We start from the raw sequence: 230,686 nt of genomic DNA, 5'->3' as shown, positions 1-230,686 counted from the left end.
GAGCTGTGGTTTAATGTGCTGCGAGAGCGAGAGGATCGCACCCGGCTCATTGTTGCCCAAATGCGCCAAGAACCCGCTTTACACATGGGAGCTGCCGGAGTAATTGCCACCGGAAATCAGCTTACAGGGAAGACGAAACAATATGTACAGCAACTGCTCGGCGGATAAATAGTACGTATTATGTAGGAAGCAGGAAGAGAGGGATTCGCCATGAATGTTCAAGTTACATTCCTCCCTTCCGGACGCAGTGTAACGGTACGTGCCGGGACAACGGTCCTGGATGCTGCAAGACGTGCCGGAGTACCCATTCGAACACGGTGTGACGGGAAAGCTGCATGTCTCATGTGTAAAGTAACAGCGCAGAACAGCTCCTCAGGACTGTCTCCGCTAAATGACAATGAGCGTTATAAGCTCGCAGGTCTAGACCGCTCGGGGACAAGGCTCGCTTGTCAGGCGAGAGTGTTTGGCCGTGCCGTAGTCGAGGTTCCGGAAGATCCGCTTCGCGCAGCAGTCAGAAGACAAATGATGCGCCAGGCGGAAGATGATGAATTATGGTAGGGGGAAGTTAGTGTCATGAAAGGCTTGAGAAAAGCGGCTGCAGCTATGGTGCTTGCACTTATGGCTGCTTTGCTGTCCGGCTGTCTGTATCCCAAAGACCAGATGGGACAATTTCAGAAGCCGCCCAAAGATGCAATTCTAAATGTCCAAACCGTTGTAGATCAGTTTCAGACGGATACAGGCTTGCTCCCGATGCAGAACAGCACCGAATCGACGCCGGTATACGAGAAATTCAAAGTCGACTTTGACAAATTGAAGAGAATGAACTATGTGTCAAGCATTCCCGAGACTGCTTACGAGCAGGGCGGAAGCTACTATTATCTCATCATTAACGAGGATACAGATCCTACTATTAAGCTTATGAATCTCGTTCTCTATCAACAAATGAATGATGTACAAGCGGCTGTCAAGTCGTATGCAGATGCCAACAGCGGTAAACTTCCTGAAGGCGCGGCGCTCTATCCGGACTTTAATACCATCGATTTCGATGCGCTGGACCTAAAGGAACCGGTACTTCACAGTATGTTCTCGGGGGGCATTTTGACCCCAATGATGGACGCCAAAGGCAATGTTTATATTGATTATGGTACGGATATTATGCAAGCCGTTTCCAAGCTGGATAGTGCCAAGAGGCCGGAGGAACACGCGGATTTACGCGCGCTCCTTGTAGATTCTTCAGACTTTGTACCTGTCAAATCTCCTGTATACCGTTTAGTCAACGGGGAGCCGCAGGCCGTTCTCAAATAACCAAATCGACTTGTTCCATCTCGGCTCCTGTCCGCTTCTTCGGGCAGGAGTTTTTTTGTCGTTCAGGCATAGCTTTGGTGTTTCTCTCATATATCTCAATCTTGGAAGGCCGGGAGCGGAGAAGCTCATCGAAATCGAAAGATTTCATGGAAGCAGTCGTCATAATCGGGCCATGGACGCAATAAGCTATTACTAGTCCAAAATCATGTACGAGTTGCGTCGCTTGTTTGCAACTGTGGCAGGCGGGTAGCGGCGAACCCTGACGACGAACAGCAGGAGGAAAGCAGCAGTAACGGTACGTCCATGTACAGGCGAAATACGATTGGGAGGGGATATTCAGTGGAGAAAGTGGACATTTTCAAGGACATTGCCGAACGAACCGGCGGGGATATTTACCTCGGCGTCGTTGGTGCAGTCCGCACAGGCAAATCAACCTTCATCAAGCGGTTCATGGAGACGGTTGTGCTGCCGAACATCACGAACGATGCCGATCGGGTGAGAGCTATCGATGAACTTCCGCAAAGTGCAGCAGGCAAGACGATTATGACAACAGAGCCTAAATTCGTGCCGAACCAAGCTGTACAGCTTCGTGTGGCCGAGGGGCTTGATGTGAATGTCAGACTCGTTGATTGCGTTGGATATGCGGTAGTTGGTGCGAAAGGCTATGAGGATGAGAACGGCCCTAGAATGATTACTACGCCGTGGTTCGAGGAGCCGATTCCATTCCAGGAAGCGGCAGAAATCGGAACGCGCAAAGTCATTCAAGAGCATTCCACGCTCGGTGTCGTCGTGACGACAGACGGTACAATTGCGGAAATTCCGCGCAGCTCGTATGTCGAGGCAGAAGAACGCGTTGTGAATGAGCTCAAAGAGGTCGGTAAGCCGTTCGTCCTCATTGTGAACTCCACACGGCCGAAGAGCGACGAGGCACTTGCGCTTCGCAGCGAACTTCAGGCTAAGTATGACATCCCGGTCATTACGCTTAGCGTAGCGACGATGGGAGAAGAAGAAGTCATGTCGGTGCTTCGTGAAGTGCTCTACGAGTTCCCGGTGCATGAAGTGAACGTGAATCTTCCAAGCTGGGTTATGGTGCTGAACGATAATCACTGGCTGCGCAGCAACTACGAGAATTCGGTTCGCGATACGGTCAAAGATATCCGCCGTCTGCGCGATGTGGACCGAGTCGTCTCGCAGTTCATGGAATACGAATTCATCGCACGTGCCGGACTAAGCGGCATGAACATGGGGCAAGGGGTCGCGGAAATCGACTTGTATGCGCCGGATGAATTGTATGACCAAATCTTGATGGAAGTCGTCGGGGTTGAAATTCGCGGCAAAGACCATCTGCTGCAGCTCATGCAGGAGTTCTCCCATGCGAAGCGGGAATATGACCGGTTTGCGGAAGCGCTCGAAATGGTCAAAACGACCGGTTACGGCATTGCCGCACCGACACTTGCCGAGATGGCGCTTGATGAGCCTGAGCTCATCCGCCAAGGCTCTCGTTTCGGTGTTCGCTTGAAGGCGACTGCGCCGTCCATCCATATGATTCGCGTGGATGTGGAGTCCGAGTTCGCTCCGATTATCGGTACGGAGAAACAAAGCGAGGAATTGGTCCGTTACTTGATGCAGGATTTCGAGAACGACCCAATCAAGATCTGGGAGTCCGACATCTTCGGTCGCTCGCTCCATTCCATCGTAAGAGAAGGCATCCAAGGCAAAATTGCGATGATGCCTGACAATGCGCGCTATAAACTTCAGGAAACGCTGGGCAGAATCATCAACGAAGGCTCCGGCGGTCTGATTGCCATAATCTTGTAAAGCGGAAGAGACACGCGAACACAGCGTGTCTCTTTTTTGTCGTTTTCAGGGGTATTTCGGTGTAAAAAGCATGAAAAACCTAGAGTAATCCTCGGAAAAACTTGTTAAGCCTCTTGAAATTCTATAGCCAACTGTATTACTATAAATCTGTTCATGGTTCAGTATGCAGGATTTGCACATAACGGAATTTCTTTGCACCAAGGCCTGCAGGTATATTTTCTGAGGTTTCGGTAAAACAGAATGATAATGATGTGCTTATGAACTGCCGTCAGGGGAGGTGAAAGAAATGAACAAAACGGAACTGATTGCGAAAGTAGCCGAATTGACTGACCTTTCCAAGAAAGATGCTTCCAAAGCGGTTGATGCCGTTTTTGATGCCATCTCCGACTCGCTGCAAGGCGGGGATAAAGTGCAATTGGTGGGATTTGGTAACTTCGAGGTGAAAAGCCGCGAAGCCCGTAAAGGTCGCAACCCGCAAACGGGTGAAGAGATCGACATCCCGGCAAGCAAAATCCCGTCTTTCAAAGCGGGTAAATCACTTAAAGATCTTGTCTCCAAATAAGAAACGGTTCAGACCGTTGATGACGTCCGGGTGCTAGCTGCATCCGGACGTTTTTCGTCTCTCAAGACAGATTCCGTTTCTATTGACAAGGGGAGTTAATTCCAGTAGACTTTTTCTTGCGGTTCTAGGGTTCGCCCGGATTCGTTGGAGAGAAGTCGAACATAACACGCCATAGCTGCTGTCCTGAGCACGACGTTCGGGAGGCAGTTTTTTAACAGATACGGTTTAAGGGTGGAATTGACCATTAGGAGGCGGTATTCATGGAAGACAAGAATGGGGAATATATCGTCATTAAAGCGAAGTCCCAAGGCGTACAAGTCATCGGACTGACTCGCGGTCAAGATACGAAGTTTCATCACACGGAGAAGCTAGATAAAGGAGAAATCCTCATCTGCCAGTTTACGGACCACACGTCAGCGATCAAAATTCGCGGCAAAGCAACTGTGCTGACCAAGTACGGTACCGTCGATACAGAGGATTAAACCGAAAAGCAGGCATAGCCTGCTTTTTTAGTTTGTACACTAGAGTAGCAGGACATTCTGTGCGCGAGAGGCGGATGGTAGATGTCGCATTACAAGAGGCTGCTCTATGCGTGTGCGGTAACAGCAGCTGTTACCGTATTACTGACAATTCTCCCGTTAACGGATTCACGAATGAAGCAAGCCAAAGGCGATATTTCGGTCTTTCACCCCGTCCCGATTAAGCGCTTGAGCGCAGGGGTGATCGTAGATTCTATGCTTGGTCTTCATCTTGGACTCGACGTTAAACGGGTGGCATGGAAAGGATCGGTGCTGTCGGTCGATTTATCTACGGAGCATTATGGGAATGCTGTAGAGGAGTGGATGAGCGATTTGCAGCGACTATTGGAATTTGCATTTGTACATACGGATAATGTGAGCCGTGTCTTAGTCCGCTTCGTTACGCCTATGCAGGCGGAGAATGACGATGAGATTCCCGTTAACAGATTGCTTGCTGCGGTCGATGTCAGGAGGAGTGATACCTGGCTGTCCACAGAACTGTCAAACTTAAGCGCCGCAGAACCATTTACGGACGAAATTTGGAGGCAGCGCCTGCGTTTGTCTATATCCCAGTTGTAGCGAAACGCCACACATAGTGCTATAATTATTTAGATTATTAACAGATGATTGGTTTGGGGCAACCTTTGGTTGGCACAGCATTTATCTACAGATGATTGGTTTGGGTGGACCTATGGTCAACTCTGCATTTATCTAATTGAGATGATTGGTTGAGGCAGCAGTCGGTTGAATCAGCTGTCATCTAAGTTTTGTCCGGAGGCTAGGCCAAATGAAACCATATAAGATACCTGAGATCGCAAAAAAGTACCTTGAATACGATATGATTCAAATGCATACCGAGCTGCCCGATTTTCCCGATTCGAGGATCAGGCTGCTCTTCGCATTTTTGGCCAATCAACGCACGCCGCTGTTCCACAGTGAGCTCTATTCGCTTGTCACTTCCTTGGTACAGATGGGGATGGATACGCATGATCTCATCGATTCTGACAGCGGTCGCCTGCAAGAACGTGAGATGCGATCACGTCAGTTGAAGGTGCTCGCAGGGGATTACTACAGCAGCCGATTCTACCAGCTGTTGTCGCAAGCGGGACAGGTGGATATGATTCGCCGAATTAGCAGCGGTGTTTCCGAGGTCAATAAGCTGAAGGTAAACTTATACCTCAGAATGAAGCAGCTGAAGCTGACGGCAGAAGAATATCTGGTCCACTGCGTTCAGCTGAAGACAGAGCTATTCCAAGCTTTCACAGACAGTATGGATGAGAAACTGACACGTGCCTGGACGGAACTGCTTCAAGGTTTCGGACGTTGCGAGGTCGTAATGGACGAGCTGATTCGCAGCGAGAAGCCAGAGCGATTCAGCGGCAGCTGGGCATACTGGCATGTGTGGAATAATGGAACCGACGAAGAGAAACGTAAGTTATCCGATCTTTCCACTGAGCCGTCTTACGCACAGTCTTTGATCGCAAAATATGATATTCGCACACAATTGGCCGAGAAGCTGAAACAATCTGCTCTGCATGTACAATCGGTCGTTTCGTGTCTTGATTCCGATAAGCTCGTCCGCGAGTTGATGGGCATCGCAGAAACGTTTACGCGTCCTCTTGTACCTGCGGTATCGGCCCAAGGCGAGAGAAGGTAAGGTGACTACCATGCAATCCAAATCTAAGGAACAGCATGTGCATGCCGTATTTGAAAGCATTGCACCAACGTACGACCTCATGAATGATTTAATCAGCTTCCGTCGACATAAGGCGTGGAGAAAATTCACGATGCGCAAGATGAATGTAAAGCCCGGTAATACGGCAATCGATTTGTGCTGCGGCACATGCGATTGGACCATTGCGCTTGCGAAGGCAAGTGAAAGCGGCGAAGTGGTAGGGCTTGATTTCAGCGCAGGCATGCTTGAAGTAGGGAAGAAGAAAGTGAAGAGTGAGGGGCTTGATCGTCAAATCTCACTCGTGCAAGGCAATGCGATGGAGCTGCCATTCGAGGATAATCGTTTCGATTTCGCAACAATTGGTTTCGGACTTCGCAACGTACCTGATTTGGAACAAGTGCTTCGCGAAATGATGCGAGTGGTGAAGCCCGGCGGACAAGTGGTTTGCCTGGAGATGTCCAAACCTACCTGGCAGCCGTTCAAAGCGATCTATTATTTCTACTTCGAGCGTGTCATGCCTGCGATCGGGAAGATGGTCGCCAAGCGATACGAGCAGTACAAATGGCTGCCGGAGTCGCTTAAAGCATTTCCGGACTCGAAGCAGCTTGCAGCGAAATACCGTGAAATCGGCCTTCAGCATGTTCGTGTATTTCCGTTAGCAGGCGGAGTCGCGGCATTACACATGGGGACGAAGGGAACGGACAACGCATGATTCGCAAATTCCGAATAATTTTAGAAATGATTAAGTTTGAACATACCATTTTCGCATTACCGTTTGCTTTCATGGGCGCACTGCTTGGTGCGATAATCATGGAGAATCGGTACCCGGAATGGAGTGAAATTGGCTGGATCATACTGGCAATGGTTGGGGCCAGGAGCGCCGCAATGGGGCTGAACCGCGTCATAGACCGTGTTATCGATGCCAAGAATCCACGTACCGCGAAACGGGCTATCCCGGCAGGCTTGCTGCGTGCAGGTGAAGTCGGTTTGTTCATCGCGGTGTCCTTTATTGTATTATTCATTGCTGCTTCGCAGCTTGATCCCATCTGTATGAAATTGATGCCGATTGCGGTATTCATGCTTGTGCTTTATTCGTATACAAAACGTTTTACATGGCTTTGTCATGTCGTGCTTGGACTGACAATCGGTCTTGCACCGCTTGGCGGCTGGGTTGCCATTGCGGGACATTTCGAGCTGTCGGCTTGGGTGCTCTATGCAACCGTAGCTTGCTGGCTTGCCGGCTTCGATATCATATATGCTTGCCAAGATTTCGAATTTGACCGTAAGGAAGGCGTGCATTCGATTCCATCGCGGTTTGGTATGGTCGGAGCATTACGGCTATCGCGCGGGTTTCATCTGTTAACGAGTATCGGATTCATTTCATTATATTGGTTAACTCCGCTTAGCTGGCTATATCTGATTGGTGCCATTATCTCCGTAGGCATGCTGTGCTACGAGCATATTCTGGTTAAGCCGAATGATATGAGCCGTGTGCAAACCGCATTCTTTACCATGAACGGAACACTGAGTGTTGTATTGTTTATCAGTGCGCTGCTCGATTTGGTGGTGCTTCACAAGTGGTAGAGCGAACTGCCGAAGTAACGCGCAAGAGTATGGTTGTCGGTATTACAGGAGCGAGCGGCGCGATCTACGGGATCAGGCTAATCAGCAGCCTTCTGGAAGGCGGGCTGAACGTACATCTTGTCGTAACGGAAGCAGGCTGGCGGGTTCTGAAAGAGGAGCTTGGCTGGGACACGACGAAACGTCAGCAGGCGCTTGCCGCAGTGTTTCCAGAGACGATGGAAGCGGGGAGATTGATTCTGCATCCCAATGCGGATATCGGCGCCTCGATTGCAAGCGGCTCTTACCGAGTAGACGGCATGATCATCATGCCGTGTTCGATGGGGACATTGGCTTCAATCGCACATGGCATTTCAGATGATTTGATGACACGTGCTGCGGATGTTATGCTGAAGGAAGGACGCAAGCTGATCCTTGTCCCTCGCGAGACGCCGCTGCATGCCATTCATCTGGAGAACATGCTGACGCTGGCTCGGCTTGGCGTTAAGCTGATTCCGGCGATGCCGGCTTTCTATCATGGACCGCAAACAATTGACGATATGATCAATTTTCTAGTCGGGAAAGTGCTTGATCAGCTTCCGCTGGATCATGATTTGTACAGAAGATGGGGAGATGAACAGCATGGGGTTAAATCGCCCGATTACAGTCGGTCGCATTGACTATGCGAACGTTTGGCCTATTTTTCATTATGCGGAGCAGCAATTGCCGCAGGAACGGTTCCGCATTGAGAAGCGTGTCCCGGCTGCATTGAATAAAGCGCTTCGGCAGGGTGAGATCGACATAACCTCGATGTCCTCGTACGCATATGCGGAAAATGCCAGTGAATACTTGCTGCTGCCGAATTTATCGGTTAGTGCAAGGGGGCGCGTCAATTCGATTCTGCTGTTTCTAAAGAAACCGCTCGAAGAGGTGCTCCAAGGACGGATCGCGATGACGGCAACGTCTGCAACCTCCGTTAATTTGCTCAAAATTCTAATGAAGCTTTATTATAAAGCTGAACCTTCATATATAACGATGGAGCCTAACCTTGACACCATGCTGGAGGAAGCGGATGCTGCACTTCTCATCGGGGATACAGCCATCCACGCTTCGTGGGCGAATAAGGAAAGGGGCATGGCTGTTATCGATTTGGGAGAGCTGTGGCGCAATTGGACAGGTTACGGTATGACTTTCGCGCTCGTGGCGGTCCGCAAAGAAATTGCAGCAGCAGACCCGGAGGCGGTTTCGACTGTTCTGCAGGCGTTGACGGCAAGCAAGGACAGAAGTCTCAGCGACCTGCAGCCCCTGATCGATAAAGCCTGCACATTGTTAGGCGGGGAAGCAACCTATTGGAAACGATATTTCAAAGAGCTGCACTATAACTTCGGAACGGACGAGCAGGCAGGTTTATCGTTGTATTTTGACTATGCGCATCAATTAGGATTGTTGTCGCATGAGGTTCAAATGCAATTTTTCTTAGACCAATCTGCCCTCAAGGTGAACAAATGAAACTACTTGATATCTACGCCAAAATGAAAAGCGATTTAGATGCAATCGAAAGTCAGCTGGCGCGCAGCGTTACTTCCGAACATACGCTGCTCACGGATACATCGACGCATCTGCTCAAAGCAGGCGGCAAGCGGATACGTCCGGTGTTTGTGCTGCTTGCCGGTAAGTTTGGCACATACCGACTGGATGTGCTCCAGAGAATTGCGGTACCGCTTGAACTCATTCATATGGCTTCTCTCGTGCATGATGATGTGATTGATAATGCCGAAACCCGTCGCGGTCAGCTTACGGTTAAATCCAAATGGGATAACCGAATTGCGATGTACACCGGCGATTATATTTACGGCAAAGCGCTTACGATCGTAACCGAGCTTGAGAACCCTCAAATTCATCAGATCTTATCCAAAGCCATGGTGCAGATGTGTATTGGGGAGATGGAGCAAATCCGTGACTTCTTCAATACCGAGCAATCGGTGCGCAACTACTTGCTTCGTATCCGGCGCAAGACGGCACTGTTAATTGCAATCAGCTGTCAGCTTGGCGCATTAGCGGCAGGAGCGGATCGTAAGACGGCTAATTGTCTGTATCGGTTTGGCTATAATGTAGGCATGACTTTCCAAATTCGTGACGATCTGCTCGACTTGCTTGGCACCGAGAAACAGATCGGCAAACCGCCGGGTTCCGACATAAAACAAGGCAATATGACGCTTCCGGTACTGCTCGCGATGCAAGAGCCATCCATTAAAGATGACTTACTTGTAGAGATAAATAAAATCCGCGAGTCGAATGGAGCAGGTGAAACGAAAAAAGCGTTGAACATAATACGTAAGAGCGCCGGAATTCACACTGCGGATGCCATGGCGACAAGATATATGAATAAAGCGATTGAAGCTCTAAAGGAGCTGCCGAACATTACGGCGAAGAAAAATTTGACGGATATTGCGCATTTTATTGCAAAACGAAACTACTAAAGCGTTTGGGAGGGAATTCAGATGGAAAGAACATTTCTAATGGTAAAGCCAGATGGCGTACAACGCGGTTTGATCGGTGAAATCGTATCACGTTTTGAACGTAAGGGGCTAAAGCTCGTTGGAGCCAAATTCATGATGATCACGCCTGAACTGGCTGAACGTCATTATGCAGAGCACATCGGAAAGCCCTTTTATCCGCCGCTTGTAGCCTTTGTGACGTCAGGTCCGGTATTTGCTATGGTTTGGCAAGGGGATAATGTCATCGGACTTACACGGGCGATGATCGGCAAGACGAATGCGCTTGAAGCAGCACCGGGAACGATTCGTTCTGATTATGCAGTACATACGAATTTCAATCTGATTCATGGATCGGATTCGCCTGAGAGTGCGGCACGTGAGATCGGCATTTTCTTCGCTCCGCATGAAATGGTGGACTACAACCAAACGATTCAGCAGTGGATTTAACTAACTTACGGACAAGCAATTCAACAGTGGATTTTAACATCAGGCGGCCAAGTGTCTGCGACATCGGGGGAAAACATGGTGGAGGACAAGGACTTTACGCTTTTCATCAAGAAAATCAAGGAAAAAACAGCTATTGATCTTTCCCAGTACAAAGAAGCGCAGATGAAGCGGCGTTTGACGACGCTTAGGCAGAAGTACGGCTTCAATACATTTGCAGCCTACTGGGATGGCCTTGAGAAGGATAAGAAGCTAATGAACGAATTTCTCGATCGGATGACCATCAATGTGTCGGAGTTTTGGCGTAATCCGAGCCGTTGGGAAGCCATGGAGAAGAAGTTTTTACCCGAAATCGTGAAGAGTAATCCACGTGTCAAAATTTGGAGCGCAGCTTGTTCGACAGGCGAAGAGCCCTATACACTGTCCATGATTTTGGCAGAGCTCGGCGCGCAGGATAAGTCATCGATCCTTGCAACCGATCTGGATAACATTGTTTTGCAGAAGGCGGCACAAGGCATTTATCAGGATCGTTCGATCCGCGAGGTTCCACGCACTTATATGAGTAAATATTTTACGAAGCAAGATGAAGATAATGTTGCTGTAGTCAATCAGCTCAAGCGAAATATTACCTTTAAACAGCAGAATTTGCTTCATGACACCTTTGACACCGGATTCGATGTAATCGTATGCCGCAATGTCATGATCTACTTCACGGAAGAAGCCAAACATCTGCTCTATCATAAATTCTCGAAAGCGCTTAAGCCCGGCGGGCTGCTGTTTGTAGGCAGCACGGAGCAAATTTTCTCGCCTGCCCAATATGATTTCGATTCGGTAGAAACTTTCTTTTACCGCAAACGCGCATAGTCGGGTATATCGTTTTCCATCTTCTCCAATACTAAAGCTATAAATAGTTTGGCTTATTGGAGGCGCAGCATGGATAAACGTAAGGTTATTTCGGCGTATAAGCGTGGATTCATCACGATCCAGGAATGCGCCCAAATTCTCGGCATTGATACGAGGCAAATGAACGGTCTCATGAATGATCCGCAATTGAATGACGAACCGGATCGTCTGCGTGGACCTCAATCCGTGAATAGTTAGTTTATTAGAGCTGGAAGGCTGCCCTTGTCACATCTTCTTCGGGAGGTGTGCGGGGCAGCTTTTTTATTGTGGAGCCTTCCTAACAGTCGGCGTTCATTTCCTTGTCAAACCGGCAACGCTATACTATAATGAGCAAAGATATTTGGCAGAAATACATAAACCGGAATATACGTTTGCGGGTGTTCAGAATGAGGGAGGGCTTTACCGTGAGTTTACGTTATTTGACAGCAGGAGAGACACATGGTCCACAGTTGACAGCAATAATTGAGGGGCTTCCGAGCAATTTGCAGCTTGATTTTCAGGAGCTTAACTTCCAATTGCACCGTAGGCAGAAGGGGCATGGCCGTGGCCGCCGTATGCAAATCGAGAAAGATACCGCTAACATTGTCGGCGGCGTTCGTCATGGTAAAACAACGGGAGCGCCTGTAGCATTGATTGTGGAGAATAATGACTGGAAGCACTGGACATCGGTTATGAACATCGAGCCGATCGAAGGCAGTGACGAAGAGAAACGCCGCGTTCATCGCCCGCGTCCCGGACATGCGGATTTGAACGGTGGACTTAAATACAATTTGAAGGATCTGCGCAATGTACTTGAGCGCTCCAGTGCCCGTGAAACGGCAGCACGTGTAGCGGTTGGGGCAGTTGCCCGCCAATTCCTTGCTGCATTCGGCATTAAAGTAGGCGGACAAGTGATTCGAATCGGTGAAATTGAAGCGCCTGCGAATCAGCTTCCGCTGGACGAATTAGTCCGGTTGACTGAGGAGTCTCCCGTACGTGTCGTTGACAAGGAAACCGAAGAGAAAATGACTGCTTATATCGATCAAATCAAAGCTGAAGGCGATTCCATCGGCGGAATTGTGGAATGTATCGTGGAAGGCGTGCCGATCGGACTTGGCAGCCACGTGCAGTACGACCGCAAGCTTGACGGACGGATCGCTCAAGCGGTGATGTCGATCAATGCCTTCAAAGGCTGCGAAATCGGTATTGGTTTCGAAGCCGGAACAATCCGCGGCTCGCAAGTGCATGATGAAATCATGTACTCGGAAGAACGCGGCTATTACAGAGCGACTAACCGTCTCGGTGGATTTGAAGGCGGGATGACAAACGGCGAACAAATCGTCGTGCGCGGCGTAATGAAACCAATCCCGACCTTATATAAACCGCTGCAAAGCGTAGATATCGATACAAGAGAGCCATTCACTGCACAAGTAGAACGCTCTGACAGCTGCGCCGTGCCGGCAGCAAGCGTTGTCATGGAGCATGTTGTGGCATGGGAAGTAGCCAGAGCGTTTCTGGAGAAATTCGGCGGCGACTCCATGGAAGAAATTACGGCGAATTACAACAACTACTTGGCGCAGTTGAGGAACTACTAATGAGCGGCGCTCATCGTGAACTGACCGTCGAGCTAGGCGAGCGTTCCTACCCGATCTATATCGGGGAAGGCGTGTTGGATGAAGCAGGTAACCTGTTTACCGAGCGCGGCATCAGCAAGAAGTCGCCCCTTATGATTATTACAGATACGAATGTCGTCGCTGAGGAGCATTTGGGTCATCTGACAAATGTGCTTTCTACAGCAGGCTTTACGGTTGTAACAGCTGTTGTTCCGGCGGGAGAGGGTTCCAAATCCCTCACTCAATTGGAAAGATTGATTGGGATTGCACTGGAGCATGGCCTTGACCGCAAATCGACAATTGTTGCACTGGGAGGCGGCGTGGTCGGTGATCTTGCCGGCTTCGTAGCAGCTTCTTTCATGCGCGGCATTAAATTTGTACAGGTTCCGACGACGATCCTTGCACATGACAGCAGTGTCGGCGGAAAGGTCGCGGTCAACCACCCGCTTGCGAAGAATATTATCGGTGCTTTTCATCAACCTGAGCTAGTGCTGTATGATTTGAAAACACTGCAAACCTTGCCTGAACGCGAAGTAAAGGCGGGTTTGTCGGAAGTTGTGAAGCATGGGTTGATTTGGGATGCATCTTTCGTAACTTGGTGTGACGAGAATGCAGATAAGCTGACTGCACTTGATCCCGATGCGCTTGGCTATGCGCTCTACAAAGGCTGCAGCGTCAAAGCGGCAGTCGTCTCAAGGGATGAGCGAGAGAACGATCTTCGCGCGATCCTTAATCTAGGGCATACCATTGGTCATGCGCTTGAGGCAGTCGCTGGCTACGGAGAGCTTTTACACGGTGAAGCGATAGCGATCGGTATGGTTGGGGCTGCAAAGCTTGCGGTTCGCCTGGGGGCTTCTGAAGAGGTCTACACGGTGACCAAGCATGTACTGCAACGAGTAGGTTTGCCGGTGCGACTGCCTGCACATTTAGAGACAGATGAAATCATGCGTGCGATGATGCATGATAAGAAGTTCCAAGAAGGTACGATGGTCTATATCGTGCCAACTGCAATTGGCGTCGTGGAAATCAACAAATCGGTTTCTACCTCTCTCATTCGGGAGATCGTGGAACAATTGAAACAGGAGGCCATCTAGAATGAGTGTACGGGGAATTCGCGGAGCAATTACGGTCGAATGGAATGAAGAACAACCGATATTACGCGCTACAGAGGAATTGCTGCATACGATTGTAGCCTCTAATGCCATCGAGCCCGAAGATATTGCAAGTGTATTTATTACGGTAACAGGCGATCTGGATGCAACATTTCCGGCTAGAGCGATTCGTGTCATGCAAGGCTGGGAGCTTGTTCCGTTGATGTGCGCTGTTGAAGTGCCGGTCAAAGGAAGCTTGGCCATGTGCATCCGCCTGCTGGTTTCGGTGAACACGGAGAAGTCTCAGAAGGAAATCGAGCATGTATACTTAGGCGGTGCGAAAGCACTTCGTCCGGATTTATCGAAATCATAGCATTTGAACAATCGTAAAGCTCATTTTTAAAGGATTGACGGATCCGTTTACGCTAGTGTATAGTGATTTCATACTTGAAGAATGAGCCGAGTTGAGCAGAGTAGTTAGTGAAGTTAGAAGAGATGAGTAGAGCTGAGCTGAGTTTTTAGTGCAAGATTGAGACGAGTGAAGAGATGACGCAGGTGGTAGTTTAGTGCACCCTCTTGGATGGAATCCAGGCTATAGGTGTATCTATTAAGCTACAATCGATGGTCTTATCTATTGCCGTATCAATGCTCATTTTCCGTCTTCTGACATGATCACTCCTGCTGCGGCAGGAGTTTTTTTATTTTCCGACAAAGGGAGAGATTGGTTATGAATCAGGAGCTTCAAGGTGTCATTCGTTTATCCAGCACGTATAATTTAATTCCAATCGTCAGACATGTAATGGCGGATACAGAGACGCCAATTCGTATATTCCAGCATTTCTATAAGGAGCGCCGGGCCTTCTTACTGGAGAGTGTTGAAGGTGGTGTGAAATGGGCGCGTTATTCCTTCATCGGCACTGACCCATTCATGCTCATTCGCGGCAAGAACGGCGAAATGGTAATCGAAGTGAATGGCAAAGAAGAGGTGCTGCGCGAGAAACCGATTGAGCTGCTCAAAGCACATTTGCGCTCCTTCCGCAGTCCTTCGATTCCGGAATTGCCGCCTTTCACAGGCGGGGCGATCGGATTCTTCGGATATGATTTGCTTCAGTACTACGAGAAGCTGCCGGCGCACCGGATTGATGATTTGAACATGAACGACCTGCAATTTATGTTTTGCGATCAGGTAATCGTCTTCGATCATTTCAAACAGCAAATTCAAGTGATCGGGAATGTACATATCCCGAATGCGGCGACAGACCATGAAATTCAGGCTGTTTATGAGCAAACGGTCAGCCGCATGGAAGCAACCATCGAGCGCTTGCAGCAGCCGCTGCCGTCCGCATTGATGGCAGCGGGAAGCATCCCGGCCGATCCCGATCTGGGCGAGGTTGCCTCGAACCTGACAAAGGAACAATTCCTTGCGAATGTTGAGAAATCCAAAGAATATATTCGTGCAGGTGACATTTTCCAAGTGGTATTGTCGCAGCGCTTTAACATCGAAACCGAAGTTGATCCGCTTCATGTATACCGCGTACTGCGCACCATGAATCCATCACCCTATATGTACTATTTGAAAATGGATGATGAGGTTATCGTCGGTACGTCACCGGAAGCACTCGTTAAAGTGGATGGTGAACGAGTGGAGACACGCCCGATCGCCGGAACGCGTCCGCGCGGCAAAACGCCGGAGCAGGATTTGGCGCTTGAGAAAGAATTGCTGGCGGACGAGAAAGAACGCGCAGAGCATCTGATGCTCGTCGATCTGGGTCGCAATGATATCGGGCGCGTATCGGAATTCGGTACAGTCCGCTGCGATTCGTATATGGAGATTGAGCGGTACTCCCACGTGATGCATATCGTTTCGAACGTTTCCGGCAAGCTGCGCGAGGACAAAGATTTCTTCGATGCATTCGTCTCTTGCATGCCAGCGGGTACAGTATCCGGAGCTCCGAAGCTCAGAGCCATGGAAATTATCGCGGAGCTGGAGAATGAAGCTCGCGGCGCTTATGCCGGTGCTATCGGCTATCTCGGTTTTGGCGGCAGCCTTAATACCTGTATCACGATTCGTACGCTGATCTTCAAGAATGGTAAGGCCTATGTTCAGGCTGGAGCGGGCATTGTTTGGGATTCCATACCGGAGAATGAGTATATGGAAACCGTCAATAAAGCGATGGCTATGCTCAAGGCGGTTCGAGCTGCGGAATCAATCTTCGCAGTGCCTGATCGCACGAGCAGCATGATCAATATGGATTACTATGCAGGTGCGAAAGGGTGAGCGGGGGCATGGCAGTTACGAATGAACTGATGACAATGCAGCGGGCGCTGAACGTAGTGGTTAGCGGGACTAACCTGACTCGGGAAGAAGCACGCGGCGTAATGGAGATTATTATGAGCGGTGAAGCTTCCGGTGCGCAGATCGGCGCAATCGCTACGGCGCTTCGGATGAAAGGTGAAACCAAAGACGAGATTACCGGATTCGCAGAAGCGATGCGTTCGTTTTCCAATCATGTTCAAACGGAACGCAACGGACTTCTGGACACCTGTGGTACGGGTGGATCCGGCATTCATAAATTCAATATTTCGACAGCTTCTGCTATCATAGCTTCAGCAGCAGGCGTCCGAGTTGCCAAACACGGCAACCGGGCTATGTCCGGCAAATCCGGCAGCGCAGATACGCTTGAAGCGCTTGGTGTCAATATTACACTGTCGCCGGAGCTGGCAGCTCGCTGTCTGGATGCCATCGGGATTTGCTTCATGTTTGCGCAGCTGTATCATCCATCCCTTAAACACGCGGCAGGCCCAAGACGTGAGATCGGTATCCGAACCATCTTCAATATGCTCGGTCCACTAACGAATCCGGCAGGCGCTGATCGTCAGCTTCTCGGTATTTACGATAAATCCAGAACCGACACGATTGCTTCCGTATTAGGTGAGCTTGGCTTGAAGCGTGCAATGGTTGTGAGCAGCTTTGATGGTCTGGATGAAATCAGCATTTCTTCGCCAACACAAATCTCGGAGCTGCTGGGCGGCACCGTTCGCACGTATACCATCACGCCGGAGGAGCTTGGTTTGACTACGCGTTCGCTGAGCGAAGTCATCGGCGGCGATGCGAATGAGAATGCGCGTATCATCCGTTCGATCTTTAATGGTGATGACTACGGCGCATACCGGGACATCGTGCTTGCTAATGCCGGCGCATGTATCTTCGTCGGCGGCGGTGCGGACTCGCTGCAGGCTGGTGTTGCTGTAGCGCGGACCGTTATTGATTCCGGCAAAGCAGCCACGAAGCTGCGGCAGTTGATCGAAACGACAGGAGAGTTGAGCCATGTTTCTTGATAAAATCGTAGCTTCCAAACGGAAAGAAGTAGATGATCTGGCGGTAAATTTCTCTATTCAAGCGGCAGAACGTCAAATCGCAGAATTACCGCCATGCCGAGGCTTCGAACGCAGATTAACGTCTGGAACGAAGCGGGATTTGGGCTTGATCGCAGAAGTGAAGAAAGCATCGCCCTCGAAAGGACTCATTCGGCCTGATTTTGATCCTGTCGCGCTTGCCCGCATTTATGAGGAAGCAGGCACGGACTGTATTTCAGTGCTGACGGACGAGGATTATTTTCAAGGTAAGAACGAATATTTGACGGCCGTATCGCAGGCTGTTAATGTTCCTTTACTTCGTAAAGATTTCACGGTGGATCACCGACAAATTTATGAAGCGCGATTGATCGGTGCAGATGCTATTCTGTTGATTGCAGCCATTCTTCGTCCTTCTCAGCTTGCGGATTTCTATGAAACGGCTCGATCGATTGGGCTTGATGTGCTTGTGGAAGTCCATGACGAAGAGGAAATGGAGTCTGTTCTTGGGCTGGGCAAAGCCACATTGGTAGGCATTAATAATCGGAATTTGCACACCTTTGTAACGGATATTAAGACGACAGAACGTTTGATTGGCATGGTGCCTCCTGGCATAACCGTAATCAGCGAGAGCTCGCTCTCTTCGCAGGAGGATATCGCGTTTGTGAAGGGTGTCGGCGCGAAAGGCGTGCTGATCGGCGAGCATTTCATGCGTCAGCCGGATGTAGGCGCAGCAGTGGAGCAGCTAATGGGACCGGTGAACGCGTAATGTCTGCTGCAGAGAAACAACACAAGCTTGGTACGTCCAATCCGACACGTATTAAGATTTGCGGTTTGCGAGACGCGGCAACCATTCGCGAGATGAACGGGCTTGCCTTTGATGAAATTGGTTTCGTGTTTGCACCTAGCAAACGCCAAGTGTCGCCTGAGCTTGCCGGGACGCTCATCGAGGAAACTCGGAAGCTTCGTGCCCAAAGCGGTCTGGCTCCGTCGACGGTCGGTGTGTTCGTCAACCCCAGCCTGCAAGAGCTTCAATCCGTTCTTGCTTCTGCGCCGCTCGACGTCGTGCAGCTGCATGGCGATGAATCACCTCAGCTGTGTGCACAGGTTAAAGAAGCTTTGAACGTGCAAGTATGGAAGGTGTTTTCCGTTAAGGATATGGACGAAGATGGCTCAAGCGGTACTTCAAGACTTGAAGATTACGCGGGGGTCGTAGATGGATTTCTCATTGATACGGCAGGCGGCGGAACCGGACAAACGTTTGCGTGGCATGTGATCGATCGATATATGGAAGCTGCGGCAGCCATCGGCGTACCGCTTTATGTAGCAGGCGGGCTTCATCCGGATAATGTAGCGGATTTGGTAAATCAGTATGCTCCGAGCGGCGTAGATGTGTCGAGCGGAGTGGAGACAGACGGCTTGAAGGATATTCATAAAATTCGATTGTTTGTAGAAAGGGTGAGAAGCGTATGAACCAAGTCCCGGACATGAACGGGCGCTTCGGTAAATTCGGCGGACGATATGTGCCTGAGACGCTCATGAACGCACTGCTTGAATTAGAGGAAGCATACCAGCACTATTCAAAGGATCCAGAATTTATTGCAGAGGTTCGTTACTTATTGACCAAATATTCGGGCAGACCTACGTCGCTGTATCATGCTCAGCGTTTGTCGGATCATCTTGGCGGCGCTCAAATTTATTTGAAACGCGAAGATTTGAACCACACCGGTGCGCACAAAATCAACAATACGATTGGACAAGGAATACTTGCCAAGCGTATGGGAAAAACGAAGATTATTGCTGAAACAGGTGCAGGCCAGCATGGCGTCGCATCCGCTACGGTAGCAGCGCTTCTGGGCATGGAATGCAAAGTGTTCATGGGTGAGGAAGATACGAAGCGTCAAGAGCTGAATGTATTCCGCATGAAGCTGCTCGGTGCAGAAGTAGTCCCCGTTACCTCAGGAACACGTACGCTCAAAGATGCTTGTAATGAAACACTTCGCTACTGGGTCAGCCATGTAGATGACACCTACTATATCCTAGGATCTGTAACAGGGCCGCATCCATACCCAATGATGGTTCGTGACTTTCAGCGTATCATCGGCGATGAATCCAGAGAGCAGATTCTTAAAGAAGTCGGTCGTTTACCGGATTATGTTGTTGCAGCTGTCGGCGGTGGCAGCAATGCAATCGGTATGTTCTATCCGTTCATCGGCGACGACGGCGTGAAGCTGCTCGGCGTTGAAGCTGCTGGTCGCGGCGTGGATACTGAAGAGCATGCGGCAACGATGACGAAGGGCCGTCATGGTGTATTCCAAGGCTCGCTTAGCTACGTGCTGCAAGACGAACATGGACAAGTGCAGCCCGCGCATTCCATTTCGGCTGGCCTTGACTACCCGGGCATCGGACCGGAGCACGCATACCTCAAAGATACAGGCCGTGCTAATTATGTGCCGATTACGGATGCAGAGGCACTAGAAGGCCTGCAACTGCTGTCGCGCACAGAAGGTATCATTCCGGCACTGGAATCTGCCCATGCCATTGCGGAAGTAATGAAGCTTGCTCCTACGCTCAGCCGCGATCAAATCATTGTGGTGAGCTTATCAGGACGCGGAGACAAAGACGTGCAAGCGATTATGGGCTACTTGGGAGGCGACGAAAACCATGGCCATTAATGAAATAGATGCAGCGTTTAATAGGTTGCGTGAAGAAGGCCGCACCGCGTTGATTCCTTTTCTAACGATTGGCGATCCTGATCTTGGCACCTCGGTGGACATCATTGGTGCGCTGGAGCAAGCAGGTGCTGATATGGTGGAGTTGGGCGTTCCTTATTCGGATCCGCTGGCAGATGGTCCAGTTATTCAACGCGCCTCCGAGCGTGCCCTGAAGAACGGCCGAGTTACGTTGGTGGATTGCATTCAGGTTGCCGAGAATGCCCGTCAAGCCGGTATCAAACTGCCATTTATTCTATTCACGTACTATAATCCGATTCTGCAATATGGGCTGGAACGGTTCTTCGACCTCGTAACCGAGAAAGGAATCAGCGGGTTAATTATTCCGGATTTGCCGATTGAAGAGGATGCCGAGGTTCGCGCAATGGCTGAGGCAGCAGATATTCATCTGATTCCGCTTGTTGCCCCTACATCCAATGACCGAGTGAAGCGAATTGCTTCCATGGCACGCGGATTCGTCTATTGCGTATCCTCGCTCGGTGTTACCGGTGTACGCGCTGACTTCCATAGCGGAATTGACGAGTTTCTTGCAACGGTTCGCGAAGCAACAACGACACCGATTGCGGTAGGCTTTGGGATTTCCAGCCGCGAGCAGGTGGAACGCTTCGGTAAGCAGGCCGATGGCGTCATCGTAGGAAGCGCGATTGTTCGCAAGATCGAAGAGGTTGTACCGTTGCTGCAAGCGGCGGAGACGAAGCAGGAGGGCTTAGAACAAATCCGTGCATTTGTTCAAGAACTGCGTGGCTAAAGCATCGACTCGATACCCACTAAGCTGCTTATTGCAGCTTAGTGGGTATTCTTTATTTCTAAGAATTTATAAGAATCACATTTATAAAAAGACATAGAAATCTCCGGATTGAAACGCGCTGCGTCGTCAAGGACGGCGTCAGCCGTTTGACCTTGTGTGAAATGCTTCTGTACATAAAAGCTTAAAAGCGCGAAAGAAAATGGGGCAAAGAGCTTTTAAATGACCACAACATGTGAGACAATGTTGGAATAGCAATTCTAAACTATACGCCACATATACGAGGTGATTATTGGTGCAACCCAAACAAAGTATCGTTCATTTGCCAGTGTATCAACCGGGCAAACCGATTGAAGAAGTAAAGAGAGAGCTTGGCCTCAAAGAAGTCATCAAGCTCGCATCCAACGAGAATCCATTCGGAAGCTCCGAACATGCGAAGGCTGCCATTCAGAACGAGCTGAACAACATTAGCCTTTATCCGGATGGCGGAAGCGTCGAACTAACTAAGGATTTAGCACAATATCTCGGCGTAACGCCGAAACAGATTATTTTCGGTGCCGGTTCCGATGAAGTCATTCTCATGCTTGCCCGTGCTTATTTAACGCCTGGCGACGAGACGATTATGGCGGATGAAACTTTCCCGCAGTACAAGCATAACTGCGAAATCGAAGGCGCGACGATTATCGAAGTGCCCCTGAATAATGGCACGCATGATCTGCCTGCGATGCTGGCTAAAGTTACGGATCATACTAAGATCATTTGGGTATGCAACCCTAATAATCCAACGGGTACAATCGTGCGCAAGGAAGAGCTTGAAGCATTCGTGCGTCAAGTGCCTTCGAACGTAATCGTTGTATTGGATGAGGCTTACTACGAGTACGTAACGGATGCCGGCTACCCAGATGGCATATCGCTGCTTCCCGAGTTTAAGAACGTCATCGTATTGCGTACGTTCTCCAAAATTTACGGACTTGCTTCGCTTCGCATCGGATATGGCGTCGGTCACGAGGATGTTATTCGTTCGATCAATCAGGTTCGCGAGCCGTTTAATACATCTCGTTTCGGTCAAGCTGCTGCGAAAGCATCGCTTGCTGATCTCGAGTTCCTAAACAGCTGCAAGGAGCGCAATGCGGCAGGCATTACTTTTATGTGCGAGCAATTCGACCGCCTTGGACTAAGCTATTTCGAAGCGCATGGCAACTTTGTAATGGTGGATGTGAAGCTTCCTTCCCAGCAAGTATTCGACGGGTTGCTGCGCAAAGGGATCATCTCCCGTGCACGCTGGTCCTACTACCCGACTCATATTCGCATTACGGTAGGCAGCCAGGAGCAGAACGAAGCGTTCGTTCGCGCGCTGGAAGAAGTACTTTCAGAAGCGGCGGTGCTGGGTTAACCTCATGACGAAAATTGCGATATTCGGCGTCGGCCTAATCGGCGGCTCGCTCGCGCTTTGTTTTAAAGGCAAACCGGGTTTAACGGTCGTCGGTCATTCCGTTCGTGAATCATCCGCAGCCAAGTACCTCGAGAGAGGCGTTGTCGATCATGCGACGACGTCTCTGCGCGAGGCGGCAGAAGGCGCGGATTTTATTTTTCTGTGCGTGCCTGTAGGTTCGCTGGAGCAATATGTACATGATTTAAGCGGCCTCGACTTAAAGCCGGGATGCATCATAACGGATGTAGGCAGTACCAAAGCATCCGTTGCCGCAACGGCACGAAATGCTCAGTTGGGCAATGCCGTATTTATCGGCGGTCATCCGATGGCAGGCTCAGAGCGCACCGGTGTAGAAGCAGCCTCCTATTATTTATTTGAGAATGCTTTCTACGTATTGACGCCTGATGCCTCAACAGCACAGCAAGATATCGACAGGCTGACTGATTTGCTCACCTATACAAGAGCTCATATCGTACATGTGGATCCTGAAGAACATGATGAGATTGTCGGTGCGATTAGTCATCTTCCTCATATTATTGCGGTGGCACTTGTGAACCTGGTACGCGGCTATAATAACAGCAATTCGTTATATAGCGTTCTGGCTGCCGGAGGCTTCCGCGACATTACACGTATCGGCTCAAGTGACCCAGTCGTATGGCGCGATATTCTGGTGAATAATCGTGAAGTGCTGTTAAAGCTTCTGCGTGAATGGCAGGAGGGGACAAGCTCCTTCATTGAGATGCTGCAACAGGAAGATGGAGAGGGTATTGAGCAGGCTTTCCAACAATCCGGACAATTCCGCAGCAAGCTGCCGGAGCGGCGCAAAGGCATGATTCATTCCGTATATGAATGCTACATCGATGTCCCTGACCATCCGGGCATCATCGGCCATGTCGCAACTGAGCTCGGCAACAGCAATATCAATTTGAGCAATATTCAAATTATCGAGAGCAGGGAAGACGTGCCGGGGATATTAAGACTCAGCTTTCGCAAGCAAGATGATTTAGATCTCGCCGTCCAGAAACTGGATCGAATTGGATATTCTGTCCATTTTTAAAATTGTTGGCGATAAATGAAAACGCTTATTGACAGAATGAAAACGTATACATATAATAAAGGTACAGTATGGTTTCTCTCCACTCCTATCCAAATCCATCGCATAATTTTGCGGGGCCGCCTTCTAGGCGGTCTTTTTTTTGCCTAAAACCCATTTACGATGAAACATTAAACGTGGATTGTTCGTCACTTACAGAGAGGACGCAACGCAAGTCATCCAATGCTTTATACTAGACGCTCACGTTAATTTGATTATAGAGAATCGTTTCTTTGTGAAAAATTTACCCTACCATTAAGCAAGCCATGTTACAATCGGTGTAGATTATGTAAAAAAGTGGGTCAAAGCATTATGTCGAAATAAGCAGGATTTTCGGTTTATATAACGAAATTAATTTAGATGAATAATGCGAGGAAACATTTTTTGATGATCGCGCAACTTTTCACTCTCGAGTCGGTACAATATAGTACCGAACCGGGAGCACTCCTAAGGCCAAGGAGGGTCGCCCGCGATGACGGATTCCCAGCTTATACGCGAAATTAAAGATGGTAACATACAGCTATACTCCGAATTAATGCGGCGCTACCAACGTAAAATCCTTGCCTTTATCTACCACATGTTAAAGAGCGCGAAGCTCGAACTGCTGGCTGAGGATTTATGCTCGGAAACGTTCTACAAGGCGTATCGTAGTCTGCATTCATTCCGGGAAGTTGATGCTTCCTTCTCTACATGGTTGTATACCATTGCACGAAATACGGTACTTAGCGAATTGCGCAAGCAGAAAGCAGGCAGCGTATCCTTTGACGAAGTCGGATACATCCCTATCGCGCCGCCGGAAGCCGTTCCGGAGCAGCGTTTGCTGCAGAGCGAGCGGATGTCTATGGTTCGTGATGCGATCAACAGCCTGCCGGAGAAACAGCGATCAGCCCTTATTTTACGAGAGTATGACCAACTGGATTATCAGGAAATTGCCAATATCCTCGGTCAAACGGTAAGCTCTGTAAAGTCGCTCCTGTTTCGTGCACGCAGCAGTGTTAAAGTACAGCTTGAACCGTATTTCGGCGAATCGCCAATGCTGGAGGAATACGAGGGGATGAAAATGCGATGAAGTGCCTCGAAGTACAACAATCGTTTGGCGTCTATTGGGATTTATCCGAAGATGATAGCGAACGAAAGTCAGTCAACGAACATCTTCTGACCTGCGAGACTTGCAGGGAGGAATTTCGTATATGGGAAGAAAGCGAGCAACTAATCAAGTTCTTCTCCGATCATTCCGAAGAAATCGGCCCGATCGATCATCTGAATTCCGGGGTCATGGACCGTATATATACGGAACAGTCCTGGTATATGCCCGTTTCTAATCGCAGCTACCAATTCTCCAAATCATTCCGCAGGAATGTGACGGCTATTATTGCGTGCTGTATGGCGATGTTCGTTTCCGGACTTTTCTATTTGTTGAAGGGAATCGGAAATTCCTCTTCGGTTGAGGTAGCCAAACTGACAGGATTGCTCGAAACAGCTAACGCTGCGAGCGATAGTTCCGTCATCAGTGCAGACTTCTACGCAGATGTTCCTGTTGCCAGCATTAGCGATCCAATCGTGCTGAATATAGTGCCGACGGTACCGCAATACTATGTGGCGTTATCATTACTTGGCATTATCATTACATTACTGATTCTCAATTGGTTCTCTCGTACGCGGAATTAACGAATACGTCTACATAGATGATGACTTCTCATTGAAAGAGGGAATGAATGTTGCGGATCGGACTCATACGCCATGGTAAGACAGACTGGAATGGACTTGGCAAAATCCAAGGACAAACCGACATTCCGCTAAACAGTGAAGGAATCAGACAAGCACAAGCGCTGGCTTACCGGCTGCTGCATGAGCCGATGAAATGGGATGCTGTGGTTTCAAGCAACCTGTCCCGTGCCATCGAAACGGCTCGAATCGTTGCCGACACATTAGGGATTCCGTTGTTGCCGGGCGATGCGAGACTTCGCGAACGGTTCTACGGAGAGATTGAAGGAACGACAGAACCCGAGCGTCTGGCCAAATGGGGACCGAACTGGAAACGATGCGACTGTGGACAAGAGAACGATGCATCTGTTCGAGAACGATCTCTTGCTTTCGTAGAGGAAGCTGCTGCTGCAGTACCTGCCAGAAACTTGCTGGTCGTGACACATGGCAGCTTGCTTGCTCAGTTACTGCAAGCGATGTGCTCCGATCTGACGGACAAACCGATCCACAATTTATCTTTCTCGATCATGGAGCGAGAAGGAGCAGCATGGACACCGCTGCTTCATAACTGCACACTTCATCTCGAGCAGTTTCAACAGAACTGACGACATCGATGTATCTTATAAAGACAGCCACTGACCAAGAATTACAAGGTCAGTGGCTTTTTTTATCTCCGGAGGTTATAAATTTCGCCAATGTTCCCATAATGGTAGTAAACCTGCAAGCGGGGCCGGGAACGGAGGTTTGATAGATGAATTTAGCAGACATGCTTAGCTACGCGGATATTGGTCAGCTGAGCCGGATAGCGACAACCTATCAATGTGAGTGCAATGGAAACTCGAAGAATGATTTGATTCAGTCTATTTTGTCCACGGTGAATCGCAGGGATGTTTTTGAAGCACAAATTGGAGCTATGAAGCTAGAGGATCTCCGATTTATCAATTCTCTCTTGTTTGATGCTAGAGATGCTTTCAGTTTGGAGGAGCTGATTGCACGTGTGCAGCAAAGCAAATTCAGCACTCCGGAAGCGGATGCGCAGATAGAAGCCGGAGTTGGACAGGTGGTTACCGCAGCCGAAACGGTGGTCGAGTCTAAGAGCAGCCGTACTACCAAAGCCAAAGCCAATGCAAATGCAAAGTCGAAGCCAACCGGCAAGACCAAAGCAGCCAAAGAGAAACAACAGCCTGAAGCCGGGCCAAGAGATACGATTTCGAGGTTTAAGCAATACGGTTGGTTGTTTAACGGATATGCCGGAGCGGATCGTTATTTATTCCAGGTTCCGAGTGATTTGAAGGAACGGTTTAAAGAAACGATGGAACGCAGGCTCGTCTCTCAAGTTACTTATACAGACGAAGAGCCGCATGCTTACCGGGATGAGCAAATGTTAATGGGGGACGATGTTTCACAGCTTCTGACGTATATTCACTTGAACGAAATTTCACTGACGTCCGAAGGAAACATGTATAAGCGGAATGTTCTGCAGCTGCTTGAGCTGTTTGGTGTGAAGGAGCAGCTTCCGGGTAAAGGGGAATGGCGCTTCGGCTACGGGAGAAGAATCAAGGAATACCCGAGCCGGCTGTCTCTCCTGTACGACTATTGCTTCTATAAAGGTTGGATTACAGAAACCGAAACGATGCTTGTGTTAACCCCGGCAGGCAGAGACAGACAAGTGTTGAAAACGCCGGAACCGGCGGACAAGCTGTATCAATTCTGGCTCAGACTCTACAAAGGTCCAATTCCTAATATTCGGGCAATTGTACATTGGATCGATAAGCTCGGGAGCCGCTGGGTTAAAGCCCAGACCATCATGAGTACGCTGACCCCCTATATTAAACCTTTCTATTATGATCAGCCCGAAACGATTATCGAACAGCGGCTAATTAGCATGATGATGCATCTAGGCTTGCTGAGGATCGGGGAGCATGCTGAGTTTGGACAAGTGATCCGGATGACTCCGCTTGGCAGGACAATCGTGGCGGGGCAAAGTATCGACGATGAAGCGATTGTTCTGAACCGTTAACAAGGCAAGTGTATGGGAAAACGGTAGGCATGAGCACATTCGTAGCCCTAAGAGGGCCATCGTCCTTAGCGGAGTTCATTGTGATGAATATGATTTAGTAGAGCCGGTTCGCTCAATGATGGGGTTTACACAGATGGAACCCACCTATACGCTTTCACTTATTCGCCTGCGGGAATCGTCACAACTTAAGACAAGAAAGACGATCGGCCTTGATCAACAAAAGACGATGGAGAGCGGCTTACGTAAGGAAAGGAATATAGGATCTCTTAAACGCTGTGTTGGAGGTGTATCCTATGGACAAAATGAAAGTATCGTACGAAGTGATGCTCGGGCTTGCTGCAGAAATGTTACTTGATGAAGCTGTACTCAAATTCCGTAGGGATAAGCTTTATCAAGCTATTGATCAGGCGCTTGCCTCCGGCGACAAGGATAAATTCCGTCGCCTGACTGACGAGCTGAAATCTTTATACGCATAAGCAAGCAGCTGTTCATGCTGCCTACAGCCAAGTCTGCATTCCGCTTCGGAGTTATCCGACAAGCGGCTTGCGGGCTTTTTTTTGTGGAAGTATGATAGGTGAGATGCTAGAATACCCTAAGTACGTTTGACGCATGCTTATATGATGAAGGAATGGTGAGAGGTATGAAATTCAGCGAACTAAGCGCTGAGCAGTGGGCGGAACTGCAGCCTTATCTGGACACAGCAGTGCTGCCGGTTACCGGACTAACGGGAGGCGAAATGCCGCATGAAGCAACCGCTGCACTGGAACGTCTTCGAGATGTGCTAGATTTGATCGAGAATCCGTTCAAAGGAAGGATCGTTACATACCCAGCTTGTCAATATGGCGAATGGACGCCGACATTCATTGCTCAGCTTAAAGGAATTTGTGACAATTTACGCGGAATCGGCTTCAAGCATGTCATCATTGTCACTGCATTTTATGTCGGAAGCGAAGGCGTCGAAACCGGTGCGGACCTGATTGTACAGCCTGTCGAAAGCGGACAATTACCAAGTCCGGCCGAGGTTAGTGACGCTGTTCGGAAGCTCTGGCTCGGAAGAGTGTAGTAATCTTATGCTACTATGGTATCCGATTGCATAAGGTGACAGCTCTTGGGGAAAAACAAATGCCAGACAAGGTCAATTGTGACAAAATGATAACAAATCTTAGAAGCGTTTTTGATCCGAACAGCAAATTGCCCGCCATATTCTTGACGCTCCAAATCACCTAGGCTATTATAGGTAATGTCCTAGTTCATCATATGTTTTGCCTTCTCCGGCAGAACACAAGATATGGCTCAGCAAAGGGGGTAGAACAGAAGATGAGTAACCATGAACAACACGAAAATTCGCATCGCCCGTTGAAACGGAGCGGAATGTCACGACGTCAATTTTTGTCGTATACGCTTGGAGGCGCAGGCGCATTCATGGCTGCAGGCATGTCACTTCCGATGATACGTTTTGCGGTTGACCCGATTTTGAAGAAAAAATCCGGCGGTACCTGGATTAAAGTTGTCGAAGCAAACAAGCTTACGAACGAACCTCAGGAATTTAAATTTAAAATTCATCAGGTTGACGGCTGGTACGTCAGCGATCCGGAATTAACGGCTTGGATTTCAAAAGACGATCAAGGTAAAGCATTCGCGCTTTCCCCGGTGTGTAAGCATTTGGGATGCACGATCGCGTGGAACACGGAGAAAAACAACGAGTATGTTTGTCCGTGTCATAACGCTCACTACACCAAGGACGGTAAGAACTTGATTGTAGCACCTAAGCCTCTCGATGAGTATGACCTCAAGATCGAGAATGACTGGGTATATCTTGGACCAATTAAAGCAAATACACGGGTATAAGGAGGCGTAAGCTCAGATGTTAAAAGGTGTATACAACTGGATTGACGAACGTCTTGATATTACGCCGATGTGGAGGGACGTTGCGGACCATGAAGTTCCGGAGCACGTTAACCCTGCTCATCATTTCTCCGCATTCGTGTACTGCTTTGGCGGATTGACGTTTTTCATCACAGTCATTCAAATTTTGTCGGGTATGTTCCTGACGATGTACTTCGTACCGGATATTATCAATGCTTATAAGAGCGTTGACTATCTCCAGCACAAGGTTGCTTTCGGCGGTATCGTTCGCGGTATGCATCACTGGGGTGCATCACTCGTAATCGTCATGATGTTCCTACATACGCTTCGCGTATTCTTCACTGGTTCATACAAGGCGCCGCGCGAAATGAACTGGGTTGTCGGGATGTTGATTTTCTTCATCATGCTGGGCCTTGGATTCACAGGCTACCTGCTTCCTTGGGATAACAAAGCTTACTTCGCGACGAAGGTTGGTATTCAAATCGCAGAATCTGTACCGTACATCGGTACATATATCAAAGAATTGATGCAAGGCGGCGAGATCGTAGGCGCTGAAACGCTGACGCGCTTCTTCGCTATCCACGTCTTCTTCTTGCCAGGCGCATTGCTTGCGCTTCTTGCGGCACACTTCTTTATGATCCGGAAGCAAGGTATTTCGGGACCACTATAAGCCGAAAGGAGGCATTTTGCGAATGGCACACGGCCACAAATCAAACGAAAAAGTTGTCTTCGTTGGTGACTCGCGGGTTCGTAAAAAAGCGGTAACTGGACCGATTACACCACCTGACTATTCCGCTTATCCAGGCAAATCGGAAGCATTTATTCCGAACTTCCTGCTTAAGGAGTGGATGGTTGGTGTTGTCGTACTCGTTGGATTCCTTGTTCTGACGATTTCAGAGGCTGCTCCGCTCGGTTATCCGGCGGATCCTACGAATGCAGCTTTTATTCCGATGCCGGACTGGTACTTCCTGTTCCTGTATCAATTCCTTAAATTGCAATACGTATCGAAGGACTATGTCGTTCTTGGTACTGTAGGCGTTCCGGGTATCGCATTCGGTGCTCTGATGCTGGCTCCATTCTTGGATACAGGGAAAGAGCGTCGTTTCTACAGACGTCCGATCACTTCGATCCTGATGATCATGTCGCTTATTTCCGTCTTCTATCTTACGAAGCAATCGTGGGATCACTACCAGCACGAGCTGAAGCTGACGAACACGATTCCTGAGCATATCGTACGTGAAGAGAAAGCGCGTGAAGCCGCAGAGAAAGCCGCAGAATCCGGCGGCGGCGGTGGAGAAGCAGCGGCTGTTGAAGTTCCGCTCGTGGATAAAGACGACGCAGCTGTCGAACTGACTAAGAAAGCACAATGCGTAGCTTGTCATGGTGCGGACCTGAAAGGTAACGAAAGCGCAGGAATTCCATCTTTCCATGGTATCGGTGATGAATTCAGCAAGGAAGAGCTTGTTGATATCGTAACGAACGGTAAAAACAACATGCCTGCATTCAAAGACAAGCTGACAGCTGAAGAAATCGATCAACTGACAACTTGGCTTGCGAAGCAAAAAGCAGAATAAACATAGCACAAACTAAACCTGATCGTACGCTGCGATCAGGTTTTTTTATAAACTAAATTTGGTGTCTGTAACCTTGTCTGGTAGGAGAGTGATCTGGTGTTGAAAACTGCGGGATTCTTGTGGAGTCGCTCTTTGTGGACGAGTCCGCTATTTCTCTGGCTGATGGTGTTCACGAATGCAGCAGGAACTGTATACGGTTACATCTGGTATGGCAAGCAAATGGAATACACGCTGCAATTTCATCCGGCTTGGCGAATTGTTTTTGTGCCGGACAGTCCGACAGCCAGCTTGTTCTTTACCTTATCATTGCTGTTTCTTATCTTCCCTGTACTTGCGAAACCGAACCCCTTCTACATAGGATTGCGCTCCATAATTGAAGCACTTGGCGTCGTTACCTCGATTAAATACGGGATATGGGCAGTGACGATGATTGCTGCAGGCGCGGCGCAAGGTGATCCGCTGGAATGGCAGCATTACATGCTGATCGTTTCCCATTTGGCGATGGCCGTAGAAGCGCTGATCTATATCCGATTCATGGTGTTTGGCCGTTTTGCTGCTTTTCTGGCGCTGCTGTGGCTGCTGCTGAATGATACGATGGATTACACCTACTTCATCTATCCGTGGCTTCCGGATGTACTGGAGAATGATTTGCCGGCGATTCAGTCCTTTACAATGGGGTTGTCCGTCGTCAGCGTGCTGGCGACTTGGCTCTTTATCTCATTTCGTAAGGTCTAAGTTTGGACATCCCCCCATACTTTGATAATGGGGGGGATGAGAGCATGCGTTCATCAACGTTATTCGCGCTGTTATGCAGTGCAGTGATTATCGTGCTTCTTTCCGGCTGCAATCTATCGACTTATGCTGCCGGAAATTTGGCCAAGCCTGCATCGACATCGGAGCCTGGTACCGACCAAAGGTTCAATGCGATCGCGCAGTTAAGCGCATTGTCAGACCAAATTTATACGGCTGCATATGGGTCGAATCGCCAGCTGGTGTTTACGCTGCTGCAGCGGCTTGAAACGATTTCGGCGGCGCCGAGCGTACGAGAAAGCGGAACGGCTGCAGGCTGGACTGCTTTTGACGAAAGTATGGCTCTTGCGAAGGATGCTCTCTTGCAGAAGCAAGCAAGCAGGTTATGGTATACGCAAGCGGCAAGACTTAAGCTGGCCGGCGATGCGTTAAACAGGCCGAAGGTGCCGCTGTGGCTTCAATATGAAGGTGTACTGCGAGAAGATGAACAACGGATTCGAACGGCTTGGCAGATGCAGTCTGAGGGGCGTGCGGAAGCGGCATCAGTGACGCTCGGCATTTACAAGGAGCATGTGGAACGCTTCGAGGTTGCAGCATTAATGCAGCGCGATGAAGAGAGTTTGAAACAATTGAAGGAACAGATGATGTATGCGGAGCAGGTGCTAGCAGGGGTCGAAGGTGGAACTGCGAGTCCGGAAGCGGTGCAAATTGCGCTGAGCGGGCTGGAGCATGCCGCGAATCAGGTGTTTAAGCGCGCGGACGGGGAAGCCGCAATCGCGGAAGTGATTCCGCCGGGAACGACCGTCGGCAGTCTTCGCAATGGCCGCGCCCAAATCGCGGAAATGTTTATTGCCGCATTCGTCATGGCAATTCTAGCCCTGGCCGGCTGGCGCAAATACAGGCAGCAGCCGAACAGGATTCCGTTTCCGCGCGAGCGTTTCAAATAAGCGAGCTACTCTTCTTTAAACCCTTCACCGAGCACATCATGTACTTCGGATATCACGATAAAAGCAAGCGGGTCTATACTGCGAACGATCGATTTCAACTGTCGGATTTCATGACGGGCGACGACGCAGTAGAGGACCTGTTTTTCTTTGCCCGAGTATGCGCCTTTCGCCGGGAATACAGTCACGCCGCGCTCCATTTCTTTCGTTATTTGCAGGCCTATCTCGTCACCTGATTCCGTGATGATGGAGAATGCTTTTGCCGCATACGCACCTTCTTGGATGAAATCGATCATTTTCGATGCAATGAATACGGCCACGAGCGTATACAACACTTTCTCCTTCGATATGTACAGAAGCGAGATGCCGATAATGAGAATATCAAGCGATAGAATAACTTGGCCCATGCTCCAGCCTCTCAGCTTAGAGGCAATGCGCGCAATGATATCGACTCCGCCGGTAGTACCTCCGAAGCGGAACACGATACCAAGACCTGCACCGAGCGTTACACCTGCATATAGAGCAGCGAGGATGTAGTCATTGGAGGTTTGAAACGGCACAACCCATCCTGCCGCGATCATTTTCTCCATTAAATAGAGAAAAAAAGACAAGGACACACTGCCGAATATTGTATAGCCGGTATGTGAGCGTCCAAGTACTTTCCATCCTAAGAAATAAAGCGGAATGTTGAGCACGAGGGTTGAGATAGAAAGCGGCCAGTCGAGCGAGTAATTAAGCAGGATCGCAATCCCGGTGACGCCGCCTTCCATGAGTTGATTCGGAATAAGAAAGTAATGGAGCCCGAATGCATAGATGGCTGTACCCAGCATGACCATCGGAAGCGTGCGAAGCAGCTGTGCATAATTGGTTTTCAAAGAGTAATCCTCTCCTTTACGCAAGGTCGTAAAATTATGAAGGCTTTAACATAGTATGTCTCTTTGCAGGGATTGTCAAAAGCATTGTTTTCAAAAGCGCTTTGATATAACATATGAAAAGAACCTCATGTCCAGAGAGGATGTTTCAAGTGTCAGAGAAATCGATGGCCGAGCTGCAGCGGGAAGTCGACGCGTATATCTCGCAGTTCAAGGAAGGTTACTTTAGTCCGCTGTCCATGTTGGCCAGAATGTCGGAAGAAGTAGGCGAGCTTGCGCGTGAGGTGAATCATCAATTCGGCGAAAAACCTAAGAAAAGTGATGAAGCAGACAACTCCATCGAGAATGAGCTGGGTGACATCTTATTTATTGTCATTTGTTTTGCGAATTCATTAGGGATCGACCTTACCGAAGCACATGACCGTATCATGCACAAGTTTAATACAAGAGATGCCGATCGCTGGACACGAAAAAACGTCGAACCGTAAGTCGTGTCCTTACATATGCTGTACCATCACCTGTGTACAAGGAGGATGGGCGGATGGACGGAGAGAGCAGGATTAAGAAAGCTTACGAAGCCATCCTAAGCGGCGATTTCGAACAGGCAATCCTGTTTTTTGAAGAAGCGATTGCGCTGGAACCGAGTAATGGAGCAGCTTACTATAAATGCTCGATCACTTGTGCCCGCAGCGGAAAATGGCAGAAGGCGCTCCAATATGCAGAACAGGCGGTACAGCTGGAACCTTTGCAAGTGATTTATCAGTTTCATCTGGAAACAGTAAAGGCTAAAGCGCTTGTCCTGCAAGCTGAAGGATTGTTGTCTCGTTCACCAACGCATACCGAGGATGCGCTCGCCTTGCTTCATGAAGCATCGAGGCTGGATCCTCTCAATATCGAGGCGCTGTTAATGCTAAGCGCAGCCTATGCGACGGTCAGCCGGTTTGAAGAGGCTTCCCTCTACGCTCGCGAGGCGGTTAGGCTTGAGCCTGAGCATGCGGCTGCACGCCGGTTATTCGCCGATATGAATCGCAAGCGGCGAATGCTTAGAGCAAACAGTCAACGTACTAAACGGAAAAGGAACAGGTGAAAGCAGGATGTCGACGGAATTGATTCGAGTAGCAGTAATGGGAGCAAGCGGCCGCATGGGCCGTGAGGTCGTCAAAATGGTACTACAGGATGAAATGCTTACACTGGCGGCTGCGGTATCTCCATCAGCAGGTCCGATCGATGCCGGTACATTGGTCGGACTTCAGCCTTGCGGCGTTACAGTCAGCGCAGATTTAAACGAAGCACTGGCAGCTGCAAACGCAGACGTGCTTGTTGATTTTACAGTACCGAGTGCCGCATATGGCAATACGACAGCAGCGATTGCTCACGGTGTCCGTCCGGTTATCGGAACGACGGGATTAACGCCTGAGCAAATGACTGAATTGGACGAGCTGTGCAAGGAGAGAGGCATCGGTGCTCTGATTGCTCCAAACTTCTCTATCGGCGCCATCCTCATGATGCAATTCGCCGCGCAGGCAGCTAAGTATATGCCTCATGTTGAGATTATTGAGTACCACGGAGATCAGAAGCTCGATGCTCCGTCAGGGACGTCCATCAAGACCGCAGAGCTGATCTCAGCAGCACGTCAAGAGCTGCGTCAAGGGAACCCGAAGGAAGAAGAAATTATCGAAGGCGCTCGCGGCGGTTATTATAATGGATTCCGTATACATAGTGTTCGTTTACCGGGTGTGTTTGCTCAACAAGAGGTTGTATTCGGCGGTCATGGGCAAACGCTCAAAATTCGTCACGATTCCTACGAACGTGCCGGTTATATGCCGGGTGTCAGCGTAGCGTGCAAGAAAGTAATGACTTATACGGGACTTATTTATGGCTTCGAACATTTGATGGACTAAAATAACTTATTAAACCGCGCAAATACATCATGCGACATGCGGATATTCAGGAGAGGAGTGCGGCTGGTAATGAACATCGCGTTTATTGCGCACGATCGAAAGAAAGATGAAATGGTTAACTTTGTCATCGCCTACGAGCATGTTTTTCAAGGCCATAATCTCTATTCGACAGGAACGACGGGCACGCGAATTATGGAGCAAACGAAGCTCTCGATTCATCGCTTCATGTCAGGACCTCTCGGCGGCGATCAACAAATCGGTGCTCTTGTGGCACAAAATGAAATGGATCTTATCATATTCTTGCGCGATCCTTTGATGGCGCAGCCGCACGAGCCGGACATCATCGCACTATTGAGGCTTTGTGATGTACAAGGTATACCTGTAGCAACGAACGTGGCGACAGGCGAGCTGCTGGTTAGGGCATTGCAACGCGGTGACTTCGCATGGCGCGAGCTTGTTCACAAATATAAGCCGGGTGAAGCGGAATGATCGAAGCCGTTGATATTCTCGCTTTCGGCGCGCATCCCGATGATGTTGAAATCGGCATGGGCGGTACAATTGCCAAACATACATCAGAGGGCTTTAAGGTTGCGATCTGTGATTTGACAGAAGCAGAAATGTCCTCTAATGGCACCGTGGAAACGAGGCGGCAGGAAGCTGCCGAAGCTTCTTCGGTGCTTGGTTTATCCGATCGTACGACGTTGAGACTACCGGACAGAGGCTTAACCGGATCAGCTGAACAGATCGCAGCTATCGTAACTGAAATTCGCCGGTTGCGGCCTCGTCTTGTCTTCGCACCTTATTGGTCGGACAGGCACCCGGATCATGTTAGCTGCAGCAGACTGATCGAAGAGGCCGTTTTCAATGCCAAGCTCCGCAATTACTTGCCGGAATTGCCGCCTGTTCAAGTGGAGCAGTTATACTTCTACTACATAAACGACAGCAATGAGGTTAGTCTCATTACGGATATCAGCGAGCATATGGAGACGAAGATTCAATCGCTTCAAGCCTATCGCTCGCAGTTTGCACCGCCGCAGCAAGGGGAAGACCGCGTACAGACACCGTTAACCGATCGATATATTCAGCGTGTTGAAGCGCGGGATATGTTACTCGGGCAGACGAGGGGCTGGGCTTATGCGGAAGGATTTGCAATCAAGCGCCCGCATACGGTAACTTTATTTTAGAGAATGGTTTGAGGTAGCGAAATTCGCCTAATTGAGGGCATATAATTGATAAAACGAGTTCATTCGCACGAAGGATGGCGAATCCGTTACTTAAGCCATAGCGTTGTACAACAGGAGGTGGAAGACATGGCCAAACGCTTGAAAATCGGGATTACTTGTTATCCGACACTTGGCGGCTCCGGCGTTGTTGCAACGGAGCTTGGAAAGCTTCTTGCAGAGAAGGGGCATGAAATTCATTTTATTACGCATAGCGTTCCGTTCCGTCTTGGGCAATTCCAGAAAAACATCTTTTATCATGAAGTTGAAGTAAACGATTATTACGTGTTCCGTTATCCGCCATATGATTTATCATTAGCCAGCAAAATGGCGCAGGTCGTCAAAAATCAGCAATTGGATGTCCTTCATGTTCATTATGCGGTTCCACATGCCGTCTGTGCATTCTTGGCGAAGCAAATGGTCGGCGATCATCTAAAGACCGTTACAACACTGCATGGAACGGATATCACGGTTCTTGCACAGGATGAGTCGCTCAAGGATTTGATCCGGATGGGCATTAACAAGAGTGATGCTGTGACGGCAGTATCGAAAGATCTTATTTGTGAAACGCGCGATCTGCTCGATATTACGAAACCGATTGAGCTCACCTATAACTTTGTCGATAAACGCGTCTATTACCCGCGGGAATGCAGCTCGCTGCGAAGCGACTTTGCAAGTAAAGACGAGAAGATACTCATGCATATTTCCAACTTCAGACCGGTTAAACGGCTTAGTGATGTCGTAGATATCTTCGCGAAGGTAGCAAAGGAAGTACCAAGTCGATTGCTGCTTGTCGGCGAAGGACCGGATCTGCCGAAGGTTCAGCAGCGCATTCGTCAGCTTGGCCTGCAGGATCGGGTTCATTTCCTCGGCAAACAGGATGATGTGGCGCAGGTAATCTCAATTGCGGACGTCATGCTGCTGCCTTCGGAGAAAGAGAGCTTCGGGCTTGTTGCACTCGAAGCCATGGCTTGCGGCGTTCCGACGATCGGATCGATTGCCGGCGGCATTCCCGAGCTTGTCACGCATGGCGAAACCGGCTACTTATCGCCGATTGGCGATACAGACAGCATGGCTGCCAACGCGATTCAATTGCTTCGTAATCCAGAGCTGTATCGCAAAGTTCGTGAAGCTTGTCTTCACCGGGCACGCCGTCAGTTCTGTAACGATTTGATTACGGCTGAATACGAGCGCATTTATTACAAGGTGCTCGGCATTGAAGCTGAGATTCCGGTACCGGTCTGCGATTAATGAAACAGGATGAACGATAAACAAAACATGAGGAGGGAGTGCCGATGTCGTGGAGTGATGCGCTGACAAGGGCGCTCCCTTTGCTTCATACCCTTGAAAGCTTAGGACATGAAACGGTGTTCGTTGGCGGATGCGTACGCGATACCATTACGGGTCGGACGCTCAAGGATGTTGATATTGCAACCGCTGCATCTCCCGAGCAGGTAATTGCGGTATTCCCGCACACGATTCCTACCGGCCTGCAGCATGGAACGGTAACGGTCGTGCATGAACGAATAACCTACGAGGTGACAACGTTTCGCACGGAATCGGTTTACGAGAAATTCAGACGGCCTGCGCAGGTGCAATTCGTGAAGAGCTTGGATGAGGATCTGTTGCGGCGTGATTTCACCATAAACAGTATGGCGATGCGAAGTAACGGTTCAATCTATGATCCATTTGGCGGGCAGCGGGATTTACGCGAGGGCATTCTGCGCTGCGTCGGCGATCCGGATGCTAGGCTGCAAGAGGATGCGCTTCGCATTGTGCGTGCGGTGCGTTTTGCTGCCTCATTCGATCTGCGGATCGCGACTCAGACCTGGCGCGCGATACTGCGCCATAAGCATCTGCTTGCACACATAGCGATGGAACGAATCGGCCTGGAGCTCGACAAAATGATCAGCGGCAGTGATCCTGCACGTGCAGCCGCCTATCTGGCGGTAAGCGGTCTGCTCCGGCATACGAAGGAACAGCTGCCGCAACTCATGATAGAAGCTGCTGAACAGTATAAGCGGGAGCGCAAAGATACAGCCATGCAATCTGCCGGCAGTAGGAGAACCGCCGTTATACAAACCATGGTTCGACTGGAATCCGATGAGGATCGCTGGGCTGCTCTTTGCATGTCGCTGCGGCTTAATCAAGGACAAGCTGACGAATTGTTTGCCAGGCTCCGTTATGCTACAGTTCGCAGTACACAATTGAAGGCTGTGATCGGCATTCATACCGCGCTGCAGGTTGATCTACAATTGAATGATACCGGACGTCGCGAATGGATTCGAACTATTTTGCAATACAGTAAACAAGCCGCGCAGCAGTGGCTGCGAATAGGGACAGCAATCCCTGAGCTTGTTTCGGCAGAGGCAGGAATGTCTAATATCCCAGTAGAACAGCTCCAAGCGTGGCTCTCTGCCATTCCCGCTTCCAAAGTCCGAGAGCTGGCCGTCAAAGGAACGGATATTCTTGCTTTCTCGAAGCAATCATCGGGGCCCTGGCTGGGCAGTCTGTTAAATGAACTGTTACAAGCAGTGGCTGCCGGAGATATTCCGAATGACAAACAAGCTTTGCTCCAGGCAGCAGCTGCGGCATTGCTCCATAACCATAGATCGGGAGTCCAAGAGGAGTTAACATGAATCGTATACTAGAGCTGTTAGAGCAGCAATCGACTGGGTACCTTTCAGGCGAACTGCTAAGTCAAGAGCTCCAAATCAGCCGAACAGCGGTTTGGAAGCACATTAAGAAGCTGGAAGCAGCAGGTTATCAAATAGAAGCATCAAGACGTTTGGGCTATCGATTAATAGGCCGTCCCGCTAAGCTGACTCCACAGGATTTGACCATGAAGCTGCAGAGTAAGGGATCTTCGATCATCCAGAAGATCCGGATGTTCGACTCCGTGGATTCCACGCAAAATATAGCGCAGCGATTGGCAGAAGAAGGTGCGGCAGAAGGCACACTGGTGATCGCGGAGCAGCAAACAAGCGGAAGAGGACGATTAGGGCGCAAATGGGTGTCGCCATCGGGTAAAGGCATTTATATGAGCTTTATTCTGAGACCCGGAATGCCCTTGCACTTTGCCCCACAGCTGACGTTGCTGACAGCCGTGGCATTGTGCCGCACGTTAAGAGCAATTGCGTCCCCGCTCGATATCGGGATTAAATGGCCGAATGACCTGCTGATTGGCGGTAAGAAGATCAGCGGTATTCTGCTCGAATCCACCGCTGAGGAAGAACGGCTGCGTTACGTCATTGCCGGCATTGGGATTAGCGTCAACCTAACAGCCGAGGACTTCCCGCAGGAGCTGCTGGATATTGCAACTTCGCTGCAGATCGAGCTTGGTCGACCGCTTGATCGGGCTGAAATTATCGCAGGTTTCTTCGAACAGTTCGAGCAGCTTTATACAATTTATCAGAAGGACGGCTTTGGTCCGATTCGAATGTTATGGGAGGCGCTGTCTGTTACGCTGAATAAGCCGACAAGACTGATTCTCTCAGGCGGCGAAACCATTGCAACACCGGTTGGACTTAATGAGCAAGGTGCGCTGCTTGTACAGAAGAGCGATGGGACGATTGTACCGATATTTTCGAGCGAACAAGTGCCCCAAGGATAGGCGAAGGGTTCATAGACGCGGCATCGATTTTTTGATATACTCGCCTTACTAGCATGCTCCATTAAAGGGTGGTATCGTCGCGTACGAACTGCACCGGAAAGTGGAGCTTCAGTTTTCAGTTTGCGGATAGAATTGGATGTATCGTTAGGCAGTGCGCATTCTGCTCTGAGCCGTTAGGGACCGAGACAGAAGGAAGCTCTTCTTGAAACGCTTCTCCGCCAATAGGTCGGTGGCAGTCGTTTCACCTTGAAACAGGACGTTCCTTTTTGGATTGGACCTTTGTAGCGGGTGCTAGAAGGTTTTTTTGTGTTGATCACATAGGACGACCCGCGATCGTGAAAGCTTAAACTAAGCTTTACAGATCCACGAGAGGGAGTCGGACCAATCCCTGAAGGAGGACGGAGCAATGAAACAACCGTTGACTATTACGAAGCTTAAGAAAATGAAGCAAAGCGGCGAGCCGATTTCCATGCTGACCGCCTATGATTATCCTTCGGCTAAGCTTGCCGAAGAAGCGGGAATTGATGTTATTCTTGTCGGTGATTCACTCGGTAACGTAGTGCTCGGCTATGATACGACAATTCCAGTAACCTTAGATGACATGGTTTATCATTCCAGAGCAGTAGCTCGTGGTGCAACAAATACATTTATTGTCGCGGATTTACCATTCATGACGTACCGGCTTGGCAAAGAGACAACGCTTCGCAATGCAGGCCGATTGCTGCAAGAGGGTTACGCGCATGCCGTTAAACTCGAAGGCGGCGCCGATATCGCGGATGAGGTCGCCGCTTGTGTCAGAGCAGGCATTCCGGTTATGGGGCATATCGGGCTTACACCGCAGTCCGTTCATCAGCTCGGCGGTTATCGCGTGCAAGGCAAGCTTGAACGCGAAGCGCAGCAGCTTATCGAAGATGCCAAGGCACTTGAAGCCGCCGGGGCATTCTGTATCGTGCTGGAGCTTGTGACGGAACCGCTGGCTGAAGCCATCTCGTCGGCACTTTCGATTCCGACCATCGGGATCGGTGCAGGACGCGGTTGTGACGGTCAAGTGCTTGTCTATCACGATATATTGCAATATGCGTCGCCATACCGGGAGAAACGGTTCGTCAAGACCTATGCGGACCTCGGAACAACGATCCGAAGCGCGATCGGCGCATACGTATCCGAGGTGAAGTCCCGTGAATTCCCGCAGGAAGCGCACGCGTTCCCGATGGAGCAGGAAATGCTTAGGCAGCTCTACGGCTCGGGTTCAAACGCAAACGCAAGTGCGGCTTCCAACTCCGATAAAGGAGAAACGGCGGCATCAGTGTCTTCCCAGCAGGCTGAGAAGCCTGCGGCAGATGCCGTCAAAGGAGGCGGACTTGTATGATCATATGTACCACGATTCAAGAGCTTAAAGCTCACCTGGCAAAGCAGCGTAAGAGTAAGCCGGATGGGCTTATCGGGATCGTTCCTACAATGGGATTTCTGCACGAAGGTCATGCAAGCCTGATGAAGCGGGCACGTGAAGAATGCAATTATACGGTTTTAACTATATTCGTAAACCCGCTTCAATTTGGACCGAATGAAGATTTCGACCGCTACCCCAGGGACTTGGAGCGGGATTCCGCCCTTGCTCAAGCAAATGGTATTGACTTGCTGTTTGCGCCAACCGTTCAGGAGATGTATCCGACCAAACCGTTAACCAAAGTACTGATTACCGAGGTGACTGAACGATTATGCGGTGCCTCGCGACCGGGCCATTTCGATGGCGTCGGCATCGTAGTCAGCAAGCTGTTTAATCTGGTTCAACCGAATCGTGCTTATTTCGGCATGAAAGACGCCCAGCAGGTTGCGGTCATTGAGCAGATGGTGCATGATCTCAATATGCCGGTTCAGATTGTCCGCTGCGAAACAGTGCGTGAAGCAGATGGCCTCGCCATGAGCTCGCGGAACGTGTATCTAAGCGACGATCAGCGCAAGCAGGCCGTAATCCTGTCCGAGACGCTGAGAGCGGCTGAGAGCTGGCTCAAGCAGCCTGGAATGACGCATCTGAAGCTGTCTGAGTTAATCGCGGCTTCGATTCGATCCGTTCCGTTCGCAGAGATTGATTATGCTGAACTTCTTACTTATCCGAATTTATCGCCTATAGGTACCAATACGGAATTATCTGCTTTATCTCAAACCATTATTATTGCGCTTGCAGTCAAATTCGGCAGTACGCGCTTAATTGACAATCGTTTATTTCAACTCGGCGGAGGTGACACAAATGTTCAGAACGATGATGAAATCCAAACTTCACCGAGCGACCGTCACGGAAGCGAACCTCAATTATGTGGGCAGCATCACCATTGATGAGGACTTGATGGAGCTTGCCGATCTTTGGGCTAATGAGAAAGTGCAAATCGTCAATAATAATAACGGTGCTCGCCTGGAAACATACGTCATTACAGGGCCGCGCGGCTCCGGCGTGATCTGTTTGAACGGCGCAGCGGCACGCCTCGTACAACCCGGAGATAATGTCATTATTATTGGATACGGCATGATGACCGAGGAAGAAGCTCGGACGTATAAACCAAAGGTTGTCATCCTTGATGCAGGAAACAAGCCTGTTCAAATGCTTGAGCAGGAATTGCATTCCACTATTTTGTAAACCGGCATCTGCCCGACTTGATGCCAGCGCTGTGAAACGTCTGGGACAGAGTATGAAAAGCAGTGCGGGGGCAAAGAATGAGCATAACAAATTCACTTCTATCCTGGCGTGAAGGTGGGTGCGACGATATGTTCAAACATGTATTTGCTACCATGCAGGAAATGCTCGAAGAAATTATTATCCATTATCCGCACGCAAACGGCGCACAACGCAAGCAGCTTGATGATCAGTTGTCCTCCCTGAAACAATTCAGCGATACCTTTATCGAGGAATGGCTGCAATTTGAAGAGAAGATGGCGGATTTCCGAGATCTGCAGCTGGCACATTCGAAAGGCAGCAGTACTGGCCAAGCACCTCCGAAGCCGACAGCGCCTGCATCCGGTTATCCGAAGACCATCTCGGCTGTCCCTGCACCGCCCCTCCAGCAGCAGAAGCCTGCTGCAGCAAGCAAAGGGAATCCCCCCGTGGCTGCAGCTATCGAGAAGTCGGTTCCATGCGATGATTTCGATGATGATGCCGCGTTCGAGATGCAGCAGGCGATGTCCAAAGGCCAAGGCTATTTTAAATTATTTATGTTTAAAGATGCATTTAAGCATTTTCAAGATGCGGTCAGAAGATCGCCGGACGATAATCGTGCACGGCTGTTCCTGGGCATGACATGCATGCATTTGCAGGAATGGCATGAAGCTCAGCGTCACTTTCAGCTGCTTGTAGAAGTTACCGAGCATCCGAAGTGGAAGGCGCTTGGCCTTAACGCCTTGGGCTGCATACAAGCTGTCCGCATGAATTTAGAACAGGCGGCCGTCTACTTTGAGAAGGCCCATGAAGCAGATCCTAATTTTATGGATCCATTGTCGAATATGAAGTCATGCGAGCAGCATGCAGGCCAGCTATCCCTTTTATTCGGGAGTGGCCAGCTTTAGTTTTTGTGAGAGGATACTTACCGGATGAATTATGCCGTACTGGATTTGGAAACGACCGGTCATAGTGCCGGTGATGAAATGATACAAGTAGGTCTTGTGCTGCTGGATGAAGAACTAAACGTTGTTCATTCTTACAGTACGTTCGTCAAACCGACGATTGCGATTCCACCGTTCATAACGCAGCTAACCGGCATTGATGAAGCAATGGTTGCGAATGCGCCGGAGCTGGATGAGGTACTGCTTGAGCTCATACCCATGCTCAGCGACGCCGTTCTCGTTGCTCACAATGTCGGCTTTGATGCGGGCTTTCTCAATTCGGCGCTGGATCGCTGCGGTTATTTGCCTTTTGACGGAAGACGACTGGATACGATTGATTTATTGCGCATTCTTTATCCTACCTTAACGACTTATCAGCTGGGCTCGGTGACTGAATTTTTCGGAATTGAACATAACCAACATCACCGCGCGGACAGCGATGCGATGGCAACAGCGGAACTGTTCAGCATTTGCTATAACAAGCTGAAGGGATTACCGCTGCTAACGCTGCAGCGTCTGGCGAACCTGCTCGGCGATGACTTGGATGATTTAGGATGGTACGTTTCTCAGATGGCCTTCATGAAAGAAACGCAAACGTCCATCGATCCCGATGCTTATCATTACTTCCGTCAATTTGCCATGAAAGCCGGCGATTGGTCAGAGGAACAGCATCCAAGGGAGAACATGGACGAGGAATCCGGAACGTCTGTGACGGACTGGACGTTCCCGCAATTTCTGACGCATATCAAGAACGAAATTGCCGCCCTTGTTCCTGGTTATGAAGAGCGAGAACCGCAAAACATGATGTTCCAAGAAGTGATTGATGCGCTGGAAGAGGAGCGTCATTTGCTCATAGAGGCAGGTACAGGCACAGGAAAGTCGCTGGGCTACCTCATCCCGGCTCTGTACTATGGTGTCCAGCACAATCAGAAGATAGTCGTCAGCACGCACACGATTAACCTGCAGGAACAACTGCGGGCACGCGATCTGCCGCTGCTGCAGGCTGTCATGCCTTATCCATTCCGAGCCGCCGTCTTTAAGGGACGCGGCAATTATTTATGTTTACGCAAGTTTGAAGGTAAAGTAAATATGCGTGATTTCGCTTCACCGGCAGAGGATCGAATTACGGCTTCGCAGATGGTCGTATGGCTGAGTGAATCGAATCACGGTGATCAGGAAGAGCTTAATTTTGGCAATCGGGGTGCTGATTTCTGGGGAACGGTTGCCAGTGACACCGACTCCTGTCTCAATCGTGCCTGTCCCTGGTTCAAACGCTGCTATTATCATCGCGCGAAGCAGGAAGCCAATATTGCGGATGTCGTTATTACCAATCATTCGATGCTTTTCACGGATATACGAGCGGATCATCGATTGCTTCCGGGATATGAGCATCTCATCCTTGATGAAGCCCATCATTTGGAAGAGGTCGCAGGCAAACATTTGGGTACGCAGGTTTCCTATTATTCCGTCCAGCATCCGGTACTAAGACTCTGCAAAGATGCACGCAATGGCCAGTTGATTGCGCTTAAGAGCAGATTGGCGAACGAGGACGTCGAGAAAACCCAGAAATGGCGCGAGGAAATCGATGAAGTTGTTCCGGTGTTCGGCGACTTGCGTGATGAGTGGGATCGCTTGTTTGAAATGCTGTACACGCTGATGGGCAACGGTGCTCCAGGTACGAAGAGCACAGGGGATGGCTCTAGCGGGGAAACCGGGCAATTCGTGCTCAGACTCCGCAGCGGCAAGCTGCCGGATTATTGGTCGGATGCACAGCTCATTGAGGAAGCGATTAACGGATACTTAAGCCAAATCATTCGTCCTCTCGATAAAGTGTTTGCAGCCATTAAAGAAGAGATCGATGATCCCGGCATCGCCGCATTGGTGACGGACTTAAGCGGCACGATCAAAGACCTGTCCCGGGCCAGAGATGATTTGCGACAATTCATGAAAGCAGATAAGACCGATACCGTATACTGGCTTGAAGCGAACAGCAATTCAAGAGCCAAATCGATTCAGCTATACGCTGTACCTGCGGATGTGAGCAGCCAGCTGCGTACTTATTTCTTCGATATTAAGAAAAGCGTCATTCTCACTTCAGCGACCTTATCCGTTCAGAAATCATTCCAATATGCATGTGAGCAGCTGGGTCTAACCAAAGATGAGGAGCAGGGACGCCTGAAGACGGTTCAACTGCCGTCACCGTTTAATTACAGAGAACAAGCGCTGGTCATTATCCCGCGTAACTTCCCTGTACTGAAAGGTGCCGCAGGAGATCCACAGTTCAATGATATGCTGGTAAAGTCATTGACAGAGGCGGCGATTGAGACAAAAGGTCGTATGCTCGTTCTGTTTACGTCCTATCGGATGCTGAAGCAGGTTTATGATCCGCTCAAGGAAGCGCTGGCGCCAACCGGAATTCATGTTCTGGGACAGGGAATTGACAGCAGCAATCGCAGCAAACTAACCAGAAGATTTCAACAGCAGCAAGCTTCTGTTCTGCTTGGAACAAGCAGCTTCTGGGAAGGCGTAGACATTCCCGGTGATGCATTGACCTGTCTGGCGATTGTCAGACTTCCATTCCAGCCGCCTAACCATCCGCTGGTGGAAGCAAAGTCTGAATTGCTGCAGGAGCAGAAGCAGAACCCGTTTATGAAGCTTTCCATCCCGCAGGCGGTAATTCGCTTCAAGCAGGGCTTTGGCCGCCTTGTGCGGACCGGTAAGGACCGCGGCATTGTTCTTATCTACGATACCAGAGTGATTGATACGTATTATGGCAAATATTTTCTGTATTCCCTACCGGGGCCGAAGATCGAGCATATGCATTTAGAGCAAATTGTTCCTCGCATACGCGAATGGCTTGCACCAAGTCCAAGTTCAACTCCAAGTGAAGAAGAGGTGGAGAAATGAAGCCGATGAAAATATCCGAGGCGGTCGTTCGCAGACTACCGGTTTATCTGCAGGTCTTGAACGATCTGAACATGCGGGATGTTCAGACGGTTTCATCACAAGATCTTGGCAATAAGCTGGATCTGAATCCGGCACAAATCCGGAAGGATCTCGCTTACTTTGGCGATTTTGGCCGAAAAGGGATCGGTTACGATGTCACTTATTTGATCGAGAAAATCCGTCAAATTCTAAAGCTGGACCAGCCGCTGAATGTAGGGCTGGTCGGAGCCGGGAACTTAGGACGAGCACTCTGCAACTATAATACGTATCTGAAGGATAATATGAAAATCACTGCCGTCTTCGATGTTCATCCTTCTATGGTGGGTGCTTCCATTAATGGGTTGACTGTAATGTCGATGGATAAGCTGAAAGAAACGGTCGTTGAACTCAATATCCGCATAGGAATCATTACAGTACCTGCAATTGAAGCGCAAAATGTAGCAGATAAATTCGTCGAGGCCGGCGTTGATGGCATCTTGAATTTTGCTCCTACGATTCTCAGAGTGCAGGAGCATGTGCGTATCCATTATGCGAATTTCACTACTGAGCTGATGAGCTTAGCGTATTACTTGGATGAAGAAGGGGACGACGAGAATGAAACGGTTGTGGATTGAGAACGGTACTTTTGTCACGATGGACGAGCAGCGTCCCGTATTGAAGGGCCATATGGTCGTGGAAGGCGATACCATTCTGTATCTGGATGAGCAAGCGCCGGACCCGATTCCGGCAGGGGCTGAACGTATAGATGGACGAGGGCTGGTATTCATGCCAGGTTTAATCAATACGCATGGACATGCTGCAATGTCACTTCTCCGCGGCTATTCCGATGACGAAGCGCTGCAAGTATGGCTCGAGCAGAAGATGTGGCCGATGGAAGGCAAATATACGGATGAGGATGCTCGCTGGGGGACTGCTCTGGCCGTTGCCGAGATGCTGAAATCCGGAACGACAACATTCGTCGATATGTATGATCGGATGCACATCGTAGCTGAGGTTGTAGAGCAATCCGGTATGCGCGGCCTGCTTACTCGCGGTGTAATTGGACTTTGCCCGCCGGACGTGCAAACTGCCAAGCTGGATGAAGCAAAGCAATTTGCGCAAGAGTGGAACGGAAGAGCAAACGGCCGTATTCGTACGATGCTTTCACCGCATGCTCCATATACATGTCCTCCGGATTATATCGCTCGTATCGTAGAAGCTGCGAACGAACTGGATCTGCCGCTTCATACACATATGTCGGAAACGGCTGCGGAAGTGCAGTTCAATGTCAATGATTACGGCTGCCGGCCTGTCGAGCACTTGGACAAGCTTGGTTTCTTCTCCCGTCCGGCTTTGGTCGCGCATGCGGTTCATTTAACTGATGAAGAGATCGCGCTTCTTGCCGAGCGTGGCGTAAGTGTTTCCCATAACCCTGCCAGCAACCTGAAGCTTGCGAGCGGCATTGCGCGTGTACCGGATCTGATGAAAGCCGGCGTAACCGTATCGCTTGGGACGGACAGTGCGGCAAGCAATAATAATTTGGACCTGTTCGATGAAATTCGGTTGGCAGCATTGATTCACAAAGGGATCTCCGGCGATCCGACTGCAGTTCCGGCATGGGAAGCGCTTAAGCTTGGTACCGTATACGGCGCACGAGCGATTTGGCAGGAGGAGCGCTTAGGCGCACTTAAACCGGGTATGAAGGCCGACTTTATCGCTTTGAATATCGAACAGCCGCATTTCTATCCACAGACTGAAATTGTCTCCCACCTCGTGTATTCCGGATCAGGCCGCGACGTTGTTCATGTATGGGTTGATGGCGTTCAAGTCGTGAAGCAAGGCGAATGTGTCTTCCTGGATGAAGCACAAATTCGCGCTGAGGCGCAGCGCTGCTTCGAAAGGCTGCTCTCCAGCTAATGCGTGCTAATCGACGCAAAAGACCGCCGGTAATGTCAGCAGGCCGCTGGATTGCGCTTAGTGCCACCGTGATCATTCTTATCTTGATTGCGCTAAACTGGTATTACCGGTCTGTGCAGACTCCTGTTTGGAAGGAAGAACAAGCTGCAGAAGCCGAAGCGAAGGATCGCGGCAGTCTCAGCAGCGTGGACAACTCTTATCATTATGTTTGGGACGAACCGGTCTGGGTCGTAAAAGGAAAGGACCATAATGGCGATACTACATATGTATGGCTGAAGCAGAATGAGTCCATTACGCTGCGAGAGAATGAAGGTATTGCTAAATCCGAGATGAAGGAACGGTTTCTGCTTGGGAAGCCGGACGCTGCCATCTCACACTTAAAGCTCGGCCTATTCGGTGGCGAGCCGGTTTGGGAAGTATTCTATTCCCGTGATCAAGCCGGCGTGACGAATCATTATTACGAGTTTTATCGCTTCCGCGATGGCGTGTTCTTGATTACGTATAAGCTTCCTGCAAGGTAGGAGTAGAACGATAATCAACATGCAGTAAGATCGACCATAGTTCCCTTTTATTACACGCCCTCTGTATCTGCAGGTTGTGATATACTTTCGTATAGCAGCAAGTGATAGACGAAAGTGCAGCGCAAATTGTTCGATGAAGGGGGCTTTTTGCTATGAAAATACGTTTACTTCCAGCCATTATTACTGCAGTTATTTCTGCCGGATTATTAGTAGGCGGTTGGTATATACACCGTAATGTGGCGACGATTGAGCCGCTTGAACGCATAGTTGCCGAAACACCTGGAGTGATAGAAGGAGAGCCGGTAATCAGTCGCAGCTCGGTTACGATCGATTTAAAGCTGGACCGTGATGCAAATCTGCGGAACGTGTACGATACGATCGCTACGAAAGGCGATAACATGATCGGGAATCGTGAGCTTATGCTTGATATTCGTAATGACAAGACGTCAAAGCAGCTGGATGACATCTGGTCGACGATGCTCTTCGATGTCGCCCAAGCCATGGAGCATCGCAATTACGCGGATATTCCGGCAACCTTGAAACAAATCCAGAGCCAAAACGCCGGTGTTACTGCAGTATCTGAAATGGATGATACGAATGTCTATATTACGTTAAAAGACAGTAAATCGGAGAAGTACATCCTATTGCCTCGTACGCCAAATACGTTGGGAGCGTGGCCGAATGTTTAAGTATGGGAAAGAAATGGCGATCGGCTTCGTGCCGGTTTTTATCTTATTTCTGCAGTTTTATGTAGGTGTAAACACCATTCCACTTGTTTTTCTTGCTGTTATTGTCGGTGGATTGCTCTACATGGCGAAGTCACGTGGGAATTTGGCTACAGTAGGCGGTGGAAGCAGAGGAAAGGCGAGAGTGACGAAGCCGCTTTCGTTTGACCAAATCGGCGGTCAGGACCGAGCGAAGCAGGAGCTCGTCGAAGCGCTTGATTTTCTGATTCATGTCGATCAAATTTCGAAATTCGGTATTCGACCACTGAAGGGCATTTTGCTTACAGGCCCTCCGGGAACAGGGAAAACGCTGCTGGCGAAAGCGGCAGCTCATTATACGGATTCGATCTATGTGGCCGCATCCGGTTCTGAATTTGTTGAAATGTATGTCGGCGTCGGCGCAAGCCGTATCCGCGAATTGTTCAAGGAAGCCCGCCAGAAGGCGGCTAAGCAGAACAAGGAAAGTGCCGTTATTTTCATTGATGAGATCGATGTTATCGGTGGAAAACGCGACGGCGGACAGCAGCGCGAGTATGACCAAACGCTGAATCAGCTCTTAACTGAGCTTGACGGTATCCATACGTCGGATACACCGCGTATTCTGTTGATCGGCGCGACGAACCGAAAGGAAATGCTGGACAGTGCACTGCTTCGTCCCGGCCGGTTCGATCGTCATATCGCCGTTGATTTGCCGGATAAGAAAGGCCGCTCGCATATTCTTAATATCCATGCGCAGAACAAACCGCTCCATACCGAGGAAGTAAACCTCGATAAGATTGCGGAAGAGTCCTTCGGGTTCTCCGGCGCACAGCTGGAGAGCGTCATGAATGAAGCTGCCATCTATGCAATGCGTGAAGAAGGCGAAGTGATTAGCCAACGTCATCTATCCATGGCCATTGATAAAGTGATGATGGGTGAACGCACGGATCGCGAAGCGACGAGTGAAGAGCGTGAACGTGTGGCTTTGCACGAATTGGGCCATGCGATTGCAGCGGAACTCATACGTCCGGGCAGTGTTTCCCAGGTAGCCCTGCTGCCTAGAGGACAGGCGCTGGGTTATGTACGTCATAACCCGCAGCAGGATAAGTATTTGTATACGAAGCCGTTCTTGGAAGGTCAGATTATGATTGCGTTAGGCGGAGCTGCAGCGGAAGAGATCTTCTATGGCGGACGCAGCACAGGCTCCAGAGGAGATTTCGATCAGGCGATGAGTATCGTTCGTTCTATGGTGGAATCAGGTCTTACCGATCTTGGCATTATCGACAGCTCGATGATGACGCCCGACAAGTGGGCGGATGTGAACGGACGTATCTTAAATGAGCTTATGGAACGTGTGAAACGCATGCTGGAGAGTAATCGTGGAGTGTTTACGTCCTCACTGAAGGTGCTGACCAATGAAGAAACGTTGAGCGGTGACCGCTTCCGTTCTTTACTTGGCCAGGTCGTTTCAGAGGAACAGCTGCTCGCAGCACAATAATGGATGACGAAGAAGGCGGAGCCCCTCCGCCTTCTTATTTGATTTAAAAATATGTATAATAGACACAGAACTATGGAGGTGTGAACGTTGACAGCGGTACGTAAAGCAGGCGTCGTTGGCGCCGGTACGATGGGGCAGGGCATTTGTGAAATGCTGGCCTTTAACGGTCTTGAGGTCTACATAGTAGAACAAGACCAAACACGATTGGATCATGCGATCAATATGATTGAACAAAGCTTAGACAAGCAGATGGAGCGTTGGGCGCTTACGTCAGCGGAGAAGAAGCTGGTTATGAACCGGATTCATCCGATGGAGAAGTTCTCCGATTTGGCTGAATGCGAGCTTGTCATTGAGACGATTACGGAGGATGTGGACAGCAAGCTGGACATCTTCAAGCAGCTGGATCACATTTGCGCGCCGCAGGTTATTCTGGCGAGCAATACGTCAACACTAAGCTTAACCGAGCTTGCAAGTGTGACGAATCATCCGGAGCGTGTAATCGGCATGCATTTCGTCTATCCGGTCAGTAAGACGGATTTGGTAGAGATCGTGCGCGGTCTCAGAACCTCAGATGAAACCTTCGAGCAAACCAAACATTTTGTTGAGGAAACGATACATAAGAAAGGCGTCATGGTGTTCGAGTCGCCCGGTTTCGTCACTACGCGGCTTATCTGCCTGTTCATAAATGAGGCGCTGCACGTGCTTGAGGAAGGAGTCGCCTCGGCTGACGATATTGACAGCGCTATGCGAATCGGCTATTCGTTCCAGCACGGACCGTTCGAGATGGCGGATCGATTCGGTCTCGACGCGGTGCTCGCGGCGCTTGAGCGGATGTTCCGAGAATACGGGGAGCTCAAATACCGGCCATCCTTCATTCTGAAGAAAATGGTGCGAGGCGGGCAGCTCGGCGTGAAAAGCGGCGCCGGCTTCTTCAGCTACGATAAAGATGGAGGCCGAGTATGATCATTCTCGTTATGAATGCAGGCAGCTCTTCGTTGAAATATCAGCTGTACAACATGGAGGATGAATCGGTTCTCGCCCAAGGCCGCGTAGAGCGGATTGGCATGGATGATTCGATTCTGACCCATGAACCGACAGACGGTATTGAGGTGAATCGGGTTAGTGAAATTCTCGATCATAATGAAGCTGTCCGCAAAGTCAGCAACATATTGGTGCACCGCGAACATGGCGTATTGAAATCGTTGGATGAAATCAAGGCCGTTGGTCATCGGGTCGTCCACGGCGGCGAGAGCTTCAAACAGTCTACCCTCGTCACCGTTGATGTGAAGAAAGAAATCAGGCGCTTGTTCGACTTGGCGCCGCTTCATAATCCGCCGGCGATGATGGGCATTACTGCCGTTGAATTGAACCTGCCGGACGTGCCGCAGGTTGTCGTATTCGATACGGCGTTCCACCAATCCATGCCGATAGAGACGTTTCTGTATCCCATTCCAATGGTACTGTACCGCCGCCACAAAATCAGGCGTTATGGCTTCCATGGCACTTCGCATAACTATGTGAGTAAACTAGCTGCACAGAAGCTGGGCAAGCCGCTCAATGAGCTGAAGATCGTAACTTGCCACATCGGAAACGGCGCCAGCTGCGCGGCCATTCTGAATGGACAGTCCTTTGACACCAGTATGGGATTAACGCCGCTTGAAGGGTTGATGATGGGGACGCGGAGCGGGGATTTGGATCCGGCAATCGTGCCTTTTACGATGAACAAAGAAGAGCTGACGCTGAATGAAGTGAACTCCATGCTCAATAAGCATAGCGGACTCATGGCCATTAGCGGCATCAGCAGCGATATGCGTGAAATCGTGACCGCGATGGAAGATGGCGATAAGCATGCGAAGCTGGCTTTCGATATGTACACCTACCGCCTTCGCAAGTATATCGGTGCCTATGCGGCCGGTATGAATGGCTTGGATGCAGTCGTGTTTACAGCCGGTGTAGGCGAGAATTCCGTTGCCGTCCGTAAAGCGGTATGCGAGCAGCTGACTTTCCTCGGTATCGAGCTCGACGAAGATCGCAACGCAGAGCGGTCCAAAGAAGTGCGGTACATTACGAAGGATGACTCACGCGTCAGTGTGCTAGTCGTTCCGACGAATGAAGAGCTATTAATTGCAAGAGATACGTATGAGATCGTGAAAGAATAGATGGTTTAATGAATATGAAGATCCGTATAGACGGAAAGGCGGAAATAAACGATGAAAACATTAACGACGATCGGACAATTGAAGGATTTTGCCGGACAATCCGTATGGATTGGCTGCTGGCTGAACGGGAAACGCTCCAGCGGTAAAATCCAATTTCTACAGCTGCGCGATGGAACAGGTTATGTGCAAGGTGTTGTTGTAAAGAGTGAAATCGAGGAAACGATTTGGAACTCCGCGAAGGAATTGACGCAGGAGAGCTCCCTTTACGTGAAAGGCATTGTGCGTGAGGAGCCGCGCAGTCAGTCCGGTTACGAGCTAACCGTTGAAGATATCGAAGTTATCCAAATTGCGCAAGACTATCCGATTACGCCGAAGGAGCATGGCGTCGACTTCTTGATGGATCGTCGTCACCTGTGGCTGCGTTCGCCGAAGCAGCGGGCGATTCTCGTTATTCGTGCGGAAATTATCCGCTCGATTCAGCAGTTCTTTGACGATCGTCAATTTACGCTCGTGGATCCGCCGATTCTGACGCCTTCTTCTTGCGAAGGCACGACGAACCTGTTCCACACGAAATATTTTGACGAGGATGCTTATTTGACGCAGAGCGGTCAGCTGTACATGGAAGCCGCAGCGATGGCGCTTGGCAAAGTGTATTCCTTCGGCCCGACATTCCGTGCAGAGAAGTCGAAGACTCGCCGTCACTTGATCGAGTTCTGGATGATCGAACCCGAGATGGCGTTCGTGGATCATGAAGAAAACTTGCGCGTGCAGGAGCAATTCGTTTCTTTCGTGGTGCAAAATGTCGTTAAGAACTGCCGTAAGGAGCTTGAAACGATTGGCCGCGATATCAGCAAGCTGGAGAACATCGTGGCGCCATTCCCGCGTATTACGTATGACCAGGCGATCGATTTCTTGCAGGAGAACAAGCATGAAATTCAGTGGGGCGAAGATTTCGGGGCGCCGCATGAAACGGCAATCGCGGAGAGCTATGATCGACCGGTGTTCATCACCCATTATCCAGCATCGTTCAAAGCGTTCTATATGAAGCCGGATCCGAACCGTCCGGAGGTTGTCCTTTGTGCGGATATGATTGCGCCTGAAGGGTATGGCGAGATTATCGGCGGTTCGCAGCGGATCGACGATCCGGAGCTGCTGGCAGAACGCTTCGCTGAGCATGAATTGTCAACGGAAGCGTATCAATGGTACCTAGACCTGCGCAAATACGGCACAGTGCCGCATTCCGGCTTCGGACTGGGGCTAGAGCGTACAGTGGCATGGATCTGCGGCTTGGAGCATGTGCGTGAAACGATTCCGTTCCCTCGTTTGCTGTACCGTCTGTATCCGTAAGCGCAAGGGGAGGGAGGACGAACGGTGAAAACCGAAATGTGGAAGGCCTACGCACGCGGAATGGCTGCCGCCATGAACGGCGGCGGCGTCGTGGTGCCGGCCGGTCTGCTCCGTGCTTATCGCGGCATTGGGCTAACGGATACGGAGATGCTGCTTATGCTGCAGCTTATGACGTACCGTCAGGTCGAAGGCGTAGATTTCCCTACGCCAGAGCAGCTGGCCGAGCGGCTTGGCATTCTGCCTAATGCAGCGCATCAGCTGCTCAGCCGCTTGATGAAGGAAGAGCTGCTCGCCATCGATGAGGAAATCGACCCGGTGAGCGGCATGCAATTTGAACGCTACAACTGGAACGGCTTCATTATCCGCAGCGCGGAATGGTTGGCCGAAGAGGCGCGATTGTCGTTTGAGAATGATCGGGAGCTGCAGCGTGCTGCGAGCGTCGGGGTTGGTTCCGGAATTGGAGTGGTTTCCGGCGCAGGAGCGGGTTTAGGAGCATCAGGTGGATATATAGCTGGTGGAGCGGGTTCCGGCGGTGTAGGAGCAGGTGCTGGCGGAGTACATGCCAGTGCCGGTGCCGGTATCGCAGGCGAGTGGCCGAAGCAATCGGATTTATTTTCTGTATTCGAGCAAGAATTCGGCCGACCGTTGTCTCCGATGGAATGCGAGACGATCAGCGCCTGGGTGGATCAAGATCGTTATCCGGACGAGTTGATCCGATTCGCACTTAAGGAATCCGTCTTTGCCGGTAAGCTGCATTTTCGCTATATCGACCGCATTCTCATTGAATGGAGCCGCAACCGGGTGACCAACACCGATGAGGCAAAAGCACATACACAGAAATTTCGCGGTGGCCGCGGGTCTTCATGACCTGCGGTTTTTTTTGCGTGTTTATGGAGAGTGGATGGAAGTAGAAGGTGATACGACGTAGTAGCGTGTAGCGGGGTTAGATGTGAGATGCGGGGTAGCCGCTTGTCCGCAAACGAAATAGGGCGAAGTTGCATAAGCTGTTGTCATAGCTGTGTGAGTAGGCTTCACCCTAGGAAAGTGGAGAGGATGACAGGACAGCGATGCCGGATTATTCGTTTTGGCAAGGTAGACAGGTGTTTGTGACGGGGCATACGGGTTTTGTGGGAACATGGCTTAGCTTATGGCTGCACCGCTTAGGGGCGGTTGTAACAGGCTACAGCGATGAATTGCCGACTACGCCGTCGATGTACCGTCTGTGTGGACTTGAGCACATCATACCGTGGACGAGAGGCGATATACGGGATACCGAGAAGCTTACGGCCGCATTGAGGGATGCGAAGCCGGAGGTGGTTTTTCATTTGGCAGGGCAATCCGAACATCAAGGGAAGCACAGCACGGTTGAAATCTTTGATGTCAATGTCGCTGGGACAGCTGCGCTGCTGGATGCGGTGCGTATCGTACACGAGGATCACCCGATCCGCGCTGTAGTGGCTATGACCGCGGCGGATTGTTACGCGCCGCGCGATTGGGTGCTCGGCTACCGCGAAGCCGACGGCCTCGGCGGAGCGGAGCCCGGCTCCGCGAGCAAAGCATGCGCGGAGCTTGTCGTGTCCGCCTTCCGGCGCGCGTACTTCGCCGGAAGCACTGACGGGCCCGCGGTCGCGACTGTCCGCGCGGGCCATCTCATCGGCGGCGGCGACTTCGCGAGCGGCCGCCTCGTGCCGGACTGCGTGCGCGCCGCGGCCGGCGAGCGCGCAGCGCTCCAGGACCAGCAGCCATGGCCGAGCGGCTTCCGGCCATGGCTGCACGTGCTTGAAGCGCTCGCGGGCTGCCTCGCGCTCGCGCAGCGGCTGTTCCCGCCCGGCGGCGGCGGCGGTGACTTCGCCGAGGCGTGGAACTTGGGTCCGCGCACATGCGAAGCGCGGACCTCGGCCTGGCTGGCCGAGGCGCTGCGCGCTCGCCTCGGCGGCCAGCCGGCAGCGTCGGTGCCTGCTGGCGGGACCGCAGGCGCCTCGAGGCAGCGGCAGCAGGCGGATGCGGCAGCGCCGCCGATGCTGCTCGACACGACGAAAGCTGCTTCTCGCCTTGGCTGGCGGCCCCGATGGGATGCGCAGCTCACGGCTCAGCTTACGGCAGACTGGTACGCGGCTTGGTTGCAAGGCGCACCGATGCGCGATGTCAGCGTTTCGCAGATTGTGCAATATGAAACGCGTTTATGAATAGGTCGTGAAGAGAGCAGCCGCTTGGCTGCTCTCTTTCATGCTATGTCATACTTTCGAAATATGCTAAACTAAGAATATCACTTCCGAAATTGCAGCTGTAACAGCGTGAACCTTCGGAATATTGGAAGGACGTTTATCGATGTCAGAACTTCATTCCCATACTCATAACCATTCGGATGCTCATAAATCGCAAGATACGGTCAAGCAAATGATTGAGATCATGTCGCAAAGCGGCTGGCGCATTACCGAGCAGCGCCGAGAGCTGGCAGAGATTTTCGCGAAGACAGAGGGGTATTTGTCTCCGAAGGACGTATATGACCATATGTCGCGCGCGTATCCGAGCGTGAGCTTCGATACGGTTTATCGTAATTTGCGTCTGCTGAGTGAGATGGGAGCGCTGGAGCAGTTTTATTTTATGGATGGGGGCTTGAAGTTCCGCGTGAGCTGCCTGTCTCATCATCATCATCACTTGATTTGCATCAATTGCGAGAAGACACTTACATTCGAGTATTGTCCGATGGACCAGTCGCTCGATTTGCCGGGTTCATTCAAGATTATGAATCACCGATTTGAAGTTTATGGCGTCTGTGAAGTCTGTCAGCGGGAATCGGGTACATGATGTTCATGTATCCGGCTCCCGTTTTTTATTAGGCAATCAAGGATCTGAGCTGGGCTTGGACATCTCCGCGGAACAAACCGCCATGGTAGCAAATAACCTGATCGATCGGATAGGAGATTAATTGCTCCAATGAACGAAGAGCGGCGTCATTCCGTCGCCGTAGCCAAGTGGTAATTCGCACATTTAAGTGGGATGGCCAGCATTTGTCAAAGCATAATAAAAAGGCATAACCGGTTGATCATCAGCCGGTTATGACTTATTTACTTACACGATGAACATGGCGACGATTGTCGTCACGGCCAGCCCGAATAAGACCGGCTTCAAGTTGCGGCGAGCGAGCTCGAACGGATCAACGCCGCAAATTGCAGCAGCGGGAATGAGTGCCCACGGAATCAAAGTGCCTCCGCCGACCCATATGGCAGCAACCTGCCCGAGTGCAGTGAGCGTTGCCGCACCGGAGCCGATTGCCGATGCGAAGAGCTGCGCAATCGAGCCGGCAAGCGATATCCCCGAGAAGCCGGAGCCGTCAAGGCCGGTAATGGCGCCGGTGACAGCCAGCGTAACGGACCCGATTGCTTGATTAAGCGGTACGTGATTGGCGAGTGCCACCCCCAGGTCATTCACTATGCCATGCGATCCTTCCGGCAGCCCGCCGCCGAACAATTCGGTAAACGCCGAATCTCCCAAGTAGAAGAAGGCCGCGATCGGAATAACGGGTCCAAATACTTTGAATCCAAACTGAAAGCCCTCGATAAGGTACGCGGTCGTCTGTTCCAATCCTTTGTTGCGATGGGCCAGCATCGTGACGAGGATCAGAATAAACACGGCTGTGCCTCCGATTAAAGCCGTCGCATCTCCACCTTGGAGATTGAGCACGAACATCGCCACGACATCGACAATAAACAAGAGGGGAATGAGAATGGCAAGCGTCTTCTTCCATGTCATTGGCATGTTGACCCGATCTTCGGTTAACGAATTCACGGGATTCGTATTTGCCGCAATCAGTCCGTCTCTCCACTTGCCTGTACGCATATCTCTGCGCATCATCCAGAAAGCTGTAAGCGTGGTCACTACTCCCATCACAATGACTAGCGGCACACTGGCTTGCATGACACTGGTAACGGATAACCCGGCTGCGTCGGCGGTCAGCTTCGGCGCACCTTGGATGATATAATCACCGGATAATGCAATGCCATGACCGAACAGGTTCATCGCCATCGCAGCACCAAGCGCCGGAAGTCCAACACGGACGGCAACAGGCAGCAATACAGCTCCGATTAACGCTACGCCGGGGGAAGGCCAGAAAAACCACGAGGTCACCATCATAATCAATCCGATTCCCCAGAAAGCGAGAGCAGGTGTGCGTAAGAAACGCGTAAGCGGCTCTACCATCACTTCGTTGATGCCGGTAATAATCAAGATGCGACTCATCGCAACGATGATCGAGATGATGAAAATCGTGCCGAGCAGCTCCTTCGTTGCATAGATAAAGCTGTTAAAAATACCACTCACCGAATCGCTCAAGCTTTCAGTTGCGATAAGGCCAAGCGCAAAGATGCCGACCACGCAAACGAGCGTCGTATCTCGTCTTTTGATCAGCACACCCAAAATAAAAACGATAAAGGCAAGATACACCCAGTGTATTGGAGCTAAATGCAATTCCACCAACCATCACCCTTTCCAGAGGCTGCTGCCTATATCGTATGCAGGCGGCTAATTAGGCGTTCATCCTGGCTGCTGTACGGGCCTGGGACGATTGCCGGTGACCAAGCTGATGCGAATCTCATATATATGTTAATAGGTTGCAAGATCGAAATGGTAGGGAGGTGTCGTGTCTAGATGGACAAACAATCCTTTTTTGACCTGCTGCTCCCAGTTGCGAAGCGGCTTTATGCAGAAGGATCGCCTATATTTCCATCCGTCCGGTTAGCCCAAAGTTGGTTGGAAACAGGGGGCAATATTCCTTACTGGAATAACCTTGCAGGTTATAAAGTGGGATCAGGCGTGCCCAATGGTTATTGGAAAGGCGCGATCGTGGACAAACGAACATGGGAAGTCATTGACGGTAAACGAGTTACGTTGACGGCGACATTCCGCGCTTATGATAGCATTTACGATTTCTATAAGGACCAGGATTTGTTATTTGCACGCAGCCGATATGAGCGAGTGCGGATGGCTAAGACGCCGTTTGAACAAGTCCAGATGCTGCTTGCATGCGGCTATGCGACAGATCCCGATTATGCGAGTAAATTGACTGCTATTATCAATGGGAGCAGCTTGACGCAATATGACTACAAGAGCAAAGGGGATGAACCGATGACTGCAGAGGAGAAGAAGGCATTCGATGAGCTGCAGAGAATGGCCTTGAAGCTAAAGGCAGACCATGATCAACTCAAAATCGCGCTGCTAGACCAGACGAATGCATTAAAAGAGCTGCAATTATGGGCACTTAAAATCGATGCCAGCAATGAAATGGATACCGTGCCTGATTGGGCGAAAGACGCTGTCGATGCAGCAGTGAAATCGAAACTGATCGATACGCCAAAAGGCGGCAGCTATGATTTTTACCGTTTACTTTCCGTGCTGCACAGGAAGAAATTGATTTAACGATGTATATATTCGCCTGAACTGGGCATTCTTAAGATATCGGCGTCGCGAGATGCCGTAGACAACCGCGGAGAAGACTTACGTTTCCCCATAAGCTCTTCGTCCGGTTTCTCCTCTCCCATGAAAGGGGCCCCAGCAATGGGGCCCCGGATTTTTTTTACCTGATCTATAGCCCTATCAGATACACCGCGATGGACATTCATCGTGGTTTTTTTGTTGTCTCACTTGCTCGTTAAACGAAATTATCCTTGACGTAAATAAATCCTAATGATAGGATAATAAATATCCTAAATATAAGATAAATAATAATAGGATAAAATACATTAGGGTAAAGGGAGAGAGTTAAGTGTTTTCAATCATTCTTCAAATTGTACTGGGTATTGGCTTTCTGATGTTTGGATTTATGAAGTTCGGATCTCAAATGGTTGAAGAATTCAAGCGTTACGGGTATTCGGCAGGATTTAGGGTATTTACAGGTTTCGTTGAGATCATTACCGCAGCATTGCTTATTGCAGGGATTTGGAGTGAAAAATTAGCTGTGTGGGGCGGTTGGTTAATTGTTGTAACCATGCTGGGTGCTATCGTTACGCATATTAAAGTGAAGGATGCGGCAAACAAAATGATGATGCCTATCATTTTGTTCATTTTGGGAATCGTTGTACTACTTATCAATATTTAATCCTTGTATTTAAAGGGTTTGATTAGATATAACAGGCTGTATTATTCATTAGTACAGCCTGAGGTTCTTCCGCTGCCCGAGCCAGACACGATAGTTAAATTTGTAACGGTTGCCAGCGTGCTTATTTCATGAAAAAGTCGACTTTTAAAACGCTAACGGTTGTGACAGAGCTTATATACTGCCAATGGTGGATTCTGGATTGAAATGTGTCCAAATAAGCTTGGTGGCAACCGTTAGAAAAAATAATGAGGTTTTTTATGCCAAATAAGCGCTGTCACAACCGTTACAAAATAGACTGTTGAGTGAGGCCGTTTTCTCTGCAACCTGAGGCTGTACTATTCAAAGGCTGCCGATCTTTGAATCGGCGGCCTATTTTTGGATGTTCGGGAAAGTCTCGGCAGCCTGAGAAAGTCCCGAAGGGGCTGCTGCCTGAGCATTTCAGGAGTGCGGAAAGTTCTAACGACCGGTACGGGTCTTATTTGGCCTTGCGCATTTTGGAGTCGTTTCACCCTAATAGCGCCCCTACGGTTCGTTAGATTTTCGGAGGCGTGAAATTCGGCCTTATAAGGCCTCCACGGTTCGTTAGAGTTAGGAGACCGCAGCTGAGAGTCGCCAAATCGAACTCTCAGCATCATATTGGCGAGGTTTTAGCTCTGAGAGTTCAGATTCAGCACTCTCAGCATCCGATGCGCAGGGATTGGGGTTAGTTTGCTCGCTGAGAGTCGCCAAATCGAACTCTCAACATCCATCGCGGGGGGAGGGGGTAGTGTGCCCCGCCGTTTTGATAAAACTAAGTTTCTCTGCAACCTGAGGCTGTACTATTCACAATAGTACAGCCTCATTTTTTTGTTCAACGCCAAGGTCTGGATTGGAGTTGCGCGAAAAATTTTAAAACGGAATAATTCCGTCACTCACTTAGGAGCCAATGAACCGTTAGCTTCTCACTGTACCGGATTGGGTTAACGTTTTCCGTTTCGAAACATGCAAAAAACGCTATATATAATGAAGAAACTTTTTTGAGAAAACGCGTTACAGCAATAAAGCTACACTCCGTATATGCGTTGAAGTAATAAAGGAGTCTGAAAAGTCGCTGAAATCAGCTGAAATTTGTTCGCATCCAGGCATTTATGCGGTATGATCAACGTAATGGCATGCCGTAAGAAATACTCGGATTATTGCAGAACGAAGGGGAGATATAAGCGATGAGGATTGTAGTCTTGGATGGATTTACGTTGAATCCGGGAGATCTGGATTGGGCTGAATTCAGCAAGCTTGGAGAACTGATTGTGTATGAGCGGACAGCGCGCGAGGATATTGTGAATCGAGCGTTAAGTGCCGATATCGTGATCACGAACAAAACGCCGATTTCTGCGGAAACAATCGCTAAGTTGCCGGAGCTTCAATACATCGGCGTATTAGCTACCGGTTATAACATCGTGGATACGAAAGCCGCTGCAGAGCATGGCATTGTGGTGACGAATGTGCCGGATTACAGCACGCATTCCGTTGTTCAATTGGTCTTCGCGCTTATGCTGGAGCTGACTTATCATGTAAGTGCCCACAGCAGTGCCGTACATAGCGGACGTTGGTCTGCAGGACCTGATTTTACATTTTCACTGCATCCTCTGATGGAGCTATCGGGCAAAACGATGGGGATCGTCGGCTATGGCCAAATCGGTCAGCAGGTTGCCAGAGCAGCGTTAGCTTTCGGTATGAATGTTGTCGTACAGACGCGCACCCCTCGCGAGGTTCCAGGTCTTGAATCGGTTACCTTTGTCAATAACAGTGAATTGTTCCGCACAGCAGATGTTATCTCGCTGCACTGTCCTTTGACGCAGGACACTACCGGACTCGTGAACCAGCGTACATTAGGACTCATGAAACGCTCGGCGATCCTTATTAACACTGCACGGGGCGGTCATATCGTGGAACAGGATTTGGCGGAAGCACTTAACAGCGGTCGGATTGCAGGAGCGGGACTTGATGTACTGAGTGTGGAGCCGCCTGCAGTCGACCATCCGCTGCTGCATGCCGCTAATTGTACGATTACCCCGCATATCGGCTGGGCAACAGTCGAAGCACGAAGAAGACTGATGGGGATTGCAGCAGATAATTTGCGCTTGTTTATGCAAGGCGATATTCGCAATCAGGTGAACTAAGGCGATGCGCGGTTTTTGCATTATTATGGGCTTTGACGGGTTGGGCTGGCTGTTGCATCAGTTTGCGTCGGTTCCGCTTCCCTCACATGTATTAGGGCTGCTGCTTCTGTCAGCAGCTTTATTTATGGGCATCGTGAAACTGGAGTGGGTGGAACAAAGTGCGGGATTTCTGAATCGGCATATGATGCTGTTCTTTATCCCGCTTCTGGCCGGTGCAGCAGCATTCGGTCCGCAAATCGGATCATCCTGGTTAGCGGCGATTGTTAGTCTTACCGCAGGGACATTAACGATCGTAATCATAACAGGACTATCAACCAAGATGCTGGTTAAGCGGAAGGAGCGTGCAGGGAATGAGGAGTGAACTGTTCGCTGATCCAATGTTTGGCATCGGACTGACGCTGGCCGCATACGCTGCCGCCGTACTCATAAGGCGTCGATGGGGTTGGCTGCATCCGCTGCTGAGCGCACCGATCCTTGTTTATTTGGTGCTGCTGCTTGGGGATATCTCCTATCCTGACTATAGGGCGGGCGGAGATATCGTGACCTTTTTTCTCGGCCCAGCAACGGTTGCGATGGCGGTTCCGTTGTATAAGCATGCCATGAGGCTTCGCCGCATGCTTCCGTCTTTATTGCTTGGTGCTCTTGTTGGAAGTTTTGTAGGCCTTCTGGTGAATGCTCTGTGTGTAGTGCTGTTTGGCGGAACGGAAGACTTTCTTCGCTCGGCGCTGCCCAAGTCGGTAACCGCCGCCGTAGCCGTTGATTTATCCGGCTGGCTGGGCGGAGCGCCGGAACTAACTGCCGCTCTTACCGTATTGACCGGACTTGTCGGCAGTATTGCAGGTCCTCCGCTGCTGCGATTATGCGGTGTGCGAGACAACATTGCCTCGTCGATAGCAATAGGTGCTGCCGCACATGGAATTGGGTCGGCGAAGCTGCTTTCCGAGTCTGAAGAGCAGGGAGGTCTCAGCGGCTTCTCCATGGCTGCTTGCGCCATGTTTACGCCTGTACTTTTGCTGCCTGTGCATGCTTGGCTGTTTTGACGAATTTTCGATTATTTCGTCATATTTCATCTTATCTTAAGGTTTACGCGGGTTATACATGATATAGTGTCACAGTAATGTTAAAACTGATTGCAAATGCCGGAAGGGAGTTTTCAAGTTGAACGAGAAAGATAAAGAGAAAAATTTGAATGACAATGAGCTTGAGGCAGTAGAGCAAGAAACGAAAGAGGATATGTCCTCGAATGAAACGGCTGAGGTTACAGCTGTTGAACGAAACGAATCGACAGATAGGGACAAGGAACAGGCTGTCGAAGAGACCGAAGAGGATAAACAACAACCTGCAGTTGTACAGCCTGTACCAGAGGTAGCAGCAGCTCCTGCAGCAACGAATAACGGTAAGGCATGGATGTACATTTCGATCGGACTAGCTGTCATTTTGATCTTCACCATTGTAAAAATGCCATTCGGCGGCGGCAGCAGCGATACAGTGGGCTCCGTTAACGGCGTGGCCATAACGAAGGATCAATTGTATGACGAGATGGCGAAGGTTGGCGGCGAGCAAACGCTTGACAACATGATTCAGGACGAGCTTATTAAGCAAGAAGCAGATAAAGCGGGCATCGTTGTAGGCGATGCTGAAGTGACGAAAGAAATCGACAGCATCAAGAAGCGTTTCCCATCCGAAGCGGAATTCGAGACAGCGCTTCAGCAGGCAGGTATGACGCTTGACGATTTGAAGAAACAAACACCAATGCAGCTTCGTATCCGCAAAATTCTGGAGCCACAGGCGAAAGTAACGGACGAAGATATTAAAACGTATTTTGAGCAAAACAAAGCACAATTCGATCAGGCGGAACAAGTGAAGGCTTCGCATATTCTTGTAGCCACCAAAGAAGAAGCGGATGCAATCGAGAAACAGCTTAAAGAAGGCGCAGATTTTGCAACGTTGGCGAAAGAGAAGTCCACTGATCCAGGCAGCAAAGAACAAGGCGGCGACCTTGGTTTCTTCGGCAAAGGCGCTATGGATCCGGCATTTGAAGAAGCTGCATTCAAGCTGAAGAAAGACGAAATCAGCGCACCGATTCAAACGCAGTACGGCTTCCATATCATCAAAGCAACCGATCATAAAGCTGCTAAGGCGGCAACGCTTGATGAGAAGAAAGCCGATATTAAAGAGCAATTGATAGCGCAGAAGGTACAAGAGCTGTCGCCGACTTGGCTCGAAGACCTGAAGAGCAAATCGAAAATCACGAACACAATCAAAGATGCAGCTGCAGAGGATGCGGCGCAAGCACCAACTACGGGCAATGCTGCGACAAACGGTTCGACAAACGCAAAGTAATCCCGAAACCCAAATAAATAAGACGACCATCACAGGTAAAATTTGGCCTGTGGTGGTCGTCTTATTTTGTGGCACAATAAGTTCGTAAAAGCTAGTGAGCACAAGGGCTGAATACGCTACCAGTCACGTTCTTGTTAACTTATATGACACGAAAAGATAGTAAATCTTTACAACTGTTCAAAATGTGTTTTACAAATGTTTAAAATCGTTGTATTATTGGCTCTGGGTTTAAAAAATTACACTTATCAACATGGAGGCGGGTTCTAAGAATGAAAAAGAAAATGCTAGTTCTAGTTTCACTCATGCTCGTTCTAACAGGCGTATTGTCTGCCTGCGGAAAAAGCGGATCGGGTAGCGATCAAACGTTCCGGATGAACCTTACATCCGAGCCGCCTAGTCTCGATGTTGCACAAGCACAGGATCAAGTATCCTTCACTGTGCTGAGCGGACTCTTTGAGGGTCTGACACGTATGGACGACAAAGGTAATATCGTTCCAGGCGTAGCTGAGAAATGGGATATTTCGGAAGACGGCAAGAAATTCACGTTCCACCTTCGCGATGATGCGAAATGGTCCAATGGTGACCCTGTTACTGCAGGCGATTTCGAATACTCCTGGAAACGTACTTTGGATCCTAAGCTAAACCCACCGGCTCCATATGCTTACCAGCTCTATTACATCAAAAATGCACAAAACTATAACATCGAGCAAGACAACCCGGATCACATCGCTGATCCTGCACAAGTCGGCGTTAAAGCACTCGATGATAAAACGCTTGAAGTACAGTTGGAAAACCCAACTCCATACTTCTTGAATATCACAGCGTTCTTCACTTCCTTCCCGGTTCACAAATCGGCGAAAGAGAATGCTAACTGGGCTGCTGAATCCAAAGACTACATCAGCAACGGTCCTTTCAAACTGGCATCGTGGAAACACGGCGATTCCATTGAGCTTGTACCTAACGAGAACTACTGGGCTAAAGACGAAATCAAATTGTCCAGCGTTAAATTCTCGATGGTTAAAGACGCTAACACAGAGTTAAACATGTACAAAACAGGTCAACTTGACTGGGCAGGCGCTCCAACAGGCAGCATCCCGCCGGAACAGCTTGACAAGTTCCGTAAAGAAAACAACAAAGAATTGTCTGTAAAAGGTATTGCAAGCACATACTACTACAACTTCAACAACCAAAAGAAACCTTTCAACAACGCAAAAGTTCGTAAAGCTCTTGCAATGGCTGTAGACCGTCAAGCAATCGTTGACAACGTAACTAAAGCCGGACAAGTACCTGCTTACGGTTTCGTTTCCACTGGTATCCATGGCGTGAACGGCGAATACCGTTCCGAAGTGAAAGACGACTACTTCAAAGAAGATGTAACAGAAGCTAAGAAATTGCTTGCAGAAGGTTTGGCTGAAGAAGGCATGACTTCGATGCCTGAATTCTCGCTTTCCTTCAACGAAGGTCTTCACAAGAACGTTGCTGAAGCAATCGCTGACATGTGGAAAACGAACCTTGGCATCACAGTTAAACTGGATCTTCAAGAGTGGAAAGTATTCTTGAAAAACCGTCAAAGCTTGAACTATGATGTTGCACGCGCTGGTTGGGGTGCTGACTACAATGACCCGATGACTTTCATCGACATGTTCACATCCAAAGGCGGTAACAACGATATCGGCTTCGCAAGCCCAGAGTACGATGCACTGGTTAAAGAAGCTTACAGCACTAACGATCAACAAAAACGTGTAGACGCTATGGCTAAAGCAGAGAAATTGCTGATTGGCGACAATCAAGCACTTATGCCGCTTTACTACTACTCGTCCGCTCAATTGGTTAAATCGTATGTGAAAAATGCGGTTGTTGACTACAGCGGCAACGTTGACTACACTCGTATCTCGATCGAAAAATAATAACAGCAAGAAAATACTAAGGGGTATAGGGATATATGTGGGTTCCCCATATATATCCCTTCTCTTTGATTGGGGGGGCTTGGGATGGCTCGGTATTTAGGTGGTAAGTTCGTTAATATTGTGATTTCGTTGCTAATTCTAGCCACCGCAACCTTTTTCTTGATGAAGGCTGTCCCAGGGGACCCTTTCACACAAGAAAAAGCAATTCCGCCGGAGATTAAAGCGCAAATTATGGCGCATTACGGCTTGGATAAACCGATTGGCACGCAATACGCGATTTACATGAAAAACCTGTTCCAACTTAATCTTGGTGAATCCATGAGAAGTCAGAACCGTACTGTATCGAGTATTATTACGGATTCCTTCGGTACTTCGCTTAAAATTGGTTTGATTGCAGTAGTTGTTTCGGTAATTGTCGGGATTTACCTCGGTATGATGGCAGCGCTAAGACATAAGAAATTGATTGATAACCTGGCGATGTTTATTGCCGTTATCGGTATTTCGGTTCCAAACTTCGTTATCGGTGCCATGATCCAATATTATCTTGCCGTTAAGGTGCCGATATTTAATGTTGCAGGGTTGGAAAGCCCGCTCGATTACGTGCTTCCTGTAATCACCTTGTCGACACTCCCTATTGCATTCATCGCGAGATTAACGCGTTCAACAATGCTCGAGGTACTGACCTCGGACTATATTCGTACTGCTAAGGCAAAAGGGTTGACGCCGTCAGCTATTCTGTGGCAGCACGGACTTCGTAACGGTATTTTGCCGGTTGTTACCTATCTGGGTCCAATGACAGCGAACATCATTACAGGTTCCGTCGTAGTTGAACAAATTTATGGTCTGCCGGGTTTGGGTGCTCACTTCGTGGACAGTATCACTAACCGCGACTACACGCTCATTATGGGTATTACGATTTTCTACGCCGTAATTCTTATGGCAGCACGCTTCTTGACAGATGTGGCTTACATTCTTGTCGATCCGCGTATCAAAGTCAGCGGAGGTGTCGTTAAAAAATGAGTACGCGTCTGAAAGAACTGCACCTGGAAGAACAGATTGCTAAAGCGCCATTTGAAAAATTGAAGCAAAGACATACAGAAGCTGAAGTGATTACAGCTCCAAGCCGTTCCACGTTCCAAGAGAACTGGGCACGTCTTCAGAAGAACAAATGGGCGATTACAGGGATGTATGTCCTGATCGTCATGATAATTTTGGCAGTTGTTTGTCCGATGTTTTCGCCTTATGATTCATCTACGAACGATTTGAAGAATACCTATGCTTCGCCATCGGGCAAGCACTGGTTTGGAACAGATAACCTAGGCCGTGATCTCTTTACGAGAACATGGATGGGCGTTCGTATCTCCCTTCTTGTTGGTTTTACGGCTGCTTTTATCGACCTTGTAATTGGTGTTGCTTATGGCGGTATTATGGGCTTTGCAGGCAAACGTGTCGGCGATGCAATGAACAAGCTTGCTGAAGTGCTTTATGCCATTCCGCATCTGCTTGTCGTTATCTTGCTGTCCGTCGTAATGGGCTCAGGTCTTACGACCATCATTATCGCACTATCCATCACCGGTTGGATTACGATGTCGTGGATCGTTCGCGGTCAAATTTTGCAGCTGAAGAACCATGAATACGTGCTTGCTGCACAATCGATGGGCGCCAGCGGTTCCCGGATTTTGTTCCGTCACTTGATTCCGAATACACTCGGCCCGATCATCGTTACCGTAACGTTGTCGGTACCGTCCGCTATATTTGCAGAAGCATTCCTAAGCTTCTTGGGTCTAGGCGTTCAATCGCCGGCAGCTTCGCTTGGTACATTGATTGGCGAAGCGATGTCCTCTTGGACACTGTACCCATGGCTGATGCTGATTCCTGCATCCTTGTTGAGTATTACAATGCTTGCCTTCAACATTTTCGGTGACGGTCTTCAAGATGCGTTCGATCCGAAAATGAAAAAATAAACAGCGCAGGGAGTGAGCTTATGAGTAATCCGATTCTAAGTATTTCTGATTTGCATATCTCGTTTCACGTGCGCGGTGGAGAGGTTCAGGCTGTTCGCGGGGTTGATTTGGAAATTAACCCAGGAGAGTCTGTTGCCATTGTCGGCGAGTCCGGCAGCGGCAAGAGCGTTACCGCTCAATCTATTCTTCGTCTGATCCCTACACCTCCGGGTGTGTACAAGAAGGGGTCCATTAAATTTATGGGCGAAGATCTTCTAAGCAAAAGCGAGAAAGAGATGGAGTCCATTCGCGGTAAGGAGATCGGCATGATCTTCCAAGATCCGATGACTTCCCTTAATCCTACGCTTACAGTAGGTCGCCAAATTACGGAAGTTCTTATCAAACATCAGAAAATGAGCGCATCGGATGCAAATAGCCGTGCGGTTGAATTGCTGAATTTGGTTGGTATTCCAAATGCGGGCGAACGTGTAAAGCAGTTCCCGCATCAGTTCTCAGGCGGTATGCGTCAGCGTGTTATGATTGCAATCGCACTTGCATGTAATCCAACGCTTCTAATAGCGGATGAGCCGACAACTGCACTAGACGTAACGATTCAAGCGCAAATTATGACGTTGATGAAGGATTTGCAGAAAAAAACCGGCACATCGATCATCCTGATTACACATGACCTTGGTATCGTTGCCGATATGTGTGATCGTGTCGTTGTTATGTATGCGGGTAAAGTTGTCGAAACCGGCACGAAGCAAGAGATTTTCAAAAATCCACAACATCCATACACGAGAGGGCTGCTTCGTTCCCTTCCTCGTTTGGATCATGATAAGAATGAGCCGCTTATTCCGATTATCGGAACACCGCCGGATATGTCATCGCCGCCGACTGGCTGCGCGTTCTGCGCGCGTTGTGATGAAGCGATGCGGATCTGTGTAGACAACGATCCTGCTGCTTACACAATCAGCGAAACGCAAGCAGCTAAGTGCTGGTTGCATGACGCGGCCCTCAAAGGGGGAGAAAGTGCATGAAATCAAACAATGACATGTTGATCGAAGTCGATCATTTGATGAAGCACTTCGATATTGGCAATGGCAAAACGGTCAAAGCGGTTAATGATATTTCATTTGGTATCCGCAAAGGCGAGACGCTTGGCATGGTAGGAGAATCCGGCTGTGGCAAATCAACAGCGGGACGTACCCTCCTTCGTCTATATGAACCGACTGCAGGAGCTGTGAAGTTCCAAGGTCAAGACATTATGACAGCAAAAGGTTCCAAGCTGAAGGCGCTTAGACGCGAAATGCAAATGGTATTCCAAGATCCATATGCTTCGCTGAATCCGCGTTGGAAAGTTGAGAACCTGATTGCCGAACCGCTTGATATTCACGGTTTGGCTGGCAGTGCCAAGGAAAGAAAACTGCAGGTTGAGCGCTTGCTTGACCGTGTAGGTCTTCGTTCGGATCACGCGAAGCGTTATCCGCATGAATTCTCCGGCGGTCAGCGTCAGCGGATCGGGATTGCTCGCGCACTTGCGCTCAATCCGAAGTTTATCGTTTGCGATGAGCCGATCTCTGCGCTGGACGTTTCCATCCAAGCGCAAGTAGTCAATTTGCTGCAGGATTTGCAGCGCGATTACGGCTTGACGTACTTGTTTATCGCGCATGACCTTGCGATGGTAAAACATATCAGTGACCGTGTTGCCGTAATGTACTTGGGTAAAATGGTTGAGCTTGCAAGCAGCGAAGATCTCTACGCCAATCCGAAGCATCCGTATACCAAAGCGCTGATGTCCGCGATTCCGGTACCGGATCCGGATGTGGAAGAGAACAAAGAGCGTATCGTCCTGACAGGCGAGCTGCCGAGTCCGGTTAACCCGCCTAGCGGCTGTAATTTCCGGACACGCTGTCCGTTTGCAACAGAGAAATGCGCTGCAGAAGTGCCTGCATTCCGAGAGGTTGCACCTGACCAATGGGCTGCCTGCCATTATGCTTAATTAAATGAGAAGGACGGTTCGCATCTCATGCGAATCGTCCTTTTTGGCGTATTCGTGTAACTTGTATCTTCTATAATATACGTTCCCCGAGCAATGAGCCGATAAGCTCGACAGCGAGTTTGGCAGTACGGCCATTCGTATCCAGCAGCGGGTTTACTTCTACGATATCGGCGGAGGTTACCATCCCGCAATCAAATAACATCTCCATGGCCAAATGCGCCTCTCTGTAATTAAGGCCGCCGCGTACGGGAGTGCCCGTGCCAGGAGCTTCGCCCGGATCGACGCTGTCGATGTCGAAGCTGACGTGCACACTTTCGGAGCCATACGAAGCGATTGCGATCGCTTTCTCCATCACACGCCCCATCCCGAGTCGATCGATATCGTGCATGGTGAAGCAGGTAATGCCGGTTTCGTATATATTTCTTTTCTCGCCTTCGTCCAGTTCTCGGACACCGACAAGGACGACACGCTTGGCTTGTAATTTAGGTGATCGCCCGAGCAGATCGGTAAATCGCGAATCGCCAAGTCCAAGACTCGCGGCCAAGGCCATCCCGTGTATATTGCCCGTCAGAGACGTTTCCGGTGTATTCATATCGGCATGTGCATCAATCCAGACAACACCTAACTGTTGAATATGCTCTGTAATTCCGGCGATGGTGCCGATCGCGATGCTATGATCTCCTCCTATAGTGAGCGGGAAGGTTTCGTTTGCGATAGCAGTTTGCACCGATTGTGCGAGAACTTCACTCATCGCAAGCACGCGTCCCCAGTTGCGTAACCGTTCCAGTGTCCGGCGTTCGATCGCTGATTCAGCGGATTCTGCCCAAGGTAATATAGAGTAACTCTGATTCAACAACTGAAGCTTCTCGGGTAACCCTGCTTGTAGGACGGCCTCCGGACCGCCGCTTGCACCGGGTCTGCTGGCTCCGTAATGAAATGGGACGGGAAGGACTGTTACGGGCTGCCGCTCTTTGTTCATGGGAATCCCTCCTATGGAATGCGTTGCGCCTGCATGGTTATATATAGACGCGAAGTGGCGAAGACATGACAATCCGGAGGCAATCCTTTAACATGCCGGCCTAATTGTGGTACGATACAAGCAGCAGTAAGGATGGCTAAGGTGAAAGGGGCAAGAGCAGCTTTGAGAGTAATTGCAGGCACGGCGAAAGGCCGGACCTTAAAGGCAGTGCCGGGTAAGAATACTCGTCCGACAACCGATAAAGTTAAAGAAGCGATTTTCAGTATGATTGGTCCCTTCTTCGATGGCGGGCTTGTACTTGATCTCTTCGCCGGTACCGGGGGGTTAGGTATTGAGTCGTTAAGCAGAGGGATGGAACGCGCGGTTTTTGTCGATTTGGACGGAGGAAGCATTGAGATTATCAAGCAAAATGTGCAGGCTGCCGGGTTGGCGGAACAAGCGGAAATTTATCGTACGGAGGCTGTGCGAGCGGTGAAAGCACTGGCGAAGCGCGGACTTAAGTTTGAGCTCGTTTTTCTTGACCCGCCTTACCGAATGAAAGAAATGGACAGTTTAATGAATGAGCTGGCAGAACGCGATCTGCTCCTCACTGCCGCGACGATCGTCGTCGAGCATGATGCTGACCATGTTTATCCGGAGACGATGGATGTATTCCGGCAGATCAGACATTCGAAGTATGGCGACACGGCAGTGACTATTTACCGGTTTGAGAAGATTGCAGAGTCGAATGTACATATGGAGGCGTAAGCATGACGACACCAACAGGAATGCCGAAACAGCGAGTTGCCGTATATCCGGGCAGCTTTGATCCTGTTACATGCGGGCATTTGGATATTATTAAACGCGCGGCAAAGCAGTTTGATCATTTGATCGTTGCGGTCCTGAACAATTCCAGCAAAAATCCGCTGTTTACGGTGGAGGAGCGCAAAGCGCTGTTAACCGAAATCACCAAAGAACTGCCGAACGTGACGATCGACAGCTTCCGTGATCTGCTCGTTAATTTCATGCGCTCGCGCAATGCGGATTGTATCGTGCGCGGTATTCGATCGGTTACGGACTTTGAATATGAGCTCCAGATGGCTTCGACCAATCATCAGCTTGATGGCGAAATCGAGACGATATTTATGATGACAAATCCCAAATATTCGTATTTGAGCTCCAGTATCGTGAAAGAAATTGCTAAGTTTAAAGGTAACGTTCAGGACCTGGTGCCTGATGAGGTGCGAGAAGCGCTGATTGCCAAATATGCGGATCAGGATTAATTGGTCTTTGATTGAGGTACGGCCAGCATAGAAGCGATCAAGAGTGCCAGCAAGATGAAGAGGAATAGTACCAACAGGACAGGTGTATACGGCCACAGTGAATGTAAATCACCCGCGTGGATGATTGCATTCGAGGCGGCGCCTGTCTTTTCGGTTTGTTCCATAACAGGAGCGGCAGCAGGGACGATGCGTCCGAGCAGTGAAGTCATCGGATTCCATGCTGCAAGGGTAAGGATGAATGCGAGCAGGCTCTGAATGAGCCGTGTAGCGGCGAGCCGCTTCAGAGATAAGCCGGTACCGGTGATGGCGCTGCCGGCTTGGAGGAGGGCGCTTAAGCCGCCGAAGCTGAGTACGGCTGCGATAGCTGCCGCGTTCCAAGGCAGTCCGCCTGTGAAAGTCGATGAAGCCGCAGCGTACGTGCCGATATGGCTTTCGATTAGCCCGGGCAGCAGGAAAGCAGGCGTACCTTGAGGCAGCAGCGGCTGTATGAGCTTAACGAGAACGGCACCGAACATCATGAAGCCGCCAATGGCCATCAGCTTGTAGACGGAGATGGTAACGGAATCGCCAAGCACTTTGCCGAAGGTTCGGCCATCGCGTTTTCTTGCGGCCAGCATGGCGACCGCCGCTTGTTTCAGCAGTGTGGACAGGGATGCAGATGGCTGAGATTGCTTGCTTGAAGCGGCAGGTTTAGGTTTGGTGAAACGAGCGTGAAGGAATGCTGTGAGCAGTGCGGAGACCCATACGGCTGCGGCAATTGCGGCCCCGACTGCCGGTTGTTTTAAGAAGCCTGCTCCGACGACGAGAAGCATGAACAGAGGGCTTGGCATATGTGTCAGTGCGAGCAGTCTCTGTCCTTCGGGGGCGGTTACCGTTTCGCTGCGACGAAGCGCGGCTGTCGTCTCCGCACCGCAGGGGAAACCTCCGGACCATCCCAGTGCTATCGCAATGCCGGCTTCGCCAGGCAGACGAAACAGCTTGCGCATGAGCGGCTGAAGCAACGCTCCGAAGCCGTGAATCGCGCCGAAGGCGAGCATCAGCTCAAGTAAAGTAAGGAATGGGAGCAGTCCGGGGAAGACGAGATTCCACCAGACAGTGAGCCCTTGCAAGGACGCTTGAAAGGCTTCGCCCGGCCGAAGGATAATAGAAGCGACGAGCAATATCGACAAACATGCGAGCATGATGGTTCGCGTCATGGGTTTCACTCCATTGGTTCATGTAGTGACTGGGACAAACACAGCCACTACATTTTTACGCTTGTCTGCGTAAGGATAGACCTAAGTCATGGAATCCGTCTTAGATTGTGATCGGTCTCTCGTAATAGTCGCGGAAGAGATCACGAGGGCTTGCATCCGGCCAACCGAGCGCATATACCGAAGTAGCTTGAACATCAAGCTCGAGATAGGGATCGGCTTGCTGTGACCTCGCAGCGCTGTTTAAGATCGGAAGCTTGGCTGACTTGCGCATTCGCTTAAGCAGCTCTTGCCCTCGAGGGCTGTATCCGAGTATTCTTATGTATTGAATGCCGGTGCGCAGTCGCTCCGGTGATAAAAGTTCCTTCGAATGTCCGAGCAGTATGGAGAGCAGCGCGCGCTGAAGTTTCGTACGCGTGTAGCGTTTCGTCTTTAGTTTATCGAGCAATGGTTCAAAGGCAAGCGTATCGAGCGCAGGGAGTGTCTTCTTCAGCCGATATTCCAAGCCTTCGGTCATTTCGTGATAGCTGCCAAGTGTGGTTGTCGACTCGCTGGCGAGCTTATGAAACAGCTGCGACATATATTGCTCCCAACTGTTACGCCCTCTGCCGATCGCATGATCGCGCAGCAGCAGCTCGAGTGTTGAACGCGGCACGTAAGGTGCGGCTCCTTCGGGGGAAGCGGCCTCAAGCGTCAACTTGCGGATCGCCGTAGCGCTTGCGATTTGCGCATCCGTAATGGTCGTCTGCGAGTAGCCGGCCTTCTCGCGCTTAAGAGAGAAAGGCTCTATTGCGCTGCCAAGCCGTTCAAGCGCAAGCAAATAATGCAGCCCCAGCGTGTTGTTCGGCTGGGCAAGCGGGAAAGCAGCCGCTTCAGCATCGCCGGCCGCTTCCATATACAAGCGCACAGCTTCGCTGTAAGCTGCGGGATAGCTGGCGCCGCTCCGCAGGCAATCCGCCATGAGCGCGCTGAAGGCCGCCGGCTCATGCGCGAGCAGCCGGGCAACTCGGCGCAGCGGATCAATCTCGCCGGCCTCGCTGCCGAAGCAGAGCGCGTTTACGACGCCTGTCGCCTCTAGAAGCGCGACCGCGCCGTAGCCGAACCATTCTGCCGCCTGCGTAGAATAGGCGACAGGCAGCTCGATGACGACGTCGCAGCCTCCGCGCAGCGCCATCTCGGTGCGCGTCCATTTATTAAGCAGCGCAGGTTCGCCGCGCTGCAGGAAGTGGCCGCTCATGACGGCGATGACGGCGTCGCTTTCCGTTATTTTGAGCGATTGCTGCAAATGATAGTGATGTCCGTTATGAAATGGGTTATACTCGACAATGAGCCCGACGGTTCGCATGAATGTAAGCCTCCAAAAGGGGATAGGGTATTTTTTCACTATATCACGGCGTGAAAATGTTGACAAAACGATTCAATAGTCGATATAATAAACTTTGTTTGTTTGGAGTGATGGTATGGAGATTTATGTCCGGGAATTAATCGCCAAAGGATTGAAAGTTCCCACTCAGTCTAGCTTAAATACGGATTGGCTGCTGCAAGTTCGTAAAGACGTATTACATGCAGACCCTATGCAAGTCAACATGACAGCTTGGGGCGGAGATGGTATTGCTCATGTGGAGGGCGAACTGTCCGTTGATGTCGATCTTGCATGCTCGCGGTGTTTGGAGTCGACGAAAGAACATGTTGTCGTTCCGTTTCACGAGCGTTTCAAGCCGAAAGCCGCTTTAGACGGATCTGAGGAAGAAGAAATCATTCCGGTGGAGGAGGACAAGCTTGAGTTTGAGCCATTTCTTGAAGAGATGCTGATGCTCGCTTTGCCTTTCGTACCGCTTTGTTCAGAGGACTGCAAAGGACTTTGCCACACATGCGGCACCAACTTAAATGAGACAAATTGCGGATGCCAAAAGGACGATATCGATCCCAGACTAGCCGCGTTGAAAGATTTGTTTAAGTAGGAACAAAACGGAATTCGCTGATTTTGAATTTCGTTTTGTTCCAAGGATCATAAGGGGAATATCTATTCCGTTTTTGATCCGGAAGAAGGTTGGAATTCTGTTAAGGAGGTGGGAAACATGGCAGTACCACAACGTAGAACATCTAAAACACGTCGTGACAAACGTCGTACGCACTTTAAACTCGCGGTGCCGGGTATGATTAAATGCGATCAATGCGGAGAGTTGAAATTGGCTCACCGGGTATGCAAAGTGTGCGGAACTTACAAATCAAGAGAGATCATCAAACAATAGTTATAAGCGTAGTAATAGTACTTCATCCCGTGATGAAGTGCTATTTTTTTGCCCGAAATGGCGGTCAAACATTGCGCTCGGCTGCTTTCTTGACTATACTATTAGTACCTGGTTATAATAGCTGATTGTAATCAGTGTGCTCAAACATGGTGTACGATAATCAGCCGAGGTACATACTTAGAACATTAGGCAAAGGTGGTGCGGACCATCGAACGTCTTCCGAAAAGACAAAGGCATCAGCTGCTGACCGGACTTATTGAGGATAATCCGTTCATAACGGATCAGGAGCTGACACGTCAGTTGAAAGTAAGCATCCAAACGGTGCGGCTTGACCGGCTGGAGCTTGGCATACCCGAGCTGCGAGAGAGAATGAAGCTGATGGCGGAGCGTTCGTATGACGCCGTCCGTTCACTGCCGCTGCATGAGGTAATCGGGGATATAGTGGATTTGCAGCTGGATAACAGCGGTATTTCTATTTTTGAAATTAAGGAAGAGCATGTATTTTCAAGAACCGGCATCGCACGCGGTCATCATGTCTTTGCACAAGCGAACTCACTCGCGGTAGCGGTGATTAACGATGAAATTGCTTTAACGGCAACAGCTGACATTAGATTCGTACGATCCGTGAAGCTTGGTGAGAAATGCATCGCCAAAGCTTACGTTCGTTCCGGCGGCCGCAGCAAAGCAAAGGTTGAGGTTTGCTCGTACGTAGCTGACGAATTGGTGTTCCAAGGCCATTTTGTCATCTATCGTTCCGCAGGCGCAGGCGAACCGGGTATCGAAGGAGGAATGGATGGTGCGGATCGCAATTGACGCGATGGGGGGCGACCACGCTCCTTCTCTGATTGTTCAGGGAGCGCTGGAAGCAGCACTTGAATGGCCGGCAGTACACTTGATTCTCGTTGGGGATACGGCTCAGATTGAAGTGCATCTTGGTTCTAAGCGCCCCTCGAACATTGAGATTCTACACGCGGAGGATGTAATCGGTCCTGATGATGAACCGGTTAAAGCCGTTCGTCGGAAGAAGAATTCTTCGATGGTCATGGCCGGACAGCTGGTGCGCGAAGGCAAAGCGGAAGCGATGCTTTCAGCCGGTAACACCGGTGCACTGATGACCACGGGACTTCTGGTAGTAGGACGGATGGAAGGCATTGAGCGCCCTGCGCTCGTCACGATGCTCCCGACTATGGATGATAAAGGCGTTCTCGCGCTCGATCTTGGTGCGAACATGGATGCCAAACCAGAGCATCTGCTGCAATATGCCATCATGGGCAGCTTATATCGCAGTAAGATGAATGGCATGGATAAACCTCGCGTTGGTCTGCTCAATGTGGGAACAGAAGCGATGAAAGGCAACGAGCTTACAAAGGCGGCTTATGAGCTGCTGGAAACGGCTCCGATACATTTTATCGGGAATGTCGAGGCACGCGATGTCCTGCTGCGTAATTGCGATGTGCTGATTTGCGACGGTTTTGCCGGCAATATCATGCTCAAAGCGATGGAAGGTACGGCAGGAACATTGTTCAAAACCATGCGTGACGTGTTCACGAGCTCGCTGTTATCCAAACTTGCGGCAGCTATCGTGCAGCCTAAGCTCAGAGCGCTTCGGAACAAAATGGATTATAAGGAACATGGCGGTGCGCCCCTTCTTGGTGTAAACGGTCTGGTCGTAAAATGTCACGGCTCCTCGGATGTGAAGGCGGTTAAGAACGCCGTGCGTCAAGCGAAATTAGCAATCGAGAGCAATTTAATATCATCTATTGCAGCGGAAATTAGCAGGAAGTGAGTGGGACCATGCAGCTACATCCCGTAGGCATTATCGGCACAGGCAAATATGTGCCGGAACGCATTTTGACGAATAAAGATTTGGAACAAATGGTAGAAACGAATGACGAGTGGATCGTAACGCGGACCGGCATGCGTGAACGCCGTATTGCTGCTCCGGATCAGGCAACATCGGACTTGGCGCTGCATGCATCCAAGAAAGCGCTCGATGCAGCAGGCATTTCGGCAGAAGAGCTGGACTTGATCATCGTAGCAACCATCACACCGGATATGTTCTTCCCTTCGACGGCTTGTTTGCTGCAAGAGAAGCTCGGTGCTAAGAAAGCTGCTGCCTTTGATTTATCTGCGGCTTGCTCGGGCTTTATCTACGGTCTTGCAACGGCGTCAAATATGATCGCGACGGGTATGTACAAGCATGTTCTGGTCGTTGGAGCAGAATGTCTTTCCCGGATTACGGATTATACAGACCGCAACACATGCATTTTGTTCGGCGATGGTGCAGGTGCGGTTGTTCTTGGGCAAGTGGCTGAAGGCCGGGGGTTCCGTTCATTCGAGCTTGGTGCAGATGGCGCCGGCGGTGAATTGCTGAAAGTGTGTGCAGGCGGCTCCCGTACTCCTTCCTCACCGGAGAGCATCGAGAACAAGCAGCATTATATTTATATGGCCGGCAATGAGGTCTATAAATTTGCGGTGCGGATCATGGGGAACGCAGCTGAAGAGGCGCTTCGCAAAGCAGGTCTCGACAAAAGCAAGATTGACCTGCTCATTCCGCATCAAGCGAACATCCGGATCATTCAATCTGCACTTAACCGTCTGGATCTATCGGAAGAGAAGTGCATGATTAATTTGGATAAGTACGGCAACGTGTCGGCAGCGTCGATTCCGATTGCTCTTGCGGAGGCGGTTGAACAGAACCGTGTGAAGGAAGGCGATCACCTGGTGCTGGTTGGCTTCGGAGGCGGCTTAACTTGGGGCGCATCCGTTCTTGTTTGGTAATGAGGCAATGCCATTATATATGCATATTCAGATTCATTGAAAAGCACGGAGGTGCAGTGAAGCTTGGGTAAAATCGCGTTTGTTTTTCCCGGTCAGGGGGCGCAAGCCGTCGGCATGGGCAAAGACGTATATGAAGCATTCGACGCATCGAAAGCTGTAATTGACGCTGCGGACGAAGCGCTCGGCTTTAAACTGAGCGATATTATTTTTAACGGACCTGAAGAGCAGTTGAAACAAACCGCGAATACGCAGCCGGCACTTCTTGCCGTAAGCATTGCTCTGCTGGAAGCATTGAAAGACAGCGGCTTAAAGCCGGACTTCGTAGCTGGCCACAGCCTAGGCGAATACAGCGCACTCGTCGCAGCAGGCACCTTGTCTTACCAAGATGCGGTGCGTACCGTACGCGCTCGCGGTGAGTTCATGGAGCAAGCCGTGCCAAGCGGTCAAGGCGCAATGGCGGCCGTATTAGGCGCAGAACGCGAAGCGCTTGCAGCACTTTGCGCAGCAGTATCTTCCGAAGTAGGCGAAGTGGAGCTGGCTAACGTCAACTGCCCCGGCCAAATCGTAGTCTCCGGCACAGCCGCAGGCGTACAGGGCGTAGTCGAACGCGGTAAAGAAGCAGGAGCCAAACGCGTCATCCCGCTCGAAGTAAGCGGACCGTTCCACTCCTCGCTAATGAAACCAGCAGCCGATCGCCTCGAAGGCGTACTGGCAGCTATTTCACTTAGCGATGCTTCCATACCCGTCATTGCAAACGTAACGGCTCAGCCGGTAACAAACGCAGACGAAATCCGCAAACTCCTAGCCGAGCAAGTTTACTCGCCGGTGCTCTGGGAAGACAGCGTACGCTACTTGATCGAGCAAGGTGTAGACACCTTCGTCGAAATCGGATCAGGCTCCGTGCTAGCCGGCCTAATCAAGAAGATCGACAAAACCGTCAACATCATCTCGATCAACAGCCTAGACTCGCTCAAAGCAGCTGTCCTTTAACAAGCCGCTTGCGGCCAGGTGGTCTTGGTCTTTTGGTCGGTCTAATTCGCCAATCAGGCGAACAGCCCTGTGGCACCGCAGGTGCCATGCTCTTGATCTACCCGGCGAAGACTTAACCGCCGGTACAAGAAGCCAGCCGCAGGCGCAGGCTGTCAATGCCTCGTGGTGCCGCATGCACCATGCCCTTGACCTGTCCGGCGAAGGCGAAGCGGCCGGCCAACAAAGCCAGCCGCAGGCGCAGGCTGTCAAAACGCCCGACCAAAAGTAAAGCGTGTCCCGAATGGGACGAAAGCGAGCAAAAGCACGAACCTCCACCCACGCGTCTCTGGAGCGGTCTACGTTACCATGTGTCCCGAATGGGACAACAGGTAGCTAAACGGCGCCAAAAGTAAAGCGTGTCCCGAATGGGACGAAAGCGAGGACCCGCACGTACAACACTCGCGAGCGGTACTCTGCAGCACAAACGTTATACCTTCCGGGTGTCCAGAGGGTCGGAGACCCTTGGGGTCCCCCTATATAGGGGGATTTAGGGGGTAATTAAAGGTTAGGAGGTAGGTTCTCAATGTTTGCAGATCTCTCTGGAAAAATCGCCTTAGTAACAGGAGCATCCCGCGGAATCGGCCGATCCATTGCAATCGCATTGGCAGAAGCCGGCGCAGACGTAGCAATCAACTATTCCGGCAGTGAAGCGGCAGCAGCAGAAACAGCGGAAACAATCCAGGCGCTCGGCCGCCGCACGCTGGTGCTGAAAGCTAACGTAGGCAAGACCGATGAGTTCGACGGCATGGTCAAGCAGGTAGTGGAAACATTCGGTTGCATCGATATTTTGGTCAACAATGCAGGCATTACGCGCGACAACCTTATCATGCGGATGAAGGAAGAAGAGTTCGACCAAGTCATCGAAACAAACCTTAAAGGTGTTTTCAATGGCATTAAAGCCGTTACTCGACAAATGATGAAGCAGCGTTCAGGCCGCATCATCAATATTTCGTCCGTTGTAGGTGTTCTGGGCAATCCGGGGCAGGCTAACTATGTGGCTGCGAAAGCAGGCGTAATCGGTCTCACGAAAGCGTCAGCTCGCGAGCTGGCTTCTCGTGGAATCACAGTGAACTGTGTCGCACCGGGCTTTATTCAAACCGATATGACAGACAAATTGCCGCAAGAAATGCGTGAGAAGCTTGCTGCGGACATCCCGCTTGCAAGGCTCGGCGACCCGCAGGATATTGCTGCTGCCGTTCGTTTCCTTGCGTCAAACGCGGCGGGATACATGACCGGACAGACGATTCACGTGGATGGCGGCATGTACATGTAATCTAGGCGGAATGTCCGCAGGGACGCCGCTTGGACATGGTCGGTATGGCAATTTGTCCGCAATTCTCGTATAATACCATGGAGGAGGTGAACCGGATGTCCGATGTATTTGATCGTGTGAAGCGCATCGTTGTCGACCGCCTTGGCGTTGACGAGTCGGAGGTGTCTCTTGAGGCTTCTTTCAAAGAAGATCTTGGAGCTGACTCTCTTGATGTCGTTGAACTTGTCATGGAGCTGGAAGATGAATTCGATATGGAAATCTCTGATGAAGATGCAGAGAAAATTACCAGTGTGGGAGAAGTAGTGAACTACATAGCTTCTCTAGCTAAGTAATACAAATGATTAGTCCCGTTGTTATAGGCGGGACTTCTCTCCATATTCATGTGCTTTGCCATTATAACTGCTGTAAGCGCATTAGCGTTTTTATAGATAGATTAACCAATTGGGTTTCCCATCAGAGGTGAATAGGTATGACACAGAGAGTAGTCGTTACGGGCATGGGGGTTATGACTTCGCTCGGTTCCGATTTGAATACGTTTTGGGGTAATTTAATGGAAGGGAAATCAGGCGTCTCGTTAGTGGAAGCTTTCGACGTTTCTGAGTATCCGACTCGAATTGCCGCAGAAATCAAGAACTTTAACCCGGAAGATTATCAAATTGATAAGAAAGAAGCGCGTCGGATGGACCGTTTCGTGCAATTCGCAGTTGTTGCGAGCACACTGGCTGTTAAAGATGCCGCATTGAACATCGGCGAAGAAGTAGATGCAGAACGCGTTGGCGTCATGATCGGCTCTGGTATCGGCGGTCTGGGCACTTGGGAAGACCAGCATAATATTTTGCTGGAGAAAGGTCCGAAGCGCGTCAGCCCATTCTTTATTCCGATGATGATTGCGAACATGGCTTCCGGCCAAGTTTCGATGATTACCGGAGCTAAAGGTCCCAACAGCACTGCGGTTACAGCTTGTGCAACAGGAACGCATTCCATTGGCGATTCCTACAAAATGATTCAACGCGGTGACGCCGATGTCATGATTTGCGGCGGCGCTGAAGCGACAATCAGACCGACAGGTATGGCCGGATTCTGTTCCTTGCGTGCAATGTCGACAAGAAACGATGAGCCGACTAAGGCTTCCCGTCCTTTCGATGTGGACCGCGACGGATTCGTTATGGGCGAAGGCTCAGGCGTGTTGATTCTGGAATCGCTGGAACATGCACAGAAACGCGGCGCTCGCATTTATGCGGAAATCGTCGGTTATGGTATGAGCGGCGACGCTTATCATATGACAGAGCCTGATCCGGATGGCGCTGCTCGTTGTATGGTGAAAGCTCTTCGCGACGGCGGAATCGAACCGTCCCAAATCGACTACATTAATGCACACGGAACATCGACTCCGGTTGGTGACAAGTCCGAGACAACGGCCATCAAGAAAACATTCGGCGAGCATGCCTACAAGCTGGCTGTAAGCTCTACGAAGTCGATGACCGGTCACTTGCTTGGCGCGGCCGGCGGTGTGGAAGCCGTTATACTGGGTCTTTCCCTGCAGAATGGCATTATTCCTCCGACGATCAACCTGGAGAATCAAGACCCGGAATGCGATCTCGATTACGTGCCGAATACTCCGCGTAAAGCCGATCTTACTTATGCATTGTCCAATTCCTTCGGATTCGGCGGTCATAACGCAACGATCGTGATGAGAAAATATGAAGCATGATAAGTTTGATGAGCTGCAGCAACGTCTGCAGCTCCATTTTCGTACCATCCGACTTCTTAGACAAGCATTTACACATACCTCATATGTGAACGAACACCGTCAAACCGCCATGGAGCACAATGAACGGCTGGAGTTTCTGGGCGATGCGATTCTACAGTTAACCGTTTCCGAGTTTCTGTACAAGACATTTCCGGAACGACCGGAAGGTCAGCTGACTCGCATGCGGGCTTCGATCGTTTGTGAACCTTCACTTGCACGGTTTGCGGATCTGCTGGATTTAGGCTCCCATGTTCTTCTCGGACGCGGTGAGGAGCAGCTGGGCGGGCGCCAACGTCCTGCACTGCTTGCAGATTTATTCGAAGCATTTGTAGGTGCCATTTATTTGGATCAGGGCTTGGATGCGGTTCGTGCGTTTCTGACTGCACATATGTTTCCGCATATCGACAGCGACGGCGGCTTGCTGGTGAAGGATTTCAAATCGAACCTGCAAGAGAAAGCGCAGCACGCTGGGATGGGCACGATCGAATATCGCATTGTAGAAGAACGCGGTCCGGCGCATGATCGAGAATTCATTGTAGAAGTCTTTATCGGGGATACGAGCTATGGCTCCGGTACAGGCCGAACGAAGAAGGAAGCCGAGCAGCAAGCAGCCGCAGAAGCATGGCGTAAATTGGTATAGCATCGATGTGAAACAAAATTCTGGTCGCCACTGGTAACCGGGATTTTTTGCATTTATAAGGGCAAGGTGGATACAGGACTTGGAAACGCCTTCCTTTATGATGCGCTTCATGCGTGTAAAGGGCGGATTTCGGGCATTTTCGACGTTTTTCGACCTGACCTTTTGGGACAGTTATGGTACAATAATCGTTGAGGTGAAGGTAAGCGATGTTCCTGAAAAGGATAGAATTAGCAGGGTTTAAGTCGTTTGCCGACAAGACGGAATTGGAATTCGTCCGCGGTATCACGGCGGTCGTTGGCCCCAACGGCAGTGGTAAGAGCAATATTAGCGATAGCATTCGCTGGGTATTAGGGGAACAAAGCGCGAAGAGTCTTCGTGGCGGCAAGATGGAAGACATTATTTTCGCGGGAAGCGATGCGCGTAAAGCGGTCAATTTCGGCGAAGTATCGCTCACGTTGGATAATTCCGATAACGCGCTTCCGCTTGATTTTAACGAAGTGACGGTCACGCGCCGCGTGCATCGCAGCGGTGACAGCGAATATTTGATTAACAAGCAGTCATGCCGACTGAAAGATATTACAGAATTGTTTATGGATACGGGGATAGGTAAGGAAGCCTATTCCATTATCGGACAAGGCCGTATTGAAGAGATTCTAAGTACGCGCTCCGAGGATCGACGCGGAATCTTCGAAGAAGCTTCCGGAATCGTCAAATATAAATCACGCAAACGCGAGGCCCAGAAGAAGCTGGAGGAAACAGAAACAAACCTGCTTCGGATCCACGATTTGGTCACAGAACTGGAGGATCAGGTTGAGCCGCTGCGCGTGCAATCCGAGAAAGCCAAACAATTCAAGCTGCTGCGGGAACAGCTGAAGCAGACCGAAATTTCGATGTATGTACATAACATTGAAACCGTTCATCATTCATGGAGCGATTCCAATACGCGCATGAGCAAGCTGCAAGAAGAACAATTGTCCTTGTCAACCGTAGTAAGCAAGCACGATGCGGTGCTGGAGAAAGATCGGTTCAAGCTTCGCGAGCTGGAAGAAGCGCTTGATCGTTTGCATGAATCGATGCTGCAATACAGCGAAGAGTATGAGAAATGCGAAGGCTACGGCGAGGTACTCAAAGAACGTAAACGTAACCTGGAGCAGAATCGTACACAGCTGGAAGCAACGATTGCGACGCAAAACGAACGGATCGGTGCATTGACGAAGGAAGAAGCGGAATTCCGCGGCAAAGCGGCTTCATTGGAGAACGAGTTGAACACGATTCGCTTCAAGCTTGCTGAAGAAGAGGCGCAGCTTCTTGGTACGTCGGCTTCCGCGTCCGGCGATGCCGAAGAATCACTCAAAGGCGAGTTGCTGGATGTGCTGAGCACGATGGCGCAGCTGCGTAACGAGATTCGTTATGCACTTCAGCAGGAAGAAGCGCTTCAGCGCAGAATGGAGCGGCTGGGTGACGAGCATTCCAAGTGGCAGGAGCAGCATGAGCGTGTAAGTGCCAGACGTATGGAGCTTAAGCAGCGGCTCGAAGCCACACTTGCTGAGATTAATAAAGCCCGGAATCGCTACATTACCGAAGCGGAGCATCTCCAGAACGGACAGAAGCTGCTTGAAGAAGCCCAGTCTGCTGTGCGCAAATGGGAGCAGAAGCTGGAAGCGCTAACCTCAAGGCGCGATACGATGAAGGAAATGCAGGATGATTTGGACGGCTTTATGCAAGGCGTCAAAGAAATCCTGAAAGCTTCGCGTCGTACAAGCGGCGGTGTTGAAGGTGTACATGGAGCGGTCGCAGAGCTGATTCGCGTACCTGAGAAAGTGGAACTTGCCATTGAGACTGCGCTCGGCGGAGCGCTCCAGCATGTCGTCATGAACGATGAACGCAGCGCACGCGCAGCGATTGCCTTCCTGAAGCAGCGTCAGCTTGGACGAGCAACGTTCCTGCCGCTAGATGTCATTCGTGGACGTCATATTCCGGAGCATGATAAACGCACGATCTCGGGAATGGACGGTTTCGTAGGCGTAGCGGCAGAGCTGATCTCCTGTGATGCGAAATATGCGCATATCGCCGAGAGTCTGCTCGGCAACGTACTCATCTCCGAAACATTGGAGCATGCCAACCGAATTGCTGCGAAATGCCAATATCGGTTCCGCGTCGTAACGCTCGAAGGCGATGTCGTCAATGCCGGCGGATCCATGACCGGGGGAAGCATCCAGAAGAAAGGTGCCAACCTGCTGGGAAGACAGCGCCAAATCGAACAATTGGACGAAGAGATTCGTTCAACGGACGGGCAGCTCGTTAAACTTCGCGACAAAATCAGTGATTTGCGCAAGGAGCAATCCATCCGCAATCAGAATGTAGATGATCTGCGGGAGCAAGGCGAGAAGCAGCGAATTGAGGAGCAGCACATCCGTGCAGAGCTTCAGCAGCTGGATAACGAGAAGCGTCACTTGGATGACCAAGCGCAGCTGTTCCAAGCAGACAGCGCCGGCCACAAGTCCGAGAAACAGCAGATTAGCCAATCCGCGAAGGACGCGGAGACCCGCCTTGAAGTGCTGACCAAGGAAGAGGCTCGATTGCAGGAAGAGATCCGGACCGCGGAAGATCGCCGGAAAGCCGGTGAATCGGCGAAGGAACAGCTGCAGGATCAATTGACGGATCTGAAGATCGCGTTCGCCAAGACGGATCAGGAGAAAATGTCATTCGAGGATCAAGCTACACGTGTTCGATCGGATATCGGTCGTGCGAAGCAGGAACTTGCCGGGTTGCGTGAAATGCTGCAGCGCCAAGATGAAGATGCCGAGCAGCATCTAACCGAGAGTGTGAAGCAAGTCGAGCAGCTAAACGCACTGAAGCTGAAGAAGGACGGCTGCTCCGAGCAGACGGACCTTAAGCGTGCACAGCGTGCAGAGCTAACTCGTGATCTGGAGCAGGGCGAGAGTGAGACGAAGGAGCAGCGTGCACAGCTTCGCAGCATTGAGGATCAATTGCGGCAGATCGAAATTGCAGCGAATCGACTCGATGTCGAGCTGGACAACCTGCTTCGCAAGCTGAGTGAGGAATATGAGCTCAGCTATGAGCTTGCGAAAGAGCGCTACCCTGTACCGGAGGACGTGCAGGCTGCACAGAATGAGGTGCGTGATCTCAAGCGCCGTATTTCAAGCTTAGGCGAAGTCAGCCTTGGTGCGATCGATGAGTATGAGCGTGTCAAAGAACGGTACACCTTCTTGGACGATCAGAAGAATGACCTTATCGAAGCCAAGACAACGCTGTATCAAGTTATCCGCGAGATGGATGAAGAGATGGGCAAACGATTCCGTACGACGTTCGAAGCGATTCGCGGCCATTTCGTAGTCGTCTTCTCGAAGCTGTTCGGCGGCGGACGCGCGGATCTGGTTATGGTTGATCCGGAGCGGGTTCTTGACAGCGGTATCGATATCGTTGCTCAACCTCCCGGTAAGAAGCTGCAAAATTTGCAACTCCTATCCGGTGGTGAACGTGCTTTAACGGCGATTGCGCTGTTATTTGCAATTCTGCAAGTGAAGCCGGTTCCGTTCTGCGTACTCGATGAGGTTGAAGCGGCACTTGATGAAGCGAACGTTGCACGCTTTGCGCAATACTTGCGCGAGTTCTCGGAATTGACGCAATTTATCGTCGTTACCCATCGCAAAGGGACAATGGAAGAAGCAGATGTTCTTTACGGGGTCACAATGGAAGAAGGCGGCGTTTCGAAGCTGGTATCGGTACGACTCGAAGACGAAGACGAAGCATACTCAGCATAAAAAAGAATCAAACTCACGAATACACACGTACTATGAGAAGCCGGAGCTTGGCGCACCCTGCGTCACAGCCCGGCTTTTGCAAGTAAAGGATGGAGGACTATAACATGAGCTTCTTTAAACGCTTGAAAGAAAGCATTGCCCAGAAAACCGAAGCGGTAACATCCAAGTTCAAAGAAGGACTGACGAAGACCAGAACGGCGTTCGTTGGCAAAATCGAAGAGCTGATCACGCGTCGCAAAAAAATCGACGAAGCTTTCTACGAAGAGCTTGAAGAAATTCTGATCGGCGCCGATGTTGGCGTGAATACGGTTATGCAGCTAATCGATGATTTGCGTGCCGAAGTAAAGAAACGCAAAATCGAAAATGCAGCCGACTTGCAGCCTGTCCTCTCGGAAAAGCTGGTGGAATTGCTTAAAGGCGATGCCAAAGCAGAGCTGCGTATGGCTGATCAAGGCATGACTGTTATTTTGTTCGTCGGCGTGAATGGTGTCGGTAAGACGACAACGATCGGCAAGCTGGCCCACAAGTTCAAGAGTGAGGGCAAGAGCGTATTGCTTGCAGCGGGAGATACTTTCCGTGCCGGCGCGATCGAGCAGCTTGAGGTTTGGGGCAAACGAGTTGGCGTCGATGTTATTAAGCAAGAGTCCGGCGCAGATCCTGCGGCAGTTATGTATGATGCTGTCCACGCGGCTAAGCAGCGTGGTGTAGATGTCCTGCTTTGCGATACGGCGGGCCGACTACAGAATAAGCACAACCTGATGGAAGAGCTGAACAAAATTTTCCGTGTCATTCAGCGTGAAGTGCCAACAGCGCCTCATGAAGTACTGCTGGTGCTCGATGCGACAACCGGTCAGAACGCACTCAGTCAAGCGAAGCTGTTCGGCGAGAAGAGCGGCGTTACCGGTCTTGTGCTGACGAAGCTCGACGGGACGGCGAAAGGCGGTATCGTCATTGCCATCCGTAATGAGCTCGATCTTCCGGTGAAGCTCGTCGGACTTGGCGAGAAGATGGATGATTTGCAGGAGTTTGACTCTGAGCAGTTCGTTCATGCGTTGTTCGGCGGCCTCCTGCAAAGCGCTGAAGAAGAGACTGAGGATAGTGACAAGTAAATATACTTGACAGTCTATAGGCCGCTGAGCTATGATAAACGTCGTGGAATTGATGTAAAGGTATTTGCCTTGACGCAAAGGAGTGGCTGGCATGAAGACGGTCCATGAAGCTGACGCCTCGGTGAAGAAAACTCATCTTCCGGAAGCAGATGCTTTGGCGAAGACAAACCGAATTAATATGCTGTTTGACTTCTACGAGAAGCTGCTGACGGAGAAACAGCAAACCTTTCTGAAATATTATTTTCATGACGATTATTCACTTGGCGAAATTGCAGCTGAGTTCGATATTAGCAGGCAGGCCGTTTATGAGCATGTTAAACGTGCAGAGACGGTACTGGAGAGTTACGAAGGCAAGCTTCAACTGCTTGCCAAGCATGAAGCGACAGCGCGCATGCTCGCCCAGCTCGAAGAGCTTGTGGAGCAGGTTGTGACGCAGAAGGAATTAAGTATGGAACTGCACAAGCTCACCCAGAGCTTTCGTGCTCATATACAAGGTGTTACATAACAGCGACTAGGAGGTGACGATCATGGCATTTGAAGGGTTGTCCAGCAGACTGCAGAATGTATTCGGCAAACTGCGCGGCAAAGGCAAAGTGTCTGAGGATGATGTTAACGAAGCGATGCGCGAAGTACGATTGGCGCTTCTGGAAGCCGACGTTAACTTCAAAGTCGTCAAGGATTTCATCGCAAAGGTGAAGGAACAGGCTATCGGACTTGAAGTCATGAAGAGCTTCACGCCTGGCATGGTCGTCGTCGACATCGTAAATAAAGAACTAACCGAGCTTATGGGTGGTACACAGTCTAAGCTTGCGAAGTCTAATAAGCCGCCGACAGTCATTCTAATGGCGGGTTTGCAGGGTGCTGGTAAGACAACGTCCACTGCAAAGCTGGCGAAGCTTCTACTCAAGGACAAGCATAAGCCGCTAATGATAGCAGGCGATATTTATCGCCCCGCTGCCATCAAGCAGCTGCAAGTATTGGGTGAGCAAATTGGTGTTCCGGTCTTTACGCTCGGAGATCAAACATCGCCGGTTGAGATTGCTCGTGCAGGTCTGCAATTTGCCAAAGATAACGGTCATGATTACGTGATCGTGGATACAGCCGGCCGACTTCATATCGACGAGGCGCTCATGGGTGAGATTCGCCAAATCCATGATGTAACCAAGCCGGACGAAGTACTGCTAGTCGTAGATGCGATGACAGGTCAAGAAGCGGTTAACGTAGCGCAAAGCTTCCACAGCCAGCTTGAGCTGACAGGTGTCATACTGACGAAGCTTGACGGTGATACGCGCGGTGGTGCGGCATTGTCCGTCAAAGCCGTTACAGGCTGCCCGATTAAGTTTGCGGCAACCGGAGAGAAGATTGAGCCGCTTGAGCCGTTCCATCCGGAACGTATGGCTTCGCGTATTCTCGGAATGGGCGACATGCTGTCCCTGATCGAGAAAGCACATTCCACAATCGACGCTGAGAAAGCGGCCGAGATGGAACGCAAAATGCGTACAGCGGAATTCACCTTTGAGGATTTCCTTGACCAAATGGAACAAGTTCGCAAGCTCGGACCGTTGGATCAATTGCTTGACATGATGCCTGGTATGGGCAAAATGAAGGATATGAAGAACCTCAAGGTGGATGAGAAGCAAATCGGACGCGTCGAAGCGATCGTGAAATCGATGACGAAGGCCGAGAAGCAGAAGCCCGAAATTCTCAATCACAGCAGACGTAAACGGATTGCGACAGGGAGCGGAACTTCCATTGCGGAAGTAAACCGACTCATCAAGCAGTTCGACGATATGAAGAAAATGATGAAGCAGTTCTCGTCGATGATGGGTCCTAAAGGACCTAAAGGCGGAATGAAGGGTCTTAAAGGGATGCTTCCTAAAGGAATGAAATTCCCGTTCTAATATAAAGCTCAGAAATTTTTTGAAGGAGGTGAATTATCATGGCAGTACGTATTCGTTTGAAACGTATCGGTGCGCACAAAGCGCCTTTCTACCGTGTGGTTGTATCGGACTCCCGTTCCCCACGTGACGGTCGCTTCATTGAAGAAATCGGCACTTATAACCCGGTTGCACAACCGGCACAAGTGAACATTGATGAAGAGAAAGCTCTTAAATGGCTTAAAGACGGAGCACAAGCTTCTGACACAGTTCGCAACTTGCTTTCCAAAGCAGGCGTAATGACTAAGCTTCATGAACTGAAGCTTCAAAAATAACTACTCGATGCGGGGGGCCTATTGTGATGAAAGATTTGATTCTTGTCATAGCGAAGGCTTTAGTGGATTACCCGGAGGACGTACGTGTCGACGTGAAAGAAGACGATCGCGGCACCGTCTATCTGTTATCCGTGAATCCTGACGATGTTGGGAAAGTCATTGGTAAGCAGGGACGGATTGCTAAAGCGCTTAGGACGGTTGTCACATCGGCAGCCGTCAAAACGCAAAAGCGTGTCATGGTCGATATTGTTTCGTAGCGATCGTACATCGAAGCAGGGTTAGGATACGAAGGTATCCTAGCCCTTTTTCGATGCTAAATTACGAAAGAGATAGGTGAACACAATGGATCAATGGCTATCGGTAGGTAAGCTTGTGAATACACACGGTATTCGCGGTGAAGTAAAAGTCGTTTCGCAAACGGATTTTCCGGAGGAGCGCTTTGCTCCGCGTAAAATACTTACGTTACTAAACCCGGAGACCAAGCAACAGCTTGAGCTCGAAGTGGTTTCAGCAAAATTGCACAAAAATATGTACATCATCAAGTTCCGCGGTTTCGAGGATATTAATCAAGTCGAGAAGTACAAAGGCTGGGAGCTTAAAGTTTCCAAGGATGATCTTGTTGAGCTGGAAGATGGCGAGTATTATCAGCATCAAATTATCGGCTGCACCGTAGTAACGGACGAAGGCGCAATACTTGGTCCTATTACCGAAATCCTCGTTCCGGGTGCTAACGACGTGTGGGTCATTCAGCAGCCAAAGGGCAAACAGATATTGATTCCTGTCATTGATGAAGTTGTACTTGATGTCAATGTGAAAGAAAAAGTCGTTAAGGTTCACCTGATGGAAGGGCTGATTTAACGTTATGCGCATTGACGTATTGACGCTGTTTCCGGAAATGTTCCACGGCGTGTTCGGAGCGAGTATTCTTGGAAAAGCGAAGGATAAAGGAATTGTCAGCCTGAATGCGGTTAACTTTCGCGAATATGCGAATAATAAGCATAATACGGTTGATGATTATCCTTATGGCGGCGGCGGCGGCATGGTATTGAAGCCGGAGCCGTTGTTCGCTGCTGTAGAGGACTTGATGCCCGAAGGCGCTGAGCGTCCTCGTGTAATACTGCTATGTCCGCAAGGGGAGCCTTACACACAGAAGAAAGCCGAAGAGCTGTCGGCTCATAAGCATCTTGTGTTTGTATGCGGTCATTATGAGGGATATGATGAGCGCATCCGTCAGCATTTGGTGACCGATGAAATCTCATTAGGGGATTATGTGTTAACCGGCGGCGAGCTTCCCGCAATGGTTATGATCGATAGTATCGTTCGCCTTTTGCCCGGCGTTCTCGGCAATGAGAACTCGGCTGTGACGGATTCGTTCAGTACAGGTTTACTGGAGCATCCGCATTATACACGCCCAGCAGTATTCCGTGATTGGGAAGTGCCTGAAGTGCTCATGTCCGGTCATCATGCCAATGTAGAAGTGTGGCGTCGTCAGCAGTCTATATTACGCACATTGGAACGTCGTCCGGAGCTGCTTGAGACCGCGGAGCTTACGAAGAAGGAACGTCAATGGCTGAATGAGCAGATCCGCTCTCGGGAACAAAGCAGGTAGATCTAGCTTGGATGCTATGGTTTAAAAAGTTTATGAAATGTTATTGTGTTACTGGGCTTGGGTGTGTTATAATTTCAGATGTTGCTTTTGCAAAGTCGGACGGTCCGCTATGAAGCCATGATCCGGTTTTCAATTTGTTACCGGTTAGCTTATATGAACGTCTATGGTGGAAGGAGTTGAAACTACAATGAATCTTTTACAAATCATTGCACAAGAAAATCTTCGTACTGACCTTCCTAGCTTTCGTCCAGGCGATACGTTGAAGGTACATGTAAAGGTTATCGAGGGAACTCGCGAGCGTGTACAGTTGTTCGAAGGCGTTGTTATTAAACGTCGCGGCGGCGGTATCAGTGCTACTTTTACAGTGCGTAAAATCTCGTATGGTGTTGGTGTGGAAAGAACTTTCCCACTTAACTCGCCGAAGATTGAGAAGATCGAAGTTGCTCGTCGTGGTAAAGTTCGCCGCGCGAAACTGTACTATCTTCGCGAACTTCGCGGTAAAGCTGCGAGAATCAAAGAAATTCGTTAATTATCGACAAGAGAGGGGACTTGCGCAAACAAGTCCCTTTTCGTTTTTTTAAAATACTAGTTTTACTTACATAACTAACAACAGACCCAGCATAGAAGAGGGTGGAATTAATGGATCAACAGAACCGCACAGAAGAGAATGGACAAGAGTCGAACGAACCGAATCAACGTGATCATGGACATGCTGCAGCAGACGGTGTTGATCCTTCAATCAATACGTCCAGATCTAATCGATCGAACGGCAGTCGCGCGCAGAAAGAAGTATTCGAGTGGGTTAAAGCACTCGCAATTGCAGCTATACTAGTGCTTGTGATCCGATATTTCTTGTTTGCACCGTTCATTGTAGATGGCCCGTCGATGGAGCCAACCTTCTATACAGGGGAACGACTCATTGTAAACAAAGTGATTTATGATATTCGTGAACCGCATCATGGCGAAGTAGTCGTTTTTCATGTTCCCGATGAGGGAAGAGATTTTATTAAACGGGTTATTGGAGTGCCCGGCGATAAAGTCAAATATGAAGGCGATGATCTGTTTATTAATGACAAGAAGGTCGAAGAGCCGTATTTAAAGGAATCGATCGAGAATGCTAAAGCAAACGGTGAAATCTTCAACAACCAAGGAACAGACCGTAATTTCCCGAATGCTAATTTTACAACCGATGTTGTACCTGAAGGAATGATCCTTGCATTTGGTGATAATCGCCGCAACAGCAAGGACAGCCGGATGATCGGTTACGTATCGATGAAGGAGATCGTTGGCCGTGCGGATATCATTTTCTGGCCGATGGACAAAATTTCTTTCGTGAAACACAAATGAGGTGAAGTAGTTAGATGACAATTCAATGGTTCCCCGGCCATATGACGAGAGCGAGAAGGGAAATCCAAGAGAAGCTCAAGCTGATCGATATTGCGATTGAGCTGCTGGATGCCCGTGTACCGCTATCGAGCCGGAACCCGATGATTGATGATATTTTATTGAATAAACCAAGACTTATATTGCTGAACAAATCGGATTTGGCGGATGCGCGTACGACTGAGAAGTGGATGGCTTATTTTACGGACCTCGGTTATGCAAGCTTGGCTATCGACTCCTCCACGGGTACACGCGTCAATGAAATTCCGGTGAAGGTCAAGCAATTGCTCCATGAGAAGATCGAACGACAAATATCCAAAGGGATTACGCCGAGGGCCATTCGCGGACTCATCGTCGGAATTCCAAATGTGGGTAAGTCGACACTCATCAACCGTCTGGCTGGCCGTGCAATTGCGGCTACCGGAGATCGTCCGGGTGTGACGAAAGGCCAACAATGGATTAAAGTCGGCAAGGAAATGGAGCTGCTCGATACGCCGGGTATTCTATGGCCGAAGTTCGAGGACCAGCTCGTTGGCCAACGACTTGCCATGACAGGCGCGATTCGTGAACAGGTTCTGAACATCGAAGATGTAGCATTCTTCACGGTGAGAGAGCTGGCGAAACGCTACTGGCCGATGCTGTCGGAACGTTTCGGTTTGAAGGACCCTCCGAAGGATTATGAAGACAATGACGAAATCGTCCGTTTGATGGAGGATATCGGTCGCAAGCGTGGCTGCTTGATTAGCGGAGGCCGCGTTGATTTGGAGAAAACGTCGGGCATTATTTTGCGCGAGATGCGGGCAGGTAATATGGGCCGACTTTCGCTTGAAGCTCCGGAAGATTTTATGTAAGAGGCAGATTGCTGCATTCTGCTATTGGGACGGCTGCCTTGATTGTGAGGGAGCCGTTTGTTTTGTATAAGGGCAGAAGTGTGAATGGGGAGCGGATTGTAATGTTGGAGTTTGAGAAGCCGCTATGGGAGCAAGGCTATCGCAATATTGCCGGCATCGATGAGGTTGGGCGGGGTTGCTTGTTTGGTGATGTGGTGGCAGCTGCCGTTATTTTGCCGGAGGGTTTGATTCTTGATGGCGTCGATGATTCCAAGAAGCTGTCGGAGAAGAAACGTGAGGAGCTGTATGAGCTCATTATGGATCAGGCTGAAGCTTGGGCGGTATCTTGCGTGAATGCAGCAGTGGTTGATTCCATTAATATTAAGCAAGCTGCAAGACTTGCCATGAAACAAGCAGTAGAGCTGCTCGCTGTTCCGGCAGATTATTTGCTGGTGGATGCGGAGAAGGTGGATATTGACCTTCCGCAAGAGTCCATTATTAAAGGAGATGCAAGAAGCCAGTCTATCGCAGCTGCTTCGATTATTGCGAAGGTTACGCGGGACCGGCTATGCAAGGGAGAATGGGATCAGCTTTACCCCGAGTATGGGATTGCGATACATAAAGGTTATGCGACGAAGCTGCATCGGGAGAAGCTGCTGGAGCTCGGTCCCAGTCCGATGCACCGACAGAGCTTCCTCGGGAAGCTGTTTATGGAGCAGCAGGTGCTGTTTTAGTAATGCGCACAGATGAAGCAGACTAAAAAGAGAACAAAAGCTGCGTTTTGACCGTTCGTTCCTATATAATTTGGGATGGACGTTTTTTTATTTGGGATCGTTAATCTGTGTCTCATCTGAGCCGATAATAACGATATAGATAGGATAACTAGGTAAGAGCGGTTCATGTGAGCCGATAATAACGAGTCTGTCAGGAAGGAAGCGGTCGCGTTATGTCATTATCGATCGGACAATTGATGAAGGGACTGCTTGGCGATGTGCAGCCCGGCGACAGTAAGGCATTAGAGCTTAAGGTCGGCCAAATTGTACGCGGCGTTCTGGTTAAGATGTTAAACGATCAGGAAGCGGTCATTCAAATAAATGGGACACAAGTACAAGCGAAATTGGAAACACCGCTGCAGCCAGGGCAATCGACCTTGCTTCAGGTGCAGCCGCAATCCGTCGATGGCACGCTTGTTCTAAAGCTAGTTGATCAGCAAACGGCAACTATGAATGAAGCGAGCTTAAAAGATTGGCTGAAAGCGACAGGACTGCCTGAACAGAAATGGACGCAGGAGCTTGTGCGCGATTTGCGTCGTGAGGGCGGTACTCTGACTCGCGAAACAGCGAGTCAATTTAAGCAGGCGCTGACTGCTATGCCGCAAGGCAGCGATGCGCAGGTTTGGGCGAAGGCGACCGCGCTCGCGAATAAGCGCGGGCTGCCGATGACAAGCGCGACGATCGGAGCGCTTGCACAGACGCTCTCCGGCACTCCGGCGCATACGCTGCTGGAGTCGCTGGAGCGGGGGCTTGCCGCTTGGAGCGGCGCGTCGTCCGCCGGCGATGCGGCGGGCGATGCCGCGCAGCCGCAGTCGGCGGCGCAAGCGGCTGCAGCGAAGCTGCAAACGCTGCTGCGCGAAGGCGCAGCGTTGATGCGCGCAGCGCCGGGCGGGGCCGAGGCGCAGCCGGCTTCGAGCGCCGAAGGCGCGCAAGGCGCCGGGGCGCAGCCGGCGCCGGGGCCGGCGGGAGCAGCGGGGTCCGCTGCTGCTCCCGCGCCCGCTGCGCGCAGCGCAGCGGGCGATGGCGCGGCGGCTGGCACAGCCGCGCCGAGCAGCGGAGGCGCAGCTGCCGCGAGCGCGCAGCCCGCGGCTCCGCCACCAACAGCCCCGCCAATCACGCCTGGCGGCGGGGCTGCCAAGTCGGCTTCGCCTGGCGGCGGGGCTGCCAAGTCGGCTTCGCCGGATGGCGCAGCCCACAATCATGCCGCAGACGCTGGCACTACAACCCCCTCGCCGCAGCCGGCTGGTTCATCCTCCAACTGGGTGGGCCAGATGATGAAATGGCTGGGCGTCGATCATGAGCGTCTGCTTGCAGCTGCAGTTACCGATGATCAGCAGCAAGCGGCGAAGCAGCCCGAGCTGCCAAAACAACCAATTGATCCTGCGATTCAAGCTGGTCAAGAAAACAAAGCTTCGGCGACTAGTCAGTCCCCTAAGGATAGCTTAGATCGGAATGTTGTTGTTGCAGGCTTGATCAATGATCGAGTTCAGGTGCAACAGGGAAACACGCCGCTTCCGAATGTGCTGCCTTCTACGGATTCTCTCGATTCCGTCAAGAACGCTGCCGATGATTCAATGAAGAGCGCATTAATGACGCTTGCTTCCACGGATGATGTGCCGCCGGCTCTTCGGGATACGGCGCAGCAACTCGTTTCCCATATTACCGGGCAGCAATTGCTGTTATCCCCGGAGAAAACCAGCTCGTTGTTGTCACATGTGACGATGTTTATTCCGATGCACAGTCAAGACGGAGGACAGACAGCCTCGGTACACATTCAAACAAGACGTGGCCGTAAAGGTGAACTCGATGCAGATAATTGCAGACTTCTATTTGATCTGCGCATGAAGTCGTTAGGTGATACTGTCGTAGATGTACAGGTCGTTAATAAAATCGTCAGTCTTAACTTATGGAATGATCATCCGATGGCAGGTTCACTTATAGAGACATCCCGTGCTGAGTTATCGGAAGCGCTGCAGCGTGCCGGATATCAACTGTTATCATTGAAAGCAACTCCGATGCCGGAAAGAATGGCGGAACGCATGAACACTTCGGAGGCAATGGCGGCAGGACCGGGTTCGACCGAGTGGTCGACGAAACCTTACAAGGGAGTAGACTATCGCGTATGAACGAGAAAGATAAGAAGGGACAAACCCAAGATAGCCTCATGCAGAATAAAAAAGCAGTTGCACTCAAATATGAGCCGGGAGAGCGCAACGCTCCGGTTGTTGTAGCCAAAGGCCGAGGTAAGATGGCGGAGGCTATTCTGGACAAAGCAGCTGAGAGCGGGGTACCGATTCAACAGGATTCCTCTCTTGTCGAAGTGCTGTCAAAGCTCGATTTGGATCAAGAAGTGCCGCCGGAGCTATATACACTGGTTGCGGAAATATTGTCGTTTGTTTATCGATCGGATCGTAAAGCGGGAGGAAGCAAAGATTGAAAGCAGATAACCGAACATCCAGAACCGATACGAGACAAGCGATTGGCAAGTTTGGCGAAGAGGAAGCCGCTAGATACCTGAAAGAGCAGGGGTATACGATCATACATCGGAATTGGCGTTGTCGTATGGGCGAATTGGACATTGTAGCGAAATCGGAATCCCTACTAATCATAGTCGAGGTGCGGACACGCAGAGCTGGCGGCAGGTTTGGCACAGCTGTGGAATCGGTCGATATACGGAAACAACTGAAAGTCAGGTCCATAACAGAGGTGTACCTGTCCATGAATAAGCTTCAGCATCCTGCGATCCGCTTTGATGTCATTGCAATTACCGCAGCTGTTCGGGTAGAATCACTCGAACCTTATCAAATTACCGAACTTAAACATATTGAATCCGCGTTCTAATTTCACTTCACACATAACTGAAAGCTGCGTTTGATACAACGTCGGTTTTTTAGCTTCTGGTACGGTAGTTCTGTACCTCCGTGATGAGTGTACTTTGTCGTCGCATTCCTACGCTAACGGTTGTGACAGTGGTAATTTGGCATAAATTAGCCCTATTTATTTTCTAACGGTTGCCCGCGAGCTTATTTGAACGTTTTCCCCTTGGAATCGACCCATTTGTTGTAAATAACGTCTGTCGCAACCGTTAGATTTTCAAAAAGGCTTATTTGTATGAAATAGCCACGCTGGCAACCGTTAAAATATTATTCATGATGTATAGACAACAATGTGGCTGTCCGAGAAAGTCTCGCCTTACCGAACGACAGACCGTGAGGGATACCGCGGCACTACGCTTCGGATCCGAAACATGTGCATCCTGCTCGATGCTGCAGAAATGCACAAGATTGCGCAACAAGCGAAAGATTGTTACCGGCATAGTTGGGAGGACAGCAAAGAGCAAGTACGGCGAACCGCAGAATGCCCACCACCCGGAAAGGAGGGCTTAGGAGGGGGAATTCTCCCTCCTAAGCCCATATACTGAACCTGAAACTAAAAAGAGAAACCTGCCGTTATTGAAAAACGTGGTTTTCTCTACATTCTGATGACCTCAGGCTATCTCTTTCTTGTATTTACGCCTACAACGCATGAAGCTTTCGATCCAGACTCCGATAACCGATCGCCTCAGCGACATGCTGGCTATCAACGAGATCGCTTGAATCCAAGTCAGCAATCGTTCGTGAAAGCTTTAGTATCCGATCATGCGCACGTAAGCTGACGCCAAGTGTATCGAAAGCTACACGAAGCAGTTGTTCAGCTTCTCGTGTTAAATGAACGGCCTTTCGAAGCGACACACCGGCCAATTCGGCAAACGAACGACCGGTAAGGCTACCTGCTGTTCGAGCCTGCTGGCGCTCAGCTGCCGCAAGTACAATATCTCTCATTTGAGCAGATGTCATGCCGCTTGTCAGACCCTCGGTAGTCGGTGGTCGGGGTACTTCAATATGCATATCAATACGGTCCAGAAGCGGGCCGGAAATCTTCGCTCGGTATCGTGCGAGTACTACCTCGCTGCATACGCAGCGGTTCTCGTCAGTCTCATGTCCGTAATAGCCGCATGGGCATGGATTCATAGACGCGGCAAGAAGAAAGGAAGCCGGAAATCGGAATACAGCGCGTGATCTGGCTATCGTTACTTCCCGATCCTCGAGCGGCTGCCTAAGCACTTCCAGTGATGCGCGTGAAAATTCAGGGAGTTCATCAAGAAACAACAGCCCTCGATGGGCAAGTGTAACTTCGCCCGGTCTTGGAATAGATCCGCCTCCAATTAAACCGGCTGATGAGATTGTGTGATGAGGACTGCGAAAGGGACGTTCTCTCATTAAGGTAGGAATGCCGCCCGGCAGTTTACCGGCAGCGCTATAAATCTTCGTAACCTGCAAGGCTTCTTCTTCGCCTAGCGGAGGCATAATGCCCGGTAACCTTCTCGCGAGCATGGTCTTACCTGTTCCGGGAGGGCCTGATAGAAGAACGTTGTGACTCCCAATTGCTGAGATGAGCAAAGCGCGCTTCGCATGGTGCTGCCCCAGCACATCCCCATAGTCGCCATAGGCAGCCCCATAATCTCTTGAACCCGGTGCAGAGTTCTGTTCCGAAGCGCTGTCGTATCGAAGCTGCTCCCATGCGCGTTCATCCGCATTTGCTTCTCCTAACTCGCGTAAATGAGAAACGGCAAACAGCTGCATACCCTCTATACATGCGGCTTCTGCAGCATTTGCCTTCGGCAGAAGCGCATTCCTGATGCCGCTCAATCGAGCCTGCTCAACCATCGCAAGAACGCCCGGGATTGCCCGAAGCTCACCGTTTAGCGCCAGTTCCCCCAGAACCAGTACATGTTCAAACCACTTGCTCTTCAACTGCCCGCTTGAAGATAGAACGCCTACCGCAATAGCCAAATCAAAGGCAGTGCCTTCTTTGCGAAGGTCTGCTGGTGCAAGGTTGACCGTAATTCGTTCCATCGGAAAAGTGAATCCGCAATTCTTGACTGCTGCTCGAACACGTTCAATCGATTCTCTAACTGCCGGATCAGGAAGTCCAACAACATTGACTTGGGGAAGACCATTGGAAATATCGACTTCAACGGCAATTGATTTGCCTTCTACGCCATAAACGCTTCCGCTGCAAATTTGAGTATACATAGCAAAAAACACCTCCACCAAATAGTCGGATGAAGGTGCTTCCTCACAGGTCCGTATGCAATCATTGCTCAATTTGAATCATAGCTCAGCAGCAAATCAGCTGTCAACGAGTTCGAATTAAGCTCTGATAAACTGATCGATTTCATCCAAATGATGCCGGTCATGTGCGACAAAGTCATTCAAATAATGGTGAATCGTAAAGGGATTTCCGTCTCCATCGGTGTAGCTCAATTCTCTCTTCTCTTCAGAGAGGGCTATCAGAAGTCTCCATAACTCTTCTCGGACGGACATGCATTCTGCGAGCAGCTGCTCTTTACTGATCGAATCTGCATAAGCGGCGGCATGGCGATTAAATGTATCGTAATCCGAGTGACGAAGCGTCAACGGCCTGCCTTCTACAATTGGCATAATCGCTTCTTGCAGGAAATGTCGATCCCACAGCATGATATGACCGATCACGGAGCGGGAAGACCATTTGTCAGGCTTAAGCGGAGCGTTCCACATCTCTTCCGACAGTGAACGAAGAGAGCCTGCAAATGGAATCAGGGATTGGAATGTTGATAGTAGTCCGGAATAGGTATTCATTCAGTGACGACCTCCTAAATAATGCTTATTCAAAGAATACTAGAACATATGTTTGGTGTCAATAATTAGTTAAACTTAGGTAATACTAGTCAGGTAATCCTTATTTTAGCCTTTACATCTCAAATATGAGTGCATTTCATCTATTCCATCTCGATATGAGATTGATATGAGATGAAACTAATATCAAAAAAGATGGCATTTCAGGCTAAAAAAATAGGAAACACATGACGAAACGTGTTACAATACTTATGGTTTTGTGTACATACGTAGGATTTGACTGCGGATAGGAGGATTTTCGTCAATGAATATCCATGAGTATCAGGGTAAACAACTGCTTAAGCAGTATGGGGTTGCCGTACCGGAAGGTAAAGTGGCGTTCTCTGTCGATGAAGCGGTGGCAGCAGCGGAAGCGCTGGGCACACCGGTTGTCGTTGTAAAAGCGCAAATTCATGCAGGCGGCCGCGGTAAAGCGGGCGGCGTTAAAGTTGCCAAAAATTTGGATGAGGTTCGCACTTATGCCAGCCAAATTCTGGGCAAGGTTCTCGTAACCCACCAAACGGGTCCTGAAGGTAAAGAAGTAAAGCGCCTGCTTATCGAGCAAGGCTGCGACATTAAGAAAGAGTATTACATCGGTCTTGTTGTTGACCGCGTAACTGGACGGATCGTCATGATGGCATCCGAAGAGGGCGGCACGGAGATCGAAGAAGTTGCTGAGCACTCGCCGGAGAAGATCTTCAAAGAAGTTATCGACCCTGCTGTCGGTCTTCAAGTATTCCAAGCGCGCAAGCTGGCATACTCCATCAACATCCCTAACGAATTGGTCGGCAAAGCGGCTAAATTCATGCTGTCTCTGTATGCGGCTTTCGTAGAGAAAGACTGCTCGATCGCAGAAATCAACCCGCTCGTCGTAACAGGCGACGGCAACGTTATGGCGCTTGACGCCAAGCTGAACTTCGATTCCAATGCCTTGTACCGTCATAAAGACATCTTAGAGCTTCGTGATTTGGATGAAGAGGATGAGAAGGAAATTCAAGCGTCCAAGTTCGATCTGAGCTACATCGCACTCGATGGCAACATCGGTTGTATGGTTAACGGCGCAGGTCTTGCAATGGCGACAATGGATATTATCAAGTATTACGGCGGCGACCCTGCTAACTTCCTGGACGTAGGGGGCGGTGCGACCAAAGAGAAAGTTACGGAAGCGTTCAAGATCATCCTCTCCGATGAGAAGGTGAAGGGCATTTTCGTTAACATTTTCGGCGGTATCATGAAATGCGATATTATCGCAGACGGCGTTATTTCAGCGGCTAAAGAGCTCGGTCTTGACCGTCCGCTTGTAGTTCGTTTGGAAGGCACCAACGTTGAACTGGGCAAGAAAATGTTGAACGAATCCGGACTAAACATCGTGGCTGCAGACTCTATGGCCGACGGTGCACAAAAAATCGTCGCGCTAGTAAAGTAAGACTTAATTGTCGCACTTTACGCGGCATACGAATTCATTTAGGGGATGTGAGTTTCGATGAGCATTTTGGTAGGCAAAAACACAAAAGTCATTACCCAGGGTATTACTGGTGCCACAGGGTTGTTTCATGCGAAGGGCGCCCTGGAATACGGTACCCAAATGGTTGGCGGAGTTACGCCGGGCAAAGGCGGAAGCAATGTTGACATTACACTAGAAAACGGAACAGTAGTCTCGCTTCCTGTATTTAATACAGTTGCAGACGCAGTTGCCAAAACAGGCGCTACTGCGTCCGTTATCTATGTTCCGCCTGCATTTGCTGCAGATTCCATTTTGGAAGCTGTTGATGCGGAGCTAGACCTGGTTATCTGTATTACAGAAGGTATTCCGGTTATCGACATGATTAAAGTAACACGGTACATGGAAGGCCGCAAAACGCGCCTGATCGGACCGAACTGCCCAGGTGTTATTACGCCGGGTGAATGCAAGATCGGCATCATGCCGGGCTACATTCATACAAAAGGCCATGTAGGCGTCGTTTCCCGCAGCGGAACGCTCACTTACGAGGCAGTGCACCAGCTGACTACTCGCGGAATCGGTCAATCCTCCGCAGTAGGTATCGGCGGCGACCCTGTTAAAGGCTCCGAATTCATTGATATCCTGAACATGTTCAATGAAGATCCGGATACTTACGCTGTCATCATGATTGGTGAAATCGGCGGCTCTGCTGAAGAAGAAGCGGCAGAGTGGGTTAAAGCAAACATGAAGAAACCGGTTGTCGGCTTCATCGGCGGCGCAACTGCACCTCCGGGCAAACGGATGGGACATGCAGGTGCGATTATTTCCGGCGGTAAAGGAACGGCAGCTGAGAAAATCGCAACGCTTGAGAAATGCGGCATTCGCGTAGCGCCTACGCCTTCCGAAATGGGTTCTACCCTTGTAAGTGTTCTGGAAGAGCGCGGCATGCTGGACAAATGCAAAACGCACTAACAGCTTAGCAACACCATAGCTTCAATTTAAAGGTAAGCAACCTTTCGATTTGCCCTATATGGGCTTTCGGAGGGTTGCTTTTTTTCATTATTCTGATCACTTGGCTTGCATTCTCCTTGCCGCACGGTCACAATAAGGTAGAATGCCGGCCGTCACCTTGAAGGGACGGTGCATTATTAATGAAGGAATACAATCAAGAGAGAGAACTTCTGCTTACTCTACATGAAACGCCCGGCATTGGCTGGCATTCGATACGCAAGGCTGTAGAATACGGTCAATGGCGGTTATATGAACGATTTTCGCCTGAAGCGTGGGTTTCATCAGTCGGATTAAAACCGGATCAGGCAAAAGCGATTTCAAATGCGTTCTCTACGGTTAAGGTGGAAGAACGACAGGAACGGATGTCGAAGCTCGGCATTCAATGGATAACGCGATTTGATGAATGCTATCCTGAGTTGCTGCGTGAAACCCCTCAACCTCCTTGGATCTTATACGCAATGGGGCGAGTCGAGCTGTTAAACCGACATGCAATTGCCATCGTAGGAACGAGAGGACCGACAGCATATGGCCGCAAAACAGCTTCAGACCTAGCTAGGAAGCTTTCTGAGCGAGGAATGACAGTCGTTAGCGGAATGGCGAGGGGAATAGATGCACTGGCCCATGAAGGCGCACTGGAGGCCTTTGGAAGCACGGTTGCCGTATTAGGCACTCCGGTGGATCGTATATATCCCTCAGAGAACCGTGGACTCTACGAGCAAATTGTGAGAAATGGCGTCGTCATTTCGGAAGTCGCACCGGGCACTCCCTTTCATCCCGGTTTGTTTCCGCTGCGGAATCGCATCATAGCCGGATTATCATTAGGCACTGTTGTCGTAGAAGCTGCTGAACGAAGCGGGTCATTGATAACAGCCGACCAAGCACTCGACATGTCGCGGGACGTATTTGCCGTTCCGGGTCCGATCTCTTCACCGAAGAGCGCAGGTACAAACGGGTTGATTCGTCAAGGGGCTAAGCTCATCACATCAGTCCAGGATATTCTGGAGGACTACGAGGGACTGCTTCTGCAACCGGAAATATTGAAAGCGCAAGTAGGTTTGAAGTCTGAAATGCAAGCCGTGAATTTGGATGAGAATGAAGCTGTTTTACTTCAATTCTTACAGGATGGTCCGCTATCTATCGACCGTCTGCATGAGCTCTCATCCTTTCCTTTTGGACTTTTGCATTCAGTTCTGATAAATTTATCTATAAAACGGAAGATTGAACAGCATCCAGGTTCCATATATAGTGTAATGTAGCATGCATTGGAGAGGAGGGCGCATCTATGGCAGATTCACTTGTCATCGTCGAGTCACCGGCAAAGGCGAAAACAATCGGTAAATATCTAGGAAGCAAATTCATCGTTAAAGCATCGATGGGTCATATCCGAGATTTGCCGAAGAGCCAGATCGGTGTAGAGGTCGAGAATGATTTTAACCCCAAATATATAACCATTCGCGGAAAAGGGAGCGTCCTGAAAGAATTAAAAGACGCCTCGAAAAAAGTAAAAAAAGTCTATCTCGCAGCTGACCCGGATCGCGAGGGTGAAGCGATTGCGTGGCATTTGGCACACTATCTGGAGATAGACGAAAGCGACTCATGCCGAGTCGTATTTAATGAGATTACGAAGCAGGCCGTGAAGGATGCATTCAAAACACCAAGACCGATTAATATGGATCTTGTAAACGCTCAGCAGGCAAGGCGGATACTAGACCGTCTTGTTGGCTATAAGATCAGCCCGCTGCTGTGGAAGAAAGTAAAGAAGGGGCTGTCTGCGGGACGGGTGCAATCTGTTGCCGTGAAGCTCATTATTGATCGCGAGAATGAGATTGATGCCTTTGTTCCTGAGGAGTATTGGTCGATTACCGCTCAATTGAAACAAGGCTCCACCACCTTCGAAGCGAAGTATCATTCTCTTAATGGCGGCAAGCGAGAGCTTGGCAACGAAGCGGATGTTCAAGAGGTGCTGCAGGCCATGGGCTCTTCCGCGTTCACGGTCAGTGAAGTGAAAGAGAAAGAGCGCCAGCGTAACCCTGCGGCTCCGTTTATTACAAGCTCGCTTCAACAGGAAGCGGCGCGTAAGCTTGGTTTCCGAGCATCCAAGACGATGTCAGTCGCCCAACAGCTTTATGAAGGGGTTGACCTCGGCAAAGAAGGGACAGTCGGTCTCATCACTTATATGAGAACGGATTCCACTCGAATTTCGACGATCGCTCAAGAGGAAGCGAAAGCTTATATAGAAGAGAAATATGGAGCTGCATTCGCGCCTGAGCAGCCTCGTGTTTATGTGAAGAAGAATAGCAATGCCCAAGATGCGCATGAAGCGATTCGTCCAACTTCCGTAATGCGTGATCCGGATACGATGAAAGAATACTGCAGTCGCGATCAATTCAGGCTGTATAAGCTTGTTTGGGAGCGTTTTGTAGCCAGTCAAATGTCTTCAGCCGTGCTGGATACGATGACAGTCGACTTTAATGTCGGTAATGGAGCAGTGTTCCGGGCCGTGGGTTCCAAAGTGAAATTCCATGGTTTTATGAAGATCTATGTCGAAGGCAACGATGACGGCACGACGGACGAGGAGAAATTCCTTCCGCCTCTGTCGGCTGGAAATGTCGTCGGCACGGAATCCGTCGAGCAGAAGCAGCATTTCACTCAGCCGCCGCCGAGATATTCAGAAGCACGTCTTGTGCGGATGATGGAGGAAGTGGGCATCGGGCGTCCAAGTACGTATGCGCCAACGCTTGAAACGATCCAGAAGCGGGGCTATGTTGCCATCGAAGAGAAGAAATTCATTCCGACGGAGCTAGGCGAGCTGGTCATTCAAATGATGGAAGAGTTTTTCCCCGAAATTCTGGATGCAGAGTTTACTGCGCACATGGAGGATGATCTTGACCATGTGGAAGACGGGAAAGAAGATTGGGTGAAAGTGCTCGCTAATTTCTACAGCTCGTTCGAGAAGCGTCTTGAAGTTGCTGAGGACGAGATGAAGGAAGTTGAGCTTCAGGACGAAATATCCGATGAGCTTTGCGAGAAATGCGGCCGTCATTTGGTTTACAAAATGGGCCGATTCGGCAAGTTCCTGGCTTGCTCCGGATTCCCGGATTGCCGCAATACGAAGCCGATTGTCAAAGACATCGGTGTTCCTTGTCCGAAATGTGCGGAAGGAAAAATTATTGAGCGCCGCAGTAAGAAGGGACGTTACTTCTACGGCTGTGATCAATACCCTGGCTGTGACTACGTGTCGTGGGATAAACCGACTACTAAGCCATGTCCGCAATGCAACAGCTTAATGGTAGAGAAACGGAATCGCAGCGGCGCGAAGCTAGCCTGCACGCAGTGTGAATATAATGAAGAAGTACCTGACGAGCAAGAACCGGCTGAAGGTTAAGATTGAAAGGATGGTAAGTTCATTGTCAGAATTACAACGTGTAACAGTCATCGGCGCAGGTCTTGCAGGCAGCGAGGCTGCTTGGCAAATCGCTTCGCAAGGAGTGCCTGTTACGCTTTACGAGATGAGACCGGCGACCAAGACGCCGGCTCACCATACGAATAACTTTGCCGAGCTGGTATGCAGCAACAGCTTACGTGCAAACGGGCTTTTTAACGCAGTCGGTGTACTAAAAGAAGAGATGCGCAGAATGAACTCTCTGATCCTCGATTGTGCGGATCGTAATGCGGTCCCTGCCGGCGGAGCGCTTGCCGTTGACCGTGACGGCTTCTCCGGCGATGTGACGAGAATATTGAAAGAGCATCCCCTGATTGATGTGCGGACGGAAGAGATGACGGAAATCCCGACGGACGGTATTGTTTTAATTGCTACCGGACCTCTGACGGCTCCGCGTCTATCCGCCCAAATTCAAGAGCTGTTAGGTCAAGAATATTTCTATTTCTATGATGCGGCAGCTCCAATCGTGGAGAAGGATTCCATCGATATGTCGAAGGTCTACCTTGCTTCGCGATATGATAAGGGAGAAGCGGCATATCTCAACTGTCCCATGACAGAAGAGGAGTTTGAACGGTTCCACGAAGCTCTTACAACGGCTGAGACCGCTGAAGTGAAGGAATTTGAGAAAGAGCAATATTTCGAAGGCTGTATGCCCATTGAAGTAATGGCTAGCCGCGGCAAGCAAACGGTGTTGTTCGGCCCAATGAAGCCTGTTGGTCTGATTAACCCGCACACAGGTAAACTGCCTCACGCAGTCGTTCAGCTTCGTCAAGATAACGCAGCAGGTACACTGTACAATTTGGTTGGTTTCCAAACTCATCTCAAGTGGGGTGAGCAGAAGCGGGTTCTGGCTCTGATTCCGGGATTGGAAAATGCGGAGTTTGTTCGTTTCGGCGTCATGCATCGCAATACATTTATCAATTCACCGAGGCTGCTTCGTTCTACCTACCAAACAAACAATCGCGATAATTTATTCTTTGCCGGTCAAATGACCGGTGTTGAAGGATATGTTGAATCCGCTGCTTCAGGTTTGATCGCAGGGTTAAATGCTGGCAGATTGGCACGAGGCTTAGAACCGCTAGTCTTCCCGGCTGATACTACGCTTGGCAGTATGGCGCAATACATTACAACGGCAGATTTCAAGCATTTCCAGCCGATGAATGCGAATTTTGGCTTGTTCCCGCCGCTTGAGAAGCGGATGCGCAGCAAGAAAGATAAGAACGACGCGATTGCCAATCGCGCCTTAGAACAGCTTGCTCGCTTTAAACATGAGCAGCTTGGCTATCCGGCTGAACCTGCACAAGTAGAGGCAGAAACGGTCACAGAGTAACGATACAACCAGAACAGGCAAAAGAGCAGCGGCTTCGATCGATTCCTCGGCCGCTGCTTCCTTTTGCATTTATAGGCTCCCGTCTATTAAGAGTTTTTGCAAAACTCGAGCTATTCTAACGAAGTAGTATTGTTATCGTTATCTGAAAGATTATTTTCTTCGCGAAACTTAATCCAATCCTTACGAAGCAGTTTCGCCTATGCGAGACTTTTAGGAGGTTATTAATGATGGAAATGCAATTTCATGCGACGACGATTTGTGCGGTTCGGCATAATGGGAAAGGTGCTATTGCAGGCGACGGGCAAGTGACGTTTGGCAATAGTATGGTCATGAAGCACCATGCGAAGAAGGTTCGTCGATTATATCGTGGGCAAGTCATTGCTGGGTTTGCCGGTTCGGTTGCCGACGCGATTGCACTCTTCGAGAAGTTTGAAGGTAAATTAGAAGAGCATCACGGCAATCTGCAACGGGCAGCTGTTGAGCTTGCGAAGGATTGGCGCTCAGATCGGGTGCTGCGCAAACTCGAAGCCATGATGATTGTTATGGATGCGACCGGTTTATTGCTTATATCAGGCGGCGGAGAGATTATAGAACCGGATGATGGCATTTTGGCAATAGGTTCAGGCGGCAGTTTCGCGCTTGCGGCAGCACGCGCGCTCTATCAACATGCGCCTCAGCTCGAAGCCAAGGACATGGTTAAATCAGCGCTTGAGATTGCCGCAGATATTTGCGTGTTCACAAACCGGAATATAATTGTGGAAGAAATAGGCTAATATAAGCATTTAATTCGGACTCATTTGGAGGGATCGGAAATGTCAAATGAAGCTATGACACCGAAGCAAATTGTGACGGAGCTCGATAAATATATCGTTGGTCAGAAGCCGGCCAAACGTTCAGTAGCGGTCGCCCTGCGCAATCGTTACCGGAGAAGTCGTCTTGACGAAGCGATAAGAGACGAAATTGTTCCGAAGAATATTCTCATGATTGGACCTACAGGCGTTGGTAAAACAGAGATAGCAAGACGATTAGCGAAGCTGGTTAATGCACCGTTCGTTAAAGTGGAAGCTACCAAATTTACTGAAGTAGGTTATGTTGGCCGGGATGTGGAGTCCATGGTTCGCGATCTCGTGGAAACTTCGATTCGGATGGTTAAGCAAGAAAGAACCGAGAAGGTGAAGGATAAAGCGGAGAAACAAGCGAATGAGCGCATCGTAACGTTGCTGGTTCCTTCTGCAGCTAAACCCAAAAGCCAGAAGAATCCGCTGGAAATGCTCTTTGGCAGCACGCAAGGCACGAAGGAGCCGGAGGTTGAGCCTGAAGAGTCTGCTTCTGTTATCGAACGCCGCAAGCAAGTGAAGGAACAACTCGCTACCGGGAAGCTTGAGAATGAGATGATTGAAATTGAGGTAGAGGATAACTCGCCTAATATGCTGGATATGCTTGCAGGGCAAGGCAATGAAGGCATGGGAATGGGCGCTAACATGCAGGAGCTGTTCGGGCAATTGATGCCGAAGAAATCGAAGAAACGGAAGCTGCCGGTTAAGGAAGCCCGTAAGGCACTTACGCAGGAAGAGGCCAACAAACTAATCGACATGGATGATGTTATCACCGAATCAGTCAGCAGGGCAGAGCAGACCGGTATCATTTTCATAGACGAAATTGACAAAATCGCAAGCTCTTCAAGAGGTTCTGGGCCAGATGTTTCCCGTGAAGGCGTGCAGCGAGATATATTGCCAATCGTTGAAGGTTCGACAGTGATGACGAAGTATGGCCCAGTGAAAACAGACTACGTCCTGTTTATAGCTGCAGGTGCTTTCCACATGGCCAAACCATCGGATTTGATTCCGGAGCTTCAGGGACGATTCCCGATTCGTGTGGAATTGACGAATTTAACTTTGGAAGATTTTGTTAAGATTTTAACCGAGCCTAAGAATGCGTTAACCAAACAGTACACGGCACTTCTCGAAACGGAAGGGATTACAATTACCTTCTCCGAAGAAGCCATTCGTGAGCTTGCATCTATCGCAGCAGAAGTAAATAAAAATACAGAAAATATTGGCGCGCGTCGTCTTCATACGATTTTGGAGAAGCTGCTTGAAGATTTATCCTTTGAAGCGCCTGAGCTTTCTCTCGAAGAGCTGATTATCACTCCGGAGTATGTCCGTGAGAAATTAGGCAGCATTGCGAAAAACCGCGATTTAAGTCAATATATACTGTAAAGGACCGGTAAGGAAAGTAGGGGGCAAAAGTTAATGATTTTATTGGCAAAAACAAGAACGCTTAACCGTCTGCTGCAGCGTGCGGCAGGCGGAGCGCTCAATTTTCGTGAAATGGCAGAGGTGCTCTGCACAACGATTCAATCCGACGTGTTCGTCGTAAGCCGCAAAGGTAAAGTATTGGGCTGCGCGGCAGTAGGTCCATTCCAGCATGAACAGCTGAGGGCGCTGCCTGTCGCAGATTTGCGGTTTTCTATTGAAAGCAATGAACGGTTTATGAATATGCAAGAAACTGTCAATAATGTTTCCCCTGATGTAGGAATCAGCGAGTCATTCCCTATGATGGCGGGTCAGCGTAAGATGACAGTAGTGCCGATAGTTGGCGGCCGCGAGCGTATCGGGACGTTGATACTGCTTCGCAACGCAGAGCCTTTCGGTGATGATGAATTGATTTTAGCAGAATATGGAAGCACGATCGTTGGCATGGAGATTTTGCGTGAGCGAGCGGAGGAAATTGAACAAGAGGCAAGAAGCCGCACAGTTGTTGCGGTGGCGGTGGGTTCTCTCTCGTTTAGTGAACTTGAGGCCGTTGAGCATATTTTCGAAGAATTGGATGGCAAAGAAGGGCTTCTTGTCGCATCCAAAATCGCAGATCGGGTTGGAATCACCAGATCCGTAATCGTTAACGCACTTCGGAAATTGGAGAGTGCAGGCGTGATTGAAACACGTTCATTGGGGATGAAAGGAACTTACATTCGTATACTAAATACCCAGCTTCTCCAAGAGCTAAAAAAGAACAAAAATTAAAATATTAGACAGTTACATTACAAAATCATTCATAAACCAGTACAATAATCCCATTTCAAGGTCCTATCTTCGACAAAGATAGGGCTTTTTTCTTATTGTAATAAATTAGGAAAGTGAGGAAGATTAACTTGACGGAAAACTTCGACACAACTCTCTCATATTTTTAATAATTCTTTGTCGAAAGAAGGAGGAATGAGAGGGATTCTGTTGAATTAAATATATTACACAGAATGGAAAGTGGGGTTTTTCAGTGAACCTGTTGAATGGCCCTGAATTTAGTAGATTACAGGGTGCTATGAATGCTGCAGAAATGCGCCAACGCATCATCTCCAACAATATAGCGAATGTAGATACGCCGAAATTCAAGCGCTCTGAGGTTGTTTTCGAACAAATGCTGGAGCAAAGCATGGGCGGCAATAACTTCCAGATTATTGGTAAAAGAACGAATGGTCGCCATATTCCCATCGGTGCTTCATCCTCTGTTCCAGGGGCTCGAATCATTACGGACGAAACAAGCGTGATGAACAACGACATAAACAATGTCGATATTGATCGAGAAATGTCGCTTCTTGCGAAAAATCAATTGAACTATAATTATTATGTTCAACAGATAAATCACGAAGTGAAAATGATGAGATTAGGCATTGAAGGGAGAGCTTGAGTATGAGATTAACTAACGGATTTGATGCGAGTGCATCAGCTTTGACTGCTCAGCGGCTCCGAATGGACGTCATTTCCTCGAATATCGCGAATGCAGAAACGACGAGAGCGAATTTTGTGAACGGTCGTTATGAACCTTACAAACGTAAGTTGGTCGTCCTGGAACCGAACTCCAAATCATTCGCCGATGTACTAAACGGACAGTTGAACGGCAAAGCTTCTTCTCCGGGCGTTAAGGCATCACGCATTATTGAAGATCAGACGCCATCCAAGCTGGTTTATAATCCGAGCCATCCTGATGCTGACGAGAACGGTTATGTAAAAATGCCTAACGTCGACGTGCTGAAAGAGATGGTAGACATGATCTCTGCTTCTAGATCTTACGAAGCTAATGTTACGGCATTGAACGCAACCAAAGGGATGTTTATCAAAGCGCTTGAAATCGGTAAATAAACAGAGATAAAGCGGAGGGATACCATTGATTAACCCATTGTCATTGAATATGCTGCAATCGCAAAATGTTAAGCTTTTTGATTCAGGTATTGAGAAGACGGATGTGAATGCTCCAGCGGCTGCTTCCGCTTCAGACATGACGAAATCATTCAGTGATTTCCTGAAGAACGCATTGGATGGTGTCAGTGCCCAAGAGAAGAACGTACATACAATGACTGACCAATACTTAATAGGGAATGTGGATATATCGCAAGTTATGGTCGCCTCGCAACAGGCGGAGCTCGGCTTGCAGCTCACCTCACAAGTCCGCAACAAAGTGATCGAAGCTTATCAAGAGATAATGCGGATGCAAATCTAATAGCAGCAAGAGTGGCATTTAGAGCATAACAGTGAGGTGAAATTGTGAACGAGAAATTTGCCCAGTATCGAGCTAAAGTTGCTCAATATTGGAACGCAATGGAGAAGAGACAGAAGATTTGGCTGGGAGCCTCGGTAGGCGTACTTATTCTAACAATTGTATTACTAACCATGATTTTCTCGAGAGTGAGTTATGAAGTTGCTTTTCGCGATTTGGATAGTACGGATGCTGCAGCAGTTATGGAATACTTGGACACAAGCAAAATTCCTTACAAACTTGAAAACGGCGGACAGAGCATACTGGTTCCGACTGCGGATGCCGCAAAGGTCAAGATCGAAGCAGGCTCGCAGGGGATTGTTCGTAACGGTTCAATCGGACTCGATATTTTCAATGATACCAGTTCTATGTTCGGATCTACGGATCGTGAATTCGACGTTAAATTAAGAAACGCTTTGAATGGAGAAATTCAGCAACTGCTTAACGGCATGCAAGGCGTTCAGAAATCGAATGTTCTCGTAACGATACCGAATGAATCTCCGTTTATGACAGAAGAAGAGAAAGAACAGTCTTCTGCTGCAATTACGATGTCTTTCCGTCCGGGCTATCGACCGAGTCAGAAAGAAGTTGACGGCTACTATAATCTGGTTAAAAGCTCGATTCCTAATATCAAAATCGAGAACATAACGATTTCTAGCCCTGAAGGCGAATTGCTTGCCTCGGATGAGATCGGCGGTGCAGCCACTGGCGGAGATTTAATTGAGACCCACTATCAACTGCAACGAAAATATGAGAATGATCTAAAACAAAAAATCCAAACGTTCCTTGCACCGATGGTTGGCATGGAAGATTTGGTTGTCAATGTTTCCAGCTCGCTGAACTTTGAGAAGAAAGTTTCTGATCAGAATCTCGTAAGGCCGCTGGATAACAACAATAATAATGGCATTGTTGTCAGTGAAACTCAAAACAATAAAACTGCGACCGGCGCAGGCGGTGCGGGCGGGGTTGCAGGGACCGGCGAAACGGATGTTCCCGGGTATACGGCAGACCAAAGTGCTGGCAGCACCTCTGAAGAAAACAATCGGATAACTAATTACGAGTATGATAAGATTCATAATCAAATTGAATCAGGACCATATGCCATTAAGGACCTTTCTATTAGTATCGGCGTAGAGAAGAGTAAACTTAATGACGAATCCAAAAATGATATTAATAATTTCTTGATATCTCTCGTTCGCTCGCAATTGATAGAATCTGGTCAAGATGTTAATGATGACGCGTTACTTGCCAAAAAAGTTTCGATCATGGCACAAACTTTTGTCGACAATGGCAGTACTTCAACTTCTGCAATATTATCGACAGGCTGGTTAACCGCAATCGGACTTGCTGCTCTTGCTATCATTGGTGCACTTGGTTATGTCGTTGTAAGACGACGCAAACAAGCAGCTCAAGCGGAAGAGCTCGCAGCAAATCAAGCGAAAGTCGAATATCCGACAATCGATTTGGAAACTGTCCAAAACGAGAGTCAAGTACGCAAGCAGCTTGAAACACTTGCCAAGCGCAAACCAGAGGAATTTGTTAATTTGCTCCGGACTTGGCTTGTTGATGAATAGAGGTGGCCAAGATGGCAAGGATGCATGGATTCAGTGGTCGACAGAAAGCGGCAATATTGTTAATCTCGCTCGGGCCTGAAGTTTCCGCTCAAATCTTCAAGCATTTGAGAGAAGAAGAAATTGAACAGCTGACGCTGGAAATCGCTAATGTTCGCAAAGTAGATACGCTGGACAAAGAAACGATTCTAAATGATTTTCATCAAATCTGTGTTGCGCAAGAATATATTTCGCAAGGCGGCATTACCTACGCTCGTGAAATTCTTGAGAAAGCGCTCGGCGAAAGCAAGGCCATGGAAGTTATCAACCGCTTAACTGCGACATTGCAAGTTCGGCCTTTCGACTTTGCCCGCAAGGCGGAAGCGAGCCAAATTCTCAACTTCATTCAGAACGAGAATTCGCAAACGATCGCATTGGTGCTTTCTTACTTGCAAGCAGAACAGGCTTCTCAGATTCTTTCTTCCTTGCCTCAAGAGAAGCAAGCTGAGGTTGCTCGTCGCGTAGCGCTCATGGACAGCACTTCACCGGAAGTTATTTCGCAAGTGGAACGTATTCTCGAACAGAAGCTATCTGCTACCGTTACTCAAGATTACACAAGTGCGGGCGGTATTGAATCAATTGTTCAAATATTAAATGGTGTCGACCGCGGTACGGAACGTACGATCCTGGATGCGCTTGAAATTCAAGATCCGGAACTTGCCGAAGAAATCAAGAAAAGAATGTTCGTGTTCGAAGATATCGTCAATATCGACAATCGCTCGATCCAACGTATTATCCGCGACATCGAGAATGCCGATCTGCAGCTTGCGCTTAAAGTTGCAAGTGAAGAAGTTCGCGAAGCGATCTTCCGCAACATGTCCAAGCGAATGGCGGAGACATTCAAAGAAGAAATGGAATACATGGGACCTGTCCGGCTGCGTGACGTTGAGGAAGCTCAAACACGCATCGTAGCAACGATCCGTAGACTCGAAGAGTCCGGTGAAATCATCATCGCCCGCGGTGGAGGGGATGATATCATTGTCTAAGTTGTACAAATCTTCGCATGTCATTTCAGTAGAAGATTTAAAGCGTCTTGAATGGTATAACAAGTATGTTCAAACGCCTGCGCCTGACGAAGAGCAAAGCGAGCCTGTAGGACCAAGTGCAGAAACGCTTACCATGCGAGATCAAATCCTCGATGATGCTGAAGAATTCGCCAAGCAGCGCATTCAAGAAACTGGCGATCAGATTGAGACGATGCACGCAGAGGCAAATGCTCAAATTGACCAATGGTGGTTAGAACGTCGTCTGCAGGACGAACAGCTAATGGAGCAAATCCATCAAGAAGGTTTCCGGCAGGGCTACGAAGAAGGCAAGGCGCAAGCCGAAGCGGAAGTACAGGCGCACTGGGAAGTGATGCTGACGGAAGCCAGATCGATTCTCGATTCTGCCTATGAAACTAAGGAACAAATCATCCAAGAAGCGGAACCCTTCGTTGTTGCACTCAGTACGGCAATTGCTGAGAAGATCATTCATAAGCAATTAACGGTTGATCCGAATTGGTCACTGGACATTATACGGAAGTCGTTGGAACGGCGCCGGGAGCAAGGTGTTATCACATTATGTGTTTCTCCTTTGCAACTTACGTTCGTACAGGCGGCGCGTGAAGAATTGTCGCTCGTCATTGATTCCCAAGCTGAATTGCAAATTGTACCGGATGTTTCGGTAAAGGAATTCGGCTGTGTCATCCGCTCATCATTTGGCAGCATCGATGCACGAATTGATACGCAGTTGACTGAAATAAAACGTGAACTCATCCAATTAGCACACCAAGCGGATGAACGAGGAGCAGCTGATGACAACTAATAGGTTGGATGTAGATCGCTACATTGAACACTTACGTCCAATTGATCCCATTCGCGTCAATGGCAAGGTCACACAGGTTATCGGTTTAACCGTAGAATCCGAGGGACCAGACGCCAGTATCGGCGATGTTTGCTTGATCTATCCGGCCAAGTCTACGAAGCCGCTGAAAGCTGAGGTCGTCGGTTTCCGCAATAACAAGGTCATTCTAATGCCGTTAGGAGAGCTCCAATCCATTGGTCCGGGCTGCGATGTAGTAGGTACCGGCAAGCCTTTAACTGTACAGGTTGGTTCTGATCTGCTAGGTAAAGTGTTAGATGGTCTCGGTCAACCGTTAGACGGATCTTATATCTCGAGCCGTTTGCCGCATCATTCTACTCATAATCTGCCGAGCAATCCACTTTCAAGGCCGAGAGTTAAAGATCCTCTCAGCATTGGTGTTCGTGCGATTGATGGCTTGTTAACAGTAGGGCAAGGACAGCGGGTTGGTATTTTTGCAGGCTCCGGTGTAGGGAAGAGTACACTTCTCGGCATGGTCGCAAGAAACACCTCGGCTGATGTCAACGTTATCGCATTGATCGGTGAACGTGGACGTGAGGTGCTTGAGTTCATGGAGAAGGATCTTGGACCCGAAGGACTGGCTCGCTCGGTGGTAATTGTTGCAACCTCTGATCAACCGGCATTAATTCGGATTAAAGGTGCGCTTATCGCCACGACCATCGCGGAATATTTCCGTGATCGAGGACTGAATGTCATGCTGATGATGGATTCCGTAACACGTTATGCAATGGCACTTCGTGAAGTGGGACTAGCCATCGGCGAACCTCCTGCAACAAGAGGTTATACACCTTCTGTATTTGCGAATCTGCCTAAGCTGCTAGAACGTGCAGGAACGGGTGAACGTGGTTCGATTACGGCATTCTACACCGTCCTAGTAGATGGTGATGATATGAATGAACCTATTGCCGACGCGGTTCGCGGAATACTAGACGGACATATCGTACTTAGCCGTGCTTTAGCACATAAAGGTCATTTTCCGGCAATTGATGTACTTCAATCGATTAGCCGGGTTATGAAGGAAATTGTGCCTGAAGAGCAGCAAGATGCAGCGAATGAACTGAAACGTTTGCTCTCTATTTATAAAGATTCGGAAGATCTGATCAATATTGGGGCGTACCAACGCGGGTCTAACGAAAAAATTGATCAAGCAATTGATTCTATCGATAATATCTGGTCCTTTACTCGTCAGAAAACGCACGAAAAGGTTGGCTATGAGGAATCAAAAAAGAGGCTCATTCACGAATTTCATGCCTCACACGGGAGATGAACCAGCTAGATGGCACGATTTCGTTACGCCTATCAAAAAATCGTTGACTTAAAAACAAGCGAGAAATCACAAGCAGAATGGCAATTGTCCGTTGTCGTCGGTGAGCTTCAGACGGAGGAACAATCACTCTCAAAGCTTCATCAGGACCGTTCCGAGTGGAGCGACCGTTTACAGCTTTCATCGAATCAAGCGGTGACGCTCTCGGAGCTTATGGTTATACAAGAGTACATTGATTATCTGGATATTTGCATCAGGCAGAAAATGATGGATATCAAGAAAGCTGAAGCTGCCGTCGAAGTGAAGCGGAATGAATTGTCTGAGCGAATGAAAGACGAGAAGGTATGGCAGAAATCGAAGGATAACGCGCGCCAGCGTTTCCAAGCAGACATGTTGCTTATCGAGCAGAATGAGCTTGATGAAATGGCATCTGTGCGGTTCATGTATGCAGCGCACTAACAGTTGAGATGTTTTGCGAATCGGGAGCCAATACCCGAGGGAGGGACTTATTTTGGCGGATTTGGATATGGAAAAGCAAGGGTACAGCGGGTTTGAGCGGTTTATGTTTTTCGTTACGCCGATCTTGTTTACACTCATTCTACTTGGCGTACTGGTCACTTTGTTTAATTTCGACTTGCGGAATAAGGCACTTGAAATCGGAAATACCGTTCCGTTCTTAAACAAAGTACTGCCGGAGCCTGCGACGGATGAGAATGCAGCTGCTGTTGATGAAGGCAAAATCAAAACGGAAAATACGACAGCTAAGATCAGCGAGCTGCGGGCGCAGCTCACTGTTAAAGAATCCGAACTCAGTAAGGCTGCAGATGAGAAAACGAGATTGTCGCTGCAGCTTAAAGATCTTCAAGCTCAAGTAGAGCAGCTCAAGCAAGATGGAACGCAGAAGGCGCTTGAGGATGCAGAGTACCAGAACAAAATCAATGAGCTTGCAGCCATGTACGGCAAGATTACGCCTAGCAAAGCGGCACCGATCCTAGAAAGCATGGAGATGGATGAAGCGGTGCTCGTACTGGATGCAATGAAACCGGATGATCGAGTTCGGGTACTTGAGAAGATGAATCCGAAGAAAGCTGCAGAAGCCACCGTGAAGTTGAAAGATGTGAAGACTGCGAAGGATCGTCAAATCGCTGCGCTGCAAGCCAGAATTAAGAAACAAGATTCGGCTGTGGCTCAACCAGAGATCGTTCTTAGCAAAGCACAGCTCAACACCACTTTCTCGACAATGGATCCTGCAAGTGCCGGAGAGTTGCTGCTTAAGATGGCGGATGTGAGTCCGAGTAAAGTACTTCGTATTCTAAACGCTGTTGACGATGCATCACGCTCCAAAATTATCGCGGAAATGTCAGGGTTAAACAAAGATATTACGGCACAATTAGTTTCCAAACTCATGTTAGGCAAATAACAGTTTGCTGAAGGAGGTGAAAACAATATGCAAATGCCAGTATCCAATGCTACACCTAGTGTTAATGCACCATCTGCGGTATCAGGCACATCGACTGCTAAAGGGACGGAAGGCAATGAGTTTAACCAGACCTTAGTTCAGACGCTTGCCGGTAACGGAGCCGGTTCGACTCCTGCACAGCCATCCAAAGAAGCAGCTGTCGTCTCCCAATTACCGGTGAATACGCTAGCCTCTCTGCTCGGCGACAATGTATCGGCTGCCGATCTGCTTGCTGCAATAGAAGAGCTTCTCAAGAAGCTTGACGCTGCAGACAGCGAAGAATTGGCTCAAACGACGACGGAAAGCAGTCTGAGTGACGCTTTGGTTCAATTAGACAATCTACTGAGTATGTTGTCTGGTATGCCAGCAGCACAACCGGTACTTCCGCTAACAGCAAATCAGACAGCGGATAGTATTAGCACACCAAATGAAGGCGATTCAACCGGTGGGATCAATGAACTGCTAACTATCATTGCGGGATTGAATAATGGCCAAGCGATTGCAGCCAACATTCAAAGTCAGGCGGCTCAAACGACTACAGATGCTTCGAGCACAGAGTCGGCCAGTCTGGAAACTATCTCAGCATTGAAATCAGGCTTGCAGGATGCATTATCCGATTTGCGGTTACTCTTGCAAAAACAAAAAGGAAATGCAGCCGATCGCGAACAAAATGGTTTGGTTAGTAAGCAGCTGATTGCGCTTGAACAATTGATTACTGGGAAGAAATCGGAGTCGATTGTTCTAGCAGGAGCTCAGCCATCCAATCCATCAAACGAAATCGATACCGTACGAGCTTTGCAAACAGCGCCTGCTACAAATAATCATCTTCAGCGTATGGCGCACCAATTGCTTCATGTAGGACTAATGAAAGCAGCAACCAAGCCAGAAGCAGCTGAACAGTTCGATGTTGAACCTTTACAGTCGCTATCTGAGCCGAGCAGTATTAATCTGGCTCTATTGGCCGGCAATCAAGAATTGCAACGCCAAACGCAGATAGCAGCAAAGCAGTTGGTTGAACAGCCTGTTCCCATTCAACAATTTGCATCCACCATTCAAAAGATGGTTGTGAGTCAGTTCAATGTAACGGCAAGCAATGGCATGTCCAACGCGCAATTGACTTTATTCCCTGAGCATCTCGGACAAGTTAATGTCAACATCTCGATGCATAACGGTACACTGACTGCACAGTTTGTGGCAGATTCCGTTCTTGCAAAGGATATGCTGGAGAATCAAATGGCACAGCTTCGCTCGTCACTGCTATCGCACGGGATGCAAGTAGAGAAGCTTGAGGTAACGCAAGCTCCTGTATTGCCGAATATGTTCCAAGAGCGACAAGGTCAAAGCGGAAGAGATCAAGGAACGTCCAAACGTCAATCCGGCGACGAGGCAATCGGAGAGATCGATTTTGATGCCGGTCTGGAAGATGTGACTATGGAGCAAGCAGTTGACCGTGATCTAGGCTTAGGCCGGGGCATTCATACGAGAGCATAACCGTTCGCGGTTATGGATGATAACGATGAACCTGTAGATCGGAGGTGACGAGAAAAATGTCCGGTGATAATATTTCAACCCGCAACGTCTGGCCTTATTACAGTGCCAGCAATGTGCAAGCAGCAGCTGAGAAGAAAGCGGACACTTCCCTAGGCAAAGATGATTTCCTGCGGATTCTTGTAACGCAGCTGCAAAATCAAGACCCTATGCAGCCTTTACAGGATAAGGATTTCATCGCGCAGATGGCGCAATTCTCTTCTGTCGAGCAGCTGGTTAACATGTCAGACCAGTTAACGATGCTTCGTCAAAACCTTGGAATGGCTTCCAGTATGATCGGTAAGGAAGTTCAATGGTATGAGTATGCCGATACCGGCGAGATGCTTGCAGTAACCGGTAATGTCGATTCCATTATTATTAAAGATAAAGCACAATACGCAAGAATCGGCGATAAGGATATCAAGCTGGATGACATCGTATCGATCGCTGATCAAGGCGGTGAATCTGCCGGTGGATGATATCTTAAAGATCGGACATTTACGTTTAACAGGTAACAGTCAGATTCGTAAACCGAACCAGCAGGAAAGCACGGCAGCCAATACAGCGTCATTTAAAGAAGTATTGGATCGTAATGTGCTTAAATTTAGCAATCATGCCGAAATACGCATGGCGCAGCGCGGTATCACATTCAAACCGGAAACGATTTCCAAAATCGTAAACGCAATCGATCAGGCTGCTGCAAAGGGTGCGAAGGATTCGCTCGTCGTTTATCGGGATATCGCGATGATTGTCAATGTTCCAAGTCGTACTGTCATCACCGCAATGGACGGCAATTCACTCCAAGGCAATGTATTCACTCAAATCGACAGTGCAGTCATTGTTTCTTAATCGGCTGGACCTTCTTATCGGAAGCCGAAGAGTCGTGGATCGACTGAAGCGACTCACACGATAGACTTCTTTTGCAAGGCAGAGTAACTGTACTTACACCATTAGGAGGTTGACAATTCATGTTAAGATCAATGTACTCCGGCGTTTCAGGCATGCGTGGTTTTCAAACGAAGCTAGACGTCATCGGTAATAATATTGCGAACGTAAATACGGTAGGCTTCAAAGCGGGCCGCGTTATGTTCAAAGATATTCTGAGCCAAACGGTTTCCGGCGTAACGCGTCCTGAAGAAGGAACGACGGGCGGTGTTAATGCGAAACAGGTGGGCCTTGGTGTCGCCATTGCTTCGATTGACACGATCCACACACCGGGTAGTGCAATGACCACCAATGTTCCTACAGACGTTCGAATTGATGGCGATGGATTCTTCGCGGTTTCCCCATCAGCTGACGGTGCTGAAGCTCCTTACCTGACTCGCGCAGGTAACTTCACTCTGGATGCAGCAGGTCAACTCGTCAATGGCGACGGGATGTTTGTACTGGATTCTAACGGTGGACCGATCGTACTCGATCCAGCTGAGGTTAAATCCTTCACAATCTCACAAGATGGCTCCATCATCTCGGTTGGTGCAGACGGCCAAAGCCAACCATCAGGCTTCCAGCTCGGAGTAGTGAAAGTTACGAACCCGAACGGACTTGAGAAAATCGGAGGCAACCTTTACCGGATGACGCCAAATGCGAATGTTGACGGTGAAGTTGTCATGACTACAGCAGGTGACGCAGAGGCAGGAACAGGCGCAATTATTGCCGGTCAACTCGAGATGTCAAATGTTGATTTGACATCAGAATTCACCGAAATGATTGTCGCGCAGCGTGGATTCCAAGCTAACTCTCGAATTATTACGACTTCTGACGAGATTCTGCAAGAGGTTGTTAATTTGAAACACTAGGTGAATAACCGAAGGGGAGGCCAACCTGCCTCCCTCCTAGTTTAAGGAGGAAGTTCATGATCGCAGTAAAGCGTTTGAACGGAAAGACATTACATATTAACGCGCTCCTTATCGAGCAAGTTGAAGAAACACCCGATACATTGATTACCTTAACGACTGGAAAGAAAATATTGGTATTGGAGAAAGCTGATGAAGTCATTGCCTCCATACAGTCGTATCTTCGCGCAATAGGCGTTTATGCGGCTACCATTAAGAGTGAACATTCGGAGGGACCCTCGACATGAAAAAAATGCTGCCCTGGCTGATTACCATCTTACTTGCTATCACATTAATAGCTATCGTAGCTGTTATTCTGTACAACTCCCTGATGGGTGGGGAAGATCCGAAGGACTCTGCCGGCAAAGCGGCTAATAATGCAGAAGCCGTAAAGGTGGTCAAACTGACTGCGGATGAACGGGTGAAATTAACCAGTGAAATTGCGGATATTAAAACAAACCTGGCGGACCCGGAATACATCGCGGTACTTGGGCTTGCTTTTCAATTAGATGAGAAATCAACGAAAGAAGATTTCGATAAAATTAAAGACATTCAAATCAAACCTATCATTATTCGTACACTGTCCGACATGAAGCCAGATGAAGTTAAAGGTTCTGCTGGTAAAGACGAGCTGTGTGCCAAGCTGCTGAATTTGATCAATCAGGAGCTGCCGGAAGGCAAGCTCATTAAGGTACAGGTAACAAACTTTATCGTGACGACGCTGTAGTCATTAGTTTTCAACATGACGCATTCCTTGAAGGGGGTGAAATAATTGGTTGATGTTCTGTCGCAGAACGAGATTGATGCGTTGCTCGCTGCTTTATCATCCGGTGAAATGGATGCAGAAGAATTAAAAAAGGAAGACACGCAGAAGAAAATTCGTGTATATGAATTCAAACGTGCGGTCCGTTTCTCGAAGGATCATATCCGAAGTTTAACTCGGATACACGAAAACTTCGCGCGATACTTAACCACCTATTTCTCAGCACAGCTTCGTACATTTGTACAAATAAGTGTCGTTCAAGTTGAACAGCTGCCATATGACGAATTTATCCGCTCGATTCCTAAGATGACGATTCTTAATATTTTTGAGGCGGAACCTTTAGAAGGCAGAATGGTACTTGAGGTTCATCCGAACGTTGCTTATGCAATGCTGGATCGTTTGTTAGGTGGACAAGGATTAGCGCCTTCCAAGATCAACGCACTGACTGAAATCGAAACGAATATTATGGAACGAATCTTCAGCAGAGCATTTGAGAGTCTGCAGGAGGCTTGGAAGACGATTATTGATATTTCGCCTCGGATGGAAGCATTAGAGACGAATCCGCAGTTTATGCAGATCGTTTCACCGAACGAAACAATAGCACTGATATCGCTTAGCACCAAGATCGGTGATACGACCGGGATGATTAATTTATGTATCCCGCACGTCGTTATCGAGCCGATCATGCCAAGACTATCCGTACATCATTGGTTCGTGTCCCAGAAGAAGACAAGGGCGCCTGAGGAAATAGAGGTCCTGAAGCAACGTGTAACGAAAGCGAAGTTGCCGATCGTCTGTGAACTAGGTGCATCCAGTATTTCGATTCGCGAGTTTCTCGGACTTTCGGTCGGAGATGTGATTTCGCTTAGTAAACCAATAGATCAAGGGCTTGACATTAAAGTCGGGGATAAGCTGAAATTTATCGGCAGTCCAGGGTCGGTTAAAGATCGAATGGCCGTTCAAATTGATCAAATCCTCACAGAAGGAGTGGAAGAAGAGTATGACGAGTAAAGATTACTTATCACAAGAAGAAATCGATGCCTTGCTGCGTCAGACTGCCGATGAGCCCGAGATGCCGGAGTCATTTAACCGGGAGCAAGAACTAAATAATTATCTGAGCTCTATCGAGCAGGATGCACTTGGTGAAATCGGTAATATAACATTCGGAAGCGCTGCAACTGCTCTTTCAACACTGCTTGGAAGAAAAGTAGATATTACAACTCCAAAAGTATCATTGATCAGACGCAGTGAGCTCGATGATGAATTTCCGAAGCCGCACGTAGCCGTATCTGTTAGCTATGTCGATGGGTTCCAAGGGATCAACTCTCTTGTGATTAAAACCAAAGATGCGCAAACCATCGCGGATTTAATGCTTGGCGGTGAAGGAAAGCTGCTTGGTTCAGAGCTGAATGAAATTCACATCAGTGCTGTGCAAGAAGCGATGAATCAGATGATGGGCTCATCAGCGACATCGATGTCTACCATCTTCAACCGTTTTGTAAACATATCACCGCCTGGTATCGATATTTTGGATATTAACAGTGGATCAGGCGTCGAGAAGCTTCCTCCGGACGATCTCTTCATTAAAGTATCGTTCCGCTTGGCTATCGGCGACTTAATTGATTCCACCATTATGCAACTGCTGCCGATTTCGTTTGCGAAAGAAATGGTAGACACGCTGATGGGAGGAACATTTGCAGAATCTACGCCAGCTCCAGCACCGGCTCCAGCGGCTATTCATACACCTGCACCTGCAGCAACACCGGTATCTGCTCCAGCACCTGTACACACACCGCCTCCGGCGGCCTATATACCGGAACCGCCTGCAGCTCATATGCCGCCTCCAGGTGCTCATATGGCGCCTCCAGCTGCTTATATGCAGCCTCCGATGCCGCAGTATGCAGCACCGCCGGCGGGACCGCAAACTTATGGTGCCGCTGCGAACCGCAATGTGAATGTACAGCCTGTACAATTCGCTAATTTCCAAGGCGCGCCGTATGTGCAAACAGAGGATTCAAATTTAAATTTATTGCTCGACATACCGCTAAAGGTCACAGTAGAATTAGGGAGAACTCAGAAGCAAATCAAGGATATCCTTGAATTGTCGCAAGGGTCGATCATTGAGCTGGACAAGCTGGCAGGGGAACCGGTTGATATCTTGGTTAATAACAAACTAATCGCCAAAGGCGAGGTAGTCGTTATCGATGAGAATTTCGGTGTCCGAGTCACAGATATCGTAAGCCAATGGGACCGTATCCAAAAATTACAATAACACCTTAGGGGGAAGAAACGATGGCAAATCGCATTTTAATCGTAGACGACGCAGCATTTATGAGAATGATGATCCGCGACATACTTACAAAGAACGGATATGAAGTAGTTGGGGAAGCACAAGACGGTGCACAAGCGATTGAGAAGTACAAAGAATTGAAACCGGACCTAATTACTATGGATATCACAATGCCGGAGATGGACGGTATCGTTGCATTGAAAGAAATCAAGAAACTGGATGGCAATGCAAAAGTGATTATGTGTTCTGCAATGGGACAACAAGCTATGGTTATCGATGCCATCCAAGCCGGTGCAAAAGACTTCATCGTTAAACCTTTCCAGGCTGACCGCGTTATTGAAGCGATCAAGAAAACGCTAGGTTAATAGAATGAAGTTAGTACAAGGTATTCGACTTGCTGCTATGGCTGTCTCCGGCTGGCTTTTGACAGCAAGTCTTGCGTCAGCAGAGCTAAGTGGTGATGAAGATAAGCCGGTAATCGGAACGAGTATCGGATATTACATCTGGGTCATCATTGCGCTCATGCTGGTCGTCGGATTAATCATTCTCGTAATTAAGTGGCTTTCCAATCGTAATCGTGGTTGGGGGACCAATCGGGCGCTTCGATCACTTGGAGGCATTCCGCTTGGTCAGAATAAATCATTGCAAGTGGTTGAGCTCTCCGGCAGAGTTTACGTTGTTGGAGTTGGTGAAGATATCACCCTCCTTGATAAAATCGATGACCTCGAAACGGCATCGGCTATATTGGAAGCGATTGATCAACAGAACGGCCGTACTTGGCATACACCGACTTTGACAGATTTTATAGGTCGATTCCGTAAAAGCAACAAGGCGGATGAGCCAACGAGCGAACCTTGGCAAGCTGCAACTTCTTTCAAGGAGCTGCTCAATAACGGGATGAGACGCCAGTCGGATCAGAAGCAGAAGGTAGAAGACCTGCTAAAAGAGCAAAATCAAAATGATCGGTTGTTGGACGAATGAACAAAAAACTATTACTAGCGGTTATTGCAGTACAACTGTTCACCTTGTTGTTTCACGCCCACGCCTTTGCAGAGCCGCTGCCTAATGTCAGCGTAAGCATTGGAGACAGCGGCAGTGAAACGCCTGGAACGAGTGCGCTTTCCCTATTACTGATGATCACCGTTTTAAGTGTAGCTCCGGCCATTCTCGTATTAATGACCAGTTTCACTAGAATCGTAATCGTACTAGGATTCGTCCGAACCTCACTCGGAACACAGCAAATGCCTCCGAATCAAGTACTGATTGGGCTTGCAATGTTTCTCACCTTCTTCATCATGGCGCCAACCTTAAGTTCAGTTAACCAAGTAGCTCTTCAGCCTTATCTCAAAGGGGAATTGACTCAAACCGAAGCGCTTAACAAAGCTGCTGTACCCATGAAGCGTTTCATGATGAAGCAAACGAGAGATAAAGACTTACTTTTATTTTTGAAATATACGAAGACAGAGAAGCCGAAGTCCGTTGAGGATGTTCCCATTACGATTATGGTTCCGGCGTACGCACTAAGTGAGCTTCGAACTTCATTTCAGATGGGATTCATGATATTCATTCCGTTTCTCATTATTGACATGGTGGTCGCCAGTACGCTCATGGCAATGGGGATGATGATGCTTCCACCGGTTATGATCTCACTGCCGTTTAAGATTTTACTATTCGTTCTGGTAGATGGCTGGTACCTGATCGTTAAGTCGTTGCTATTAAGTTTTAATCCGTAGGTTCTGCCAGGAAGGAGTACATACATGAGTACTGACTTCATCATCGCCTTAGCCGGACAGGCAGTATATACGGTACTGAAAGCCAGTGCCCCAATGCTCTTAGTCGGACTTGTAGTAGGCTTGATCGTTAGTATTTTCCAAGCTACTACACAGATTCAGGAGCAGACACTAGCATTCGTTCCTAAGGTGGCGGCGGTGTTGCTTTCCATCTTGTTATTCGGGCCGTGGATATTGAATACATTGGTCGATTTCACTTACAACCTGCTGAATAACTTGTATAAATACATCGGATAGGCTGTGGATCGATGGAGTTGTTTCTTCAAGGATTCCCTATTTTTTTGCTTATTTTTTGTCGAATTACAGCGTTTTTCGTCGTAGCGCCAATATTTTCGACTCGAAATGTGCCGAATACGTTTAAATTGGGATTCTGTTTTTTTATCTCGTTGCTTGTTTTTTTAACTTATGGGCTTAAGCAAACGATCGTCCCCGATGCGGATTATGTATTAGCGATCATTCGAGAGATTTTGGCAGGTGCCTTGCTCGGATTTGCAGCTTATCTGTTTTTTACAATTGTAAATACGGCAGGCAGCTTGATCGATATGCAAATGGGCTTTGGTATGGCCAACATTATTGACCCGATGACAGGTGTTTCTGCACCGCTTATGGGTAACTTCAAAGGGATGATCGCAACCCTCGTTTTCTTATCGATAAATGGTCATCATTACTTGCTTTCCGCTTTACTGCAAAGCTATGAATGGATTCCTCTAACGAATACGTTGTTTGCCCACGTAAGTAGTGGGAGTATAACGAGTTACTTGACCGGCATGTTCGGACAAACGTTTCTGCTTGCCGTTCAGATGTCAGCACCATTAGTGGTTGCGATGTTCTTAACGGACGTTGGGCTTGGTTTTCTTGCGCGGACAGCGCCGCAGTACAATGTGTTTGTCATTGGGATTCCGATCAAGATTTTAGTCGGCTTTCTCATGTTGGCTGTTATGATGCCAGGTCTGGTCATCCTGTATGAGCACTTGTTTGAACAGATGTTCACTGCCATGCGGAAGCTATTCGACATTTTGCAAGGTCCTGCAGCTTAGGTAGGAGGGCAGTAATTATGGTTAAGTATCGTTGGACGCTCGACTTACAGATGTTCAATGGAGAGAAGACTGAGCGTGCAACACCGAAGAAAAGGCAAGATGCTCGTAAGAAAGGCCAAACGGCCAAAAGCCAAGAAATTCCGGCTGCCCTTATTCTTTTCTTTATTTTTCTAAGCTTTATCATGATGGGTGATTATTATAAGGTTCGACTGATGCGCATATTTGGTCTGATATTAGAGCAGAAGCTCTTGATGCAAGTGACGACCGAAAACGTCGTTTCCTTGTTTTCTGATCTGATGATGCAGAGCTTGATGTTATTAGCACCCATTTTCGCAATCACAGTACTCATTGCCATATTGGGCAATTACGCTCAGATCGGTATTATGTTTACCGGCGAGCCGCTCATGATGAAATTCAGTAAAATCAGTCCCTTGAAAGGCTTTAAACAAATTTTTTCCATGCATTCCGTAGTCGAGTTTGTTAAAAACATTTTGAAGCTTCTCCTCATTGGATTCATGGTTTATTGGATTCTGTGGGGTGAACTGGATGTCATTATGCAGCTCGCAACGGTTTCGATTAGTGAAAACTTTAGCATTATTGCAAGAATCACGATTAAGCTCGGCTTATATATCGGTGCAATTCTTGCTGTGTTAGCAATGTTTGATTACATGTACAAGAAATATGAACACGAGAAGAGCTTGAAGATGTCTAAGCAAGACATCAAGGATGAATATAAGAAATCTGAAGGAGATCCGCTCATTAAAGGTAAAATTCGAGAACGGCAGCGCCGGATGGCTCTGCAGCGAATGATGCAGGATGTACCTAAGGCTGACGTCGTCATCACAAACCCTACCCACTTCGCGATCGCCATTCAATATGAAGGCTCGAAGATGGAAGCCCCTAAAGTAATCGCAAAGGGGATGGATTTTGTGGCCCTTCGCATTAAAGAAGTGGCAAAGGAACACGGCGTAATCATGATGGAAAATAGGCCGCTTGCCAGAGCGTTATACGATCGAACGGAAATCGGTGATACGGTTCCCGTTGACCTATTCCAGGCTGTGGCGGAAGTACTGGCATATGTATATAAGCTCAAAAAGAAAGTGTAATTATCTACAACTATCTACGGAGGAGGGAACGTCATGAAGGCTAGAGACCTGACCATACTAATCGGGATCATCGGCATCGTTCTTATGATGGTCATTCCGATTCCACCAGCTTTACTTGACGTGCTCCTAATAGTCAACATTTCAGTTGCGCTGATGATTTTGCTTATCGCAATGAATACGCAAGATGCTTTGGAATTTTCCATATTTCCGGCCTTGCTGCTCATTACAACCTTGTTTCGCTTAGCACTTAATGTATCAACAACCCGAAACATTCTCCAGCATGCCCACGCCGGTAAGGTTGTTGCGACTTTCGGTAATTGGGTAGCGGGTGGTCAAATTGCAATTGGTTTTGTTGTGTTCCTAATTCTTGTTGTTGTTCAGTTCCTCGTTATTACTAAAGGGTCAGAACGTGTCGCAGAGGTTGCCGCAAGGTTTACATTGGATGCGATGCCCGGTAAACAGATGAGTATTGACGCCGACTTGAATGCAGGCCTCATCAACGAAGTACAAGCAAGAGAGCGCCGTCAAAAAATCGAACGTGAAGCTGATTTCTACGGCTCGATGGATGGTGCCAGCAAATTTGTTAAAGGGGATGCCATTGCATCCATCATCATACTCATCATTAACCTACTTGGCGGATTTGTAATCGGGATGTCGATACATGGCATGAGTTTTTCCGATTCCCTACATACGTTCTCCGTTCTAACGATTGGTGATGGACTCGTCAGTCAAATTCCGGCCCTATTGATTTCGACAGCAACAGGCTTAATTGTGACACGTGCTGCATCTGACGGTAACTTAGCCCATGATGTGACTACGCAGCTGTTTCGTTATCCGAAACTGCTCTACATTGTAGCAGGTACAATTACACTGCTCGGAGTTGGAACGCCTATCGGACCGATTGCGACATTACCTTTTGCAGCTATTATTACGTACGGTGCCTTTCGGATGCAAAAGTCGCTCACGAAGGAACAGGAAGCGCAAGAGCTTCTTGTGGAAGAACAGGAAATTGAAGAGGTTAGAAGTCCTGAAAGTGTAATCAGCTTGCTGCAAGTTGATCCGATCGAATTCGAATTTGGTTATGGTTTAATCCCACTTGCCGATACGCAGCAGGGAGGCGATTTGCTGGATCGGATTATTATGATACGTCGACAATGTGCGCTTGAACTTGGACTTGTCGTTCCGGTTATCCGGATTCGAGACAATATACAGCTTAAACCGAATGAATACATAATTAAGATTAAAGGGAATACGGTAGCGCGCGGAGAGCTTCTACTCAATCATTACCTCGCTATGAGTCCTGGATTTGAAGATGAATCGGTTATCGGTATCGAGACTGTGGAGCCGGCTTTCGGTTTACCGGCCATCTGGATTGATGAGGCAACCAAAGAAAGAGCTGAATTGACCGGCTATACGGTCGTGGATCCTCCGTCTGTTGTTGCCACTCATTTGACAGAACTTATTAAACGTCATGCGCATGAGCTGATCGGGCGCCAAGAGACGAAAGCACTTGTGGACAATGTCAAAGATTCGTACCCTGCTTTGGTGGACGAACTCATACCGTCAATTCTCAATGTCGGAGAAATCCAGAAGGTACTGTCCAAGCTGTTGCGTGAGAAAGTATCCATACGCGATATGGTAACGATCTTCGAAGCGCTTGCGGATCATGGAACCTACACGAAAGATACTGATATTCTGACCGAGTATGTTCGCCAGGCATTATCGCGACAAATTACACAGCAATTCTCCCACAATGGGGATACGCTTCGCGTAATAACGGTTGGACCGTCACTAGAGAAGAAGATTGCAGAATCGGTTCAGAGCTCAGATCAAGGCAGCTACTTGGCTCTTGATCCCGTCTCGACTCAAACCATCTACCAGAAGTTGAACGAACAAGTAAATAAACAGATTCAATCTGGCAATCAGCCGATCGTGCTCGCATCACCTACGATTCGCATGTATTTAAGACAAATCGTGGAACGTACGATGCAGGATGTGCCTGTTCTGTCTTATAGCGAGCTCGAACCGAGTATTGAAGTACAAAGCATTGGAGTGGTGAATCTATGAAGGTAAAGCGTTATGTGGTCAATGCATTACCCGAAGCGCTGCCGATGATTCGCAATGAGCTTGGTGTAGATGCCATCATTTTGAATACGAAAGAGATTCGGGTTGGCGGATTTCTGGGCATGTTCGGCAAGAAGAAAACCGAGGTTATTGCAGCAATAGAAGCGGGAAGCAAATCAGTACCTACACCCAAATCGCCTTCACGTCCACCGACGGCTAAGCAGCCAACTGTGTCGCCGACAATGATGGCTTCGATTGCCTCTATGGCGTCAACTGCCGTAGCAGAACAACAAACCATTAAAGAAAAACAACTCATGCAGGAAGCAACAGTTCAATTTGTCCCTGATGTGACGGAGGCAGCTCGAGTATCTCCAGCAGCTGCTTATGAGGCTCTATCTGGTGTGCATCAGCAGCAGCAATCTAGTGCAGACAATCGAAAGCCTCGATTGACAGAAGATGAGTTGGTTACTGAAATCCGAGATATGAAGCAATGGATTGTAAAGATGTCGAAGCAGCAGAAGCTGGAAACCAGACCCGAGGCATTGCAAGCATTACAGGATCGGTTGCTCGAACAAGAAGTCAGCGAGAAGTTGATTGATCAATTAATAGAAGAAATTGAGGGGAAATTGGAAGTTTCTGATTTATCCAATCAAACGACTACAGTTGATCGATCGACCGTATGGCGAATCGCCGAACAGATCCTGCAAGACTGGCTTAAGGACTTTGAAGCAAGTGTCATTGGAAGGGATACGCAAGTTATCCATTTCGTAGGTCCTACCGGAGTTGGCAAGACGACATCTATTGCCAAACTGGCCGCTGAGCAAACGTTGAAATCAGGCCGTAAGGTTGGCTTCATCACCTCCGATACTTACAGAATCGCCGCGGTTGATCAATTGAGAACGTACGCTACGATACTGAATGTCCCGCTTGAGGTTGTATTCTCGCCATCCGAAGTTGCCAGAGCGTTCAGGCAGCTTGAAGATCGCGAGCTTATATTCATGGATACGGCAGGGCGGAATTTCCGCAACGAGCTTTATGTATCTGAAGTGAACAGCTTGCTTCAAACCGACCGACGGTCAGAAACGTTTCTTGTCCTCAGTTTAACCGGCAAGTATGCCGATATGTCTAGCGTTGCTGAGAATTTTGCGAAATACGGTATTGATCGCGTGCTCTATACAAAACAGGATGAGACGAACGCTAGCGGAGCCATTCTCAATTTGGCTTTAGAACAGGGACTCCGTCCTACTTACATTGCATACGGCCAAACGGTTCCTGACGATATTACGACATTCAAGGTAGCGAGTTACGTTTCGCAATTGTTGGGGGCTTCCCAATGATGACTGACCAGGCGGAAGCACTTCGAAATTTAGTGCGCAATCAAGAACAGAAGGATGAAGGACGCACGACAAAGGTCATTACGGTGACAAGCGGAAAAGGCGGGGTTGGTAAATCCAACTTTAGTCTGAATTTCTCGCTTGCGCTACAGCGAATAGGACAGAAGGTTCTCATATTCGATGCCGATATCGGGATGGCCAATATCGATGTATTAATGGGCGTTTCGTCCCCGTATAACCTCTACCATCTCTTAAAACAAGAGAAGACGATTTGGGAGATTATTCAAGAAGGACCGCAAGGCGTCCATTTTATTGCAGGTGGATCGGGCTTTAAGGATCTCCTTGATTTATCGGCAGAGCAGCTGGATTACTTCGCTGAACAAATTAACAAGCTGCACGGACAATATGATTTTATATTGTTCGATACGGGAGCGGGGCTTTCAAAGGAAACCGTGAAGTTCATCACCGCCGCCCAGGAAACCATCGTCGTCACGACGCCTGAACCGACCTCGATTACGGACGCATACGCTCTAATCAAGATGGTCACAGCGATGGAGCATGACGTTAGGTTTAAACTGATCGTGAATCGGGCGATCGATACGAAGGAAGGCAACGCAACCGCAGACAAAATCGGTCTTGTGGCACAGCGTTTTCTAAATATTGAACTGCCGGTGCTTGGTATTTTGCCGGATGATCCGAATGTTACAAAGGCTGTGAAGAAACAAGTTCCTTTTGCTATTGCTTATCCGGGTACAGAAGCGTCGAAGTCGATCTTGGAAATTGCTAAACGATTTGTTGACGTACCTCAACTTCCTGCTGCCGCGAATAGCGGTGTCAAAGGATTCCTACATAAGATGTTCAGACGTTCATAATAATCCTTTGAATCGAGGAGGCGCATCAATGAATACGATCTCGCGAGTATTGGTTGTAGATGATTCTGCCTTTATGCGGAAAATTCTGTGTGATCTGATCGCTCTTGATCCCCAGTTTGACATTATTGCAACCGCAAATAATGGGCGCGAAGCAATCGAGGCTGTTCGAACACTTCAACCGGACGTCATTACGATGGACTTGGAAATGCCGGAGATGAACGGGCTTGAGGCATTGGAACGTATTATGCGAATTCATCCGGTGCCGATCATCATGCTCTCCAGCATAAGCGATGACGGTACAAGGGAGACAATCAAAGCGCTGCAGAATGGCGCCTTTGACTTTATCCGTAAACCATCTGGCCCGATGTCTCCTGATATCCACACAGTCGGCGAGCAATTGCTGGAGAAGCTTCGGATTGCAGTGCTGACGAAGCGGCACTCATACTTGTTCGAGCCTTCGAAACCGGCTCCAGCAGCGAAGAAGCCAAGTATTGCAAAAGCGAAGCCAACGACAATCAGCTTTGAGACAACCCCGTCGGTTAAGGACGAGCTTCCGCTTAAGCCTGTGCAACCGTTGGAAGAGTTTACGAGTCTTCGTGAGCGAAAACCTGCTGCCGCAAAAGAAAAAGTGGAGAAACCAGCGCCATCGATTGAGGTTAACAAGCGGACGACTAAGAAGGAACTTGAGCCGACATTACCATCAATGGATCAAGAACTGGAAACGGCTATTAAACCGAACAAGCCTGTACGAACCAGAAACTTCAAGCATCTGGTTGCGATTGGTACCTCAACCGGCGGACCGCGCGCCCTTCACGAAGTCATAACGACACTGCCGATTGACTTCCCGGCTCCTGTGCTGGTTGTACAGCATATGCCTCCTAAGTTTACGCGCTCATTAGCGCAGCGGCTCGATACGTTCAGTTCTCTACATGTTACAGAGGCTATACATGGCGAACGTGTAGAAGCAGGCGTTGTCTACATTGCACCAGGCGGTTATCATATGGAGCTTACCAAAGAAGGCGGCAGCTATTCGATCAAATTATCCGAAGACGCGCCGCGCGGCGGGCACAGACCATCCGTTGATACAATGTTCGAATCTTGCGCTGCATTCCCGGAATTACGCAGACATTCAGTCATCATGACGGGTATGGGAAGCGATGGAGTAAAAGGAATGAAAGCTCTGAATGACAGCGGAGCAGAAACTGCTATCGCCGAGTCGGAAGAGACTTGTGTCGTATATGGAATGCCGCGTTCCGCAGTAGAAGCAGGCGTCGCAAAGACTATTGTGCCGCTTCGACAAATCGCAACCGCAATAACCCATGCCGTCAGAAAGTAAGGCTTACATTTTCGCATGGCAACCATTTATACAGGAGGTGCATGGAAATGGATATGAACGCCTATCTATCAATGTTTATTGACGAATCAAATGATCATTTGCAGTCATTAAACGAGAATCTGTTGAAACTTGAAAGCGCTCCGGAAGACATTAGCATCGTTCAAATCATTTTCCGCTCTGCCCATACATTAAAAGGCATGTCAGCGACCATGGGCTTTGAAGATCTCGCGTCGCTTACACATGAGATGGAGAATGTACTTGATCTGGTCCGTAATAACAAACTCAAAATGGATAGCTTCATTTTCGATACGTTGTTTAAAGGTCTTGACGCGCTAGAATCTATGGTCCAAGACATTATCGGCGGCGGCACGGGGAAAGCGGATGTTTCGTCTATCGTTGCTTCGTTGCAGACGATCGTGAAGGCTGACTACAAAAGTGAGCAAAGCACATCCGCTTCAGCGGCAGCAAGTGGCAGCAGTGGAGATGGAGCGATATTGGACGAGTTCCAAAGCTCGATTCTTCTGCAATCTATCGATGCCGGACACTCCGTTTACCACGTAGTAGTTACTGTCCGTGAGGATTGCGTACTCAAGGCAGCACGTGCCTATATGGTATTTGACTTCCTGGAACGCAGCGGTGAGATTGTCAAATCTACGCCAAGCGTTCAAGAAATCGAACAAGAAAAGTTCGACCGTTCTTTTACCGTATTTACAATCGCGAGCATTTCAGAAGAGGAACTGCGAAAAGGGATTGAATCCGTATCTGAAATAGAAGGTGCAGCCATTACACAATTGGATCGTGAATCATTACAGCAGCTTTGCGGTGCAGCATCGCAAAACACTCCTGTGGCAGCCGCGAGTCCAATGAATGCAGCGCAAGTTGAAGTGAACGCCGCTAGGTCGCAGACAGCAGCATCGACAATGACAGCTGCACCAGCATCTGCTCAGGCATCAACGGCTGCCAACAATGTTTCACGCACGATTCGTGTGGATATCGAGCGGTTGGATGCGTTAATGAATCTATTTAGCGAACTTCTGATTGACAGAGTGCGACTTGAACAGCTTGCCAGTGAGATTCGCAGAAATGAACTGACCGAAACAGTAGAGCACATGACTCGCGTTAGCAGTGATTTACAGAATATCGTGTTGAAGCTGAGAATGGTTCCGGTAGAATCCGTATTCAATCGCTTCCCTCGGATGATTCGCGATTTAGCGAAGACGCTTGACAAGAAAGTGGATCTCATTATCTCAGGTGCCGATACAGAGCTTGATCGTACTGTCATCGACGAAATCGGCGATCCACTCGTTCATTTGCTTCGTAACTCGCTGGATCATGGCATCGAACCGATTGCAGATCGTATTGCAGCAGGGAAGTCAGAAACGGGCATGGTTCATCTCCGTGCTTTCCATAGCGGCAACCACGTCTTTATTGAAGTAGAAGAGGATGGCCGCGGGATTAACCGAGAGAAAGTGAAACAAATTGCCATTAAGAACGGAGTTGTTACTGCTGAAGAAGCCAAACGGCTAACAGATAGCGAAATTAACATGCTTATCTTCGCGGCAGGCTTCAGTACGGCAGATAAAATCTCCGATATTTCCGGCCGTGGTGTCGGTCTTGATGTCGTCAAATCCAAAATCACTTCACTAGGTGGTCATGTCAGCGTAGAATCCGAACCGGGTAAAGGTACGAAATTCTCGATTCAGCTGCCACTTACTCTTTCAATCATATCAGCCATGCTTGTGAAGCTTGGAACGGAGAAATACGCCATTCCGCTTTCATCCATCGTTGAAACGGGAATCGTTCCACGTGAGCAAATCCGTAAAATTCACGGTAATCGGATGATCGATTATCGCGGCTCACTTATACCGCTCATCTCCCTCAGCCAAGTGCTGGATGCAAAGTCCTTCCTAGAGGAAGAAGAGCATGAGACGGAGATCGTCGTTATTCGTAAGGGCGATAAAACATGTGCCATTACGGTAGACGAATTTATTGGCCAAAGTGAGATCGTGTTGAAATCACTTGGAAAATACTTAACAAATATTGAAGCAATCTCTGGTGCAACCATTCTTGGTGATGGACAAGTTGCCTTGATCGTCGATCCAAACGCGCTCATTAAATAGAGGAGGGTTTACGAATGGCTGAGGAAATCAAAGTTATCGTATTTGGTCTGGCACATGAGGAGTATGGAATTGAGGTAGAAAAAGTACGCACGATTGAGCGTATGATGCCGATTACGCGCGTTCCCAAAACACCTTCTTTCATTAAAGGTGTCATTAATTTGCGAGGTGTTGTGCTTCCTGTCATCGATCTCCGCGGACGTTTTAGCTTAGCGGAATCGGAAGAAACGGAAAGCTCCAGAATCATCATCGTAGCCGTTAATGATTTGGAAGTCGGATTCATCGTCGATTCAGCAAATGATGTCATCGATATCGATCCAGACTCTATTGATTCGCCTCCGGAGGTTGTAGGCGGCATTAAGGCGAAGTATCTGCGTGGTGTAGCAAAGATCGGAGACAGCCGATTGCTAATCATGCTAAACCTTTCCGAAGTGCTCAATAAGAGCGAAATTATTCAACTGGAAACGCAAGAGGTTTAAGCCGAGTGAATCCATTAGATAGTTTAGAAGCATTCAAGCTTGATGTATTGAAGGAAGTGGGGAACATCGGTGCGGGCAATGCTGCAACGGCGCTCTCCAGACTTCTGGACAAGCCTGTCGATATGAATGTTCCCACTGTCAGTTTAATCCCCTTCGAGAAGGTTGCCGATCGAGTTGGCGGATTTGAACAAGTTGTCATCGCCGTTTTCCTTCGCGTTGAAGGGGATGCACCAGGTAATATGTTTTTCCTAATCGAGGAGCATTCAGCGAAGAAGCTGTTGCGCAATTTGCTATCCATTCCAGTTTCAGAAGAGGGATATTCCGAAATGGAATATTCTGCACTTGCTGAGATCGGTAACATACTTGCAGGTTCTTATTTATCATCTTTGGCCGATTTCACGCAGTTGTACATGTCGCCGACCGTCCCAGCCATCGCAATCGATATGGCTGGAGCTATCTTGAGTTATGGACTTGTTCAATATGGTGAAATGGGCGATTCCGCGCTATTAATTGATACCACGTTTCTTGAAGGTCGGGAGGAACTAGCAGGACATTTCTTCCTTATTCCGGATCCTGAATCGTTTGGTAAAATATTCAGCGCTTTAGGAGTGCCTAACGAATGATGCAGGAAAATCTCGTGAAAGTGGGCATGGCTGACCTACAGATTGCACTGAATGGTGCAATCTTGAAAACAACGGGTCTTGGGTCATGTGTAGGCTTGACTTTGTTTGACGAACGCTCGAAGGTGGCAGGCATGGTGCATGTCATGCTGCCCTCCTCTGAGATTGCAAGAGAGGCTCCGATTAATATCGCAAAATATGCCGATACATCGGTTCCTCATTTGATTGGGCTCATGAAGCAAGCAGGCGCAGAACCGAGAAGACTCGTTGCTAAGATGGCAGGCGGCGCGCAAATGTTCGCTTTCACAACAAACAGTGATTCGATGCGGATTGGTCCGCGGAATGTAGAGTCCTGTAAGGAGATGCTGCGTCAATTCTCGATCCCGCTGCTCGCGGAAGATACCGGTGCTAATTATGGTCGGACTATAGAATTTAACAGTCTAAGCGGTGTACTAGTGATACGCAGTGTGCAGCAAGGAGTAAAGGAGATTTAGCATGGTAGGGTCTTGGCGCTGGAATGTCTTCCTTGGAGTAGGCGGCAGTTTACTTACATTATTATTCTCGCTGGACAGTAATGGGATGGCGGTTACCAGCCTCCGTTGCCTGTACGCTTTTCTCACTTTTTTTGTACTGGGCTTTGTTTTCCGCGCGTTAGTGGCACTTATTATGAATCCAAGGGCGCAGGCTTTATCACAGTTAGACGGTGATGAATCGAAAGGGAGTTCGGTTGATTATGCAACACCGGATCAAAGTGATGAGTTGAATAATTTGTTGAAAAATCAGCTGGATGGAAATCTAAAGCTCGATGCAAGTCAAGGAGCCGGTTTTCAGCCGCTGACACCACCCAAATTAGTATCAACTCAGAATAGAGAGCCTGAAGAATTGGCTAAAGCAATACGTCACCTAACAGGAGGGTGAGAAGATGATTGAGCCGAAAGCGCCTCATTTGTCTAACATCGAGATTTGGCAGAAGTGGAAAGAAGACGGAGACATTGAAGCGAAGAAACTGCTAATCGAACAATACTTAACTTTGGTTGATTACGTAAGCAATCGTATGGCTATCGGTTTACCTAAGAATGTGTCCAAGGATGACTTGGCAAGTAATGGGGCAATGGGGTTAATTGATGCTATCGAGAAATTCGATTACCGCCGTGGTCTACAATTTGAAACGTATGCTTCTTGGAGAATTAGAGGCGCCATTATTGATGGATTGCGTCAAGGCGACTGGGTTCCGCGTTCGGTTCGTGAGAAAGCGAAGAGGATCGAGGAGGCGTACCAGCTGCTTGAACAGCAATATATGCGTTCGGTGACGGATGCGGAAATCAGCGGATATTTGGATGTTTCAGAGAAAGAGTTTGACGTTATGCTGCAAGAGATTGCAGTTACGACGGTATGCTCACTTGAGGATCCGATCCGAGAAGAAGAGTCCGAGACCCGATTGTCGCTGCTAATCGATGAGAAAGCGAAGAACCCGGATTACAAGGTACATGAGTTCTTCCTTAAAGAGTCACTCATTCGCGGCATTGATCGTCTGACAGAGAAAGAGAGAACGGTAATTTCACTCTTCTATTATGAGGAATTATCGTTAAGTGAAATCGCAGAAGTGATGTCTTTATCACCTTCGCGGATTTCACAGCTTCATTCCAAAGCAATTTTGAGATTACGAGGTGCATTAGAAAAGCAAAAGGATCAGTTAATGCAGCATTAATGTAATAGAGGGGGGCCAGTTTTGTCTACATCTGAAACATTACAATCACATCTCGTTGTTCAGCTTGCACCTGATAAACTGACCGCTACGATCCAATTTAATGTTGCGGATGAGCAGTTCTCATGCACCGAAGGACAGCTTGAAGAGTTTTTAAAGAGCCATGGAATATGTTACGGAATCAGTCGTGACATGCTTCGTAATATCGCGCAGCGACCAAGTGCCTATTTTTACAGTCAAAATGTGATTGCGCAAGGAGAGCTGCCCGTACAGGGTGAGGATGGTTACATTCGATTCTCTCACGATATGAATGAAGGCGAATACCGTCCGGTAGAACTCGAGGGCGGTAAAATTGATTTTAAAGAAGTCACACAACTGAAGAATGTGAAGCGTGGTCAATTGATCGCCGAGAAGGTTCCGGCTCGAGCCGGGGTGGAAGGCAAATCAGTAACCGGTGATGTGATTACTTGCAGAAACGGAAAAGAAGCCTATTTTAAGATCGGTAAAAATGTCGTGTTGAATCCTGAACAAACAGCTATGTACGCCACGATCGATGGACTCATCTCGCTTACAGATAAAAGCAAAATTAACGTATTCCCTATTTTCGAAGTAAATGGAGATGTCGATTACAAAATCGGCAACATTGATTTCGTAGGTACAGTCGTCATACGCGGTAACGTCTTGACCGGATTCAAAATTAAAGCTTCCGGCGATATTCGAGTAATCGGCGGAGTTGAAGGGGCCATATTGGAATCCGACGGCTCTATTGAAATTACCGGTGGAATACTCGCAAGTAACAAAGGCTATGTGAAAGCAAATCGTAATGTGAAGAGCTCGTTTATTCAAGACAGCAACGTTTCTGCAGGAGAAGATGTATTGGTTTCTCAAAGTATCATGCACTCTCATGTTCGCGCTGGGAGAAACGTCGTTTGCAGCGGCCCCAAAGGGCTGCTTGTCGGAGGGAACATCCAAGCCGGTGATCGCGTAGTAGCGAGAACCATTGGGAATACCATGTCAACGGCAACAACGCTCGAGGTCGGTGTACGCCCGGAGCTGAGAGCGGAACTAAGTGAGCTTCGCTTACAAATCAAACATACCGTGGATAATCTTGACAAAACGGAGAAAGCACTCAAATTGTTAGATCAGCTTGCTTCTGTTGGGCAGCTGACACCTGACAAAATGGCCATGCGCATTAAGCTGACTTCAACCAAACGTGCCGCGGTAGAAGAGATTGCGACAGCAAAGGATCGCGTACTTGAAATTGAGAAGTCGCTTGAGGATACCGATCGCGCCAAAATAGATGTCGTTAACGTCGTTTATGGTGGAACTAAGATCGTAATTGGCCGCTACACACGATTCGTTAAAGACGCTACACAGCGTGTTTCGTTCCGCTACTTCGAAGGTGACATCGTAATGGCACCTTATGTCTAGCGTTCTTAGCGGGCGATATGTTTGAAGTTTAGGAGGAAACAGCATGCCTTTTAAACCTATAGATTTTCAGATGTCTATTCCACGGACTCCGGATAACAGTTTGCATCAACAGCAATTGAATCAGAAACCGGTCGCAGAACAAATGCGATTGGAGAATGATACTGCTAAACAAACGGAGCTGCTGCGTAATCGCAATACTGCCGTTGAACAGAACATAGACACCAAGATCAAAGACAATCGACAGCGTGAATCTCAAAGTAAGCAGAATCGGAAGAAGAAGCAGGATGGTGGAGCCGGTAATGATGCGGAAACCGATCACGGACAGAAGCATCCTTACAAAGGTAACCATATCGATATCTCTATGTAACGGATTGTTAAACCGAAATGCAGGTGAATGAAGATGGAATCATGGCAAACGATCATGCTGATCGGCGGTATTGTTGTTGTCTGTGCAGCTGTACTACCGCGTAGAATACCGAGTGGCAAGCAAGAGCAATCGACACAAACCGTTCGTAATATGGAGACGGCACTGGAGCAGTTTATGGAGAACATGGAAGCGGACAATCGTGAGCTTGTTGAGCTTGTCAGCAAATCCACCCATGATACACAGCTTCAGTCCAAGAAGCGCGATGAGCGTACGGAATTGCTTGAGAAGCGCTGCGCCGAGTTAGAATTGCTTCTGGCTGAACAAACCAAACTGCATGCATCCGCTTTGGAGCAGCAGTCTGTAACCATTTCAAATTTGGCTACTCCAGTGACGGATACTCATGCAGTTCAACCAAGACCCCAACATCTAATTCCAACAGTCACGAGTGATGTTGAAGCGGAAGAGATAGCGGCAGCTGAAGAGCCAATTTTGACGATTCGAGACCGTTATACCGATTTGTTCGATATGTATCAAAGCGGTAAATCCATTGATGCTATAGCTAAGAAACTCGGCAAGAACAAAGGGGAAGTCCAGCTTATTCTTCAGCTATCGAAGCAGGAGGAAGCAGCGCGTCATGAATAAACGTACATTTCTCTTTGGTGTAGGTGTTGGTATTATTATCGGTGCAGCACTTCTGCAGCTTATGATTATCGGTGAGAAACAAGTGAACAATATGGATGAGCCGGTTAAGCAGGAGACTACAGAATCAGAAGTAATCGGGTATTCGAAGACCGAACTTGATCAGGCTGTTACTGATGAGCGTATACGGGTAGAGGCTGAATATAAGAAGAAACTAGCAGACAAGCAGGCATTGCTGGATAAAGTTAAGCAGGATCAAGCGAAACAAGATGCAGCGGCTTCAGCTAAGGATGAGAAGAACGTAAAGGAGACAGCAGCTTCAGAGAACACGGCTGTCTCTAAACCTGTTGTAGTACGCATTCCGCCGAACTCTGGCGTAACGGAAACAGCAGACATCTTGCATGATAGTGGCGTCATTTCGGATAAGAAAGCTTTTATCAGCCTGATGCGTACAACGAAGATACGCGCAGGTTATTTTGCTTTCGAAGGTGACTTGTCTTTGACGCAAATTCGCACGATTATTACGAGTACGCCGAATGCTTCGTCATCCGAGTTGAAATCATCCGACCAATAATTCGGTGTCTATCGAAATAGCATTAGGAAACCTGTCAATTGCGGTTGCAAGCGTATATGCAGATGTGTTATAGTAATTGACGGTGTTAAAAACACACGCCGATTAATTTCGTTATTGGTGCTTCGACCCGGTCGAAGTGATAACGGAAAATGATATTGGCGGAGGTAACCACTAAAAACCATTTAACAGGAGGTGTGTAAGAGATGGCGGTAATTTCCATGAAACAGCTTCTAGAAGCTGGGGTACACTTCGGTCACCAAACTCGTCGTTGGAACCCTAAGATGGATCGTTATATCTTCACAGAACGTAACGGTATTTACATCATTGACTTGCAGAAAACAGTTAAGAAGGTCGAAGAAGCTTACAACTTCGTACGTTCGATCGGCGAAGAAGGCGGCACTATTCTCTTCGTAGGTACTAAGAAACAAGCACAAGATTCGGTGAAAGAAGAAGCAGAACGTTGCGGCAACTTCTACATCAATCAACGTTGGCTCGGCGGCACGCTGACTAACTTCCAAACGATTCAAAAACGTATCGACCGTCTTAAAACGCTTGAGAAATGGGAAGAGGACGGCACTTTCGACGTTCTTCCTAAGAAAGAAGTTATCATTCTCCGTAAAGAGAAAGATCGTCTTGAAAAATTCCTCGGCGGTATCAAAGGCATGAGAGGTTTGCCAAGCGCATTGTTCATCATCGACCCACGCAAAGAGCGTATCGCGGTTGCTGAAGCACGCAAACTTGGTATCCCAATCGTAGGTATCGTTGATACAAACTGCGATCCGGATGAAATCGACTACGTGATCCCAGGTAACGATGATGCAATCCGTGCAGTTAAATTGCTGACAGCTAAAATGGCTGATGCAATTGTTGAATCGCGTCAAGGCGAAGTAACAACTGCTTAATAGAGTTTGACGATACGACACGAAAGGGTGGTCAGAAGGTGCATAACCTCTCACCGCCCTTTTTTCGAATGCTCACGCTGATTGTTTTGATTGAGCCGGCGGTTCACTCAGCGATCAGTCATACTTAACTAATTTCAGGAGGTTTCCAACATGGCAGTTAGTGCTAGTGCAGTAAAAGAATTGCGTGAAAGAACAGGCGCAGGTATGCTTGATTGTAAAAAAGCGCTTGATGAAACAAACGGTGATATCGCGAAAGCAATCGACTTGCTTCGTGAAAAAGGTCTTTCCGCTGCAGCAAACAAAGCGGGTCGTGTAGCTACTGAAGGTACAGTAGAATCCTACATCCACGCTGGCGGCCGGATCGGCGTTCTTGTTGAAATCAACTGCGAAACTGACTTCGTTGGTAAAACGGATCAATTCCGCGAGTTTGCTCGTGATATCGCCATGCAAATCGCTGCTGCAAACCCTAAGTTTGTAAGCCGTGAAGAAGTTTCTTCGGATGAGCTGGATAAAGAGCGTGAAATCTTGAGAGCTCAAGCGCTGAACGAAGGCAAACCAGAGAAAATCGTTGATAAAATGGTTGAAGGCCGCATCAGCAAATACTACGAAGAATACTGCTTGCTTGAGCAGCCGTTCATTAAAGATCCCGACAAAACAATCCATACACTGCTGAAAGAGAAAATCAGCACAATTGGAGAGAATATCTCTATCCGTCGTTTCGCTCGTTTTGAGCTTGGCGAAGGCCTTGAGAAAAAAGAAGACAACTTCGTTCAAGAAGTTATGGCGCAAGCTAAATTGTAAACCGAACGCGCAGGCGGGGCGGGGCGTTCGCCCCGCCTATTTCCTATAATTAGGTCTAAATTTTCAAGTCCGTATACGGCCTTTTAAACAAAGTTGAAGATGGAGGTATACCAAGTTGCAAAGTCCCGTGTACAAACGTATAGTGCTGAAGGTGAGCGGCGAATCGCTCTCGGGTAATAATGGCTTTGGAATTGACTCCGCAATGATTTCCTCCATTGCAGAGCAAGTAAAAGAAGTAGTGAAATTGAATGTTGAAGTCGCGATCGTGTGCGGCGGCGGCAACATCTGGCGCGGAATTGCCGGTTCGGAGAAAGGTATGGACCGTGCAACAGCAGACTATATGGGTATGTTAGCGACTGTTATGAACTCTTTGGCGCTTCAAGATGCGCTTGAGCAAATCGATGTGCCAACTCGTGTGCAAACATCAATCGCCATGCAGCAAATCGCTGAGCCTTACATACGCCGCCGGGCGATCCGTCACCTGGAAAAAGGGCGTGTCGTTATTTTCGCGGCAGGCACAGGCAATCCATTCTTCTCGACAGATACCACTGCAGCATTGCGCGCAGCTGAAATCGAAGCAGAAGTAATCCTAATGGCGAAAAATAAAGTGGATGGCGTATATTCCGCTGATCCATTTAAAGACGCGACAGCGGAGAAATTCGAAACGTTGACGTATATGGAAGTTCTAAACCGCAATCTAGGCGTCATGGACTCAACAGCTTCATCGCTTTGCATGGACAACAATATTCCACTTGTCGTCTTCAACATTACCGAACAAGGGAATATCAAACGTGTTGTCCTTGGTGAGAAAATCGGTACTATTGTGATGAAAGGAAGTGTGTGAACGAATGCCACAAGCAATTAAGAAAAGCGCAGAAGATAGAATGGACAAAGCGATCGGAGCACTGAGACGCGATCTCTCAACGCTACGTGCAGGACGTGCTACTCCGGCTCTCCTTGACCGCATTCAAGTTGAATATTACGGGGCAATGACGCCCGTCAATCAACTGGCTAACGTCAATACGCCTGATTCCCGTACGCTAATGATCCAGCCTTGGGATAAAACCTCCCTGTCTGCGATTGAGAAAGCGATCATGAAATCGGATCTTGGTTTGACTCCGTCGAACGATGGCGCAACGATTCGCCTCAGCATTCCGATGCTGACAGAAGAACGTCGTTCGGAGCTTGTCAAATTGACGAAGAAGTTTGGCGAAGAAGCGAAAGTAGCCATTCGTAACGTGCGTCGTGACGCGAATGACGACATCAAGAAACTCGAGAAAACCGAGATTTCGGAAGATGAGTCCCGTCGTCATCAAGATGATGTTCAGAAAACAACCGATAAATTTATCGCAGAAGTGGATAAAGTACTAGCTGCGAAAGAGAAAGAAATTATGGAAGTATAATGCAAGCTCTCCGGCCCCTCCGAATGGTGGGGTTTGTTGCATAAATCAACGTTAGCGTGGGAGGACGAGCGTGTGTTAAAACGATTGAAGGCGTTATTCGGTAAAGCGTCCGCGAAACCAACTTCGCCGACGCTTGATTCGGATGGCATTCCGAAGCATATCGCCATTATTATGGACGGCAACGGCAGATGGGCCAAGAGCCGCGGTTTGCCTCGCATGGCCGGCCATCACTCCGGTATGAAAACAGTCAAACGTATTACGATGGCTGCCGATCGACTAGGTGTGAAATATTTAACACTGTATGCCTTCTCCACGGAGAATTGGAAGCGCCCGAAAGCGGAAGTAGAGTTTCTCATGAAGCTTCCTCAGGAGTTTCTCTCTATTGAGCTTAAGGATCTGATGGCGAATAATGTTCAGGTTCGAATGATGGGATATAAAGGTGATCTGCCGGACTACACGCTGAGAGCAGTAGAAGAGGCAATTATCCAGACGGCCAATAATACAGGGTTAGTTCTTAACTTCGCCCTAAATTATGGCAGCCGAAAAGAAATGATTGAAGCGGTACGTTCGATCGGTCAAGCTGTTCAAGAGGGCAAGCTGTCGCCGGAAGATATCGATGAATCGATGATGGAAGCGAACTTGTTATCCGCTGGGGTCCCTGATCCCGACTTACTTATTCGTACGAGCGGTGAACTTCGATTGAGCAACTTCATGCTCTGGCAGCTCGCTTACAGCGAGATGTGGTTCACTGACGTCTATTGGCCTGAGTTTACAGAAGAGCATTTCTTTGAAGCTGTTCGAGAGTATCAGCGTCGCGGCCGTCGCTACGGCGGGCTGTAATCGGCCTTACTGGAGAGTGTCATACAGGTGAAACAACGTATAATTACCGGCCTCATTGGCGGCGCAGCCTTTATTTTTCTAACTGTACTCGGCGGATGGTTTTTCTTTGCACTCCTCCTTCTACTAGCTGTTATTGGATTTATGGAATATACACGGATGAACGGGGTTTCAGCCAAACATCCGTTATCATTAATAGGGCTGGCAGGCATGCTGGTCTTGTTTATTCCTTGGGAAGATTTCGGCTTAGACTCTCCTGCAGCCATACATACAATTTGGTTATTGTTATTCTTATTACTCACGGTAACGGTTCTGACGAAAAATGTCATAACCATTGACGGAGCGGCTTTGATGCTGCTTGGAGCACTATATGTTGGCTATGGATTCCACGCGATGTACGAGGTGCGTAACGCGGAGTTCCATGGTTTACTTACGACATGTTTGGCATTCGGTGCGATCTGGGCTTCCGATATCGGAGCTTATTTCACAGGACGAGCCTTCGGTCGAAATAAATTGTGGCCTTCCATCAGTCCCAATAAAACAATTGAAGGCTCGATCGGCGGTATTGTGCTTTCACTGGCCATCGCGGCTATTTTTGCATGGATATACCCGGATATCATCAGCATCAGCAGGGCGCTGCTAATCGGTCTAATTGCAGCCGTTGCAGGGCAGTTTGGAGATCTCATTCAATCGGCTTACAAACGGATTCGCGGCATCAAAGATACCGGTTCGATTTTGCCCGGTCATGGTGGCGTATTGGATCGTTGCGACAGCTGGTTAATCGTGTTTCCGTTGCTCGTAATGACCGAGCTGCTTCCCCTCTGATTCAAGGAGGCTCCTTAGCGTTGAAGAAAATAACGATTCTCGGTTCTACCGGTTCTGTAGGGACGCAAACCTTAGATATTCTTAGTCATGAACCTGATCGCTATCAGGTTGAAGGCTTGGCTGCAGGCAATAATCTGCATTTACTTATTGAGCAAGCCAATCAATTCAAGCCGAAGAGCGTTTGTTTGTCGACCAAGGCTCTGGCGGATGAAGCCGCTCCACATTTGCCGCATGGGACTAAGGTGCTCTATGGCAATGAGGGACTGATTGAAATTGCTGCTGATAATGAGGCTGATACCGTTGTGACCGCAATTGTTGGCAGCCGTGGGCTGCAGGCAACGCTTGCTGCCATTGACGCAGGTAAACATATCGGACTTGCGAATAAGGAAACGCTTGTAACAGCTGGCCATATCGTGATGCAGCGTGCCATTGACAAAGGTGTGTCCATTCTGCCCATCGATAGCGAGCACTCTGCAATATTTCAATGCTTAAATGGGGAACGTCGCAGTGATGTGAACCGTATTACTCTTACAGCGTCGGGAGGCTCTTTCCGGGACCGTACTCGGGCAGAGCTTGAAGGTGTCACCGTTGCTGAAGCACTTAATCATCCCAATTGGTCGATGGGTGCCAAAATTACGATCGATTCCGCAACCATGGCCAACAAAGGGCTTGAAGTTATCGAGGCTCACTGGTTATTCGGGCTTCCATACAGTCAAATCGATGTTCTTATTCACCCGGAGAGTATTATTCACTCTTATGTAGAGTTCGTGGATCACAGTATCATTGCTCAGCTGGGGATGCCGGATATGCGCGTCCCGATCCAATATGCGCTTACGTATCCGGAACGCAGACCAACGCCAACAGAGAGACTGAATTTAGCGAAATTGTCTGCCTTGCATTTCCGAGAGATGGATTTTAATCGTTATCCTTGTCTCCGATTTGCATATGAGAGCGGACAAGCGGGGCAGTCTGCGCCTACCGTCTTTAATGCAGCGAATGAAACGGCAGTAGCACGTTTCTTGGCAGGCGAGATCACATTCCTTGAGATTGAAACTGTTATAGCAGCGGTGCTCAACAAGCATCAGCTTGTAGATGTTCCCGATGTCGAGGCCATCGCAGAAGTAGATGCCTGGGCTCGAAGAGAAGCGGCAAGCATCTAACCGGTGGTTCTCTTGTATCGAACGGGAGAATAATGATAATCTAAGTACAGGCCGTTACGAACAGGAGGCAAGGGGAACGATGCATACGATTCAAGTCGTCTTTTTGACGGTAATGGTCTTCTTCGTTATTGTGACCATTCACGAATGGGGTCATTTTTATTTTGCGAAGCGTGCCGGAATATTGGTAAGAGAGTTCGCGATTGGGTTTGGTCCGAAGCTGTTTTCCATAAAACGTGGTGAAACCAGATACACGCTGCGGCTTGTCCCGGCAGGCGGTTTTGTCCGAATGGCCGGTGAAGATCCGGAGTTAGTCGAGATTCATCCCGGGCAGACCGTTGCAGTACGGGTGAAAGATAACACGGTTACTCGTATTTACTTGGATCGCTTAGATGATCGCAGCAATGTTGTCCGTGGTGAAGTCGAAACCATCGATATCGAACGTAAACTGAAGCTTGCTCTTAGTGCGGACGGAATCACGGATTCCTACGACGTACATCCGCAAGCGCTTCTGATCAGTAAAGGGAAAGAAACACAGATCGCTCCGATTGATCGCCAATTTGGCAGCAAAACAGTAGGTCAACGGGCTCTCGCTATCGTTGCGGGTCCTGTCATGAACTTTGTTTTAGCTTTCGTGTTGTTTGGTCTGTATTTTCAAATGGCCGGTGTTCCGATGGAGAATCCGGATCGTTTGTTAATTGGCAGCGTGGTTGAAGGAATGCCGGCATCACAAACGGATCTTCGTGTAGGTGATGTGATTGATTCGGTGAACGGAGAGAAGATCGGCGGAGATTCCAACAAAATGATCGAGCTGATCAGTAAATCGGTCGATGTGCCGCTCGTATTTAACGTGCTGCGTGACGGGAAGCCGATATCTTTCAAGATTACACCGAAGAAAGATCCAACTACAGGTGTCGGTAAACTGGGCATCTCAGCTGCGGTACCTACTCGCTCGGTAACATTTGGCGAAACATTCACCTATGCGGGCAAAGCGATGAAGAACATGACGATCATGATCTTCGATGGATTTAAGAAGCTGATTCTCGGTGACTTCAAGATGGAGGATCTTGGCGGGCCGGTTCGGACTGCTCAAGTGACAAGTCAAATCGCCGATGAAGGCATCGTTCAGCTTACTTCATGGGTTGCGGTTCTCAGTCTGTATTTAGGTATCTTTAACCTGCTGCCCATTCCGGCGCTCGATGGAAGCCGTTTGGTTTTCCTCGGATTTGAAGCTGTGCGAGGCCGTCCGGTTGATCCGAATCGGGAAAGCATGGTGCATTTCATCGGATTTGCGATGCTGATGCTGCTCATGCTGGCAGTTACTTATAATGATATATTGCGATTGGTACGAGGGGAGCACTGAGTCGGTCATGTCGAAGGATAAGCAATTCGTAACGGAAATCACACCGCAAAACGAGGATTTCTCGCGGTGGTATATCGATGTCATCAAGAAAGCGGAATTGATGGATTATTCCCCAGTGCGCGGTTGTATCGTATTCCGTCCAGAGGGTTTTGAAATTTGGGAGCATATGAAGGATGAGCTCGACCGCAGGTTCAAAGAAACCGGTCACCGTAACGCTTACTTCCCGATGTTCATTCCGGAGAGCTTCTTCCTGAAAGAGAAGGAGCATGTGGAAGGCTTTAATCCAGAGCTGCCTTGGGTAACCGAAGCAGGCGGAGAGAAGCTTGAAGAACGTTTGGCGATTCGTCCGACATCGGAAACGATTATCGGTCATATGTACTCCAAATGGATTCAATCCTATCGCGATTTGCCCGTGCTGATCAATCAGTGGGCAAACGTTGTTCGTTGGGAGAAACGGACGCTGCCTTTCTTGCGTACAACGGAGTTTCTGTGGCAGGAAGGCCATACCGCGCATGAAACCGAAACAGAAGCGCGTGAAGAAACAAACCAAATGCTCGATATTTATCGGGACTTCTGCGAGAACTATCTGGCGATTCCGGTCATTATGGGCCAGAAAACGCCTTCGGAACGTTTTGCAGGTGCAGTAGATACGTATTCCATTGAAGCGATGATGAAAGACGGCCGTGCCGTTCAGGCAGGAACGTCCCATTACCTTGGCAATAAATTCGCGGTTGCGTTCGATATTAAATACTTGGATCGCGAGAATACACAACAGTTTGTTCACACCACCTCATGGGGGGTATCGACTCGTCTGTTAGGTGCGTTGATTATGGTTCACGGTGACGATCGTGGTCTAGTGCTTCCTCCGAAAGTAGCACCGACTCAAGTTATCATGATTCCGATTGGCCCGGCGAAGACGCGTGACCAAGTGGTTGGACGAGTGGACGAGCTATTCGCTGAGCTGAAGAAAGCAGGCATCCGCGTGAAAGTGGATGACCGCAGCGATGTAAGTCCAGGTTGGAAGTTCAATGAGTATGAAATGCGCGGTGTACCGATTCGTCTTGAGCTTGGACCTCGTGATATGGAGAATGGACAAGTTGTTCTCGTGTCGCGTATTAGCGGGGAGAAGCGAATTGTCCTGCAAAGCAATTTGAAGGAAGAAATTGAGCATATGCTGGTTGAGACACATAATGATATGCTTGAGCGTGCAAAGCAATTCCGTACGGAGCATACTTACTCTGTGGAGACGCTTGATGAGATGAAGGCACTCTTCGAAGAACAGCGCGGTTTCGCGCTTGCCGGCTGGTGCGGATCAGATGCATGCGAGCGTCAAGTGAAGGAAGAAACGGGTGCAACGAGCCGTAATATTCCGTTTGAGCCTGCAGAGCACAAAACCGTTTGTCTCGTTTGTGGAGAGAAATCCGAGCATTCCGTCGTATTCGCCAGAGCTTATTAATAGCAACAAGAGTAAAAAAGGAATAAACGGCTGTATTCGCTGAAAGGCGGCGACAGCCGTTTCGTCTTGGGGGAGGACAATATGAACCAAACCGGGGGAAAGCGACAGCGATTCGAGCTGCTACTGAAGCAGGCGGATCTTCCGCAGCAAATGGTCGATGAATATTTTGCAGATGGTTATATAGATAAGGTAATCGTAAGCCGGAGTAACCGGGAATGGACGTTTTGCATTGGCAAAACGACTGTGGTTCCGTTACCGGCTTTTGGTGTTTTTTGCCGTGCAGTCGTCGCAAAGTATGCCCATATTGCTCAAATTTCGTTCCAGTTTCAATATAGCAGCGATGTACCGAAGGATGAATTGATCCAAGAATATTGGCCGGCATTTGTGGAATGGCTGCAACAGAACAATCCTTCCGTTAACGGCTGGATCAGCAAATCGAAGATGATTGCAGAGGGAGACCTGATTACCCTTCATCTGATGGACGACATGGGTCTTGAGCTAGCTAAGAAGAAGAAGATTGACGAACTTGCGATTGATTTCTTCAAGCAGCAATTTGCTACAACATGCCGCATGAAGATGATTATCGGTGAATCCAATCAAGAGGTGTACGAACAGTTCCAGCAGAAGCGGGATCAAGAAGAGCGCGAAGTTATTCATGCGATGATGACAAGCACGACGGTTACTGAAGAACCGACGCTCGACGAAGGCGAAGTCCGCCTTGTCGTTGGTTACGATATTCGAGATGCGCCTGTGCCAATTATGAATATTATTGAAGAAGAGAAGAAGGTCACCGTGCAAGGCGCGGTCTTCGGCCTGGAAGAGAAAGAGCTTCGAAACGGCAGCACATTATTCACGTTTAACGTCACAGACTTCACTGACTCAATCGCCATGAAGATGTTCGCGAAGACGAAAGACGATGTCAAAGTGCTAAAGCAGCTCGCTAATGGCAAATGGATTAAGGCACGTGGACGCGTCGAGTATGACAGATTCATGATGGAGCCGGAGCTGGTTATGATGCCTTCCGACATGCATGAGGTTCTGGCGCCAAGGGAACCAAAAGATGATGCCGAAGAAAAGCGCGTCGAATTTCACTTGCATACGACGATGAGCACCATGGATGCGGTTGCTCCGGTTGACGCTTACATTAAGCAAGCTGCCAAGTGGGGACACAAAGCGATAGCCATTACAGACCACGGCAATGTGCAGTGTTATCCGGAAGCGGCGAAAGCGGCTAAGAAACATGGCATTAATGTATTGTTCGGATTAGAGGCAAACGTAGTCAATGACGCTATTCCGATGGTTATGAATGCGCGCGAAGAAGCGATGCAAACGGCTGTTTACGTTGTATTTGACGTCGAGACGACGGGCCTTTCCGTCGTAAACAACAAAATCATTGAGCTAGCCGGCGTAAAAATGCATGATGGCAAAGAAATTGATCGATTCTCCACATTTATTAATCCGCATGAAGATATTCCTTATAACATTCAACAGCTAACGAATATTACGAACGAAATGGTTGAAGACGCGCCGGAGCTGGGTCCGAAGATTCATGAGTTTATTGATTTTATTGGCGATGCGGTACTGGTTGCCCATAACGCTAGGTTTGATATGGGGTTCCTGCAAGCGGCTTGTAAGCTGCATGGTCTACCCGAAGTGAAGAATCCCGTTCTGGATACTCTTGAATTTGCGCGATTCCTGCATCCGACGATGAAGAATCACCGACTGAATACCCTTTCGGATAAATATAAAATCAGTCTCGAAAATCATCACCGAGCAATTGATGACTCCATTGCACTCGGCGGCGTACTATTTGGCTTAATTGGTGATGCGGCTTCTCGCAATATTACGGGATTACACATGCTCAATGACTACGTTGGGCTCGACTTGTCGAATATGCGTCCATTCCACTGCTGCATTTACGCATTGAATGGTACGGGCAAGAAGAATCTCTTCAAGCTGATTTCGAAATCACATACGGAACATTTTAAACGTGTCGCTACGATTCCGAAGAGCAAACTGACCGAATTGCGAGAAGGAATTCTAGTCATATCCGGCTGCGAGAAAGGCGAGTTCTTCGAAGCGGTGATGAATAAATCGTTGGAAGAGGCAGAGGAAGTCGCGCATTATTACGATGTGCTGGAGATTCAGCCGATCGACTTCTATATGCATCTGGTCGAGAAAGGTTTTGTCGCAAGCCGTGCTGAGATTGAACAGGCCATACGCCGTGTATGCGAGATTGGCGATAGGCTAGGTAAGCCGGTCATCGCGACAGGAAATGTGCATTACATGCTGCAGCGAGATAAGCTGTTCCGCGACATTACGATCCATGGCATTACAGGCTTTAGTCCTCTGAAAGATATCCGCAAGCCGGATGCTCATTTCCGCACGACAAAAGAAATGCTGGAGGAGTTCGCCTTTCTCGGTGAAGCACGCGCTTATGAGGTCGTAGTCAAGAATACTTCAGAGCTGGCTGATCGATTTGAACCGTTTGATATGTTCCCGAAGAAATTATTCGTACCAATTATCGAAGGCGCCGATGAAGAAATGCGTAATACGTGTTACGACACCGCGCGCACGCTGTATGGCGAACCGCTTCCGGATGTCGTTGTTGAACGACTCGAGAGAGAGCTTGTTCCGATCACGAAAGCCGGTTTCGCTGCCAACTATCTGATCTCGGCGAAGTTAGTTAAGAAGTCTAATGCGGATGGTTACCTGGTTGGATCACGGGGTTCAGTAGGGTCGTCCATCGTTGCAACCTTCCTAGGGATATCTGAAGTAAACCCATTGCCTGCGCATTACACATGCTTAGATGAAGCTTGTAAGTTTAGTGAATGGTTCCTTGACGGCAGTTATCCGAGTGGATTCGATTTACCGGATAAGGTTTGTCCGAGCTGCGGTAAGCCGCTCAAAGGTGAAGGTCAGGATATCCCGTTCGAAACGTTCCTTGGATTTAAAGGGGATAAAGTTCCCGATATCGATTTGAACTTCTCCGGTGAATATCAAGCGGTAGCTCATAACTTCACGAAGACGATGTTCGGGGCGGAAAATGTGTTCCGAGCAGGTACAATCGGTACGGTAGCGGAGAAAACAGCTTACGGCTACACGAAGAAATACGAAGAAAGTTATGGGAAAAAGTGGCGCGGAGCGGAGCTTGCAAGGCTTGCCAATGGATGTACCGGTGTGAAACGAAGCACAGGCCAGCATCCGGGCGGTATCGTTGTTGTGCCGGACTACATCGAGGTTGAGGACGTTACACCTGTGCAGTATCCCGCGGATGATCAGAATGCCGAGTGGAAAACGACCCATTTTGACTATCATGCCTTCGAGGATAACCTCTTGAAGCTCGATATACTAGGGCATGATGATCCTACCATGATGCGTATGCTGCAGGATCTTACCGGTATTGATCCGACAACGATTCCGATGAACGATCAGAAAGTCATGAGTATGTTCAGTTCAACGGATGCCCTTGGAGTGACACCGGACAAAATCCGTTCCTCAGTCGCGACGTATGGCGTGCCGGAGATGGGAACCAAGTTCGTACGCCAGATGCTCGAAGAGACGAAACCAGCAACCTTTGCCGATTTACTGCAAATTTCAGGTTTGTCTCATGGAACCGGGGTTTGGCTGGGCAACGCGCAAGAGCTGATTAAGAACCGCACCTGTACGATCAAGACGGTTATCGGCTGCCGTGATGACATTATGTTGTTCCTAATCTATAAAGCAGGCATGGATGCAGGACTCGCCTTCAAAATTACCGAGAGCGTTCGTAAAGGTAAAGGTCTGACAGCAGAGTGGATCGATGAAATGAAACGCTGTAAAGTACCGCAATGGTATATTGATTCCTGTCTGAAAATCGAGTACATGTTCCCGAAAGCCCATGCGGCGGCTTACGTTATCTCGGCAGTTCGGACAGCGTACTTCAAGCTGTATCATCCGATCGCTTATTATGCGACTTACTTCTCCATTCGCGCAGAGGATTTCGATCTTGAGCTATTATGCAAGGGATATGAGGCAATCTCGAAGAAGTTGGTCGAAATTGAACAAAAAGGCTTCAACGCAACGCCGAAAGAGAAGAACAGCGTTTCCTTGCTCGAGATGGCGCTGGAGATGACTGCCCGCGGCTTCTCCTTCAAGCCAGTTGACCTCTATCGTTCAGAAGCCACTCGATTCATCATCGACGGCAACTCGATTATCCCGCCATTCGGCGCCATCAGCGGGATCGGTGAGAACGCTGCGAAGAACATCGCAGGCGCACGCGATTTCGGCGAGTTCCTATCGATTGAGGACTTCCAGCAGAAATCCAAAGCAACCAAAACCATCGTCGAGGTATTGACGACAATGGGCTGCTTCAGGGGATTGCCGGAGTCGAATCAGTTGTCCTTGTTCTAGGTTGTTTGTTCACCGTAGTTGAGGTAAAGAAGGTTCCCTCAGGTGAACAAGCCCCGAAGGGGGCGACTGGGTTTAGAGTTTTGTTCTGGGTTAAGAGTTTTGTTCTGGGGTTTATGGTAGTTTAAGGTGTACGGTTTTACAGAAGTTGCCGAAGAACTTCGGTAACTTCTGCTTCGCCCCTAAGCGCTGGTAAGCGAGGGGAAGGAGCGGAGTTCGGGGTGCAGCCGGAGAGTTTACGTGCCGCCTTTGAACTCGGGATGCCACCGCGAAGGCATCTAATCGAGCATCCCGAGTTCAACAGCGGCCGCAGGCGCACTCCGAATGGAGCGACCCACCCCGAGCGCACTCTCCAGCGTAAATTCCGCAGGCGCACTCCGAATGGAGCGACTCACCCCGAGCGCACTCTCCAGCGTAAATTCCGCAGGCGCACTCCGAATGGAGCGACCCACCCCGAGCGCACCTTACGGCGCCGTATTGTCACCACATCATGGTTATGTTATAATCTTTCTGGTAATGCTGATGATACGACCTTTTCGCAGAAGAGTGGGGAAACCCACTCTTTACGTTTTGTCTGCACCTTTTTACATATACGATGGGACATAAGCAGGTCTGCAACAGGTGCATTTCAGCTGAAAAATTAAACTGACCGTACGCCGACTATGTTGTGGCGCACCGCTGCAGTGGGAGGTACATTGTTTTTGAGCACATCCACAATCAAAACCGCTGTCGAAGAAATGGTTAGACCGTTCCTCGATGAAAATGGATTTGAACTCGTTGACGTAGAGTATGTCAAAGAAGGAAGCAACTGGTTTCTTCGTGTCTACGTGGACAAAGAAGGCAACATTGATATCGATGAATGCGGCCGGATTAGCGAATATTTGAGCGAGAAGCTGGATGAGAACGATCCGGTATCTGACGCTTATTTTCTCGAAGTATCCTCGCCGGGTGCGGAACGTCCGCTTAAGAAGCCCGAAGATGTGAAGAAATCAGTAGGCAAGCATGTATTTGCAACGACCTATGAGCCGATTGGCGGCTTGAAGGAATTCGAAGGCAAGCTTATTTCTTTTGATGGCGAAGAGATCGTCATTGAAATCGGCAAGAAGAAACATATCTTACCGTATGCGAAAGTTGCAAGTGCCCGTTTAGCCATCGTCTTCTAAGGAGAAGGCAACGGCATGATTATAACGTTAGGGAACTAGTTGAAAGGGGGAACTCATTTCCAATGAGCATGGAATTTATTGAAGCACTGACGGAAATCGAAAGAGAGAAGGGGATCAGCAAGGATATCTTGCTGGAAGCCATTGAAGCAGCCCTGATATCGAGCTACAAACGCAATTTTAATACTGCCCAGAATGTACGTGTTGATATTAATCGGTTTACCGGAGTCATCAAAGTGTATGCACGCAAAGCTGTTGTTGAGGATGTATTAGATCCTCGACTTGAGATCTCGGTTGAAGCTTCCCGTGAGCTCAACCCGCATTATCAGCTGGATGATATCGCAGAAATTGAAGTAACGCCTCGTGATTTTGGCCGGATTGCGGCACAAACCGCGAAGCAAGTAGTTACGCAGCGTATCCGTGAAGCAGAACGCGGCCTCATTTACAATGCCTTCATTGATAAAGAGGAAGACATTGTGAATGGTATCGTGCAGCGTCAGGACGTGCGTAACCTGTTTATCGACCTTGGCAAAGTAGAAGCGGTGCTGCCGCTGACAGAATTGATGCCAACGGACAAATTCAAACATGGAGACCGCGTGAAATCGTTCATCACGAAAGTGGAGAACACGACGAAAGGACCGCAAATCTTCCTTTCCCGTACGCACCCGGGCTTGCTGAAGCGCCTTTTCGAACTCGAAGTGCCGGAGATTTATGACGGTGTCGTTGAGATTCGTTCTGTCGCACGTGAAGCGGGCTTCCGCTCCAAAATCGCTGTTTATTCCCGCAATGCCGAAGTTGATCCGGTTGGATCATGCGTTGGTCAGAAGGGGATGCGTGTACAAACCATCGTTACCGAGCTCAAAGGCGAGAAAATTGATATCGTCCGTTGGTCCGAGAGCGTTGAAGAATATGTTGCGAATGCGCTTAGCCCTTCTAAAGTAATTGAGGTAATCGTATACGAGCAAGAGAAGATGGCTCGCGTTATTGTTCCGGATTATCAGCTGTCGCTGGCAATCGGGATTAAAGGTCAGAATGCTCGTTTGGCTGCGAAGCTGACGGGTTGGAAGATTGATATCAAGAGCGAAACGCAGGCGGAGCAAGAATTTGGTCGTCCAAAGTCGCCGATGAGCACGATGCATCAGGATTCCGTCTCCATCGACTAAGAGCTTGTGTTCAGGGGGGATGAACGATGAGACCTAGAAAAATTCCACTGCGTAAATGTGTAGCTTGCCAGGAGATGAAGGCGAAGAAAGAGCTGATCCGCGTCGTTCGTACGCCTGATGAATCGGTTCTGATCGATTTGACGGGGAAGAAAGCAGGTCGCGGCGCTTATCTTTGCGGGAAAGTCGCTTGCTTTAAGCTAGCCAAGAAGAGCAGAGCACTGGATCGGGCTTTGAAACAAACCGTTGGCATCGAAATCTATGATCAGCTCGAGCAAGATTTTATCGCTGTAGAGGACACGTTTAACGTGAATAAGGATGAGATCGATGACGAAGACGAAGCATAAATCGCTTAACACGCTAGGCATGGCGATGCGGGCCGGTAAGCTCGTTACCGGTGACGAAACCGTATTGAAAGCAATCCAGCAGGGAAAAGCGAAACTTGTCATAGTTGCCGGTGATGCATCAGATAATACGAAGAAGAAGTTTCGGGACAAATGTACCACTTACAATGTTAAACTCGTTGAAGCATTCGACCGAATTACGCTTGGAGAAGCAATCGGCAAGTCCGAGAGGGTTCTCATTGGTGTAAACGACTCAGGCTTTTCTAAAAGCATTGCACAGAGCTTAATTGAACCTACGGAGGTGGAGTATATTGACTAAACAACAAGACAAAGATAAAACACGCGTCTACGAATACGCGAAATCCCTAAATATGAGCAGCAAGGAAATCATTACGATCCTAAAGCGACTCAATCTTCCCGTTAACAATCATATGAGCGTCATGGAAAACGAAATGGTTTCGAAGGTGGAAGGTTTCTTCCGCGATATTAAAGCGAATGCAGCAGCGAAACGTGCCCAGGAGAGCGCGACCGTCTCTGCAGCAGCTCAGTCGTCTAATCGCCAGCAACCGCAAGGTCAGCCTGAACGTAAGGCTCAATCAAGCACGAATGCTCCAGCGCAAGGACACGGACAGGTCAACAAAAATACTCAGGAACAGCAGGGGAATATGAATACAACAAATACGCAAGCACCTAGCACAAATGCAGCTCCGACTGCGAACGCAGCACCTCAGCCGGCTAGTACACAAACTCCGGCAACTAGCGTAACAGCGGGCACGACACCGACGACCTCCACTCAACAGCCTACAACAGGCCAATCGCAAGGCAGCACAAGCTCCAATCCGCGTCCGCAAGGTCAAGGCGGCTATCAAGGCAACCGTCCGCAAGGTCAAGGTGGCGGCTATCAAGGCAACCGTCCGCAGGGTCAAGGTGGTCAAGGCGGTCAAGGTAATCGTCCACAAGGCCAAGGCGGCGGGTATCAAGGCAACCGTCCACAGGGTCAAGGCACTGGCTATCAAGGTAATCGCCCACAAGGTCAAGGCACCGGCTATCAAGGTAATCGTCCACAAGGCCAAGGCTCTTCGCAAGGTGGTCAAGGACAACGTCCAGCAGGTCAAGGTGGCGGTTACCAAGGCAACCGTCCAGCAGGTCAAGGTGCGGGCGGCGGTGGCGGTTATCAAGGCAACCGTCCAGCAGGTCAAGGTTCCAATTCAGGCGGAGGTCAAGGCGGCGGATTCCGTCCATCAACTCCACGTCCGGATCAAGCGAGTCAATCGCCGAGTCGTAGTAATGCACCGGCTCGTACATTCGAGTCACGCAGCACGACTTCCGATGATCATGCAAAGAAAAGAAACAATCCGAAGGCAGCTAACAGCAACTTCGGCGCGAATAAACGCTTTGAAGATTCCCGCACAGGCAACTTCAAAAACAACCGCGGCGGCAAAAACAATCGTGGTAAAGGACAACAGCAAGAACGCAAAGAGAAGATCGACAATACGCCGAAGAAAATTATTGTACGCGGCGAAGTGACGGTTGGCGAATTGGCTAAATTGCTGCATAAGGATGCTTCCGAGGTTATCAAGAAGCTCATTACGCTTGGCGTCATGGCTACCATTAACCAAGAGGTTGATCTAGATACTGTACAACTGATCTCAACGGAGTATGGCGTTGAAGTTGAAGTGAAGATTCCAGTGGAAGAAGATGCATTCGAAACACTGGAAGAGAAGGACGAAGAGGGTACACTTGAATCCCGTCCTCCGGTTGTAACCATCATGGGTCACGTCGATCATGGTAAAACAACGCTTCTTGATGCCATTAGACACACTAGCGTAACAAGCGGTGAAGCAGGCGGTATTACGCAGCATATCGGTGCTTACCAAGTTGAGATCAATAATAAGAAAATCACTTTCCTTGATACACCGGGTCACGAAGCGTTTACGCTCATGCGTGCTCGCGGTGCTCAAGTGACGGATATTACAATCATCGTTGTGGCAGCTGATGACGGTGTTATGCCTCAAACGATCGAAGCAATCAACCATGCTAAAGCAGCAGGCGTTCCGATTATCGTAGCGGTGAACAAAATCGATAAACCAGGCGCAGATGTTGATAAAATCAAACAAAGCATGACTGAATATGCACTCGTTCCGGAAGAGTGGGGCGGCGATACAATCTTCGTTAACGTGTCCGCGAAACAGCGCACGAACCTCGAAGAGCTGCTTGAAATGATATTGCTTGTAGCTGAAATGAACGACTACAAAGCAAATCCTAACAAACGTGCCCGCGGTACTGTAATTGAAGCCGAGCTGGATAAAGGTAAAGGTCCTGTTGCACGTATTCTGGTTCAACACGGTACACTTAAGATCGGCGATGCTTTCGTTGCGGGTAACTGCTTCGGTCGTGTTCGCGCCATGGTGAATGACAAAGGACGCCGTCTCAAAGAAGCGGGCCCAAGTACACCAATCGAGATTACCGGTCTGACAGAAGTACCGCAAGCCGGCGATCCATTCCTTGTATTCGAAGACGAGCGTAAAGCGCGTGCCATTGCAGATCGCCGTGCCATCAAGCACCGTCAATCCGAGCTTGGTGCAAATTCGAGAGTAACACTTGAAGATTTGTACAATCATATAAAAGAAGGCGAAATCAAGGATTTGAACGTAATCATCAAAGCTGACGTTCAAGGTTCCTCTGAGGCGCTTAAAGGATCGCTTGCCAAAATCGACATCGAAGGTGTGCGCGTTAAGATCATCCATAGCGGTGCCGGCGCGATCACGGAGTCCGATATCAACTTGGCAGCAGCATCGAGCGCGATCGTTATCGGCTTCAACGTTCGTCCAGAGCCGCAGGCGCTAGCAACTGCAGAGCAGGAGAAAGTTGATATTCGTCTTCACAGCATTATCTATAACGTGATTGACGAAATTGAGCATGCTATGAAAGGGATGCTTGATCCAATCTTCAAAGAGGTTATTATCGGTCAGGCTGAAGTGCGTAATATTTTCAAAGTTACCAAAGTCGGCGTTATTGCAGGCTGTATGGTTACTTCCGGGAAAATTACACGCAGTGCGAAGGCTCGCTTAATTCGTGCCGGAATTGTGGTTTTGGAAACCGAAATCGAATCGCTTAAAAGGTTCAAGGACGATGCAAAAGAAGTGGCGCAAGGCTACGAGTGCGGCATAACGCTCGAGAAGATGAACGACCTTAAAGAGGGAGACATCATCGAGGCTTACGTCCTGGAAAGTGTAGAGAGGTGATCAACCTATGGCTAAAGTCCGCGTAGGACGTGTAGGTGAACAAATTAAGAAAGAATTGAGCCAAATCATTCAGACAGAGCTCAAAGATCCGCGCATCGGTTTCATTACGGTAACCGGTGTTGATCTAACGAATGACCTATCGCAAGCACGTGTATATCTTAGCGTGCTGGGAAGCGAAGAGCAGAAAGAAGAAACGCTTAAAGCTCTTGCCCGCGGTACAGGTTTCATTCGCTCCGAGCTCGGCAAACGAATTCGATTCCGCCACACGCCGGAGCTGCTGTTTAAATTCGATGGCAGCATCGAGTACGGCAGTAAGATCGAAGCGTTGCTGCATACGATTAATGGCCGGAGCGGCGAATGACCGCGGCGAAAGCTGCGGTGTTCTCAGCCGCTTATCAAGAACAGCTGCAAGCGGCGCTTGAATTCATTCGAGACGGCAATCGGTTTCTTGTCGTCTCGCATGTTCAGCCGGATGGAGATGCAATCAGCTCGACGATCGTGGTCGGCTGGCTTCTTCGCCAGTTGGGCAAGCAGGCCGTACTGATTAATGAAGGCGCAGTGCCGATTCGTCTTCATTTCATGGAATCGTCTGCGTCAATCATTAATTATAGCAAGCAGCCATTGGAAGAAACATTTGACCGCATCATCGCTATTGATTGCGCGGACTTCCGCCGAATCGGGCGGATAAGTGAACGATTTGCCGAATCAGCTCAGTTGCTTAATATCGATCATCATCCTACTAATGATGCTTTCGGCACAGCTAACTTAATCCGAATCAATGCGGCCGCTACGGTCGAAATTTTATACGATCTTATCGAGCATGGGGCCATTTCACTTGATCGTGAAGTCGCTACCGCTATTTATACAGGTCTACTTACCGATACCGGCGGATTCCGTTACTCCAATACTACTCCAAGGGTCATGCAGGTTGCATCGCGCATGCTTGCGGAGGAAGTTGAAGGACACTGGATTGCCAACCATTTGCTGGAGCAAATGACCAAGCCCCAATTACTTCTCTTGCAGCGTGGACTGAATCGGTTGACGTTCTCGGATGATAACCGGATTGCATGGTTGTATGTGGCTTTCTCCGATATGGCAGAAACCGGTGCAGTTGGCGATGACCTTGAAGGTCTGGTTAACTACGCGGTAAACGTGGAAGGCGTTGACGTAGGCATCTTGTTTAAAGAAACCGAGAATGGCGACGTGAAAGTCAGCATGCGTTCTTCCGGTAAAGCAGATGTCGCGGCAATTGCACAAACATTTGGCGGCGGCGGACATGTTCGGGCAGCAGGCTTTCGTTTGGAGCAAGGCATGCAGGAAGCTATCGGCAAAGTTGTACAAGCAGCAAGTGAGGCGCTTACTCTATGATGGATGGCATTTTGGCAGTTTGGAAGCCGGCTGGCTGGACCTCGCATGACGTGGTCGCGAAAGTCAGAGGCATCGTTAAAGTCAAACGTATCGGCCATACGGGTACGCTGGATCCTGCTGTAACCGGTGTGCTGCCGCTATGTATTGGCCGTGCGACGCGCGTAGTCGAATATGTGCAGGAGCGGCCTAAAAGTTATGAAGCGGTGATGCAGTTTGGTATCGCGACAGATACAGAGGATTTAACCGGTACTGTGCTGGAAGAGCTGCCTTCTGTAACGTTGACTGAAGCGGATATTCGCCGTGTCTTGTCTTCGTTCTTAGGCGAGATCGAGCAAGTACCTCCGATGTATTCCGCTGTGCGAGTGGATGGAAAACGGTTATACGAGTTGGCACGCGAAGGTCAAGTGATCGAACGTAAATCCAGACCTGTATCGATTTATACACTGGATTTGCTGGAGATGAAGCTGGATCAACCGCATCCGACGATTCGTTTCTCCGTTTCCTGCTCCAAAGGCACTTATATTCGCACCTTGTGTGTGGATATTGGACAAGCCCTAGGTGTACCCGCTGTAATGGCGGAATTAACTCGAACGATGTCCGGAGGATTTACTAGAGAGCAGTGCTTCACCCTTGAACAAATCGCGCAGCTGCAAGCTGCCGGTGAACTGGAAGAGAAGCTCACGCCATCGGATGAAGCGCTTGATCATTTCCCCCGTGCTACAGTTAGCATGGAGAATGTGCAGCGCGCCTTCCAAGGCAAGCGAATCTACTTGAACGCGCTGTTCGATCATGGGGATTACAATACGGATTCCATCATACGCCTCTATGGCAATGACGGTACATTCGTCGGGTTGTTTACTCCGGATGAAGAAACAGCGACGCTTAAAGCTGTTAAGGTCTTTACCAAAACAGCAGATTAGTGAAGAACATAAAGCAGGTGTGACTGCAGTGGAAATCATTTCATTACAATATCCGATTGTCTCGACTCAAGCAGCGCTTTCAGCGAAACCGAAAACGGTGGCAATTGGTCATTTTGACGGCGTACATCGCGGCCATCAGAACGTGATTCGGCATGCAATGGAAGCTGCCCGAGCGGCAGGTTTGCAGGGAGCAATCATGACCTTTCATCCTCATCCGAAGGAAGTGCTTGGTCAAAGCGGTCAGTACACGGCAAGCCTAACTCCCCTTGAAGAGAAGGTGGAACGTTTTCGCGAATTAGGCGCACATGTCGTATACATCGTGAACTTTGATTTAGAGTTCGCGAGCGTTACGCCGTCTGACTTTGTCGAGTACGTGCTGCGTCCGCTTCAAGTGAAGCATGCGACGGTCGGCTTTGATTTTTCCTTTGGAGCCAAGGGTGCAGGGAAGCCGGAAACATTATGGGCGCTTGGTGAGCCTGATATCGAGGTGGAAATCGTGGATCCTTTCATGCAGGATGGAGATAAAGTAAGCAGCACGCTAATTCGTGAAGCACTTTCCGAAGGGCGGCCTGAAGTAGCGGAGCAGCTTCTCGGCGAACCGTACCAAGTACGGGGAGTCGTTATTCATGGGGAAGGCAGAGGACGGACGATCGGTTTTCCGACAGCGAACATTAAGCAAGAAGCAGCCTATGTGATTCCAAGACAAGGCGTTTATGCTGTAATGGTACAAGTTGACGGGAAGCGGGTGCCGGCTGTTCTCAACATTGGCGTGAAGCCGACTTTCCACGAGAAACTGCCAGAGCCTGTTATGGAGGCTCATCTGCTTGATTTCAGCGGTGATCTGTATGATAAATCCATAACGGTGCAATTCATTTCGTTCTTGCGAAGTGAGAAGAAGTTCGGCTCCATTGATGAATTGATTGCTCAAATCAAATCTGATGCCGAACAAGCGAGATCCGTTCTGGCTGCCTACAATAAGAATTAAGCTCGGCATTTACTTCTTATAGGCAGTTGTGGTATACTCTATTTCGTTGCGTAATCATGTTCTATTCTCACTACGCGCGACTTTACAGAACCTTAGCTTGGCCGGTTCGTTTTTCACCGGGCGACGGCGAGGCTAACGGCGATTATGATAGAAGGAGGTGAACATGGATGGCACTTACACAAGAGCGTAAACACCAATTGATCGACGAACACAAAACCCACGCGAACGATACCGGTTCTCCGGAAGTTCAAATCGCTATCCTGACGCAAAACATCGTCAACTTGACAGATCATCTTCGGACGCACAAGAAAGATCATCACTCGCGTCGCGGTCTGCTTAAGATGGTTGGTCAACGTCGTAAACTGTTGGCTTACTTGAAAAACAAAGACGTTAAACGTTACAGCGCATTGATCGAAAAACTCGGCCTTCGCCGATAATAGATGCGGGGATAAAAGCAACCTGGTTGTCAAGCCGCCTGGGATTCCAGGCTCAGCTGCACTGGGTTGCTTTTTGTAAATGAACCATACATAATATTTTTGAGCAGCTCCCTTCGGAGCTTTTCTTATAGGTAATTTTCCAGCAGTTTTTGGTATGTAAGTACGCGTATGGAAATTAATGAAACCTGACAGCCGAGCATTCCGGGTGGGATGTAGCGGCTTGCAGTTAAGGAGGAATAACATGCTGCATCGTGTAGAAACAACGCTTGGCGGCCGACCGTTCATTCTTGAAACGGGTCGTTTAGCCAAACAAGCAAACGCAGCGGTAACCGTGAAATACGGTGAAACTGTAGTATTATGTACGGTTGTATCATCCAGCGAACCGAAGAATCTAGACTTTTTCCCACTGACAGTCAACTATGAAGAACGTCTATATGCGGTAGGTAAAATTCCAGGCGGCTTCATCAAGCGTGAAGGACGTCCAAGTGAGAAGGCGATTTTGGCGAGCCGTTTGACAGACCGTCCGATTCGTCCGCTATTCCCTGAAGGCTTCCGTAACGAAGTTCAAATTGCTAACATCGTAATGAGCGTGGATCAAGATTGCACACCGGAAATCGCAGCGATGATCGGTACTTCCGCAGCGTTGACGTTGTCGGATATTCCGTTCAACGGCCCAATCGGCGGCGTAATTGTTGGCCGTATTGACGGTCAATTTATTATCAACCCGACCGTTGAGCAAGAAACGAAGAGTGACGTGTACGTTGTAGTATCAGGTACTAGAGATGCGATTATGATGGTAGAAGCGGAAGCAAACGAAGTGCCGGAGGATGTTATCCTAGAGGCGATCATGTTCGGTCACGATGAGATCAAACGTATCGTCGCAACAATTGATGAGCTTCAAGGCCTTGCTGGCAAACCGAAGGTTGAAGTGAAGCTGAAAACGGTAGATGCTGCTGTTAATGAGGCTGTTCGCGCGTTTGCTAAAGCACGACTTGTTGAAGCGGTAAGCATTGTGGAGAAGCATGCCCGTCAAGAAGCGATTGATGTCGTAAATGCAGACACGATTTCCCACTTTGAAGCTGAATATGCGGAAACGCCGGAGCTTCTTGGCGACGTGAAGGAAGTCCTTTACGATATCGTCAAAGAAGAAGTTCGTCGTTTGATCACGCACGATAAGGTTCGTCCGGATGGACGGGCTCTAAGCGAAATTCGTCCGATCGAATGTGATGTCGCGTTGCTGCCGCGTACGCATGGTTCCGGTTTGTTCACACGCGGACAAACGCAAGCACTAAGCATCTGTACGCTTGGCGCGCTTGGCGATGTGCAAATTCTTGACGGCATCGATTTGACTGAAACAAAACGTTTCATGCATCATTATAATTTCCCGCCGTTCAGCGTAGGGGAAGCTAGACCACTTCGTCCTCCGGGCCGTCGTGAAATCGGTCACGGTGCTCTTGGTGAGCGTGCGTTGTCCAAAGTCATTCCGAACGAAACTGAATTCCCATATACGATTCGTCTCGTATCCGAGGTATTGGAATCGAACGGCTCAACCAGCCAAGCAAGTATCTGCGCAAGCACACTTGCTATGATGGATGCAGGCGTTCCGATCAAAGCACCGGTAGCGGGTATTGCAATGGGTCTTATCAAAGACGGGGATCACTTCTCCATTCTCTCGGATATTCAAGGGATGGAAGATCATCTTGGCGATATGGACTTTAAAGTTGCCGGCACTGCAGCAGGCGTAACTGCGATCCAAATGGATATCAAAATCGACGGTATCGATCGTGCGATCCTCGCGCAATCCTTGGAGCAAGCTCGCGTAGGCCGTTTGCACATTCTTGGTAAAATGAATGAAGTCATGCAAACACCTCGTACAAGCCTGTCGCAGTATGCACCGAAAATCGTCATCATGAAGATCCATCCGGACAAAATCCGTGATGTTATCGGCTCCGGCGGTAAAATAATCAACAAAATCATTGATGAAACCGGCGTAAAAATCGATATCGAACAAGACGGAACCGTGTTTATTGCGTCTTCTAATGCAGAAGCCAATGAGCGTGCAAAACAAATCATCGAAGGCATCGTACGTGAAGTTGTTGTAGGCGAGGTTTACCTCGGTACAGTGAAACGGATCGAGAAATTCGGCTGCTTCGTAGAAATTTTGCCAAACAAAGACGGTTTGGTTCATATTTCACAAATCTCAACAGAGCGTGTTGCTAAGGTTGAAGATGTCCTGAAAATTGGCGATCAAATTACCGTTAAAGTAACGGAAATCGATCAACAAGGCCGCATCAACTTGTCCCGCAAAGCGGTTCTGTCGCCTGAGGTTCCTGCTCAGCAGTCCTAAGGTATCGTAACAGACAAGAAATTAGAGACAGATGATAGCATCTGTCTCTTTTTTGTTGTTTCGTTGTCTTTCGCTTCTTCTCATAAAGTGGGCCGAGCCATAATATGATGAAGGAGAAGGGTGGGACAGCTCCTATGAAGCTGAAGAAAGCAATCGTCATGGCATCAGTCATGCTTATATTGATCACGTTTGTTAGGCTTAATAGCCCGCTCAATGAATACGTGACGCTCCTTAAGAATGGGGACCGTGCTGCATCCGTACCAGCGCTGTACGCATTTTCCGGAATCAACTCCGCTCTGATGGATATGATTCGTTCAGAGGCAGAGAAGAAGCGTATTGCGCCGGTTGATGCGAGAGTGGACCGGGTGTGGAAAGCGATACCGGGCTATAACGGGCTCGAGATTGATGTGGATAAGACCTATCGACTCATGGAGAACGCCCCAGAGAGTGAGCCTATTCGGTTTGTATACAAAGAAGTAGAACCGAAAATTAGTTTGAATGATCTCGGACGGGTCCCCATCTATAAAGGCAATCCAAACAAACCGATGGTAGCGCTGATGATTAACGTTGCTTGGGGAAATGAGTACATTCCTTCCATGCTGAATACGCTGAGGAAAGAAAATGTAAAAGCCACGTTCTTCTTCGACGGGACTTGGCTCAAGAAAAATACGGATGTTGCTAAGCAAATTCAAGCAGAGGGACATGAAATCTCGAATCATGCCTATACGCATCCGAAGATGAGTCAACTTGATCGGCGTTCTGCATATAATCAAATTGCAAAGACCGAAGCACTGCTTAAGTCGACCTTGAATGTTACGAATAATTGGTTCGCACCGCCTTCGGGCGATTTTAACCAAATGACGGTTGATGTCGCGGCAGAGCAAGGGCTCAAAACAGTCCTCTGGACGCTCGATACGGTTGACTGGACGCATCCGCCTGCCTACGCAATCATTCGTAAGGTGCGCACCCGCGTAGAGCCGGGATCGCTCATCCTCATGCATCCGACAGATTCATCAAGTGCAGCGCTTCAAGGGATGATTACCGCAATTAAGCAGAAAGGGCTTATGCTCGGAACGGTAAGTGAAACGCTTTCCCCCAAGAGAACCTCATTAGTTGAGGCAAGACCATAATTTTGTTATAGTGAAGTCATTGTATTTCTGCTAGATGGTAAAGAAGCAGCAGAAAACGTGTAGGAGGAACCGAATTGAATAACTATACCCTTAGCAATGGTTTACGCGTCGTAGTAGAATACATACCGACATTCCGATCGGTGGCCTTTGGGATTTGGGTCAAGACTGGCTCGCGAAATGAATCGCCTGAGAATAACGGGATTTCCCATTTTATCGAGCACATGTTGTTTAAAGGAACGGAACGTCACAGCGCCAAAGATATCGCAGATCTGTTCGATGGTATCGGCGGTAATGTAAATGCGTTCACAGCCAAAGAATACACCTGTTATTTTGCCAAAGTATTGGATCAGCATCTGCCAATCGCCGTGGATGCGCTAGCGGACATGTTCTTCAATTCACAAATGGACGCGGCGGAATTAGCAAAAGAGAAAAATGTCATACTCGAAGAAATATCGATGTACGAAGATACACCGGATGATAAGGTTCACGATGAAGCGTCTCGTGCTGCATATGGGGATCACCCGCTTGCTTATTCCATTCTAGGACTGGAAGAGCGGTTAAGTGCCATGAACGGCGACTCGCTGCGCGGCTACATGAAGAGCCAGTATCGAATTGATAATACCGTCATCAGTGTGGCAGGTAACGTTGAAGAAAAAGCTCTGCTGGAGCTGCTCGAGCAGCATTTTGGAGGATTCCAAAATAACGGGACGGAAACGGCGGTTTCCACACCAACCTTTAACGGACAGTATCTGTTCCATAAGAAGAAAACCGAACAAAACCATATTTGTATCTCGTTCCCGGGCTGTTCGATTGCAGATCCGCAGCTGTATGCGATGATCTTGCTGAACAATGCGGTAGGCGGAGGCATGAGCTCCAGACTGTTCCAAGAAATCCGTGAGAAACGCGGTCTTGCTTATTCGGTTTATTCCTATCATACGTCTTATGCTGATAGTGGACTATTTACTGTTTATGCAGGGACAGCGCCTAAGCAAACAAAAGAAGTACTGGAGCTGACGATGGCTCAAATGCATGACTTGGCCGTGAAAGGGCTGACGGATACGGAACTGCACCGCGGTAAAGAGCAGCTTAAAGGAAGTCTGATTCTTAGTCTTGAAAGCACGTCCAGCCGGATGAACCGACTTGGCAAAAACGAGCTGATGCTTGGCCGTCACTATACGCTGGACGAAATGCTGAAGCGAATTGATGATGTCGATATGAAGGATATTCAAGACGTAACGAAACGAATGCTTTCTGTTCCTTTTGCTGTGGCGATGGTCGGCAGTAACGATAAAGCAGCAGCGTCAATCGGGAGGGATTCACTTGTTTCAAGTACTCTTTAAACGACTACCCGGCAATGAAGAAATCGCGCTGCCACGCAAGATGTCGGAGCTTGCCGCGGGATTCGATCTTCAAGCGGCAGTAAACGAGCCTGTAATCTTGAAGCCGGGAGAGCGCAAGCTCATCCCAACGGGGTTCTCGATGGCTATGCCTGCGGAACTGGAAGCGCAAATCCGTCCCAGAAGCGGGCTTGCTTATAAGCATGGAATTACATGCTTGAATTCTCCCGGGACAATTGATGCAGATTACCGCGGGGAGGTAAAGGTGCTGCTGGTTAATCTGGGGCAGGAGCCATTTACCATTGAACGTGGGGAGCGCATTGCGCAGATGCTGTTCCAAATCGTGCCTGATGTAGCGATTACTGAAGTGGATGAGCTGCCTGATACCGTACGCGGTGCAGGCGGCTTCGGCCACACAGGGGTTTAACCTTAAGCTGCAAAGGTAGAAATTATATTTTTATTGTACGAAGAGCACCGGGGCAGCAGCCCTGGTGCTTTTTTGTCTCTTCATGACGCTCGAATTTGATTTTCACCCCGCTCTGGGCGGATGCATAAGATGGTCTATAACCAAGTGCGCATACTGTCATTTGGGTTGCCTTAACGGAAGGCGCTGGGGCAGTTAGAGAGGTGCTGCTAACCGAGCCGCGGTATACGCGCGTCTAACGGTTACAGTAGTACTGCTAACCGAGCCGCGATGCACGCGCGTCTAACGGTTACAGTAGCACTGCTAACCGAGCCGCGATGCACGCGCGTCTAACGGTTACAGTAGGAAAGGAGTGATACCCTTATGTTGACAGGGGTTCAGGTCTTGCTTCTTGGCGGTGACGCTCGGGGGCTTGAGGTCATCCGGAAGCTGACCGAGCTCGATGCGTCGGTAACGGTTGCGGGCTTTGATCAGCTGCATTCCTCACTGGACGGAGCGGTGCGCGCCGAGCTCAGCGAGGATTTATTTGCGAATGCCGATGCGCTTGTGCTTCCGGCTGTCGGAACGGACGATGACGGCAAAATCATTGCTGTTTTCAGTGACCGCGAATTAATGCTGACTGATGAGTATGTTGCACGTTTACCGAAGCATTGCACCGTGTATACGGGGATGGCAAAGCCATATTTGCGGAATTTATGCGGCAAATATGCCATTAGGCTTGTTGAATTGTTCGACCGCGATGATGTTGCCATTTATAACTCGATCCCGACAGCGGAAGGTGCTGTCATGATGGCCATTCAGAACACGGATATTACCATTCATGGTTCATCTTGTATGGTGCTCGGCATCGGTAGAACAGGATTTACATTGGCACGAACCTTGCAGGGACTTGGGGCAAAAGTGAAGGTAGGGGTGCGCCGCGAGGAGCATTTTGCAAGGGCGTATGAGATGGGGTTTGAACCCTTCTACATCAAGCAATTACAGCAGTTTGTGGGGAATATTGACTTGCTTTTTAATACAATTCCGACTATGATAGTCACAGCGCAAATTATAGCAAATTTGCCATCGCGAGCGGTCATAATTGACCTCGCTTCGAAGCCCGGCGGAACGGATTTCCGCTTTGCCGAGAAGCGCGGAATTAAAGCGTTGCTCGCCCCCGGCCTACCAGGAATCGTCGCACCCAAAACCGCTGGACGTATCATTGCGGATTGTTTAAGTCGATTGATTGAGGAAGATTTCAGGCAACGGGGGAATGAGCAATGAAATGGCAAGGCAAAACGGTGGGCTATGCGCTCTCCGGTTCTCACTGTACGTTTGCAGAGGTCATGCCGGTCATTCAGCGGTTTGTTGACGAGGGAGCGAATGTAGTTCCGATTGTGACGCAAACGCTGATTACTACGGATACGCGATTTGGAACTGCGGCAGAGTGGCAGCGGCAACTGAAATCCATCACTGGCAATGAAATTATTTCGACAATCGTCGATGCTGAGCCCCTGGGGCCGTCTAAACTGCTCGACGTTCTTGTTATTGCACCTTGCACGGGCAATACGACAAGTAAACTCGCCAATGCGATGACAGATAGTCCTGTACTCATGGCTGCGAAAGCGCAGATGCGCAACCAACGCCCGCTTGTTCTCGCAATCTCGACGAATGACGGTCTCGGCTTAAACGCCGCTAACATTGCAAAACTTTTAGTATGTAAAAACGTTTATTTTGTACCCTTCGGACAGGATAATCCTATCCAGAAGCCTAACTCGCTTGTCGCCAAGATGGAGCTGGTACCTGAGGCTTGTGAAGCCGCCTTACTAGGTAAACAGCTGCAGCCTTTATTGATTGAACGTTCTTAATTTGTAAGTAGTAAAATCTCAATTTTACGAATTCAGATGTAATTGGAGTAATCCTTGACTGACGTTCTTTTTTTGAGGGGAGACAACAACCAGCATGTCGAATCAGAAGTTGTTTAACGTCGCAGTAGTTGGTGCGACAGGCGCAGTAGGAGAACAAATCATTGGTTTGCTCGAGAAAAGGGATTTTCCGATTGCAGAACTGAAATTGCTGTCTTCCGCACGTTCTGCAGGTACGAAGATCATATTCAAGGGAAAAGAAATTACGGTGGAGGAAGCTTCACCGGATAGCTTTAAAGGAATCGAAATCGCCTTGTTCAGTGCGGGCGGCGATGTGACTAAAGCACTTGCCCCCCACGCTGTCGAGCATGGCGCTGTTTGTATCGATAATACGAATGCTTATCGGATGGACCCGGATACGCCGCTAGTCGTACCTGAGGTGAATATCGATAAGGTAAACGATCACAAAGGGATCATTGCGAATCCGAATTGCTCGACGATCCAACTGGTTGCAGCGTTGAAGCCACTGCAAGACCGTTATGGTATTTCACGAATTATCGTTTCCACCTATCAAGCCGTTTCCGGCGCAGGCAGTCGTGCAATCGACGAGATGCTGCGTCAAACTCGCGAGGTGCTGGATGGCAATGACCTGATACCGGATATATTGCCGGTAGGGTCGTTACCCGTGAAGCATCAGATTGCATTCAACGCCATTCCGCAAATTGATAAGTTTCAAGACAACGGTTATACGCTTGAAGAAATGAAGATGGTTCGCGAAACAAAGAAAATCTTGGGCGATGAGTCCATCGACGTAACAGCGACATGTGTTCGTATTCCTGTCGTTTATGGTCACTCGGAGTCCGTATACGTAGAGCTCAAAAAAAATTATGAACTGGAAGACGTCAGGACGCTCATTGCTGAAGCTCCGGGTGTCGAGCTTGTCGACGATCCTGCAGGTCAACGTTATCCGCTTGCTACTGAAGCGGCAGGCAAACCTGAAGTGTTCGTGGGACGACTTCGCCGTGATCTAGGCCATGCACGCGGTTTGAATCTATGGATTGTTTCCGATAATCTGCTCAAAGGTGCAGCATGGAATGCTGTACAAATCGCAGAATACATTGCAATTGAGAAAGAATAGACACTACACAAGTGAAGCAGGTTGTTCAGGAAGCTAACGATTCGGCGACGTTGTTCTCGTTCGGATACGGAGGCTTGTGAATGCGCATCCTCGTTCAGAAGTTCGGCGGGACTTCATTGTCCTCGGACGAAGCAAGACGATTAGTAATCGGACATATTGATCGGGAACGGCAACGACAGTACGGACTCGTCGTTGTCGTCTCAGCAATGGGGAGAAAAGGCGATCCCTATGCAACGGACACGCTTCTCTCGCTTATTCGCAATCACGGTGATTCATTGCCTGCCAAAGAACGCGATATGCTGCAGGGTTGCGGAGAAATCATCTCCGCTGCTTTATTGTGCAGCTTGCTGCGTGCCTCTGGGATCGCAGCAATCGCTTTGACCGGCGGTGGCGCAGGTATTATTACAGATAATCAATATGGGCGTGCCCGTATTATTGAAATTCGGACGGAAGCCATTCATAAAGCGCTTGAGGATGGCCAAGTTGTAATCGTTACCGGATTTCAAGGTATAACCGAAGCAGGGGATATTACGACGCTCGGCAGAGGTGGCAGCGATACTTCGGCAACTGCCTTAGGGGCTGCACTCCGCGCAGAGCGAGTCGATATTTATACAGATGTAAACGGCATTCTAACCGCAGATCCCAGGATCGTGAAGGATGCTCGGCCGTTATCCGTAATCAGCTATGCTGAGATCGGCAATATGGCAAGGCAAGGCGCGAAAGTTATTCATCCGCGAGCAGTAGAGATTGCACAGCAAGCGCGCATTCCGCTTCGCGTACGTTCTACCTTCTCTGAAGAGGAAGGTACGCTTGTGACAGACACCTTCGATGCTGCTGCCAAAGCTTCTGCAGTGCGCGATCGTCATGTCACAGGTGTGGCGCATGTCAGCGGCGTAACTCAAATTACGGTACAGGCGCAGGATGGTCACACCGATGTCCAATTGCAAGTGTTTCAAGCAATGGCAAGGCATCAAATCAGTGTTGATTTTATTAACGTAAATCCCGGTGGAGCAGTATATACCGTATTCGATCATGATGCAGACAAAGCGGTTTCGGTTCTGCATGATATCGGTTATGCACCGCGAGCAGTAAGCGGATGTGCCAAAATCTCCGTCATAGGCGGCGGAATGAACGGTGTTCCCGGCATCATGGCACGTATTGTGGAAGCGCTGACGGAGCAAGGCATTCCGATCTTGCAATCCGCAGATTCCAATACTACAATCTGGGTGCTGGTCAGTGAAAATTATATGGCCGGCGCACTGCAGGCGCTGCACACTAAATTCTCATTACATGAATAGCAATCGTAAGTAGTCCTTATAATCATGCAATCTCGAAACACGATACCAGATTACGGAGTCGAGACAGCCGATTCACCTTGGGAGGAATCATACATGGATTTCGGAAGAATAATTACGGCAATGGTTACCCCGTTCCATGCGGACGGGTCGATTGACTGGGAAACGACAGGGCGGTTAATGGACTACTTGATCGAGGATCAGCAAAGCGACAGCATCGTGGTTTCCGGGACGACCGGTGAATCTCCTACGCTGACGGATGACGAGAAGATCGCTTTGTTTACTTATGCTGTAGAGCACGCTCGCGGACGCTGCAAAATTATTGCAGGCTCCGGAAGCAATGAAACGGCACATTCGATCCACTTGACTCAAGTGGCTGAGAAATGCGGAGTAGATGGGGCATTATTGGTTGTGCCTTACTACAACAAGCCGACGCAAGAAGGCATTTTCCAGCACTTCAAAGTTATCGCTGAAGGCACTAAATTGCCAATTATGGTTTATAACGTACCTGGCCGTACGATTGTCAGCATGTCTGCGGAGACTACACTTCGTCTTGCGCAAATTCCGAATATCGTGGCTACGAAAGAGTGTGCTTCCCTGGACCAAGTGACATTAATTGCTTCGCAAGCGCCTGCAGGTTTCCGCGTTTACAGCGGTGATGACAGCAGTGCTCTGCCTGCGGTTGCTGTAGGGGCTCATGGTATTGTCAGCGTGGCCAGCCATATTATCGGCAAGCAGATTCGTGAAATCATCGAGTCTTATTTGAAGGGCGATGTTGCACAAGCCTACAAGGTGCATGCCGCTTCGCTGCCTATTTTCAGAGGACTGTTTGATCTTCCGAACCCTGTCCTTGTGAAAGCGGCACTGAACCTGAAAGGATTGCCTGTAGGAGGCGTTCGTTTGCCTCTTGTGGATGCAAACGAGTCAGAGTTAGCTGCGCTCCGGGGTATTTTGAACTAATACGCTATTCACTGCTCGTGGTACTTCATTCCGCAGTCGCCACAAACCGGTGCGCTTGCATCGGTTTTTTGTTTGTACATAGAGAAGGTCATTCTTGATTGGACATTTTCTGCTTTACTTGTTTTTCGTATTTTCAATCATGTATAATGAAAGCAAGTGACGGTGTGCGGCAAAATATTGAAAATGTGTAACGCCAAGGGTGGCGTTGAACAGCACTAGTTATTACTTGTATGAAGCGCGTTCCTGCGGGAGGAACGTCCAGCCATACAATTTGGACAACTATTATATAAGTTCGATCAGATTAGCTTCGGTTTCTGTCGTTTCGGCAGTGATGAGGTCTGGTTTGTTTCGTAAAACTATTAGGAGGTACGGATACACTTGTCTAAGAAAAACATCCAGGATAAGCTGCTTATTTTCGCACTGGGCGGCGTCGGTGAAATCGGGAAGAACATGTATGTCATTCAATATGGTAATGATATCGTAGTCGTAGATGCAGGTCTTAAATTCCCGGAAGAAGATATGCTCGGAATTGATATCGTAATCCCAGACATTACGTATTTAACGGAGAATCGCGATAAAGTTAGAGGGATTCTGATTACGCATGGTCATGAGGATCACATTGGCGGCTTGCCATATGTATTGAAGCACTTGAATGTGCCGATTTACGGTACGAAATTAACACTGGGCCTAATCGAAGGCAAATTGAAGGAAGCGGGCTTGCTTGGCGAGACCAAACGCATCCTGATCAATGCAGATTCGGAAGTTCAATTGGGATCCATGAAAGCGTCGTTCTTCAGAACGAACCACAGTATTCCGGATTCTGTTGGCGTATGCTTAGATACTCCTGAAGGCACAGTCGTGCATACGGGCGACTTTAAATTCGACCATACTCCCGTAAACAATCAATATGCTGACTTGCAGCGTATGGCGGGAATCGGAGCACGCGGTGTTCTGGCATTGCTTTCGGACAGTACGAATGCTGAACGTGCAGGCTTCACACCATCGGAAAGCAAAATCGGTGTGGAACTTGAAGATATTTTCCGTAAAGCTACACAACGTGTCGTAGTTGCTACATTTGCATCCAACGTTCACCGTATTCAACAAGTGGTGAACGCAGCAATAGCAACGAAGCGCAAAATCGCCGTTGTTGGCCGCAGCATGGTCAATGTCGTGTCGATTGCTTCTGAGCTTGGCTACTTGAACATACCGGAAGGCACAATCATTGAGCCTGAAGAAATCAACAAAATGGCAGCTGACCGCGTTGCAGTCCTATCCACTGGCAGCCAAGGCGAGCCAATGTCCGCTCTTACGCGCATGGCGCGTTCCACACATCGTAAGGTTGATATTATGCCTGGCGATACCGTTATTATTGCTGCAACTCCAATTCCGGGTAACGAGCGTTATGTTGGGCGTACAGTAGACGAGCTGTTCCGTCTCGGAGCTAACGTTATCTATGGAGCTGGATCTGTTTCCGGTGTTCACGTTTCGGGTCATGGCAGCCAAGAAGAATTGAAGCTAATGCTTAATCTCATCAAACCGAAATACTTCATTCCGATTCACGGTGAATACCGTATGCTCCGCCAGCACGCATTGCTAGGCGAATCCGTCGGAATCGAGCGCGAGAATATCTTCGTTATCGACAATGGCGATACTGTAGAGTTCACAGGCGGAGTTGCCCGTAAAGGCAGCAAAGTGCCAGCTGGTAACGTTCTGATTGATGGACTTGGCGTAGGTGATGTAGGTAATATCGTACTCCGCGATCGTAAGCTTCTGTCCCAAGACGGCATTCTGGTTGTCGTAGTAACGCTGAGCAAGCAAGATGGTGCGATTTTGTCCGGTCCGGACATCATCTCCCGCGGCTTTGTTTACGTACGCGAATCCGAAGGCCTGCTCGAGGAAGCTAACCGTATCGTAACTTCAACCTTGCATAAGCTGATGAACGATAAAGTCAATGAGTGGGCATCGCTCAAAACAAATGTGAAAGATGCACTCGGACGTTTCTTGTATGAGCAAACGCGCCGTCGCCCAATGATTCTGCCAATCATCATGGAAGTATAAATTGTCCCACCAATAGGAAACGGTCTCCGAAGAGCGTCATGCTCGAATTCGGAGACCGTTTCTTTTTGCCCATAATTGCATAATTCTACAGGCAGATTCCATACTATGCAGAGCCGACCATAGGCAGTCTAGGTGGAACGTTGAGGAGGACAAGGCATATGTTTGAGGATGAACTAGTTTTTAAATCGGAGCAGCCGGAGCCACCGGCACCTGATCGGAAACCGAGCACTAATCCGGTTGTGGAAACGATTCAGCAGCTCGGTCAGACGGCGACACCGCAAGCGGAGTCCAATATATTTTGTATGACGATTATCGGCCAGGTAGAGGGACATCTCGTATTGCCTCCACAGAACAAGACAACAAAGTATGAGCATCTAATTCCCCAGCTAGTCGCAGCTGAACAAAATTCTAAAATCGAAGGCATCATGATTGTGCTCAATACGGTCGGCGGGGATGTGGAAGCAGGGTTAGCTATAGCTGAAATGATCTCCTCGCTAACGAAACCTACGGTAACACTAGTCCTTGGCGGAGGTCATTCGATCGGGGTACCAATAGCGGTAGCCGGCAATAAATCGTTTATCGCGGAATCCGCAACGATGACCATACATCCGATTCGATTAAACGGACTCGTAATCGGGGTTCCGCAAACCTTCGAATATTTGGACAAAATGCAAGAGCGGGTCGTTCGGTTTGTCACATCCCATTCCAACATAACGGAAGCGAAGTTCAAAGAATTGATGTTCAAGACAGGCGAATTGACCCGGGATATCGGAACGACGGTTATTGGTCCGGACGCGGTGAAGCATGGTTTAATCGATGCGGTTGGGGGCATTGGTCAAGCACTGCGCGATTTGAATATACTGATCGATCAGCGCAAGCAAGGGGCAGCTGCCGGGGCAGGAGGTCTGACACAATGACGATTTATTCAACCATGCCTCTTGAGCTTGTCTATGACGGAATCAACCATCAGCCGGGTCCTTATGTGTCCATCAGAATAGGGGATGTACAGCTGCAAATCGAGTCGGTTACGCCGGGTGTCGGCCGTATCGTACGTTTGCTTGACGGGCCGTTAGATGCGTATTTACGTCCGGAGTTATCGCCGGGAACGTTGATTCCTTTTGGGCATCCATCCTCGTAGAAAGCCCGCCCTTGCTGGATAATAGTAGCACATCCTATGGTCTCCTATGGTATAATGACTACCAGAGGTGACCATTTTGGCGAAGAAAAAGAAGAAGCGCAAGAGCTCAATTGGGACGAGCCTTAAATATGAAGTTTATGGTATTTTACTCATAACCGTATCCGTAATCGCGCTGTCGGGTGAAGCAACGGTTGGCCGTTCCTTGTCCAAATTATTTGGTTTATTGCTGGGTAAGTTTTATTTTGTACTTCCACTTGTCGGCATCTATGTCGGGCTGATCGTCATGATGAAACGCGCCTGGCCTACAGGCTGGTCCACCCGTAAGACGGGCTTTCTGCTCGCAGTGCTTGCTTGTACCTTATGGAGCTCGGTAGCTGTTATGGATCTGAAAACAGAGCCGACCGGCGGTCTGTCAGCTTCTTACATACTCTCTCAACTTGGAAGCGATATCCGCGGGACATTAATGACCTCAGCACAACAGGCTCAGGCGGAAGGTGTCGTTCAGACGGTAAGCGGTGGGTATGCGGGAGCCATTCAATATACGCTGCTTTATTGGCTGTTTGGTTATTTTGGCGCGAAGTTCGTGATGATCGTCATGTTTGCGATCGCAATCATGCTCATGACCAACAAATCCTACGTGGATTTGCTGCGTGCAGGCCGTATCAGAGGCGGACGTTTCTGGTCTTTGCTGCGGATGAAGTTGTTCTCGAAGAGGCAGACGTTGGCAACTGCAGGTGCGAAAGCAGGACCGGTTAAAGGCAATGTCGTTACCTTGGATGACCTGGATGACGATGATGATGAGAATTATGCGCCGGTGCATAGCCCGCGTGCGAAGAAGAGCAGATTCCCGATTTTCTCTTGGTTTAATGAGGTACCGAAGGCCAATGAGGATGCTCATGATTCTGAATGGCAGATGGATGACGGACAGACCACAGATGCTAAAGGTCAAGCGGGTCGGATGCCTTGGCAAGAAGATGAAGACGCGGACGAGCTTGGGTGGCAAGCGAATGTACTGGAGCAGATTGAAGAACGAACAGCGAAATCAAAGGAAGAGCCGCTTCCCGCTTGGGAGCTTCCTTACGATGATGATAAGGATAACGCCGAGGTACTGACTGATTTCCATCCGATTGACAATCCGGCTGAAGTGGATGATGGCTTGCCTGGGGCGGATGATTTCGAGGAAGAGCTGCCGATGGTTGCAGCCATACCGACAAGTCCTGCGATCATGCCTGATGACCCGGATTCAGTGGAAGGCACAGTCAGCGTCGTGAAGCGACCGACGGAGAAACCCTATGTGTTGCCATCGTTTGCGCTCCTGCAGAAGCCAAGCGGGCTTGGCAAAACAGGGGAAACAGCCGACTCCTTGGAATCCAGACGTAAACTGGAAGCCACGCTTGAGAGCTTTGGCGTAAGAGCCAAGGTGCTTGATGTTGTGCGGGGTCCGGCTGTAACTCGGTATGAAGTACAGCCTGCAACCGGCGTTAAGGTTAGCCGAATTGTCGGTCTGACCGATGATATCGCGCTTGCTCTTGCGGCGAAAGACATTCGGATGGAAGCGCCGATTCCGGGCAAATCGGCGATAGGAATCGAAGTGCCGAATACAGAAGTGTCGGTTGTCACGATGCGAGAAGTGATGGAGACACCGTCATTCTTAAATGCCAGCTCGAAGATGTCGATTGCTTTTGGCCGTGATATCTCCGGGCAACCCATTGTCGGTAACCTGGCTAAGATGCCGCATTTGCTCGTAGCGGGTGCTACAGGCTCAGGTAAATCCGTCTGTATCAACGGGATTATTACAAGCATTCTGTACAAGGCGCGCCCTGATGAAGTGAAGCTGCTTATGATCGATCCGAAGATGGTCGAGCTCAACATGTACAATGGGATTCCTCATTTGCTTGCACCGGTTGTTACGGATCCGAGACGCGCTTCATTAGCATTGAAGAAGATCGTCGTTGAAATGGAGAAACGCTATGAGTTGTTCTCCAAGTCAGGCACGCGTAATATTGAAGGTTACAATACGCTTATGGCGGAGAATCCGGCAGCGGTACTCCCTTATATCGTTGTTATCGTGGATGAGCTGGCAGATTTGATGATGGTTGCCGCTAACGATGTCGAGGATGCGATTTGTCGTCTTGCTCAGATGGCGCGTGCTTCGGGGATCCATCTGATTATTGCCACGCAGCGTCCGTCCGTTGACGTTATTACAGGTGTTATCAAGGCGAATATTCCTTCACGTATTGCTTTCGGTGTTTCATCGCAGGTCGATTCACGTACCATTCTGGATATGGTCGGCGCGGAGAAATTGCTCGGTCGAGGCGATATGTTGTTCCTGCCTGTTGGTATGTCCAAGCCAATTCGGGTGCAAGGTGCATTCCTCTCCGATCATGAGGTAGAAGCTGTTGTAGCTTATGCACGCGGTCAAGGTGAAGCCGAATACAAAGAAGATTTGGTGCCGGAGATCGATGATTCCGTCTCCGAGAATGAAGAGATTCTGGACGAACTGTACGATCAAGCGGTAAGGATCGTGCTGGAAGCGAAGCAGGCGTCGGTTTCCCTGCTCCAGAGACGGATGCGTATTGGTTATACACGTGCTGCCAGGCTGATTGACCAGATGGAAGCGCGTAGTATTGTAGGACCTTACGAAGGCAGCAAACCACGTGAAGTGCTGCTCACAATGGATCAATACGACGCAGGAAAGATTAGCTCTTAAGGCAAATTCATGCATAATCGTATCCTTGATTTCTCATACTAGGAATATGCTTCGCTTGCTTTGCGAATCCATTTGCAAGAGAAAGGCAGATTCTAAAGATGAGAAATCGTTTAATTACGGTGACCATCGTCATCGTCCTTCTGTTGTTCGGCGCCTTCACATTGAAGCATGCCTCGTTCGGTAAAACAACCGAAACGTTCAGCAGCGCTACACTCAAAGTCGGGTCATCAGGAAAAGACGTCACAGAGCTGCAAGGCCGGTTGAAAGCACTTGGCTACTTCGACGGCAAAGTTGACGGAGTTTTCGGGGCCAACACGAAAAAAGCAGTCACATGGTTTCAATGGAAGTTCGGCCTCAAATCCGATGGGGTTGTCGGGGCAAAGACGAAATTGAAGCTGTGGGAAGCAACGAAGAATTGGAAACCGTCTGCAGCAGATACGAGCAGCGGCGGGAGCAGTGGCAGTGGGTCAAGCGGTAATCAGAACACTTCGGGATCAGATGTAAACAAGTCCAACAACCTTGGTTTGTCTGCGAATGATCTTAAGCTGATGGCCAATGCCGTGTATGGTGAATCCCGCGGAGAGCCATTTATCGGACAGGTAGCTGTGGCAGCCGTTATTTTGAATCGAGTGAAGTCACCGAGCTTCCCGAACACGGTTTCCGGTGTTATTTTCCAGCCGGGGGCTTTCACGGCAGTGGCCGATGGACAAATTTGGTTGACACCAAATGAGAACGCGAAGAAAGCGGTTCAGGATGCCATCAACGGTTTAGATCCTACCGGCGGTTGCCTCTATTACTTCAATCCGGTGACTGCAACATCCAAATGGATATGGTCACGTCCACAGGTGAAAACGATCGGAAAACATATTTTCTGTATGTAGTAATTTGAGGAGCAGCCTGCTGATCGACGCGGGTTGCTTCTTCCATTTCCGATCGGGTAGAATGGAATAGATCCTAGGAAATTGGAATAGATTGACTTTATAAACTTGAGCGGAAGGGGGTCGTGTTGCGTGAGCAACTCTCCATTTCAACGAGGACAGCTGAATCGAATTCGCTTGCATGTTCTGCCCACACAGCGCTTCAAAACATTTTCTATTTCCTTGTACTGTGGTCTCCCGCTGACAGAAGAGACCGTTACTCCGGTAGCGCTAATACCATTTGTGCTGCGCCGGGGAACGGCATCCACGCCGGAGACAATTGAGTTCCGCGAACGTCTTGATGACTTGTATGGTGCAGGCTTCGGCTTCGACGTATACAAACGCGGTGATGCTCAAATTATCCAGTTCAGAATGGACGTTATTAACGACCGGTTCGTTTCGTCCGAGCAGCCGTTGCTTGGCGAATCTTTGAAACTGTTAGGTGAGGTCCTTACCGAGCCGACATTAGAGAACGGGCATCTTCGCGCCAAATACGTAGAAGCTGAGAAAGAAACGCTGCGTAAGCGTCTTGATGCGATCATTAACGACAAAATTCGTTATGCAGCGGAGCGTTGCTTAGAGGTCATGTGCGAGGATGAGCCCTATCGGCTTCACCCGCTCGGCAAACTCGAAGACATTGCGAGTCTGACACCGGAGTCCGTTACAGCGGCTTATCGAGGGTGGCTGTCCAATGCTGCATTTGATTTGTATGTAGTCGGGGACACTTCACTGGAAGAAGTGAAAGCGCTCGTAGCGGAGGCGTTCCATCATAATGAGGGAGCACCGGCCGATTATAAGCTGCCGGAGATTCGCAAGCCGATTAGTCAGGTTCAGACGGTAGTCGAACAAATGGACGTCAATCAAGGGAAGCTGAACCTCGGCCTTCGGATTAACACGGCTTATGGCGATGATGATTATCCGGCAGCTCTGCTGTATAACGGTATTCTGGGCGGCTACCCGCATTCCAAGCTATTCCTTAACGTACGTGAGAAAGCCAGTTTAGCTTATTATGCTTCCTCTCGCTTAGACGGGCATAAAGGCATTTGCACGATCCAATCCGGCATTGAAATCGCCAATTACGATAAGGCGACTACGATTATTAAAGAGCAGTTAGAAAGTATGCGAAGCGGCAGCTACAGTGATCTGGAAATGAATCAGACGAAAGCGATGATCGCCAATCATCTGCGGGAGCTTCAAGATTCCGCTAATGAAATGATCGGCTTCGATTTCAATGCTATTCTATCCAAGCGCGAGCGTTCCGCTGCGCAGCTCCTAGAGCAAGTACAGTCCGTTACTGCTGAGCAGATTGCGGCTATCGCACACAAAACCGAGCTCGATACGATCTATTTCCTGCGTGACAGGAAGGAGGGCTAAGCCTATGGAAACGTTAGCTTACCCAGGCGTTCAAGAAACGCTGTACCGTGAAATTTTACCGAATGGTTTGGAAGTAGTTGTTCTGCCCAAGGAAGGGTTCAGCAAAACCTATGCGACATTCTCCACTCGATACGGATCGATTGATAATCGGTTTGCCGTAGGCGATCAAGCACCGATTTCAGTTCCGGACGGCATCGCTCATTTCTTGGAGCACAAGATGTTTGAAGAGCCGACAGGTGATATTTTCGCAACCTTTGCATCGCAAGGTGCATCGGCCAACGCATATACCAGCTTCGACCGCACCGTTTATCTCTTCTCGGCTACGGAGCAAATCGATGCGAACCTGGAAACCTTGCTTAACTTTGTGCAAAATCCTTACTTCACCGACGAGAACGTCGAGAAGGAAAAAGGGATCATCGAGCAGGAAATCAATATGTATCGCGACAATGCGGATTGGCGTGTTTATTTCGGGCTGATCGATGCGCTATATCACAAGCATCCGATACATATCGACATTGCAGGTACGGTCGATTCGATCCGTCAGATTACCAAAGAAACGCTGTACAGCTGCTATGAAACCTTTTACCACCCATCCAACATGTTTCTGTTTGTTGTGGGAGGCGTGCAGGCGGAAGCGGTTATGAAGCTCGTTCGGGAGAATCAGGCGCGCAAAACCTTCGAGCCGCAAGGCCCGATCTCCAGATTTTTCGATCCGGAGCCGGATACAGTGAAAATTCCGCGTAAAACAGCAGCTTTACCTGTTTCTATGCCGAAGTGCATGATTGGCTTTAAAGAGGATCGCGGTGCTTTGAAGCCGGAGGAGCTGCTTCGCACGGAACTTGCAACAAAGTTGATGTTAGAAGCGTTATTAGGTTCAAGTGCACCTATTTATCATGCTTTATATGATGATAATCTCATATCGGATTCTTTCGGGCATGAGTTCAACAGCAGTGAGGATTATGCTTTCTCCGTTATTGGCGGCGAAACGCGCGATCCGGATGAGCTTATTCGCCGGCTCCGTGCTGCTATAGATGAAGCACAATCAACGGGTCTTAACGAGGAGACATTCGAGCGGACCAAACGCAAAAAAATCGGCGGCTACCTTCGTATGCTGAACTCCCCTGAAGCAATCGCCGGTGAATTTACACGCTATCGTTTCCGTGGCGCAGATCTGTTCAAGATGCTGCCCGTCTATGAAAGCATTACGCTCGAAGAAGCAAATGAGCGGCTGCGTAATCATTTTGACTGGAATCGAATGGCTGTATCCATCGTAGCGAAAGAATCCGTTTGAAAACATTAAAAGAAATGACGGTGCTCGTGACCGGGGGAAGCCGTGGGATCGGAGCGGCCATTGCGCGCCGCTTCGCCGCGGAGAACATGAACGTCGTCATTCATTATAATCAAGCGCACGAAGCGGCCAACGAGACGGCTCGCAGCTGTATGCGGCTCGGTGCTGCGAATGTGTTGACCGTCACGGCGGATATTCGTTCGAAGGAACAACTTATTCGCATGCGCGAGAAGCTGGAGTCTCGCGGCATGATGCCGGATATCGTCGTTAACAATGCCGGTATTGCCCATTACAGTATGTTAAATGATGTTACGGAAGAAGCTTGGGATGAAGTCATGAACGTGAATTTAAAAGGTATGTTTCTCTGTACGCAGCTCTTTATGCCCGCGATGATTTCCCAGCGATTCGGTCGTATTATTAACGTCTCGTCCATATGGGGGATGTCAGGTGCCTCCTGCGAGGTGCTGTATTCAACCAGTAAAGGCGGCATGAATGCCTTCACGAAAGCATTAGCCAAGGAATTGGCGCCGTCAGGAGTTACTGTTAATGCAGTAGCGCCCGGGGCTGTCGATACCGTGATGCTGGACAACCTCAATGCAGAAGAGAAGTCGGCATTGGAGTCTGAAATTCCCGTTGGCCGTTTTGCGCAGCCTGAGGAGATCGCATCGCTAGTTTATTTCTTGGCGTTGCCGGAGTCCGCGTACATTACAGGTCAAATCATTAGTCCAAACGGCGGATGGCTGACTTGATGTTCAAATCCGAATAAGATTGATCCTTTGCGTGTACAATACGGTTGTTGCCGTATAACGGCTAACATGCGAAGGAGGAACAGAAACAATGTCAACTGTCCTTTCTAATTTCGAAACATGGAAGCATTTCTTGAGCGATCGCGTGGATCAGGCCAAGGGAATGGGATTGAATGAAGACACTATCGCAAATCTTGCCTATGAGATCGGCTCCTTCCTTGGAGAAAAGGTCGATCCCAAAAACGAGCAGGAACGCGCAATCAAGGAACTTTGGGATGTCGGCGACGAACAGGAACGAAAAACGATTGCTGGCCTAATGGTCAAGCTTGTACAAAGCTCGTAAACCTTCCACGAGAAAAGCCTCCCGAAACGGAGGCTTTTCTGTAATGTTTGCCTGAGGTTGCAGGATATTGACGAATATTGTAGAATAATCTTTTATCACACATGAATTATTACCTTATTACCTATTCCTCCACAAACACGAGGTGTCATAATGGAATTTAAACAATGGTACATGGAATACAGAATACATAAGAACCGCCCGGGCTTGCTTGGCGATATCGCTTCTTTGCTCGGTATGCTGGAAGTTAACATTCTTACGATTAATGGTGTAGAGAACCGCACACGCGGCATGCTGCTGCAAACGAATGACGACGAGAAGATCGAAATTCTCGGACGTATGCTTCAGAAAGTTGACAACATTACGGTACTTAAGCTGCGTGAACCAAAACTCGTAGACATATTGGCCGTACGTCATGGCCGCTATATTGAACGTGATTCTGACGATCGCAAAACATTCCGATTTACGCGGGACGAGCTTGGGATGCTGGTTGATTTCCTTGGAGAAGTGTTTAAACGAGAAGGTAACCAATTAATAGGATTGCGTGGAATGCCGCGCGTCGGTAAGACGGAATCCATTATTGCGGGCAGCGTTTGCTCCAATAAGCGCTGGACATTCGTTTCTTCTACGCTGCTTAGACAAACGGTGCGCAGCCAGCTGTCGGAAGAGGAAATGACCCCGAACAATATTTTTATTATTGACGGGATTGTCAGCACAATTCGCTCGAATGAGAAACATCATGCGCTTTTACAAGAAATTATGGCAATGCCATCGACGAAAGTTATCGAGCATCCGGATATTTTCGTGAAAGAATCGGCGTATGAATATAGTGATTTTGATTATATTATCGAATTGCGAAATACACCCGACGAGGAAATTTCTTACGAATCGTTTACGATGGGCTTTAACGATTTTTGATGAAATGAGGAGGTGTGGTCATGTCGGATTTGGGTGCCTTGCTTCAGAAGGCGAGGGAACAGCGAAGGCTGTCCCTGGATGACATCCAGGAATTGACGAAAATTCGTAAACGCTATCTTGAAGCGATTGAGGAAGGCAATTATAGCGTGCTTCCCGGTTCATTCTATGTGCGTGCGTTTGTGAAGAACTATGCGGAAGCAGTTGGGCTTGATGCTGACGAGGTTCTTCGGTTGTACAACAAGGAAATACCCTCTAACGTTCCGGAGCAAGTGGTGGAGCCGATCCAACGACCACGCCGCTCTCAAACGCAAGCCAATGATCGATGGGGCAAATGGGGATTCCGTACGCTGATGTGGTCGTTTCTGCTCTTGATTATCGTAGTTGTTTATATTTATGCGATCAAGCAGCCGAACAAAGATAATGTGGATACGACAGATCAGACGAAGATGACGGACCAGACGAAAGCGCCGGAGACCAATCCGGATAAGGATACGGTCAAGAATAATGATAATGCTTCCACGAACGAATCTACCGGAGGCAAAGATGAAGTTCCTGTTACGCCGCCGCCAACAGAGGAGAAGCCCGTGGAGGAGCCTGTTGTGCCAGCTACAACGCTGACACTTGATCGTTCTTCCGGTTCGACGGATTATTACAAGGTTGCCCCTGCCGGCGCGCACAAGATCGTGTTTAATGCGACAGGCCGTGCTTGGATCGGGGTTAAAGAGAAGAACAAAAGCGGGAAATATATTTTGCAGCATCAATTCAATAAGACCGGCGAAACCATTGAGCTTGATATAAACGGCCCCGCCTATATCAATGTCGGACGTGCGGATTTAGTTGAAGTGACCCTAGACGGCGTTGAGATGGATGACGGAAATGCAGCAAATCCACATCGTATGCAGCTCGATATGGTTGAAGCAGATGCAACAGATGCAGCTAATAAGACTGCTGAGTAGCGCACAGAGGCATTCACCCCGGGAATAGCCGGGATGAATGCCTTTTCTTGCGCAGTAAGATGCGTTATAATACTTGTCAATGAAAAAGCAAAGGAGCTGCAATGGAAGATGGCTGAGAATTCATTTGATATCGTATCGAAAGTCGATATGCAAGAGCTGAACAATGCAATTACACAAGCGGAGCGGGAGATTGAAACGCGTTTCGACTTCAAGAACAGCAAGAGCAGCATTGCAATCGAGAAAGAAGATATCGTCGTTGTATCGGATGACGAGTACAAATTGGCAAGCGTCATTGATATTTTGCAATCCAAAATGATCAAACGCGGTGTTCCCATCAAGAACATGGAATTTGGCAAATTGGAGCCTGCTTCGGCAGGAACGGTTAGACAGAAGATTAAACTGAAACAGGGCATCGAGCAGGATATTTCTAAAAAAATTAATATTCTGATTCGTGATTCCAAGCTGAAAGTGAAAAGCCAAATTCAAGGTGATTCCATTCGCGTAACCGGTAAGAGCCTTGATGATTTGCAAGCGGTCATGGCGTTGCTGCGCGGCGCAGATCTTCAAATTGATCTGCAATTTACGAACTACCGCTAAGCGATTTACGTACATAAGAAGAGTCCCGGTCCGCAGGCAAAGTCGCGGTGGCTGGGACTTTTTCGTATTTTGACACTGTATATGCCTTGTATTATACTTGTTAGGATAGCTTTACGGAGGGGTTTGGGGGATACAAAATGACAGAACGAGTGAAAGTCGTAACATTGGGCTGCGAGAAGAATTTGGTCGATTCGGAGATTATGTCCGGTCTAATCGATCAACGCGGCTACCAATTGGTGGATCAAGCAGATGATGCCACCGTTATTATCGTGAATACGTGCGGATTTATTGATGCGGCTAAGGAAGAGTCCGTCAATACAATTCTAGACATGGCGGAATTCAAGCAAACAGGCCGGCTTAAGGCGCTTATCGTCTCCGGTTGTTTGACGCAGCGCTATAAGAAGCAGTTGATGGAAGAAATGCCGGAGATCGACGGTATCGTCGGTACAGGCGATTTCCATCAGATTACGGATATTGTCGAAGAAGCGCTTCGCGGTAAACGTCCGGTTAAAGTCGGAAATCCGGCCTTTGACTATGATCAGAAGCTCCCGCGTCTAGTGACAACGCCGCGTTACACAGCTTATGTCAAGATCGCCGAAGGCTGTGACAACGCTTGTACATTCTGTTCGATTCCGATCATGCGCGGTAAATTCCGCAGTCGTTCGATGGAATCCATCGTGGCTGAAGTGGAGATGCTGGCTAAGCAAGGTGTGAAGGAAGTCAGCTTGATTGCACAGGATTCGACGAATTACGGTACGGATCTGTACGATAAGTTTATGCTTCCGGAATTGCTGAATCGTGTGAGCGAAGTGGAAGGCATTGCATGGGTGCGTCTGCATTATGCATATCCGGGCTTCTTTACGGACGAATTGATTGATACCATCGCCGCAAATCCGAAAGTGTGCAACTATATTGATATGCCGCTTCAGCATAGTGAAGATTCCATTCTGAAGAGAATGCGCCGCCCGGGACGTCAAACGGATACTCGTGCATTAGTACAGCGTATTCGTGCCCGCATTCCGGATGTAGCGCTTCGGACTTCCATTATTGTTGGGTTCCCAGGTGAAACCAACGAGGATTTCGAGCGGCTGTGTGACTTCGTACGCGAGATGAAATTCGATCGTTTAGGTGTGTTTACGTACTCGGCGGAAGAAGATACGCCAGCGGTTCGCTTGCCGGATGCTGTTCCTGATGACGTGAAAGAGTGGCGCTCCAATACACTCATGGAAATTCAGCGTGAAGTATCCAAAGAGCTTAGCGGCAAACATGTCGGCAAAGAGATCGACGTGCTGGTAGAACGCTATGACGGCCGCAGTGATGTATACGTTGGTCGCTCGGAATACGATGCACCTGAAATTGACGGTGAAGTGTTTATCTCGAAATGTAAAGCCGCAATCGGCGAAATTCAAAGGGTGCGCATCACGCACGCTTACGAGTTTGATATGTCCGGGGAGGGGCTCTCGTGAATTTAGCCAACCGCATTACGCTTGTCCGCATCTTTTTGGTGCCCATAATTATGGTGCTGCTGCTGATCAACGTTGATCTGAAGCCGCTCACCTACGATGATTTTTCCATTACATGGAACCAGATTTTGGCCGCGCTAGTCTTTATCGTTGCAGCGAGCACGGATGGACTTGACGGCTATATTGCACGCAAGAACAAAATCGTCACTAATTTGGGCAAGCTGTTAGATCCGCTGGCAGACAAGCTGTTAGTTGCGGCGGTGCTTATTTCGCTTGTTGAAATGGCTAAGCTTGATGCATGGATCGCGATCGTCATCATCAGTCGTGAGTTTGCAGTGACCGGCCTTCGCCAGATTGCATTACTTGAAGGCTCTGTTCTGGCTGCCAGCACGTGGGGCAAATGGAAGACAGCCATACAAATTACGATGATTATCGCGTTATTGCTTAACAATTTCCCGTTTGCATTTCTGGATTTTCCGTTCGATTTGATTTCTAGCTATGCAGCGGCACTCATCACGGTTTACTCCGGTATCGATTATTTTGTCAAAAATAAAAATCTCATTCCGGTAGCATAAACCGGCATTAAAGCATTAAACATGTAGCATCACTCCTTCTGTTCGTCAGGAAGGGGTGGTGCTTTGCTTTTCCTACACCTGGTTACTAATCCACCTCATACATAGATTGGAGCTGTTGTCATGCGCGCAGAAATTATTGCTGTAGGTACGGAATTGCTGCTGGGTCAGACTGTGAATACGAATGCTACATATTTGTCTCAAGGGCTTGCTGAGCTGGGGGTCGATGTTTATTTTCAGACTGTCGTTGGCGATAATGCAGGCCGAATTCGCCAAGCGATCGAGCTTGCGCGCACTAGAGCCGATCTCATTCTCTTTACGGGTGGACTTGGGCCGACGATGGATGACTTGACGAAGGATGCGCTGGCGGATTATTTGAACCGTTCCATTGAGATCCATCAACCGTCTATGGACAAAATAGAGGTGATGTTCAGCTCGCGCGGCATTCATATGGTGGAGAGCAATCGTCGTCAAGCGCATCTGATTGAAGGCAGTGATCCGCTGATGAATGATGCGGGCTTAGCTGTAGGCAATGCACTCGCCGTGGATGGCACAAGCTACGTGCTGCTTCCGGGGCCGCCGCGCGAGATGAAACCGATGTTCGATGGGCCGGCAAAAGCATGGATTAGATCCGTCATGGGTGAGGAACGCAGGCTGTTCTCTCGTTTGCTGATGTTCGCCGGTATCGGTGAATCAAGCTTGGAGCAGGCTATTATTGATTTAATCGAGGGTCAATCCGATCCGTCGATTGCCCCATATGCCAAAGAAGGCGAAGTTGCGATTCGGATTTCGACGAAAGCGTTAAACGAGCAGGAGGCCGAAGCACGACTTAAATCGGCGGAGGATCAAATCCTTGCACGTGTTGGCACGCATCTGTACGCTCGTGAAGACATTCCGCTCGAGGAAGCTGTCATTAGGCAGCTGCGTGCGACCGGACGCTCACTAGCCAGCGCTGAGAGTCTTACAGGCGGTTTGTTCGCGCAGCTCGTGACACAAGTACCCGGAAGCAGCGGAGAGTTTGTTGGCGGCGTCGTAACGTACACCAATTTAATGAAACATAAATTGCTGAGCATCCCGATGTCGCAGCTCGAGGGGACTGATGCACCCGGTGCAATCAGCGAGTCGACTGCGGCGCTTATGGCGGAGCGGGTACGCGAACTCGCAGGCAGCGATTTCGGCGTCTCGTTAACCGGCGTAGCCGGCCCTGCAGAGTCCGAGGGGAAACCGGTCGGGCTTGTGTATTTCGGACTTTCGGAGCGCGGGAAGCCTACACAGGTGTTCACAGCGCATCTTAGCGGAAGCAGGGGCATTATTCGACTGCGTGCAGCAAAGTCGCTTCTTTATCGGCTGTGGCAGGCGCTGTAATTAGAATAAATTGTTAATAAGGCTTGTCAGATGATTAATTTTCGACTATAATCGACAATAGTTAGCGGAAGAACCGTGGCGAAGATTACTTTGCTGCGGTTCTTTTTTTGTTTCTCTATTTGGCCAAATGAGAAATAAGAATATATGTTCGTAAAATGTCTTGTCAAAGCGAACGAAACAAGGTATCATGAAAGTATAAATTATAAGGGATGTGGATTTCTTGGCAGATCGTAAAGCCGCATTAGAAATGGCATTGCGTCAAATAGAGAAGCAATTTGGTAAAGGCTCCATCATGAAGCTTGGTGAATCAACTCATATGCAAGTTGAAACAGTATCCAGCGGTGCACTTGCATTAGATATTGCACTTGGAATTGGCGGCTTCCCGCGCGGCCGGATTATTGAAGTATACGGACCGGAATCCTCCGGTAAAACAACAGTTGCGCTTCATGCGATCGCAGAAGTACAACGTGCAGGCGGACAAGCTGCATTTATCGATGCGGAGCATGCTCTTGATCCTTCGTATGCAAGCAAGCTTGGCGTTAACATTGATGAGTTGCTTCTGTCTCAGCCAGATACGGGTGAGCAAGGCCTAGAGATCGCGGAAGCACTTGTTCGCAGCGGCGCGGTAGACATTGTCGTTGTCGATTCCGTTGCGGCACTCGTACCGAAAGCGGAAATTGAAGGCGACATGGGAGATTCCCACGTTGGTTTGCAAGCACGTTTGATGTCGCAAGCACTTCGTAAGCTTTCCGGTGCGATCAGCAAGTCGAAGACGATCACGATCTTCATTAACCAGCTTCGTGAGAAGGTCGGCGTTATGTTCGGTAACCCTGAGACAACGCCAGGCGGTCGCGCTCTGAAGTTCTACTCCACAATTCGTCTTGATGTTCGTCGTATCGAGTCCATCAAGCAAGGGAACGACATTGTCGGTAACCGGACACGTATTAAAGTTGTTAAGAACAAAGTAGCTCCTCCTTTCAAACAAGCCGAAGTCGACATTATGTATGGCGAAGGCATCTCCAGAGAGGGAAGCATCGTGGATATCGGCGTCGAGCAGGATATCGTTCAGAAGAGCGGTGCTTGGTTCTCTTATAACGGCGAGCGTCTTGGACAAGGCCGTGAGAACGCGAAGCAATTCCTTAAAGACCATAAGGACATTGCAGCTGTAATCGAGAAGCAAATTCGTGAAGCCAGCAACATGGCAGCTGCAGCCGCAGCTGGAGAGGCATTCAGCGAGGATGAAGAAGACGAGGACGAGTTAGATCTAGATGTGGAATAAACCGACGGAGATCGGTTACCCGGAGAAGCACCTTTACAGGTGCTTCTCTGTTTATAAGTAAGTGGTCCGAATTGGGGGAGTGACAGAGGTGTTAGTAATTACCGGCGTTGAACAGGACCGGAAGGCCAAGCAGCGCTACCATCTATTTGTCAATGATTCGCAAGAACCGTACACCAGCGTACATGAAGACCTATTGATTAAATTTCGTCTGCTGAAGGGCAGAGAAATTCATGGGGATGAACTGAAGCAGATTGTCGAAGAGGACTCCAGGCACCGGGCGTACATTCTATCGCTAGCCCATTTAGGGGCAAGGCAGCGTACGGAGAAAGAGATTATGCGGTATTTGGCAAGGAAGGAAATCGATCCCGAAACTGCGGAGAAAGCAATTGAGCGTCTGAGACAGGAAGGTTTGGTCAACGATAAGCAATATGCCAATATGTATGCTTCCGAACGGATGCGAACCCAGATGAAAGGGCGCCGCTTATTGCAGCAGGAGCTTGTGCAGCGTGGAATCTCCAGAGATATGGCGAAGCAAGCCTCTCAGAAGCTGAATGAGCAATCGGAGACGGATATCGCCATACGAGCTGCACATAAGAAATGGCCTTATATTAAAGGCGAACCTCGTGAGAGGAAACAGAAATTAGCTGTGTTTCTGCTGCGCCGCGGGTTTCCGATGAATACGGTAAGAGAAGCGGTAAAGGCTGCTGTTCTCGGAATGGAAGATGATGAGGATGGGCATATGCTTGACAATTGATTTTCACAAAAGATAAAATAAGTTTGTATTCTTTATTCTAGAATCGATTTTCCTTCCAAAAATTGATTCGAAACGATTATTTTCGTCAAATTAAGTATGTATGATCGGGTTAAAAACCGGCTAGAAAACCAAATAATGTCCCAAGCGTTTGCTTAGGTGAGCAACGAGGAGGTGAGAAAGATGCCAGTAGTGGTATGGATCCTGATCATTCTCGTTGTTGGTGCAATTTTCTTTGGTGTCGGTTATTTTATTCGCAAATCGATCGCCGAGGCCAAAATTTCAAGCGCCGAGCAGGCCGCTAGTCAAATTGTTGACAATGCGAAGAAAGAAGCCGAAGCGCAGAAGAAAGAAACGGTTCTCGAAGCGAAAGATGAAGTCCACAAGCTCCGTACCGAGGCTGAGAGAGATATTCGCGAACGTCGCAATGAGGTACAGCGTCTTGAAAGACGACTGATTCAGAAAGAAGAGTCGTTGGATAAAAAAATAGAAGCGCTGGAACGCAAAGAAGAACAAGTTGCCAACAAAGAGAAGCGGATCGAGGAAACACAGGAACAAATCGATACCCTTTACAAACAGCAGCTTCAAGAGCTTGAGCGGATTTCGAACTTGACAATGGAAGATGCGAAACAAATCATCTTGAACAACGTTGAGCAGGAAGTTCGTCATGAAACTGCACAAATGATTAAAGAAATCGAGCAGCAAGCGAAGGAAGAAGCAGATAAGAAAGCACGTGATATTATCTCGCTTGCGATTCAACGCTGCGCAGCAGATCATGTGGCTGAAACTACGGTTTCCGTAGTCGCATTGCCAAATGAAGAAATGAAGGGCCGCATTATCGGACGTGAAGGCCGCAACATTCGCGCACTGGAAACGTTGACCGGTATCGATCTCATAATCGACGATACACCGGAAGCGGTCATCTTGTCTGGTTTCGATCCAATTCGTCGTGAGATTGCTCGTACATCACTCGAGAAGCTTGTAGCTGATGGTCGTATCCATCCTGCACGTATCGAGGAAATGGTTGAGAAATCGCGTAAAGAAGTGGATGAACGTATCCGTGAATACGGAGAACAGGCGACTTATGAAGTTGGCGTGCATGGCTTACATCCAGATCTCATTAAGATTTTAGGTCGCCTCAAATATCGTACAAGCTATGGTCAAAACGTGCTCAAGCACTCCATGGAAGTCGCTTATTTGACCGGCTTAATGGCTGCAGAGCTAGGTGTGGACATGACGCTTGCAAGACGTGCCGGATTGCTGCATGATATCGGCAAAGCGCTCGATCATGAAGTGGAAGGCTCACATGTCGAGATCGGCGTAGAGCTGGCGAAGAAATACAAAGAGCATCCTGTTGTCATCAACAGTATCGCGTCCCACCACGGTGATTGTGAAGCAACATCTGTTATCGCAATGCTGGTTGGTGCGGCAGATGCATTGTCGGCAGCAAGACCGGGTGCACGCAGAGAAACGCTCGAGACGTACATCAAACGGCTGGAGAAGCTGGAAGGCATCTCGGAATCGTTCGACGGAGTCGAGAAATCTTACGCGATTCAAGCAGGCCGCGAGGTTCGCGTTATGGTTCAACCAGACAAAATCGACGACACAGAAGCATTCCGCCTAGCACGCGATATTACGAAGAAAATCGAGAGTGAACTCGATTATCCGGGGCATATCAAAGTAACGGTCATTCGTGAGACACGTGCTGTCGAATATGCGAAATAAGTAAATAGCAAGGTACCTAGAAAAGTGGCTGCTTGCAGCCACTTTTCTGGTCTTCACTAGAGAGGTTATGGTGTCATGAACGTATTGTTTATTGGGGATATCGTCGGTAATGTGGGTCGTAACGCGGTCAAGAAGGTGCTGCCTGCACTGAAATCCAAATATAACCCGCATATTATTATTGCCAATGGCGAGAATGCAGCAGCAGGCAGAGGCATCACATCAACGATTGTGAAAGAATTGCTTGAAGCCGGTGTTCACGGCATTACTATGGGCAATCATACTTGGGATAACAAAGACATTTTCGAATGGATCGATGATCAGCCTCGAATGGTTCGCCCAGCGAACTACGTGGAAGAGGCGCCTGGTCAGGGTGCAGCCGTGATAAAGGCAAACGGCAAAGAACTGGCGATCATTAATCTGCAAGGAAGAACGTTCCTGCCGCCGATTGACTGCCCGTTCCGTAAAGCGGATGAGCTGATTGAAGAGATGCAGCAGCAAACGAGAAACATCTTGGTCGATTTTCACGCCGAAGCGACTTCGGAGAAAATCGCAATGGGCTGGTACTTGGACGGACGCGCATCCATCGTAGTCGGCACACATACACATGTGCAGACGAATGATGATCGCATTCTCCCTGGAGGCACTGCTTACTTGACGGATGTAGGCATGGTTGGCCCTAGAGACGGCGTTCTGGGTATGGAACGGAATGCAGTGCTCCACAAGTTCCTGACGCAGCTGCCAACACGGTTTGTGGTGGATGAGGGAGATTGGCATCTCCATGCCATCGCGGTTGAGATTGATGAAGCAACCGGGGCGGCCACGAAAATTCAGAAAATACGACTAACCGAAACAGATTGGCTGCTCATGTAGCAGACAATCTGTTTTTTTTGTTATATGAAAATTCTCATAATTCAGAATATATTGCAAAGTGAAAGCAGGAATTATTTCGCCTCTCTCGAATATCTATCTACATATCGGTATTCATCCATCATTCCCGAGGAGGTACTATCCATGGATGTCTTAAAAGTTTCAGCAAAGTCCAATCCAAATTCTGTTGCAGGAGCGCTGGCCGGCGTATTACGCGAACGCGGCGCAGCTGAATTACAAGCAATCGGGGCTGGTGCGTTGAATCAAGCGGTAAAGGCGGTGGCAATTGCAAGAGGATTTGTAGCGCCGAGCGGAGTAGACCTCATTTGTATACCAGCATTCACAGACATCGTAATCGACGGCGAGGATCGTACAGCGATAAAACTCATCGTTGAGCCGAGATAGAATACGCCCAAATAATTCCATCTGAACTCTTCGACCTGTTTACGCTGTAGGCAGGTTTTTTTGCGTGAAAAATAGGTGATACAGGAAGGTGTGTCCATGCCAAAACTACGAAGTGTGGATTTTCATTGTGATGTGCTGTGGAAGCTGCTTGAAGATCAGTCCTTGTCCTTTGAACAGGACTCGACGAATAAACTCGATGTCACTTTACCGCGACTTAAACAGGCGGGCTCTGTTCTTCAGACCTTTGCTATTTATGTTCCCGATCGGATGGAGAAATCGATGACACCTATTCTACATAGTATTGATTTGTTTCATCGTAAAGTACTGGCAGTTCCGGAAATGACCTTCGTTCGGACTTCTGCAGACGCAGCGAAGCTCATGAAAAAAAGCGATTCTATTGGGGCCATGCTATCGCTGGAAGGCGCAGACGGTTTGCATGGCGATCTGGCGATGCTGCGCATCCTCTACGAGCTCGGAGTGAGGGCTTTGGGGTTAACATGGAACTATGCGAACTGGGGCGCTGACGGGGCTATGGAGCCGCGTGGAGGCGGTCTTACAAAAAAAGGCCAAGCCCTCGTAAAAGAATGTGATAGATTGGGTATACTGTTAGATGTGTCTCATTTGAGTGACAGCGCATTTTGGGAAATGATCAAGATTTCAACAAAGCCACTGATTGCATCACATTCGAACTCTCGGAGCCTGTGCGCGCATCCCCGCAATCTTGCGGACGATCAGCTTGAAGCGCTCATTGAACGGGGAGGTATGATTGGGATTACTTTCGTGCCGCAATTTGTTGCGCCTCATCATGCTGCGGCAATTGCTGACGTACTGCGTCACATAGAGCGAGTTTGCGAGCTTGGCGGTGAAGATCAGCTTATGTTCGGATCGGATTTCGATGGGATTGAAGCACATGTACAAGAATTGACGCATCCCGGAGAGCTTTATAATCTACAGAATGCGCTGCTGGCGCGATATTCCGAAGAGCGAGTGGATGCATTTCTCGCCGGAAATGCATTACGTTTTCTTGTAAAGCATCTTCCTAGCTGAACGATTAAGGGATTCCCATCTCGCTGTGATATGGGTATAATCGAAAAGAACTATGCGATGAAAACGCATTTACACCTTGCATTTTAGTACTTTGAGTCATAAAATTTATTTGACTGTTAAAAGAATTTTATTATTATTGTTAAATGATGTCGAAAATATCGCAGGTTCATCAAAAGAGGAGATGGGCGTTTTGATTAGTCAATTGTCTTGGAAAATCGGGGGACAACAAGGGGAAGGCGTTGAAAGTACCGACCGTATTTTCTCGACAGCTCTTAACCGTCTTGGTTACTACTTGTATGGTTACCGTCACTTTTCTTCACGTATCAAAGGCGGTCATACCAACAATAAAATCAGAATCAGCACTAAACCGATGCTTGCCATTTCGGATGATTTGGACATTTTGGTTGCATTTGACCAAGAGAGTATCGACTTAAACGCACATGAACTGCGTGCTGGCGGCGTAGTCGTTGCCGATGCAAAGTTTAATCCTGTTCTGCCGGAAGGCATTAATGCACGTCTATTTGCAGTACCGATCACTTCGATCGCGGAGGATCTGGGTACTTCCCTAATGAAAAACATGGTGGCGTCCGGCGCGTCTTGGGCGCTTCTTGGTCTGCCGGTTGATGTATTTAATAAAGCAGTAGAAGAAGAGTTCGGCCGTAAAGGTGCGGCAATCGTTGAGAAGAATATCGAAGCGGTTAAACGCGGCTCGGACTATGTACTAGAGCTGGCAGGCGGCCCGTTGGAAGAGTTCCAGCTAGAGCCGGCTGACGGCAAACAGAAGCTGTTCATGATCGGTAACGAAGCGATCGGTCTTGGCGCCGTCGCAGGCGGCTGCCGCTTGATGTCGGCTTATCCGATTACACCGGCTTCCGAGATTATGGAATACCTCATTAAGAAGCTTCCTAAGTTCGGCGGGACCGTTGTTCAAACGGAAGATGAGATTGCAGCTGTAACGATGGCAATTGGCGCGAACTATGCCGGTGTGCGTACGATGACAGCTTCTGCCGGCCCTGGTTTGTCTCTTATGATGGAAGCGATCGGACTTGCAGGGATGACAGAAACGCCGCTTGTAATCGTAGATACGCAGCGTGGAGGTCCTTCCACAGGTTTGCCGACGAAACAAGAGCAATCCGACCTTAACGCCATGGTATACGGAACGCACGGTGAAATTCCGAAGATCGTAATTGCACCGGCTTCCCTGGAAGATTGCTTCTACGACACCATTGAATCGTTCAACCTGTCAGAGCAATACCAAGTACCGGTTATTCTAATGACTGACCTTCAGCTGTCGCTTGGTAAGCAATCTTGCGATGCGCTGGATTTGAATAAAATGCCGATTAACCGCGGTAAGCTCGTTCGAGAATTGCCTGAGCTTGAAACGAATGAACTGTTCAAACGTTATGAACTAACGGAAGACGGCGTATCCCCGCGTGTTATTCCGGGCGACAAAGGCGGTTTGCACCATGTAACGGGCGTTGAGCATGACGAAACAGGACGTCCTTCGGAAAGTGCCATCAATCGTAAGAAGATGATGGATAAACGTCTCACGAAGCTTGACGGCGTGTATATCCGTGATGCGGTTCGCGCAGATGCTCCTCATGCAGAAGCGGATCTTCTCATCATCGGCATGGGTTCAACCGGCGGCACGATCGACGAAGCTCGTCTTCGTATGGAGAGTGACGGCCTGAAAACGAACCATATTACGATTCGCCAAATTCACCCGTTCCCTGCGGAGCTTGTGAAGCCTTACCTGCAAAGCGCAACGAAGGTCGTTGTACTTGAGAACAATGCAACCGGCCAACTGGCTGATCAAGTGAAATTACATGCAGGTTACGCGGACAAAATCCAGAGCGTTCTGAAATACGACGGCAATCCGTTCCTGCCTTCCGAAGTGCACAAAGCATGCAAGGAGTTGGTCTAAGAGATGGCTACATTTAAAGAGTTTCGTAATAATGTAAAACCGAACTGGTGCCCAGGCTGCGGAGATTTCTCCGTTCAAGCCGCTATTCAGCGGGCTGCCGCTAACGTTGGTCTTGAGCCAGAGGGTCTGGCTGTTATTTCCGGGATCGGCTGTTCCGGTCGTATCTCCGGCTATGTGAATGCGTACGGTCTTCACGGTATTCACGGCCGCGCATTGCCAATCGCACAAGGCGTGAAGCTTGCTAACCGCGAGCTGACAGTTATCGCTTCCGGCGGTGACGGTGACGGCTTCGCAATTGGCATGGGCCATACGGTACATGCGATTCGTCGTAACGTTGACCTTACGTATATCGTTATGGATAACCAAATCTACGGCTTGACGAAGGGTCAAACTTCGCCGCGCAGTGCGGAAGGCTTCAAAACCAAATCGACACCAGAAGGTTCGATTGAAACAACGCTGTCGCCGCTTGAAATCGCAATGTCGGCAGGCGCTACGTTTATCGCTCAATCGTTCTCCAGCGATCTGAAGCAACTGACTGCCCTGATCGAAGCAGGCCTGAACCACAAAGGCTTCTCGCTGATCAACGTATTCAGCCCTTGCGTAACGTTCAACAAAGTAAACACCTACGATTGGTTCAAAGAGAATATCGTAAACCTGGATCAATTCCCGGATTACGATTCGACAAACCGTATCGCGGCTATGAACAAAATCATGGAAACGAACGGCATGCTTACAGGCCTCATCTACCAGAACAAAGAACGTAAATCGTACGAGGATATGGTGAGCGGCTTCCAACCGGAAGGCCTGGCTAACCAAGATCTATCCTTGTCGCAGGAGCAATTCGATAAATTGGTAGCTGAATTTAAATAATCGCAACAGTTTCAGCCTATATAGAAGGCATACAGTTCATCCCTGAGCTGTATGCCTTTCTTATCGACCTGACGCGTTGTATGAAAGGTGTTTAACAAACTTATGACAATGATGGTTCCCGTTGGCGTATCCGCCAGACATATTCATCTAACGCAGGAGCATGTAGAAATACTATTCGGACAAGGTGCTGAGTTGTCCGTCTTCAAGCCGCTATCTCAGCCAGGGCAATATGCAGCTAATGAAACAGTAGAGATTGTTGGACCGAAGGGGAGCTTCGGCAAAGTCCGGATTCTGGGTCCGGTTCGCAAACGTACGCAGCTCGAAGTTTCCCGTACGGATGCGTTCACGCTTGGCATTAAACCGCCTGTTCGCGAATCCGGTGACATCGCAGGCTCTGCGGGCATCACGATCAAAGGGCCTGCAGGGGAAGTAACAATCGAAGAAGGCGTCATCGTAGCAGCGCGTCACATTCACTTCCATACGAGTGATGCGGAGCGCTTCGGAATTGCGGATAAACAGCGGTTGACAGTGCGATTGCAAGGCGAACGCGGCCTCGTGCTAGAGAATGTAATCGCACGCGTATCTCCGGAGTTCGCGCTTGATATGCACATTGACACGGATGAAGCGAATGCAGCAGGCGCGTCTACCGGCGATCAAGCTGAGATCATCGGATAACCTGCTATAGCCGATAACTAGAAAGAGACAGTCGCTCGCAGGAGTGAATTGTCTCTTTTTTGTTACAATTGGATTGCTGTGAGGTTGAACAAAGGTTCATTCTTCTTTATAATCGCGACTGGGTTTGCTATAATATTGGAATGGACACGTATGGAGGAAGGGCGTGAAGGTTTGTGAGTAAGGAGACGCACGACGCGGCTGCAGGCCAAACAAAGCCCGTGAGCGGCGAAAAGGACTTCTCCAAGTATTTTGACTTCACAGGTGCGAAAGTACTGAGGGAAGAAGACGGGAAAACAACCTACCGAATTAACGGTCGCGATATAACGGTCAACGCTGCGCCTAACTATAAGGACGAGAAGCGAAGAGGGAAGGAAGCCATTCAGGTTCATTATGAATCGGCAACACCTCCGGAACTGCTGCAGCTTGGCAAAGGCAAGCTCTATCATATTACGACATACGGCTGCCAGATGAACGAGCATGATACGGAAGTCATGAAAGGCATGTTCGAGCAAATGGGCTACTTGCCGACGGATGACCGTACGGAAGCGGATGTCATCCTGCTCAACACTTGCGCAGTTCGCGAGAATGCGGAAGATAAAGTATTCGGCGAGCTGGGGCATCTGAAGCACCTGAAGCTGGAGAAACCGGGATTGATTCTTGGCGTGTGCGGCTGCATGTCGCAGGAGGAATCGGTGGTCAGCCGAATTATGCAGAAGCATAGCTTCGTCGATCTTATTTTCGGTACACATAATATTCATAGGCTCCCTTACCTCTTGCAGGATGCGCTGTTTAGCAAGGAAATGGTAGTAGAGGTATGGTCCAAAGAAGGCGACATCATCGAGAACCTGCCTAAGAAGCGTGAAGGCATGCGCGGCTGGGTGAACATCATGTATGGCTGTGACAAGTTCTGTACGTACTGTATCGTGCCTTATACGCGCGGTAAAGAGCGCAGCAGACGTCCGGAGGATGTAATCGCAGAGGTTCGCGAGCTGGCTCGGCAGGGCTTTAAAGAGATTACACTGCTGGGGCAGAACGTTAACGCCTATGGGAAGGATTTTGACGATATCGAGTATCGGTTCGGCGATTTGATGGCGGATATGGCCCGAATCGATTTGCCGCGCATTCGATTTACGACGAGTCACCCGCGCGACTTCGACGATCATCTGATAGAGGTTCTGGCCACACGGGGCAATCTTGTAGAGCATATTCATCTACCGGTGCAATCCGGCAGCACAGAGGTGCTCAAACGGATGAGTCGCAAATATACAAGAGAAATGTTCCTGGAGCTGGCTGCCAAAATCAAACGAGCGATTCCCGGTGTATCCATGACTACAGATGTCATTGTAGGTTTCCCAGGTGAAACGGACGAGCAGTTCGAAGACACGCTCTCCTTGATGAGAGAGGTCGGATTTGCTTCTGCTTACACCTTCATCTACTCACCGCGTGTGGGGACACCTGCTGCAGAGATGGAAGATAACATTCCGGAGGCTGTGAAGAAAGCGCGGCTCGCGCGACTGAATGCCGTTATCGCGGAGCTCAGCCGTCGTAGTAATGAAGCAGCAATCGGTCAAATTGTCGAAGTGCTGATTGAAGGCCAGAGCAAGAACAATGCACATGTATTGTCCGGACGTACGCGTACGAACAAGCTGGTACATATCGAAGGACCGGCTGAGTGGATTGGACAATTCATCGAAGCAAGAGTGACCGAGGCTCAAACTTGGTATGTCAAAGCAGAGCCCATCATGGAATATACGAAACACGAAGCCGTATCTTAACAAACTAGAGGAGCTGGAACCATTGGCAAAAGAGCAAACAGCGAAACACGATCATAAACATGACCACGATCACGACCACGATTCGAGCTGTACGGTACCGAAATTCAATACGGAAGATATAATCGTACGTGCAGATATCATGGCCAAGACGAAAGAACTGGCAACCATGATCTTCACATCGGAAGAAGTTCAACAGTTCCAACGTGCAGAGAAACAAATCCAAGGCAATGAGCGCATTCAAGGGTTGATTGCAGTAATCAAGAAGAAGCAGAAGGAAATCGTCGCTTTCGAAACAACGTTCAAGAACGCAGATATGGTGGCTAAGATCGAGAAAGAGATCGAAGTGCTTCAAGATGAGCTGGACGGAATTCCGATCATTACGGAGTTCCAACAAAGCCAAGCGGATATTAACTATCTGCTGCAAACTGTCGTTTCTGTCATTCGCGACACGGTTGCCGAGAAGATCTCGATCGAAGATGCTCAGGTTGAAGATCCGGAAGAGTGCATGTAATTAGAGGCAATGAGGAAAAACCTGCAGCGCGAGCAATGTGCGGCAGGTTTTTGTGTTGTTAGGCAGATTGTGGCGCATGACTGCGACGCCAAATGAGGATTAGGGCAAGTGCAGCAAGAGCGAAGAGTCCGCCAAGCCAGAATCCGTAATCGCGGCCGAAGGCTTCGTTAATGAAGCCGGCTAAGAAAGGGCCTGCGAACATTCCGATCGAGTATACGGCTTGGTAGAAGCCCATCGCCGTTGCGCGTTTAGAAGACTCAAACGGCTGTATAGCGAGCCCGAGCAGCAAGGGCAGGTGCATGCCCTGTGCAAAGCCGTTAAGCGCCTGTGTTAGTGCCAGCCATCCGAGTGAAGGCGAGTAGGCAATGGCAATCGTGCATACTGCACTAAGTGCGAAGCCTACCGCAATGACATTCCTGCTCCCGTATCGCGGTGCAAGGATTCGACCTGTCAGCAAGGAAGCGATGGCATGCGGGACCATGAACGCAATGACGATTAACGTAAGCTGACTGCTTGATGCACCTAAGGATGTTGCTTTCAGCGGCGTAAACCCGAACATGGTAATAAACAGCACGCAATGCGCCAAGATCGATAGCGTAGAAACCTGTATGAGTGAAGGCGTTCGAACAACCTCTCGTAGATGCTGAAGCGAGATTGGCGGACGTTCCACCCCCTCGCGAGGCTCTTTAACTGCAAAGGAGAGCAGTAACCCTGCGATACCGAGTCCAATCCCGGCGATGAAAGCAGCGTTCCAGCTGTATGCGCCGGCAAGCCAGCCGCTCAGCGTCATGCCGATTAATTGCCCGGAGACGGTCATGAAGCTGATATTGCTCATCGCTTTGGTCGCTTCGGAGGAGGCGTAGTAGGCTGCGTACAGCACGGTGAAGGCAACCCATGCGGAAGCGCAGACGCCTGACATCATTCGTCCTGCTAACGGCCATAGCCAGGAGCCGGGAATCGTGAACAATACGCAGCTTAATGCACCGCTCACCATGCCCAGCATAAGGAACGGCTTGCGTTTATGAAGCTTATCGGAAGCGAGTCCAAGCGGGAAACGGACAAGCATTTGCGTAAAGCCGTAGCTGCCGAGTACGATGCCGATCAACACATCGGCGTACCCGCTGCTTTTCATAAACGGAGGAAGAATGGGGACATAGACATACAGGGTAGACCAGTACAATAAGGTGACTATGATGAAAATAACATGGTCAGCGCGAGTAGTGGGTATAAGCGCAGCCTTGGCGTCAGCGGACAACGGAAATTCACTCCTTCGGAAAGTTACATTAATCTACTAACTTTATCCTACGAGAGCGCGGACGGGCAATGCTTTTTACAAAATGCTGTTTTCAAAGAAACTATTTGATGGTTAAAATCGTAATAGTTATAAGAAGGTTTTGTTGGAATGTGAACGACGAACACCGAAAGCTGTACGAATTGGAAGGAGAATGATATGGAGAATCCGGAAGTTACACCTACGCATAAGAAACCGTGGGCGAGAGAAGTAAGAGACTGGATTCTAACGCTTGGAGTGGCGATGGTAGCGGCGCTGCTGATCCAGAACTATGCTTTTGCCCAAACCGAAGTAAGGAATATTTCAATGCAAAAAACGTTAGTAGAAGGTCAACGATTAATTGAGGACAAAATCAGCTACAGGTTCGAATCACCGAATCGAGGAGATATTGTCATCATCAACGGTCCTGAAAGCGACAAGCGATTAATTAAACGCGTGATCGGCTTGCCGGGGGATGTCCTTAATATTACCGGTGATGGTCATGTCATTCTGAATGAACATCCATTGAAAGAGCCGTACATAAAAGGTCTTACCTTCTCAAACGGGCTGGAAATGCCATACACTGTCCCGGCTGATACCGTATTTGTAATGGGAGATAATCGAGAAAACAGTCAAGACAGCCGCGTGTTAGGCCCCATCGCCTTATCAAGCCTGGAAGGTCGCGCAGTATTTCGTCTGTGGCCTCTGAATAAATTCGGCGGGTTAGAATAACCGTGCCTTTTACATTTGCACATCCGCTGTTTGCGGTTCCACTTCGACGGATCAAACCTAAATGGGTAAGTGTCACGGGACTTATCCTAGGGAGCATGTCGCCTGATATGGAGTATTTTGTGGCGATGGAGCCCTATCAGAGTATTGGACATTCGATATTAGGTTTTCTAATACAAGGCTTGCCTTTGTGTATTGCCTTCGCATTCGTGTTTCATTATTTGATTAAACCGGTACTGCCAAAGTTTCTTCCGTCATTCGGGCGAATGGATCAGTTCGTCTCCAGCTTATGCGTGGATTGGAAGCTGGACTCGGTTCGCGCATGGATCGTCTTCCTCGGTTCCTTGTTAATTGGTTACTGGACCCATATGTTTGTTGATGCTTGGACACATGCAGGCGGTATATTTGTTGAATGGTTCGATTTCCTGCGTGCACATCATGGCGATTCGCCTTTGTATGCTAAGCTTCAGATTGACTTCTCGATAGTGGGGCTGGTAATACCGGGGCTCATCCTCCTGTATCGATACTTTCGCTTCATAGGGTTGTCACGGAAAACAAGTAAAGAGAAGCTCGCTGCTCCAAGCACGAAAATCTCCCTATGGCTTGTGTTGTTGAGTACAACGGTGATTGTTTACAAGCTGAAAATGATGGTTATTCACCACAGGCATGATTTCGTCAGTATCGTCGTTGTGGCACCGTTGTCTTCCTTATTATTCGGATTCTATGTTGCTTCACTGTTCTATTGGGCCGTGAAGAAGCAGCGAGTGTGGCATGCGCTCGGATCACTTGCTCTTATCGTAGCTGCCATAATTGCACTGCGCTTCGGTACCAATCTAAGAGAGCAGTTGTTCACAGACGGTATTCCTTATCGATATCTACATCCGCCTAAGGGAGTATTTGATCCGCTGTGGAATGGATTTCTATTGTGCTGGAGTGCCGCGCTGCTGCTGTCAAGTCGTATCGTGACGACAAGTCAGCGTGTGGTCAAAGGTCCATTCGAATTGAAACAGTAAGCTTATCCATGTATGAAAGAGCTTGAAATGGGGAATTCTACCATCGCCTAGACTATGGAGGTGGAAGAATGAGACCGTTAATAATTCTAATGATGACTTGTATGATGTTGTTCTGTGCCGTTACGCCTGTTTCCGCTGAACCGCCTTACGCAAAGTGGGGCAGACTCGCGATGAAGGAAACGACGCACCGTTATCATGCTGAGATCGTGGACTATAAGCATGTCGGCCGAAAAGTGGAGGAAGCGGGATTGATGTCAGAAACGTTTCGTCTGCTGCTCAACAAAGGCTCCCGCAAGTTTGAAGTTACCGTGCGCATCTGGTTTGAGCAGCATAGCGAGAAGGTCGTTCGCATTCAATTTATGGAAGACGGCAAAGTGGACGGATTGCCTGCCTTTTCTTCGTTGATCTGAATCCAAAGAAGCAAGCGGCATAGCGGTGCGTATATGACGAAATAGAAAGCTGATCTGGAGCAGCATTCGCAGGAAGCAGCGGATGCTGCTCCTACTTATGTCGCTTGCCGGATGGACATTTGGTAAGGCAGAGGAGTAGAATGCAGGTATAGGTTTGAATTTATGCGCTAAGGAGCGATTGCAGGTAATGGGAGAAATAACAGCTAGTGAACTGGAAACTCGGCTGCGTGAAGGCGAGAAGCTGAGTGTAATCGATGTACGTGAACCCGACGAGTGGGAATCGGGTCATATTAAAGAAGCGGTGAGCATCCCGCTCTCCGTCTTCATCGAAAGACTCGGTGAATTGAATGCTTTCGAGGAGCCGCTGTATATGGTTTGCAGAAGCGGCAATCGCAGCGGCAAAGCTTGTGATTATTTGGCTGCCCAAGGGTATGAGGTCGTTAATGTGCTTGGCGGTATGCTGAGCTGGCCCGGAGAAGTAGCTACCGGGGAATAGAATGTTGTTCAAGAGAGCACTTTCGCGCTTGCTGCGCGAAGGTGCTTTTGTTGTTTATATCATGAGTCGAACAACCCTGCCATATAGTGGAGAGTAGGACAGCTAGTTTGTTTGATGGAGGAGGTTCCTTATGCAGCAGCAACGCGGAGACCAAGCGCTAGATTTGCGAATACACGGCATGAGCTGTACGGCTTGTGCTACCCGGATTGAACGAGCTGTCGGCAAGCTGGCAGGCGTATCCGGTGTATCCGTTCATTATGCGGCCAAATCAGCTTACATCACCTTCTCACCGGAACAAACGACGCCGACATCCATTATCGAACGAATCGGGCAGCTTGGATTTCATGCTTTCCTCTACGGGAAGGATGGGGACAATTCTTCCGAGCTGGACTCGCTTAAGGTGCGTGTCTTCGTGGCGGTGCTCTTCACAATCCCGCTGCTGTGGACGATGGTTCATCATTACGCCTGGCTGGAAGCCATCCCGGTTCCATTGATTATACAGGAGCCGCTGCTTCAATTCGTGCTCGCGGCAATTGTACAGTTCTTTATCGGGATGCCTTTCTATTTCGGAGCTTTCTATGCCCTTCGAGAGCGAACAGCGAATATGGATGTGCTAGTCGCGATAGGAACTACAGCTGCTTTCGCGTACAGCTATATCTCCATGATGACCGGCGGGGCGCTATACTTCGAAACGTCTGCGGTAGTCATAACCGCTGTGCTGCTTGGCAAGCTGCTGGAGGCGTCCGCATCGGAGCGGGTCATGAAGGAAAGCGATAGCTACGCTTCGCTTCAGACGAGCGAAGCGGTCGTCATTCGCGGTGGAAGCAGAGAGAAGACATCACTAGCAAAAATAAGACTCGGAGATCAGCTTATTGCCGCGGTGAATGAACCGCTTCCGACGGATGGAATCATCGTGGAGGGACATTCGACGATGGATGAATCCTTCCTAACCGGCGAGAGCGCGCTTGTCGTGCGGTCAGCCGGGGATCATGTGTACGCCGGTACTATCGTTCGCGGACAAGAGCTGCGAATTCGGGTAACGGCGACAGGGCCGGATACGATGTTAAGCCGAATTGCGGCATTGACGCGCCAAGCGCAGGCGACGAAGTCTTCGATCGGGCGAAGAGTGGATCGGTTATCGGCTATTTTTGTACCGATTATGATGCTGCTTTCTTTGGCTACCTTGCTTCTTTGGCTGATTTGGCTGGATCCGGGCGACTGGGGGAAGGCTTCGCTTCATGCGCTTGCTGTGCTTCTGGCAGCATGTCCGTGCGCGCTTGGTTTGGCAGCGCCGATATCGCTCGTATTGGCTACCGGTAAGCTTGCCCGCCGCGGCATCGTGATGAAGGAAGCAGGCGCGCTGGAGCGTCTGGCTCAATTGGATACGATTGTGTTGGATAAGACAGGTACGTTAACAGAAGGCAAGCCTGCGTTAACGGAAGTGTCCGCATTGTCCGGCTCGCCAAGCGCGCTGCTGCGTCTAGCGGCGTCTGCTGAGGCAAATTCTCAGCATCCATTCGCAGCAGCGATTAAGGCTGCCGGTAAACGGTCTGGGCTAGTGATCCCGGAATCAACGGCTTATCAAGCATATCCGGGCAAGGGGATTGAAGCAGTCGTTGAAGGCAAGCGCGTCGAAATTGGCAATGCCGGTTTTGCCGCTGAGCGGGACTGGAAGATGAATCGAGTGCTGCTGAGCTTCGTCAATCGGAAAGAAGAACTCGGGGAGACGGTCATCTATGCTGCGATAGACGGGGAATGCGCCGGTGCGTTTGCCTTCACCGATCAAGTAAAACGCTCCTCGACGGATGCAGTCTCGGCGATGGCAGCCGAAGGCGTTCGCGTCTTACTTGCAACCGGCGATCATTCATCATCAGCAATGAACGTGGCCCGGATCACGGGAATCGCACAGGATGATGTACATGCATCCATGCTGCCGGAGCACAAGGCAGAGCTCATTCGCCAGCTGCAAGGGGAAGGAAGAGTCATTGCAATGGCCGGTGACGGCTGGAATGATGCTCCCGCACTTGCTGCCGCAGATGTCGGCATCGCGATGGGCGGCGGTACGGAGGCAGCGCTTGATGCCGGGCATATGACGCTGCTTCGCTCGCGGCTGACCGGTATCTATGAGGCTTTTCAAATCAGCAGAATGACAGTCCGGAATATCCGGCAAAATCTTGGTTTTGCGCTGCTCTATAATTCTATTGTGATCCCGTTTGCGGCAGTAGGCGGCATAGAGCCGTGGATGGCCGGAACAGCTATGGCGCTCAGTTCGGTGTCTGTCGTATTTAATGCGCTGCGTTTAAACGGCCAAATGAACCGATTTCTTCGGAAGTGAAAGCCAATTGTAGACATCCTAAAAAGGTGATGGTATAGTTACTCAAGCACAATTTCATAGTTTACGAACAGGTGCTAAGCGTATGCGTTCGTTTCAGTCCGTTGAAACGCGCAAGCTTAGCTTAAATGGGAAGACCGGTGCAATACCGGCACGGACCCGCCACTGTAAGAAGCGTCGATTCTGGAAGGGAAGGCATGCTCGCCCATCTCCAATCGACAACGCATCAATGATAAGTCACTGAACGATGGGATCGTTTGGGAAGACGTTGATGACAGAAGCTTCGAGTCAGGATACCTGCCTGTTCAGTATGAACGCTACCTACGAGGACTTAGGGAGGTGTTGGAGATGGGCAACCGTTTATTGCCCGCTGATGTTCTACGGAACGTAAGCATTTCTGACGCTCGAAGTCGGAAATGCTTTTTTTTGTTGTACGCAATTATAGAATGGGGAGAGAATGATTCAAATGAAATCTAAATTAATGCCATTAACTAAACTTGTATTACTCGTAACTATGGCTGCAGTGCTGCTGATTACAGCTGCTTGTGGCTCAGGTAAGAATAACGCCAATCAAGCTGCTGAGAATGCGGGTAATGCGGGCAGCGCTGGCAATGCGGCCAATGCAACCGAGCAAGCTGCTGCGAATAACTCCGCACAGCAACAACATTCCGTATACCCGCTGACGTTGAAGGATGTGACGGGAACTGAGCTCACATTCCAGTCTGCGCCTGCGCGCATTGTTTCATTGCTGCCCAGTGAGACTGAGGTCGTCTATGCCATAGATGCCGGGGCTTCTCTGGTTGGGGTAGACAATTACTCTAACTATCCCAAGGAAGCGGAGAGTGTGACGAAGATCGGCGATATGGACGCCGATATTGAGAAAATCGTTTCGCTGAAACCTGACCTTGTGCTCGCCTCCTATACCATGGGGAGTGCCGTTGTCGATAAGCTTCGCTCGCTCCAAATCCCGGTGTTTGCTACAGATCCGAAGACGTACGATGCTGTCATAGCGAAGGTGAAGCAGATCGGTGAAATTTTGGATAAGAATGAGCAAGCTGCAGCAGTTACGGCTCATATGGAGCAAGTTAGAGAACAGGTTATTAACACCGTTAAAGATGCGCCGAAACGGAATGTGTATCTGGAGTTCGCACCTGGCTGGACAGTCGGAAAAGGAGAGTTCTTGGATGAGCTCATTACACTCGCCGGAGGCGTTAACGTCGCCAGCGAGCAGGGCTGGTACGAGATTGACCCCGAGTCGGTCGTGAAATCGAATCCGGATCAGATCATTTATGCGTCCATGACTCTCGCTGAAGGTGAGACCAATCCTATCCTAACCGGGATAGAAACAAGACCTGGCTGGGCAACAATTAATGCGGTTAAGAATAAGCAGGTGTTTGAAGTGGATCAGGATCCGTTGACCCGGGTCGGACCTCGACTTGCCGATGGGCTGCTGGAGGTAGCGAAGAAGCTGCATCCGGATCTGTTCAAGTAAGATGAGAACAAAGCTTGTTGTTTATGGAGGAGCAGCGATGCTCCTTCTTGCTGTATCTGTCGTCGTCAGTTTGTCGATTGGCTCATCCGGATTGCCGCTACTGCGCGTTTGGGGAATATTGATTCATCAGTTGCCGTGGATGGAGGACCCGAGCGGTCTCTATGATGCCAGCGATATCGCAATCGTGACACAGCTAAGATTATCAAGAGTCGTATTAGCAATGCTTGTCGGCGCTTGTTTGGCACTTGCCGGCTCCGGATTTCAAGGTGTGTTGCGTAATCCGCTTGCTGATCCGTTCACACTGGGTGTCGCAACGGGGTGCTCGGTAGGCGCGGCATTCATGATTGTATTCGGCTACCAGAAGGTAATCGGCTTATGGACGGTTCCGCTCGTCGCTTTTACTACAGGGATCGTTACCCTCTTTATTGTGTTTGCACTCTCCCGAGCAAGAGGAGCGATTAATGTCGAGACGTTAATCTTGTCCGGTGTAATCGTTCAAGCCTTTCTCGGCGCTTTCGTGACGTTCATGGTGTCGATGTCGCAAGGCGTTATCAACGAAGCCTTATTCTGGCTAATGGGCAGTCTAAGTGCTCGCAGCTGGGAGCACGTCCGGCTGATCTTGCCGTTTCTTATCGTGGGATTGCCGGTCATGATCCGCTATGGACAGCATCTCAATTTGTTCGTGCTGGGCGAACGACATGCCGCGCATTTAGGCGTGAACGTCGAGCGCACGAAGCTGATCGTTCTGATCGTTTCTACATTTTTGACCGCGGTTGCGGTATCTATTGCGGGCGTAGTCGGTTTCGTAGGGCTGGTAGTGCCTCATCTCCTTCGGTTGCTGGTCGGCCCGGACTATCGTTTCATTATTCCGCTGTCTGCGGTAGGCGGTGCTATTTATCTCTTATGGGCGGATACGCTCGCTCGAACTGCACTAAGCCCAAAGGAAATCTCGCTTGGCGTTGTGACGGCGCTTATCGGTGCACCGTTCTTTGCCTATTTGCTCTATCGGCGTAAGGTACTGCAGGGAGGGTCGCAAACATGATCGAAGCAAGGCGATTATCCAAAATAATTGGGGATAAGCAAATTCTGCGCGAGATTAGTTTCTCAATGCAAGAAGGTCGTATGTATGGCATTATCGGTCCGAACGGCGTCGGTAAATCTACGCTGCTCCAGCTGCTGACAGGCATGGAGCTGCCGACTTCAGGCGAAGTGCTGTTAAGGGATCGGGCTGTTAGTGCGTATAAACGCAAGGATTTGGCCAAATGGGTTGCCGTGCTGCAGCAAGGCGGATTGCCTTCGGTTGGTTTTACCGTGCGCGAGGTTGTTACAATGGGGCGTTTTCCATATCAGAACTGGCTGGGAGAGGAAACTTCCGGCAGCGGCGATGTGGTTGAAGATGCACTTGGCTCCATGGGATTGCTTGAACTGCAGCATCGACGGATCGATCAACTGAGTGGAGGCGAGCGTCAGCGTGTTGCATTGGCCAAAGTTATGGCACAAGAGCCTGAGCTGCTGCTGCTCGATGAGCCGACCACTTATCTGGATATCGGGTATCAGATACAGCTGCTCGATACAGTGAAGAATTGGCAGCGGGAGGGTGGGTTGACGGTCATCTCCGTGCTGCATGATTTGAATCTGGCAGCACATTATTGTGATGCATTGCTTGTACTGCATGATGGAGGCATCGAAGCGTATGGATCTCCCTCGGAGGTTATTCGACCTGAGCTCATTCAAACGGTGTTCGGTGCCAGATCCATCGTGCTGCCGCATCCGGATACCGGTGTTCCGCAAATTCTATTGCAATCAGGCGTACAGCCGGGGTGAAAAGGAGAGTTAGCATGAAAAACGAAAACTATTTAATGGAGTTAATTGAACGTATTCAACCACTCGATGTGGAACAAATTGCAGCAGCCCAGCTTCACTTGGATAATTTGACGAAACCTCCCGGCAGCTTAGGGAAGCTGGAGGAAATCGCTAAGCAAATAGCAGGCATAACGGGCGAAGTTACAGCCGATTTATCAAAACGGGCCGTTATTGTGATGGCTGGCGACCATGGGGTGTGCGAGGAAGGTGTAAGTGCTTTTCCCGCTGAAGTAACGCCTCAGATGGTATTGAATTTTCTCTCAGGCGGGGCATGCGTGAACGTCCTTGCCAGAGGTGCAGGCGCTGACGTGTACTGTGTGGATATGGGCGTGAATGCGGATTTGGAGCACCCGTCCTTGATTACGTGCAAAACCCGCAAGGGCACCGCGAACATGACAAAAGAGCAGGCGATGACGCGTGATGAAGCAGTCGCGGCTATCATAGATGGTTATCATTTGACGACAAAGCTTGCTGCTGACGGGTATCGCATGTTTGCTACCGGCGAAATGGGAATTGGCAATACGACTGCAAGTGCCGCGCTATGTGCTGTGCTTGGCAGCATGTCGGCAGATGAGGCAGTAGGACTTGGCACAGGAATTAATGAAGAGCGTCGTTTGCATAAGGTTGATGTGGTCAATCGGGCAATCGCGTGCAACATGCCTTCTCCTTCCGATCCGATTGGCGTATTGGCCAAAATAGGCGGGCTTGAGATTGCCGGATTAGTCGGCGTCATCCTCGGTGCAGCGGCTAGTCGCTGCCCGGTTATTATTGATGGTTTCATCTCTTCGGCTGCAGCGCTTGTTGCAGCCTCGATTGCACCACAATCGGCGGTGTATATGATCGGCTCGCATCTCTCGCAAGAGCAAGGACACCGCAAGCTGCTGGAACAGATCGGATTATCGCCGATGATTTATTTGGATATGCGGCTGGGTGAGGGGACGGGGGCTGTGCTCTGCTTCCATTTGGTCGATGCAGCACTTCGCGTGATGCGAGAGATGGCTACGTTCGAGAGCGCCGGGGTTTCGCGCGAGTAGCGGACTGCAATGCTTGTTGGACAAGAGATGGGGGAGAACATGGCGATATTCATTACCGGCGGTGCTCGGAGCGGGAAGAGCGGCTTCGCCGAAGCCTATGCGAAGAAGCTGGCTAAGCGGGGCATCTATATCGCCACATCTCAGATTTGGGATGAGGAGATGAAGGAACGGACCGACCATCATCGGGAATCGCGTGCGCTGTCGGAGTTTGCTTGGCAAACGATTGAGGAGCCTTACGAGGTGGCGGAGCTGCTGGAACGACTTGAGGCGGAAGCTGTGGTTGAAGGGCGAGTGCAGGGACTAGAGCAGGGGCAAGTGGGGGGGCAAATCAAAGGACAAATCAAAGGTCAAATTCATGAGCGTCCTGCCGTTCTTGTCGATTGTCTCACCCTGTGGTTGACGAATCAGATGCTCCGACTCGGTGAGTTTGACGCTACTGATGGGGAATCATTTCGATATGATTCCGAAGCGCTCTTAGCAGAGGTCAATCGACTTGTCGATGCTGTATCCGGCTTTACGGGTACGCTGCTGCTCGTCACCAACGAAGTAGGCAGCGGAATCGTACCTGCTTATCCGCTCGGACGCCGATTCCGCGACGAGGCAGGGCGAATGAACCGCAAGCTGGCTGCATGCGCTGAGCAGGCTTTTCTGGTGGTGGCCGGCATCCCGCTTGATTTGAAGGCACATGCTTTTGAGTTGGGGGAGGATTAGCGTGCTTATTCGATTCATGAAAGTACAGCTTCAAGCGCTCGGAACGGCGATGCAGCTGTTGACACGGATACCCGTGCCGGTTGTCATTCCATTCACTCCTCAGATGCTGGCACGCAGCGTCGTCTATTATCCGTTTGTTGGTGCAATCGTTGGCGGTATAGTCGCCGCTGCGATGACTCTTCTTCATGGTGCGGTACCGGCGATGCCGGCAGCTGTTATTCTGCTAATCGTCTGGATTATGCTGAGCGGCGGCTTACATCTGGATGGCATGATGGATACTGCGGATGGCGTACTGAGTCACCGATCTCGCGCGCGCATGCTGGAGATTATGAAAGACAGCCGAGTTGGCGCCATGGGTGTGCTTGCGGCAGTATTATTGCTATTGTTCAAGTTTACTGTCTTGTCAGAATTGATGGTTGGATCAGAGCTGAATATGCGTACCGTAGCGGCACTCGTGATTCTTGCTTGTTCTTGGAGTCGAACATGGGTAGTTATGGCGATGATTGGATGGCCTTTCGCAAGACCGCAAGAAGGGATGGCGGCTTTGTTTAAATCGGTTAGCATACGCCACGCTGCGGGGGCCGTGCTGCTGCAGCTGTTGCTTGTTGCCGTGGCTGGAATTGTTGCATATCCAGAGTTAGAGTTAAGGATGCTGCTCCTGCAAGGCGTAATTACGATTGTTGCTGGCGTTGTTCTCAGTGTATGGCTGTCACGCAAGCTGGGCGGACTGACAGGAGATACGTACGGGGCAATGGTTGAGATGATTGAAGCCTTGCTGTTGTTTAGTTTGATGCTGGTTGTGGTTTAACGGAGTTATGAGTTGATGCAAAGATTGCAACCGAGGGCGTTGAGCGCACTCGGTTTCTTTCTGTTCAAGTTGCGAATTTTGACGGTGAAAGCGGAAAGTCCCTATAATAGGACATATGAGATTGAGAGACAGGGGAACAAACGATGAACGAACGTAATCACAATCGAACGGTTCGTGCTCAAGAGCCGCTTCCGATTGACGGGCTTCTGCCTGAACTGCGGCAAGTGCTCAAAGAAAGGACTTCTGCTGTGCTCGTTGCCTCCCCTGGCGCGGGGAAGACGACACGAGTACCGCTTGCTTTGCTGGATGCGCCGTGGCTTCAAGGTCAGCGAATTCTCATGCTGGAGCCGCGGCGTTTGGCGGCTCGATCAGCCGCTCGTTATATGGCAACAGCGCTCGGCGAGCAAGTGGGAGGAACGGTTGGATATCGCGTGCGAATGGATACCAAAGTCGGACCGAATACCGTCATTGAGGTTATCACAGAAGGCGTTCTGACGCGGATGCTGCAAACGGACCAGGCACTTGAAGGCGTTGGACTCGTTATCTTTGACGAGTTCCATGAGCGGCATTTGCACGGAGACTTAGGGCTGGCGCTCTGTCTGCAAACGCAGTCCGTCCTGCGTGAGGAGCTTCGATTGCTTGTCATGTCGGCTACGCTGGAAGCAGAGCCTGTCGCCTCTTTGCTGGGTGACGCGCCTATGCTTGTGAGTGAAGGTCGCGCTTATCCGGTTGAGACCTTCTACGCGGCTAAGCCTGTATCCGGCAGAATTGAAGATGCTTCTGCGCGGACTGTAATGGAGGCGATGCGTCAGCATGAAGGTGATGCCCTCGTATTCCTGCCCGGAGCCGGTGAAATAAGGCGAGTCGAAGGGCTGCTGCGAGCTGCTCAATCGTCCTCTTCACTGCCTGGAGCGGAGTCGCTCACCATTATGCCGCTCTACGGCGCGCTGTCGCCGGAGGCACAAGATCGTGCCGTCGCGCCACCTTCCGCACCGGGCATGCGCAAAATCGTCCTCGCCACGTCGATTGCGGAATCCAGCGTCACGGTGCGCGGCGTGAGAATCGTGGTGGACGCCGGACTAAGCCGCGTACCGCGATTCTCGGCTCGGACCGGAATGGCGAGATTGGAGACGGTACCTGTCTCCATCGCTTCCGCAGATCAACGGCGCGGTCGTGCCGGGCGGGAGGCGCCGGGCTATTGCTACCGGCTGTGGACGGAGCAAGCCCATTACCAGCTGCAGCCGCAGAGCGATCCGGAGCTGCTCGGTGCCGACTTGGCGCCGCTCGCGCTGGAGCTGGCGATCTGGGGAATCGCAGATCCGGGCGAAGATTTGGCCTGGCTCACGAAGCCGCCGGCGGCCGCCTATTCGCAAGCGATGGAGCTGCTGCGCGAGCTGGAAGCTGTCGACGCGGATGGGAAGCCGACCGCTCACGGCCGTGAGATGGCGGAGCTTGGTATGCATCCGAGGCTGGCGCATATGGTGCTGCAGGCCAAGAAGCTCGGCCTTGGCCGCCTCGCATGCGAGCTCGCGGCACTGCTGAGCGATCGCGACCTGCTGCGCCAATCGCGCAGCATCGACATGCGGCTGCGCCTGGATGCGCTGCACGGGCGGGCCGCAGGCGAGCAGCCGGACGAGGCTGCGGTGAAACGCATCGCAGCGGAGGCGAGAGAATGGATGCGCGCAGCGGGCATCCAAGATACGGCGCCGCAGCCCGTCGACAGCTGCGGCTTGCTGCTCGCGCTGGCGTATCCCGACCGCATCGCGCAGCGCCGCAGCGATGGCCGCTATCTGCTCCGCAGCGGCCGAGGCGCAGCTATTCAAGAGCTGCAGCAGTTATCGGGCTCGGCCTATCTGGCTGCAGCGGAGCTGGAGGATAGCGGGAGTGACAGCCGTATTCAGCTGGCAGCGCCGATTATGTTAGCGGAGCTTGAGCATGATTTTGCCGATCAGATCGAGACGGAAACGGAAGTAATATGGAATCGCCAGACGGAGTCCGTGCGGGCACGGCGCAGGCTGCGGCTGGGTGCACTGATCCTCAAAGAAATGCAGCTCACAGATGCGGATCCCACTCTTGTTGCAGAAGCGCTGCTTAGCGGTATCGTTGAAGAAGGCTTGGAGCTTCTCCCTTGGTCGAAGCTGGCCCGTCAGCTGCAAGCACGGATTGCGCTTATGCATACGCACAATAGCAGCTGGCCTGATGCTTCGAGTGAGGCTTTAATTGCCACGTTGTCCGATTGGCTCTCACCGTATATTGGCGGTATGCGAAGTCGCAACGATCTGTCGCGGCTGTCTATGGTTACGCTCTTGGAATCGCTGCTCACTTGGCAGGAACGCTCGGAGCTCGATCAGGAAGTACCGACGCATATTACCGTGCCGAGCGGCTCGCGGATTCCGGTCGATTACAGCGATCCTGCAGCGCCTTTTGTCGCCGTTCGATTACAGGAGCTGTTTGGTTTGCAGCAAACGCCACGCATCGCAGGAGGGAAGCTGCCTTTGACGATCCATCTGCTTTCTCCGGCTCAGCGTCCTGTACAGGTGACGCAGGATTTGGCTAGTTTCTGGCAGCATGCTTATTTTGAAATAAAGAAGGATTTAAAAGGGCGTTATCCGAAGCATTACTGGCCGGATAATCCGCTCGAGGCAGAACCGACTAACCGCGCAAAGCCACGCCCTAAGAATTAAGGAGGTCTGCTGAATGACACTGACATTACTGGACAAGCTCGTTCTAGCTTATTTCATCATTATTAATGTGTACGTGTTCGCCTTAATGCGAATTGACAAAACGCGCTCTGTCCGCGATCGCAGACATCGCATCCCCGAACGCCGATTGCTTGGAATGAGCGCCATTGGCGGAGCGATCGGCGGGTTCATCGCCATGCGGATGTTCCGTCATAAGACGAAGCATCCTTCATTTTCTGTCGGGCTGCCGCTCCTGCTCATTTTGCATATCGTTGTTGCGATTTGGCTGCTCCGTACGGTGCTGTAACAGTCGAATCCTGTCTAAAATGGGATGGATTGACTCGGACGGTTTGGTTATGCTATAGTGGTCACTCGTGCTCCGCCCCGGAGCCATAGCTATTATCACATATTTTCAGACCAAGCCGCATGCGAATGCGGCTTTCGCCGCCTCCTGGTAAGCCTAAGGGGTATGGACGGTGAGAGCTGTTAATACGCTGCATCGAATGCAAGCGGCTTGCAGTCGCAGAGGGAGGTAACTGACATGACCGTTCAAAGTGCCTTTCAAGAAGAGGCTGCGCGCGTAGACGAAGTGCTGCTGCAAATTCGCAAACAGCTTCGCGAAATCGGACCGCGCTACACCGGCAATGATTTCACCGAGCAAATGTTGGAGCTGCAGCGCGAACAGCGGCAGCAACGGCTGGAGGTGGCCGAGCGAGAGCCTTATTTTGGCCGAATTGATTTTCAAGAGATGGTGCATCCTGCTCCGAAGCCGCTCTATATCGGCAAAGCAGGCGTTGCCCATGAGAAGTCGAATGAAGTGTTGGTCGTCGACTGGCGCGCGCCGGTGGCAAGTTTGTTCTATGCTTTCAGCGGCGGAGAAGCGCCTGTTACGTATGAATCGCCGGATGGCGATGTTGAAGGTACGGTGCATCTCAAACGCAATCTGATGGTCCGAGATGGAAAGCTAGAGCGAGTTGTCGACAGCTACGTGCGGGGTCAGGAAGAAGAGTCCGTCACTGATGAGTTTCTACTCTATCGGCTGGGTGAGAGCAAAGACAATAAGCTGCGCGATATCGTCTCGACGATTCAACAGGAGCAGGATCGCATCATTCGTACGGATAAAAATAAAGCTGTTTTCATTCAAGGGGTTGCAGGTAGTGGAAAAACGACCGTTGCGCTGCACAGGCTAGCTTATCTGCTGTATCGTTATGCAGGCGCTATCCGAGCTGAGCGCATGGTTATTTTCGCTCCGAACCGCATGTTCCTTGATTATATCTCCGGTGTCTTGCCGGAGCTAGGCGTTGGTGACATTCTGCAGACTACTTTTGCCGATTGGGCGCAGGAGCAGCTGCAGCATGAGGTTCGTCTGGATGAGGCTTATGATCCTTTCGTGTATTGGTTCGAGCAACCGAGAACGCGGGAAGAAATGGAGCATGCGCCGAGTCGCGTAAAGGGAAGTTTGGCTTTCAAGGCGTTGGTTGATGAGAAGCTGGCGTTGACCGAAGCTTCGCTTATTCCGGAACAGTCCTTCGAACCGATGCCCGGCTGGAAGGTAACGCCGGCCATGATCGTCGAGTGGCTGTCAACGGACGATGCAAGCGAGCCATATATGAAGCGGCGCAGCCGGCTGGTTAGTCGGCTCAAGCGCTGGCTGGAGTCCGAATGGAAGACACGCAGACTGACTGACAGCAAGCTGAAGTCGCAGCTGGGTACGAAGCTGAATGCCTATGCGAAGAAGATTCCTTCGTATACGGCATCGCAGCTGTACAGCTCATTGCTGCGCGAGCCGGCCGTTCAAGAGCTGCTGCCTGCCAAGAGCACTGCAGCGATGATCAAAGCGTTGAAGCAGAAACTCGTTCAGCCGGAGGATCTGGCGCCGCTTGTATATATTCAGCTGCGGCTGTTCGGCTTCGAGCATTCGCCGTATGATCATATCGTCATCGATGAGGCGCAGGATTACTCGCCGTTCCAGCTTGAAGCGCTGAAACAGTGCCAGCGACAGCCGTCGATGACGGTGCTCGGGGACTTGCAGCAAGGGATTCACGGCTATGTCGGCATTCATAGCTGGAAGGAGCTGACTTCGCTGCTGCCGGATGACGATACAGGCTATTTTGAGCTCGATCGGAGTTATCGGTCCACGATGGAAATCATCGATTTCGCGAACCTGGTTCTCGGAGCGATGGGGACCGGCGTGAAGCCGGCTGTTCCTGTGTTCCGCAGCGGCGAAATGGTGGAAGTAACGAACGCTTCCACCGATGAGAAGCGGCTGACGATGGTCGTTGAAACCGTGAAGGAATGGCAGAAATCCGGCCATTACCGGACGATGGCCGTCCTTGGCAGAACGGCACGCTCCTGCGAGGGGATTGCCGGTAAGCTTGCTGAAGCAGGCATTGCAGCTTCACTCGTGCAAAGTAAGCAAGATGCCTACGGCGGCGGATTGACCGTCGTTCCTGCGTATTTGTCCAAAGGCCTCGAGTTCGACGCGGTGCTGATCGCGGACGCAGACGGAGACAGCTTCGGCAGCAATGATGCCAAACTGCTCTATGTAGCGTGTACTCGCGCGCTGCATAAGTTAAAGCTGCTCTACTGCGGCGAGTTAACATCATTGGTTTCCGAGCCGGTAGCTGCTGTATTGTGATTGTGGAAGGGCTGTCCCATTTGTCATCTGCTGATGACAGGGGGCAGCTTTTTTCGTTCGACGATTACGCCTACGCCACCATCTTCAAAATAAGAAAGAAAATGTTTCAACTTTTCTCTTTTTGCCGGGGAGCAATGCCGATAGTATGTGGAGAGAAGCTCCTAAACTGCAAGGCGTAAAGGAAGGGATGGGTGAACCATGAACACGGGCAAGAACATGAACAAATCCAAGATTCCAGATGAACTAATTCCGTTGATGGACGATTTTGGCCGGTTGCTTCGCCTGCATGTGCCGCATCTCGTGCATGGACTTTATCTTCAAGGCTCGATTGCCCTAGGCGGATATCAAAGCATGAAGAGCGATATAGACTTCATTGTCGTGTTAAATCAAGCTGTCGTAGACGAGGAAGACAATGCGAAGATCACGGCTATACATGAGGAATTACATGTCATGCATCCGTTTCATCTGGCGGTTGAAGGGCTGTATACGAGCTTGTTCCATCTGAGCAAGAAAGCGGAACCGGCTGGGGAGACTTTTCCTCGACTGACCCACGGAGGGAAACAAAGCTTGCATACCGGCTATGTTGACGCCACATCGGCATGGATTTTGAGGGATCACGGCATTGCGGTATTTGGCCCTAAAGCGGCTGAACTCGATATCGTCGCGGAATGGGATGAAATTCGCGCGGCTATGAACTATAATTTGAACGTCTACTGGGCAGGAAAAGCCACTCGAGCAGAGCTCTATATGGATGAAGAATGGATCGATTTCGCTGTGCTGACACTCGCTAGAATTGTCTACACCATGGAGCACCGCAGCATGATTACGAAGCTTGAAGCGGGTCAATATCTACTGCAGCAGCAGGAGCAAAGTCGGTGGCATCGCGTTCTACGGGAGGCTGTTCAGATTCGCAGCGGCGGCGGTGTCGAGGGGACGCTGTACAACACGGATCTCGAACGTGCACAAGAGGTGTTGCAATTTGTGCTGACTACGATTGCGGAAAGCAACTCGAAATATCATTTCTAATAGTCCGAACACGGTTTTCGGCAGGACAGCCTGAGTCGAATTATGCTATGCTAATGTCTTGAGTGTCAGCTTGACTGACGGGTTCGCAGATTACATCAGCTAAAGGGGCTCACATACCGGATGGATTTTATCGTTGAATATTTATCGTTTTTTGTTATACAAGGTGAAGGCGGCGACAACAGCGCAGCGAAGACGTTTAAACATTTTCAAACCTTGGATCGTTATGATTACGCAGAGAGCGAGCTGAAGGCTTTCCTGGATGGGGAATTCACGCGTATCTGTAAAAGAAAGGCAGATCGTCATCCAAGCACGGAAGGCGCGCCGACCAAAATCGGCCGTTTTATCGTGGAGCCCGGCTACGAGCTGGACAGCAATCCGAACTATAATACGTTTCAGCGGCTCCGTGCTTCCGCTTCTGCGTCAGAGTTTCACGGCTTCGCCGATGAGCTCGTTCGCCTCTATATGGAAGCGGCCGCTGTGCGAGGCGGTGCTTTATTGGTGGTGCATGCCACGCCGAATCGTCACACGGATGAGCCGCTGATCTTCGTATTGAAATGTGATTTTGAGCCGAAAATCGCCAGAATTACGGATGAGCATAACCTGATTTCGCATGTCGAAATGGCGATCAGCGCACGTAATATGAAGTCCATTCAATATCCATTCATGCCGGAGGACGGCATGCTGGAGCCGTGGGAGCTGAAGATTCATCAAGCGTCGCATGCCCGATATTTTGAGGATTTTCTTCGTTTTGTCAGCTATGAGAAGGCAATGCCTGAGCTTATGAGCGAGCAGATGCTAACGATGGTTCATGAGTATATGGAAGATAAATGGCAGGGGCATGTGGGTGAAGAGCGGCAGCAAGAAGAGAATCAGTTCGAAATTTGGGCGGCTAGTGAGAAAAGGGAGCTGCAGCAGTCCTGGGATCAGGAGCGGGTTGTTGCCGCAGCGGAGCGTCTGGTCGAGCAACAGCCGAACCTAAGTGTAGCGTTTAAATTAGGCGATGTTTCTATTAAAGGACCGCTTGCCGAGTTTGGGCAATCGATTCATTTTGCAACCTATAACGGCCGTTATATTGCACTTATTGAAGGGGATGCGTTCCAATTCGATCGCAGCATGTCACCGGTCGAATTGCTGCAGCCGCCGGATTTGCTGGAAGTGCTCGAAGTGGTCGGACGGAAGAAAGAAAAGGCCGATACGAGCAAGCATGATTTGCCATACTAAAACCGATTATTATGAAGGTAGTTAGGGGCTTGGGATGAGTCGTCGTATCTCCTATTTCATCGCAGCTGTGGTGCTTATTGTCCTGGGTTTGTCCGTTCGGCACTTCGGAGATCGCCTGCCTAGGTTTGTTGCGGATCACGCCGGCGATGCCCTTTGGGCAGGTATGATCTATGTTGGCTGTAGAGCCTGTTTGGTTCGACAACGCGCTTCGATTGCAGCCGGTATAAGCTTCCTATTCTGTATGGCGATTGAATTCAGTCAGCTGTATCAGGCAGATTGGATTCATACGCTGCGCTCGACGGTCATTGGCGGATTGGTGCTGGGGCAAGGATTTCTTGCCATCGATCTAGTTCGATATACTGTAGGCATCGCTATCGTATATGGAATTGATAGTGGTCTCCGTGCGAACAGCGGACGACGAAGGAACAAGAATGTCGCATATAAGGGCGATCTGTAAGCATTGTGCTTACAGGTCGTTTTTTATTGTCCGAGGGGTAGGCAGGTTGCTAAGGTTATCCTTAGATCGCTACAATAGAGGAAAATGATCCCAGGGAGGACGACTGTCATGAATCGGGGAAAATCAGTTGCAATCGTAACGGGTACGTCGCGAGGAATCGGTGAAGCAGTGGCGCTGGAGCTGTTAACGGATGGCTATGAGGTTTATGGATTATCACGATCGGAATCAAGCTTGCTCGCTGGACGGGACCGATTCATATCTATACAGGTTAATGTGGCGGATGCAGAAGCACTGGAGCAAACGATTAATCAATTGTTTCAGGAAATTAATGGTGATCCAGAAATAAGCGAACTATTGCTCATTAATAATGCCGCGATGCTGGAGCCGTTAAAACCGATTGACGCCATCAGCGCTTCGGAAATGGCTGCGCATATACAGACAAGCCTACTGGCACCGATGCTGCTCTGCGGCCGATTTATTCACCATACACGTGCCTTAACGACGCTCCGCCGCAAAACGATCATCAATGTAACTTCAGGTCTTGCCGAATACTCGGCACCTTCCATGAGTATGTATTGCAGCGGCAAGGCGGCACTCAATATGCTGACACGGTGTATTGCCGATGAGCAGCGGGATGAGACGAATCCGGTACATGTGTTTGCGTTTGATCCCGGTATGACCGATACTCAGATGCAAACCATTGCTCGTGGACGGGACAAGATGGATTTTCCACTACAAACCTTCTTCCAAACTAGCTATGAGCAAGGAAAACTGCGTTCCACAGCAGAGGTGGCGGCAGAGCTGATTCGATTGCTGGGAGAGTCACATCAGAGCGGGAGCGTTCTGCGCGCATTCGCGAATGAGCGATAGCTGTTCATATTTTGTTCATGGAACGGCCTTATAATAAGCGCATGAACGAGTAATTCATAGACCGGAGATGATCACCATGACCAAACTGCTTATCGTTGATGACGATCCCCATATTCGTGAACTGATATCGCTGCTGCTCGCTGCGGAAGGCTTTGAGATCGTGGAAGCGGGCGACGGGAGGGAAGCACTCACGGTTCTTGAATCCACGCAGGTACAACTAGTCATTCTGGATGTAATGATGCCGAACATGGATGGCTGGGAGCTGTGCAAGGAGATACGCGATGGAATGGAGCTGCCTGTTCTGATGCTGACGGCAAAAGGAGAGACCAGCCAGAAAGTAAAAGGGTTCGAGCTTGGCGCAGACGATTACCTCGTGAAACCGTTCGAACCGCTTGAGCTGGTGGCTCGAGTGAAGGCGCTGCTGAAGCGTTATCGCATTGCAACTTCACAAACGGTGCAAGCCGGCGGCGTTATATTGAATCGGTCAACCTATTCGGTGACGGTTGAAGATTCCACGATGACCCTGCCCATGAAGGAATTTGAATTGCTGTTCAAATTAGCAAGTTACCCAGGCAAAACCTTCGCGCGCGAGCAGTTGATCGAACAGCTCTGGGGTTACGATTACGAAGGCGATGAGCGAACGGTGGATGTTCATATTAAGCGTCTCCGCGAGAAGTTTCCCGAGGAACAGAGCCGGTTTCGCATTCAGACTATACGTGGCCTTGGTTATCGGCTGGAGGTATAGTCATGCCGAAATGGAAGAGATTCCTCATGGTTCTAGCAGGTGTTTTGTTGATGAATACCGCCATCTATACGTGTTATACGGTTGCTTTCACCATTGTTTCCTATACGAAAGAGAAGCGGAATCATTCCGCCGTGACTTCGGCTATGCTTCATGAAGTGGAGCTTATCGCCATTACACTAGCTAACCGAGAGCAAGTATCGGAATGGAACGGCGGCTTGGAGTCGCTGTCGAGCAGCAAGGGATATCGGTTTATTATGGTGGACGCTGCCGGTGATGAGAAGCGTATCGGTGAGCTGCATGATAGTGGCGGCAAAGCTGTCGAGACTACGATTGAACGGGATTATACGACTAAGGTGCTTGGCGGAGGAAGCGTCGAAGATGTGGAACGCAGCCATTTTTTTACCAAGGGGCTTGCAATGGTGGGCATACCTGTTGATATTGGCGGCAAACGCTACGCTCTCTTCGCTGAACGAGTAGCTCCGAGCATGTACGCCGGATTGTGGCAGCAGCTATTTACGGTGTTCCTTGGTTTCTTGCTCTTGTTTATCATTTTGTTTATTATTGGCCGACCTTGGAAGCAAAGGGAAGGTTTCAATCTCTATATTTCCGCGATTCGTCGAATGGCGAAAGGGGATTTCTCCGTCACGATTAAATTGCCGAAGCAAATGCGCGGTGAATTCAGTGAGCTGGCCCATAGCATTAATGATATGGCTGCGGAGCTGAGTCAGATGGAGCAGATGCGGCAAACGTTTATCTCCAACGTGTCGCATGAAATCCAATCTCCGCTGACGTCCATTCGAGGTTTCGCGCGCGTATTGCAGCAAACGAAACTGGAAGAAGAACAGCGCCAGCACTACGCGAGTATTATCGAGACCGAGAGTGTTCGTCTCTCCCGATTGAGCGATAACTTGCTGAAGCTCACTACATTGGAGGCGGATCAGCAGCCAATGCGGATGAAGCCCTTCCGGCTTGATCAGCAGCTGCGATCCACGATTCTGGCCTGTGAGCCGGTATGGACGGAAAAAGATTTGCTCATGGATGTGAATCTGGATGAAGAGGTCACTTTTATTGGAGATGAAGAACTGCTATCGCAGGTGTGGACGAATATGCTCGCCAATAGCATGAAGTTCACGCCGGAAGGCGGCAGCATTTCAATAGAAGTCAAGAGGACAAACGGCGGAGCGAGCGTCTGTATCTCGGATAATGGCGTGGGTATCTCTGAGGAGGACCTTCCTCACATCTTCGAGCGTTTCTTCAAGGCGGATAAAGCGCGCAGCCGTATGGCTGGAGGCAGCGGACTTGGATTATCCATCGTGAAGCGAATCGTCGAGATGCACGGCGGGACGGTCACCGCAAGCAGCAAACCCGGAAGCGGGACTACCATTACGGTGTTCCTGCCGGATGCAGCGGTTAAGCAACAATAGGGACTGGGTGAAGAGAGGTTGCGACGTCATTATGTGACGGTTGCGGCTTCTTTTTTATTTCCAGTTTTTCCTATGGCTGTTATACTGGGAGGATACTTGTAGAGTATTTATTTACCATTGAGATGAGGGTTTAAAGGATGATAACGATTCAAGAAGTAAATAGAAGTAACTGGTTTGCCTGCACACAGCTTCAAATTAGTGAAGAGAATGGGCAGCGATTTATCGTTCCCATCGTCTATTCAATCGCCGAATCCAAATACGAGGAGCATCTAAAACCTGTAGCGATCTATAACAATGAAACTGTCATCGGATTTAGCATGTATTGTCGGGACCAAGATGACGGTCGCTATTGGATTTACGTGTATATGATCGACGAGAACTATCAAGGGCAGGGATACGGCAAAGCAGGATTGAAACAATTACTCCAACACATGAAGGAAACGGAAGACATAGATGAAGTACTAATCGGTCACAAACCGGACAATGAAAAGGCTGGATATCTGTATGAAGCTGTAGGCTTTAGGCAGAACGGTCAAATTATTAATGGGGAAATCATCAGGACTTATCGATATGGAATTTAACCTTAGGATCCAACTATGCACAATGGATGATTTAGAGCTGCTTGCCGCACTAAATAAACAGCTTATTGAAGATGAGAAACACGATAACACGATGGATATTGAGCAATTGAAGGATCGAATGAAGCATTTCATTGAAACGGACTATATAGCATATAAGTTTGTGGCGAGCGATGAGGTTAGAGGTTATGCACTGGTTAATCATAGTCAGTCGCCGCTTTATTTAAGGCACTTTTTTATATGCAGGAAGGATAGAAGAAACGGATACGGGAAATTGGCTTTCGTGAAATTGACTGAATGTTTAAACACCAAGGAAATGGATTTAGAAGTCATGCACTGGAATGAGGCAGCTCATCATTTCTGGAAGTCACTGGGGTTTAAAGAACGAAGTGTATATATGAGGTTGGAGAGTTCGGGAAAGTAAGTTCAGAATAAAAGGAGCCCCTCACATGATCACCATTCAAAAGGTTGAATACGAGCAGAAATCCATTCTGCGCAATATATTGGAGCTGTATCGATACGATTTTAGCGAGTTTTTTCCGGAGGATGATCTCAATCCCCAAGGGTTGTATGAGTATAAATACTTCGATCATTATTGGACGGAAGAGGGAAGATTCCCTTTCTTCATCAAAGTGGATGACAAGCTGGCAGGGTTTGCGCTTGTGAGAGAGCTCGGCATCAATGACAAGCATGAGAAGATCTATTGGATGGCAGAGTTTTTTGTACTGAAAAATTATAGACGACTGAAAGTCGGACAATCTGCTGCATACGAGCTGTTTAATCGCTTCCCGGGTTGGTGGAAAGTGGCTCAAATCGAAGCGAATGTACCTGCAAAAGCTTTCTGGAGGAAGACCGTAGACGGCTACACGAACGGAGCTTATGAGGAAATCAAGGAAGCCGACTGGAATGGTCCGATTCAGACGTTCTCATCACTCAATAAGAGGGAGAATCTCGCGGTAGAGAGTTTGGCGAGCACCCCCCAGATACTAATAGGCTCAGCGGATGATGCAGCCTATGTGAGAAATAAATTAATCGAGTTCAATGCTAAGCATGTGCCAAATGGCCGCTATGAAGAAGTTAATTTATGCTTGAAGGATGATAAGGGCGAGATTATTGCGGGGCTTAACAGTGCGGTCTGTTGGAACTGGATGGAAATTGATATTTTATGGATTCAAGACGACAGACGAGGGCAAGGGCTTGGTAAGAAGCTATTGGAAGAAGCAGAGCAGATCGCAAGAGCGAAGGACTGTACGTTTATTAAGCTAAATACGTTCAGTTTCCAAGCCCCCGAATTCTATAAGAAATACGGATATCAGGTAATTGGAATTATCGAGAATGCTCCGGAAGGCAATAAACATTATTACTATAAGAAGGACCTGGACTAATTTCCGGATAGAAGGTGTTTACATGGAAGAAATCAAAAGCATTTTAATAAGCAAATTCGAAGAAATCGAGCGACGGATGCTCTCCGTTCTCGAGCAGCTTAATGATGATGAAGTCAATTGGCGACCGAATGATGTAAGCAATAGTATCGCGAATTTGATCGTACATATCAACGGCAACATTAATGAAAGAATCTTGAACGGCATTCTTGACCGTAACGCTGTGAGAAACAGAGATGAAGAATTTGAAGATTTGTATCGAACGAAACACGAACTCCTCGCTATCGCACATGAGACTTTTCAGTTCACGATTGATACGATTAAAGGTTTAACGAAAGAAGATTGGTACAAAACGCAGGTCGTAAGAAACAAGGAAAGAACCCATCTGGAAGTGCTTATTCAATGTGCCGCTCATTTCTCGGAACATCTGGGACAAGTATTTTATATTGCAAAGATGATCAAAGATACGGAGTATGTAACGACATCGATCCCGAAGAAGAACAAGTCTTAAGTTGAATCCGTCGCCGAAGGAGATTTAACACGATGTATGCTCATAGACCGCTTCTCAAGGAAGACCTTGAAACGATAGGAACATCCATGAAACCTAAGAAGGAACCGCAAATCGGTATGGCGGGAAGGATGTGTAGTGATATTATCAATTAGAAGATTGATCGTACTTGTATTTACTGTTGCAATCATAGTTATGATTTGGAATTTGTATTC

The 230,686-nt window shown here is 49.3% G+C and carries 234 protein-coding genes, 1 pseudogene and 1 riboswitch (1 of these 236 cut by a window edge); of the genes and pseudogenes, 225 read left to right on the top strand and 10 right to left on the bottom strand.

Annotation, left to right across the window (positions count from 1 at the left end; all coding sequences use genetic code 11):
* From AC0YN4_RS06930 to AC0YN4_RS06745, 38 genes are all read left to right on the top strand, one after another.
* Positions 1-168: the 3' portion of a hypothetical protein gene (locus tag AC0YN4_RS06930; protein WP_475779384.1), read on the top strand. It extends 429 nt beyond the left edge of the window; 168 of the gene's 597 nt are visible here — the last part of the coding sequence; its start codon lies off the left edge, out of view; it ends in the stop codon at positions 166-168.
* A gap of 42 nt (positions 169-210) precedes the next feature.
* Positions 211-558: a 2Fe-2S iron-sulfur cluster-binding protein gene (locus tag AC0YN4_RS06925; RefSeq protein WP_090976743.1), complete on the top strand. Its 348-nt coding sequence runs from the start codon at positions 211-213 to the stop codon at positions 556-558.
* A gap of 15 nt (positions 559-573) precedes the next feature.
* Positions 574-1,305 (top strand): hypothetical protein, encoded by a 732-nt coding sequence (locus tag AC0YN4_RS06920; RefSeq protein WP_475779385.1) that lies wholly within the window; start codon positions 574-576, stop codon positions 1,303-1,305.
* Positions 1,306-1,644: 339 nt separating this feature from the next.
* On the top strand, positions 1,645-3,123 hold the full coding sequence (gene spoIVA / locus AC0YN4_RS06915; protein ID WP_475779386.1) for a stage IV sporulation protein A: 1,479 nt from the start codon (positions 1,645-1,647) through the stop codon (positions 3,121-3,123).
* A gap of 286 nt (positions 3,124-3,409) precedes the next feature.
* Positions 3,410-3,685: an HU family DNA-binding protein gene (locus tag AC0YN4_RS06910; protein WP_090976740.1), complete on the top strand. Its 276-nt coding sequence runs from the start codon at positions 3,410-3,412 to the stop codon at positions 3,683-3,685.
* 260 nt (positions 3,686-3,945) lie between these two features.
* Positions 3,946-4,167: a trp RNA-binding attenuation protein MtrB gene (gene mtrB / locus AC0YN4_RS06905; RefSeq protein ID WP_090976739.1), complete on the top strand. Its 222-nt coding sequence runs from the start codon at positions 3,946-3,948 to the stop codon at positions 4,165-4,167.
* An 81-nt stretch (positions 4,168-4,248) separates the two neighbouring features.
* Entirely contained in the window at positions 4,249-4,782 is a 534-nt protein-coding gene (locus AC0YN4_RS06900; RefSeq protein ID WP_475779387.1) for a hypothetical protein, read from the top strand.
* Positions 4,783-4,990: 208 nt separating this feature from the next.
* A complete protein-coding gene (locus tag AC0YN4_RS06895; RefSeq protein ID WP_475779388.1) occupies positions 4,991-5,860 on the top strand; it encodes a heptaprenyl diphosphate synthase component 1 in 870 nt (289 codons plus the stop codon).
* Between the two features lie 10 nt (positions 5,861-5,870).
* Positions 5,871-6,590: a demethylmenaquinone methyltransferase gene (locus AC0YN4_RS06890; RefSeq protein ID WP_475779389.1), complete on the top strand. Its 720-nt coding sequence runs from the start codon at positions 5,871-5,873 to the stop codon at positions 6,588-6,590.
* Positions 6,587-7,462, top strand: a complete 876-nt coding sequence (locus AC0YN4_RS06885; protein ID WP_475779390.1) for a UbiA-like polyprenyltransferase — start codon at positions 6,587-6,589, stop codon at positions 7,460-7,462. Before AC0YN4_RS06890 ends, AC0YN4_RS06885 begins: the two co-directional genes overlap by 4 nt.
* Positions 7,463-7,491: 29 nt before the next feature.
* Positions 7,492-8,118 (top strand): UbiX family flavin prenyltransferase, encoded by a 627-nt coding sequence (locus AC0YN4_RS06880; RefSeq protein ID WP_475780082.1) that lies wholly within the window; start codon positions 7,492-7,494, stop codon positions 8,116-8,118.
* The gene (locus tag AC0YN4_RS06875) at positions 8,081-8,947 is read left to right on the top strand and encodes a menaquinone biosynthesis protein (RefSeq protein WP_475835438.1); all 867 of its coding nucleotides are present in this window, start codon (positions 8,081-8,083) and stop codon (positions 8,945-8,947) included. Before AC0YN4_RS06880 ends, AC0YN4_RS06875 begins: the two co-directional genes overlap by 38 nt.
* The gene (gene hepT / locus AC0YN4_RS06870) at positions 8,944-9,918 is read left to right on the top strand and encodes a heptaprenyl diphosphate synthase component II (RefSeq protein WP_475779392.1); all 975 of its coding nucleotides are present in this window, start codon (positions 8,944-8,946) and stop codon (positions 9,916-9,918) included. Before AC0YN4_RS06875 ends, hepT begins: the two co-directional genes overlap by 4 nt.
* 21 nt (positions 9,919-9,939) lie before the next feature.
* Complete coding sequence (gene ndk / locus AC0YN4_RS06865; protein WP_090976725.1) at positions 9,940-10,383, top strand: nucleoside-diphosphate kinase; 444 nt, start codon at positions 9,940-9,942, stop codon at positions 10,381-10,383.
* Positions 10,384-10,461: 78 nt separating this feature from the next.
* Positions 10,462-11,244 carry a CheR family methyltransferase gene (locus AC0YN4_RS06860; protein WP_475780083.1) on the top strand — a complete coding sequence of 261 codons (783 nt, stop codon included), beginning with the start codon at positions 10,462-10,464 and terminating at the stop codon, positions 11,242-11,244.
* A 69-nt stretch (positions 11,245-11,313) separates the two neighbouring features.
* Positions 11,314-11,481 carry a hypothetical protein gene (locus tag AC0YN4_RS06855; RefSeq protein ID WP_475779393.1) on the top strand — a complete coding sequence of 56 codons (168 nt, stop codon included), beginning with the start codon at positions 11,314-11,316 and terminating at the stop codon, positions 11,479-11,481.
* 206 nt (positions 11,482-11,687) lie between these two features.
* On the top strand, positions 11,688-12,857 hold the full coding sequence (aroC, locus tag AC0YN4_RS06850) for a chorismate synthase (RefSeq protein ID WP_091218993.1): 1,170 nt from the start codon (positions 11,688-11,690) through the stop codon (positions 12,855-12,857).
* Positions 12,857-13,969, top strand: a complete 1,113-nt coding sequence (aroB, locus tag AC0YN4_RS06845) for a 3-dehydroquinate synthase (protein ID WP_475779394.1) — start codon at positions 12,857-12,859, stop codon at positions 13,967-13,969. The genes aroC and aroB overlap by 1 nt, the downstream gene beginning before the upstream one ends.
* 1 nt (position 13,970) lies before the next feature.
* Positions 13,971-14,339, top strand: coding sequence for a chorismate mutase (gene aroH / locus AC0YN4_RS06840; RefSeq protein ID WP_090976717.1), 369 nt, complete (start codon positions 13,971-13,973; stop codon positions 14,337-14,339).
* Positions 14,340-14,693: 354 nt separating this feature from the next.
* Complete coding sequence (trpE, locus tag AC0YN4_RS06835) at positions 14,694-16,244, top strand: anthranilate synthase component I (RefSeq protein ID WP_475779395.1); 1,551 nt, start codon at positions 14,694-14,696, stop codon at positions 16,242-16,244.
* 8 nt (positions 16,245-16,252) lie between these two features.
* The gene (gene trpD / locus AC0YN4_RS06830; protein ID WP_475779396.1) at positions 16,253-17,305 is read left to right on the top strand and encodes an anthranilate phosphoribosyltransferase; all 1,053 of its coding nucleotides are present in this window, start codon (positions 16,253-16,255) and stop codon (positions 17,303-17,305) included.
* Positions 17,295-18,089 carry an indole-3-glycerol phosphate synthase TrpC gene (trpC, locus tag AC0YN4_RS06825; RefSeq protein WP_475779397.1) on the top strand — a complete coding sequence of 265 codons (795 nt, stop codon included), beginning with the start codon at positions 17,295-17,297 and terminating at the stop codon, positions 18,087-18,089. The genes trpD and trpC overlap by 11 nt, the downstream gene beginning before the upstream one ends.
* The gene (locus tag AC0YN4_RS06820; protein WP_475835437.1) at positions 18,089-18,793 is read left to right on the top strand and encodes a phosphoribosylanthranilate isomerase; all 705 of its coding nucleotides are present in this window, start codon (positions 18,089-18,091) and stop codon (positions 18,791-18,793) included. Before trpC ends, AC0YN4_RS06820 begins: the two co-directional genes overlap by 1 nt.
* Complete coding sequence (trpB, locus tag AC0YN4_RS06815; protein ID WP_475779399.1) at positions 18,790-19,995, top strand: tryptophan synthase subunit beta; 1,206 nt, start codon at positions 18,790-18,792, stop codon at positions 19,993-19,995. The genes AC0YN4_RS06820 and trpB overlap by 4 nt, the downstream gene beginning before the upstream one ends.
* Positions 19,991-20,800 carry a tryptophan synthase subunit alpha gene (trpA, locus tag AC0YN4_RS06810; RefSeq protein ID WP_475780084.1) on the top strand — a complete coding sequence of 270 codons (810 nt, stop codon included), beginning with the start codon at positions 19,991-19,993 and terminating at the stop codon, positions 20,798-20,800. Before trpB ends, trpA begins: the two co-directional genes overlap by 5 nt.
* A gap of 292 nt (positions 20,801-21,092) precedes the next feature.
* Positions 21,093-22,190 (top strand): histidinol-phosphate transaminase, encoded by a 1,098-nt coding sequence (gene hisC / locus AC0YN4_RS06805; RefSeq protein ID WP_475779400.1) that lies wholly within the window; start codon positions 21,093-21,095, stop codon positions 22,188-22,190.
* Between the two features lie 4 nt (positions 22,191-22,194).
* A complete protein-coding gene (locus AC0YN4_RS06800) occupies positions 22,195-23,286 on the top strand; it encodes a prephenate dehydrogenase (RefSeq protein WP_475835436.1) in 1,092 nt (363 codons plus the stop codon).
* A gap of 508 nt (positions 23,287-23,794) precedes the next feature.
* Positions 23,795-24,391, top strand: a complete 597-nt coding sequence (locus AC0YN4_RS06795; protein ID WP_090976703.1) for an RNA polymerase sigma factor — start codon at positions 23,795-23,797, stop codon at positions 24,389-24,391.
* Complete coding sequence (locus AC0YN4_RS06790; protein ID WP_475779402.1) at positions 24,388-24,990, top strand: anti-sigma factor family protein; 603 nt, start codon at positions 24,388-24,390, stop codon at positions 24,988-24,990. The genes AC0YN4_RS06795 and AC0YN4_RS06790 overlap by 4 nt, the downstream gene beginning before the upstream one ends.
* Positions 24,991-25,040: 50 nt before the next feature.
* On the top strand, positions 25,041-25,631 hold the full coding sequence (locus AC0YN4_RS06785; protein WP_475780085.1) for a histidine phosphatase family protein: 591 nt from the start codon (positions 25,041-25,043) through the stop codon (positions 25,629-25,631).
* Between the two features lie 146 nt (positions 25,632-25,777).
* Positions 25,778-27,046, top strand: a complete 1,269-nt coding sequence (locus AC0YN4_RS06780; RefSeq protein ID WP_475779403.1) for a hypothetical protein — start codon at positions 25,778-25,780, stop codon at positions 27,044-27,046.
* A 293-nt stretch (positions 27,047-27,339) separates the two neighbouring features.
* Positions 27,340-27,522, top strand: coding sequence for an IDEAL domain-containing protein (locus AC0YN4_RS06775; RefSeq protein WP_090976696.1), 183 nt, complete (start codon positions 27,340-27,342; stop codon positions 27,520-27,522).
* 164 nt (positions 27,523-27,686) lie between these two features.
* A complete protein-coding gene (locus AC0YN4_RS06770; RefSeq protein ID WP_475779404.1) occupies positions 27,687-28,109 on the top strand; it encodes a DUF2487 family protein in 423 nt (140 codons plus the stop codon).
* Between the two features lie 254 nt (positions 28,110-28,363).
* On the top strand, positions 28,364-28,894 hold the full coding sequence (locus tag AC0YN4_RS06765; protein WP_475779405.1) for a Rieske (2Fe-2S) protein: 531 nt from the start codon (positions 28,364-28,366) through the stop codon (positions 28,892-28,894).
* A 16-nt stretch (positions 28,895-28,910) separates the two neighbouring features.
* Positions 28,911-29,582 (top strand): menaquinol-cytochrome c reductase cytochrome b subunit, encoded by a 672-nt coding sequence (qcrB, locus tag AC0YN4_RS06760; protein WP_090976689.1) that lies wholly within the window; start codon positions 28,911-28,913, stop codon positions 29,580-29,582.
* 22 nt (positions 29,583-29,604) lie between these two features.
* The gene (locus AC0YN4_RS06755; RefSeq protein WP_475779406.1) at positions 29,605-30,486 is read left to right on the top strand and encodes a c-type cytochrome; all 882 of its coding nucleotides are present in this window, start codon (positions 29,605-29,607) and stop codon (positions 30,484-30,486) included.
* Between the two features lie 162 nt (positions 30,487-30,648).
* On the top strand, positions 30,649-31,221 hold the full coding sequence (locus AC0YN4_RS06750) for a DUF1405 domain-containing protein (protein ID WP_475780086.1): 573 nt from the start codon (positions 30,649-30,651) through the stop codon (positions 31,219-31,221).
* 44 nt (positions 31,222-31,265) lie between these two features.
* Complete coding sequence (locus AC0YN4_RS06745; protein WP_475779407.1) at positions 31,266-32,183, top strand: sporulation protein YpjB; 918 nt, start codon at positions 31,266-31,268, stop codon at positions 32,181-32,183.
* A 5-nt stretch (positions 32,184-32,188) separates the two neighbouring features.
* On the opposite strand, the gene AC0YN4_RS06740 is transcribed toward AC0YN4_RS06745, so the two are convergent.
* Positions 32,189-33,016, bottom strand: a complete 828-nt coding sequence (locus tag AC0YN4_RS06740; protein ID WP_475780087.1) for a YitT family protein — start codon at positions 33,014-33,016, stop codon at positions 32,189-32,191.
* A gap of 179 nt (positions 33,017-33,195) precedes the next feature.
* On the opposite strand from AC0YN4_RS06740, the gene AC0YN4_RS06735 reads away from it, so the two are divergent.
* The 24 genes from AC0YN4_RS06735 to AC0YN4_RS06620 all read left to right on the top strand — a co-directional run bounded on the left by AC0YN4_RS06735 (position 33,196) and on the right by AC0YN4_RS06620 (position 57,256).
* Positions 33,196-33,540, top strand: a complete 345-nt coding sequence (locus AC0YN4_RS06735) for a nucleotide pyrophosphohydrolase (RefSeq protein WP_475835435.1) — start codon at positions 33,196-33,198, stop codon at positions 33,538-33,540.
* A gap of 53 nt (positions 33,541-33,593) precedes the next feature.
* A complete protein-coding gene (locus tag AC0YN4_RS06730; RefSeq protein WP_475779408.1) occupies positions 33,594-34,139 on the top strand; it encodes a tetratricopeptide repeat protein in 546 nt (181 codons plus the stop codon).
* Positions 34,140-34,146: 7 nt separating this feature from the next.
* The gene (gene dapB / locus AC0YN4_RS06725; RefSeq protein WP_475835434.1) at positions 34,147-34,953 is read left to right on the top strand and encodes a 4-hydroxy-tetrahydrodipicolinate reductase; all 807 of its coding nucleotides are present in this window, start codon (positions 34,147-34,149) and stop codon (positions 34,951-34,953) included.
* Positions 34,954-35,022: 69 nt separating this feature from the next.
* Complete coding sequence (locus AC0YN4_RS06720) at positions 35,023-35,442, top strand: methylglyoxal synthase (protein ID WP_090976676.1); 420 nt, start codon at positions 35,023-35,025, stop codon at positions 35,440-35,442.
* On the top strand, positions 35,439-36,137 hold the full coding sequence (gene bshB1 / locus AC0YN4_RS06715) for a bacillithiol biosynthesis deacetylase BshB1 (RefSeq protein ID WP_475835433.1): 699 nt from the start codon (positions 35,439-35,441) through the stop codon (positions 36,135-36,137). Before AC0YN4_RS06720 ends, bshB1 begins: the two co-directional genes overlap by 4 nt.
* A gap of 126 nt (positions 36,138-36,263) precedes the next feature.
* The gene (gene bshA / locus AC0YN4_RS06710; protein ID WP_475835432.1) at positions 36,264-37,424 is read left to right on the top strand and encodes an N-acetyl-alpha-D-glucosaminyl L-malate synthase BshA; all 1,161 of its coding nucleotides are present in this window, start codon (positions 36,264-36,266) and stop codon (positions 37,422-37,424) included.
* A gap of 44 nt (positions 37,425-37,468) precedes the next feature.
* The gene (locus AC0YN4_RS06705) at positions 37,469-38,812 is read left to right on the top strand and encodes a CCA tRNA nucleotidyltransferase (RefSeq protein ID WP_475835431.1); all 1,344 of its coding nucleotides are present in this window, start codon (positions 37,469-37,471) and stop codon (positions 38,810-38,812) included.
* Entirely contained in the window at positions 38,809-39,786 is a 978-nt protein-coding gene (locus AC0YN4_RS06700; RefSeq protein ID WP_475779413.1) for a biotin--[acetyl-CoA-carboxylase] ligase, read from the top strand. The genes AC0YN4_RS06705 and AC0YN4_RS06700 overlap by 4 nt, the downstream gene beginning before the upstream one ends.
* A gap of 406 nt (positions 39,787-40,192) precedes the next feature.
* Complete coding sequence (panB, locus tag AC0YN4_RS06695) at positions 40,193-41,155, top strand: 3-methyl-2-oxobutanoate hydroxymethyltransferase (RefSeq protein ID WP_475779414.1); 963 nt, start codon at positions 40,193-40,195, stop codon at positions 41,153-41,155.
* Positions 41,152-42,120 carry a pantoate--beta-alanine ligase gene (panC, locus tag AC0YN4_RS06690; RefSeq protein ID WP_475779415.1) on the top strand — a complete coding sequence of 323 codons (969 nt, stop codon included), beginning with the start codon at positions 41,152-41,154 and terminating at the stop codon, positions 42,118-42,120. The genes panB and panC overlap by 4 nt, the downstream gene beginning before the upstream one ends.
* Positions 42,035-42,418 (top strand): aspartate 1-decarboxylase, encoded by a 384-nt coding sequence (gene panD / locus AC0YN4_RS06685; protein WP_090976662.1) that lies wholly within the window; start codon positions 42,035-42,037, stop codon positions 42,416-42,418. Before panC ends, panD begins: the two co-directional genes overlap by 86 nt.
* A 128-nt stretch (positions 42,419-42,546) precedes the next feature.
* Positions 42,547-43,341 carry a tetratricopeptide repeat protein gene (locus tag AC0YN4_RS06680; protein WP_475779416.1) on the top strand — a complete coding sequence of 265 codons (795 nt, stop codon included), beginning with the start codon at positions 42,547-42,549 and terminating at the stop codon, positions 43,339-43,341.
* Between the two features lie 24 nt (positions 43,342-43,365).
* Complete coding sequence (gene dinG, locus AC0YN4_RS06675; protein WP_475779417.1) at positions 43,366-46,284, top strand: ATP-dependent DNA helicase DinG; 2,919 nt, start codon at positions 43,366-43,368, stop codon at positions 46,282-46,284.
* On the top strand, positions 46,281-46,937 hold the full coding sequence (locus AC0YN4_RS06670) for a redox-sensing transcriptional repressor Rex (RefSeq protein WP_475835430.1): 657 nt from the start codon (positions 46,281-46,283) through the stop codon (positions 46,935-46,937). Before dinG ends, AC0YN4_RS06670 begins: the two co-directional genes overlap by 4 nt.
* Positions 46,918-48,219 carry an amidohydrolase gene (locus AC0YN4_RS06665; protein WP_475779419.1) on the top strand — a complete coding sequence of 434 codons (1,302 nt, stop codon included), beginning with the start codon at positions 46,918-46,920 and terminating at the stop codon, positions 48,217-48,219. Before AC0YN4_RS06670 ends, AC0YN4_RS06665 begins: the two co-directional genes overlap by 20 nt.
* Positions 48,219-48,740: a cell wall elongation regulator TseB-like domain-containing protein gene (locus tag AC0YN4_RS06660; protein WP_475779420.1), complete on the top strand. Its 522-nt coding sequence runs from the start codon at positions 48,219-48,221 to the stop codon at positions 48,738-48,740. Before AC0YN4_RS06665 ends, AC0YN4_RS06660 begins: the two co-directional genes overlap by 1 nt.
* A 152-nt stretch (positions 48,741-48,892) precedes the next feature.
* Entirely contained in the window at positions 48,893-49,429 is a 537-nt protein-coding gene (locus tag AC0YN4_RS06655) for a hypothetical protein (RefSeq protein ID WP_475779421.1), read from the top strand.
* A complete protein-coding gene (locus tag AC0YN4_RS06650) occupies positions 49,422-50,942 on the top strand; it encodes an AAA family ATPase (RefSeq protein ID WP_475779422.1) in 1,521 nt (506 codons plus the stop codon). Before AC0YN4_RS06655 ends, AC0YN4_RS06650 begins: the two co-directional genes overlap by 8 nt.
* Positions 50,943-51,029: 87 nt before the next feature.
* Positions 51,030-51,905, top strand: coding sequence for a 3-hydroxyacyl-CoA dehydrogenase family protein (locus AC0YN4_RS06645; RefSeq protein ID WP_475779423.1), 876 nt, complete (start codon positions 51,030-51,032; stop codon positions 51,903-51,905).
* Positions 51,902-53,101 (top strand): acetate/propionate family kinase, encoded by a 1,200-nt coding sequence (locus tag AC0YN4_RS06640; protein WP_475779424.1) that lies wholly within the window; start codon positions 51,902-51,904, stop codon positions 53,099-53,101. Before AC0YN4_RS06645 ends, AC0YN4_RS06640 begins: the two co-directional genes overlap by 4 nt.
* 51 nt (positions 53,102-53,152) lie before the next feature.
* A complete protein-coding gene (gene asnS / locus AC0YN4_RS06635; RefSeq protein WP_475779425.1) occupies positions 53,153-54,448 on the top strand; it encodes an asparagine--tRNA ligase in 1,296 nt (431 codons plus the stop codon).
* Positions 54,449-54,472: 24 nt separating this feature from the next.
* Positions 54,473-55,315: a DnaD domain protein gene (locus AC0YN4_RS06630; protein ID WP_475779426.1), complete on the top strand. Its 843-nt coding sequence runs from the start codon at positions 54,473-54,475 to the stop codon at positions 55,313-55,315.
* Between the two features lie 200 nt (positions 55,316-55,515).
* Positions 55,516-56,634: a CDP-glucose 4,6-dehydratase gene (gene rfbG / locus AC0YN4_RS06625; protein ID WP_475779427.1), complete on the top strand. Its 1,119-nt coding sequence runs from the start codon at positions 55,516-55,518 to the stop codon at positions 56,632-56,634.
* A gap of 142 nt (positions 56,635-56,776) precedes the next feature.
* Positions 56,777-57,256 (top strand): Fur family transcriptional regulator, encoded by a 480-nt coding sequence (locus AC0YN4_RS06620; protein ID WP_475779428.1) that lies wholly within the window; start codon positions 56,777-56,779, stop codon positions 57,254-57,256.
* 264 nt (positions 57,257-57,520) lie between these two features.
* On the opposite strand, the gene AC0YN4_RS06615 is transcribed toward AC0YN4_RS06620, so the two are convergent.
* Positions 57,521-58,921: a hypothetical protein gene (locus AC0YN4_RS06615; protein ID WP_475779429.1), complete on the bottom strand. Its 1,401-nt coding sequence runs from the start codon at positions 58,919-58,921 to the stop codon at positions 57,521-57,523.
* Between the two features lie 174 nt (positions 58,922-59,095).
* Between AC0YN4_RS06615 and AC0YN4_RS06610 the strand changes: the two genes are divergently transcribed.
* The 11 genes from AC0YN4_RS06610 (at position 59,096) to AC0YN4_RS06560 (ending at position 70,896) form a co-directional block, all read left to right on the top strand.
* The gene (locus tag AC0YN4_RS06610) at positions 59,096-59,863 is read left to right on the top strand and encodes a glycoside hydrolase family 73 protein (protein ID WP_475779430.1); all 768 of its coding nucleotides are present in this window, start codon (positions 59,096-59,098) and stop codon (positions 59,861-59,863) included.
* A 346-nt stretch (positions 59,864-60,209) separates the two neighbouring features.
* On the top strand, positions 60,210-60,542 hold the full coding sequence (locus tag AC0YN4_RS06605; RefSeq protein ID WP_475779431.1) for a DoxX family protein: 333 nt from the start codon (positions 60,210-60,212) through the stop codon (positions 60,540-60,542).
* Between the two features lie 1,202 nt (positions 60,543-61,744).
* Positions 61,745-62,701, top strand: a complete 957-nt coding sequence (locus AC0YN4_RS06600) for a D-2-hydroxyacid dehydrogenase (RefSeq protein ID WP_475779432.1) — start codon at positions 61,745-61,747, stop codon at positions 62,699-62,701.
* Between the two features lie 4 nt (positions 62,702-62,705).
* Positions 62,706-63,062, top strand: coding sequence for a CidA/LrgA family protein (locus AC0YN4_RS06595; protein WP_475779433.1), 357 nt, complete (start codon positions 62,706-62,708; stop codon positions 63,060-63,062).
* Positions 63,052-63,741 carry an LrgB family protein gene (locus AC0YN4_RS06590; RefSeq protein ID WP_475779434.1) on the top strand — a complete coding sequence of 230 codons (690 nt, stop codon included), beginning with the start codon at positions 63,052-63,054 and terminating at the stop codon, positions 63,739-63,741. Before AC0YN4_RS06595 ends, AC0YN4_RS06590 begins: the two co-directional genes overlap by 11 nt.
* A gap of 118 nt (positions 63,742-63,859) precedes the next feature.
* On the top strand, positions 63,860-65,044 hold the full coding sequence (locus AC0YN4_RS06585; RefSeq protein WP_475835429.1) for a peptidylprolyl isomerase: 1,185 nt from the start codon (positions 63,860-63,862) through the stop codon (positions 65,042-65,044).
* 269 nt (positions 65,045-65,313) lie between these two features.
* A complete protein-coding gene (locus AC0YN4_RS06580) occupies positions 65,314-66,951 on the top strand; it encodes a peptide ABC transporter substrate-binding protein (RefSeq protein ID WP_475835428.1) in 1,638 nt (545 codons plus the stop codon).
* An 84-nt stretch (positions 66,952-67,035) separates the two neighbouring features.
* Positions 67,036-67,971: an ABC transporter permease gene (locus AC0YN4_RS06575; protein WP_090976621.1), complete on the top strand. Its 936-nt coding sequence runs from the start codon at positions 67,036-67,038 to the stop codon at positions 67,969-67,971.
* Positions 67,968-68,915, top strand: coding sequence for an ABC transporter permease (locus AC0YN4_RS06570; protein ID WP_475779437.1), 948 nt, complete (start codon positions 67,968-67,970; stop codon positions 68,913-68,915). Before AC0YN4_RS06575 ends, AC0YN4_RS06570 begins: the two co-directional genes overlap by 4 nt.
* Before the next feature lie 20 nt (positions 68,916-68,935).
* Positions 68,936-69,934: an ABC transporter ATP-binding protein gene (locus tag AC0YN4_RS06565; RefSeq protein WP_475779438.1), complete on the top strand. Its 999-nt coding sequence runs from the start codon at positions 68,936-68,938 to the stop codon at positions 69,932-69,934.
* Positions 69,931-70,896, top strand: coding sequence for an ABC transporter ATP-binding protein (locus AC0YN4_RS06560; RefSeq protein ID WP_475779439.1), 966 nt, complete (start codon positions 69,931-69,933; stop codon positions 70,894-70,896). The genes AC0YN4_RS06565 and AC0YN4_RS06560 overlap by 4 nt, the downstream gene beginning before the upstream one ends.
* 70 nt (positions 70,897-70,966) lie before the next feature.
* Here AC0YN4_RS06560 and rocF read toward each other — a convergent pair whose 3' ends face one another.
* Positions 70,967-71,875: an arginase gene (gene rocF / locus AC0YN4_RS06555; protein ID WP_475835427.1), complete on the bottom strand. Its 909-nt coding sequence runs from the start codon at positions 71,873-71,875 to the stop codon at positions 70,967-70,969.
* Positions 71,876-72,037: 162 nt separating this feature from the next.
* Here rocF and rsmD point away from each other — a divergent pair, with 162 nt between their 5' ends.
* Together rsmD and coaD are read left to right on the top strand one after the other, a co-directional pair.
* Positions 72,038-72,622 carry a 16S rRNA (guanine(966)-N(2))-methyltransferase RsmD gene (gene rsmD, locus AC0YN4_RS06550; RefSeq protein WP_475780088.1) on the top strand — a complete coding sequence of 195 codons (585 nt, stop codon included), beginning with the start codon at positions 72,038-72,040 and terminating at the stop codon, positions 72,620-72,622.
* 2 nt (positions 72,623-72,624) lie between these two features.
* The gene (coaD, locus tag AC0YN4_RS06545; protein ID WP_475779441.1) at positions 72,625-73,137 is read left to right on the top strand and encodes a pantetheine-phosphate adenylyltransferase; all 513 of its coding nucleotides are present in this window, start codon (positions 72,625-72,627) and stop codon (positions 73,135-73,137) included.
* Here coaD and AC0YN4_RS06540 read toward each other — a convergent pair.
* Positions 73,134-74,333 (bottom strand): nucleoside recognition domain-containing protein, encoded by a 1,200-nt coding sequence (locus AC0YN4_RS06540; RefSeq protein ID WP_475835426.1) that lies wholly within the window; start codon positions 74,331-74,333, stop codon positions 73,134-73,136. The two genes, coaD and AC0YN4_RS06540, sit on opposite strands and share 4 nt — an antisense overlap.
* A gap of 100 nt (positions 74,334-74,433) precedes the next feature.
* Positions 74,434-75,675 (bottom strand): nucleotidyltransferase, encoded by a 1,242-nt coding sequence (locus AC0YN4_RS06535; RefSeq protein WP_475835425.1) that lies wholly within the window; start codon positions 75,673-75,675, stop codon positions 74,434-74,436.
* 115 nt (positions 75,676-75,790) lie between these two features.
* Here AC0YN4_RS06535 and AC0YN4_RS06530 point away from each other — a divergent pair, with 115 nt between their 5' ends.
* The 6 genes from AC0YN4_RS06530 to fabD all read left to right on the top strand — a co-directional run bounded on the left by AC0YN4_RS06530 (position 75,791) and on the right by fabD (position 80,353).
* Entirely contained in the window at positions 75,791-76,291 is a 501-nt protein-coding gene (locus tag AC0YN4_RS06530) for a YceD family protein (RefSeq protein WP_475779444.1), read from the top strand.
* 117 nt (positions 76,292-76,408) lie between these two features.
* Positions 76,409-76,582 carry a 50S ribosomal protein L32 gene (gene rpmF / locus AC0YN4_RS06525; RefSeq protein ID WP_090976607.1) on the top strand — a complete coding sequence of 58 codons (174 nt, stop codon included), beginning with the start codon at positions 76,409-76,411 and terminating at the stop codon, positions 76,580-76,582.
* A 195-nt stretch (positions 76,583-76,777) separates the two neighbouring features.
* A complete protein-coding gene (gene fapR / locus AC0YN4_RS06520) occupies positions 76,778-77,395 on the top strand; it encodes a transcription factor FapR (RefSeq protein ID WP_090976605.1) in 618 nt (205 codons plus the stop codon).
* Entirely contained in the window at positions 77,379-78,368 is a 990-nt protein-coding gene (gene plsX / locus AC0YN4_RS06515) for a phosphate acyltransferase PlsX (RefSeq protein ID WP_475780089.1), read from the top strand. Before fapR ends, plsX begins: the two co-directional genes overlap by 17 nt.
* 8 nt (positions 78,369-78,376) lie before the next feature.
* Positions 78,377-79,363: a beta-ketoacyl-ACP synthase III gene (locus AC0YN4_RS06510; protein WP_475835424.1), complete on the top strand. Its 987-nt coding sequence runs from the start codon at positions 78,377-78,379 to the stop codon at positions 79,361-79,363.
* A 63-nt stretch (positions 79,364-79,426) separates the two neighbouring features.
* Complete coding sequence (gene fabD / locus AC0YN4_RS06505) at positions 79,427-80,353, top strand: ACP S-malonyltransferase (RefSeq protein ID WP_475835423.1); 927 nt, start codon at positions 79,427-79,429, stop codon at positions 80,351-80,353.
* 112 nt (positions 80,354-80,465) lie between these two features.
* Here the strand turns inward: fabD and AC0YN4_RS06500 are convergent, their stop codons facing one another.
* Positions 80,466-80,615, bottom strand: coding sequence for a hypothetical protein (locus AC0YN4_RS06500; RefSeq protein WP_475835422.1), 150 nt, complete (start codon positions 80,613-80,615; stop codon positions 80,466-80,468).
* Between the two features lie 300 nt (positions 80,616-80,915).
* On the opposite strand from AC0YN4_RS06500, the gene fabG reads away from it, so the two are divergent.
* The 19 genes from fabG to AC0YN4_RS06405 all read left to right on the top strand — a co-directional run bounded on the left by fabG (position 80,916) and on the right by AC0YN4_RS06405 (position 98,597).
* The gene (gene fabG / locus AC0YN4_RS06495) at positions 80,916-81,665 is read left to right on the top strand and encodes a 3-oxoacyl-[acyl-carrier-protein] reductase (protein WP_475779447.1); all 750 of its coding nucleotides are present in this window, start codon (positions 80,916-80,918) and stop codon (positions 81,663-81,665) included.
* Between the two features lie 95 nt (positions 81,666-81,760).
* Positions 81,761-81,997, top strand: coding sequence for an acyl carrier protein (acpP, locus tag AC0YN4_RS06490; protein WP_090976600.1), 237 nt, complete (start codon positions 81,761-81,763; stop codon positions 81,995-81,997).
* Positions 81,998-82,134: 137 nt separating this feature from the next.
* On the top strand, positions 82,135-83,376 hold the full coding sequence (gene fabF / locus AC0YN4_RS06485) for a beta-ketoacyl-ACP synthase II (RefSeq protein WP_475779448.1): 1,242 nt from the start codon (positions 82,135-82,137) through the stop codon (positions 83,374-83,376).
* Positions 83,366-84,055 carry a ribonuclease III gene (gene rnc, locus AC0YN4_RS06480; protein WP_475779449.1) on the top strand — a complete coding sequence of 230 codons (690 nt, stop codon included), beginning with the start codon at positions 83,366-83,368 and terminating at the stop codon, positions 84,053-84,055. The genes fabF and rnc overlap by 11 nt, the downstream gene beginning before the upstream one ends.
* 206 nt (positions 84,056-84,261) lie before the next feature.
* The gene (gene smc, locus AC0YN4_RS06475) at positions 84,262-87,840 is read left to right on the top strand and encodes a chromosome segregation protein SMC (protein WP_475835421.1); all 3,579 of its coding nucleotides are present in this window, start codon (positions 84,262-84,264) and stop codon (positions 87,838-87,840) included.
* 104 nt (positions 87,841-87,944) lie between these two features.
* Positions 87,945-88,949: a signal recognition particle-docking protein FtsY gene (gene ftsY, locus AC0YN4_RS06470; protein WP_475779451.1), complete on the top strand. Its 1,005-nt coding sequence runs from the start codon at positions 87,945-87,947 to the stop codon at positions 88,947-88,949.
* Between the two features lie 178 nt (positions 88,950-89,127).
* A complete protein-coding gene (gene ylxM / locus AC0YN4_RS06465) occupies positions 89,128-89,454 on the top strand; it encodes a YlxM family DNA-binding protein (protein WP_371264681.1) in 327 nt (108 codons plus the stop codon).
* Between the two features lie 22 nt (positions 89,455-89,476).
* Entirely contained in the window at positions 89,477-90,850 is a 1,374-nt protein-coding gene (gene ffh, locus AC0YN4_RS06460) for a signal recognition particle protein (RefSeq protein ID WP_475779452.1), read from the top strand.
* 38 nt (positions 90,851-90,888) lie between these two features.
* A complete protein-coding gene (gene rpsP, locus AC0YN4_RS06455; RefSeq protein WP_475779453.1) occupies positions 90,889-91,161 on the top strand; it encodes a 30S ribosomal protein S16 in 273 nt (90 codons plus the stop codon).
* A gap of 26 nt (positions 91,162-91,187) precedes the next feature.
* A complete protein-coding gene (locus tag AC0YN4_RS06450) occupies positions 91,188-91,418 on the top strand; it encodes a KH domain-containing protein (RefSeq protein WP_090976584.1) in 231 nt (76 codons plus the stop codon).
* 85 nt (positions 91,419-91,503) lie between these two features.
* The gene (gene rimM, locus AC0YN4_RS06445; protein ID WP_475779454.1) at positions 91,504-92,019 is read left to right on the top strand and encodes a ribosome maturation factor RimM; all 516 of its coding nucleotides are present in this window, start codon (positions 91,504-91,506) and stop codon (positions 92,017-92,019) included.
* Positions 92,020-92,023: 4 nt separating this feature from the next.
* On the top strand, positions 92,024-92,770 hold the full coding sequence (trmD, locus tag AC0YN4_RS06440; protein WP_475779455.1) for a tRNA (guanosine(37)-N1)-methyltransferase TrmD: 747 nt from the start codon (positions 92,024-92,026) through the stop codon (positions 92,768-92,770).
* Positions 92,771-92,957: 187 nt separating this feature from the next.
* Positions 92,958-93,299 carry a 50S ribosomal protein L19 gene (rplS, locus tag AC0YN4_RS06435; protein WP_090976579.1) on the top strand — a complete coding sequence of 114 codons (342 nt, stop codon included), beginning with the start codon at positions 92,958-92,960 and terminating at the stop codon, positions 93,297-93,299.
* 110 nt (positions 93,300-93,409) lie between these two features.
* Positions 93,410-94,117: a signal peptidase I gene (gene lepB / locus AC0YN4_RS06430; protein WP_475835420.1), complete on the top strand. Its 708-nt coding sequence runs from the start codon at positions 93,410-93,412 to the stop codon at positions 94,115-94,117.
* 14 nt (positions 94,118-94,131) lie between these two features.
* Positions 94,132-95,004, top strand: coding sequence for a ribosome biogenesis GTPase YlqF (gene ylqF, locus AC0YN4_RS06425; RefSeq protein ID WP_475779457.1), 873 nt, complete (start codon positions 94,132-94,134; stop codon positions 95,002-95,004).
* A 101-nt stretch (positions 95,005-95,105) separates the two neighbouring features.
* A complete protein-coding gene (locus AC0YN4_RS06420) occupies positions 95,106-95,717 on the top strand; it encodes a ribonuclease HII (RefSeq protein WP_475835419.1) in 612 nt (203 codons plus the stop codon).
* Between the two features lie 212 nt (positions 95,718-95,929).
* Complete coding sequence (fliK, locus tag AC0YN4_RS06415; protein WP_475835418.1) at positions 95,930-97,882, top strand: flagellar hook-length control protein FliK; 1,953 nt, start codon at positions 95,930-95,932, stop codon at positions 97,880-97,882.
* Entirely contained in the window at positions 97,879-98,193 is a 315-nt protein-coding gene (locus AC0YN4_RS06410; RefSeq protein WP_475779460.1) for an EscU/YscU/HrcU family type III secretion system export apparatus switch protein, read from the top strand. The genes fliK and AC0YN4_RS06410 overlap by 4 nt, the downstream gene beginning before the upstream one ends.
* Entirely contained in the window at positions 98,190-98,597 is a 408-nt protein-coding gene (locus AC0YN4_RS06405; RefSeq protein ID WP_475779461.1) for a YraN family protein, read from the top strand. Before AC0YN4_RS06410 ends, AC0YN4_RS06405 begins: the two co-directional genes overlap by 4 nt.
* A 674-nt stretch (positions 98,598-99,271) precedes the next feature.
* On the opposite strand, the gene AC0YN4_RS06400 is transcribed toward AC0YN4_RS06405, so the two are convergent.
* Together AC0YN4_RS06400 and AC0YN4_RS06395 are read right to left on the bottom strand one after the other, a co-directional pair.
* A complete protein-coding gene (locus AC0YN4_RS06400; RefSeq protein ID WP_475835417.1) occupies positions 99,272-100,831 on the bottom strand; it encodes a YifB family Mg chelatase-like AAA ATPase in 1,560 nt (519 codons plus the stop codon).
* 117 nt (positions 100,832-100,948) lie between these two features.
* Positions 100,949-101,416: a DinB family protein gene (locus AC0YN4_RS06395; protein WP_475779520.1), complete on the bottom strand. Its 468-nt coding sequence runs from the start codon at positions 101,414-101,416 to the stop codon at positions 100,949-100,951.
* A 301-nt stretch (positions 101,417-101,717) separates the two neighbouring features.
* Here AC0YN4_RS06395 and sucC point away from each other — a divergent pair, with 301 nt between their 5' ends.
* The 55 genes from sucC to AC0YN4_RS06120 all read left to right on the top strand — a co-directional run bounded on the left by sucC (position 101,718) and on the right by AC0YN4_RS06120 (position 156,421).
* Complete coding sequence (sucC, locus tag AC0YN4_RS06390; protein ID WP_090976562.1) at positions 101,718-102,878, top strand: ADP-forming succinate--CoA ligase subunit beta; 1,161 nt, start codon at positions 101,718-101,720, stop codon at positions 102,876-102,878.
* Positions 102,879-102,935: 57 nt separating this feature from the next.
* Positions 102,936-103,865, top strand: coding sequence for a succinate--CoA ligase subunit alpha (gene sucD / locus AC0YN4_RS06385; protein ID WP_090976560.1), 930 nt, complete (start codon positions 102,936-102,938; stop codon positions 103,863-103,865).
* A 179-nt stretch (positions 103,866-104,044) separates the two neighbouring features.
* A complete protein-coding gene (dprA, locus tag AC0YN4_RS06380; protein ID WP_475779521.1) occupies positions 104,045-105,160 on the top strand; it encodes a DNA-processing protein DprA in 1,116 nt (371 codons plus the stop codon).
* Between the two features lie 26 nt (positions 105,161-105,186).
* Entirely contained in the window at positions 105,187-107,289 is a 2,103-nt protein-coding gene (gene topA / locus AC0YN4_RS06375; RefSeq protein ID WP_475779522.1) for a type I DNA topoisomerase, read from the top strand.
* A 22-nt stretch (positions 107,290-107,311) separates the two neighbouring features.
* The gene (trmFO, locus tag AC0YN4_RS06370) at positions 107,312-108,676 is read left to right on the top strand and encodes an FADH(2)-oxidizing methylenetetrahydrofolate--tRNA-(uracil(54)-C(5))-methyltransferase TrmFO (RefSeq protein ID WP_475779523.1); all 1,365 of its coding nucleotides are present in this window, start codon (positions 107,312-107,314) and stop codon (positions 108,674-108,676) included.
* Between the two features lie 227 nt (positions 108,677-108,903).
* Positions 108,904-109,449 carry an ATP-dependent protease subunit HslV gene (gene hslV, locus AC0YN4_RS06365; RefSeq protein WP_090976555.1) on the top strand — a complete coding sequence of 182 codons (546 nt, stop codon included), beginning with the start codon at positions 108,904-108,906 and terminating at the stop codon, positions 109,447-109,449.
* 39 nt (positions 109,450-109,488) lie between these two features.
* Positions 109,489-110,895: an ATP-dependent protease ATPase subunit HslU gene (gene hslU / locus AC0YN4_RS06360; protein WP_475779524.1), complete on the top strand. Its 1,407-nt coding sequence runs from the start codon at positions 109,489-109,491 to the stop codon at positions 110,893-110,895.
* Positions 110,896-110,928: 33 nt separating this feature from the next.
* Positions 110,929-111,699, top strand: coding sequence for a GTP-sensing pleiotropic transcriptional regulator CodY (gene codY, locus AC0YN4_RS06355; protein WP_475779525.1), 771 nt, complete (start codon positions 110,929-110,931; stop codon positions 111,697-111,699).
* Positions 111,700-111,949: 250 nt separating this feature from the next.
* Positions 111,950-112,360, top strand: coding sequence for a flagellar basal body rod protein FlgB (flgB, locus tag AC0YN4_RS06350; RefSeq protein ID WP_475779526.1), 411 nt, complete (start codon positions 111,950-111,952; stop codon positions 112,358-112,360).
* Between the two features lie 2 nt (positions 112,361-112,362).
* Positions 112,363-112,812: a flagellar basal body rod protein FlgC gene (gene flgC, locus AC0YN4_RS06345; RefSeq protein WP_475779527.1), complete on the top strand. Its 450-nt coding sequence runs from the start codon at positions 112,363-112,365 to the stop codon at positions 112,810-112,812.
* Positions 112,813-112,861: 49 nt separating this feature from the next.
* A complete protein-coding gene (gene fliE / locus AC0YN4_RS06340; RefSeq protein WP_475780092.1) occupies positions 112,862-113,170 on the top strand; it encodes a flagellar hook-basal body complex protein FliE in 309 nt (102 codons plus the stop codon).
* Positions 113,171-113,214: 44 nt separating this feature from the next.
* Positions 113,215-114,780, top strand: coding sequence for a flagellar basal-body MS-ring/collar protein FliF (gene fliF / locus AC0YN4_RS06335; protein ID WP_475779528.1), 1,566 nt, complete (start codon positions 113,215-113,217; stop codon positions 114,778-114,780).
* Positions 114,781-114,791: 11 nt separating this feature from the next.
* Positions 114,792-115,802, top strand: coding sequence for a flagellar motor switch protein FliG (gene fliG, locus AC0YN4_RS06330; RefSeq protein WP_475835416.1), 1,011 nt, complete (start codon positions 114,792-114,794; stop codon positions 115,800-115,802).
* A complete protein-coding gene (locus AC0YN4_RS06325) occupies positions 115,795-116,622 on the top strand; it encodes a FliH/SctL family protein (protein WP_475835415.1) in 828 nt (275 codons plus the stop codon). Before fliG ends, AC0YN4_RS06325 begins: the two co-directional genes overlap by 8 nt.
* Positions 116,612-117,946 carry a flagellar protein export ATPase FliI gene (gene fliI, locus AC0YN4_RS06320; protein WP_475835414.1) on the top strand — a complete coding sequence of 445 codons (1,335 nt, stop codon included), beginning with the start codon at positions 116,612-116,614 and terminating at the stop codon, positions 117,944-117,946. Before AC0YN4_RS06325 ends, fliI begins: the two co-directional genes overlap by 11 nt.
* A gap of 9 nt (positions 117,947-117,955) precedes the next feature.
* Complete coding sequence (fliJ, locus tag AC0YN4_RS06315) at positions 117,956-118,402, top strand: flagellar export protein FliJ (protein ID WP_475779532.1); 447 nt, start codon at positions 117,956-117,958, stop codon at positions 118,400-118,402.
* A gap of 52 nt (positions 118,403-118,454) precedes the next feature.
* A complete protein-coding gene (locus AC0YN4_RS06310) occupies positions 118,455-119,363 on the top strand; it encodes a MotE family protein (protein WP_475835413.1) in 909 nt (302 codons plus the stop codon).
* Positions 119,364-119,390: 27 nt separating this feature from the next.
* Positions 119,391-120,893, top strand: coding sequence for a flagellar hook-length control protein FliK (locus tag AC0YN4_RS06305; RefSeq protein ID WP_475835412.1), 1,503 nt, complete (start codon positions 119,391-119,393; stop codon positions 120,891-120,893).
* 56 nt (positions 120,894-120,949) lie between these two features.
* Entirely contained in the window at positions 120,950-121,408 is a 459-nt protein-coding gene (locus AC0YN4_RS06300; RefSeq protein ID WP_475779535.1) for a flagellar hook capping FlgD N-terminal domain-containing protein, read from the top strand.
* Positions 121,401-121,778 carry a TIGR02530 family flagellar biosynthesis protein gene (locus AC0YN4_RS06295; RefSeq protein ID WP_475835411.1) on the top strand — a complete coding sequence of 126 codons (378 nt, stop codon included), beginning with the start codon at positions 121,401-121,403 and terminating at the stop codon, positions 121,776-121,778. Before AC0YN4_RS06300 ends, AC0YN4_RS06295 begins: the two co-directional genes overlap by 8 nt.
* A 119-nt stretch (positions 121,779-121,897) precedes the next feature.
* Entirely contained in the window at positions 121,898-122,725 is an 828-nt protein-coding gene (gene flgG / locus AC0YN4_RS06290; protein ID WP_210661496.1) for a flagellar basal body rod protein FlgG, read from the top strand.
* A 56-nt stretch (positions 122,726-122,781) separates the two neighbouring features.
* A complete protein-coding gene (locus AC0YN4_RS06285; protein WP_475779537.1) occupies positions 122,782-123,009 on the top strand; it encodes a flagellar FlbD family protein in 228 nt (75 codons plus the stop codon).
* On the top strand, positions 123,006-123,488 hold the full coding sequence (locus tag AC0YN4_RS06280) for a flagellar basal body-associated FliL family protein (RefSeq protein WP_475779538.1): 483 nt from the start codon (positions 123,006-123,008) through the stop codon (positions 123,486-123,488). Before AC0YN4_RS06285 ends, AC0YN4_RS06280 begins: the two co-directional genes overlap by 4 nt.
* A gap of 45 nt (positions 123,489-123,533) precedes the next feature.
* Positions 123,534-124,535, top strand: coding sequence for a flagellar motor switch protein FliM (gene fliM / locus AC0YN4_RS06275; RefSeq protein ID WP_475779539.1), 1,002 nt, complete (start codon positions 123,534-123,536; stop codon positions 124,533-124,535).
* Complete coding sequence (gene fliY, locus AC0YN4_RS06270) at positions 124,525-125,796, top strand: flagellar motor switch phosphatase FliY (RefSeq protein WP_475779540.1); 1,272 nt, start codon at positions 124,525-124,527, stop codon at positions 125,794-125,796. The genes fliM and fliY overlap by 11 nt, the downstream gene beginning before the upstream one ends.
* Before the next feature lie 20 nt (positions 125,797-125,816).
* On the top strand, positions 125,817-126,179 hold the full coding sequence (locus AC0YN4_RS06265) for a response regulator (protein ID WP_091218732.1): 363 nt from the start codon (positions 125,817-125,819) through the stop codon (positions 126,177-126,179).
* 4 nt (positions 126,180-126,183) lie between these two features.
* A complete protein-coding gene (locus tag AC0YN4_RS06260) occupies positions 126,184-126,795 on the top strand; it encodes a flagellar biosynthetic protein FliO (RefSeq protein ID WP_475835410.1) in 612 nt (203 codons plus the stop codon).
* Positions 126,792-127,547, top strand: coding sequence for a flagellar type III secretion system pore protein FliP (fliP, locus tag AC0YN4_RS06255; protein ID WP_475779542.1), 756 nt, complete (start codon positions 126,792-126,794; stop codon positions 127,545-127,547). Before AC0YN4_RS06260 ends, fliP begins: the two co-directional genes overlap by 4 nt.
* A 24-nt stretch (positions 127,548-127,571) precedes the next feature.
* Positions 127,572-127,841: a flagellar biosynthesis protein FliQ gene (gene fliQ / locus AC0YN4_RS06250; RefSeq protein WP_475779543.1), complete on the top strand. Its 270-nt coding sequence runs from the start codon at positions 127,572-127,574 to the stop codon at positions 127,839-127,841.
* A gap of 11 nt (positions 127,842-127,852) precedes the next feature.
* Positions 127,853-128,641: a flagellar biosynthetic protein FliR gene (fliR, locus tag AC0YN4_RS06245; protein ID WP_475835409.1), complete on the top strand. Its 789-nt coding sequence runs from the start codon at positions 127,853-127,855 to the stop codon at positions 128,639-128,641.
* 17 nt (positions 128,642-128,658) lie between these two features.
* Positions 128,659-129,747, top strand: coding sequence for a flagellar biosynthesis protein FlhB (gene flhB / locus AC0YN4_RS06240; RefSeq protein WP_475835408.1), 1,089 nt, complete (start codon positions 128,659-128,661; stop codon positions 129,745-129,747).
* A 33-nt stretch (positions 129,748-129,780) separates the two neighbouring features.
* Positions 129,781-131,814 carry a flagellar biosynthesis protein FlhA gene (flhA, locus tag AC0YN4_RS06235; protein ID WP_475779546.1) on the top strand — a complete coding sequence of 678 codons (2,034 nt, stop codon included), beginning with the start codon at positions 129,781-129,783 and terminating at the stop codon, positions 131,812-131,814.
* Entirely contained in the window at positions 131,811-133,148 is a 1,338-nt protein-coding gene (gene flhF / locus AC0YN4_RS06230; protein WP_475779547.1) for a flagellar biosynthesis protein FlhF, read from the top strand. The genes flhA and flhF overlap by 4 nt, the downstream gene beginning before the upstream one ends.
* A complete protein-coding gene (locus AC0YN4_RS06225; RefSeq protein WP_475780093.1) occupies positions 133,148-134,017 on the top strand; it encodes a MinD/ParA family protein in 870 nt (289 codons plus the stop codon). The genes flhF and AC0YN4_RS06225 overlap by 1 nt, the downstream gene beginning before the upstream one ends.
* 28 nt (positions 134,018-134,045) lie before the next feature.
* Positions 134,046-135,353, top strand: coding sequence for a protein-glutamate methylesterase/protein-glutamine glutaminase (locus AC0YN4_RS06220; RefSeq protein ID WP_475779548.1), 1,308 nt, complete (start codon positions 134,046-134,048; stop codon positions 135,351-135,353).
* Positions 135,354-135,400: 47 nt separating this feature from the next.
* Positions 135,401-137,473, top strand: a complete 2,073-nt coding sequence (locus tag AC0YN4_RS06215) for a chemotaxis protein CheW (RefSeq protein ID WP_475779549.1) — start codon at positions 135,401-135,403, stop codon at positions 137,471-137,473.
* Between the two features lie 14 nt (positions 137,474-137,487).
* Complete coding sequence (locus tag AC0YN4_RS06210; protein WP_475779550.1) at positions 137,488-137,949, top strand: chemotaxis protein CheW; 462 nt, start codon at positions 137,488-137,490, stop codon at positions 137,947-137,949.
* A 5-nt stretch (positions 137,950-137,954) separates the two neighbouring features.
* Positions 137,955-138,572: a chemotaxis protein CheC gene (locus tag AC0YN4_RS06205; protein ID WP_475779551.1), complete on the top strand. Its 618-nt coding sequence runs from the start codon at positions 137,955-137,957 to the stop codon at positions 138,570-138,572.
* Positions 138,569-139,063 (top strand): chemotaxis protein CheD, encoded by a 495-nt coding sequence (locus AC0YN4_RS06200; protein WP_475779552.1) that lies wholly within the window; start codon positions 138,569-138,571, stop codon positions 139,061-139,063. Before AC0YN4_RS06205 ends, AC0YN4_RS06200 begins: the two co-directional genes overlap by 4 nt.
* A gap of 1 nt (position 139,064) precedes the next feature.
* Positions 139,065-139,487, top strand: a complete 423-nt coding sequence (locus AC0YN4_RS06195; protein ID WP_475779553.1) for a hypothetical protein — start codon at positions 139,065-139,067, stop codon at positions 139,485-139,487.
* Between the two features lie 4 nt (positions 139,488-139,491).
* Positions 139,492-140,277: a FliA/WhiG family RNA polymerase sigma factor gene (locus tag AC0YN4_RS06190; RefSeq protein WP_091218697.1), complete on the top strand. Its 786-nt coding sequence runs from the start codon at positions 139,492-139,494 to the stop codon at positions 140,275-140,277.
* A gap of 21 nt (positions 140,278-140,298) precedes the next feature.
* Complete coding sequence (locus AC0YN4_RS06185) at positions 140,299-141,705, top strand: DUF342 domain-containing protein (RefSeq protein ID WP_475779554.1); 1,407 nt, start codon at positions 140,299-140,301, stop codon at positions 141,703-141,705.
* A 43-nt stretch (positions 141,706-141,748) separates the two neighbouring features.
* Entirely contained in the window at positions 141,749-142,072 is a 324-nt protein-coding gene (locus tag AC0YN4_RS06180) for a hypothetical protein (RefSeq protein WP_475779555.1), read from the top strand.
* Positions 142,073-142,105: 33 nt separating this feature from the next.
* A complete protein-coding gene (locus AC0YN4_RS06175) occupies positions 142,106-142,714 on the top strand; it encodes a hypothetical protein (RefSeq protein WP_475779556.1) in 609 nt (202 codons plus the stop codon).
* Entirely contained in the window at positions 142,707-143,285 is a 579-nt protein-coding gene (locus AC0YN4_RS06170) for a hypothetical protein (protein WP_475779557.1), read from the top strand. Before AC0YN4_RS06175 ends, AC0YN4_RS06170 begins: the two co-directional genes overlap by 8 nt.
* A 203-nt stretch (positions 143,286-143,488) precedes the next feature.
* Positions 143,489-144,187 (top strand): 30S ribosomal protein S2, encoded by a 699-nt coding sequence (rpsB, locus tag AC0YN4_RS06165; protein WP_475779558.1) that lies wholly within the window; start codon positions 143,489-143,491, stop codon positions 144,185-144,187.
* A 150-nt stretch (positions 144,188-144,337) separates the two neighbouring features.
* On the top strand, positions 144,338-144,988 hold the full coding sequence (gene tsf, locus AC0YN4_RS06160) for a translation elongation factor Ts (RefSeq protein WP_475779559.1): 651 nt from the start codon (positions 144,338-144,340) through the stop codon (positions 144,986-144,988).
* Positions 144,989-145,103: 115 nt separating this feature from the next.
* The gene (gene pyrH / locus AC0YN4_RS06155) at positions 145,104-145,832 is read left to right on the top strand and encodes a UMP kinase (RefSeq protein ID WP_475779560.1); all 729 of its coding nucleotides are present in this window, start codon (positions 145,104-145,106) and stop codon (positions 145,830-145,832) included.
* 4 nt (positions 145,833-145,836) lie between these two features.
* Positions 145,837-146,391 carry a ribosome recycling factor gene (frr, locus tag AC0YN4_RS06150; RefSeq protein WP_475779561.1) on the top strand — a complete coding sequence of 185 codons (555 nt, stop codon included), beginning with the start codon at positions 145,837-145,839 and terminating at the stop codon, positions 146,389-146,391.
* A gap of 72 nt (positions 146,392-146,463) precedes the next feature.
* On the top strand, positions 146,464-147,231 hold the full coding sequence (locus AC0YN4_RS06145; protein WP_475779562.1) for an isoprenyl transferase: 768 nt from the start codon (positions 146,464-146,466) through the stop codon (positions 147,229-147,231).
* A 27-nt stretch (positions 147,232-147,258) separates the two neighbouring features.
* Positions 147,259-148,053, top strand: a complete 795-nt coding sequence (locus tag AC0YN4_RS06140; RefSeq protein ID WP_475779563.1) for a phosphatidate cytidylyltransferase — start codon at positions 147,259-147,261, stop codon at positions 148,051-148,053.
* A gap of 20 nt (positions 148,054-148,073) precedes the next feature.
* Positions 148,074-149,213 carry a 1-deoxy-D-xylulose-5-phosphate reductoisomerase gene (locus AC0YN4_RS06135; RefSeq protein ID WP_475835407.1) on the top strand — a complete coding sequence of 380 codons (1,140 nt, stop codon included), beginning with the start codon at positions 148,074-148,076 and terminating at the stop codon, positions 149,211-149,213.
* Between the two features lie 79 nt (positions 149,214-149,292).
* The gene (rseP, locus tag AC0YN4_RS06130) at positions 149,293-150,573 is read left to right on the top strand and encodes an RIP metalloprotease RseP (RefSeq protein ID WP_090976468.1); all 1,281 of its coding nucleotides are present in this window, start codon (positions 149,293-149,295) and stop codon (positions 150,571-150,573) included.
* A 7-nt stretch (positions 150,574-150,580) separates the two neighbouring features.
* Positions 150,581-152,029 carry a proline--tRNA ligase gene (gene proS, locus AC0YN4_RS06125; protein WP_475779565.1) on the top strand — a complete coding sequence of 483 codons (1,449 nt, stop codon included), beginning with the start codon at positions 150,581-150,583 and terminating at the stop codon, positions 152,027-152,029.
* 81 nt (positions 152,030-152,110) lie between these two features.
* Complete coding sequence (locus tag AC0YN4_RS06120; RefSeq protein WP_475835406.1) at positions 152,111-156,421, top strand: PolC-type DNA polymerase III; 4,311 nt, start codon at positions 152,111-152,113, stop codon at positions 156,419-156,421.
* A gap of 275 nt (positions 156,422-156,696) precedes the next feature.
* Here the strand turns inward: AC0YN4_RS06120 and AC0YN4_RS06115 are convergent, their stop codons facing one another.
* Positions 156,697-156,870 (bottom strand): hypothetical protein, encoded by a 174-nt coding sequence (locus AC0YN4_RS06115; RefSeq protein WP_475835405.1) that lies wholly within the window; start codon positions 156,868-156,870, stop codon positions 156,697-156,699.
* A 249-nt stretch (positions 156,871-157,119) separates the two neighbouring features.
* Between AC0YN4_RS06115 and rimP the strand changes: the two genes are divergently transcribed.
* From rimP to AC0YN4_RS05890, 45 genes are all read left to right on the top strand, one after another.
* The gene (gene rimP, locus AC0YN4_RS06110) at positions 157,120-157,581 is read left to right on the top strand and encodes a ribosome maturation factor RimP (protein ID WP_475779567.1); all 462 of its coding nucleotides are present in this window, start codon (positions 157,120-157,122) and stop codon (positions 157,579-157,581) included.
* A 62-nt stretch (positions 157,582-157,643) separates the two neighbouring features.
* On the top strand, positions 157,644-158,741 hold the full coding sequence (nusA, locus tag AC0YN4_RS06105; RefSeq protein ID WP_475779568.1) for a transcription termination factor NusA: 1,098 nt from the start codon (positions 157,644-157,646) through the stop codon (positions 158,739-158,741).
* A 26-nt stretch (positions 158,742-158,767) separates the two neighbouring features.
* Positions 158,768-159,085 (top strand): RNase P modulator RnpM, encoded by a 318-nt coding sequence (rnpM, locus tag AC0YN4_RS06100; RefSeq protein ID WP_475835404.1) that lies wholly within the window; start codon positions 158,768-158,770, stop codon positions 159,083-159,085.
* Complete coding sequence (locus tag AC0YN4_RS06095; RefSeq protein WP_475835403.1) at positions 159,066-159,401, top strand: L7Ae/L30e/S12e/Gadd45 family ribosomal protein; 336 nt, start codon at positions 159,066-159,068, stop codon at positions 159,399-159,401. The genes rnpM and AC0YN4_RS06095 overlap by 20 nt, the downstream gene beginning before the upstream one ends.
* Entirely contained in the window at positions 159,394-162,327 is a 2,934-nt protein-coding gene (infB, locus tag AC0YN4_RS06090) for a translation initiation factor IF-2 (RefSeq protein ID WP_475779570.1), read from the top strand. Before AC0YN4_RS06095 ends, infB begins: the two co-directional genes overlap by 8 nt.
* Before the next feature lie 7 nt (positions 162,328-162,334).
* Positions 162,335-162,688: a 30S ribosome-binding factor RbfA gene (rbfA, locus tag AC0YN4_RS06085; protein WP_475779571.1), complete on the top strand. Its 354-nt coding sequence runs from the start codon at positions 162,335-162,337 to the stop codon at positions 162,686-162,688.
* Positions 162,685-163,695, top strand: a complete 1,011-nt coding sequence (locus AC0YN4_RS06080; RefSeq protein ID WP_475779572.1) for a DHH family phosphoesterase — start codon at positions 162,685-162,687, stop codon at positions 163,693-163,695. Before rbfA ends, AC0YN4_RS06080 begins: the two co-directional genes overlap by 4 nt.
* Entirely contained in the window at positions 163,692-164,615 is a 924-nt protein-coding gene (gene truB, locus AC0YN4_RS06075) for a tRNA pseudouridine(55) synthase TruB (protein WP_475835402.1), read from the top strand. The genes AC0YN4_RS06080 and truB overlap by 4 nt, the downstream gene beginning before the upstream one ends.
* A 28-nt stretch (positions 164,616-164,643) precedes the next feature.
* Positions 164,644-165,600, top strand: coding sequence for a bifunctional riboflavin kinase/FAD synthetase (locus AC0YN4_RS06070; protein WP_475779574.1), 957 nt, complete (start codon positions 164,644-164,646; stop codon positions 165,598-165,600).
* Between the two features lie 167 nt (positions 165,601-165,767).
* The gene (gene rpsO / locus AC0YN4_RS06065; protein ID WP_090574209.1) at positions 165,768-166,037 is read left to right on the top strand and encodes a 30S ribosomal protein S15; all 270 of its coding nucleotides are present in this window, start codon (positions 165,768-165,770) and stop codon (positions 166,035-166,037) included.
* Positions 166,038-166,278: 241 nt separating this feature from the next.
* Positions 166,279-168,384, top strand: coding sequence for a polyribonucleotide nucleotidyltransferase (gene pnp / locus AC0YN4_RS06060; RefSeq protein ID WP_475779575.1), 2,106 nt, complete (start codon positions 166,279-166,281; stop codon positions 168,382-168,384).
* Between the two features lie 134 nt (positions 168,385-168,518).
* On the top strand, positions 168,519-169,514 hold the full coding sequence (locus AC0YN4_RS06055) for a polysaccharide deacetylase family protein (protein WP_475779576.1): 996 nt from the start codon (positions 168,519-168,521) through the stop codon (positions 169,512-169,514).
* Between the two features lie 74 nt (positions 169,515-169,588).
* Positions 169,589-170,854 carry a M16 family metallopeptidase gene (locus AC0YN4_RS06050; protein WP_090976440.1) on the top strand — a complete coding sequence of 422 codons (1,266 nt, stop codon included), beginning with the start codon at positions 169,589-169,591 and terminating at the stop codon, positions 170,852-170,854.
* Complete coding sequence (gene dut / locus AC0YN4_RS06045; protein ID WP_475835401.1) at positions 170,835-171,278, top strand: dUTP diphosphatase; 444 nt, start codon at positions 170,835-170,837, stop codon at positions 171,276-171,278. Before AC0YN4_RS06050 ends, dut begins: the two co-directional genes overlap by 20 nt.
* Before the next feature lie 360 nt (positions 171,279-171,638).
* Complete coding sequence (gene dpsA, locus AC0YN4_RS06040; RefSeq protein WP_475779578.1) at positions 171,639-172,538, top strand: dipicolinate synthase subunit DpsA; 900 nt, start codon at positions 171,639-171,641, stop codon at positions 172,536-172,538.
* Entirely contained in the window at positions 172,535-173,122 is a 588-nt protein-coding gene (locus AC0YN4_RS06035; protein ID WP_090976436.1) for a dipicolinate synthase subunit B, read from the top strand. Before dpsA ends, AC0YN4_RS06035 begins: the two co-directional genes overlap by 4 nt.
* A 94-nt stretch (positions 173,123-173,216) precedes the next feature.
* Positions 173,217-174,257 (top strand): aspartate-semialdehyde dehydrogenase, encoded by a 1,041-nt coding sequence (locus tag AC0YN4_RS06030; protein ID WP_475779579.1) that lies wholly within the window; start codon positions 173,217-173,219, stop codon positions 174,255-174,257.
* A gap of 80 nt (positions 174,258-174,337) precedes the next feature.
* Positions 174,338-175,555 carry an aspartate kinase gene (gene dapG, locus AC0YN4_RS06025; protein ID WP_475779580.1) on the top strand — a complete coding sequence of 406 codons (1,218 nt, stop codon included), beginning with the start codon at positions 174,338-174,340 and terminating at the stop codon, positions 175,553-175,555.
* Positions 175,556-175,648: 93 nt separating this feature from the next.
* Positions 175,649-176,512: a 4-hydroxy-tetrahydrodipicolinate synthase gene (gene dapA / locus AC0YN4_RS06020; RefSeq protein ID WP_475779581.1), complete on the top strand. Its 864-nt coding sequence runs from the start codon at positions 175,649-175,651 to the stop codon at positions 176,510-176,512.
* Between the two features lie 378 nt (positions 176,513-176,890).
* A complete protein-coding gene (locus AC0YN4_RS06015; RefSeq protein WP_475779582.1) occupies positions 176,891-178,570 on the top strand; it encodes a ribonuclease J in 1,680 nt (559 codons plus the stop codon).
* A gap of 158 nt (positions 178,571-178,728) precedes the next feature.
* Positions 178,729-179,487, top strand: coding sequence for a ClpP family protease (locus AC0YN4_RS06010; RefSeq protein ID WP_475779583.1), 759 nt, complete (start codon positions 178,729-178,731; stop codon positions 179,485-179,487).
* On the top strand, positions 179,484-179,708 hold the full coding sequence (locus AC0YN4_RS06005) for a YlzJ-like family protein (RefSeq protein ID WP_090976425.1): 225 nt from the start codon (positions 179,484-179,486) through the stop codon (positions 179,706-179,708). The genes AC0YN4_RS06010 and AC0YN4_RS06005 overlap by 4 nt, the downstream gene beginning before the upstream one ends.
* 76 nt (positions 179,709-179,784) lie before the next feature.
* Positions 179,785-182,418 (top strand): FtsK/SpoIIIE family DNA translocase, encoded by a 2,634-nt coding sequence (locus tag AC0YN4_RS06000; protein ID WP_475835400.1) that lies wholly within the window; start codon positions 179,785-179,787, stop codon positions 182,416-182,418.
* 98 nt (positions 182,419-182,516) lie between these two features.
* On the top strand, positions 182,517-183,299 hold the full coding sequence (gene sleB / locus AC0YN4_RS05995) for a spore cortex-lytic enzyme (protein ID WP_475835399.1): 783 nt from the start codon (positions 182,517-182,519) through the stop codon (positions 183,297-183,299).
* 129 nt (positions 183,300-183,428) lie between these two features.
* Positions 183,429-184,709: an EF-P 5-aminopentanol modification-associated protein YfmF gene (yfmF, locus tag AC0YN4_RS05990; RefSeq protein ID WP_475779586.1), complete on the top strand. Its 1,281-nt coding sequence runs from the start codon at positions 183,429-183,431 to the stop codon at positions 184,707-184,709.
* 4 nt (positions 184,710-184,713) lie between these two features.
* Positions 184,714-186,000, top strand: a complete 1,287-nt coding sequence (gene yfmH / locus AC0YN4_RS05985) for an EF-P 5-aminopentanol modification-associated protein YfmH (protein ID WP_475779587.1) — start codon at positions 184,714-184,716, stop codon at positions 185,998-186,000.
* A 14-nt stretch (positions 186,001-186,014) separates the two neighbouring features.
* The gene (gene ymfI, locus AC0YN4_RS05980; protein ID WP_475780094.1) at positions 186,015-186,746 is read left to right on the top strand and encodes an elongation factor P 5-aminopentanone reductase; all 732 of its coding nucleotides are present in this window, start codon (positions 186,015-186,017) and stop codon (positions 186,744-186,746) included.
* A gap of 88 nt (positions 186,747-186,834) precedes the next feature.
* Positions 186,835-187,086: a DUF3243 family protein gene (locus AC0YN4_RS05975; protein WP_475779588.1), complete on the top strand. Its 252-nt coding sequence runs from the start codon at positions 186,835-186,837 to the stop codon at positions 187,084-187,086.
* A 150-nt stretch (positions 187,087-187,236) separates the two neighbouring features.
* Complete coding sequence (locus AC0YN4_RS05970; protein ID WP_090976411.1) at positions 187,237-188,001, top strand: DUF3388 domain-containing protein; 765 nt, start codon at positions 187,237-187,239, stop codon at positions 187,999-188,001.
* A 20-nt stretch (positions 188,002-188,021) separates the two neighbouring features.
* The gene (locus AC0YN4_RS05965) at positions 188,022-188,957 is read left to right on the top strand and encodes a RodZ domain-containing protein (RefSeq protein WP_475835398.1); all 936 of its coding nucleotides are present in this window, start codon (positions 188,022-188,024) and stop codon (positions 188,955-188,957) included.
* A 108-nt stretch (positions 188,958-189,065) separates the two neighbouring features.
* Positions 189,066-189,554, top strand: a complete 489-nt coding sequence (locus tag AC0YN4_RS05960) for a YajQ family cyclic di-GMP-binding protein (RefSeq protein ID WP_090976407.1) — start codon at positions 189,066-189,068, stop codon at positions 189,552-189,554.
* Between the two features lie 137 nt (positions 189,555-189,691).
* The gene (gene rimO, locus AC0YN4_RS05955; RefSeq protein ID WP_475779590.1) at positions 189,692-191,020 is read left to right on the top strand and encodes a 30S ribosomal protein S12 methylthiotransferase RimO; all 1,329 of its coding nucleotides are present in this window, start codon (positions 189,692-189,694) and stop codon (positions 191,018-191,020) included.
* Positions 191,017-191,592, top strand: a complete 576-nt coding sequence (gene pgsA / locus AC0YN4_RS05950) for a CDP-diacylglycerol--glycerol-3-phosphate 3-phosphatidyltransferase (RefSeq protein WP_090976403.1) — start codon at positions 191,017-191,019, stop codon at positions 191,590-191,592. Before rimO ends, pgsA begins: the two co-directional genes overlap by 4 nt.
* 120 nt (positions 191,593-191,712) lie before the next feature.
* On the top strand, positions 191,713-192,954 hold the full coding sequence (locus AC0YN4_RS05945) for a competence/damage-inducible protein A (RefSeq protein WP_475779591.1): 1,242 nt from the start codon (positions 191,713-191,715) through the stop codon (positions 192,952-192,954).
* Positions 192,955-193,174: 220 nt separating this feature from the next.
* On the top strand, positions 193,175-194,233 hold the full coding sequence (gene recA, locus AC0YN4_RS05940; protein WP_475779592.1) for a recombinase RecA: 1,059 nt from the start codon (positions 193,175-193,177) through the stop codon (positions 194,231-194,233).
* A 79-nt stretch (positions 194,234-194,312) separates the two neighbouring features.
* Positions 194,313-194,987 (top strand): RecX family transcriptional regulator, encoded by a 675-nt coding sequence (locus AC0YN4_RS05935; protein WP_475835397.1) that lies wholly within the window; start codon positions 194,313-194,315, stop codon positions 194,985-194,987.
* Between the two features lie 180 nt (positions 194,988-195,167).
* The gene (gene rny, locus AC0YN4_RS05930; protein WP_475779594.1) at positions 195,168-196,709 is read left to right on the top strand and encodes a ribonuclease Y; all 1,542 of its coding nucleotides are present in this window, start codon (positions 195,168-195,170) and stop codon (positions 196,707-196,709) included.
* Positions 196,710-196,784: 75 nt separating this feature from the next.
* A complete protein-coding gene (locus AC0YN4_RS05925) occupies positions 196,785-197,579 on the top strand; it encodes a TIGR00282 family metallophosphoesterase (RefSeq protein WP_475835396.1) in 795 nt (264 codons plus the stop codon).
* A gap of 141 nt (positions 197,580-197,720) precedes the next feature.
* Complete coding sequence (locus AC0YN4_RS05920; protein ID WP_028597363.1) at positions 197,721-197,981, top strand: stage V sporulation protein S; 261 nt, start codon at positions 197,721-197,723, stop codon at positions 197,979-197,981.
* A gap of 96 nt (positions 197,982-198,077) precedes the next feature.
* Positions 198,078-199,028 (top strand): dipeptidase, encoded by a 951-nt coding sequence (locus AC0YN4_RS05915; protein ID WP_475779596.1) that lies wholly within the window; start codon positions 198,078-198,080, stop codon positions 199,026-199,028.
* A 190-nt stretch (positions 199,029-199,218) separates the two neighbouring features.
* Positions 199,219-200,952 (top strand): 2-oxoacid:acceptor oxidoreductase subunit alpha, encoded by a 1,734-nt coding sequence (locus tag AC0YN4_RS05910; protein ID WP_475779597.1) that lies wholly within the window; start codon positions 199,219-199,221, stop codon positions 200,950-200,952.
* Positions 200,953-200,955: 3 nt separating this feature from the next.
* The gene (locus AC0YN4_RS05905; RefSeq protein ID WP_475779598.1) at positions 200,956-201,822 is read left to right on the top strand and encodes a 2-oxoacid:ferredoxin oxidoreductase subunit beta; all 867 of its coding nucleotides are present in this window, start codon (positions 200,956-200,958) and stop codon (positions 201,820-201,822) included.
* Between the two features lie 102 nt (positions 201,823-201,924).
* Complete coding sequence (locus tag AC0YN4_RS05900) at positions 201,925-202,497, top strand: phosphate propanoyltransferase (RefSeq protein ID WP_475779599.1); 573 nt, start codon at positions 201,925-201,927, stop codon at positions 202,495-202,497.
* Between the two features lie 218 nt (positions 202,498-202,715).
* The gene (miaB, locus tag AC0YN4_RS05895) at positions 202,716-204,272 is read left to right on the top strand and encodes a tRNA (N6-isopentenyl adenosine(37)-C2)-methylthiotransferase MiaB (RefSeq protein WP_475780095.1); all 1,557 of its coding nucleotides are present in this window, start codon (positions 202,716-202,718) and stop codon (positions 204,270-204,272) included.
* 22 nt (positions 204,273-204,294) lie between these two features.
* Positions 204,295-204,783: a YlbF/YmcA family competence regulator gene (locus tag AC0YN4_RS05890; RefSeq protein WP_475779600.1), complete on the top strand. Its 489-nt coding sequence runs from the start codon at positions 204,295-204,297 to the stop codon at positions 204,781-204,783.
* A gap of 58 nt (positions 204,784-204,841) precedes the next feature.
* Here AC0YN4_RS05890 and AC0YN4_RS05885 read toward each other — a convergent pair whose 3' ends face one another.
* The gene (locus AC0YN4_RS05885) at positions 204,842-206,038 is read right to left on the bottom strand and encodes an MFS transporter (RefSeq protein ID WP_475779601.1); all 1,197 of its coding nucleotides are present in this window, start codon (positions 206,036-206,038) and stop codon (positions 204,842-204,844) included.
* 195 nt (positions 206,039-206,233) lie between these two features.
* Between AC0YN4_RS05885 and lepB (AC0YN4_RS05880) the strand changes: the two genes are divergently transcribed.
* The 25 genes and pseudogenes from lepB (AC0YN4_RS05880) (at position 206,234) to AC0YN4_RS05760 (ending at position 230,474) form a co-directional block, all read left to right on the top strand.
* Positions 206,234-206,785 carry a signal peptidase I gene (gene lepB, locus AC0YN4_RS05880; protein WP_475779602.1) on the top strand — a complete coding sequence of 184 codons (552 nt, stop codon included), beginning with the start codon at positions 206,234-206,236 and terminating at the stop codon, positions 206,783-206,785.
* Positions 206,786-206,787: 2 nt separating this feature from the next.
* A complete protein-coding gene (locus tag AC0YN4_RS05875; RefSeq protein ID WP_475779603.1) occupies positions 206,788-207,795 on the top strand; it encodes a DUF4184 family protein in 1,008 nt (335 codons plus the stop codon).
* Positions 207,796-207,863: 68 nt separating this feature from the next.
* Entirely contained in the window at positions 207,864-208,205 is a 342-nt protein-coding gene (locus AC0YN4_RS05870; protein ID WP_475779604.1) for a DUF3889 domain-containing protein, read from the top strand.
* Between the two features lie 187 nt (positions 208,206-208,392).
* The gene (locus tag AC0YN4_RS05865; RefSeq protein ID WP_090976378.1) at positions 208,393-208,701 is read left to right on the top strand and encodes a rhodanese-like domain-containing protein; all 309 of its coding nucleotides are present in this window, start codon (positions 208,393-208,395) and stop codon (positions 208,699-208,701) included.
* Between the two features lie 130 nt (positions 208,702-208,831).
* Complete coding sequence (locus tag AC0YN4_RS05860; protein ID WP_475779605.1) at positions 208,832-211,036, top strand: heavy metal translocating P-type ATPase; 2,205 nt, start codon at positions 208,832-208,834, stop codon at positions 211,034-211,036.
* Between the two features lie 65 nt (positions 211,037-211,101).
* Positions 211,102-211,341: riboswitch (cobalamin riboswitch) on the top strand.
* Between the two features lie 173 nt (positions 211,342-211,514).
* Entirely contained in the window at positions 211,515-212,525 is a 1,011-nt protein-coding gene (locus tag AC0YN4_RS05855; RefSeq protein WP_475835395.1) for an ABC transporter substrate-binding protein, read from the top strand.
* 1 nt (position 212,526) lies between these two features.
* Complete coding sequence (locus AC0YN4_RS05850; protein WP_475835394.1) at positions 212,527-213,567, top strand: FecCD family ABC transporter permease; 1,041 nt, start codon at positions 212,527-212,529, stop codon at positions 213,565-213,567.
* A complete protein-coding gene (locus AC0YN4_RS05845; RefSeq protein WP_475779608.1) occupies positions 213,564-214,349 on the top strand; it encodes an ABC transporter ATP-binding protein in 786 nt (261 codons plus the stop codon). Before AC0YN4_RS05850 ends, AC0YN4_RS05845 begins: the two co-directional genes overlap by 4 nt.
* Positions 214,350-214,363: 14 nt before the next feature.
* Positions 214,364-215,422, top strand: a complete 1,059-nt coding sequence (gene cobT / locus AC0YN4_RS05840; protein ID WP_475835393.1) for a nicotinate-nucleotide--dimethylbenzimidazole phosphoribosyltransferase — start codon at positions 214,364-214,366, stop codon at positions 215,420-215,422.
* 39 nt (positions 215,423-215,461) lie between these two features.
* Positions 215,462-216,133 carry a bifunctional adenosylcobinamide kinase/adenosylcobinamide-phosphate guanylyltransferase gene (locus tag AC0YN4_RS05835; RefSeq protein WP_475835392.1) on the top strand — a complete coding sequence of 224 codons (672 nt, stop codon included), beginning with the start codon at positions 215,462-215,464 and terminating at the stop codon, positions 216,131-216,133.
* Between the two features lies 1 nt (position 216,134).
* The gene (cobS, locus tag AC0YN4_RS05830) at positions 216,135-216,941 is read left to right on the top strand and encodes an adenosylcobinamide-GDP ribazoletransferase (protein ID WP_475835391.1); all 807 of its coding nucleotides are present in this window, start codon (positions 216,135-216,137) and stop codon (positions 216,939-216,941) included.
* 143 nt (positions 216,942-217,084) lie between these two features.
* Positions 217,085-219,625 carry an ATP-dependent helicase HrpB gene (gene hrpB / locus AC0YN4_RS05825; protein ID WP_475835390.1) on the top strand — a complete coding sequence of 847 codons (2,541 nt, stop codon included), beginning with the start codon at positions 217,085-217,087 and terminating at the stop codon, positions 219,623-219,625.
* A 13-nt stretch (positions 219,626-219,638) separates the two neighbouring features.
* Entirely contained in the window at positions 219,639-219,929 is a 291-nt protein-coding gene (locus AC0YN4_RS05820; protein ID WP_475835389.1) for a DUF1294 domain-containing protein, read from the top strand.
* A 234-nt stretch (positions 219,930-220,163) separates the two neighbouring features.
* Positions 220,164-222,260, top strand: coding sequence for a HelD family protein (locus AC0YN4_RS05815; RefSeq protein WP_475835388.1), 2,097 nt, complete (start codon positions 220,164-220,166; stop codon positions 222,258-222,260).
* Positions 222,261-222,476: 216 nt separating this feature from the next.
* Positions 222,477-223,286, top strand: a complete 810-nt coding sequence (locus tag AC0YN4_RS05810; RefSeq protein ID WP_475835387.1) for an aminoglycoside adenylyltransferase domain-containing protein — start codon at positions 222,477-222,479, stop codon at positions 223,284-223,286.
* A gap of 120 nt (positions 223,287-223,406) precedes the next feature.
* Entirely contained in the window at positions 223,407-224,507 is a 1,101-nt protein-coding gene (locus AC0YN4_RS05805; protein WP_475779616.1) for a DUF3900 domain-containing protein, read from the top strand.
* A gap of 34 nt (positions 224,508-224,541) precedes the next feature.
* Positions 224,542-224,964, top strand: a complete 423-nt coding sequence (locus AC0YN4_RS05800; RefSeq protein WP_475835386.1) for a ribosomal maturation YjgA family protein — start codon at positions 224,542-224,544, stop codon at positions 224,962-224,964.
* A 108-nt stretch (positions 224,965-225,072) separates the two neighbouring features.
* Positions 225,073-225,834, top strand: coding sequence for an SDR family NAD(P)-dependent oxidoreductase (locus AC0YN4_RS05795; RefSeq protein WP_475835385.1), 762 nt, complete (start codon positions 225,073-225,075; stop codon positions 225,832-225,834).
* A 76-nt stretch (positions 225,835-225,910) separates the two neighbouring features.
* Entirely contained in the window at positions 225,911-226,579 is a 669-nt protein-coding gene (locus tag AC0YN4_RS05790) for a response regulator transcription factor (protein ID WP_475779619.1), read from the top strand.
* A gap of 2 nt (positions 226,580-226,581) precedes the next feature.
* A complete protein-coding gene (locus AC0YN4_RS05785; protein WP_475835384.1) occupies positions 226,582-228,003 on the top strand; it encodes a HAMP domain-containing sensor histidine kinase in 1,422 nt (473 codons plus the stop codon).
* Positions 228,004-228,140: 137 nt separating this feature from the next.
* Positions 228,141-228,584 (top strand): GNAT family N-acetyltransferase, encoded by a 444-nt coding sequence (locus AC0YN4_RS05780; protein WP_475779621.1) that lies wholly within the window; start codon positions 228,141-228,143, stop codon positions 228,582-228,584.
* Between the two features lie 22 nt (positions 228,585-228,606).
* Positions 228,607-229,005, top strand: coding sequence for a GNAT family N-acetyltransferase (locus AC0YN4_RS05775; protein WP_475779622.1), 399 nt, complete (start codon positions 228,607-228,609; stop codon positions 229,003-229,005).
* A gap of 25 nt (positions 229,006-229,030) precedes the next feature.
* A pseudogene (locus AC0YN4_RS05770) lies at positions 229,031-229,420 on the top strand (GNAT family N-acetyltransferase); the annotation flags it as partial.
* 126 nt (positions 229,421-229,546) lie between these two features.
* The gene (locus tag AC0YN4_RS05765; protein WP_475835583.1) at positions 229,547-229,966 is read left to right on the top strand and encodes a GNAT family N-acetyltransferase; all 420 of its coding nucleotides are present in this window, start codon (positions 229,547-229,549) and stop codon (positions 229,964-229,966) included.
* A gap of 22 nt (positions 229,967-229,988) precedes the next feature.
* Positions 229,989-230,474, top strand: coding sequence for a DUF1572 family protein (locus AC0YN4_RS05760; RefSeq protein WP_475835383.1), 486 nt, complete (start codon positions 229,989-229,991; stop codon positions 230,472-230,474).
* Positions 230,475-230,686: the final 212 nt, after the last annotated feature.

This window comes from Paenibacillus sp. J22R3, assembly GCF_056269305.1.
Note: the sequence above shows the minus strand (reverse complement) of the source record. Positions and strands in the feature narration are given on the sequence as shown.

Excerpts from the sequence above, each read along its gene's own strand:
- AC0YN4_RS06925 (WP_090976743.1), top strand. The coding sequence starts at position 211 with ATGAATGTTCAAGTTACATTCCTCCCTTCCGGACGCAGTGTAACGGTA.
- AC0YN4_RS06920 (WP_475779385.1), top strand. The coding sequence starts at position 574 with ATGAAAGGCTTGAGAAAAGCGGCTGCAGCTATGGTGCTTGCACTTATG.
- AC0YN4_RS06910 (WP_090976740.1), top strand. The coding sequence starts at position 3,410 with ATGAACAAAACGGAACTGATTGCGAAAGTAGCCGAATTGACTGACCTT.
- mtrB (WP_090976739.1), top strand. The coding sequence starts at position 3,946 with ATGGAAGACAAGAATGGGGAATATATCGTCATTAAAGCGAAGTCCCAA.
- AC0YN4_RS06900 (WP_475779387.1), top strand. The coding sequence starts at position 4,249 with ATGTCGCATTACAAGAGGCTGCTCTATGCGTGTGCGGTAACAGCAGCT.
- AC0YN4_RS06895 (WP_475779388.1), top strand. The coding sequence starts at position 4,991 with ATGAAACCATATAAGATACCTGAGATCGCAAAAAAGTACCTTGAATAC.
- AC0YN4_RS06890 (WP_475779389.1), top strand. The coding sequence starts at position 5,871 with ATGCAATCCAAATCTAAGGAACAGCATGTGCATGCCGTATTTGAAAGC.
- AC0YN4_RS06885 (WP_475779390.1), top strand. The coding sequence starts at position 6,587 with ATGATTCGCAAATTCCGAATAATTTTAGAAATGATTAAGTTTGAACAT.
- AC0YN4_RS06880 (WP_475780082.1), top strand. The coding sequence starts at position 7,492 with ATGGTTGTCGGTATTACAGGAGCGAGCGGCGCGATCTACGGGATCAGG.
- AC0YN4_RS06875 (WP_475835438.1), top strand. The coding sequence starts at position 8,081 with ATGGGGTTAAATCGCCCGATTACAGTCGGTCGCATTGACTATGCGAAC.
- hepT (WP_475779392.1), top strand. The coding sequence starts at position 8,944 with ATGAAACTACTTGATATCTACGCCAAAATGAAAAGCGATTTAGATGCA.
- ndk (WP_090976725.1), top strand. The coding sequence starts at position 9,940 with ATGGAAAGAACATTTCTAATGGTAAAGCCAGATGGCGTACAACGCGGT.
- AC0YN4_RS06855 (WP_475779393.1), top strand. The coding sequence starts at position 11,314 with ATGGATAAACGTAAGGTTATTTCGGCGTATAAGCGTGGATTCATCACG.
- aroB (WP_475779394.1), top strand. The coding sequence starts at position 12,857 with ATGAGCGGCGCTCATCGTGAACTGACCGTCGAGCTAGGCGAGCGTTCC.
- aroH (WP_090976717.1), top strand. The coding sequence starts at position 13,971 with ATGAGTGTACGGGGAATTCGCGGAGCAATTACGGTCGAATGGAATGAA.
- trpE (WP_475779395.1), top strand. The coding sequence starts at position 14,694 with ATGAATCAGGAGCTTCAAGGTGTCATTCGTTTATCCAGCACGTATAAT.
- trpD (WP_475779396.1), top strand. The coding sequence starts at position 16,253 with ATGGCAGTTACGAATGAACTGATGACAATGCAGCGGGCGCTGAACGTA.
- trpC (WP_475779397.1), top strand. The coding sequence starts at position 17,295 with ATGTTTCTTGATAAAATCGTAGCTTCCAAACGGAAAGAAGTAGATGAT.
- AC0YN4_RS06820 (WP_475835437.1), top strand. The coding sequence starts at position 18,089 with ATGTCTGCTGCAGAGAAACAACACAAGCTTGGTACGTCCAATCCGACA.
- trpB (WP_475779399.1), top strand. The coding sequence starts at position 18,790 with ATGAACCAAGTCCCGGACATGAACGGGCGCTTCGGTAAATTCGGCGGA.
- AC0YN4_RS06800 (WP_475835436.1), top strand. The coding sequence starts at position 22,195 with ATGACGAAAATTGCGATATTCGGCGTCGGCCTAATCGGCGGCTCGCTC.
- AC0YN4_RS06795 (WP_090976703.1), top strand. The coding sequence starts at position 23,795 with ATGACGGATTCCCAGCTTATACGCGAAATTAAAGATGGTAACATACAG.
- AC0YN4_RS06790 (WP_475779402.1), top strand. The coding sequence starts at position 24,388 with ATGAAGTGCCTCGAAGTACAACAATCGTTTGGCGTCTATTGGGATTTA.
- AC0YN4_RS06780 (WP_475779403.1), top strand. The coding sequence starts at position 25,778 with ATGAATTTAGCAGACATGCTTAGCTACGCGGATATTGGTCAGCTGAGC.
- AC0YN4_RS06775 (WP_090976696.1), top strand. The coding sequence starts at position 27,340 with ATGGACAAAATGAAAGTATCGTACGAAGTGATGCTCGGGCTTGCTGCA.
- AC0YN4_RS06770 (WP_475779404.1), top strand. The coding sequence starts at position 27,687 with ATGAAATTCAGCGAACTAAGCGCTGAGCAGTGGGCGGAACTGCAGCCT.
- AC0YN4_RS06765 (WP_475779405.1), top strand. The coding sequence starts at position 28,364 with ATGAGTAACCATGAACAACACGAAAATTCGCATCGCCCGTTGAAACGG.
- qcrB (WP_090976689.1), top strand. The coding sequence starts at position 28,911 with ATGTTAAAAGGTGTATACAACTGGATTGACGAACGTCTTGATATTACG.
- AC0YN4_RS06755 (WP_475779406.1), top strand. The coding sequence starts at position 29,605 with ATGGCACACGGCCACAAATCAAACGAAAAAGTTGTCTTCGTTGGTGAC.
- AC0YN4_RS06750 (WP_475780086.1), top strand. The coding sequence starts at position 30,649 with ATGGTGTTCACGAATGCAGCAGGAACTGTATACGGTTACATCTGGTAT.
- AC0YN4_RS06745 (WP_475779407.1), top strand. The coding sequence starts at position 31,266 with ATGCGTTCATCAACGTTATTCGCGCTGTTATGCAGTGCAGTGATTATC.
- AC0YN4_RS06740 (WP_475780087.1), bottom strand. The coding sequence starts at position 33,016 with ATGGTCATGCTGGGTACAGCCATCTATGCATTCGGGCTCCATTACTTT.
- AC0YN4_RS06735 (WP_475835435.1), top strand. The coding sequence starts at position 33,196 with ATGTTTCAAGTGTCAGAGAAATCGATGGCCGAGCTGCAGCGGGAAGTC.
- AC0YN4_RS06730 (WP_475779408.1), top strand. The coding sequence starts at position 33,594 with ATGGACGGAGAGAGCAGGATTAAGAAAGCTTACGAAGCCATCCTAAGC.
- dapB (WP_475835434.1), top strand. The coding sequence starts at position 34,147 with ATGTCGACGGAATTGATTCGAGTAGCAGTAATGGGAGCAAGCGGCCGC.
- AC0YN4_RS06720 (WP_090976676.1), top strand. The coding sequence starts at position 35,023 with ATGAACATCGCGTTTATTGCGCACGATCGAAAGAAAGATGAAATGGTT.
- bshB1 (WP_475835433.1), top strand. The coding sequence starts at position 35,439 with ATGATCGAAGCCGTTGATATTCTCGCTTTCGGCGCGCATCCCGATGAT.
- bshA (WP_475835432.1), top strand. The coding sequence starts at position 36,264 with ATGGCCAAACGCTTGAAAATCGGGATTACTTGTTATCCGACACTTGGC.
- AC0YN4_RS06705 (WP_475835431.1), top strand. The coding sequence starts at position 37,469 with ATGTCGTGGAGTGATGCGCTGACAAGGGCGCTCCCTTTGCTTCATACC.
- AC0YN4_RS06700 (WP_475779413.1), top strand. The coding sequence starts at position 38,809 with ATGAATCGTATACTAGAGCTGTTAGAGCAGCAATCGACTGGGTACCTT.
- panB (WP_475779414.1), top strand. The coding sequence starts at position 40,193 with ATGAAACAACCGTTGACTATTACGAAGCTTAAGAAAATGAAGCAAAGC.
- panC (WP_475779415.1), top strand. The coding sequence starts at position 41,152 with ATGATCATATGTACCACGATTCAAGAGCTTAAAGCTCACCTGGCAAAG.
- panD (WP_090976662.1), top strand. The coding sequence starts at position 42,035 with ATGTTCAGAACGATGATGAAATCCAAACTTCACCGAGCGACCGTCACG.
- AC0YN4_RS06680 (WP_475779416.1), top strand. The coding sequence starts at position 42,547 with ATGTTCAAACATGTATTTGCTACCATGCAGGAAATGCTCGAAGAAATT.
- dinG (WP_475779417.1), top strand. The coding sequence starts at position 43,366 with ATGAATTATGCCGTACTGGATTTGGAAACGACCGGTCATAGTGCCGGT.
- AC0YN4_RS06670 (WP_475835430.1), top strand. The coding sequence starts at position 46,281 with ATGAAGCCGATGAAAATATCCGAGGCGGTCGTTCGCAGACTACCGGTT.
- AC0YN4_RS06665 (WP_475779419.1), top strand. The coding sequence starts at position 46,918 with ATGAAACGGTTGTGGATTGAGAACGGTACTTTTGTCACGATGGACGAG.
- AC0YN4_RS06660 (WP_475779420.1), top strand. The coding sequence starts at position 48,219 with ATGCGTGCTAATCGACGCAAAAGACCGCCGGTAATGTCAGCAGGCCGC.
- AC0YN4_RS06655 (WP_475779421.1), top strand. The coding sequence starts at position 48,893 with ATGAAAATACGTTTACTTCCAGCCATTATTACTGCAGTTATTTCTGCC.
- AC0YN4_RS06650 (WP_475779422.1), top strand. The coding sequence starts at position 49,422 with ATGTTTAAGTATGGGAAAGAAATGGCGATCGGCTTCGTGCCGGTTTTT.
- AC0YN4_RS06640 (WP_475779424.1), top strand. The coding sequence starts at position 51,902 with ATGATCATTCTCGTTATGAATGCAGGCAGCTCTTCGTTGAAATATCAG.
- asnS (WP_475779425.1), top strand. The coding sequence starts at position 53,153 with ATGAAAACATTAACGACGATCGGACAATTGAAGGATTTTGCCGGACAA.
- rfbG (WP_475779427.1), top strand. The coding sequence starts at position 55,516 with ATGCCGGATTATTCGTTTTGGCAAGGTAGACAGGTGTTTGTGACGGGG.
- AC0YN4_RS06620 (WP_475779428.1), top strand. The coding sequence starts at position 56,777 with ATGTCAGAACTTCATTCCCATACTCATAACCATTCGGATGCTCATAAA.
- AC0YN4_RS06610 (WP_475779430.1), top strand. The coding sequence starts at position 59,096 with ATGGACAAACAATCCTTTTTTGACCTGCTGCTCCCAGTTGCGAAGCGG.
- AC0YN4_RS06600 (WP_475779432.1), top strand. The coding sequence starts at position 61,745 with ATGAGGATTGTAGTCTTGGATGGATTTACGTTGAATCCGGGAGATCTG.
- AC0YN4_RS06595 (WP_475779433.1), top strand. The coding sequence starts at position 62,706 with ATGCGCGGTTTTTGCATTATTATGGGCTTTGACGGGTTGGGCTGGCTG.
- AC0YN4_RS06590 (WP_475779434.1), top strand. The coding sequence starts at position 63,052 with ATGAGGAGTGAACTGTTCGCTGATCCAATGTTTGGCATCGGACTGACG.
- AC0YN4_RS06580 (WP_475835428.1), top strand. The coding sequence starts at position 65,314 with ATGAAAAAGAAAATGCTAGTTCTAGTTTCACTCATGCTCGTTCTAACA.
- AC0YN4_RS06575 (WP_090976621.1), top strand. The coding sequence starts at position 67,036 with ATGGCTCGGTATTTAGGTGGTAAGTTCGTTAATATTGTGATTTCGTTG.
- AC0YN4_RS06570 (WP_475779437.1), top strand. The coding sequence starts at position 67,968 with ATGAGTACGCGTCTGAAAGAACTGCACCTGGAAGAACAGATTGCTAAA.
- AC0YN4_RS06565 (WP_475779438.1), top strand. The coding sequence starts at position 68,936 with ATGAGTAATCCGATTCTAAGTATTTCTGATTTGCATATCTCGTTTCAC.
- AC0YN4_RS06560 (WP_475779439.1), top strand. The coding sequence starts at position 69,931 with ATGAAATCAAACAATGACATGTTGATCGAAGTCGATCATTTGATGAAG.
- rocF (WP_475835427.1), bottom strand. The coding sequence starts at position 71,875 with ATGAACAAAGAGCGGCAGCCCGTAACAGTCCTTCCCGTCCCATTTCAT.
- coaD (WP_475779441.1), top strand. The coding sequence starts at position 72,625 with ATGACGACACCAACAGGAATGCCGAAACAGCGAGTTGCCGTATATCCG.
- AC0YN4_RS06540 (WP_475835426.1), bottom strand. The coding sequence starts at position 74,333 with ATGACGCGAACCATCATGCTCGCATGTTTGTCGATATTGCTCGTCGCT.
- AC0YN4_RS06535 (WP_475835425.1), bottom strand. The coding sequence starts at position 75,675 with ATGCGAACCGTCGGGCTCATTGTCGAGTATAACCCATTTCATAACGGA.
- AC0YN4_RS06530 (WP_475779444.1), top strand. The coding sequence starts at position 75,791 with ATGGAGATTTATGTCCGGGAATTAATCGCCAAAGGATTGAAAGTTCCC.
- rpmF (WP_090976607.1), top strand. The coding sequence starts at position 76,409 with ATGGCAGTACCACAACGTAGAACATCTAAAACACGTCGTGACAAACGT.
- AC0YN4_RS06510 (WP_475835424.1), top strand. The coding sequence starts at position 78,377 with ATGCAGCTACATCCCGTAGGCATTATCGGCACAGGCAAATATGTGCCG.
- fabG (WP_475779447.1), top strand. The coding sequence starts at position 80,916 with ATGTTTGCAGATCTCTCTGGAAAAATCGCCTTAGTAACAGGAGCATCC.
- acpP (WP_090976600.1), top strand. The coding sequence starts at position 81,761 with ATGTCCGATGTATTTGATCGTGTGAAGCGCATCGTTGTCGACCGCCTT.
- fabF (WP_475779448.1), top strand. The coding sequence starts at position 82,135 with ATGACACAGAGAGTAGTCGTTACGGGCATGGGGGTTATGACTTCGCTC.
- rnc (WP_475779449.1), top strand. The coding sequence starts at position 83,366 with ATGAAGCATGATAAGTTTGATGAGCTGCAGCAACGTCTGCAGCTCCAT.
- smc (WP_475835421.1), top strand. The coding sequence starts at position 84,262 with ATGTTCCTGAAAAGGATAGAATTAGCAGGGTTTAAGTCGTTTGCCGAC.
- ftsY (WP_475779451.1), top strand. The coding sequence starts at position 87,945 with ATGAGCTTCTTTAAACGCTTGAAAGAAAGCATTGCCCAGAAAACCGAA.
- ylxM (WP_371264681.1), top strand. The coding sequence starts at position 89,128 with ATGCTGTTTGACTTCTACGAGAAGCTGCTGACGGAGAAACAGCAAACC.
- ffh (WP_475779452.1), top strand. The coding sequence starts at position 89,477 with ATGGCATTTGAAGGGTTGTCCAGCAGACTGCAGAATGTATTCGGCAAA.
- rpsP (WP_475779453.1), top strand. The coding sequence starts at position 90,889 with ATGGCAGTACGTATTCGTTTGAAACGTATCGGTGCGCACAAAGCGCCT.
- AC0YN4_RS06450 (WP_090976584.1), top strand. The coding sequence starts at position 91,188 with ATGAAAGATTTGATTCTTGTCATAGCGAAGGCTTTAGTGGATTACCCG.
- rimM (WP_475779454.1), top strand. The coding sequence starts at position 91,504 with ATGGATCAATGGCTATCGGTAGGTAAGCTTGTGAATACACACGGTATT.
- trmD (WP_475779455.1), top strand. The coding sequence starts at position 92,024 with ATGCGCATTGACGTATTGACGCTGTTTCCGGAAATGTTCCACGGCGTG.
- rplS (WP_090976579.1), top strand. The coding sequence starts at position 92,958 with ATGAATCTTTTACAAATCATTGCACAAGAAAATCTTCGTACTGACCTT.
- lepB (WP_475835420.1), top strand. The coding sequence starts at position 93,410 with ATGGATCAACAGAACCGCACAGAAGAGAATGGACAAGAGTCGAACGAA.
- ylqF (WP_475779457.1), top strand. The coding sequence starts at position 94,132 with ATGACAATTCAATGGTTCCCCGGCCATATGACGAGAGCGAGAAGGGAA.
- AC0YN4_RS06420 (WP_475835419.1), top strand. The coding sequence starts at position 95,106 with ATGTTGGAGTTTGAGAAGCCGCTATGGGAGCAAGGCTATCGCAATATT.
- fliK (WP_475835418.1), top strand. The coding sequence starts at position 95,930 with ATGTCATTATCGATCGGACAATTGATGAAGGGACTGCTTGGCGATGTG.
- AC0YN4_RS06410 (WP_475779460.1), top strand. The coding sequence starts at position 97,879 with ATGAACGAGAAAGATAAGAAGGGACAAACCCAAGATAGCCTCATGCAG.
- AC0YN4_RS06400 (WP_475835417.1), bottom strand. The coding sequence starts at position 100,831 with ATGTATACTCAAATTTGCAGCGGAAGCGTTTATGGCGTAGAAGGCAAA.
- AC0YN4_RS06395 (WP_475779520.1), bottom strand. The coding sequence starts at position 101,416 with ATGAATACCTATTCCGGACTACTATCAACATTCCAATCCCTGATTCCA.
- sucC (WP_090976562.1), top strand. The coding sequence starts at position 101,718 with ATGAATATCCATGAGTATCAGGGTAAACAACTGCTTAAGCAGTATGGG.
- sucD (WP_090976560.1), top strand. The coding sequence starts at position 102,936 with ATGAGCATTTTGGTAGGCAAAAACACAAAAGTCATTACCCAGGGTATT.
- dprA (WP_475779521.1), top strand. The coding sequence starts at position 104,045 with ATGAAGGAATACAATCAAGAGAGAGAACTTCTGCTTACTCTACATGAA.
- topA (WP_475779522.1), top strand. The coding sequence starts at position 105,187 with ATGGCAGATTCACTTGTCATCGTCGAGTCACCGGCAAAGGCGAAAACA.
- hslV (WP_090976555.1), top strand. The coding sequence starts at position 108,904 with ATGGAAATGCAATTTCATGCGACGACGATTTGTGCGGTTCGGCATAAT.
- hslU (WP_475779524.1), top strand. The coding sequence starts at position 109,489 with ATGTCAAATGAAGCTATGACACCGAAGCAAATTGTGACGGAGCTCGAT.
- codY (WP_475779525.1), top strand. The coding sequence starts at position 110,929 with ATGATTTTATTGGCAAAAACAAGAACGCTTAACCGTCTGCTGCAGCGT.
- flgC (WP_475779527.1), top strand. The coding sequence starts at position 112,363 with ATGAGATTAACTAACGGATTTGATGCGAGTGCATCAGCTTTGACTGCT.
- fliE (WP_475780092.1), top strand. The coding sequence starts at position 112,862 with ATGCTGCAATCGCAAAATGTTAAGCTTTTTGATTCAGGTATTGAGAAG.
- fliG (WP_475835416.1), top strand. The coding sequence starts at position 114,792 with ATGGCAAGGATGCATGGATTCAGTGGTCGACAGAAAGCGGCAATATTG.
- fliI (WP_475835414.1), top strand. The coding sequence starts at position 116,612 with ATGACAACTAATAGGTTGGATGTAGATCGCTACATTGAACACTTACGT.
- fliJ (WP_475779532.1), top strand. The coding sequence starts at position 117,956 with ATGGCACGATTTCGTTACGCCTATCAAAAAATCGTTGACTTAAAAACA.
- AC0YN4_RS06305 (WP_475835412.1), top strand. The coding sequence starts at position 119,391 with ATGCAAATGCCAGTATCCAATGCTACACCTAGTGTTAATGCACCATCT.
- AC0YN4_RS06300 (WP_475779535.1), top strand. The coding sequence starts at position 120,950 with ATGTCCGGTGATAATATTTCAACCCGCAACGTCTGGCCTTATTACAGT.
- flgG (WP_210661496.1), top strand. The coding sequence starts at position 121,898 with ATGTTAAGATCAATGTACTCCGGCGTTTCAGGCATGCGTGGTTTTCAA.
- AC0YN4_RS06285 (WP_475779537.1), top strand. The coding sequence starts at position 122,782 with ATGATCGCAGTAAAGCGTTTGAACGGAAAGACATTACATATTAACGCG.
- AC0YN4_RS06280 (WP_475779538.1), top strand. The coding sequence starts at position 123,006 with ATGAAAAAAATGCTGCCCTGGCTGATTACCATCTTACTTGCTATCACA.
- fliY (WP_475779540.1), top strand. The coding sequence starts at position 124,525 with ATGACGAGTAAAGATTACTTATCACAAGAAGAAATCGATGCCTTGCTG.
- AC0YN4_RS06265 (WP_091218732.1), top strand. The coding sequence starts at position 125,817 with ATGGCAAATCGCATTTTAATCGTAGACGACGCAGCATTTATGAGAATG.
- AC0YN4_RS06260 (WP_475835410.1), top strand. The coding sequence starts at position 126,184 with ATGAAGTTAGTACAAGGTATTCGACTTGCTGCTATGGCTGTCTCCGGC.
- fliP (WP_475779542.1), top strand. The coding sequence starts at position 126,792 with ATGAACAAAAAACTATTACTAGCGGTTATTGCAGTACAACTGTTCACC.
- fliQ (WP_475779543.1), top strand. The coding sequence starts at position 127,572 with ATGAGTACTGACTTCATCATCGCCTTAGCCGGACAGGCAGTATATACG.
- fliR (WP_475835409.1), top strand. The coding sequence starts at position 127,853 with ATGGAGTTGTTTCTTCAAGGATTCCCTATTTTTTTGCTTATTTTTTGT.
- flhB (WP_475835408.1), top strand. The coding sequence starts at position 128,659 with ATGGTTAAGTATCGTTGGACGCTCGACTTACAGATGTTCAATGGAGAG.
- flhA (WP_475779546.1), top strand. The coding sequence starts at position 129,781 with ATGAAGGCTAGAGACCTGACCATACTAATCGGGATCATCGGCATCGTT.
- flhF (WP_475779547.1), top strand. The coding sequence starts at position 131,811 with ATGAAGGTAAAGCGTTATGTGGTCAATGCATTACCCGAAGCGCTGCCG.
- AC0YN4_RS06225 (WP_475780093.1), top strand. The coding sequence starts at position 133,148 with ATGACTGACCAGGCGGAAGCACTTCGAAATTTAGTGCGCAATCAAGAA.
- AC0YN4_RS06220 (WP_475779548.1), top strand. The coding sequence starts at position 134,046 with ATGAATACGATCTCGCGAGTATTGGTTGTAGATGATTCTGCCTTTATG.
- AC0YN4_RS06215 (WP_475779549.1), top strand. The coding sequence starts at position 135,401 with ATGGATATGAACGCCTATCTATCAATGTTTATTGACGAATCAAATGAT.
- AC0YN4_RS06210 (WP_475779550.1), top strand. The coding sequence starts at position 137,488 with ATGGCTGAGGAAATCAAAGTTATCGTATTTGGTCTGGCACATGAGGAG.
- AC0YN4_RS06200 (WP_475779552.1), top strand. The coding sequence starts at position 138,569 with ATGATGCAGGAAAATCTCGTGAAAGTGGGCATGGCTGACCTACAGATT.
- AC0YN4_RS06195 (WP_475779553.1), top strand. The coding sequence starts at position 139,065 with ATGGTAGGGTCTTGGCGCTGGAATGTCTTCCTTGGAGTAGGCGGCAGT.
- AC0YN4_RS06190 (WP_091218697.1), top strand. The coding sequence starts at position 139,492 with ATGATTGAGCCGAAAGCGCCTCATTTGTCTAACATCGAGATTTGGCAG.
- AC0YN4_RS06180 (WP_475779555.1), top strand. The coding sequence starts at position 141,749 with ATGCCTTTTAAACCTATAGATTTTCAGATGTCTATTCCACGGACTCCG.
- AC0YN4_RS06175 (WP_475779556.1), top strand. The coding sequence starts at position 142,106 with ATGGAATCATGGCAAACGATCATGCTGATCGGCGGTATTGTTGTTGTC.
- AC0YN4_RS06170 (WP_475779557.1), top strand. The coding sequence starts at position 142,707 with ATGAATAAACGTACATTTCTCTTTGGTGTAGGTGTTGGTATTATTATC.
- rpsB (WP_475779558.1), top strand. The coding sequence starts at position 143,489 with ATGGCGGTAATTTCCATGAAACAGCTTCTAGAAGCTGGGGTACACTTC.
- tsf (WP_475779559.1), top strand. The coding sequence starts at position 144,338 with ATGGCAGTTAGTGCTAGTGCAGTAAAAGAATTGCGTGAAAGAACAGGC.
- frr (WP_475779561.1), top strand. The coding sequence starts at position 145,837 with ATGCCACAAGCAATTAAGAAAAGCGCAGAAGATAGAATGGACAAAGCG.
- rseP (WP_090976468.1), top strand. The coding sequence starts at position 149,293 with ATGCATACGATTCAAGTCGTCTTTTTGACGGTAATGGTCTTCTTCGTT.
- proS (WP_475779565.1), top strand. The coding sequence starts at position 150,581 with ATGTCGAAGGATAAGCAATTCGTAACGGAAATCACACCGCAAAACGAG.
- AC0YN4_RS06120 (WP_475835406.1), top strand. The coding sequence starts at position 152,111 with ATGAACCAAACCGGGGGAAAGCGACAGCGATTCGAGCTGCTACTGAAG.
- nusA (WP_475779568.1), top strand. The coding sequence starts at position 157,644 with ATGAGCATGGAATTTATTGAAGCACTGACGGAAATCGAAAGAGAGAAG.
- rnpM (WP_475835404.1), top strand. The coding sequence starts at position 158,768 with ATGAGACCTAGAAAAATTCCACTGCGTAAATGTGTAGCTTGCCAGGAG.
- AC0YN4_RS06095 (WP_475835403.1), top strand. The coding sequence starts at position 159,066 with ATGACGAAGACGAAGCATAAATCGCTTAACACGCTAGGCATGGCGATG.
- rbfA (WP_475779571.1), top strand. The coding sequence starts at position 162,335 with ATGGCTAAAGTCCGCGTAGGACGTGTAGGTGAACAAATTAAGAAAGAA.
- AC0YN4_RS06080 (WP_475779572.1), top strand. The coding sequence starts at position 162,685 with ATGACCGCGGCGAAAGCTGCGGTGTTCTCAGCCGCTTATCAAGAACAG.
- truB (WP_475835402.1), top strand. The coding sequence starts at position 163,692 with ATGATGGATGGCATTTTGGCAGTTTGGAAGCCGGCTGGCTGGACCTCG.
- rpsO (WP_090574209.1), top strand. The coding sequence starts at position 165,768 with ATGGCACTTACACAAGAGCGTAAACACCAATTGATCGACGAACACAAA.
- pnp (WP_475779575.1), top strand. The coding sequence starts at position 166,279 with ATGCTGCATCGTGTAGAAACAACGCTTGGCGGCCGACCGTTCATTCTT.
- AC0YN4_RS06055 (WP_475779576.1), top strand. The coding sequence starts at position 168,519 with ATGAAGCTGAAGAAAGCAATCGTCATGGCATCAGTCATGCTTATATTG.
- dpsA (WP_475779578.1), top strand. The coding sequence starts at position 171,639 with ATGTTGACAGGGGTTCAGGTCTTGCTTCTTGGCGGTGACGCTCGGGGG.
- AC0YN4_RS06035 (WP_090976436.1), top strand. The coding sequence starts at position 172,535 with ATGAAATGGCAAGGCAAAACGGTGGGCTATGCGCTCTCCGGTTCTCAC.
- AC0YN4_RS06030 (WP_475779579.1), top strand. The coding sequence starts at position 173,217 with ATGTCGAATCAGAAGTTGTTTAACGTCGCAGTAGTTGGTGCGACAGGC.
- dapG (WP_475779580.1), top strand. The coding sequence starts at position 174,338 with ATGCGCATCCTCGTTCAGAAGTTCGGCGGGACTTCATTGTCCTCGGAC.
- dapA (WP_475779581.1), top strand. The coding sequence starts at position 175,649 with ATGGATTTCGGAAGAATAATTACGGCAATGGTTACCCCGTTCCATGCG.
- AC0YN4_RS06010 (WP_475779583.1), top strand. The coding sequence starts at position 178,729 with ATGTTTGAGGATGAACTAGTTTTTAAATCGGAGCAGCCGGAGCCACCG.
- AC0YN4_RS06005 (WP_090976425.1), top strand. The coding sequence starts at position 179,484 with ATGACGATTTATTCAACCATGCCTCTTGAGCTTGTCTATGACGGAATC.
- sleB (WP_475835399.1), top strand. The coding sequence starts at position 182,517 with ATGAGAAATCGTTTAATTACGGTGACCATCGTCATCGTCCTTCTGTTG.
- yfmH (WP_475779587.1), top strand. The coding sequence starts at position 184,714 with ATGGAAACGTTAGCTTACCCAGGCGTTCAAGAAACGCTGTACCGTGAA.
- ymfI (WP_475780094.1), top strand. The coding sequence starts at position 186,015 with ATGACGGTGCTCGTGACCGGGGGAAGCCGTGGGATCGGAGCGGCCATT.
- AC0YN4_RS05975 (WP_475779588.1), top strand. The coding sequence starts at position 186,835 with ATGTCAACTGTCCTTTCTAATTTCGAAACATGGAAGCATTTCTTGAGC.
- AC0YN4_RS05970 (WP_090976411.1), top strand. The coding sequence starts at position 187,237 with ATGGAATTTAAACAATGGTACATGGAATACAGAATACATAAGAACCGC.
- AC0YN4_RS05965 (WP_475835398.1), top strand. The coding sequence starts at position 188,022 with ATGTCGGATTTGGGTGCCTTGCTTCAGAAGGCGAGGGAACAGCGAAGG.
- AC0YN4_RS05960 (WP_090976407.1), top strand. The coding sequence starts at position 189,066 with ATGGCTGAGAATTCATTTGATATCGTATCGAAAGTCGATATGCAAGAG.
- rimO (WP_475779590.1), top strand. The coding sequence starts at position 189,692 with ATGACAGAACGAGTGAAAGTCGTAACATTGGGCTGCGAGAAGAATTTG.
- AC0YN4_RS05945 (WP_475779591.1), top strand. The coding sequence starts at position 191,713 with ATGCGCGCAGAAATTATTGCTGTAGGTACGGAATTGCTGCTGGGTCAG.
- rny (WP_475779594.1), top strand. The coding sequence starts at position 195,168 with ATGCCAGTAGTGGTATGGATCCTGATCATTCTCGTTGTTGGTGCAATT.
- AC0YN4_RS05925 (WP_475835396.1), top strand. The coding sequence starts at position 196,785 with ATGAACGTATTGTTTATTGGGGATATCGTCGGTAATGTGGGTCGTAAC.
- AC0YN4_RS05920 (WP_028597363.1), top strand. The coding sequence starts at position 197,721 with ATGGATGTCTTAAAAGTTTCAGCAAAGTCCAATCCAAATTCTGTTGCA.
- AC0YN4_RS05915 (WP_475779596.1), top strand. The coding sequence starts at position 198,078 with ATGCCAAAACTACGAAGTGTGGATTTTCATTGTGATGTGCTGTGGAAG.
- AC0YN4_RS05905 (WP_475779598.1), top strand. The coding sequence starts at position 200,956 with ATGGCTACATTTAAAGAGTTTCGTAATAATGTAAAACCGAACTGGTGC.
- AC0YN4_RS05900 (WP_475779599.1), top strand. The coding sequence starts at position 201,925 with ATGACAATGATGGTTCCCGTTGGCGTATCCGCCAGACATATTCATCTA.
- lepB (WP_475779602.1), top strand. The coding sequence starts at position 206,234 with ATGGAGAATCCGGAAGTTACACCTACGCATAAGAAACCGTGGGCGAGA.
- AC0YN4_RS05870 (WP_475779604.1), top strand. The coding sequence starts at position 207,864 with ATGAGACCGTTAATAATTCTAATGATGACTTGTATGATGTTGTTCTGT.
- AC0YN4_RS05865 (WP_090976378.1), top strand. The coding sequence starts at position 208,393 with ATGGGAGAAATAACAGCTAGTGAACTGGAAACTCGGCTGCGTGAAGGC.
- AC0YN4_RS05860 (WP_475779605.1), top strand. The coding sequence starts at position 208,832 with ATGCAGCAGCAACGCGGAGACCAAGCGCTAGATTTGCGAATACACGGC.
- AC0YN4_RS05855 (WP_475835395.1), top strand. The coding sequence starts at position 211,515 with ATGCCATTAACTAAACTTGTATTACTCGTAACTATGGCTGCAGTGCTG.
- AC0YN4_RS05850 (WP_475835394.1), top strand. The coding sequence starts at position 212,527 with ATGAGAACAAAGCTTGTTGTTTATGGAGGAGCAGCGATGCTCCTTCTT.
- AC0YN4_RS05845 (WP_475779608.1), top strand. The coding sequence starts at position 213,564 with ATGATCGAAGCAAGGCGATTATCCAAAATAATTGGGGATAAGCAAATT.
- cobT (WP_475835393.1), top strand. The coding sequence starts at position 214,364 with ATGAAAAACGAAAACTATTTAATGGAGTTAATTGAACGTATTCAACCA.
- AC0YN4_RS05835 (WP_475835392.1), top strand. The coding sequence starts at position 215,462 with ATGGCGATATTCATTACCGGCGGTGCTCGGAGCGGGAAGAGCGGCTTC.
- hrpB (WP_475835390.1), top strand. The coding sequence starts at position 217,085 with ATGAACGAACGTAATCACAATCGAACGGTTCGTGCTCAAGAGCCGCTT.
- AC0YN4_RS05820 (WP_475835389.1), top strand. The coding sequence starts at position 219,639 with ATGACACTGACATTACTGGACAAGCTCGTTCTAGCTTATTTCATCATT.
- AC0YN4_RS05815 (WP_475835388.1), top strand. The coding sequence starts at position 220,164 with ATGACCGTTCAAAGTGCCTTTCAAGAAGAGGCTGCGCGCGTAGACGAA.
- AC0YN4_RS05810 (WP_475835387.1), top strand. The coding sequence starts at position 222,477 with ATGAACAAATCCAAGATTCCAGATGAACTAATTCCGTTGATGGACGAT.
- AC0YN4_RS05805 (WP_475779616.1), top strand. The coding sequence starts at position 223,407 with ATGGATTTTATCGTTGAATATTTATCGTTTTTTGTTATACAAGGTGAA.
- AC0YN4_RS05800 (WP_475835386.1), top strand. The coding sequence starts at position 224,542 with ATGAGTCGTCGTATCTCCTATTTCATCGCAGCTGTGGTGCTTATTGTC.
- AC0YN4_RS05795 (WP_475835385.1), top strand. The coding sequence starts at position 225,073 with ATGAATCGGGGAAAATCAGTTGCAATCGTAACGGGTACGTCGCGAGGA.
- AC0YN4_RS05790 (WP_475779619.1), top strand. The coding sequence starts at position 225,911 with ATGACCAAACTGCTTATCGTTGATGACGATCCCCATATTCGTGAACTG.
- AC0YN4_RS05785 (WP_475835384.1), top strand. The coding sequence starts at position 226,582 with ATGCCGAAATGGAAGAGATTCCTCATGGTTCTAGCAGGTGTTTTGTTG.
- AC0YN4_RS05780 (WP_475779621.1), top strand. The coding sequence starts at position 228,141 with ATGATAACGATTCAAGAAGTAAATAGAAGTAACTGGTTTGCCTGCACA.
- AC0YN4_RS05775 (WP_475779622.1), top strand. The coding sequence starts at position 228,607 with ATGGATGATTTAGAGCTGCTTGCCGCACTAAATAAACAGCTTATTGAA.
- AC0YN4_RS05760 (WP_475835383.1), top strand. The coding sequence starts at position 229,989 with ATGGAAGAAATCAAAAGCATTTTAATAAGCAAATTCGAAGAAATCGAG.